This window comes from Curtobacterium sp. 314Chir4.1 (assembly GCF_900215175.1).
In the GTDB taxonomy this organism is placed as follows: Bacteria; Actinomycetota; Actinomycetes; order Actinomycetales; family Microbacteriaceae; genus Curtobacterium; species Curtobacterium pusillum_A.
This window is the reverse complement of record NZ_OCMI01000004.1, coordinates 1-230,686: the sequence shown is the minus strand read 5'-3', so window position 1 is coordinate 230,686 and position 230,686 is coordinate 1. Positions and strand designations below refer to the sequence as shown.

At 71.1% G+C, this 230,686-nt stretch carries 215 protein-coding genes, 4 tRNA genes, 1 rRNA gene, 2 pseudogenes and 1 riboswitch (1 of these 223 cut by a window edge); of the genes and pseudogenes, 137 read left to right on the top strand and 85 right to left on the bottom strand.

Features of this window, described 5'->3' with window-relative positions:
* From glmS to CRP27_RS13795, 11 genes are all read left to right on the top strand, one after another.
* A protein-coding gene (gene glmS / locus CRP27_RS13845) for a glutamine--fructose-6-phosphate transaminase (isomerizing) (protein ID WP_097181237.1) crosses the window boundary here: on the top strand, positions 1-1,034 show its 3' portion. Its footprint begins 814 nt before the window's first position; only the last 1,034 of its 1,848 coding nucleotides appear in the window; its start codon lies beyond the left edge, outside the window; its stop codon occupies positions 1,032-1,034.
* 6 nt (positions 1,035-1,040) lie between these two features.
* Entirely contained in the window at positions 1,041-1,421 is a 381-nt protein-coding gene (locus tag CRP27_RS13840; protein ID WP_097181236.1) for a holo-ACP synthase, read from the top strand.
* Entirely contained in the window at positions 1,418-2,521 is a 1,104-nt protein-coding gene (gene alr, locus CRP27_RS13835; protein WP_097181235.1) for an alanine racemase, read from the top strand. The genes CRP27_RS13840 and alr (CRP27_RS13835) overlap by 4 nt, the downstream gene beginning before the upstream one ends.
* On the top strand, positions 2,518-3,678 hold the full coding sequence (gene alr / locus CRP27_RS13830; RefSeq protein ID WP_176505610.1) for an alanine racemase: 1,161 nt from the start codon (positions 2,518-2,520) through the stop codon (positions 3,676-3,678). Before alr (CRP27_RS13835) ends, alr (CRP27_RS13830) begins: the two co-directional genes overlap by 4 nt.
* A complete protein-coding gene (tsaE, locus tag CRP27_RS13825; RefSeq protein WP_097181234.1) occupies positions 3,675-4,184 on the top strand; it encodes a tRNA (adenosine(37)-N6)-threonylcarbamoyltransferase complex ATPase subunit type 1 TsaE in 510 nt (169 codons plus the stop codon). Before alr (CRP27_RS13830) ends, tsaE begins: the two co-directional genes overlap by 4 nt.
* Before the next feature lie 87 nt (positions 4,185-4,271).
* Complete coding sequence (locus CRP27_RS13820) at positions 4,272-4,865, top strand: RNA polymerase sigma factor (protein ID WP_255257595.1); 594 nt, start codon at positions 4,272-4,274, stop codon at positions 4,863-4,865.
* Positions 4,862-5,554, top strand: a complete 693-nt coding sequence (locus tag CRP27_RS18015; RefSeq protein ID WP_097181232.1) for a hypothetical protein — start codon at positions 4,862-4,864, stop codon at positions 5,552-5,554. The genes CRP27_RS13820 and CRP27_RS18015 overlap by 4 nt, the downstream gene beginning before the upstream one ends.
* Before the next feature lie 76 nt (positions 5,555-5,630).
* On the top strand, positions 5,631-6,266 hold the full coding sequence (tsaB, locus tag CRP27_RS13810; protein WP_097181231.1) for a tRNA (adenosine(37)-N6)-threonylcarbamoyltransferase complex dimerization subunit type 1 TsaB: 636 nt from the start codon (positions 5,631-5,633) through the stop codon (positions 6,264-6,266).
* On the top strand, positions 6,263-6,805 hold the full coding sequence (rimI, locus tag CRP27_RS13805; RefSeq protein ID WP_255257594.1) for a ribosomal protein S18-alanine N-acetyltransferase: 543 nt from the start codon (positions 6,263-6,265) through the stop codon (positions 6,803-6,805). The genes tsaB and rimI overlap by 4 nt, the downstream gene beginning before the upstream one ends.
* Entirely contained in the window at positions 6,792-7,847 is a 1,056-nt protein-coding gene (gene tsaD / locus CRP27_RS13800) for a tRNA (adenosine(37)-N6)-threonylcarbamoyltransferase complex transferase subunit TsaD (RefSeq protein ID WP_097181230.1), read from the top strand. Before rimI ends, tsaD begins: the two co-directional genes overlap by 14 nt.
* A 112-nt stretch (positions 7,848-7,959) precedes the next feature.
* A complete protein-coding gene (locus CRP27_RS13795; protein WP_176505609.1) occupies positions 7,960-8,673 on the top strand; it encodes a DUF4190 domain-containing protein in 714 nt (237 codons plus the stop codon).
* A 131-nt stretch (positions 8,674-8,804) separates the two neighbouring features.
* Here the strand turns inward: CRP27_RS13795 and CRP27_RS13790 are convergent, their stop codons facing one another.
* Positions 8,805-10,007 (bottom strand): SAM-dependent methyltransferase, encoded by a 1,203-nt coding sequence (locus tag CRP27_RS13790; RefSeq protein ID WP_097181228.1) that lies wholly within the window; start codon positions 10,005-10,007, stop codon positions 8,805-8,807.
* Positions 10,008-10,170: 163 nt separating this feature from the next.
* Between CRP27_RS13790 and groES the strand changes: the two genes are divergently transcribed.
* Positions 10,171-10,467, top strand: coding sequence for a co-chaperone GroES (gene groES, locus CRP27_RS13785; RefSeq protein ID WP_071292506.1), 297 nt, complete (start codon positions 10,171-10,173; stop codon positions 10,465-10,467).
* A 197-nt stretch (positions 10,468-10,664) separates the two neighbouring features.
* Entirely contained in the window at positions 10,665-11,627 is a 963-nt protein-coding gene (gene rarD, locus CRP27_RS13780) for an EamA family transporter RarD (RefSeq protein ID WP_176505608.1), read from the top strand.
* A 154-nt stretch (positions 11,628-11,781) separates the two neighbouring features.
* Here rarD and CRP27_RS13775 read toward each other — a convergent pair whose 3' ends face one another.
* The 3 genes from CRP27_RS13775 to guaB all read right to left on the bottom strand — a co-directional run bounded on the left by CRP27_RS13775 (position 11,782) and on the right by guaB (position 16,096).
* A complete protein-coding gene (locus CRP27_RS13775) occupies positions 11,782-13,113 on the bottom strand; it encodes an ABC transporter substrate-binding protein (RefSeq protein ID WP_079237344.1) in 1,332 nt (443 codons plus the stop codon).
* Positions 13,114-13,399: 286 nt separating this feature from the next.
* The gene (locus CRP27_RS13770) at positions 13,400-14,299 is read right to left on the bottom strand and encodes a hypothetical protein (protein ID WP_097181227.1); all 900 of its coding nucleotides are present in this window, start codon (positions 14,297-14,299) and stop codon (positions 13,400-13,402) included.
* A 294-nt stretch (positions 14,300-14,593) separates the two neighbouring features.
* Complete coding sequence (gene guaB, locus CRP27_RS13765) at positions 14,594-16,096, bottom strand: IMP dehydrogenase (RefSeq protein ID WP_079237343.1); 1,503 nt, start codon at positions 16,094-16,096, stop codon at positions 14,594-14,596.
* A gap of 277 nt (positions 16,097-16,373) precedes the next feature.
* Here guaB and CRP27_RS13760 point away from each other — a divergent pair, with 277 nt between their 5' ends.
* The 7 genes from CRP27_RS13760 to CRP27_RS13735 all read left to right on the top strand — a co-directional run bounded on the left by CRP27_RS13760 (position 16,374) and on the right by CRP27_RS13735 (position 24,392).
* Complete coding sequence (locus CRP27_RS13760; protein WP_255257593.1) at positions 16,374-17,798, top strand: branched-chain amino acid ABC transporter permease; 1,425 nt, start codon at positions 16,374-16,376, stop codon at positions 17,796-17,798.
* 12 nt (positions 17,799-17,810) lie between these two features.
* Positions 17,811-18,797, top strand: coding sequence for a branched-chain amino acid ABC transporter permease (locus CRP27_RS13755; RefSeq protein ID WP_097181225.1), 987 nt, complete (start codon positions 17,811-17,813; stop codon positions 18,795-18,797).
* A complete protein-coding gene (locus CRP27_RS13750) occupies positions 18,790-19,677 on the top strand; it encodes an ABC transporter ATP-binding protein (RefSeq protein ID WP_097181224.1) in 888 nt (295 codons plus the stop codon). The genes CRP27_RS13755 and CRP27_RS13750 overlap by 8 nt, the downstream gene beginning before the upstream one ends.
* Positions 19,674-20,501: an ABC transporter ATP-binding protein gene (locus CRP27_RS13745; protein WP_255257592.1), complete on the top strand. Its 828-nt coding sequence runs from the start codon at positions 19,674-19,676 to the stop codon at positions 20,499-20,501. The genes CRP27_RS13750 and CRP27_RS13745 overlap by 4 nt, the downstream gene beginning before the upstream one ends.
* A 357-nt stretch (positions 20,502-20,858) precedes the next feature.
* Positions 20,859-21,050, top strand: coding sequence for a hypothetical protein (locus tag CRP27_RS18010; protein ID WP_141399772.1), 192 nt, complete (start codon positions 20,859-20,861; stop codon positions 21,048-21,050).
* Between the two features lie 269 nt (positions 21,051-21,319).
* Positions 21,320-22,441: a GuaB3 family IMP dehydrogenase-related protein gene (locus CRP27_RS13740; RefSeq protein ID WP_079237337.1), complete on the top strand. Its 1,122-nt coding sequence runs from the start codon at positions 21,320-21,322 to the stop codon at positions 22,439-22,441.
* Positions 22,442-22,535: 94 nt separating this feature from the next.
* The gene (locus tag CRP27_RS13735; protein ID WP_097181223.1) at positions 22,536-24,392 is read left to right on the top strand and encodes a glycerol-3-phosphate dehydrogenase/oxidase; all 1,857 of its coding nucleotides are present in this window, start codon (positions 22,536-22,538) and stop codon (positions 24,390-24,392) included.
* An 87-nt stretch (positions 24,393-24,479) separates the two neighbouring features.
* Here the strand turns inward: CRP27_RS13735 and CRP27_RS13730 are convergent, their stop codons facing one another.
* Entirely contained in the window at positions 24,480-24,983 is a 504-nt protein-coding gene (locus CRP27_RS13730; protein WP_097181222.1) for a hypothetical protein, read from the bottom strand.
* A gap of 99 nt (positions 24,984-25,082) precedes the next feature.
* Between CRP27_RS13730 and hutH the strand changes: the two genes are divergently transcribed.
* Genes hutH through guaA form a run of 6 tightly spaced genes read left to right on the top strand, consistent with a single transcriptional unit; the run spans position 25,083 to position 31,474 of the window.
* Positions 25,083-26,630: a histidine ammonia-lyase gene (hutH, locus tag CRP27_RS13725; protein ID WP_097181221.1), complete on the top strand. Its 1,548-nt coding sequence runs from the start codon at positions 25,083-25,085 to the stop codon at positions 26,628-26,630.
* Between the two features lie 57 nt (positions 26,631-26,687).
* A complete protein-coding gene (locus tag CRP27_RS13720; protein WP_097181220.1) occupies positions 26,688-27,218 on the top strand; it encodes a cation:proton antiporter regulatory subunit in 531 nt (176 codons plus the stop codon).
* A 3-nt stretch (positions 27,219-27,221) separates the two neighbouring features.
* On the top strand, positions 27,222-28,655 hold the full coding sequence (locus CRP27_RS13715; protein ID WP_097181219.1) for a cation:proton antiporter: 1,434 nt from the start codon (positions 27,222-27,224) through the stop codon (positions 28,653-28,655).
* 47 nt (positions 28,656-28,702) lie between these two features.
* Positions 28,703-29,440 carry an SURF1 family cytochrome oxidase biogenesis protein gene (locus CRP27_RS13710; protein WP_176505607.1) on the top strand — a complete coding sequence of 246 codons (738 nt, stop codon included), beginning with the start codon at positions 28,703-28,705 and terminating at the stop codon, positions 29,438-29,440.
* Positions 29,441-29,450: 10 nt separating this feature from the next.
* Positions 29,451-29,897: a DUF3817 domain-containing protein gene (locus CRP27_RS13705; protein WP_070417720.1), complete on the top strand. Its 447-nt coding sequence runs from the start codon at positions 29,451-29,453 to the stop codon at positions 29,895-29,897.
* Positions 29,894-31,474 (top strand): glutamine-hydrolyzing GMP synthase, encoded by a 1,581-nt coding sequence (gene guaA, locus CRP27_RS13700; protein ID WP_097181217.1) that lies wholly within the window; start codon positions 29,894-29,896, stop codon positions 31,472-31,474. Before CRP27_RS13705 ends, guaA begins: the two co-directional genes overlap by 4 nt.
* A 199-nt stretch (positions 31,475-31,673) precedes the next feature.
* Here the strand turns inward: guaA and CRP27_RS13695 are convergent, their stop codons facing one another.
* The gene (locus tag CRP27_RS13695; RefSeq protein ID WP_097181216.1) at positions 31,674-32,543 is read right to left on the bottom strand and encodes a Bax inhibitor-1/YccA family protein; all 870 of its coding nucleotides are present in this window, start codon (positions 32,541-32,543) and stop codon (positions 31,674-31,676) included.
* Positions 32,544-32,574: 31 nt separating this feature from the next.
* The gene (locus CRP27_RS13690) at positions 32,575-33,597 is read right to left on the bottom strand and encodes a DUF817 domain-containing protein (RefSeq protein ID WP_097181215.1); all 1,023 of its coding nucleotides are present in this window, start codon (positions 33,595-33,597) and stop codon (positions 32,575-32,577) included.
* Between the two features lie 106 nt (positions 33,598-33,703).
* Between CRP27_RS13690 and CRP27_RS13685 the strand changes: the two genes are divergently transcribed.
* The 5 genes from CRP27_RS13685 to CRP27_RS13665 all read left to right on the top strand — a co-directional run bounded on the left by CRP27_RS13685 (position 33,704) and on the right by CRP27_RS13665 (position 42,504).
* Positions 33,704-34,714: a glycerophosphodiester phosphodiesterase family protein gene (locus CRP27_RS13685; RefSeq protein WP_097181214.1), complete on the top strand. Its 1,011-nt coding sequence runs from the start codon at positions 33,704-33,706 to the stop codon at positions 34,712-34,714.
* Between the two features lie 12 nt (positions 34,715-34,726).
* Positions 34,727-37,171, top strand: a complete 2,445-nt coding sequence (locus CRP27_RS13680) for an ATP-dependent helicase (protein WP_097181213.1) — start codon at positions 34,727-34,729, stop codon at positions 37,169-37,171.
* Between the two features lie 148 nt (positions 37,172-37,319).
* Entirely contained in the window at positions 37,320-38,774 is a 1,455-nt protein-coding gene (locus tag CRP27_RS13675) for a pyridoxal-dependent decarboxylase (RefSeq protein ID WP_255257591.1), read from the top strand.
* Positions 38,771-40,150, top strand: a complete 1,380-nt coding sequence (locus CRP27_RS13670) for a lysine N(6)-hydroxylase/L-ornithine N(5)-oxygenase family protein (RefSeq protein WP_097181212.1) — start codon at positions 38,771-38,773, stop codon at positions 40,148-40,150. Before CRP27_RS13675 ends, CRP27_RS13670 begins: the two co-directional genes overlap by 4 nt.
* A complete protein-coding gene (locus CRP27_RS13665; RefSeq protein WP_097181211.1) occupies positions 40,147-42,504 on the top strand; it encodes a GNAT family N-acetyltransferase in 2,358 nt (785 codons plus the stop codon). Before CRP27_RS13670 ends, CRP27_RS13665 begins: the two co-directional genes overlap by 4 nt.
* Positions 42,505-42,666: 162 nt before the next feature.
* Here CRP27_RS13665 and CRP27_RS13660 read toward each other — a convergent pair whose 3' ends face one another.
* The 8 genes from CRP27_RS13660 to CRP27_RS13630 all read right to left on the bottom strand — a co-directional run bounded on the left by CRP27_RS13660 (position 42,667) and on the right by CRP27_RS13630 (position 49,758).
* Positions 42,667-43,305, bottom strand: coding sequence for a pyridoxal 5'-phosphate synthase (locus CRP27_RS13660; RefSeq protein ID WP_097181210.1), 639 nt, complete (start codon positions 43,303-43,305; stop codon positions 42,667-42,669).
* 18 nt (positions 43,306-43,323) lie between these two features.
* Positions 43,324-43,995 (bottom strand): NUDIX hydrolase, encoded by a 672-nt coding sequence (locus CRP27_RS13655; RefSeq protein ID WP_097181209.1) that lies wholly within the window; start codon positions 43,993-43,995, stop codon positions 43,324-43,326.
* Positions 43,992-45,566: a nicotinate phosphoribosyltransferase gene (locus CRP27_RS13650; protein WP_097181208.1), complete on the bottom strand. Its 1,575-nt coding sequence runs from the start codon at positions 45,564-45,566 to the stop codon at positions 43,992-43,994. Before CRP27_RS13650 ends, CRP27_RS13655 begins: the two co-directional genes overlap by 4 nt.
* Positions 45,563-46,393 (bottom strand): phosphoribosyltransferase family protein, encoded by an 831-nt coding sequence (locus tag CRP27_RS13645; protein ID WP_097181207.1) that lies wholly within the window; start codon positions 46,391-46,393, stop codon positions 45,563-45,565. The genes CRP27_RS13650 and CRP27_RS13645 overlap by 4 nt, the downstream gene beginning before the upstream one ends.
* A gap of 24 nt (positions 46,394-46,417) precedes the next feature.
* On the bottom strand, positions 46,418-47,254 hold the full coding sequence (locus CRP27_RS13640; protein ID WP_176505606.1) for an oxygenase MpaB family protein: 837 nt from the start codon (positions 47,252-47,254) through the stop codon (positions 46,418-46,420).
* Positions 47,251-47,613: a hypothetical protein gene (locus CRP27_RS18275; protein ID WP_176505605.1), complete on the bottom strand. Its 363-nt coding sequence runs from the start codon at positions 47,611-47,613 to the stop codon at positions 47,251-47,253. Before CRP27_RS18275 ends, CRP27_RS13640 begins: the two co-directional genes overlap by 4 nt.
* Positions 47,614-47,651: 38 nt before the next feature.
* Positions 47,652-47,936: a hypothetical protein gene (locus CRP27_RS13635; RefSeq protein ID WP_097181205.1), complete on the bottom strand. Its 285-nt coding sequence runs from the start codon at positions 47,934-47,936 to the stop codon at positions 47,652-47,654.
* Positions 47,937-48,135: 199 nt separating this feature from the next.
* Positions 48,136-49,758 carry an ATP-dependent DNA helicase RecQ gene (locus tag CRP27_RS13630; RefSeq protein ID WP_097181204.1) on the bottom strand — a complete coding sequence of 541 codons (1,623 nt, stop codon included), beginning with the start codon at positions 49,756-49,758 and terminating at the stop codon, positions 48,136-48,138.
* 178 nt (positions 49,759-49,936) lie between these two features.
* Here CRP27_RS13630 and sucC point away from each other — a divergent pair, with 178 nt between their 5' ends.
* The 9 genes from sucC to CRP27_RS13585 all read left to right on the top strand — a co-directional run bounded on the left by sucC (position 49,937) and on the right by CRP27_RS13585 (position 61,412).
* The gene (gene sucC, locus CRP27_RS13625) at positions 49,937-51,106 is read left to right on the top strand and encodes an ADP-forming succinate--CoA ligase subunit beta (protein ID WP_097181203.1); all 1,170 of its coding nucleotides are present in this window, start codon (positions 49,937-49,939) and stop codon (positions 51,104-51,106) included.
* A 15-nt stretch (positions 51,107-51,121) separates the two neighbouring features.
* Positions 51,122-52,009 carry a succinate--CoA ligase subunit alpha gene (gene sucD, locus CRP27_RS13620; protein ID WP_097181202.1) on the top strand — a complete coding sequence of 296 codons (888 nt, stop codon included), beginning with the start codon at positions 51,122-51,124 and terminating at the stop codon, positions 52,007-52,009.
* 217 nt (positions 52,010-52,226) lie between these two features.
* Positions 52,227-54,191, top strand: a complete 1,965-nt coding sequence (locus CRP27_RS13615) for a DUF6350 family protein (protein ID WP_097181201.1) — start codon at positions 52,227-52,229, stop codon at positions 54,189-54,191.
* A 42-nt stretch (positions 54,192-54,233) separates the two neighbouring features.
* On the top strand, positions 54,234-54,827 hold the full coding sequence (purN, locus tag CRP27_RS13610; protein ID WP_097181200.1) for a phosphoribosylglycinamide formyltransferase: 594 nt from the start codon (positions 54,234-54,236) through the stop codon (positions 54,825-54,827).
* Positions 54,824-56,461, top strand: a complete 1,638-nt coding sequence (gene purH, locus CRP27_RS13605) for a bifunctional phosphoribosylaminoimidazolecarboxamide formyltransferase/IMP cyclohydrolase (protein ID WP_097181199.1) — start codon at positions 54,824-54,826, stop codon at positions 56,459-56,461. Before purN ends, purH begins: the two co-directional genes overlap by 4 nt.
* A gap of 135 nt (positions 56,462-56,596) precedes the next feature.
* Positions 56,597-56,782, top strand: coding sequence for a hypothetical protein (locus tag CRP27_RS13600; protein WP_141399771.1), 186 nt, complete (start codon positions 56,597-56,599; stop codon positions 56,780-56,782).
* Positions 56,783-57,138: 356 nt separating this feature from the next.
* A complete protein-coding gene (locus CRP27_RS13595) occupies positions 57,139-58,962 on the top strand; it encodes an ABC transporter ATP-binding protein (RefSeq protein WP_097181548.1) in 1,824 nt (607 codons plus the stop codon).
* Positions 58,959-60,863: an ABC transporter ATP-binding protein gene (locus CRP27_RS13590; RefSeq protein ID WP_255257590.1), complete on the top strand. Its 1,905-nt coding sequence runs from the start codon at positions 58,959-58,961 to the stop codon at positions 60,861-60,863. Before CRP27_RS13595 ends, CRP27_RS13590 begins: the two co-directional genes overlap by 4 nt.
* 123 nt (positions 60,864-60,986) lie before the next feature.
* A complete protein-coding gene (locus tag CRP27_RS13585) occupies positions 60,987-61,412 on the top strand; it encodes a DUF805 domain-containing protein (protein WP_079237311.1) in 426 nt (141 codons plus the stop codon).
* Between the two features lie 201 nt (positions 61,413-61,613).
* On the opposite strand, the gene CRP27_RS13580 is transcribed toward CRP27_RS13585, so the two are convergent.
* Positions 61,614-61,949, bottom strand: a complete 336-nt coding sequence (locus CRP27_RS13580; RefSeq protein WP_097181198.1) for an MGMT family protein — start codon at positions 61,947-61,949, stop codon at positions 61,614-61,616.
* Between the two features lie 2 nt (positions 61,950-61,951).
* Complete coding sequence (locus tag CRP27_RS13575; RefSeq protein ID WP_097181197.1) at positions 61,952-62,407, bottom strand: GNAT family N-acetyltransferase; 456 nt, start codon at positions 62,405-62,407, stop codon at positions 61,952-61,954.
* Positions 62,408-62,517: 110 nt separating this feature from the next.
* Here CRP27_RS13575 and CRP27_RS13570 point away from each other — a divergent pair, with 110 nt between their 5' ends.
* The 10 genes from CRP27_RS13570 (at position 62,518) to CRP27_RS13525 (ending at position 77,034) form a co-directional block, all read left to right on the top strand.
* Positions 62,518-63,759, top strand: coding sequence for an ROK family transcriptional regulator (locus CRP27_RS13570; RefSeq protein ID WP_097181196.1), 1,242 nt, complete (start codon positions 62,518-62,520; stop codon positions 63,757-63,759).
* Positions 63,760-63,957: 198 nt separating this feature from the next.
* Positions 63,958-66,369, top strand: coding sequence for a lamin tail domain-containing protein (locus CRP27_RS13565; protein WP_097181195.1), 2,412 nt, complete (start codon positions 63,958-63,960; stop codon positions 66,367-66,369).
* A gap of 148 nt (positions 66,370-66,517) precedes the next feature.
* The gene (locus CRP27_RS13560; protein WP_097181194.1) at positions 66,518-67,360 is read left to right on the top strand and encodes a PhzF family phenazine biosynthesis protein; all 843 of its coding nucleotides are present in this window, start codon (positions 66,518-66,520) and stop codon (positions 67,358-67,360) included.
* Between the two features lie 260 nt (positions 67,361-67,620).
* Positions 67,621-68,976 carry an extracellular solute-binding protein gene (locus CRP27_RS13555; RefSeq protein WP_097181193.1) on the top strand — a complete coding sequence of 452 codons (1,356 nt, stop codon included), beginning with the start codon at positions 67,621-67,623 and terminating at the stop codon, positions 68,974-68,976.
* 198 nt (positions 68,977-69,174) lie between these two features.
* Complete coding sequence (locus CRP27_RS13550) at positions 69,175-70,038, top strand: carbohydrate ABC transporter permease (protein ID WP_255257621.1); 864 nt, start codon at positions 69,175-69,177, stop codon at positions 70,036-70,038.
* Positions 70,039-70,106: 68 nt separating this feature from the next.
* Entirely contained in the window at positions 70,107-70,937 is an 831-nt protein-coding gene (locus CRP27_RS13545) for a carbohydrate ABC transporter permease (protein ID WP_097181546.1), read from the top strand.
* Positions 70,938-70,991: 54 nt separating this feature from the next.
* Complete coding sequence (locus tag CRP27_RS13540; RefSeq protein WP_097181191.1) at positions 70,992-74,102, top strand: glycoside hydrolase family 38 C-terminal domain-containing protein; 3,111 nt, start codon at positions 70,992-70,994, stop codon at positions 74,100-74,102.
* 333 nt (positions 74,103-74,435) lie between these two features.
* Complete coding sequence (locus CRP27_RS13535) at positions 74,436-75,407, top strand: hypothetical protein (protein ID WP_097181190.1); 972 nt, start codon at positions 74,436-74,438, stop codon at positions 75,405-75,407.
* A 33-nt stretch (positions 75,408-75,440) separates the two neighbouring features.
* Positions 75,441-76,181: a histidine phosphatase family protein gene (locus CRP27_RS13530; protein ID WP_097181189.1), complete on the top strand. Its 741-nt coding sequence runs from the start codon at positions 75,441-75,443 to the stop codon at positions 76,179-76,181.
* Positions 76,171-77,034 carry an NAD(P)H-hydrate dehydratase gene (locus CRP27_RS13525; RefSeq protein WP_097181188.1) on the top strand — a complete coding sequence of 288 codons (864 nt, stop codon included), beginning with the start codon at positions 76,171-76,173 and terminating at the stop codon, positions 77,032-77,034. The genes CRP27_RS13530 and CRP27_RS13525 overlap by 11 nt, the downstream gene beginning before the upstream one ends.
* A 121-nt stretch (positions 77,035-77,155) precedes the next feature.
* Here CRP27_RS13525 and CRP27_RS13520 read toward each other — a convergent pair whose 3' ends face one another.
* A complete protein-coding gene (locus tag CRP27_RS13520; protein ID WP_097181187.1) occupies positions 77,156-77,593 on the bottom strand; it encodes a YdeI/OmpD-associated family protein in 438 nt (145 codons plus the stop codon).
* Positions 77,594-77,785: 192 nt separating this feature from the next.
* Between CRP27_RS13520 and CRP27_RS13515 the strand changes: the two genes are divergently transcribed.
* Genes CRP27_RS13515 through CRP27_RS13500 form a run of 4 tightly spaced genes read left to right on the top strand, consistent with a single transcriptional unit; the run spans position 77,786 to position 81,841 of the window.
* Positions 77,786-78,928, top strand: a complete 1,143-nt coding sequence (locus CRP27_RS13515) for an ABC transporter substrate-binding protein (RefSeq protein ID WP_097181186.1) — start codon at positions 77,786-77,788, stop codon at positions 78,926-78,928.
* Positions 78,929-78,933: 5 nt separating this feature from the next.
* Complete coding sequence (locus tag CRP27_RS13510; protein ID WP_097181545.1) at positions 78,934-79,908, top strand: ABC transporter permease subunit; 975 nt, start codon at positions 78,934-78,936, stop codon at positions 79,906-79,908.
* On the top strand, positions 79,905-80,774 hold the full coding sequence (locus CRP27_RS13505) for an ABC transporter permease (RefSeq protein WP_097181185.1): 870 nt from the start codon (positions 79,905-79,907) through the stop codon (positions 80,772-80,774). Before CRP27_RS13510 ends, CRP27_RS13505 begins: the two co-directional genes overlap by 4 nt.
* A complete protein-coding gene (locus tag CRP27_RS13500) occupies positions 80,771-81,841 on the top strand; it encodes an ABC transporter ATP-binding protein (protein ID WP_097181184.1) in 1,071 nt (356 codons plus the stop codon). Before CRP27_RS13505 ends, CRP27_RS13500 begins: the two co-directional genes overlap by 4 nt.
* A gap of 199 nt (positions 81,842-82,040) precedes the next feature.
* Here CRP27_RS13500 and CRP27_RS13495 read toward each other — a convergent pair whose 3' ends face one another.
* A complete protein-coding gene (locus CRP27_RS13495; protein WP_097181183.1) occupies positions 82,041-82,520 on the bottom strand; it encodes an NUDIX domain-containing protein in 480 nt (159 codons plus the stop codon).
* A 58-nt stretch (positions 82,521-82,578) separates the two neighbouring features.
* On the opposite strand from CRP27_RS13495, the gene nagB reads away from it, so the two are divergent.
* Positions 82,579-83,364, top strand: coding sequence for a glucosamine-6-phosphate deaminase (nagB, locus tag CRP27_RS13490; protein ID WP_097181182.1), 786 nt, complete (start codon positions 82,579-82,581; stop codon positions 83,362-83,364).
* 19 nt (positions 83,365-83,383) lie between these two features.
* Here nagB and CRP27_RS13485 read toward each other — a convergent pair whose 3' ends face one another.
* From CRP27_RS13485 to clpS, 10 genes and pseudogenes are all read right to left on the bottom strand, one after another.
* The gene (locus CRP27_RS13485; RefSeq protein WP_097181181.1) at positions 83,384-84,571 is read right to left on the bottom strand and encodes a MalY/PatB family protein; all 1,188 of its coding nucleotides are present in this window, start codon (positions 84,569-84,571) and stop codon (positions 83,384-83,386) included.
* A 55-nt stretch (positions 84,572-84,626) separates the two neighbouring features.
* Entirely contained in the window at positions 84,627-85,514 is an 888-nt protein-coding gene (locus CRP27_RS13480) for a S9 family peptidase (protein ID WP_097181180.1), read from the bottom strand.
* Between the two features lie 192 nt (positions 85,515-85,706).
* Positions 85,707-86,009 (bottom strand): annotated as a pseudogene (locus CRP27_RS13475) (YkvA family protein); the annotation flags it as partial.
* Positions 86,010-86,015: 6 nt separating this feature from the next.
* A complete protein-coding gene (gene nagA, locus CRP27_RS13470; RefSeq protein WP_255257589.1) occupies positions 86,016-87,197 on the bottom strand; it encodes an N-acetylglucosamine-6-phosphate deacetylase in 1,182 nt (393 codons plus the stop codon).
* On the bottom strand, positions 87,194-87,592 hold the full coding sequence (locus tag CRP27_RS13465; RefSeq protein ID WP_097181179.1) for a YrdB family protein: 399 nt from the start codon (positions 87,590-87,592) through the stop codon (positions 87,194-87,196). Before CRP27_RS13465 ends, nagA begins: the two co-directional genes overlap by 4 nt.
* An 8-nt stretch (positions 87,593-87,600) precedes the next feature.
* Positions 87,601-88,470: a formyltetrahydrofolate deformylase gene (gene purU, locus CRP27_RS13460; protein ID WP_097181178.1), complete on the bottom strand. Its 870-nt coding sequence runs from the start codon at positions 88,468-88,470 to the stop codon at positions 87,601-87,603.
* A gap of 209 nt (positions 88,471-88,679) precedes the next feature.
* The gene (locus CRP27_RS13455; protein ID WP_255257620.1) at positions 88,680-89,993 is read right to left on the bottom strand and encodes an MFS transporter; all 1,314 of its coding nucleotides are present in this window, start codon (positions 89,991-89,993) and stop codon (positions 88,680-88,682) included.
* Between the two features lie 112 nt (positions 89,994-90,105).
* The gene (locus CRP27_RS13450) at positions 90,106-90,531 is read right to left on the bottom strand and encodes a MarR family winged helix-turn-helix transcriptional regulator (protein WP_097181176.1); all 426 of its coding nucleotides are present in this window, start codon (positions 90,529-90,531) and stop codon (positions 90,106-90,108) included.
* Positions 90,532-90,641: 110 nt separating this feature from the next.
* Positions 90,642-91,118 carry a DUF2017 family protein gene (locus CRP27_RS13445; protein ID WP_097181175.1) on the bottom strand — a complete coding sequence of 159 codons (477 nt, stop codon included), beginning with the start codon at positions 91,116-91,118 and terminating at the stop codon, positions 90,642-90,644.
* Positions 91,115-91,414 carry an ATP-dependent Clp protease adapter ClpS gene (gene clpS, locus CRP27_RS13440; protein WP_097181174.1) on the bottom strand — a complete coding sequence of 100 codons (300 nt, stop codon included), beginning with the start codon at positions 91,412-91,414 and terminating at the stop codon, positions 91,115-91,117. The genes CRP27_RS13445 and clpS overlap by 4 nt, the downstream gene beginning before the upstream one ends.
* A gap of 37 nt (positions 91,415-91,451) precedes the next feature.
* Positions 91,452-91,537, top strand: a riboswitch (ZMP/ZTP riboswitch).
* 59 nt (positions 91,538-91,596) lie between these two features.
* Here clpS and glyA point away from each other — a divergent pair.
* From glyA to CRP27_RS13425, 3 genes are read left to right on the top strand one after another with little or no spacing between them, the layout of a single operon-like run.
* A complete protein-coding gene (gene glyA / locus CRP27_RS13435) occupies positions 91,597-92,880 on the top strand; it encodes a serine hydroxymethyltransferase (RefSeq protein ID WP_303622057.1) in 1,284 nt (427 codons plus the stop codon).
* Complete coding sequence (locus tag CRP27_RS13430) at positions 92,877-93,809, top strand: tetrahydrofolate dehydrogenase/cyclohydrolase catalytic domain-containing protein (protein WP_097181173.1); 933 nt, start codon at positions 92,877-92,879, stop codon at positions 93,807-93,809. The genes glyA and CRP27_RS13430 overlap by 4 nt, the downstream gene beginning before the upstream one ends.
* 51 nt (positions 93,810-93,860) lie before the next feature.
* Positions 93,861-94,310, top strand: coding sequence for a hypothetical protein (locus CRP27_RS13425; protein WP_097181172.1), 450 nt, complete (start codon positions 93,861-93,863; stop codon positions 94,308-94,310).
* A gap of 136 nt (positions 94,311-94,446) precedes the next feature.
* Here CRP27_RS13425 and galK read toward each other — a convergent pair whose 3' ends face one another.
* Entirely contained in the window at positions 94,447-95,586 is a 1,140-nt protein-coding gene (galK, locus tag CRP27_RS13420; RefSeq protein WP_097181171.1) for a galactokinase, read from the bottom strand.
* Positions 95,583-96,680 (bottom strand): galactose-1-phosphate uridylyltransferase, encoded by a 1,098-nt coding sequence (gene galT / locus CRP27_RS13415; RefSeq protein WP_097181170.1) that lies wholly within the window; start codon positions 96,678-96,680, stop codon positions 95,583-95,585. Before galT ends, galK begins: the two co-directional genes overlap by 4 nt.
* A 64-nt stretch (positions 96,681-96,744) precedes the next feature.
* On the opposite strand from galT, the gene CRP27_RS13410 reads away from it, so the two are divergent.
* Both CRP27_RS13410 and CRP27_RS13405 read left to right on the top strand, forming a co-directional pair.
* Complete coding sequence (locus tag CRP27_RS13410; RefSeq protein ID WP_097181169.1) at positions 96,745-97,614, top strand: DeoR/GlpR family DNA-binding transcription regulator; 870 nt, start codon at positions 96,745-96,747, stop codon at positions 97,612-97,614.
* On the top strand, positions 97,611-98,543 hold the full coding sequence (locus CRP27_RS13405; RefSeq protein WP_097181168.1) for an aldose 1-epimerase family protein: 933 nt from the start codon (positions 97,611-97,613) through the stop codon (positions 98,541-98,543). The genes CRP27_RS13410 and CRP27_RS13405 overlap by 4 nt, the downstream gene beginning before the upstream one ends.
* 246 nt (positions 98,544-98,789) lie before the next feature.
* Here CRP27_RS13405 and CRP27_RS13400 read toward each other — a convergent pair whose 3' ends face one another.
* The 4 genes from CRP27_RS13400 to CRP27_RS18005 form a co-directional block, all read right to left on the bottom strand.
* A complete protein-coding gene (locus CRP27_RS13400) occupies positions 98,790-99,110 on the bottom strand; it encodes a hypothetical protein (protein ID WP_079237281.1) in 321 nt (106 codons plus the stop codon).
* 164 nt (positions 99,111-99,274) lie between these two features.
* Positions 99,275-100,090 carry an SGNH/GDSL hydrolase family protein gene (locus CRP27_RS13395; RefSeq protein ID WP_141399770.1) on the bottom strand — a complete coding sequence of 272 codons (816 nt, stop codon included), beginning with the start codon at positions 100,088-100,090 and terminating at the stop codon, positions 99,275-99,277.
* A 146-nt stretch (positions 100,091-100,236) separates the two neighbouring features.
* A tRNA-Lys gene (locus tag CRP27_RS13390) sits at positions 100,237-100,309 on the bottom strand.
* Between the two features lie 54 nt (positions 100,310-100,363).
* Positions 100,364-100,525 carry a DUF2207 domain-containing protein gene (locus tag CRP27_RS18005; RefSeq protein WP_141399769.1) on the bottom strand — a complete coding sequence of 54 codons (162 nt, stop codon included), beginning with the start codon at positions 100,523-100,525 and terminating at the stop codon, positions 100,364-100,366.
* 127 nt (positions 100,526-100,652) lie between these two features.
* Here CRP27_RS18005 and CRP27_RS13385 point away from each other — a divergent pair, with 127 nt between their 5' ends.
* The 3 genes from CRP27_RS13385 to CRP27_RS13375 all read left to right on the top strand — a co-directional run bounded on the left by CRP27_RS13385 (position 100,653) and on the right by CRP27_RS13375 (position 103,316).
* The gene (locus CRP27_RS13385; RefSeq protein WP_079237272.1) at positions 100,653-101,282 is read left to right on the top strand and encodes a DNA-directed RNA polymerase subunit beta; all 630 of its coding nucleotides are present in this window, start codon (positions 100,653-100,655) and stop codon (positions 101,280-101,282) included.
* Positions 101,283-101,808: 526 nt separating this feature from the next.
* Positions 101,809-102,408, top strand: coding sequence for an ECF RNA polymerase sigma factor SigK (gene sigK, locus CRP27_RS13380; protein WP_097181166.1), 600 nt, complete (start codon positions 101,809-101,811; stop codon positions 102,406-102,408).
* A complete protein-coding gene (locus tag CRP27_RS13375; protein ID WP_097181165.1) occupies positions 102,405-103,316 on the top strand; it encodes an anti-sigma factor in 912 nt (303 codons plus the stop codon). The genes sigK and CRP27_RS13375 overlap by 4 nt, the downstream gene beginning before the upstream one ends.
* 138 nt (positions 103,317-103,454) lie before the next feature.
* Here CRP27_RS13375 and pstB read toward each other — a convergent pair whose 3' ends face one another.
* The 8 genes from pstB to CRP27_RS13335 form a co-directional block, all read right to left on the bottom strand.
* Positions 103,455-104,234 (bottom strand): phosphate ABC transporter ATP-binding protein PstB, encoded by a 780-nt coding sequence (gene pstB / locus CRP27_RS13370; RefSeq protein ID WP_079237269.1) that lies wholly within the window; start codon positions 104,232-104,234, stop codon positions 103,455-103,457.
* Between the two features lie 31 nt (positions 104,235-104,265).
* Positions 104,266-105,351 carry a phosphate ABC transporter permease PstA gene (pstA, locus tag CRP27_RS13365; RefSeq protein WP_097181164.1) on the bottom strand — a complete coding sequence of 362 codons (1,086 nt, stop codon included), beginning with the start codon at positions 105,349-105,351 and terminating at the stop codon, positions 104,266-104,268.
* A gap of 13 nt (positions 105,352-105,364) precedes the next feature.
* Positions 105,365-106,312, bottom strand: coding sequence for a phosphate ABC transporter permease subunit PstC (gene pstC / locus CRP27_RS13360; RefSeq protein WP_079237267.1), 948 nt, complete (start codon positions 106,310-106,312; stop codon positions 105,365-105,367).
* Between the two features lie 145 nt (positions 106,313-106,457).
* On the bottom strand, positions 106,458-107,567 hold the full coding sequence (locus tag CRP27_RS13355) for a phosphate ABC transporter substrate-binding protein PstS (RefSeq protein ID WP_097181163.1): 1,110 nt from the start codon (positions 107,565-107,567) through the stop codon (positions 106,458-106,460).
* A gap of 265 nt (positions 107,568-107,832) precedes the next feature.
* On the bottom strand, positions 107,833-108,780 hold the full coding sequence (locus CRP27_RS13350) for an NUDIX hydrolase (RefSeq protein ID WP_097181162.1): 948 nt from the start codon (positions 108,778-108,780) through the stop codon (positions 107,833-107,835).
* A complete protein-coding gene (locus CRP27_RS13345; protein WP_097181161.1) occupies positions 108,777-110,942 on the bottom strand; it encodes an RNA degradosome polyphosphate kinase in 2,166 nt (721 codons plus the stop codon). Before CRP27_RS13345 ends, CRP27_RS13350 begins: the two co-directional genes overlap by 4 nt.
* Before the next feature lie 104 nt (positions 110,943-111,046).
* Positions 111,047-111,868, bottom strand: a complete 822-nt coding sequence (gene mshD / locus CRP27_RS13340) for a mycothiol synthase (protein WP_097181160.1) — start codon at positions 111,866-111,868, stop codon at positions 111,047-111,049.
* Complete coding sequence (locus tag CRP27_RS13335; protein WP_079237260.1) at positions 111,868-112,551, bottom strand: response regulator transcription factor; 684 nt, start codon at positions 112,549-112,551, stop codon at positions 111,868-111,870. Before CRP27_RS13335 ends, mshD begins: the two co-directional genes overlap by 1 nt.
* Before the next feature lie 105 nt (positions 112,552-112,656).
* Here CRP27_RS13335 and CRP27_RS13330 point away from each other — a divergent pair, with 105 nt between their 5' ends.
* The 3 genes from CRP27_RS13330 to CRP27_RS13320 all read left to right on the top strand — a co-directional run bounded on the left by CRP27_RS13330 (position 112,657) and on the right by CRP27_RS13320 (position 114,744).
* Positions 112,657-112,938 carry a hypothetical protein gene (locus tag CRP27_RS13330; protein ID WP_079237259.1) on the top strand — a complete coding sequence of 94 codons (282 nt, stop codon included), beginning with the start codon at positions 112,657-112,659 and terminating at the stop codon, positions 112,936-112,938.
* Between the two features lie 136 nt (positions 112,939-113,074).
* Entirely contained in the window at positions 113,075-113,677 is a 603-nt protein-coding gene (locus CRP27_RS13325; RefSeq protein WP_079237258.1) for an FABP family protein, read from the top strand.
* On the top strand, positions 113,677-114,744 hold the full coding sequence (locus CRP27_RS13320; protein ID WP_097181158.1) for a folate-binding protein YgfZ: 1,068 nt from the start codon (positions 113,677-113,679) through the stop codon (positions 114,742-114,744). Before CRP27_RS13325 ends, CRP27_RS13320 begins: the two co-directional genes overlap by 1 nt.
* Positions 114,745-114,887: 143 nt before the next feature.
* Here the strand turns inward: CRP27_RS13320 and CRP27_RS13315 are convergent, their stop codons facing one another.
* Positions 114,888-115,661 carry an SAM-dependent methyltransferase gene (locus tag CRP27_RS13315; RefSeq protein WP_097181157.1) on the bottom strand — a complete coding sequence of 258 codons (774 nt, stop codon included), beginning with the start codon at positions 115,659-115,661 and terminating at the stop codon, positions 114,888-114,890.
* 45 nt (positions 115,662-115,706) lie between these two features.
* Here CRP27_RS13315 and CRP27_RS13310 point away from each other — a divergent pair, with 45 nt between their 5' ends.
* Entirely contained in the window at positions 115,707-116,453 is a 747-nt protein-coding gene (locus CRP27_RS13310) for a phosphoglyceromutase (RefSeq protein ID WP_079237255.1), read from the top strand.
* A gap of 197 nt (positions 116,454-116,650) precedes the next feature.
* On the opposite strand, the gene CRP27_RS13305 is transcribed toward CRP27_RS13310, so the two are convergent.
* Complete coding sequence (locus CRP27_RS13305; protein WP_097181156.1) at positions 116,651-117,199, bottom strand: AAA family ATPase; 549 nt, start codon at positions 117,197-117,199, stop codon at positions 116,651-116,653.
* Between the two features lie 30 nt (positions 117,200-117,229).
* Entirely contained in the window at positions 117,230-117,898 is a 669-nt protein-coding gene (phoU, locus tag CRP27_RS13300) for a phosphate signaling complex protein PhoU (RefSeq protein WP_097181155.1), read from the bottom strand.
* 156 nt (positions 117,899-118,054) lie between these two features.
* On the opposite strand from phoU, the gene CRP27_RS13295 reads away from it, so the two are divergent.
* Both CRP27_RS13295 and CRP27_RS13290 read left to right on the top strand, forming a co-directional pair.
* The gene (locus CRP27_RS13295) at positions 118,055-119,221 is read left to right on the top strand and encodes a cell wall metabolism sensor histidine kinase WalK (protein WP_079237252.1); all 1,167 of its coding nucleotides are present in this window, start codon (positions 118,055-118,057) and stop codon (positions 119,219-119,221) included.
* Positions 119,218-119,898, top strand: a complete 681-nt coding sequence (locus tag CRP27_RS13290) for a response regulator transcription factor (RefSeq protein ID WP_022906624.1) — start codon at positions 119,218-119,220, stop codon at positions 119,896-119,898. Before CRP27_RS13295 ends, CRP27_RS13290 begins: the two co-directional genes overlap by 4 nt.
* Before the next feature lie 117 nt (positions 119,899-120,015).
* Here CRP27_RS13290 and CRP27_RS13285 read toward each other — a convergent pair whose 3' ends face one another.
* Positions 120,016-120,525 carry a DNA modification methylase gene (locus tag CRP27_RS13285; protein WP_097181154.1) on the bottom strand — a complete coding sequence of 170 codons (510 nt, stop codon included), beginning with the start codon at positions 120,523-120,525 and terminating at the stop codon, positions 120,016-120,018.
* A gap of 158 nt (positions 120,526-120,683) precedes the next feature.
* Between CRP27_RS13285 and CRP27_RS13280 the strand changes: the two genes are divergently transcribed.
* The 4 genes from CRP27_RS13280 to rlmB are packed head-to-tail and all read left to right on the top strand — an operon-like array spanning position 120,684 to position 124,864.
* The gene (locus CRP27_RS13280) at positions 120,684-121,166 is read left to right on the top strand and encodes a CarD family transcriptional regulator (protein ID WP_017888066.1); all 483 of its coding nucleotides are present in this window, start codon (positions 120,684-120,686) and stop codon (positions 121,164-121,166) included.
* Between the two features lie 49 nt (positions 121,167-121,215).
* Positions 121,216-122,397, top strand: coding sequence for a 2-C-methyl-D-erythritol 2,4-cyclodiphosphate synthase (gene ispF, locus CRP27_RS13275; RefSeq protein WP_097181153.1), 1,182 nt, complete (start codon positions 121,216-121,218; stop codon positions 122,395-122,397).
* An 18-nt stretch (positions 122,398-122,415) separates the two neighbouring features.
* On the top strand, positions 122,416-123,825 hold the full coding sequence (gene cysS, locus CRP27_RS13270; protein WP_097181152.1) for a cysteine--tRNA ligase: 1,410 nt from the start codon (positions 122,416-122,418) through the stop codon (positions 123,823-123,825).
* A gap of 28 nt (positions 123,826-123,853) precedes the next feature.
* The gene (gene rlmB, locus CRP27_RS13265; RefSeq protein WP_097181151.1) at positions 123,854-124,864 is read left to right on the top strand and encodes a 23S rRNA (guanosine(2251)-2'-O)-methyltransferase RlmB; all 1,011 of its coding nucleotides are present in this window, start codon (positions 123,854-123,856) and stop codon (positions 124,862-124,864) included.
* Between the two features lie 355 nt (positions 124,865-125,219).
* Here rlmB and CRP27_RS13260 read toward each other — a convergent pair whose 3' ends face one another.
* Positions 125,220-126,527: a DUF4032 domain-containing protein gene (locus CRP27_RS13260; protein WP_097181150.1), complete on the bottom strand. Its 1,308-nt coding sequence runs from the start codon at positions 126,525-126,527 to the stop codon at positions 125,220-125,222.
* 91 nt (positions 126,528-126,618) lie between these two features.
* Positions 126,619-127,719, bottom strand: a complete 1,101-nt coding sequence (locus CRP27_RS13255; protein WP_097181149.1) for an ABC transporter ATP-binding protein — start codon at positions 127,717-127,719, stop codon at positions 126,619-126,621.
* A gap of 241 nt (positions 127,720-127,960) precedes the next feature.
* On the opposite strand from CRP27_RS13255, the gene CRP27_RS13250 reads away from it, so the two are divergent.
* Positions 127,961-128,905 (top strand): thioredoxin domain-containing protein, encoded by a 945-nt coding sequence (locus CRP27_RS13250; protein WP_097181148.1) that lies wholly within the window; start codon positions 127,961-127,963, stop codon positions 128,903-128,905.
* A gap of 9 nt (positions 128,906-128,914) precedes the next feature.
* Here CRP27_RS13250 and CRP27_RS13245 read toward each other — a convergent pair whose 3' ends face one another.
* Positions 128,915-129,805, bottom strand: coding sequence for a neutral zinc metallopeptidase (locus CRP27_RS13245; protein WP_097181147.1), 891 nt, complete (start codon positions 129,803-129,805; stop codon positions 128,915-128,917).
* A gap of 91 nt (positions 129,806-129,896) precedes the next feature.
* Here CRP27_RS13245 and CRP27_RS13240 point away from each other — a divergent pair, with 91 nt between their 5' ends.
* Complete coding sequence (locus CRP27_RS13240; RefSeq protein ID WP_097181146.1) at positions 129,897-131,039, top strand: glycerol dehydrogenase; 1,143 nt, start codon at positions 129,897-129,899, stop codon at positions 131,037-131,039.
* A gap of 11 nt (positions 131,040-131,050) precedes the next feature.
* Here the strand turns inward: CRP27_RS13240 and CRP27_RS13235 are convergent, their stop codons facing one another.
* Positions 131,051-131,758: an NAD(P)H-hydrate epimerase gene (locus CRP27_RS13235; protein ID WP_097181145.1), complete on the bottom strand. Its 708-nt coding sequence runs from the start codon at positions 131,756-131,758 to the stop codon at positions 131,051-131,053.
* Between the two features lie 33 nt (positions 131,759-131,791).
* Here CRP27_RS13235 and CRP27_RS13230 point away from each other — a divergent pair, with 33 nt between their 5' ends.
* The gene (locus CRP27_RS13230; RefSeq protein WP_097181144.1) at positions 131,792-132,577 is read left to right on the top strand and encodes an alpha/beta fold hydrolase; all 786 of its coding nucleotides are present in this window, start codon (positions 131,792-131,794) and stop codon (positions 132,575-132,577) included.
* 53 nt (positions 132,578-132,630) lie between these two features.
* Positions 132,631-133,662 (top strand): aldo/keto reductase, encoded by a 1,032-nt coding sequence (locus CRP27_RS13225; RefSeq protein WP_097181143.1) that lies wholly within the window; start codon positions 132,631-132,633, stop codon positions 133,660-133,662.
* Positions 133,663-133,865: 203 nt separating this feature from the next.
* Here the strand turns inward: CRP27_RS13225 and CRP27_RS13220 are convergent.
* Both CRP27_RS13220 and msrB read right to left on the bottom strand, forming a co-directional pair.
* Positions 133,866-133,938, bottom strand: a tRNA-Thr gene (locus CRP27_RS13220).
* A 37-nt stretch (positions 133,939-133,975) separates the two neighbouring features.
* A complete protein-coding gene (gene msrB, locus CRP27_RS13215; RefSeq protein WP_079237238.1) occupies positions 133,976-134,386 on the bottom strand; it encodes a peptide-methionine (R)-S-oxide reductase MsrB in 411 nt (136 codons plus the stop codon).
* Between the two features lie 66 nt (positions 134,387-134,452).
* Here msrB and CRP27_RS13210 point away from each other — a divergent pair, with 66 nt between their 5' ends.
* From CRP27_RS13210 to CRP27_RS13180, 7 genes are all read left to right on the top strand, one after another.
* The gene (locus CRP27_RS13210; protein ID WP_097181142.1) at positions 134,453-134,926 is read left to right on the top strand and encodes a GNAT family N-acetyltransferase; all 474 of its coding nucleotides are present in this window, start codon (positions 134,453-134,455) and stop codon (positions 134,924-134,926) included.
* Positions 134,926-135,921, top strand: coding sequence for a DUF2332 family protein (locus CRP27_RS13205; RefSeq protein ID WP_097181141.1), 996 nt, complete (start codon positions 134,926-134,928; stop codon positions 135,919-135,921). The genes CRP27_RS13210 and CRP27_RS13205 overlap by 1 nt, the downstream gene beginning before the upstream one ends.
* Before the next feature lie 96 nt (positions 135,922-136,017).
* Positions 136,018-136,314: a DUF3263 domain-containing protein gene (locus tag CRP27_RS13200; protein ID WP_255257588.1), complete on the top strand. Its 297-nt coding sequence runs from the start codon at positions 136,018-136,020 to the stop codon at positions 136,312-136,314.
* Positions 136,311-136,892 carry a LytR C-terminal domain-containing protein gene (locus tag CRP27_RS13195; RefSeq protein WP_097181139.1) on the top strand — a complete coding sequence of 194 codons (582 nt, stop codon included), beginning with the start codon at positions 136,311-136,313 and terminating at the stop codon, positions 136,890-136,892. The genes CRP27_RS13200 and CRP27_RS13195 overlap by 4 nt, the downstream gene beginning before the upstream one ends.
* A 158-nt stretch (positions 136,893-137,050) precedes the next feature.
* Positions 137,051-137,254: a cold-shock protein gene (locus CRP27_RS13190; protein ID WP_022903461.1), complete on the top strand. Its 204-nt coding sequence runs from the start codon at positions 137,051-137,053 to the stop codon at positions 137,252-137,254.
* A gap of 229 nt (positions 137,255-137,483) precedes the next feature.
* On the top strand, positions 137,484-139,103 hold the full coding sequence (gene groL, locus CRP27_RS13185) for a chaperonin GroEL (protein ID WP_079237233.1): 1,620 nt from the start codon (positions 137,484-137,486) through the stop codon (positions 139,101-139,103).
* Positions 139,104-139,743: 640 nt separating this feature from the next.
* Entirely contained in the window at positions 139,744-140,277 is a 534-nt protein-coding gene (locus tag CRP27_RS13180; RefSeq protein WP_097181138.1) for a hypothetical protein, read from the top strand.
* Positions 140,278-140,454: 177 nt separating this feature from the next.
* Here CRP27_RS13180 and CRP27_RS13175 read toward each other — a convergent pair whose 3' ends face one another.
* From CRP27_RS13175 to CRP27_RS13155, 5 genes are all read right to left on the bottom strand, one after another.
* Positions 140,455-142,155 (bottom strand): cell wall metabolism sensor histidine kinase WalK, encoded by a 1,701-nt coding sequence (locus CRP27_RS13175; protein WP_097181137.1) that lies wholly within the window; start codon positions 142,153-142,155, stop codon positions 140,455-140,457.
* 79 nt (positions 142,156-142,234) lie between these two features.
* The gene (locus CRP27_RS13170) at positions 142,235-142,930 is read right to left on the bottom strand and encodes a response regulator transcription factor (protein ID WP_079237230.1); all 696 of its coding nucleotides are present in this window, start codon (positions 142,928-142,930) and stop codon (positions 142,235-142,237) included.
* Between the two features lie 51 nt (positions 142,931-142,981).
* Positions 142,982-144,679: a DNA repair helicase XPB gene (locus CRP27_RS13165; protein WP_097181136.1), complete on the bottom strand. Its 1,698-nt coding sequence runs from the start codon at positions 144,677-144,679 to the stop codon at positions 142,982-142,984.
* 57 nt (positions 144,680-144,736) lie between these two features.
* Positions 144,737-146,497, bottom strand: a complete 1,761-nt coding sequence (locus CRP27_RS13160) for a helicase-associated domain-containing protein (RefSeq protein ID WP_097181135.1) — start codon at positions 146,495-146,497, stop codon at positions 144,737-144,739.
* 28 nt (positions 146,498-146,525) lie between these two features.
* Positions 146,526-146,825, bottom strand: coding sequence for a hypothetical protein (locus CRP27_RS13155; protein ID WP_079237227.1), 300 nt, complete (start codon positions 146,823-146,825; stop codon positions 146,526-146,528).
* A 56-nt stretch (positions 146,826-146,881) separates the two neighbouring features.
* Here CRP27_RS13155 and CRP27_RS13150 point away from each other — a divergent pair, with 56 nt between their 5' ends.
* Positions 146,882-147,259 carry a cold-shock protein gene (locus CRP27_RS13150; protein WP_079237226.1) on the top strand — a complete coding sequence of 126 codons (378 nt, stop codon included), beginning with the start codon at positions 146,882-146,884 and terminating at the stop codon, positions 147,257-147,259.
* Positions 147,259-147,966 (top strand): DUF3027 domain-containing protein, encoded by a 708-nt coding sequence (locus CRP27_RS13145; protein ID WP_097181134.1) that lies wholly within the window; start codon positions 147,259-147,261, stop codon positions 147,964-147,966. Before CRP27_RS13150 ends, CRP27_RS13145 begins: the two co-directional genes overlap by 1 nt.
* Positions 147,967-148,167: 201 nt before the next feature.
* Here CRP27_RS13145 and serC read toward each other — a convergent pair whose 3' ends face one another.
* Positions 148,168-149,283 carry a phosphoserine transaminase gene (serC, locus tag CRP27_RS13140; RefSeq protein WP_097181133.1) on the bottom strand — a complete coding sequence of 372 codons (1,116 nt, stop codon included), beginning with the start codon at positions 149,281-149,283 and terminating at the stop codon, positions 148,168-148,170.
* A 166-nt stretch (positions 149,284-149,449) separates the two neighbouring features.
* On the opposite strand from serC, the gene CRP27_RS13135 reads away from it, so the two are divergent.
* From CRP27_RS13135 to CRP27_RS13125, 3 genes are all read left to right on the top strand, one after another.
* Positions 149,450-150,145, top strand: coding sequence for a metal-dependent transcriptional regulator (locus CRP27_RS13135; RefSeq protein ID WP_079237223.1), 696 nt, complete (start codon positions 149,450-149,452; stop codon positions 150,143-150,145).
* A gap of 272 nt (positions 150,146-150,417) precedes the next feature.
* Complete coding sequence (locus CRP27_RS18595; protein WP_176505603.1) at positions 150,418-151,359, top strand: C40 family peptidase; 942 nt, start codon at positions 150,418-150,420, stop codon at positions 151,357-151,359.
* 356 nt (positions 151,360-151,715) lie between these two features.
* Positions 151,716-152,210, top strand: a complete 495-nt coding sequence (locus tag CRP27_RS13125) for an HNH endonuclease (RefSeq protein ID WP_097181131.1) — start codon at positions 151,716-151,718, stop codon at positions 152,208-152,210.
* Between the two features lie 99 nt (positions 152,211-152,309).
* Here CRP27_RS13125 and CRP27_RS13120 read toward each other — a convergent pair whose 3' ends face one another.
* Positions 152,310-153,194: a CPBP family intramembrane glutamic endopeptidase gene (locus tag CRP27_RS13120; RefSeq protein WP_097181130.1), complete on the bottom strand. Its 885-nt coding sequence runs from the start codon at positions 153,192-153,194 to the stop codon at positions 152,310-152,312.
* Between the two features lie 67 nt (positions 153,195-153,261).
* On the opposite strand from CRP27_RS13120, the gene CRP27_RS13115 reads away from it, so the two are divergent.
* From CRP27_RS13115 to argG, 3 genes are all read left to right on the top strand, one after another.
* Positions 153,262-154,365, top strand: a complete 1,104-nt coding sequence (locus CRP27_RS13115) for an epoxide hydrolase family protein (protein WP_097181129.1) — start codon at positions 153,262-153,264, stop codon at positions 154,363-154,365.
* Positions 154,366-154,378: 13 nt separating this feature from the next.
* A tRNA-Arg gene (locus tag CRP27_RS13110) sits at positions 154,379-154,450 on the top strand.
* A gap of 53 nt (positions 154,451-154,503) precedes the next feature.
* The gene (gene argG / locus CRP27_RS13105; protein ID WP_097181128.1) at positions 154,504-155,946 is read left to right on the top strand and encodes an argininosuccinate synthase; all 1,443 of its coding nucleotides are present in this window, start codon (positions 154,504-154,506) and stop codon (positions 155,944-155,946) included.
* 152 nt (positions 155,947-156,098) lie between these two features.
* Here the strand turns inward: argG and CRP27_RS13100 are convergent, their stop codons facing one another.
* From CRP27_RS13100 to CRP27_RS13090, 3 genes are all read right to left on the bottom strand, one after another.
* Positions 156,099-157,241, bottom strand: a complete 1,143-nt coding sequence (locus CRP27_RS13100; protein WP_097181127.1) for an AI-2E family transporter — start codon at positions 157,239-157,241, stop codon at positions 156,099-156,101.
* 708 nt (positions 157,242-157,949) lie between these two features.
* Positions 157,950-159,383: an MATE family efflux transporter gene (locus CRP27_RS13095; RefSeq protein WP_097181126.1), complete on the bottom strand. Its 1,434-nt coding sequence runs from the start codon at positions 159,381-159,383 to the stop codon at positions 157,950-157,952.
* Between the two features lie 145 nt (positions 159,384-159,528).
* Positions 159,529-159,972, bottom strand: a complete 444-nt coding sequence (locus CRP27_RS13090) for a MarR family winged helix-turn-helix transcriptional regulator (RefSeq protein ID WP_217990745.1) — start codon at positions 159,970-159,972, stop codon at positions 159,529-159,531.
* Positions 159,973-160,395: 423 nt separating this feature from the next.
* On the opposite strand from CRP27_RS13090, the gene CRP27_RS13085 reads away from it, so the two are divergent.
* The 4 genes from CRP27_RS13085 (at position 160,396) to CRP27_RS13075 (ending at position 165,290) form a co-directional block, all read left to right on the top strand.
* Positions 160,396-162,480: a choice-of-anchor G family protein gene (locus tag CRP27_RS13085; RefSeq protein WP_097181125.1), complete on the top strand. Its 2,085-nt coding sequence runs from the start codon at positions 160,396-160,398 to the stop codon at positions 162,478-162,480.
* A gap of 167 nt (positions 162,481-162,647) precedes the next feature.
* Complete coding sequence (locus CRP27_RS18000) at positions 162,648-162,827, top strand: hypothetical protein (RefSeq protein ID WP_141399767.1); 180 nt, start codon at positions 162,648-162,650, stop codon at positions 162,825-162,827.
* A gap of 39 nt (positions 162,828-162,866) precedes the next feature.
* Positions 162,867-163,694, top strand: a complete 828-nt coding sequence (gene nadE, locus CRP27_RS13080; RefSeq protein WP_097181540.1) for an ammonia-dependent NAD(+) synthetase — start codon at positions 162,867-162,869, stop codon at positions 163,692-163,694.
* A 144-nt stretch (positions 163,695-163,838) separates the two neighbouring features.
* Positions 163,839-165,290, top strand: a complete 1,452-nt coding sequence (locus CRP27_RS13075; RefSeq protein WP_097181124.1) for an SPFH domain-containing protein — start codon at positions 163,839-163,841, stop codon at positions 165,288-165,290.
* A 28-nt stretch (positions 165,291-165,318) separates the two neighbouring features.
* On the opposite strand, the gene CRP27_RS13070 is transcribed toward CRP27_RS13075, so the two are convergent.
* Positions 165,319-165,756, bottom strand: a complete 438-nt coding sequence (locus tag CRP27_RS13070) for a hypothetical protein (protein WP_097181123.1) — start codon at positions 165,754-165,756, stop codon at positions 165,319-165,321.
* A gap of 39 nt (positions 165,757-165,795) precedes the next feature.
* Positions 165,796-166,749 (bottom strand): aminoglycoside phosphotransferase family protein, encoded by a 954-nt coding sequence (locus tag CRP27_RS13065; protein WP_097181122.1) that lies wholly within the window; start codon positions 166,747-166,749, stop codon positions 165,796-165,798.
* A 264-nt stretch (positions 166,750-167,013) separates the two neighbouring features.
* Between CRP27_RS13065 and CRP27_RS13060 the strand changes: the two genes are divergently transcribed.
* From CRP27_RS13060 to CRP27_RS13020, 9 genes are all read left to right on the top strand, one after another.
* Entirely contained in the window at positions 167,014-168,996 is a 1,983-nt protein-coding gene (locus CRP27_RS13060) for an MDR family MFS transporter (protein ID WP_255257619.1), read from the top strand.
* A gap of 58 nt (positions 168,997-169,054) precedes the next feature.
* Positions 169,055-169,648, top strand: a complete 594-nt coding sequence (locus CRP27_RS13055; RefSeq protein ID WP_097181539.1) for a TetR family transcriptional regulator — start codon at positions 169,055-169,057, stop codon at positions 169,646-169,648.
* 898 nt (positions 169,649-170,546) lie between these two features.
* Positions 170,547-171,881 carry an enolase C-terminal domain-like protein gene (locus tag CRP27_RS13050; RefSeq protein ID WP_097181120.1) on the top strand — a complete coding sequence of 445 codons (1,335 nt, stop codon included), beginning with the start codon at positions 170,547-170,549 and terminating at the stop codon, positions 171,879-171,881.
* 50 nt (positions 171,882-171,931) lie between these two features.
* Positions 171,932-173,170 (top strand): sugar ABC transporter substrate-binding protein, encoded by a 1,239-nt coding sequence (locus tag CRP27_RS13045; protein ID WP_255257587.1) that lies wholly within the window; start codon positions 171,932-171,934, stop codon positions 173,168-173,170.
* 107 nt (positions 173,171-173,277) lie between these two features.
* Entirely contained in the window at positions 173,278-174,255 is a 978-nt protein-coding gene (locus tag CRP27_RS13040) for a carbohydrate ABC transporter permease (RefSeq protein ID WP_097181118.1), read from the top strand.
* Complete coding sequence (locus tag CRP27_RS13035) at positions 174,248-175,165, top strand: carbohydrate ABC transporter permease (RefSeq protein ID WP_097181117.1); 918 nt, start codon at positions 174,248-174,250, stop codon at positions 175,163-175,165. Before CRP27_RS13040 ends, CRP27_RS13035 begins: the two co-directional genes overlap by 8 nt.
* A gap of 32 nt (positions 175,166-175,197) precedes the next feature.
* Complete coding sequence (locus CRP27_RS13030) at positions 175,198-176,523, top strand: alpha-L-fucosidase (protein ID WP_097181116.1); 1,326 nt, start codon at positions 175,198-175,200, stop codon at positions 176,521-176,523.
* Entirely contained in the window at positions 176,523-176,843 is a 321-nt protein-coding gene (locus CRP27_RS13025; protein WP_097181115.1) for an L-rhamnose mutarotase, read from the top strand. Before CRP27_RS13030 ends, CRP27_RS13025 begins: the two co-directional genes overlap by 1 nt.
* Entirely contained in the window at positions 176,840-177,796 is a 957-nt protein-coding gene (locus CRP27_RS13020; protein WP_097181114.1) for an aldo/keto reductase, read from the top strand. The genes CRP27_RS13025 and CRP27_RS13020 overlap by 4 nt, the downstream gene beginning before the upstream one ends.
* A 160-nt stretch (positions 177,797-177,956) precedes the next feature.
* Here CRP27_RS13020 and CRP27_RS13015 read toward each other — a convergent pair whose 3' ends face one another.
* The 6 genes from CRP27_RS13015 to CRP27_RS12990 form a co-directional block, all read right to left on the bottom strand.
* The gene (locus CRP27_RS13015) at positions 177,957-178,235 is read right to left on the bottom strand and encodes a GlsB/YeaQ/YmgE family stress response membrane protein (protein WP_079237190.1); all 279 of its coding nucleotides are present in this window, start codon (positions 178,233-178,235) and stop codon (positions 177,957-177,959) included.
* A gap of 101 nt (positions 178,236-178,336) precedes the next feature.
* On the bottom strand, positions 178,337-179,014 hold the full coding sequence (locus CRP27_RS13010; protein WP_079237189.1) for a FadR/GntR family transcriptional regulator: 678 nt from the start codon (positions 179,012-179,014) through the stop codon (positions 178,337-178,339).
* Positions 179,015-179,161: 147 nt separating this feature from the next.
* Positions 179,162-179,932: an SDR family NAD(P)-dependent oxidoreductase gene (locus tag CRP27_RS13005; RefSeq protein WP_097181113.1), complete on the bottom strand. Its 771-nt coding sequence runs from the start codon at positions 179,930-179,932 to the stop codon at positions 179,162-179,164.
* Positions 179,932-180,792 (bottom strand): fumarylacetoacetate hydrolase family protein, encoded by an 861-nt coding sequence (locus tag CRP27_RS13000; RefSeq protein ID WP_097181112.1) that lies wholly within the window; start codon positions 180,790-180,792, stop codon positions 179,932-179,934. Before CRP27_RS13000 ends, CRP27_RS13005 begins: the two co-directional genes overlap by 1 nt.
* 41 nt (positions 180,793-180,833) lie before the next feature.
* The gene (locus CRP27_RS12995; RefSeq protein ID WP_217990744.1) at positions 180,834-181,661 is read right to left on the bottom strand and encodes an amidohydrolase; all 828 of its coding nucleotides are present in this window, start codon (positions 181,659-181,661) and stop codon (positions 180,834-180,836) included.
* Between the two features lie 300 nt (positions 181,662-181,961).
* Entirely contained in the window at positions 181,962-182,225 is a 264-nt protein-coding gene (locus tag CRP27_RS12990) for a glutaredoxin domain-containing protein (protein ID WP_079237185.1), read from the bottom strand.
* Between the two features lie 49 nt (positions 182,226-182,274).
* Here CRP27_RS12990 and CRP27_RS12985 point away from each other — a divergent pair, with 49 nt between their 5' ends.
* The 6 genes from CRP27_RS12985 (at position 182,275) to CRP27_RS12960 (ending at position 188,819) form a co-directional block, all read left to right on the top strand.
* Positions 182,275-183,960, top strand: coding sequence for an adenosylhomocysteinase (locus CRP27_RS12985; protein ID WP_097181111.1), 1,686 nt, complete (start codon positions 182,275-182,277; stop codon positions 183,958-183,960).
* Complete coding sequence (locus CRP27_RS12980; RefSeq protein WP_097181110.1) at positions 183,957-185,306, top strand: amidohydrolase family protein; 1,350 nt, start codon at positions 183,957-183,959, stop codon at positions 185,304-185,306. The genes CRP27_RS12985 and CRP27_RS12980 overlap by 4 nt, the downstream gene beginning before the upstream one ends.
* A complete protein-coding gene (locus tag CRP27_RS12975) occupies positions 185,303-185,800 on the top strand; it encodes a cupin domain-containing protein (protein ID WP_255257586.1) in 498 nt (165 codons plus the stop codon). The genes CRP27_RS12980 and CRP27_RS12975 overlap by 4 nt, the downstream gene beginning before the upstream one ends.
* 532 nt (positions 185,801-186,332) lie before the next feature.
* Positions 186,333-187,151 carry an ABC transporter substrate-binding protein gene (locus CRP27_RS12970; protein WP_097181108.1) on the top strand — a complete coding sequence of 273 codons (819 nt, stop codon included), beginning with the start codon at positions 186,333-186,335 and terminating at the stop codon, positions 187,149-187,151.
* 4 nt (positions 187,152-187,155) lie between these two features.
* Positions 187,156-188,040: an amino acid ABC transporter permease gene (locus tag CRP27_RS12965; RefSeq protein WP_097181107.1), complete on the top strand. Its 885-nt coding sequence runs from the start codon at positions 187,156-187,158 to the stop codon at positions 188,038-188,040.
* The gene (locus CRP27_RS12960) at positions 188,037-188,819 is read left to right on the top strand and encodes an amino acid ABC transporter ATP-binding protein (protein WP_097181106.1); all 783 of its coding nucleotides are present in this window, start codon (positions 188,037-188,039) and stop codon (positions 188,817-188,819) included. Before CRP27_RS12965 ends, CRP27_RS12960 begins: the two co-directional genes overlap by 4 nt.
* 118 nt (positions 188,820-188,937) lie before the next feature.
* Here the strand turns inward: CRP27_RS12960 and CRP27_RS12955 are convergent, their stop codons facing one another.
* The gene (locus tag CRP27_RS12955) at positions 188,938-190,380 is read right to left on the bottom strand and encodes a DHA2 family efflux MFS transporter permease subunit (RefSeq protein ID WP_097181105.1); all 1,443 of its coding nucleotides are present in this window, start codon (positions 190,378-190,380) and stop codon (positions 188,938-188,940) included.
* Between the two features lie 71 nt (positions 190,381-190,451).
* Between CRP27_RS12955 and CRP27_RS12950 the strand changes: the two genes are divergently transcribed.
* Positions 190,452-191,093 carry a TetR/AcrR family transcriptional regulator gene (locus tag CRP27_RS12950; RefSeq protein WP_097181104.1) on the top strand — a complete coding sequence of 214 codons (642 nt, stop codon included), beginning with the start codon at positions 190,452-190,454 and terminating at the stop codon, positions 191,091-191,093.
* On the opposite strand, the gene CRP27_RS12945 is transcribed toward CRP27_RS12950, so the two are convergent.
* Positions 191,090-192,055, bottom strand: coding sequence for an NAD(P)H-quinone oxidoreductase (locus tag CRP27_RS12945; RefSeq protein ID WP_097181537.1), 966 nt, complete (start codon positions 192,053-192,055; stop codon positions 191,090-191,092). The two genes, CRP27_RS12950 and CRP27_RS12945, sit on opposite strands and share 4 nt — an antisense overlap.
* 146 nt (positions 192,056-192,201) lie before the next feature.
* On the opposite strand from CRP27_RS12945, the gene CRP27_RS12940 reads away from it, so the two are divergent.
* Positions 192,202-192,654, top strand: a complete 453-nt coding sequence (locus CRP27_RS12940) for a hypothetical protein (RefSeq protein ID WP_097181103.1) — start codon at positions 192,202-192,204, stop codon at positions 192,652-192,654.
* 76 nt (positions 192,655-192,730) lie between these two features.
* On the opposite strand, the gene CRP27_RS12935 is transcribed toward CRP27_RS12940, so the two are convergent.
* The 4 genes from CRP27_RS12935 to CRP27_RS12920 all read right to left on the bottom strand — a co-directional run bounded on the left by CRP27_RS12935 (position 192,731) and on the right by CRP27_RS12920 (position 196,389).
* On the bottom strand, positions 192,731-193,609 hold the full coding sequence (locus CRP27_RS12935; protein ID WP_097181102.1) for an aldo/keto reductase: 879 nt from the start codon (positions 193,607-193,609) through the stop codon (positions 192,731-192,733).
* Between the two features lie 40 nt (positions 193,610-193,649).
* Positions 193,650-194,897 carry an FAD-dependent oxidoreductase gene (locus CRP27_RS12930; protein ID WP_097181101.1) on the bottom strand — a complete coding sequence of 416 codons (1,248 nt, stop codon included), beginning with the start codon at positions 194,895-194,897 and terminating at the stop codon, positions 193,650-193,652.
* Between the two features lie 120 nt (positions 194,898-195,017).
* Positions 195,018-195,488, bottom strand: a complete 471-nt coding sequence (locus CRP27_RS12925) for a DUF6264 family protein (protein WP_097181100.1) — start codon at positions 195,486-195,488, stop codon at positions 195,018-195,020.
* Positions 195,489-195,498: 10 nt separating this feature from the next.
* Positions 195,499-196,389 (bottom strand): CoA ester lyase, encoded by an 891-nt coding sequence (locus CRP27_RS12920; protein WP_255257585.1) that lies wholly within the window; start codon positions 196,387-196,389, stop codon positions 195,499-195,501.
* Positions 196,390-196,519: 130 nt separating this feature from the next.
* Between CRP27_RS12920 and CRP27_RS12915 the strand changes: the two genes are divergently transcribed.
* On the top strand, positions 196,520-200,365 hold the full coding sequence (locus tag CRP27_RS12915; protein ID WP_097181099.1) for an ATP-binding protein: 3,846 nt from the start codon (positions 196,520-196,522) through the stop codon (positions 200,363-200,365).
* A 303-nt stretch (positions 200,366-200,668) separates the two neighbouring features.
* Entirely contained in the window at positions 200,669-201,256 is a 588-nt protein-coding gene (locus CRP27_RS12910; RefSeq protein WP_097181098.1) for a CDP-alcohol phosphatidyltransferase family protein, read from the top strand.
* A 113-nt stretch (positions 201,257-201,369) separates the two neighbouring features.
* On the opposite strand, the gene mscL is transcribed toward CRP27_RS12910, so the two are convergent.
* From mscL to CRP27_RS12895, 3 genes are all read right to left on the bottom strand, one after another.
* Positions 201,370-201,870 carry a large conductance mechanosensitive channel protein MscL gene (mscL, locus tag CRP27_RS12905; RefSeq protein ID WP_079237171.1) on the bottom strand — a complete coding sequence of 167 codons (501 nt, stop codon included), beginning with the start codon at positions 201,868-201,870 and terminating at the stop codon, positions 201,370-201,372.
* A gap of 72 nt (positions 201,871-201,942) precedes the next feature.
* The gene (locus CRP27_RS12900) at positions 201,943-202,227 is read right to left on the bottom strand and encodes an FmdB family zinc ribbon protein (protein ID WP_097181097.1); all 285 of its coding nucleotides are present in this window, start codon (positions 202,225-202,227) and stop codon (positions 201,943-201,945) included.
* Between the two features lies 1 nt (position 202,228).
* On the bottom strand, positions 202,229-202,813 hold the full coding sequence (locus CRP27_RS12895; protein WP_079237169.1) for a 5-formyltetrahydrofolate cyclo-ligase: 585 nt from the start codon (positions 202,811-202,813) through the stop codon (positions 202,229-202,231).
* Positions 202,814-202,928: 115 nt separating this feature from the next.
* On the opposite strand from CRP27_RS12895, the gene galU reads away from it, so the two are divergent.
* From galU to CRP27_RS12875, 4 genes are all read left to right on the top strand, one after another.
* Positions 202,929-203,819: a UTP--glucose-1-phosphate uridylyltransferase GalU gene (gene galU / locus CRP27_RS12890; protein ID WP_079237168.1), complete on the top strand. Its 891-nt coding sequence runs from the start codon at positions 202,929-202,931 to the stop codon at positions 203,817-203,819.
* 71 nt (positions 203,820-203,890) lie between these two features.
* A complete protein-coding gene (locus tag CRP27_RS12885; protein ID WP_079237167.1) occupies positions 203,891-204,550 on the top strand; it encodes a GNAT family N-acetyltransferase in 660 nt (219 codons plus the stop codon).
* A gap of 134 nt (positions 204,551-204,684) precedes the next feature.
* Positions 204,685-205,776: a hypothetical protein gene (locus tag CRP27_RS12880; RefSeq protein WP_097181096.1), complete on the top strand. Its 1,092-nt coding sequence runs from the start codon at positions 204,685-204,687 to the stop codon at positions 205,774-205,776.
* A gap of 51 nt (positions 205,777-205,827) precedes the next feature.
* A tRNA-Ala gene (locus CRP27_RS12875) sits at positions 205,828-205,900 on the top strand.
* A gap of 59 nt (positions 205,901-205,959) precedes the next feature.
* Here the strand turns inward: CRP27_RS12875 and CRP27_RS12870 are convergent.
* Complete coding sequence (locus tag CRP27_RS12870; RefSeq protein WP_097181095.1) at positions 205,960-206,343, bottom strand: hypothetical protein; 384 nt, start codon at positions 206,341-206,343, stop codon at positions 205,960-205,962.
* A gap of 71 nt (positions 206,344-206,414) precedes the next feature.
* Between CRP27_RS12870 and CRP27_RS12865 the strand changes: the two genes are divergently transcribed.
* Positions 206,415-207,452 carry an amidase domain-containing protein gene (locus CRP27_RS12865; RefSeq protein WP_176505600.1) on the top strand — a complete coding sequence of 346 codons (1,038 nt, stop codon included), beginning with the start codon at positions 206,415-206,417 and terminating at the stop codon, positions 207,450-207,452.
* Between the two features lie 181 nt (positions 207,453-207,633).
* Here the strand turns inward: CRP27_RS12865 and CRP27_RS12860 are convergent, their stop codons facing one another.
* The 3 genes from CRP27_RS12860 to CRP27_RS12850 all read right to left on the bottom strand — a co-directional run bounded on the left by CRP27_RS12860 (position 207,634) and on the right by CRP27_RS12850 (position 211,368).
* The gene (locus CRP27_RS12860) at positions 207,634-208,833 is read right to left on the bottom strand and encodes a hypothetical protein (protein ID WP_176505599.1); all 1,200 of its coding nucleotides are present in this window, start codon (positions 208,831-208,833) and stop codon (positions 207,634-207,636) included.
* Between the two features lie 130 nt (positions 208,834-208,963).
* Complete coding sequence (locus tag CRP27_RS12855) at positions 208,964-210,829, bottom strand: glycoside hydrolase family 2 protein (protein ID WP_097181094.1); 1,866 nt, start codon at positions 210,827-210,829, stop codon at positions 208,964-208,966.
* Positions 210,830-210,912: 83 nt separating this feature from the next.
* Positions 210,913-211,368, bottom strand: a complete 456-nt coding sequence (locus CRP27_RS12850; protein ID WP_097181093.1) for a MaoC/PaaZ C-terminal domain-containing protein — start codon at positions 211,366-211,368, stop codon at positions 210,913-210,915.
* Positions 211,369-211,709: 341 nt separating this feature from the next.
* On the opposite strand from CRP27_RS12850, the gene CRP27_RS12845 reads away from it, so the two are divergent.
* Entirely contained in the window at positions 211,710-212,978 is a 1,269-nt protein-coding gene (locus CRP27_RS12845; RefSeq protein WP_097181092.1) for a phosphotransferase, read from the top strand.
* Between the two features lie 61 nt (positions 212,979-213,039).
* On the opposite strand, the gene CRP27_RS12840 is transcribed toward CRP27_RS12845, so the two are convergent.
* The gene (locus CRP27_RS12840; RefSeq protein ID WP_097181091.1) at positions 213,040-213,387 is read right to left on the bottom strand and encodes a DUF1844 domain-containing protein; all 348 of its coding nucleotides are present in this window, start codon (positions 213,385-213,387) and stop codon (positions 213,040-213,042) included.
* A gap of 265 nt (positions 213,388-213,652) precedes the next feature.
* On the opposite strand from CRP27_RS12840, the gene infC reads away from it, so the two are divergent.
* The 16 genes and pseudogenes from infC to CRP27_RS12755 form a co-directional block, all read left to right on the top strand.
* Entirely contained in the window at positions 213,653-214,315 is a 663-nt protein-coding gene (gene infC / locus CRP27_RS12835; protein WP_097181090.1) for a translation initiation factor IF-3, read from the top strand.
* 61 nt (positions 214,316-214,376) lie between these two features.
* On the top strand, positions 214,377-214,571 hold the full coding sequence (rpmI, locus tag CRP27_RS12830; protein ID WP_022903519.1) for a 50S ribosomal protein L35: 195 nt from the start codon (positions 214,377-214,379) through the stop codon (positions 214,569-214,571).
* 27 nt (positions 214,572-214,598) lie between these two features.
* Positions 214,599-214,982 (top strand): 50S ribosomal protein L20, encoded by a 384-nt coding sequence (gene rplT / locus CRP27_RS12825; protein ID WP_097181089.1) that lies wholly within the window; start codon positions 214,599-214,601, stop codon positions 214,980-214,982.
* Between the two features lie 66 nt (positions 214,983-215,048).
* Positions 215,049-215,894, top strand: coding sequence for an RNA methyltransferase (locus CRP27_RS12820; RefSeq protein ID WP_097181088.1), 846 nt, complete (start codon positions 215,049-215,051; stop codon positions 215,892-215,894).
* A 70-nt stretch (positions 215,895-215,964) separates the two neighbouring features.
* Positions 215,965-217,005, top strand: coding sequence for a phenylalanine--tRNA ligase subunit alpha (gene pheS, locus CRP27_RS12815; protein ID WP_097181533.1), 1,041 nt, complete (start codon positions 215,965-215,967; stop codon positions 217,003-217,005).
* On the top strand, positions 217,005-219,497 hold the full coding sequence (gene pheT, locus CRP27_RS12810) for a phenylalanine--tRNA ligase subunit beta (protein WP_097181087.1): 2,493 nt from the start codon (positions 217,005-217,007) through the stop codon (positions 219,495-219,497). Before pheS ends, pheT begins: the two co-directional genes overlap by 1 nt.
* A 77-nt stretch (positions 219,498-219,574) precedes the next feature.
* Positions 219,575-220,672 carry an N-acetyl-gamma-glutamyl-phosphate reductase gene (locus tag CRP27_RS12805; RefSeq protein WP_097181086.1) on the top strand — a complete coding sequence of 366 codons (1,098 nt, stop codon included), beginning with the start codon at positions 219,575-219,577 and terminating at the stop codon, positions 220,670-220,672.
* Positions 220,669-221,868: a bifunctional glutamate N-acetyltransferase/amino-acid acetyltransferase ArgJ gene (gene argJ, locus CRP27_RS12800; RefSeq protein ID WP_097181085.1), complete on the top strand. Its 1,200-nt coding sequence runs from the start codon at positions 220,669-220,671 to the stop codon at positions 221,866-221,868. The genes CRP27_RS12805 and argJ overlap by 4 nt, the downstream gene beginning before the upstream one ends.
* Positions 221,868-222,905, top strand: coding sequence for an acetylglutamate kinase (gene argB, locus CRP27_RS12795; RefSeq protein WP_097181084.1), 1,038 nt, complete (start codon positions 221,868-221,870; stop codon positions 222,903-222,905). The genes argJ and argB overlap by 1 nt, the downstream gene beginning before the upstream one ends.
* A complete protein-coding gene (locus tag CRP27_RS12790; protein WP_097181083.1) occupies positions 222,902-224,140 on the top strand; it encodes an acetylornithine transaminase in 1,239 nt (412 codons plus the stop codon). The genes argB and CRP27_RS12790 overlap by 4 nt, the downstream gene beginning before the upstream one ends.
* A pseudogene (gene argF / locus CRP27_RS12785) lies at positions 224,137-225,057 on the top strand (ornithine carbamoyltransferase); the annotation flags it as partial. The gene CRP27_RS12790 and the pseudogene argF, both read left to right, overlap by 4 nt.
* A gap of 123 nt (positions 225,058-225,180) precedes the next feature.
* The gene (locus CRP27_RS12775; protein WP_097181082.1) at positions 225,181-226,377 is read left to right on the top strand and encodes an argininosuccinate synthase; all 1,197 of its coding nucleotides are present in this window, start codon (positions 225,181-225,183) and stop codon (positions 226,375-226,377) included.
* A gap of 83 nt (positions 226,378-226,460) precedes the next feature.
* Complete coding sequence (gene argH, locus CRP27_RS12770) at positions 226,461-227,912, top strand: argininosuccinate lyase (protein ID WP_097181081.1); 1,452 nt, start codon at positions 226,461-226,463, stop codon at positions 227,910-227,912.
* Entirely contained in the window at positions 227,909-228,604 is a 696-nt protein-coding gene (locus CRP27_RS12765; protein ID WP_097181080.1) for a DNA-3-methyladenine glycosylase, read from the top strand. The genes argH and CRP27_RS12765 overlap by 4 nt, the downstream gene beginning before the upstream one ends.
* Positions 228,605-228,713: 109 nt before the next feature.
* Positions 228,714-230,027, top strand: coding sequence for a tyrosine--tRNA ligase (gene tyrS / locus CRP27_RS12760; protein WP_097181079.1), 1,314 nt, complete (start codon positions 228,714-228,716; stop codon positions 230,025-230,027).
* A gap of 567 nt (positions 230,028-230,594) precedes the next feature.
* Positions 230,595-230,686: ribosomal RNA gene (locus tag CRP27_RS12755) — 16S ribosomal RNA — on the top strand; the annotation flags it as partial.

Sequence of the window (230,686 nt, the reverse complement as noted above, 5' to 3'; positions counted from 1 at the left end):
TCGGCCGCGTGCACGACGGCGCCGTCACCCTGTCCGACCTCGACCCGATCGCCGAGCGCCTCGCCACCGTCGACCGTGTCATCGTGATCGCCTGCGGCACCGCCGCGTACGCCGGCATCCTCGGCAAGTACGCCATCGAGCAGTGGGCGCGCGTCCCGGTCGAGGTCGAGCTCGCGCACGAGTTCCGCTACCGCGACCCCGTGCTCGACGAGCGCACCCTGGTGGTGTCGATCAGCCAGTCCGGCGAGACCATGGACACGCTCATGGCCGTCAAGTACGCGCGTGAGCAGGGCGCCCAGGTCCTCTCGATCTGCAACACCCAGGGCGCGACGATCCCGCGCGAGTCCGACGCGGTGATCTACACGCACGCCGGGCCCGAGGTCGCCGTCGCGTCGACGAAGGCCTTCATCGCCCAGGGCGTCGCGCTGTACCTGCTCGGGCTGCACCTCGCCACGCTCCGGGGCACGCTGACGGCCGAGCAGATCGCCGAGCAGGTCGCCGAGCTCGAGGGGCTCGCGCCGAAGCTGCAGCAGACCATCGACGACGCGTCCGGCATCAAGGACCTCGCCCGCTGGATGGCCGACACCCGCAGCGTCCTGTTCCTCGGCCGCCACGTCGGGTACCCGATCGCGCTCGAGGGCGCGCTGAAGCTCAAGGAGCTCGCGTACATCCACGCCGAGGGCTTCGCCGCAGGCGAGCTCAAGCACGGGCCGATCGCCCTGATCGAGCCCGGCCAGATCGTCTTCGTGATCGTGCCGTCCCCGCGTGACCCGCGCTCGCTGCACCCGAAGGTCGTCTCGAACATCCAGGAGATCCGCGCCCGCGGTGCCCGGGTGATCGCGATCGCCGAAGAGGGCGACGCCGCCGTGCTGCCCTTCGCCGACGAGGTCCTGCGCATCCCGCTCGCGACGCCGCTGTTCGAGCCGCTGCTCGCGGTCGCGCCGCTGCACATGTTCGGCATGGAGCTCGCCGCGGCCAAGGGCCTCGACGTCGACCAGCCGCGCAACCTCGCGAAGTCGGTCACCGTCGAGTAGTCGGCGATGATCATCGGCATCGGGGTCGACGTGGTCGACCTGGAGCGGTTCGAGCGGGTGCTCGACCGGACGCCGGCGATGCGCGCGCGGTTGTTCACACCGTCGGAGCTCCTCCGTGACGGGGAGCCCCGACCGATCGCGTCCCTCGCCGCTCGGTTCGCGGCGAAGGAAGCCCTGATCAAGGCCTTCGGGTCGAGTGCGGGGTTGAGCTGGCAGGACCTCGAGGTCGTCTCGGACGACCAGCGGAACCCGTCGCTCACCCTGCGCCAGGGGGCGCAGCTGGTGGCGGCGTCGCGGGGCGTCGGGTCGGTGCACCTCTCGCTCTCGCACGACGGAGGGATCGCGACGGCGTTCGTGGTCCTGGAAGGAACAGGGGAACAGGCGTGAGTGCGTTCACCGGCATCACCCTCGACAGGGAGGCCCTGATCGCCAACTACGGTCGGGTCGCCGAACAGGTGGCCCCGTCGGGCGTCATCGCGGTCGTCAAGGCCAACGGCTACGGGCACGGCGCGACCGAGGCGGCGCAGGCCTTCGTGGACGCCGGCGCCGAGTGGCTCGGCGTCGCGGACATCGACGAGGCGATCGCGCTCCGGCGGGCCGGCATCGACGAGGGGGTCCGGATCCTCGCGTGGCTGCACGCCCCCGACGAGGACTTCCGTCGCGCGGCCCGCTACGGCATCACCCCGGCGGTGTCGAGCGTGTCGCAGCTCGCCGCAGCCGCTGACTCCGAGGTCCCGGCGGTGCACATCTGCGTCGACACGGGCCTGAGCCGCAACGGCGCGGTCGAGTCCGAGTGGGCAGAGCTCTTCGCGACCGCCGGGCGCCTGGCCCGCGGTGGCAACCGCACCCGCGTCGAGGGACTCATGTCGCACCTGGCGAACGCCTCGCGCGCGGACGACCTCGACCAGGACGCCGCACTCCAGCGAGCGCTCGACGGGCTCGCCGCGAACGGCATCGTGCCCGACATGGTGCACCTCGCCGCCAGCGCCGCGGGCCTCGCCGTCCCGGAGACCCGTCACGACGTCGCCCGGGTCGGTCTCGCGCTCTACGGCCTCAGCCCGTTCCCGGACCGCACGTCCGCCGACCTCGGTCTGCGTCCGGCGATGCGCGTGACGGCCGCGGTCCTCCGGACGGTCCCGGTCCGGGCCGGCGAGGGCGTCAGCTACGGCTACACCTGGCGTGCGGAGACGGGCACGAGGCTCGCGGTCATCGGCCTCGGCTACGCGGACGGCTTCGACCGCGACTTCGGCAACCGCGTCTCGGTCCGCATCGGCGACCGGACGTTCCCGGTGGTCGGTCGCGTGGCGATGAACGCGATGCACGTCGACATCGGCGACGCCGACGTGCAGGTCGGCGACGAGGCCGTGCTCTGGGGCGACCCGGCGAACGGGGACCCCGCGGTCGAGGACTGGGCTGCGGCCGTCGGCACGATCAACTACGAGGTGGTCGCCCGGGTCGGCCGCAGCGTGGAACGGAGGACGACGTGAACGCGCCGCTGCGCCGGGCCGAGATCGACCTCGACGCCTACCGTGCCAACCTCGACCTGGTCCGGGAGTGGATGGACCCCGTCGAGCTCATGGCGATCATGAAGGCCGACGCCTACGGGCACGGCCTCGAACCGATCGCCCTCGCCGCGGTCGACGCCGGCATCCGGTGGATCGGCGTGCTCACGGTCCCGGCGGCCCTGCGCCTGCGGTCGATCGGTGTCAGCGAGGACGTGCACCTCTTCACGTGGCAGCACGACCCCGCCCTGGACTTCCGCGACGCGATCGACTCGGCGGTCGACCTCGGCGTCTCGAACGTGCCGGAGCTGCAGCGCGTCATCGACGCCGTCGACCAGCGTCCCGCACGCGTGCACCTCGGGTTCGACTCGGGCCTGCACCGCGACGGCGCGACCCCGGAGTCCTGGCCGGCGCTCGTGTCGCTCGCGCTGGACGCGCAGCGGGCCGGCCGCATCGAGGTCGTCGCCGCGTACACGCACCTGGCGGAGTCGTCGGACCAGGACGACACCGACGCCGTGGCGCTCTTCGACGCCGCCGTCGAGCGGGCCGACGACCTCGGGCTCGACATCCCGATGGAGCACGTCGCGGCGTCGCTCGCCGGGCTCGAGCGCAAGGAGTTCCGCAAGGACATGGTCCGGATGGGCGCGAACCTGTTCGGCATCCCCGGTGCCGACGGCGTCTCCGCCGCCGACCTGGGACTCGAACCCGTCATGACGCTCACCGCCTCGGTCGCGAAGACCAAGCGGGTGCCCGTCGACACCGGCGTCTCGTACGACTACACCTACCGCACCACCACGGAGACGACCCTGGCGCTCGTACCGGTCGGGTACGCCGACGGGGTGCCGCGGCTCGCCCAGGGCCGGATCGAGGTCGCGATCGGCGGCACGCGGTACCCGATCGCCGGTCGTGTGGCGATGGACCAGTTCCTGGTCGACGTCGGCGACGACGACGTCCGGACCGGCGACGCCGTCACGCTGTTCGGCACGGGGGAGCACGACGAGATGACGGTCCTGGAGTGGGGCGAGGCGCTCGGCACCATCGGCGAGGAGATCGTCTGCCGCATCGGCTCCCGTGTCCCGCGTGCGTACCAGGGCCACAGCGTCGAGGGGCACGTCGCGGAGTACCTCCGGGGTGAGCTGTGACCGACGCCCGCGTCCTGCTCGACACCGCCGTCGCGACGACGGACGAGATGGGTGCACTCGGCGCCCGGCTCGCCGCGGTCCTGCGCGCCGGGGACCTCGTCGTGCTGACGGGTCCGCTCGGCGCCGGCAAGACGACGCTGACCCGGGGCCTCGGTGCCGCGCTCGGCGCCCGTGGTCAGGTGTCCAGCCCGACCTTCGTGCTCGCCCGCACCCACCCGACGACGTCCGGACCCGACCTCGTGCACGTCGACGCGTACCGGCTGTCCGACCCGCTGGAGCTCGACGACCTCGACCTCGACTGGGACGCCTCGATCGTCGTGGTGGAGTGGGGCCGCGGCTTCGTCGACGGCATCTCGGACAGCGTGCTCGACGTCGAGATCGTGCGCGCGACCGGAGCCGACGCGGGTGCTCCGGACGACGACGCCGACCCGGACGACGTCCCCGACGAGCCCCGCCGGGTGGTCGTCACCGCCACCGGACCGCGGTGGGCGCACGTGACGCTCTAGCTCGTGGCGCCGGTTCGTCCCTCGATGGAACCGATCGACCCCGACCGGACACCAACTGGGAAAGGGACCGGAACGGGGAAGCACACGGTGGACGACGAAGGACTGTGGCGCGCAGCGCGGAACGGTGACCCGCGCGCCTACGAGCAGGTGTACGAACGACACCGCGACCGGGTGTTCGGGCAGGCCGCACGGCTGTTGCGCTCCCGGATCGAGGCGGAGGACGTCACCGCGCTGGTGTTCCTCGAAGCCTGGCGGCGCCGCGCGGACGTCCGGGTCGTCGACGGGTCGGTGCTGCCGTGGCTGCTGGTGACCACGAACAACGTCGTCCGGAACGTGGCACGGGCGGCACGTCGTCACCGTGCGGCGATGGACCGCATCGCCTCGCTCGCCCCGGTCCGCGCCGAGGCCGAGGAAGCGTTCGACGACGTCGACTCCGGCCCGGAGCGGTCGGCGGTGCGGCACGCGCTCGCTGCGCTCCGTCCGCCGGACCGCGACGTCCTGGTCCTCTGTGTCGTCGGCGAGTTGTCGATGGAGGCGGCCGCTGCCGCACTGGGCGTACCCGTCGGCACTGTGAAGTCCCGACTCTCCCGCGCGAAGCGCCGGCTCGCCGATCGACTCGACGGGTCCGCGGTCGGCGCCGACCCGCTCAGCGGTCTCACGTCGAAGGAGGAAGCACGATGAACGACGTCCGGTTCGACCCGCAGCGAGACGCCGCGATCCGCACGGTCCTCCGCGACGAGGTCACGGCATCCCGCACAGGGGGCTCCCTCCGTCGACTTCGCATCGTCGTCGCGATCGTGGTGGCCGGGCTCCTCGCACTGGGCGGCGGCGGGTACGCGCTCGCCGCCGCACACCCCGAGCTCTTCGGCCCGAGAGCCGCTGCCCCCGATGCCCCGACCAGCGCCCCAGCGCCGGAGTCGTCCGGGCCGGTGGGGTCGCCGATCGTCCCCACCGAGGAACCGGCGGCTCCCCGCTCGACCCCGCCAGCGGTCGCCCCGTCGCCGAGCCCGCTGCCGATGGCCGCCGTGCCGCGCATCGTGACCCCGACCGACGGCACGACCACCCCCGGCGGCGCGATCACGATCTCCGGCACCGGGACGCCCGGATCGCACGTGTACCTGACGGAGTACTGCACGCTCGCGCCGCCGGCCTGCACCGTGCCCGAGGAACTCGGTCAGCCGGGGCAGCCGCAGATCGTCGTCGGCGCGGACGGACGCTGGAGCACGACCACGTCGATCGTGCCGCCGCAGACGCTGACGTTCCGCCTCGCCGCCAGCGCAGCGTTCGTCAGCGCGGACGGATCCACCGTCGGCACGGGCTCCGGCTCGTCGCCGGAGCGCCGGTTCACCGTGACCGGATCGGCGGGATGAGCCCTCGGGCGGGAGCGGTCGTGGGGGGCGCTCCCGCCCGGGGCGAGGAGGGCGACGACACGCCTACGATGGACGGGTGCTGCTCGCCATCGACACCTCCGCCGGGACCTCCGTGGCCGTCGTCGACCCGGCCACCGGTCAGGCCCGCGCGACGCGGAGCACCGAGGACAGCCGCCGTCACGCCGAGGTGATCGGCCCGTTCCTCGCCGAGGTCCTCGACGAGGCCGGCATCACCGGAGCGGACGTGACCGGCGTCGTCGCCGGCATGGGACCTGGTCCGTTCACCGGCCTCCGCGTCGGCATCGCCGCCGCCCGCACCTTCGCCGCGGCACGCGGCGTCCCGTTCCTCCCGCTGGTCAGCCACGACGCCGTCGCGGCCGACCAGCGTGCGTCCGGTCGGGACGGTGCGTTCGTCGTCCTGACGGACGCCCGCCGGCGCGAGGTCTACTGGAGCGCCTACGACGAGACCGGCACGCGCGTCGCCGGTCCGGGACTCGCGAAGCCGGACGACCTCGACGAGGCGATCCGTGCCTCCAGGCCGGACGCCGTGGGCTGGGACCGCGTGACCGTCGCGTCCATCCCGGCCTGGAGGCTCGGCGCGCTCGCCGCGGACCGGCTCGCCTCCGGGACGCTCTTCGCCCAGGACACGCCCCTCTACCTCCGCGACCCCGACGTGACCCTGCCGGGCGCGCCGAAGCGGGTGAAGCAGTGATCCTGCCCGACGGGCTGCGCCTGCGGCGCGCCCACCCGCAGGACCTCGACGACGTCATGTGGCTCGAGCACACGTCGTTCCCGACGGACGCCTGGTCGGCGTCGCAGATGTCCGGCGAGCTGTACTCGCCGCACGGGTACTACGTCGTGGTCGAGACCACCGAGGGCGGCGCCCCGACGATCGTCGGGTACGCCGGACTGTCCTCGCTCGCGGGCAACCCCGTCGCCGACGTCCAGACCATCGCGGTCGCGGCCGAGCAGCGCGGGAAGGGCATCGGCCGGGTGCTCTTCACCGAGCTCCTCGCCGAGGCCCGACGCCGCGGCGTGCACGAGGTCTTCCTCGAGGTCCGCGCCGACAACCCCGTCGCCCAGGCGATGTACACCGCGTTCGGGTTCGAGCGGATCGCCGTGCGTCCGCGCTACTACCAGCCGGACGGGGTCGACGCGTGGGTGATGCGGGCAGCGCTGGAACCCGCGGCACCGTCACCGACGTCGACCGTCGGCCCGATCGGGCAGGAGGCCCTCGATGACCGCAGCTGAACCCCTCGTGCTCGGCATCGAGACGAGCTGCGACGAGACCGGCGTGGGCATCGTGCGGGGGACCACCCTGCTCGCGAACGTCATCGCCTCGAGCATGGACGAGCACGCGCGCTACGGCGGCGTCGTCCCCGAGGTCGCCGCGCGGGCGCACCTCGAGGCGATGACCCCGACGCTGTCCGCCGCGCTCGAGCAGGCCGGCGTCACCCTGGACGAGCTCGACGCCGTCGCGGTCACCGCCGGCCCGGGCCTCGCGGGTGCGCTCATGGTCGGGGTCGGCGCCGCGAAGGCGCTCGCCGCGGCGACGGGCAAGCCGCTGTACGGTGTGAACCACCTGGTCGGACACGTCGGCGCCGACGTCCTGCGGTCGGACGGCTCCGAGATCGAGCTGCCGACGGTGGCGCTCCTGGTGTCGGGCGGGCACACCTCCCTGCTGCTCGTGCGCGACCTCGTCGGCGACGTCGAGCTCCTCGGCGAGACGATCGACGACGCGGCGGGCGAGGCGTTCGACAAGGTCGCCCGGCTGCTCGGCCTGCCGTACCCGGGCGGGCCGCAGATCGACCGGGCCGCGGTCGACGGCGACCCGACCGCGATCCGGTTCCCCCGCGGGCTCACGCTGCCGAAGGACATGGCCGCGCACCGGTACGACTTCTCGTTCTCCGGCCTGAAGACCGCCGTGGCGCGGTGGGTCGAGCGCTGCCGTGACGAGGGGCGCGAGGTCCCCGTGGCCGACGTCGCCGCCAGCTTCCGGGAGGCCGTGGTCGACGTCCTGCTGACGAAGGCCCTGAACGCCTGCAGGGACACCGGGGTCGACCGGCTGCTGCTCGGCGGGGGCGTGGTGGCGAACGCCCGGTTGCGTGCCGTGGCCGAGGAACGCTGCGCCGCGGCCGGGGTCGCGCTCCGGATCCCGCCGTTCGACCTCTGCACCGACAACGGGGCGATGATCGCGGCCGTCGGTGCCCGGCTCGTCGCCGAGGGCCACGCACCGAGCGACCTCGGCATCGCGGCGGACTCGACGCTGCCGGTGACGACCGTCCAGGTCTGAGGGCACGGTCGCGCTCGAGCAGGTCGAGCCGTCCGCGCGTTCGGACCCAGGTCCCACGGGTGTGGGAGGATTCACAGGGCACCGACGACCGAGGTGCCGAGAGGGGTGGACGGTGTCCGATCAGAACCAGTGGCCGAAGCCGGGCGAATCGACGCCGGACGGTGGGGCCTCCGCGAACCAGCCAGCTCCCGAGCAGGGCGCGCCGTCGAGTGCGGCGCAGCCCGAGTTCGGCCAGCCGCAGCAGTACGGTGCGTCCGCCCCCGAGGGCTCCTCGGAGGTGCCGCAGAACCCGTACGCGGCTCCCAGCAACCCGTACGCGGCTCCGGGGCAGTCGGGCCCGCAGGGCCAGCCGGGCTACGGCGCACCGCAGAACCCCTACGCCGCTCCGCAGAACCCCTACGCACCCCCGAGCAACCCGTACGCCGCGCCGCAGCAGCCGAACGCGAACCCGTACGGCGCCCAGCAGGGATCGAACCCGTACGCGGCGCCGGCCTACGCTCCGGGTGGGTACCAGCCCTACGCGCAGCGCCCGAAGACGAACGTGCTGGCGATCCTGTCGATCGTCTTCGCCTTCGGCGGCATCATCATCTGGCCGCTCATCATCCTGACGAGCCCCGCCGGCGCGATCATGGGGCACATCGCCCTCGGCAAGATCAAGCAGTCGGGTGAGGGCGGACGGGGCCTGGCGCTCGCCGGTGTGATCGGCGGCTGGGTGCTCACCGGCCTCTTCATCCTGATCGTCGGGCTGTTCGTCATCATCGGCGTGGCCGCGGGCACGTCGAGCAACTACGACTACGACTACGACTCGGGCGCCTTCATCGGCTGACCCGGCCGTTCGCACGACCAAAGTGGCCTCGAACCGCGGAATCCCGCGGTTCGAGGCCACTTGCGTTGTGCGGAACCGGCTCGCACCGCGACCGGGGCCGCGCCCGCGACCCGGGCGGAGCGCCCCGCGCCCTACCCGGCCCCGTCGGTGAGCCGCTCGCACAGGATCGCGGTGTGTCGTCCCTCCAGGCGGGTGAGCACGAGCGTGACGCGACCGCGTCCGCGCAGCCGCAGCCGCTTCCGGAACTGCGCCGGGTCGACGTCGACGCCGCGCTTCTTGATCTCGACGGTGCCGACGTCGTCGGCGGCCAGTCGCGCGGCGAGCTGCTTCACGTCGAGCGGCAGGGTGTCGACGACCCGGAAACCCTGCGCGAACGGTGTCGAGACCGCCCGGTCCGAGGTCACGTACGCGATGCCGTCGGAGAGCATCCGGCCGTCGATCGATCGCGCGAGGTCGCCGATGAGCCGGGCCCGGATGACCGCGCCGTCGGGCTCGTAGAGGTACGCACCGAGCGGTCCGACCGGCTCGTCCTCGGCGTCAGCGGCGCCCGTGAGCTCCGCGATGCCGTGCGACCCGATGACGGTGGCCGCGCGGCGGATGCCGGGCCGGGCGAGTGGGCCGAACCAGAGGGCGAGTTCGACGACCTCGCGGTCGACCGAGGTCCACTGGGCCTCGGCGGTGTCGGGGATCAGGTCGCGGTCGACGCCCGGACCGAGCTTCACGCCGGTCGGGGTCGTCGTCGCGCTCGCGAACACGGTGTCGAGCGACGGGGACCAGTCGTCCGGGTCGGCCAGCCGCTTCGTGTTCGTGTGCCCGGAGGTCCGCCGCGCCGGGTCCATCCAGACGCCGTCGACCCGCGACAGGTCGAACGCCGCTGCGTCGCCGAGTTCGACGCGCGCACCCGGCCAGAGCGCGAGGTTGTGGGTCGCGACGGCCGCGGTCACCTCGTCGCGGTCGACCGCGGTGACCTCGAGGTCGAGCGCGGCCATCGCCATCGCGTCCCCGCCGATGCCGCACCCGAGGTCCGCGATGCGCGTCAGCCCGGCCGCTGCGAAGCGCCCGGCGTGCTGCGCGGCGACCTGCAGCCGGGTGGCCTGTTCGAGACCGGCCTCGGTGAAGAGCATGCGGGCGGCGAAGTCCCCGAACTTCCCGCGGGCCTTCTGCCGGAGCCTGGCCTGCGTCAGCACCGCCGCAACGAGCCCGGGATCGTGTCCCTCGGACCGCAGTCGGGAGACGACGCGGACGATCTCACCACCGTCGGACACGGCCGGGGTACGGTCGAGCAGGGCCATCCCCTCGGGGGTCAGCAACTGGGCGAGATCGGCGGCTTCCACCCGACGATCCTCCCAGGTCGCCGAGAGCCCGGTCGGACGTTGGCACTCGGATTGACCGAGTGCCAACGACGCCCTAGAGTTGGGGCAGTTGGCACTCTCCTGTGCGTAGTGCCAACCCGGTTTTCATCTGTACCGAGTCTGTACCGAGAAAGAAGAGGTCACCGTGGCCGTCAGCATCAAGCCGCTCGAGGATCGCATCGTCATCCGCCAGGTCGAGGCGGAGCAGACCACTGCTTCCGGTCTGGTCATCCCGGACACCGCGAAGGAGAAGCCCCAGGAGGGCGAGGTCGTCGCCGTCGGACCGGGTCGTATCGACGACAACGGCAACCGCGTCCCGCTCGACGTCGCCGTGGGTGACAAGGTCATCTACTCGAAGTACGGCGGCACCGAGGTCAAGTACTCGGGCGAGGACCTCCTCGTCCTCTCGGCCCGCGACGTCCTCGCGGTCATCGAGCACTGAGACTCGTTCTCTGCTGCGAACGCCCCGTTCGGCTCCGGCCGGCGGGGCGTTCGTGCGTCCGGTGCGTGGTTGCGTTTCGGCGGCCTGGGCCCACGTCGCCGGTTCCGACGCGACGCGCCAGCGGCGTGGCGGCCGTGCCGATGGGGAGAGGCGCGGTGTCCGTCCGCAGCGTCGGTGCCGGTTCCTAGGATGGTTCCGTGAGTGAACCGACCCCGGCGCGCCCGGTCCGCAGCGAGGCATCCGTCGGCGTCGTGCAGGCGATCATCGCGTACGGCCTCTGGGGTCTCATGCCCCTGCTCTTCGCCGCGATGGCACCGGCCGGCGCGTTCGAGATCGTCGCCTGGCGGGTCGTCTTCGGCCTGGTCTTCTGCGCCGTGGCGATCGCCGTGACCCGGTCGTGGCTCCGGACCCGCTCCCTGATGGCCCAGCGTCGGGTGATGCTCGTGATGGGCCTCGCGGCCGTGCTCATCCTGGTGAACTGGACCGTGTACGTGGCGGCGACGACCACCGGCCACACGGTCGAGGCCGCGCTCGGCTACTTCATCAACCCGCTCGTCACGATCGCGCTCGGCGTGGTCGTGCTCCGCGAACGCCTCCGTCCGCTGCAGTGGACGGCCGTCGGCATCAGCGTCGTGGCGGTCGTCGTCATCGCGGTGGGCTACGGACGGATGCCGTGGATCTCGCTCGCGCTGGCGTTCTCGTTCGGGCTCTACGGGCTCGTCAAGAAGCGCGTCGGCGGCACGGTGGACGCGCTCTCCGGGCTGACGATCGAGACCGTGTGGCTGCTGCCGATCGCGGTCGTCGCACTCGTGGTGCTCGGGGTGACGGGCCTCGGCGGCGGGGTGACGTTCACGAGCGAGGGCTGGGAGCACGTCCTCGTGACGGTGTTGACCGGGCCGGCGACGGCCGTGCCGCTCCTGCTGTTCGCGTCGTCCGCCCGTCGGGTGAGCCTGTCGACGCTGGGGCTGACGCAGTACCTCGCGCCGATCATGCAGCTGCTCGTCGGTGTCGTCGTGCAGCACGAGCCGATGTCCGGCGCCCGCTGGTTCGGCTTCGGGATCGTCTGGCTGGCCCTGGTCATCCTGACGGTCGACTCGTTCGCCGCCGCGCGGGCGGCCCGCCGCCGGACGCTCGCACCCGCGGTGGCCGGCACGGCCTGACGGCCCCGCACCGCGCCTCCAGGCCGTGGACCGTGACCCGAGTCTCGGCGTGAGCGACACGTCTCACGCTTCGAAGCCCGAGAAACGTCGCCGGGCCCGAGTCTCGGCTTCGTGAAGCCGAGACTCGGGCCCAGTGTGGGACGGGTGGTGCGTGTTACTTCTTGACTGAGCCCTGGATCGCGCTCTGGTAGACGGGCTTGTTGTCGCCGTCGAACTTGTAGATGCCGATGTAGGCGCTCGACGGGTCGTTGTTGTCGTCGAACGGACCGATGCCCGACGGACCCGTGTAGTGGATGTCCTCACCCTTGTCGAGCAGGGCGACGCAGTCCTTGAACGTCGAGCACTCGGTGCCACCGTCGGCTCCGGACACCGCGGCCATGTTGGCCTGGATGGTTCCGGAGTCCGTGCCCTTGCCCTTCACCGCGGCGAGGGCGGCCAGGACGGTGGCGTCGTAGGACTCCGCCGCGTACGAGTAGTCGGCGAGGTCCTTGCCCGAGGACTTCTTGTAGTACGCCGCGAGCTGCGCCTTGAACTCGTCCTTCGGCGAAGCACCGGGGATCGTGCCCTGTGCGCCGGTCAGCGTGCCCTTGTCGAAGTCCTTCGAGTAGTCCGCCGTGTTGCCGTCGGACATGTAGATCTTCGACATGTCGGCGGCCTGGGACTTCAGCTCGGGGATGATCGACTTCGTCTCGTCGAACGCCAGGATGACGATCGCGTCGGGCTTGGTCGCGAGTGCCGCGGTGACCTCGGAGGAGAACGTCGTCTGGCCGGGCGGGAACTCCTGGCCCTTGCCCTTGCCGCCGTAGACGACCGATCCGCCGGAGTCCTCGATGGCCTTCTGGACGGTGTTGCGGAGGCCGGTGCCGTACGTGTCGTTGAAGACGAGGAACGCGACCTTGGCGTTGCCGTCACCCGTGACGAGCTGGCCGAGCGCCGAACCCTGCACCGAGTCCGGCGGAGCGGTCCGGTAGTAGTACGACGAGTAGCCCGACAGGTCGGACGCGGTGTTGGCCGGGGAGATCTCCACGATGCAGTTGCTCGTGAGCTGGTCGATGACGTTCAGCGTGACGCTGGAGGACTCGGCGCCGATCGCCACCGGGACCTTCGCGTTCACGAGCTTCGTCGCGGCCGAGCTCGACACGGTCATGTCGTTGCTGTCACCGGAGTCGGTGGCGGGGTCGATCGTGACGTCCTTGTCGAGCACACCGCCGGCGGCGTTGATGTCCTGCACGGCGAGCCCGACGCCGGACTCCGCGGGCGGGTTGAGGTACGCCAGCGAACCGGTGAGCGGGAGGATCGTGCCGATCTTCAGGGCGTCGGTGCCGGGGGTGTCGGGGGCCTTGCAGCTCGCGGCGGGGTCCTTCTTCGCGCCGCTGGACGCGGAGTTGGACGGGGACGCGCTGCCGCTGGTGGAACAGGCGGCGAGCAGGAGCGCCGCCGCTCCCGCCACTGCCAGTGCCGTGGTGGCACGGGTGGTTCTGATCATCCGTGGAGCCCTTTCTCTGCGCGGAACCTCAGGTCCCGCTGGGGATGTGAGAGAACGTAGGGTCACGGTGTTTCAGCCGCGTGACGGGGCGGTACGCAAAGTGTTTCGTTACCCAGCCGTGACGCGGAGTGTGCGGCGCTTCGGCCCCGGCAGCCGTGGCGGCGAGACGCCCCTCGGCGCGCGAGACACCGCCCGATCCCTGAGACTCCGCGGGATTTGGCGGCGTCTCGGTGGGGGCGCGGTGTCTCGGTCGAGCGCCGGTGTCTCGCTCCAGCGGAACACCGCATCATCCCCGAGGCGCGGGCAGGCGACGGGGCGCAGCGCGGAGGACCGGGAGCCCAGCGGCGATGAGGACGGTGGCGAGCTTCGCGGGATCGACCGCTTCGGACATCGTCCACCGAGCGACTCCGTGGACCGAAGCGTGCCGGCGGAGTGCATCCTCGCGGAGCTTCTCGCGCCAGAGCGTCTCCGCGTCGTCGTACTGCACACGCCCGTCGAACTCGCCGACGATCCCGTGCTCCGGCCACCAGAAGTCGACCCGGTACTGCCCGTTCGGAGTGTCGAACTCGTGTTGCAGGACCGGGGTCGGCAACCGGAGCTCCCGGACCTGGACCCGACTCGCCGACTCGCCAGGGGACTCGGCGAGCGGGTCGGCGAACCGGACGGCGTCGATCGCCCGGCTGCTGCCACGGAGGCCACGCAGCGGTGCGAGCGCGTCGAGCAGCTGCGGCTTCGTCAGCCGGCCGAGGCGCAGCACGTGGTCGAGCACGATGACCGCGTGCACGAACGAGACCGATCGGATCACGTCCACGACCGTGCGGAGCAGCGACGTGACCGTGATTCCGTCCAATCGCACGACGTCGTCCCGCCGGAGGGTACCGACGTGCCGCACGACGCCCGGCCCGCAGTGCGTCTTCTGCCGCCGGACGTCGATGAGGTGCAGCCGGCCGTCATCGCGGTCGAAGTCGGGCAGGCCCCAGAGTGCCGCGGCCGACCGGTGGGACACGACGCCGTCGACGTCGATCCCGACGGCGTCCGTGCGGGCACGAACGACCAGGCGTCGGCGCTCGACCGGGGTCAGCGCGAGCCAGTCCGATCGCTCGACGGCACTGCCGGGGAACAGGCGGACGGGGTCGCGCAGGGACCCTGCTGGTCGGACGAGCACGGCGCGGTCGATCGAGTGCATGCGCCGAGCGTTGCCGACCCGAGCGGCGGCGACGTGCGCCTCGGGGCGGACTGTGGAGAGCCTCCAGGCCGTCTGCGGTGTGGAGGACTGGCGAGACGTCGCGTCCCAGCCGAGACACCGCCGACGACGCGAGACACCGCGCGGTACGAGACGCCCCCGACCAAGTGAAACGCCGCCGGACCCACGAGACACCGCGGGATCCGGCGGTGTCTCGCGCGTCAGGCGGCGTCTCGACGCGAACGCGGCGTCTCGTCTCACTGAGACGAGACGCCGCGCGGCGCGACGGGCGGAACCCTAGCGGCTGTAGTTCGGCGCCTCGACGACCATCTGCACGTCGTGCGGGTGCGACTCCTTCAGCCCCGCCGGGGTGATCCGGACGAACTTGCCACGGGCCTTGAGCTCCGGGATCGTCCGACCGCCGACGTAGAACATGGACTGCCGCAGGCCGCCGACGAGCTGGTAGACGACGTTCGAGACCGAGCCGCGGTACGGCACCTGGCCCTCGATGCCCTCGGGGACGAGCTTGTCGTCCGAGGGGACGTCGGCCTGGAAGTACCGGTCCTTCGAGTACGAGGTCTTCTTCCCACGGGTCTGCAGTGCGCCGAGGGAGCCCATCCCGCGGTACGCCTTGAACTGCTTCCCGTTGACGAAGACCAGGTCGCCGGGGGACTCGTCCGTGCCGGCGAGGAGCGAGCCGAGCATCACGGTGTCGGCACCGGCGACGAGGGCCTTGGCGATGTCGCCCGAGTACTGCAGCCCGCCGTCGGCGATGACCGGCACGCCGGCCTCACGCGCGGCGAGGGAGGCCTCGTACACGGCGGTGACCTGCGGGACGCCCACACCGGCGACGACGCGGGTGGTGCAGATCGAGCCGGGGCCGACGCCGACCTTGACGGCGTCCACACCGGCGTCGATGAGCGCCTGGGCGCCCTCACGCGTGGCTGCCTGGCCACCGATGATGTCGACCGCGGCGAACGCCGGGTCGGCCTTGAGTCGCCGGACCATGTCGAGCACGCCGGCGCTGTGGCCGTTCGCGGTGTCGACCACGAGGACGTCCACACCGGCCTCGAGCAGGGCGGTCGCGCGCTGCCAGGCGTCACCGAAGAAGCCGATCGCAGCACCGACCCGCAGGCGGCCGGCGTCGTCCTTGGTGGCGTCCGGGTACTTCTCGCTCTTGTCGAAGTCCTTGACGGTGATGAGGCCGCGGAGCTTGCCGGCCTCGTCGACCAGCGGGAGCTTCTCGATCTTGTGCTCCGCGAAGATCGCGACGGCGTCGTCCGGGTCGATGCCGACCGGGGCCGTCACGAGCGGGGCCTTCGTCATGACGTCGCGCACGAGCGTGGTCTGCTGCTCGAACGGCGCCACGAAGCGCATGTCGCGGTTGGTGATGATGCCGACGAGGGTGCCGTCGCCCTCGACCACCGGCAGGCCGGAGACGCGGAACTGTCCGCAGAGCGCGTCGACCTCGGCCACGGTGGCGTCCGGTGTGGTGGTCACCGGGTTGGTGATCATGCCCGACTCGGAGCGCTTGACCTTGTCGACCGCTGCGGCCTGGTCGGCGATCGACATGTTGCGGTGCAGGATCCCGATGCCACCCTGGCGCGCCATGGCGATGGCCATGCGGGCTTCGGTGACGGTGTCCATCGCCGCGGAGAGCAGCGGGACGTTGACCGTGATGCGCTTGGTGAGCCGGGACGCGGTCGACGCCTCGCTCGGGATGACGTCGGTGTACCCCGGCAGGAGCATGACGTCGTCGTACGTGAGTCCGATGAATCCGAACGGATCCGGCTGGTCCATGGGTCCCCTTCGTGGGCGAGGTGAAGTGTCGAGACACCGGGAACGCTGCGGCGGGTTCCGGATAGACCATGGTAACGCGCACGCGCTCTTCCGCATTCCGTCGTGCGGGCACCTGTGGACAGCCTGGAGGCACGGTGCGGCCCCGGCGGTCCGGCCTCCGTGGTCCTTCCTCCACAACGTCACAGTTGCGGCACGAATCACACAGGGAACGTGATGGAAACACGGGTGTCACACAATCCCCATAGCGTCACTCGACATCCGAACGAGAGGCTCTTCCGTGGGATCCATCACTCCTCCGGGACCGGCGCAGCTGCGCCGGTTCCGCCTCCGCCCGGGGCGTGGGCGACCGGTCATCATGGCCGTGCTCCTCGCTGCGTTCCTGGCGACCTTCCTGATCGACTGGGCGGTGACGCTGCCGGCGGTCGGCGCCACCTCGGCCCCGACCGCGAGCGCCTCGGCGAGCACCGCACCCGCCACCGGCCAACCGTGCACGGTCAGTCCGACGAACGGCTGCATCCAGGGCACGATCACCGACTCCGACCGGAAGTCGGTCGAGGGCGTCGCCGTCGACGTCACCGGGCCGGGCGGGTTCGCGCAGACCGCGACCACCTCGGACACCGGCCGGTGGTCCGTGAGCGTGACGACCGCGGGCAGCTACACCGTCGCCGTCGACCAGGACACGCTGCCGAAGGGCCAGTACCTGACGAACGCGGCGGACGCGAAGCGCACGGTCAGCGCGAGCCTGAACGCGAACGTCGGCCAGATCTTCCAGCTGTCCGACCAGCAGGGCGTCGTCACGAACGACGACGCCACGAGCGTCACGCCGCAGCGCGCCTGGCAGCAGTTCGCGTCCGGCATCCGGCTCGGGCTCCTCATCGCCCTGGCATCGGTGGGCCTCTCGCTCATCTACGGCACCACGGGGCTGTCGAGCTTCTCGCACGGTGAGCAGGTGACCCTCGGCGGGCTCCTCGCCTACCTGTTCGCGAACCAGCTCGGGTGGAACATCTGGCTCACCGGGATCGTCGTCACGCTGCTGTGCGCGGCGACCGGGTACCTGCAGGACGCCGGCATCTGGCGGCCGCTCCGGCGCAAGCGGATCAGCCTCACCCAGCTCATGATCGTGACGATCGGTCTCTCGATCGCCGCCCAGTACGCGTTCCAGTACTTCTTCGGCGCCTCGACGGTCCGGATCCAGCAGGGCAACCCGGAGACGATCCGGTTCGCCGGCGTCACGCTGACCGTGCAGTCCTACGTGGCGATGGCGATCGCGCTCGTCGTGCTCGTCGCCACCGGCCTGTTCCTGGCGAAGACCCGGTTCGGCCGTGCGACCCGGGCGGTGTCGGACAACCCGGCCCTGGCGAGTGCGTCGGGGATCGACGTCGACCGGGTCATCCGGTTCGTGTGGACGCTCGCCGCCGGCCTCGCGGGGCTGTCCGGCGTGATGCTCGGGCTCGTCCTCAACGGCGTGAACTGGCAGACCGGTCTCCAGCTGCTCCTGCTGATGTTCGCCTCGGTCACCCTCGGCGGTCTGGGCACCGCCTACGGTGCGCTCGTCGGGTCGATGATCATCGGCATCGTCGTCGAGCTGACCAACCTGGTGCTCCCCGGTGACTTCAAGTACGCCACCGCCCTCGTCATCCTCATCCTCATCCTGCTGTTCCGGCCGCAGGGCATCTTCGGCCGCGCCGAGCGGATCGGCTAAGGGAGCGCCGCCATGGACTACATCCTCAACCTGCTGTCCTCCCTCACCCAGGAGGCACTCGCCCCGACCACGGCCGCGTTCGCCCTTGCCGCGATCGGTCTCAACGTCCACTTCGGGCTCACCGGACTCGTGAACATGGGCCAGGCGGCGTTCCTGCTGCTCGGCGCGTACGGGTTCGCGATCTCCATCACGAACGGGTTGCCGTTCGTGATGGCGATCCTGGTGGCGCTGCTCGTGTCGATCGTGTTCGCGATCATCCTCGGCATCCCGACGCTGCGGCTCCGCGGCGACTACCTGGCGATCGTGACGATCTCCGGTGCCGAGATCATCCGGATGGTGGGACGCTCGAGCCTGCTCACCACGACGACCGGCGGCTCGAACGGCATCACCGGGTCGAGCTACCGCGACCCGTTCAACGCCCTCAGCCCGCTGCCCGACGGCACCACGACGATCCTCTGGTTCACGTACTCGAACAACGGCGTCAACGGCTGGTGGATCCGGATCGCGGCGTGGGGCCTCGTCGCCCTGTTCACCCTCGTGCTCTTCCTGCTCATGCGCAGCCCCTGGGGTCGCGTCGTGAAGGCCATCCGTGAGGACGAGGACGCCGTTCGCTCCCTCGGCAAGAACGTCTACTCGTACAAGATGCAGGCGCTCGTGTTCGGCGGCGCGCTCGGGGCGCTCGCCGGGATCATCTACGTCCTGCCGAGTTCGGTGCAGCCGGACGCGATGGGCCGCTCGATGACGTTCTTCATCTGGACGGCGCTCATCCTGGGCGGCGCTGCGACGGTGTTCGGTCCGGTGCTCGGCGCCGTGCTCTTCTTCGTCGTCCGGCTCTTCATCCGCACGGTGGCCGGCGACTTCATCCCCAACTCGATCATGAACGCCCAGCAGGCGGAGCAGTTCTCCTACGTGCTCGTCGGCGTCGCGCTCATGCTCCTCATCGTGTTCCGTCCACAGGGCCTCCTCGGCAACAAGAAGGAGCTGACGTTCAGTGTCTGAGACGTACGCCCACCCCAAGTCCGACCCGATCCTCACCGTCGACACCGTCACCCGGCACTTCGGCGGGATGACGGCGGTGGACGTCGACCACCTCGAGGTCCAGCGCGGGTCCATCACGGCCCTCATCGGTCCGAACGGCGCCGGCAAGACGACGTTCTTCAACCTGCTCACCGGGTTCGACAAGCCGAGCGCCGGCGCCGTCACCCGCTTCGACGGGGCCACCCTGCAGAAGACCAGCGCGACGCACATCGCGAACCGCGGCATGGTCCGCACGTTCCAGCTCACCAAGGCGCTCAGCCGGCTGACGGTGATGCAGAACATGCTGCTCGGCGCCCGCGACCAGCCGGGCGAGAACTTCTTCGCCGCCCTGGTCAAGCCGGTGTGGGCGAAGCGCGAACGGGAGATCACGGCGAAGGCCGAGGAACTCCTCGCCCGCTTCAAGCTCGACACGAAGGCGGACGACTACGCGGGATCCCTGAGCGGCGGGCAGCGCAAGCTCCTCGAGATGGCCCGGGCGCTCATGTCCGACCCGACGATGATCATGCTCGACGAGCCGATGGCCGGCGTGAACCCCGCGCTCACCCAGTCGCTGCTCGGCCACATCCAGTCCCTCCGCGACGACGGCATGACCGTCCTGTTCGTCGAGCACGACATGCACATGGTCCGGCACATCTCGGACTGGGTCGTCGTGATGGCCGAGGGGAAGGTCGTGGCGGAGGGACCAGCCGACACCGTGATGGACGACCGGGCCGTCATCGACGCGTACCTCGGGGCCCACCACGACACGGACCTGGGCGACGACTCGCTCCTCACCGAGGAGACCTACGAGGAGCTCGCCGAGGAAGTAGCGGAAGAAGACGAGCAGGAGGCGACCCGATGACCGACGCAAGCGACCCCACGAACGCGAGCAGTGCCTCCAGTCCGGATGCGACCCCGGCGACGGGAGCCGGCACGGCCACGCTGGAACGCGAGCCCGTGCTCAGCGCGAAGAACCTCGTCGCCGGCTACCTGCCGGGGGTGAACATCCTCAACGGCTGCGACCTCGACTGCTACCCGGGCGAGCTCATCGGCATCATCGGCCCGAACGGCGCCGGGAAGTCGACGCTCCTCAAGGCGCTGTTCGGCCTCGTGTCCATCCGCGAGGGTTCCGTCACGCTGCAGGGCGAGGACATCACGAACCTCAAGGCGAACAAGCTCGTGCAGGCCGGCGTCGGCTTCGTCCCGCAGACGAACAACGTCTTCCCCTCGCTGTCGATCGAGGAGAACCTGCAGATGGGGCTCTATCTCCGGCCCCGGAAGTTCGCCGAACGCCTCGAGGTCATCTACGACCTGTTCCCCGTCCTCGGTCGGCGCAAGGGCCAGCGTGCCGGATCGCTGTCCGGCGGCGAGCGGCAGTCCGTGGCGATGGCGCGGGCGCTGATGATGGACCCGAAGGTGCTGCTGCTCGACGAGCCCTCCGCCGGGTTGTCGCCGGTCCGCCAGGACGAGACGTTCATCCGTACACGCCGGATCAACAAGGCCGGTGTGTCGATCGTCATGGTGGAGCAGAACGCGCGACGCTGTCTGCAGATCTGCGATCGTGGGTACGTGCTCGACCAGGGGAAGAACGCGTACTCGGGCACCGGGAAGGAGCTCGCCGACGATCCGAAGGTCATCGAGCTGTACCTGGGGACGCTCGCCAAGGACGTCGACTCCGCTCGCTGAGCGGTCGGAGTCGGCCGCAGACGTCGACTTGCTCGCTGTGCGGGCGGGTCGACCGCAGACGTCGACCCTGCTCGCTGTGCGGGCGGGTCGACCGCGGGTGTCGCTGTGGGGGCGGCATCCGCACCGAGGAGGGTCGTGCGAAGTCGCTGATGCGCCGCACGGCCCTCCTCCCACGTGGCGACGGCGTCTCGCGGGACGCAGACGCCGCGAACGCGTCGAGACACCGGCCGGCGGCCGAGACACCGCCGGATCCTGCGGCGTCTCGCGGTGCGCGCGGCGTCTCACGACGAGCGCGGTGTCGCCCACACCCGGCCTGGAGGCACGGCTCGCCCCCGCCTCGTCGGTATCGTTCCGCACGTGCGTACCCCCGGCCCCCTCGTGCTCGACGCCCTCGTCTGGCTCGTGTTCGCCGCGCTCTTCATCGGGGCGGCCCTGCTCGTGAAGGTGGCGGCGGCGCTCCTCGGGGTCCTGATCGTGCTGGCGCTCCTGCTCGGACTCGTCCTGCGCGCCCTCCGCAAGCGCCGGGCCCGCCCGCGCCCGCCTCGCTGACCCGCACGGTGCGAGGCCGGCGTGCACGGGACGCGTCCCGGGAGCGCACGGTGCGAGGTCCCGCGCTCCGTGCGACCCGCGGGACCTCGCACACTGCGCGACACCTCGCACCGTGCCGAGACCTCGCACGGTGCGACTCCGCCCGACCTCGCACGGTGCGACCCCGTCCGACCTCGCACGGTGCGACCCCGTCCGACCTCGCACGGTGCGACCCCGCCCGCCCGCGCCCACCCGGGTCACGCGCACGACACGACCGCTAGGCTTGCCGGGTGAGTGAAGTCGAGATCGGTGCAGGCAAGCGCGGACGTCGGGCGTACGCGTTCGACGACATCGCGGTGGTCCCCTCGCGACGGACGCGTGACCCGCGCGACGTGAACGTGCAGTGGTCGATCGACGCGTTCACGTTCGAGTCGCCGATCCTCTCGGCCCCGATGGACTCCGTCGCCTCGCCGGCCACGGTCATCCAGATGGGCAAGCTCGGCATGCTCGGCGTGCTCGACCTCGAGGGGCTCTGGACCCGCTACGAGGACCCGACGCCCTACTTCGACGAGATCAAGGCGCTCACCGACGGCAACGTCACGAAGCGCATGCAGGAGATCTACTCCGAGCCGGTCAAGGCCGAGCTGATCACCGCGCGTCTCGCCGAGATCCGCGCCGCGGGCGTCCCGGTCGCCGGCTCCCTCAGCCCGCAGCGCACGCAGGAGTTCTCGCAGACCGTCGTCGACGCCGGTGTCGACCTGTTCGTGATCCGCGGCACCACGGTCTCGGCCGAGCACGTCTCGCAGAACACCGAGCCCCTCAACCTCAAGAAGTTCATCTACGAACTCGACGTCCCGGTGATCGTGGGCGGTGCCTCGACCTACACGGCGGCACTGCACCTCATGCGCACCGGTGCCGCGGGTGTGCTCGTCGGCTTCGGCGGTGGCGCAGCCTCGACGACCCGTGCCGCGCTCGGCATCCACGCCCCGATGGCCACGGCCGTCGCGGACATCGCCGGCGCTCGCCGCGACTACATGGACGAGTCCGGCGGCCGGTACGTGCACGTCATCGCCGACGGCGGTCTCGACACCGCTGGTGACGTGGTGAAGGCGATCGCGATGGGCGCCGACGCCGTGATGCTCGGTACCGCCCTGGCCCGCGCGACCGAGGCGCCGGGCGGCGGGTTCCACTGGGGTGCCGAGGCGCACCACCCGGAGCTGCCCCGTGGCCGCCGGGTCGAGGTGGGCACGATCGCCCCGCTCGAGAACGTCCTGAACGGCCCGACCCCGACGTGGGACGGCCGCGCGAACATCATCGGTGCGCTGCGCCGGTCGATGGCGACGACCGGATACTCCGACGTCAAGGAGTTCCAGCGAGTAGAAGTGGTCGTGGCGCCGTACCACCAGCAGTGACGGTGGCACCCGCACTCCAGCGCGGGTGACGCCACGGCGCCGAGCGTGACACCGCGACACGGAGGCGACGATGGCGAAGTCCAGCAGCAGCGCAATGAGGCCCGCCCGGGCCGAGAACGCGGCCCCGGGGGTCGGGTTCGACCCGTCGGCGAAGCTCGGCCCCGACGAGCGCGCGGCCGCGATCGAGGCGATGAAGACCCGCGAGCTCGACGTCCTGGTCGTCGGCGGCGGGATCGTCGGTGCTGGGAGTGCGCTCGATGCCGTGACCCGTGGTCTGAACGTCGGCATCGTCGAGGCCCGTGACTGGGGTTCGGGGACGTCGAGCCGCTCGTCGAAGCTCGTCCACGGCGGCATCCGGTACCTCGAGCAGCTCAACTTCGCCCTCGTCCGCGAGGCGTTGATCGAGCGCGGACTCCTCCTGCAGCGGATCGCCCCGCACCTGGTCAAGCCCGTCCGGTTCCTCTACCCGCTCAACCACCGCGTGTGGGAGCGGTTCTACATCGGCATCGGCATGGCGATGTACGACGTGTTCAGCTGGTCCGGCGGCCGCCCTCCCGGCGTCCCGCACCACCGGCACCTCAGCCGTGGGCAGGTCCTCAAGAACATGCCCGGCCTGAAGAAGGACGCCTTCGTCGGCGGCATGACCTACTACGACGCCCAGGTCGACGACGCCCGCTACGTCGCGTCGCTGGTGCGCACGGCGGCGTCGTACGGTGCACACGCCGCCAGCCGCATCCGCATCGAGGGCTTCATCAAGGTCGGGGAACGCGTGGTCGGGGCCGAGGCGCACGACATCCAGACCGGTGAGAAGTTCGAGATCCGCGCGAAGCAGGTCGTCAACGCGACGGGCGTCTGGACCGACGACACCCAGGCGATGATCGGGACCCGCGGCCAGTTCAAGGTGCGGGCGTCGAAGGGCGTGCACCTCGTCATCCCGCGGGACCGCTTCCAGTCGAACACGGGCATGATCCTCCGCACCGAGAAGAGCGTGCTGTTCGTGATCCCGTGGGGACGGCACTGGCTCGTCGGGACGACGGACACCGACTGGTACCTCGACAAGGCACACCCGGCGGCGACCGCGGCGGACATCGACTACATCCTCGAGCACGTGAACAAGGTCCTCGCGGTCCCGCTCACGCGCGAGGACGTCGAGGGCGTCTACGCGGGACTCCGGCCGCTGCTCGCGGGTGAGTCCGACCAGACGTCGAAGCTCAGCCGGGAGCACGTCGTCGCCCACACGGTCCCCGGGCTCGTGGTCGTCGCCGGCGGCAAGTGGACGACGTACCGCGTGATGGGCAAGGACGCCATCGACGAAGCGGTCGCGGCGATGGACGGGAAGATCCCGGGATCGACGACCGAGGACATCCCGCTCCTCGGAGCCGAGGGGTACCCGGCCGCCTGGAACCGCCGCGGCCGCACCGCCCGGTCGTTCGGGGTGCACAAGGTCCGCATCGAGCACCTGCTGAACCGGTACGGCACGCTCGCGACCGAGGTCCTCCGGCTCGTGAAGGACGACCCGTCGCTCGCCGAGCCGCTCCCCGGAGCCGACGACTACATCGGCGCCGAGGTGGTCTACGCGGCCTCGCACGAGGGTGCGCTGCACCTGGAGGACGTCCTCGCCCGCCGGACCCGCATCTCGATCGAGGCGTGGGACCGCGGTGAGTCCGCCGCCCCGGTCGCCGCGAAGCTCATGGCGGACGTGCTCGGCTGGGACCAGGAGACCACCGAGAACGAGGTGTCGAACTACCTGAAGCGCGTCGCCGCCGAGCGGGAGTCGCAGCTGCAGCCCGACGACGAGTCGGCGGACCGCGTCCGTCTCGAGGCGCCGGACATCGCGTTCGGCTTCGACGAGGACGACGTGGTCGTCGGCGGTGGCCGCTCGAGCGGCGCGGAGGGCGCGAAGGCGTCCGACGAAGCGGTGGTCGGCGAGAAGACGACGGAACCCGAGTAGACCCGGCCCCACTCCGACGCGGCCCACGTCGCGAACGCGGGTCGCGCCTCCAGTCGGTCTCCAGCCTGGAGGCGCGACCCGCCCCCGTCAGGCGACCAGCGTCGCCGACGTGGCGTGGCGCGCACGGCGACGCTCACCCACCACGAGGACGACCGGGATCGCGACGAGCGCGATCACGCTGGTGCCGTACAGGACACCGGCCCAGATGGTGTGGTCCCCCCCGCCGATGCCGTACCCGTCGGCGACGTCCATGCCGAGCTGGAAGCCCGCGGCGAAGGCCGGGACCGCGCCGGCGGCCAGGATGCCGAGGAACCAGGCGGCGACGAAGTGTGCTTCGACGCGCCGCCACAGCGTCACGACGGCGACCACGACCGCGAGGACGACGCCGATCGACGCGATGACGACGACGCCCACCACGTCGGAGCGCACGTCGAACCCCTGCCCGTCGAGGTGCGCGGAGATCGTCGCGAGCGGCGTCCCCGGCACGGCTGCGAGCGGATCGAGCACGAGTTCCTGCACCGCGAGCAGTGCTGCGTAGACGACGACCGCCAGGACCCCGACCCCGGTGACGACGATGCGTGTTCTCCCCATGCGCGGACCCTAGCGGAACCGTCCGGAACACTGCCATGATCTGTACCGTCCAGTCGGTACCGTTCACCCGGCGCCGTCCGCGCCCAGCGCAGGAGCAGCATGACCACCACCACCGCACCCGCCGTCACGGTCGACGTCGGCGCACTCGCTCCCGGCGACGTGGTCGCCGTCGCCCGGCACGGCGCCCACGTCGCGCTCGCACCCACCGCGCTCGCCGCGATGGCCGAGAGTCGTGCCGTGATCGAGGCCCTCGCGGACGACACCGTCCCGCACTACGGCGTCTCGACCGGCTTCGGCGCCCTCGCGACCAAGCAGATCCCGTTCGACCGTCGTGCGCAGCTGCAGGCCTCCCTCGTCCGCAGCCACGCGGCGTCGAGCGGCCCCGCCGTCGAGGACGAGGTGGTCCGTGCGCTCCTGCTCCTCCGACTGTCCACCCTCGCCACCGGTCGCACGGGCGTCCGTCCCGAGGTCGCCCAGACCTACGCCGACCTGCTCAACGCCGGGATCACCCCGGTGATCGGGGAGTACGGCAGTCTGGGCTGCTCCGGCGACCTCGCCCCGCTGGCGCACTGCGCGCTCGCCGCGATGGGGGAGGGCGACGTGCGGGTCCACGGTGTCCCGATGTCGGCGGCCGAGGCGCTCGCCGCGGCGGGCATCGAGCCGCTGGTCCTCCGCGAGAAGGAGGGCCTGGCGCTCATCAACGGCACCGACGGCATGCTCGGGATGCTCGTCCTGGCGCTCGACGACCTCGGCGCACTGCTCAGCACGGCAGACCTCGCGGCGGCGATGAGCGTCGAGGGCCTGGCCGGCACGGACACCGTCTTCGCCGCCGACCTGCAGGCGCTCCGCCCGCACCCGGGCCAGGCCCGCTCGGCCGCGAACATGCGTGCCGCGCTGGACGGTTCGCCGGTGATCGCCGCGCACCGCTCCACGGGGTTCACCCGGGTCCAGGACGCCTACTCGCTGCGCTGCGCCCCACAGGTGCACGGTGCCGCGCGGGACACCGTCGACCACGCGGCACTCGTCGCGTCCCGCGAGCTGGCGTCCGCGGTCGACAACCCCGTGGTCACGCTCGACGGCCGGGTCGAGTCGAACGGGAACTTCCACGGCGCGCCGATCGGCTACGTGCTCGACTTCCTCGCGATCGCCGTGGCGGACGTCGCGAGCATGTCCGAACGCCGGACCGACCGGTTCCTCGACGCGACCCGGAGCGGTGGGCTCCCGCCCTTCCTGGCGAACGACCCCGGTGTCGACTCCGGGCACATGATCGCGCAGTACACGCAGGCCGGGATCGTCTCCGAGCTGAAGCGCCTGGCCGTGCCCGCGTCGGTGGACTCGATCCCGACCTCGGCGATGCAGGAGGACCACGTGTCGATGGGCTGGGGTGCCGCACGCAAGCTCCGCCGGGCGGTCGACGGGCTCACCCGCGTGCTCGCGATCGAGGTCCTGACGGCGGCGCGCGCGGCCGACATGCGCGGCGCCGGGACGGCTGCGCTCACCGGTGCGGTGCGCGCCGTGCTCCGGCAGCGGGTCGCGGGGCCGGGCGACGACCGCTGGCTCGCCCCCGAGATCGCGGCGGCCGTCGAGCTCGTCGCGGACCGGTCGCTGCTCGCGGCGGCACGAGGTGCCGGAACCGACCTCGCCTGACGGAATGGCCGGACGTCCGCGGTGGTTATCATCGGGGTACTCGAAAAGGGAGCCATCATGGTCGACGTCCATCGCGTCAAACTCCCCGGAGTCGGCGTGCTGCACAGCTTCTACACCGACGACGGTGGCAAGTGCGGTGTCATCACGCACCGGTCGGGTCACTCCGACCTCATCTCCTTCGCGGACGTCTCGGACGGCGCGGACAAGTCGGAGAAGGTGTCGCTGCGCCTCAGTGAGGACGAAGCACACACGCTCGCCGAACTGCTCGGCGGCACCCGGATCACCGAGGGCCTCGACAAGCTCGACGAGATCCCGGGCCTCAGCATCGACTGGTTCTCGGTCGACTACGACGACGCGATCGCCGGCAAGCCCCTCGGTGACCTGCACGACTCCGGCTTCATCGGCCTGACCGTCGTGGCCGTCGTCCGCGGCGACAGCGCCAACCCGGCTCCGTCGCCGGACTTCGTCGTGTTCCCGGGCGACACCATCGTCGTCGCCGGGTCCCCGGAGAAGGTGGCGAAGGCGTTCTCGTTCTACCGCAGCGGAGAGCTTGCGGCCGCTGCGGCCGAGGCCCCGCCGAGGAGCTAGCCCGTGCACCTGGGTGGTGAGCTGCTGACCATCGGCGGCCTGTTCCTCATCGCCTACGTCCTCGGACGACTGGGCAAGACCATCGGCCTGCCCGCGATCCCGATCTACATGATCGTCGGGCTCATCGCGAGCCCGCACACGCCGTGGATCGGGCTGAGCGTCGAGTCGCACACGATCGAGCTGATCGCGACCTTCGGCCTCATCCTGCTGCTGTTCAACCTCGGGTTGGAGTTCGACCAGGAGGAGTTCTACGGCAACGCCGGGAAGCTCCTTGTCTCGGGTGGCACGTACGTCGCCATCAACATGGGCGTCGGCTTCGCGTTCGGGTTCTCGCTCGGCTGGGGCACGCGTGAGGCCCTGATCATCGCGGGCATGACGGCGACGTCGTCGAGCGCGATCGTGACGAAGCTCCTCATCGAGCTGCGGCGCCTGGCGAACGACGAGACGCCGATGATCCTCGGTGTCACGGTGATCGAGGACGTCTTCATCGCGATCTACCTCGCGATCGTCTCCGTGGTGCTCTCCGGCGACACGAACGTCTGGGCGGTGGTCGGCAAGCTCGCACTCGCGTTCGGGTTCCTGATCGTCATGTTCACCCTCGCCCGGTTCGCCGGCAAGTGGGTGTCGAAGCTCTTCGCGACGCGTGACGACGAGCTCTTCACCGTGCTGTTCTTCGGCCTCGCCGTCATGTTCGGCGGGATCGGTGACCTGCTCGGCGTGACCGACGCCATCGGCGCCTTCGTGATCGGTCTGCTCTGCGGTGCGACCCGCTACCGGGACCGCATCGAGCAGCTCGCACTCCCGATGCGCGACGTGTTCGCGGCGTTCTTCTTCGTGAACTTCGGCCTCGGGCTCGACCTGTCCACCTTCGGCGAGGTGCTCTGGCCCGTCCTCGGCGCCATCGGCATGACGGTCGTGCTCAACGCGGTCGCCGGTCAGCTCGTCGCCCGGATGAACGGCTTCAACGTCCAGCAGGGCATCAACACCGCCGTCATCCTGGTGAACCGTGGCGAGTTCGCGCTGATCCTCGCGACGCTGTCGGCTGCCGCCGGCCTGGAGGCACGGATCACCGCGTTCGCGGGCCTCTACGTCCTCGTCATGGCCATCCTCGGACCCCTCCTCGCCGTGAACTCGGACCGGATCGGCCGCCTCGTGGTGCGACCCGCCCGCCTCGCGCGGCTGCGCACGCGCCTCGGCGGGCGCCGGGCCGTCGCGGCTGCCGCCGCGGCCGAGGCGGCCGAGGCCGAGGCCGAGTCCGACGCCGCTGATGCCGCCGCACGCCGCGCGGAGCGCGACCGCCAGTTCGCGGAGGAGTTCGCCCTGGTGGAGGCGGCTGGCAGGGAAGAGCGAGAGAATGAGCCCTCGGAGGCGGCGTCCGAGCCCCTTCCGGCCGAGCGCCCCGAACGCCCGGTCCGCCAGCGCGATCCGGAGTACTGATACGAATGTGGGCCGTAGCCCGACGACCGAGGTGGATCGCGCTGCTGTTGCTGGCGCTCGTGCTGGCGGCGGTGTTCGCCGGGTTGGGCAAGTGGCAGCTCGAGCGGAGCATCGCGAACGGCAAGCCACTGCCGGCGACCACCGAGACGCGGAAGTCCCTCGACGCCGTGACCCGGCCGATGCAGCCCGCCACCGAGACGATGGCCGGACAGAAGGTCACCGTCACCGGCACGTTCGTCGCCGGCGACACGACCGTCCTGACCGGCCGCAGCGGAGGTGGGACGTACCAGACCGTGGGACACCTGGTCGATGCCGGGAGCGGGGCGAGCCTCCCGGTCGTCATCGGGTGGTCCGACCAGCGCTCGGCCGCCGTCGCCGGCGGTGACCGTCTGACGGACGGCGCGCGCCTGACGATCGAGGGCCGCTACTACCCGGCCGAGTCTCCAGACCAGGACACCTACGACAAGGGCGAGTACTCGGCGGTCGCGCCGGCCCGGTTCGTGAACACGTGGAAGAGCTTCGACGACGAGATGTACCTCGGGTACGTCGTCGCCGACGGCACCACCGCGAAGGCCGCAGACCTCGGCACCATCGCCGACCGTGCCCCGACGCGCGAGGTCCAGTTCGACTGGCTGAACCTCTTCTACGCCGTCGAGTGGGTCGTCTTCGCCGGGTTCGCCGTGTTCCTCTGGTACCGCTTCGTGAAGGACGCCTGGGAGCGCGAGGAAGAGGACCGCCGTGAGGCCGCTCTCAGCGTCGACGGGGCCCTCGCCGACCGACGGTAGGATGGCCGATATGGCTCTGACCGTCCGTACCCGTGACATCCCGAAGATCCCGGGCGCGGTGAAGTGGTACCGCGTCTCGGCGTACATCACGGGTGTGCTGCTGCTCGCCCTGGTGGTCGAGATGGTCATCAAGTACACGCCGCTGCACCTCGAGATGCAGCTCGGCGGCGGCGCGTTCTTCGTGCCGGAGGGCACGGCGGGCAAGGAACCAGGCACCTTCAACCTGTCGATCGGCATCCTCATCGCCCACGGCTGGCTGTACGTGCTCTACCTCTTCACCGACTTCCGTCTGTGGAGCATCATGCGCTGGAAGCCGATCCGCTTCCTGCTCATCGCCCTCGGGGGCATCATCCCGTTCATGTCGTTCGTGGTCGAGCACCGCATGCAGAAGATCGCCATGGACACCTACCACGAGCTGACCGCTGCCCAGCAGCGTGAGAAGGAGGCCGCTCGGTGAGCGAGACCGAACAGCGTCCCGTCCTCGTCGTCGACTTCGGAGCCCAGTACGCGCAGCTCATCGCGCGACGGGTCCGTGAGGCGAACGTCTACAGCGAGATCGTCCCGCACTCGATCACGGCGGACGAGGTCCGCGCGAAGGACCCGGCAGCCATCGTGCTGTCCGGAGGTCCGTCGTCCGTGTACGAAGCGGGCGCTCCGTCCCTCGACGGCGACATCCTCGACCTCGGCGTCCCCGTGCTGGGCATCTGCTACGGCTTCCAGGCCATGGCGACCGCGCTCGGCGGCGAGGTCGCGCAGACCGGGCAGCGTGAGTACGGCGCGACCGACGTCACCGTGACGGGCACCGACAGCGTGCTCCTCGGCGCGCAGCCGGAGTCGCAGGTGACCTGGATGTCGCACGGCGACTCCGTGGCGAAGGCCCCGGAGGGCTTCGAGGTCCTCGCGTCGAGCGCCTCGACCCCCGTCGCCGCGTTCGCCTCCGACGAGCGCAGGCTCTACGGCGTGCAGTGGCACCCCGAGGTCAAGCACTCCGTGTACGGCCAGGCCGTGCTCGAGAACTTCCTGCACCGCGCCGCGGGTCTGCCGGGTGACTGGAACTCCGCGAACGTCATCGAGGAGCAGGTCGCCCGGATCCAGGCGCAGGTGGGATCGAGCCGCGTGATCGCCGGGCTCTCCGGTGGTGTCGACTCCGCCGTCGCCGCAGCGATCGTGCACAAGGCCGTCGGTGACCAGCTCACGTGCGTCTTCGTCGACCACGGGCTTCTCCGCGCCGACGAGCGCAAGCAGGTGGAGGAGGACTACGTCGCCTCGACCGGTGTCCGCCTCGTCACGATCGACGCCGAGCAGCAGTTCCTCGACGCCCTCGCCGGCGTCAGCGACCCGGAGCAGAAGCGCAAGATCATCGGGCGCGAGTTCATCCGCACCTTCGAGGCAGCGGCCGAGGCCCTCGTGCTCGAAGCCCGCGGCGACGACGACGCGGCCGAGGTCAAGTTCCTCGTGCAGGGCACGCTCTACCCCGACGTGGTCGAGTCCGGCGGTGGTTCCGGCACGGCGAACATCAAGTCGCACCACAACGTCGGCGGCCTCCCGGACGACATGACGTTCGAACTCGTCGAGCCGCTCCGGACCCTGTTCAAGGACGAGGTCCGCGCGGTCGGTCGCGAGCTCGGGCTGCCCGAGGTCATCGTCGGCCGCCAGCCGTTCCCCGGCCCCGGACTCGGCATCCGCATCGTCGGCGAGGTCACGAAGGACCGCCTCGAGCTGCTCCGTGCTGCAGACAAGATCGCGCGCGAGGAGCTCACCGCGGCCGGCCTCGACCAGGAGATCTGGCAGTGCCCGGTCGTCCTGCTCGCGGACGTCCGCTCCGTGGGCGTCCAGGGCGACGGCCGCACCTACGGCCACCCGATCGTGCTCCGTCCGGTCTCCTCGGAGGACGCGATGACCGCCGACTGGACCCGCCTGCCGTACGACACCCTCGCGAAGATCTCGAACCGGATCACGAACGAGGTGCCCGACGTGAACCGGGTCGTGCTCGACGTCACGTCGAAGCCGCCGGGGACGATCGAGTGGGAGTAGTCCTCCCGCGTTGGAGGGGCCCGGCACGCACTGCGTGCCGGGCCCCTTCGCGTCGGGGCCTGACCTTCGCCGAGATCGCACTCCGTGACGGATCGCCGGCGTCGATGGCCGCCGAAGTGCGATCTCAGCGGCTCGAACGAGGCGAGGCCGGGAACGACGAAGGGCCCCGGCGTGTTCGCCGGGGCCCTCCTGGTCGGAGCTAGTTGCGCTGGCTGCTCGCGATGATGGCGAGGATGCGCAGGATCTCGAGGTACAGCCACACGAGGGTGACGATGAGGCCGAACGCCGCCGTCCACGCGTAGATCTTCGGGGCGCCGCGCTGGACGCCGGTCTTGATCTGGTCGAAGTCGAGCACGAGGGAGTACGCCGCCATGATCACGACGAAGACGCCGATGATGACGCCCCACGGGATGCCGAAGAGGAAGCTCGGTGCGCCCATGAGCCCGAACGCCGTCTTCGTGACGCCGGTCCACATCAGGACGAGGTTCACGAGTGAGAACGCCATGTACCCGACGATCGCGACGAGGAAGAACCGTGTGGCCCTGGGTGTCGCGCGGACCTTGCCGGAGAGGAACAGCAGCAGCGTGACGGCGAAGACCCCGAGGGTGCCGAAGACGGCCTGCGTGACGATGCCCTCGAACGCACTGTTGTAGTAGCCCGAGATGCCGCCGACGAACAGGCCCTCGAAGAAGGCGTAGGCCAGGACGAGTGCCGGCGACGGCTTCTTCTTGAAGGTGTTGACGAGCGCCAGGACGAACCCGACGACGGCGCCGACGATCCAGACGACCAGGGGCAGGTTCCACCCCGCGACGGCACCGACGATGAGCACACCGAACGCGAGCAGCGTCTTGACGATGGTGTCCTCGTACGACATGCGGTCCGTGTCGACCGTGCTGGCCGCCGGGCGGTCGTACATGTACTGCAGCTGCTCGGGCGTCATGCCGCCCTGCGCCTGCTGCGGGGTCTGTCCCCAGCCGGCCTGCTGCTGACCAGCGCCGCGCCCACCCCAGGTGTTGGGCCCCTGGTTGTTGAAGGCGGGGGACTGGTCGAAACCGGGCTTGAAGGCCATGGTGTCCTCTTCCTTGGAGATTCGAGTCCTCTCAGCCTAGGGGCGCTCGGTCGCGGAAGGCTGAGGATTCGCGGCGAGCGGAAGCGGTCCCGGAGGGCCCCGTCTCCCGCAGCATATGGGGATCTGCTGCGCGCGCGCCCCGAAGTCGTCGAGAACCAGCCGACCGCCGGACGGGGCGTGCCGGACCACGGTGATCCGCGCCTCCAGGCCGCACCGCCGGGTGGACCCACGTGACCAGCGCGACCGAGATGAGCATGAGGAGCAGCCAGGCCACGATCTTCGTGGGCGCGACCGGGTGCCAGGCCGCCGCCTGCGCGGGGTAGGACCACGCGCCGGCCCAGGTGGCGACGTTCTCGGCGAGCCAGATGAACAGGGCCACGAGCCCCATCGCGACGAGGACCGGCATCCGCAGCACCGTCCGGTGGACCCGCGCGTGCATGGTCGTGGTGCCGAACAGGAGCACCACGAGCGCGAGCAGCACGTACCGGGCGTCCCACACGAAGTGGTGGCCGAAGAAGTTCGCGTAGACCAGGGCCGCGACGACCGCGAGCACCCACTGTCTCGGGAACCGGTCGAACCGCAGGTCGAACAACCGGTACACGCGCACCATGTACGACCCGACCGCGCCGTACATGAAGCCGGAGAACAGCGGGACGCCGAGCACCACCAGGACGCCGGACTGCTCGTAGGTCCACGAGCCCACGTGGGTCTTGAACACCTCCATCACGGTGCCGACGACGTGGAAGAGCAGGACGACCCGGAGCTCCCGGACCGTCTCGAGCCCGAACACGAGCATCCCGAGCTGCAGCAGGACGGCGGCGACCGTGGTCACGTCGTTCCGGGACCCGACCGGGACGGTCAGGTGCACGACCGCCATGGTGGCGAGCAGCAGTGCTCCGAACGTGCACGCCCAGGCCTGCTTCGCGCCGAACACCAGGAACTCGGTCAGCGCGAGCCGGACGGGTCGGTGCGGCTGGTGTCCCGCGTCGAGCACCCGGCGTGCGGCGCGGTCGATGCGGTGCTCGACGGCGGTCGAGAGTGATCGGACGGTCATGGGCCGAGCGTCCGACCCGCGGCTGGGAACGGCGGCCTGTGCGGACCCGGATGTGCCGCCCGACACACGCCAGGCCGCGGACACCACCGCCCAGTAGGGTGCGGCCATGACCCTGGTGATCGCCCACCGTGGCGCGTCCGGCTACCGTCCCGAGCACTCGCGGAGCGCGTACGAGCTCGCGGTCGCGATGGGTGCCGACGCGATCGAGCCGGACCTCGTGCCGACGAAGGACGGCGTGCTGGTGCTCCGGCACGAGAACGAGGTCTCCGGCACGACCGACGTCGCGGACCACCCGGAGTTCCGGCACCTGCGGACGACCAAGACCGTCGACGGACAGACGCTGACCGGCTGGTTCACCGAGGACTTCACGTGGGCCGAACTGCAGACGCTCCGGACCCGGGAGCGCCTGCCCGCGCTGCGCCCGGGTTCGGCGGAGCACGACGGTGAGGAACCAGTCTTGCGCCTCGAGGATCTGCTCGGCATCCTGGACGCGGCACCGCGCCCGGTCGGGCTCGTCGCCGAGGTCAAGCACGCCGACTTCTTCCACCGCGCCGGGTTCCCGATGGACGAGCTGCTCGACGGCGTCCTCGGTGACGCCGGGTGGCGCGGGGACGAGCGGCTCACGGTCGAGTGCTTCGAGAAGGGCGTGCTCCGGGACCTCCGCTCGCGTGGGACGGGTGGTCGGCTCGTGTACCTCCAGGAGGCACGTGGCAGCGCCCCGGACGAGGTCGCGTCACACGGGTCGCTGGCTCCCACGTACGCCGCGGAGCGATCCGACGACGCGCTCGCCTCGCTCGCGACCGAGTTCCACGGGATCAGCCTCGCGGTCGCCACGGTGATGGCGGGCACGGACAGCGTGGCGCTCGACGACCCGACGCCGGTGCGGAGCGCGATCGTGGACCGTGCGCACGAGGCCGGGCTCGCCGTGTACACGTGGACGCTCCGCCCGGAGAACCGGTTCCTGCCGGCGCCGCTCCGGCGCGGGGGCGAGGTCGCGGCGTTCGGCGACTGGGAGCGGTGGTTCACGTCGGTCGTCCGGACCGGACTCGACGGCGTGTTCGCGGACCACACCGACCTGGCGGTCCTCGCCCGCTCGGCTGTCGGGGGTCGCGCCTAGACTGTCCCGGACATGACGATCGTGCTCGACCCCTTCGATTCGACGCCCGAGCCGGGCGCCGGTGCCCGCGCGTACGACGACCCGTTCACCGCGGGTCTGAACCCCCAGCAGAAGGAAGCCGTCGAGTACCGCGGCGAGTCCCTGCTGATCGTGGCCGGCGCCGGCTCCGGCAAGACGAGCGTGCTCACCCGGCGCATCGCGCTGCTGCTCGCCAACCGTGAAGCCTGGCCGTCGCAGATCCTGGCGATCACCTTCACGAACAAGGCGGCAGCCGAGATGCGCGAGCGCGTGCGGGCGCTGGTCGGGCAGGAGTCCGACGGCATGTGGATCTCCACGTTCCACTCGGCGTGCGTGCGGATCCTGCGGCGGGAAGCCGAGCGGTTCGGGTTCCCGCAGTCGTTCACGATCTACGACTCCGCCGACTCGAAGGCCCTGCTCAAGCGGATCATCAAGGAGCTCGAGGCGGACTCGCTCGGGCTGACCGTCGGGGCCGCGGCGTCGAAGATCTCGAAGCTCAAGAACGAGCTGCAGGACATCGACTCGTACGCCAGGAACATCAACGCGAACGACCCGCAGGAGGTCATGTTCACCGAGGTGTTCCGCCGGTACACGAACGAGCTGCGCCGTGCGAACGCCTTCGACTTCGACGACCTCATCGGGCAGACGGTGTTCCTGTTCCGGGCGTTCCCGGACGTCGCCGCGCTCTACCAGCGCCGGTTCCGGTTCATCCTGGTCGACGAGTACCAGGACACCAACCACGCGCAGTACTCCCTGATCCGCGAGCTCACCCGACCGGTCCCGGTCGAGCAGGTGGACAAGCTCGAGGACTCCGGTCAGCACGTCGCCCGCATGCGTGAGGCCGACGGGTCGATCGCTCCGGCGTCCCTGACGGTGGTCGGCGACTCCGACCAGTCGATCTACGCGTTCCGCGGGGCCGACATCCGCAACATCGTCGAGTTCGAGCGGGACTTCCCGAACTCGAAGGTGATCCTGCTCGAGCAGAACTACCGGTCGACGCAGAACATCCTCGACGCCGCGAACGCCGTGATCGCGAACAACTTCGACCGTCAGGCGAAGAACCTGTTCACCGACGTCGGTGCCGGCGACAAGATCGTCGGGTTCACCGGGTACACCGGCCACGACGAAGCGCAGTTCGTCGCCGACGAGATCCAGCGCCTGCACGAGGACGGCACGGACTACCGCGACATGGCGGTCTTCTACCGGACGAACTCGCAGACCCGTGCGCTCGAGGAGATCTTCATCCGCTCGGCGATCCCGTACCGGGTCCTCGGCGGCACGAAGTTCTACGAGCGTGCCGAGATCAAGGACGCCATGGCGTACCTGATCACCGTCGCCAACCCGGCCGACCCGATGGCGCTCCGCCGGATCCTCAACGTGCCGAAGCGCGGCATCGGCGCCGTCACCGAGACGACCCTGCAGCGCTACGCGGACGAGCACGAGACCACGATGCGGGACGCCCTGCGCCACGCCGACGAGCTCGGGTTCGGGCCGAAGGTGCGGAGCGCCATCACCGCGTTCGCCGCGCTGCTCGACGACGTCTCGTCGCGTGCGCAGACCCAGCCGGTCGTCGACACCCTCACGCAGCTGCTCGACGGGTCCGGCCTGCTCGAGAACCTCCGGAAGTCGCCGGACGCGCAGGACGCCGCTCGCGCCGACAACATCGACGAGCTCGTCGCCGTGACGCGGGAGTTCCAGAAGAACAACCCCGAGGGCACGCTGTCCGACTTCCTGACCGAGGTCTCGCTCGTCGCCGCGGCGGACGAGCTCGACGACTCCTCGGGCACGGTGTCCCTCATGACGCTGCACACGGCGAAGGGACTCGAGTACGACGCGGTGTTCCTCACCGGCGTCGAGGAAGACCTGCTGCCGCACCGGATGTCGGCGAACGAGCCCGGTGGTCCGTCCGAGGAACGCCGGCTCTTCTACGTTGGCATCACCCGCGCCAAGAAGTCGCTGTTCCTGTCGCTGGCAATGACCCGCGCGCAGTTCGGCGACGTCAACGTGGCGATGCCGTCCCGCTTCCTGCAGGAGATCCCCGAGGGGCTCATCGAGTGGAAGCAGTCGCCGGGCATGGCGAACAGCCGGGGCGGCACGCAGCCGCGAGCGCTCAACGCCAAGCGCGAGGGCGGCTTCGGTGGTGGCGGCGGAGGCGGCTACCGCGGTGGTGGCGGTTGGGGTGGCGGCTCGTACGACCGGGCGGCCGCTGCGGCGAAGACCCGGCCGAAGACCGAGTGGGCGAACCGGGTGTCCGGGCAGGTCCGCGACAACGGCGACATGGAGCTGGTGGCGGGCGACCGCATCACGCACGTCGACTTCGGCGAGGGCACGGTCTCGGCGGTGACCGGACAGGGCGCGAAGCGAATCGCGGAGATCGCGTTCGACACCGCGGGCCGCAAGAAGCTCCTCATCAAGATCGCCCCGATCGACAAGCTCTAGCCGGTCGGCTGAGCGTCCGTTCATCCCGCGGGTTCCCCGGCGGGGTGCGTTCGGTGTGCCCCGAGCAACCTCGCGCCACGCCCGGGACCTGGGAGATCACCCTCGTTCGGGTGACAGCGAAACGCAGGTGAGGTTAGCCTTACCTAACGTGACTGACCTCATCGTGACAGCCCGTACCGAAACCCTGTCCACCGCCAACGCCGACCGCTACCGGTCGACCGTCACGGCCACGGTCGACCGACTCGCCCGCCGTCTGGCGGCCGTCGATCGCCCGACGACGGACACGATCGCCCAGGAGCTCCGTGCCCGGGTGACCGGCATCGACCTCGACGCCGAACCCATCGGGACCGACCGGGCGCTCGCGGAACTCGACGACCTGTTCGTCCGGGAGGCCGTCTGGTTCCACGACCCCGGGTACCTCGCGCACCTCAACTGCCCGGTGGCGCTGCCGGCCGTCGCGGCCGAGGCCGTGCTCGCCGCCGTGAACCCCTCGGTCGACACCTGGGACCAGTCGCGGATCGGCACCGAGATGGAGCGGCACGTGGTCGAGTGGCTCGCGCGCCGCGTCGGGTTCGCCGCCGGGGACGGGATCTTCACCTCCGGGGGATCGCAGTCCAACCTGCAGGCCCTCCTGCTGGCACGGGAGGCCGCGGCCGCCGCGGGCGCGATCCCGCGTCCCACCGTGTTCGCGACCGCGGAGACCCACTTCAGCATCGCCAAGTCGGCCCGGCTGCTCGGCCTCGACACGGTCGTGGACGTCCCGACCGACGCCACCGGCCGGATGCGCCCGGCCGCCCTCGCCGAGGCCGTCGTCGCCGCCCGCGCTGCCGGACGCACCCCGGTGGCCGTCGTCGCGACCGCCGGCACCACCGACCGCGGCGTGATCGACCCGCTCGAGGCGATCGCCGACGTGTGCGACCTCGAGGGCGTCTGGCTGCACGTCGACGCCGCGTACGGCTGCGGCCTGCTCGTGTCCCCGACCCGCCGGCACCTGCTCGACGGGATCGAACGCGCACGGAGTGTGACCGCCGACCTGCACAAGTCGTTCTTCCAGCCGGTGTCGTCCAGTGCCCTGCTCGTGGGTGACCCCGCTGACCTCCGCCGCACGGCCTGGTACGCGGACTACCTCAACCCGGAGGACGCCGCCGAGCCGAACCAGGTCGACAAGTCCCTGCAGACCACGCGGCGGTTCGACGCCCTCAAGCTCTGGGCGACGCTCCGCGCATCCGGTGCCGACGCCATCGGCCGGTCGTTCGACGCCGTGATCGACCTCGCCGCAGCGACGCACGCACTCGTCGAGGAGCACCCCGACCTCGTGCTCGTCGCGCCGACCCAGCTGAGCACGGTGCTGTTCCGCTGGCAGCCCGCCGGTGTGACCGACGACGAGGCGGACGCCCTGGTCGCCCCGATCCGTGCCGCCCTGCTCGCCGAGGGCCGGGTCCTCATCGCGAAGACCGTGATCGACGGCCGACCGTGCAACAAGCTCACGCTGCTCAACCCCGAGACGACGATCGACCAGCTGCGCGCGTCCCTCGACCACGTCGTCGCGACCGCGGCGCGGGTCCGCGCCACCACCACCGCCCCGGAAGGAGCAACGCGATGACGCACCACACGACCGACCAGCGCACCCACGACGACCGCACCTCCGACACCGTCCACGACCTCGTCGGCATCGGCATCGGCCCGTTCAACCTCGGGCTCGCCTGCCTGACCGACCCCGTCGACGACCTCGACGCGGTGTTCCTCGACGCCGCCGACGGCTTCGCCTGGCACCACGGCATGATGCTCGACGACGCCACGATCCAGGTGCCGTTCCTGGCGGACCTCGTGACGATGGCCGACCCGACGTCGCCGTTCTCGTTCCTGGCGTGGCTCAAGGAGACGGGGCGCCTGTACCCGTTCTACATCCGCGAGGACTTCCACCCCCTGCGCAGCGAGTACGACGCCTACTGCCGCTGGGCCGCCGACCGGCTGGACACGCTGCGCTGGGGCCGCTGGGTCACGGCCGTCGAGCACGACGTGACGACGGACCTGTTCACGGTGCACGCCCAGACCGATCAGGGTCCCGAGACGTACCGCGCTCGTCACGTCGTCGTCGGCATCGGCACCGAGCCGGTCGTGCCGGAGCCCCTCCGCGGCATCGGCGGCCCCGCGATCCACTCCGCGCAGTACGTGCCGAACCGGGAGGGGCTGCGGACGGCGGGGAGCATCGCGGTGATCGGCAGCGGGCAGTCCGCCGCCGAGGTCTACCGCGACCTGCTCGAGGACGTCCGGCAGCACGACTACCGCCTCGACTGGATCACCCGGTCGCCGCGGTTCTTCCCGATGGAGGACACGAAGCTCACGCTGGAGATGACGAGTCCCGAGTACACGGACCACTTCCACGCGCTGCCGGAGGGCGTCCGTGACCGTCTGGGGCGCGAGCAGCGCGGCCTGTACAAGGGGATCAGCGCCGACCTGGTGGACGAGCTGTACGACCAGCTCTACCGGATCAGCGCCCGCGGTGCGGTCCCGACGAGCCTCCGCACCGAGACGAGCGTCGTCGACGCCGCGTGGCTCGCCGACCGCGGTACGTACCGGCTGACCCTCCGGCACGAGCAACTCGGCGAGACGTACGAGCACGAGGTCGAGCGCCTCGTCCTCGCCACCGGGTACGCCCCGCGGCCGACGTCGTTCCTCGACCCGGTCGAGCACCTGGTCGCGCGGGACGCACGGGGGCGGTTCGCGGTCGCCCGCGACCACCACGTCGACCGCCTCGGCGGCCGCATCTGGGTGCAGAACGCCGAAGAGCACACGCACGGGCTCACCGCACCGGACCTCGGGATGGGCGCGTGGCGGAACGCGTCGATCATCCGGTCCGTCACGGGTCGGTCGGTCTACGGCCTGGAGGAACGGATCGCCTTCCAGGAGTTCGGCCTGCCCGCCACCCGGCGGTCCACCCCGCGTCCCGTCACCGAGCGCGCGGAGGTGACGGCATGACCGTGGACGCGACCAGCGCGCCGGCGGCGCGCCGACCCGTGGGGGCCGCACCGGGCCTCCTGTCCGTCGAACCCGTGGACCCGGAGCGCGACGCCGCCGTCGTGCAGTCCTGGCTCGCCCACCCGGCGTCGTCGTGGTGGGGGATGGGGCACCTCGACGTCGAGGCGGTGCGCGCGTACCTCGCCGGCGTGCAGGCGGACCCGGCGCAGGCCGCGTGGCTCGGCCGCCGCGACGGCGTCCCGGTGTTCCTCGCCGAGACCTACGACCCGGCGCACGTCCTGCTCACCGACGTCTGGGCCGCCGAGCCGGGCGACGTCGGCATGCACCTGCTCGTCGCCCCGCCGCCCGCCGATGCCCGCGTGCCCGGACTGACCAGCGCGGTCATGCGGGCGGTGGTGGAGCACTGCCGTGACGCCCTCGGCGCGCGGCGGGTCGTCGTCGAGCCGGACGTCCGGAACACCGCGGTGCACGCGAAGAACGCCGAGGTCGGGTTCCGCGTGCTCCGCGAGGTCGACGTCGACGGCAAGCGCGCCCTGCTCTCGGTGCTCGGCACCGACCGGATCGGTGTGCCAGACGACGACGGGCCCGCTGCGCACCTGCGGCCCGAGCACCTCGAGCCGGCCGAGCGGCACCTCGTGGCGAAGTCCATCGCGGAGTTCACGCACGAGCGGCTCATCGCGCCCGTGCCGGACGAGGACGGCTGGCGACTGGACGCGGGGGAGTCCACCTACCGGTTCCGTGCCCGGCGGCACGCGCTCGAGCACTGGTCGGTCGATGAAGCATCGGTCGTGCGGACGATCGATGGTCGGCCCGTGCCCCTCAGCGCGCAGGAGCTCGTGCTCGAGCTCCGGGACGTGCTCGGGATCCCCGACGAGCTGCTCGGGACCTACCTGGAGGAGATCGCCTCGACCCTGGCGAGCGCCGCCGCGAAGCACCGTCGGGGCGGTCCGTCCGCCGCGCAGCTCGCCCGCGGCCGGACCGAGGGGCCCGACCGCGTCGTCGCCTCGTTCCAGGACGTCGAGTCGGCGATGACCGAGGGACACCCCGCGTTCGTCGCCGCGAACGGCCGGATCGGGTTCGGGCTCGACGAGTTCCGCGCCTACGCGCCCGAGACGGGCGGCCGGTTCCGCTACCGATGGCTCGCCGCACGGCGCAGCTGCACGCACCTGTCGCTCGCCGCGGACCGCACCGAGTCCGACCACTGGACGGCGGAGCTCGACGAGGCGACGGTCGCCGCGTTCCGGTCGACGCTGCACCGGCGGGGGCTGGATCCCGACGACTACGTGTGGATCCCGGTGCACCCGTGGCAGTGGCAGCACCGGATCGCCGTGACGTTCGCGCCGGACCTCGGGCGGCAGGACCTCGTCGACCTCGGTGAGGGGCCCGACGAGTACCAGCCGCAGCAGTCGGTCCGGACCGCGTTCGACCGCTCACGTCCGGACCGCTCGTACGTCAAGACGGCGCTCGCCGTGCAGAACATGGGGTTCCTGCGCGGGATGTCCCCGGCGTACATGCGGAACACCCCGGCCGTGAACGACTGGGTGGCGGCGCTCGTCGCCGGGGATCCGACGCTCGCTGCCGCCGGGTTCCAGGTGCTGCGGGAGCACGCCGCGATCGGGTACACCGGCGACGCCTACCACCGGGTGGACGTGTCCTCGCCCCAGCGGAAGATGCTCGCCGCGCTCTGGCGGGAGAGCCCGCTGCCCCGGGTGACGGACGACGAACGGCTGATGACCATGGCGTCGCTGCTGCACCGCGACGCTGCCGGGAACGCCGTCGTCTCCGCGTTGATCGCCGCGTCGGGGCTGCCCGCCGACGCCTGGGTGCGGCGGTGGCTCGACGCCTACCTGCTGCCCGTCGTGCACTGCCTGACCGTGCACGACCTGGTGTTCATGCCGCACGGCGAGAACCTCGTGCTCGTCGTGCGGGACGGCGTCGTGCTGCGTGCCGTGATGAAGGACATCGGCGAGGAGACGGCGGTGCTCGGGATGCACGACGATCGCCCGGTGCCCGAGGAGATCGCACGGATCGTGCACCCGGTGTCCGACGACGAGGCGGCGCTCGCCGTGTTCACCGACGTCTTCGACGGGGTGCTGCGGTTCGTCGCGGCGATCCTCGACGAAGACGGGGTCCTGCCGGAGCCGCGGTTCTGGGCGGTCGTGGGGGAGTGCGTCGACGCGCACGCCGCCGCGCACCCGGACCGGCGGCGGCCCCTGGACCTGCGGGTGCCGACGTTCGAGCACTCGTGCCTGAACCGGCTGCAGCTGCGCAACACCCTGTCGATGGTGGACCTGGCGGACCAGTCGTCGTCGCTCATCCGCGCGGGGGCGATGCCGAACCCGATCGCCCGGTAGCGCGGCGGCGGGCCCGTCGTGCCTGGCTGGGTCGGTTCGGCATCGCACGACCAACGTGCGCTCGCGACGTGGATTCCCGCGGTTCGGGCGCACTGTGGTTGTGCGGCAGTGCGGGCGGGCGGGCGGGCGCGCGGGCCGGCGGGCGCGGGCGGGCGCGGCGCGCTACGGCTGCAGCCGAGCCGCCGACCAGCCGTCCGGGCCGAGGCGGTAGCGCAGGCGCCGGTGCATCCGGTCGCGGCTGCCGTGCCAGAACTCCACCACGTCGGGTTCGAGTCGCCAGGCCCGCCACGACGACGGTCGCGGCACGTCGTCGCCGTGCTCGTCCAGCAGCGTGTTCGCGTCGTCGATGAGGTCCTGCAGTGATCGCCCCGCGTACGGAGCGGACTGGTCGGCGACGGCCGTGGCGGCGCGTGACTTCGGCGACCGGTCGGCGAACAGCGCGTCGGACTCGGCGTCGGAGAGCGGCACGACGGTGCCCTCGAACCGGAGCTGCTGCATGGTCTCGCGCCAGTACGCCTGCAGTGCGGCGAACGGGTTCTCGCCGAGCTGCCGCCCCTTCGGGCTCGCCGACGAGGACCCGAACACGAGCCCGACGTCGTCGAGGCGCTTGACGTCGACGGTCCGTGCCGAGACCCGTCCGTCGGCGCCCGCCGTGGCGAGCGTCATCGACAGCGGCTCGGACACGTCGCCGTCCTGTGCGGCGTCGATCCACGCTCGGGCGACGGTGAGCGGTGACGCGGGCGGGTCGGTGAACTCCGGGAACGCGAAGGACGAGTCACCGGACAGCGGGGCGGAGGGCATGCGCCCAGCCAACCGCGCTCAGTCCGTCCACGTCCAGGTCGCCGGGGGACGCCCGCCGCGCGGGGCCGTGGCCGCGGCGGCGTCGGAACGGACGAGCGCCGGGTTCGTCCGGAGTGCCCGGTTGGTGTTGCCGGGATCCGGGGTCACGCCCGTCAGCTCGGCCTGCAGCAGTGCCGCGTCCGAGGTCGTGAACGTCGCACCGAGGAGCGCACGCGTCAGCGGCAGGTCGCGCCAGACCCGGGTGCGGACGTGGTCGAGGGCGGCCGCGATGATCGCGTCGTGGTCGAACGGGAGGGACGGGTCGTCCTGGTCGGGTCGCCCCCGGACCGCGGTGCGCCGCCAGATCGCGGGCCCCCCACCCGTCGGCGCGGTGGCCACCGCCACGAAGGCGACGCTGATCGCCGCGCTGCGCGGGTCGCGGTCGGGTCCGTCGAACGCGCCGATCTGCGCGAGGTGCCGGACCGCCGCCGCGTCGATCCCGGTCTTGGTCCGCAGCGCGCGTCGAGCACCGTCGGCGAGGAGTTCCGCACCGTCCAGGAGCACACCGGGCAGTGCCTCCAGGCCGGCGTACGGGTCGTACGGCCGACGCGCGGTGGCGACCCGCAGCCCGTCGCTCGCCGTGAACGACATCGGGACGACGTCGATCGCGATGAGCGGCTGGTCGCGGGCCGCCGAGGGGGCGTCGGTCACGCCGACGCCCGGCGGGCCGCACGGTCGGTGCGCTCGCGGCGGAGCGTCGCCCGGACGTCCGCGAACGACTGCAGGACCGTGAAGCGACCGTCCACCCACACCGGCTGGAGGAGGCTGGTCGCCTCGTCCTCCGCCGTGGCCTGGTCGGTCTGGCGGATCTCGCCGGTCGCGTCGCGGTGCAGGGCGATGCGGCCCTTCGCGCTCTTCTTGCCGCTGCCGGTCTTCGGGTCCTTCTGGATGTCGACGGGCTCGCCGTCCACCAGGGCCCACGTCGCCTTCACGGCGCTGCCGAGGTTGTCGCGGGTCATGTACTGGTACGTGTACGAGCCGATGCCGAGCACGATGTTGTCGCTCGCGTAGCCCTTCGCGGCGAGGCGCTCGTAGATTCGGCGGGCACGGTCGAGGGTGATGCTGTCGCCGTAGATCACGCCGATGTGCTGGTCGAGGACCTTGAAGCCCTGCTCGTTGACGGTGTGGCCGAAGATCTCGTCGAGGAGCTCGACGACGCCCTTCTCCTCGTGGCTGCGCGCCGGGTCGGTCAGCGCGGCGGTGTCGACACCGTGCACCGTGCCGGTGACGATGTCGACCGGGTCGCCCGAGTCCGGGCGGATCACGAGCTTGCCGTCGCGGGCCGTGATCCGGTCCTGCAGGGCGGGGAGCGTCTCCGTGACGACCTTGAACAGGTCGAAGCCGTCGCTGACCGCCGAGACGATGCCGGTCGGGTAGACGTCGAGGATCTGCTCGAACGTGGCGAGCTCGCCGTCGGCACCACGGACGCACATGACGCTGTGCTCGGTCGCGGGGACGCTCGCGCCGACCCAGCCGTTGTCGCCGGGGTAGTAGCGGTCGATGAAGTCGAGCGACGGCATCGAGTCCGTGCCGAGGAACGAGAGCAGGTGGCCGGCACCGCCGGCCGCGGCCGACTCGATGCTCGACTGCCCGCGGAACGAGAAGTCGTGCGCGGCGAAGTCGATGCTCGCCGGGTCGGCGCCGGTGCGAGCGGCCCAGTCCTCCATGAGGTCGCGGTACTCCAGGGCCTTCGTCGCGACGGTCGACGGGTGCCAGATCGACGCCGACAGGGCGGTCTCGATGTAGTTCGGCAGCCAGAAGAACTCGTCGACGGTGTTCTCGACGGTCAGGGTCGCGACGCCGATCGGGGCGAGCGTGCCCTCGGGGAGCGCCTTGATCTCGAGCGGCAGGTAGCCGAGGCGGTGCAGGGCCCGGACGTGCTCGGTGCCGATGTGGTTCGGCCCGAAGTAGCCCTGCAGCGCCTGCTCGAACAGGTCGGCGACCAGGTCCTCGTCGGCGGCGAAGAACGGCGCCCACGCCTCGACGAGGTGGCGCTGGATGAACGCCTGCAGCCCGAAGACCACGGCGTGCGTCGACTCGGGCATGTGCGCGTTCGACCGGTTCGTCCAGTTGATGAGGATCCGGGTGGTGCCGGCGGGGTAGACCTGCCGGTGCGAGTGCTTGTAGCCGTCGACGGCGAGGAGCGGTGCGATCGGGCTCGGGCCGGTCAGGCGGGGCTCGATGCCGGTGGTGCCGGTCGTGGTGGTCTCGGTCTGCGTCATCGGATCTGCTCCGTCAGGTAGGGGGTGAGTTCGATCGTGCGCAGGCCCTCGATGGCGTTCTGCGCGGGGTAGGAGTCCGTCGTGACGATCTCCCCGAAGTGGTCGGCGAGCTGCGGGGCCCGGCCGGAGAAGACGCCGTGCGAGACCCAGAGGCCGAGGCGGTCCTTCGTCAGACCCGTCGCGGCGGCGAGGCCCGTGAACGTCCCGCCGCCGTCGCAGATGTCGTCGACGACGAGCAGGCGACCGGTGTCCGGCAAGGGCTCGCACGTGAAACCGTCGAGCTTGCCGGTGTCCGGGTTGCGGTGCTTCTCGGCGCGGAACACCGGGAGCCCGCAGGCGTCGGCGACGGCGGACGCCCGCGCGACCGCGCCCCTGTCGGGGGCGATGATCCCGACGTAGTCGGACCCGGCGACCACGGCGTCACGGACGACCGCTTCGCTGGTGACGACGGTCAGGCGTTCGACGAGGTCGACGATCACGGGCGAGTGCGGGTCGAACGCGATGACCTGGTCGATGCCGAAGCCGTTGATGACGTCCGCGTAGACCTTCGCACCGAAGGGGAGGCCGCGGTCCTGCCGGGCACCGGGCAGGTACGGGATCAGGGCGACGGACCGGGATCCGCGCTGCCGGACGGCGTCCGCCCACATGCCGAGCACGAGGAGGTCGTCGCCGCTCGTGCCGCGCAGGGTCGCGATCTCGATGAGGTCCCCCGCGTCGGCGTCGTGCGCGACCTTGACGTGGGCTTCACCGGCGGGGAACCGCATGGTGGAGAACGTCGGTGTCGCGAGGTCTCCCCGGGTGGTCCGGGTGTTCAGTTCGACTGCCATGACCCGACCGTACCACGGTATTTGTCAGCGTGACAAATACTTGTTCGACGCAGATCGCATCGCCCGCAGCAGCAGCGGTCCCGGCAGCCGCAGCAGCCATCCCGGGAGCACCGCCCGCACGACCCGGACCAGGCGCACGGTGCGCCGGAACCGCCGACGCTCGCGCGGACCCCAGGCGAACCCGTACTGCGACCGGACGGCGTCGGGGAGCATGCCGACCGTGACGATCCGCACGAGCGGCATCGCGGCCCGGACCCACAGCGGGGCGAAGCGCGGGTGCAGCAGGTCGCGGACGACCCCGCGGGCGTCGTCGGTCACCTCGAGCCGCTCGAGTTCGGCGTCCCAGTAGCGCTCGAACGCGGCGACCGTGGTCGGCCACCGGTCTGCCGGGACCCGCAGCGCCGTGCCGATCGGGGCGTACGCGTCGAGGACCGCCTGGGCGCGTCGGCCGTCCACCGGGTCGCCGAACAGCTCGTGCGCGCGCATCGCGGAGTCGTACAGGGTCGCCGCCACCCAGCGCTGCCGGTCGACCTCGTCGGCGCCGGCGACCGGTCGGTGCGCGCGGTTCACGAACGCCGCCGCGGTGGCAGCGTCGTCGTCGGTGCCGATCACGACCGCGGAGACGAACATCAGGGTGTGGGCCAGCCGCTGCTGCGGTCGGCGTGCGAAGTCGGAGTGCCGTCGGACCCCCGCCGCGACGACGGGGTCGGCGATCTGCAGCAGGATGGCGCGGCCGCCAGCCGCCACCGGCGTGCTGTCGGCGAGGAACCGCCGCAGGTCGCGGTCCGCGACGCGACCGGATGGCGGACGGGAGGCACGGTGCGCGTCCGGCACCGTGCCTCCAGGTCGTCGCGTGGTCACGTCCGGACCCCGCGTCGCCGTCGCAGGAACGGGACGACGTCCACCGCGATCGCCACGGCCAACGCGACCGCCCCCGCGACCAGGGCGACCACGAGAGCCGTCCGGTCGACCGTGGCACCGGTGGTCGTCACGAGCAGTGTCGCCACGAGCCAGATCGCCGGGAGCGGCCAGAGTCGCCGCGGAGCGCCGGCGACCACGCCGCCGATCACACCGACCAGCAGCAGCGGGAGCCAGCGGCCCGTCGGCTCGGAGCGGACCACGAGGTTCGCCGCGGCGGCCACGAGCAGGAGCGCGGCGATCGTGATGAGCCGCACCGCGCCGGGCATGCGACGGACACTGGCACGGGCGCGACGGAACACGGCCCGATCGTACGGGGGTCGGCTCGGAGCAGCCCGGGTCAGAGCGGCTTGGTACCGAGGTCGTTCCCGAGGTCCGGGCGGTCCTCGTCCTCGTGCTCCCACAGGTCCGGCGAACCCTCGCCGGGTGCGCCGCCGGTCGGACCGTCGTCCGTGCCGTCGCCGGGCTGCGGGTCGACCGTCTCGCCGGCGACCGCGTCGTTCGTCACGGTCTCCAGGGACTCCTCGGCGTCGTCGAACTCGTAGGGTCCGACGTGCTCGGTGTCCACGTCGTCGTCGCGGAACTCGTCGGTTCCGTCGTCAGGGGTGATGCCGGGGTCGCTCACTGCGCGCTCCTCCTCAGGTCGGTGGACCTCTTGTCTACGCCGTGCACCTGCTGCCGTGTCCGGTGCGCGTTTCGCTCCGCGTTCACCCGCGCGTCACCTGTGGGTCATGCGGACGGGGCACACTCGCCGTGCTCGGGGGAGTGGAGCGCGGTCGCCGACGGGTGGTCGAGCGACCGCGCCTTCCCCGCCGGGGCCGGTCTCAGACGCGCTCGAGCAGCTTCCGCTCCGTCACGTCGGCGAGCGCGAGGGTGCGGTACCCGGCCGACTCGAAGAAGACGGTGAGTCGGTCGTCCTCGGTGCGCATCACCGTGCCGCGTCCCCACTCCGCGTGCTCGACCTCCGCGTCCGGCGGCCACTCGGCGTCACGGGACCCGTCGGCGTGCACGGCGGCAGCGGACCCGGACGAGCAGGTGTCGCAGTTCCCGCACGGATGCGGCAGGGAGTCGCCGAAGTACCCGAGCAGGAACTGTCGACGGCACTCCTCCGTCTCGGCGTACCCGCGCACCATCGCGATGCGGGACTCCTCGATGCGCTCGCGGGCCGCGGCCCGGTCCGCTGCCGCACGGGCTGCCGACTCGCCCGTCCGCGGGCCGCCCGGCACGCGCCGCAGTCCGTCCCGGACGTCGGCGAGCACACCGGCGTCGACCAGCGCGTTCGCGGCCCGACCGGCCGTGCGGGCCGTGAGCCCACTGGCGTCCGCGAGTTCCGAGCGTGCGAGCAGGCCCCGTGCCGGCACCGCGTCGAACACCGCACGGAGGGAAGCGGGTCGGGGGCGTCCGGACGCAAAGAACCGTCGGAGGCCCAGGTCCTCCGCACGGTAGTGCAGCGTCGCGAGTGCGGGCTCCCGGTCGCGGCCCGCGCGCCCGACCTCCTGGTAGTAGGCGTCGACGGACTCGGGGACGTCGGCGTGCACGACGAACCGGACGTCGGGCTTGTCGATGCCCATGCCGAACGCGCTGGTGGCGACCACGACGTCGATCTCGCCGTCGAGGAACGCGTGGTGCACGGCCTCCCGGTCGCGTGCCCGGAGCCCCGCGTGGTACGGCTCGGCGCGGCGGCCGCTCTCGACGAGTTCGTCGGCGTACACCAGGGTCTCCGCCCGCGTGGCCACGTACACGACCCCGGCACCCTCGAGCCCGACGACCTGCCGCACGAGCGCCTCCCGTTTGGCCTCGTCGTCCTCGTGCCGGACCACCTCGAACCGCAGCTCCGGGCGGTCGAACCCGGTGACGAGGACGAGTGGGTCGCGCATCCCGAGCCGCTCGAGGATCTCGGTCCGGACGGGGGAGGACCCGGTCGCGGTCATCGCCAGCACCGGCGGACGTCCGAGCCGCTCGACCACCTCGCCGAGCAGGAGGTAGTCCGGCCGGAAGTCGTGGCCCCACGAGGACACGCAGTGTGCCTCGTCGATCGCCACCAGGGCGACCCCGGCCGCCGCCAGTCGATCGACGACGTCGTCCTTCGCGAGCTGCTCCGGAGCGAGGAACACGTACCGGACCTCGCCCGCGTCGACCGCGTCCCACGCCTCGGTGAGGTCGCGGTGGCCCTTCGTCGCGTTGACCGTCACGGCGCGGGGCGCGTCCGGGTGGTCCTCGAGCCCGACGACCTGGTCCTCCTGCAGGGCCACGAGCGGCGAGACCACGACGACGAGTCCGTCGCGAGCGAGTCCTGCGACCTGGTAGATCGCGGACTTGCCCGATCCGGTGGGCATCACGGCGAGGGCGTCCCGGCCGGAGAGGACCGCGTCGATGACGGTCTCCTGCTCGGGACGGAGGGTCCAACCGAAGACGTCGGTGGCGCGGTCACGGAGTTCCTGGTGCACGAGACCACCGTGGCGATCCGATCCTGGGGAGCTGTCGAGCGATGCGCGCACCGGACGTCCACACTGCGGCGCTAGGCTGGCCGTCGGCCGTTGTCTCGACATCGAGCGACCCTCGACGTCGAGTGCGCGACCGGGAAACCGATGCCGATCGCACGAACCGTGCGGGAAGAAGAACAGCGTGGATCTTTTCGAGTATCAGGCCAGGGACCTCTTCGAGTCCTACGGCGTCCCCGTCCTCCAGGGGATCATCGCCGACACCCCGGAAGAGGCCAGGGCGGCCGCGGAGAAGATCGGCGGCGTGGTCGTCGTCAAGGCCCAGGTGAAGGTCGGCGGTCGCGGGAAGGCCGGCGGCGTCAAGGTCGCCAAGACCCCCGACGAGGCGTTCGAGCACGCGCAGGCGATCCTCGGCCTCGACATCAAGGGCCACACGGTCAAGCGCGTCATGGTCGCCCAGGGCGCCGACATCGCCGAGGAGTTCTACTTCTCGGTGCTGCTCGACCGCGCGAACCGCTCGTACCTGTCGCTGACCAGCGTCGAGGGCGGCATGGAGATCGAGCAGCTCGCGGTCGAGAAGCCCGAGGCGCTCGCCCGTGTGGAGGTCGACCCGCTGACCGGGATCGACAAGGCGGCGGCGCTCGAGATCGCTTCGCAGGCGAACTTCCCGGAGGCACTCCGCGACCAGGTCGCCGACGTGTTCGTGAAGCTCTACGACGTCTACAAGGGCGAGGACGCCACCCTCGTCGAGGTCAACCCCCTCGTCCGCACGGGCGACGGCCAGATCCTCGCGCTCGACGGCAAGGTCTCGCTCGACGAGAACGCCGACTTCCGGCACGAGAACCACAAGGCGCTCGAGGACACCGCGAGCGAGGACCCGCTCGAGGCGAAGGCGAAGGCCCACGGGCTCAACTACGTCAAGCTCGACGGCCAGGTCGGCGTGATCGGCAACGGCGCGGGACTCGTCATGTCGACGCTCGACGTCGTCGCCTACGCCGGTGAGCGCCACGGCGGCGTGAAGCCCGCCAACTTCCTCGACATCGGCGGCGGTGCGTCGGCCGAGGTCATGGCGAACGGCCTCGACGTCATCCTGGGTGACCCGCAGGTGAAGAGCGTCTTCGTGAACGTCTTCGGCGGCATCACCGCCTGCGACGCCGTCGCGAACGGCATCGTCGCCGCGCTGGGCATCCTCGGCGACGCGGCCACCAAGCCGCTCGTCGTCCGCCTCGACGGCAACAACGTGGAAGAGGGTCGTCGGATCCTGGCGGAGGCGGCGCACCCGCTCGTCACCGTCGCCGCGACCATGGACGATGCGGCCGAGCAGGCCGCCGAGCTCGCCGCGGCCGCGGCGTAAGGAGCGCTCAGAACAATGTCGATCTTCCTCAACAAGGACTCCAAGGTCATCGTCCAGGGCATCACCGGCGGCGAGGGCACGAAGCACACCGCGCTCATGCTCAAGGCCGGCACCCAGGTGGTCGGTGGCGTCAACGCCCGCAAGGCCGGCACCACCGTCACCCACGGTGACGTCACCCTGCCCGTGTTCGGCTCGGTGCGCGAGGCCATCGACACCACCGGTGCCGACGTCTCGATCGTCTTCGTTCCGCCGGCGTTCGCGAAGGACGCCGTGCTCGAAGCCATCGACGCCGCGATCCCGCTGGTCGTCGTCATCACCGAGGGCATCCCCGTGCAGGACTCCGCGGAGTTCTGGGCGCACGCGAAGGCCCTCGGCGGGAAGACCCGCATCATCGGTCCGAACTGCCCCGGCATCATCACCCCGGGGGAGTCGCTCGTCGGCATCACCCCGGCGACGATCACCGGCAAGGGCCCGATCGGTCTCGTCTCGAAGTCCGGCACGCTGACCTACCAGATGATGTACGAACTCCGTGACCTGGGCTTCTCGACCGCGATCGGCATCGGCGGCGACCCGGTCATCGGCACCACGCACATCGACGCGCTCGCCGCGTTCGAGGCCGACCCCGAGACCGAGGCCATCGTCATGATCGGTGAGATCGGTGGCGACGCCGAAGAGCGCGCGGCCGACTACATCAAGGCGCACGTCACCAAGCCGGTCGTCGGCTACGTCGCGGGCTTCACCGCTCCCGAGGGCAAGACGATGGGCCACGCCGGAGCGATCGTGTCCGGTTCCGCCGGCACGGCCGAGGCGAAGAAGCAGGCGCTCGAGGCGGCCGGCGTCAAGGTCGGCAAGACGCCGTCCGAGACGGCCGCGCTGCTGCGCGAGGTCGTCGCGAGCAAGTAGCGCTCGCGTCCGTCCCGGAGCGGACTGGAGGCACGGTGCCAGCTGGCACCGTGCCTCCCGTCGTTCCCGGTGCCGGCCCGCTGCTCCTGCCGGAGGTGCTCGTGCGGACGACATCTGCGCGTGTTGGCCCGTGTGCAGATGTCGTCGGGGCGAGCAGGTCCTGGACGAGCCGCGCGGCAACGCCGGACTCGACGCTCCGGCACGTATCCTCGCTCCGATGAACCGCCTGGGAACCGCACTGCTCGCCGCGATCGAGGCGGTCGTGACGGTCGGCGTCGGCCTCGGGATCGCCCTCGTGCCACTGACGCTGCTGTGGGGCTTCGAGTACGGCCTGCAGGTCGACTGGGACGTCTTCTGGAAGGCCACGGGGAGCGTCTGGCTCGTCGGGCACGGTGTCGACGTGTCGTTCCTGCTGGGGTCGGCGCTGGCGAAGTCGTCGGGCGTGAGCGGCGCCACGGACCCGATCCACGTCACGATGGCGGCGCTGGGGTTCGCGATCGTCACCGCCTGGCTCGCCGGACGCGCCGGTCGACGCTTCGCCGAGACCGAGCACCGGACGACGGGGCTCCTGGTCGGCACCGGCGTGGTCGCCGTCCTCGGGCTGGCCGTCGCACTCTCGACGCGGTCCGCCGCGACCGACCCCTCCGTCTGGCAGGCGATCGTCCTGCCCGCGCTCTGGTTCGGCATCCCCGCGCTCGTCACCTCCGAGGTCTGTCGACGCCGCCGGGGACTCCCTGCCGACCCGGTGACGCAGCGCGCCCTCGACCTGATCGACCGGATCCCGGAGGCCTGGCGGGCCGTGGTGGCCTTCGGCCTCCGTGCCGGCACCGCAGCCACCGCCGTGGTGGTCGCCGTGGCGGGCGTCGTGGTCGCCTTCCTGCTCTTCGGCTCGTTCGCCGAGGTCATCTCCCTCTACGAGCGGTCGCACGCCGGGGTCGTCGGCGGCATCGCCCTGACGGTCGGCCAGCTCGCGTTCCTGCCGGACTTCGTCGGCTGGGCGACCTCCTGGCTCGTCGGACCCGGGTTCGCGATCGGGACGGGGTCGAGCGTCTCACCGATCGGCACCACGCTCGGGCCGATCCCCGGCATCCCGGTCTTCGGTGCGCTGCCGGCCGCCGGACACACCTTCGGGCTGGTCTGGGTGCTCGTCCCCGTGATCGCCGGGTTCGCCGTCGGCGGGCTGCTCCGACCGCGGCTCGTGCAGGCGCTCGGCAGCGCGAACTCCGCCCTGCACCGGGCCCTCGGCGGGGTCGCCGCGGGTCTGGTCGCCGGCGTGCTCACCGGGATCATCGCCTGGGTCACGTCGGGCTCGTTCGGTCCCGGTCGCCTGGCCGACGTCGGACCGCACGCCCTCGTCGTCGGGGCCGTCGCGGCGCTCGAGGTCGGCGTACCGGCCGTCGTGGCACTCGCCGCCGGGAGCGACCTCGTCCGGATGCCCGACCGCGGGTGGTCCCGGGAGCGCTGGCACGAGGCCGACGACGAGCCGGACGCCACCGAGACCACGGACCGCGACGGATCCCTGCTCGCAGCGCTCGACCAGGCCGGAGCCGGGCGCACGACCGACGTGCACCGGTTCGTCGTCGAGGAGGCCCACGGTGGGGCAGCGACCACCGCCGGGGCCCACGCGGACCAGCCGACCGAACCGATCCACGACCACGCACCCGACGACCACGCACCCGACGGCCACGCACCGGACGGGCGCGGGGCCGACCACGTGCCGGAGCCGAGCGCGCCGGAGGAGCCGGCCCGTGCCTCCAGGCCCGAGCGCGACCCCGATGCGGACGTCGAACTGCCGGAGTGGGCACGTACCGACGCCGTCGCGGCAGCCCGCGTCCCCGACCAGCCGGAGCCGACCGCCCGTGGGGGCATCGGCTCGATCCGGGACCGCCTCCGAGGAGCGGCAGACGGCGTCCGGGGTCGTGCCGTCGAACTGCGCGACCGCGTCACCGGCGCCGACGTCGAGCGTGAGCGGCCCGCAGCCCCGGTGCCGACCGCACCGGGGACCGAGGCGCAGCCGGCGTTCCCGTGGAGCACCGAGGAGTTCGTCGCCGGTCGCGACGACGACGACGACCACGCGCCCGAGCCGCCCGCACCGGCGACGACGGCGCCGAAGTGGGACGCCACCGACCAGATCCCCGAGGACGAGCTGCCCTGGTGGCGCCGGCCCAAGGACGACCGGTAGCGACCGCCGTCGCACGACACCGGGCCCGGTAGGGTTGTCAGCGTGCTCGAACTGGTCGTCCTGATCTCCGGTACCGGCTCGAACCTCCGAGCCCTGCTCGAAGCGACCCTCGACGCCGAGTACCCCGCACGCGTCGTCGCCATCGGTGCCGACCGTGATGCCGAGGGACTCGCACTCGGCGAGGAGTTCTCGATCCCGACGTTCACGGTGCCGTTCTCCCGCTTCGACTCTCGTGAGGCCTGGGGCGACGAGCTCGCCGCCCAGATCCGGCCGTGGTCGCCCGACCTCCTCGTGCTGTCCGGCCTCATGCGCCTGCTGCCGCCCTCGGTCGTGTCCGAGTTCGGCCCGGCGATCATCAACACGCACCCCGCGTACCTGCCAGAGTTCCCCGGCGCCCACGGTGTGCGGGACGCCCTCGCCGCCGGCGTCGAGCAGACCGGTGCGAGCGTCATCAAGGTCGACGACGGCGTCGACAGCGGCCCGATCCTGGCGCAGGAACGCATCCCCGTCCTGCCGGGCGACTCCGAGTCGACGCTGCACGACCGCATCAAGCCGGTCGAGCGACGCCTGCTCATCCAGACCATCCTCGACATCGCCAACGGCACCACCGACCTGAAGGGCACCCCGAGCGCATGAGCGTGCACGCAGCCGACCCCAGCCTGTACCGCGACCGGGACCTCGTCCCCGTGCGGCGGGCGCTCATCTCGGTGAGCGACAAGTCCGGCCTGCTCGAGCTCGCCGGGGCACTCGCCGACTCCGGTGTCGAGATCGTGTCGACCGGGTCCACGGCGCAGACCATCCGCGAGGCCGGGTACGCCGTCACCGACGTGTCGAGCGTCACGGGCTTCCCGGAGTCGCTCGACGGCCGCGTGAAGACCCTGCACCCGTCGGTGCACGCGGGTCTCCTCGCCGACCTCCGCCTCGAGTCGCACGAGCAGCAGCTCGCCGAGCTCGGCATCGAGCCGTTCCAGCTCGTCGTCGTGAACCTGTACCCGTTCGTCGAGACGGTGGCCTCTGGTGCCGACACCGCGACCGTGGTCGAGAACGTCGACATCGGCGGCCCGGCGATGGTCCGTGCGTCGGCGAAGAACCACCCGAACGTCGCGATCGTCGTGTCCCCGTCGTCCTACGCCGAGGTCGTCGAGGCCGTCCGTGCGGGCGGGACGACGCTCGAGCTGCGGAAGCGTCTCGCCGCCCAGGCCTTCGCCCACACCGCCGCGTACGACACCGCGGTGGCGGGCTACTTCGCGAGCGACGTGGTCGCGGCCGAAGCAGCGGCACCGACCACGGCCGGCGAGATCGAGACGCCCGGCACCTTCGACGAACACCTGTCGTTCGGCGCCGACCTCGCAGCCACGCTCCGGTACGGCGAGAACGCCCACCAGGCCGCCGCGCTGTACACGAGCGCAGCGGGCACCGGCATCGCCCAGGCGACGCAGCTGCACGGCAAGGAGATGTCGTACAACAACTACGTCGACGCCGACGCGGCCGTGCGTGCGGCCTACGACTTCGCCGAGCCCGCGGTCGCGATCATCAAGCACGCCAACCCGTGCGGCATCGCGATCGCCCCGGCCGACGCCGCCGACCCGATTGCTGCCGCCCACGCCGCCGCGCACGCCTGCGACCCCCTGTCCGCGTTCGGCGGGGTCATCGCAGCGAACCGCCCGGTCACGGTCGCCATGGCCGAGACGGTGAAGGACATCTTCACCGAGGTGGTCGTCGCGCCGGCGTTCGACCCCGAGGCGATCGAGATCCTGTCGCGCAAGAAGAACATCCGTCTGCTCACGCTGCCGACCGACTTCGCGCTGGCCGAGCGCGAGGTGAAGCAGATCTCCGGCGGGTTCCTCGTGCAGGACGCCGACCGGTTCACGTCCTTCGACCAGTCCACCTGGACCCTCGTGGCGGGCGAGCCGGCGGACGAGCAGACGCTCACCGACCTCGCGTTCGCGTGGAAGGCCAGCCGTGCCGTCAAGTCGAACGCGATCCTCCTGGCGAACCGGGGTGCGAGCGTGGGCGTCGGCATGGGCCAGGTCAACCGCGTCGACTCGTGCCACCTCGCGGTGAACCGCGCCGGTGAGCGGGCCGCGGGGAGCGTCGCGGCCTCTGATGCCTTCTTCCCCTTCGCGGACGGCCTGCAGGTGCTCCTCGACGCGGGTGTCCGCGCAGTTGCCCAGCCCGGCGGGAGCGTTCGCGACGACGAGGTCATCGCCGCCGCGACGGCCGTCGGCGTGACGATGTACTTCACCGGCGAGCGGCACTTCTTCCACTGATTCGAGGAAAGTGGTTGCGCGCTGTGAGTTCCTCTGAATAGTCTGTAAGGCTCCGCGACAGGCACGCCGACGACCTCCAACCGGGTCGGCGGCACCGCGGACACAACGGTGACGAAGACGACGACTGGAGTGACGATGAACACGACGACCGGAACCGTGGCGACGGCTGCCCGTGCGGGTCTCGTGCTCTTCGTGGGGACCGCTCCCGACGCACGACCGTTCGGCGGAGCACGCGGCGTACGCCCGCGTCCCGCCCACGCGGCCGTCGCGCCGTACCCCTACCGGGGTGCGCCCGCCGTCACGGCACCGCTGTCCGCGTAGGGCTGCCTCCCACAGCCAGCGACGAGCCGTCGGCACCGCCCGACGACGACGAGCACGCGACGAGCCGCCGCGAGACCAGCGACGGCGACGAGCACGGGCCCGCGCGAGCCCACGCCTGAAACCCGGGGGACGACTGTCTCCCGGTGCACTCCGACCGAACCGACGCCGCGACCAGCGGCGGCTGGCGACCGCGACGCCGACCGAGCACGCCCGACCAGGGCGAGCACGGCCAGGGACGCGACCGACCCGCTCGGCCGACGACCACCACGCAACGGACACCGAGCCTCCAGACCGACGGCTGCGACAGCAGCGGCCGGCCCCGGGGCCCCGGCACGACGCACGAGGACGCAACCCCCATGTCCAAGACGCCAGACCAGGCGCGCCCGTCCACCGACCGCCCTTCGACCTTCCGCGCGATCGCGCGGATCTACCCCTTCGTGAAGCCCTACCAGGGACGCATCATCGGCGGCATGTTCGCCGCCATGGGCGCCTCGCTGGTGGCGCTCGCGATCCCCTACGTCCTGCAGTGGCTCGTCGACGGCCCGCTGTCCTCGAAGGACTCCGCACAGATCTGGCCCGCCGGGCTGGGCGTGCTCGCGCTCGGCGTGCTCGAGGCGTTCTTCATCGCTTCGCGCCGACGGCTGGTGATGCGCCCGTCGACCCGCATCGAGACGAGCATGCGGAACGCGCTCTACGCGAAGCTGCAGGACCTGCCGGTGGCGTTCCACGACCGGTGGGAGTCCGGGCAGCTGCTGTCCCGCTCCGTGTCCGACCTGTCGCTGATCCGCCGCTGGCTGGCCTTCGGCGTGGTCCTGCTCGTCGTGAACATCGTGACGATCGTCGTCGGCTTCGTCGTGTTGTTCACCTTCGGGTGGCTGCTCGGCCTGGTGTTCCTGGTCGCGTCGATCCCGCTGTGGATCAACGGGCTGCTGTTCGAACGCCGGTACTCCGTCGTCGCGCGCCGCAGCCAGGACCAGGTCGGCGACCTCGCGACGAGCGTCGAGCAGTCGGTGCACGGCATCCGCGTGCTCAAGGCGTTCGGCCGCGGGCGGTACAAGCTCGACGAGTTCAGTGAGCAGGCCGAGGCGCTGCGCGGCACCGAGATCGAGAAGGCCAAGGCGATCGCGGGCATCTGGCTGTGGCTGCTGCTCGTGCCCGACGTCGCGTTCGCGCTCTGCCTGCTCGCCGGCATCTGGCTCGCCTCGCAGGGGGAGCTCACGGTCGGGCAGCTGTTCGCGTTCTTCGCGACGGCCACGGTGCTGCGGTTCCCGATCGAGTCGATCGGCTTCCTGCTCTCGATGACGTTCGACACGCGCACCGCGGTCGACCGCTTCTTCGAGGTCATGGACTCCGAGAACACGATCACGGACCCCGAACACCCGGAGACGATCGCGGAGCCGCACGGTGCGCTGTCCTTCAACGGCGTGCACTTCCGGTACCAGGACTCCCCGCCGCAGTTCCCCGACCTCATCAACGGGGTCGAGCTGCAGCTCCGGCCGGGCGAGACCATGGCGCTCGTCGGCCTGACCGGCTGCGGCAAGACCACGCTGCTGTCGCTCGTCCCGCGGCTGTACGACGTGACCGGTGGCTCGGTGACGATCGACGGCGTCGACATCCGTTCGCTGACCAGGGAAGAGCTGCGTCGCCACGTCGGCGTCGCCTTCGAGGACGCCACCCTGTTCTCGACGACCGTGCGCGAGAACGTGCTGCTCGGGCGTCCGGACGTCTCGGGTGCGGAGGCAGAGACGCTCATGCGCGAGGCGCTCGACATCGCCCAGGCGTCCTTCGTGGACGACCTGCCCGACGGTGTCGACACCCGCGTCGGGGAAGAAGGCCTGTCCCTCTCGGGCGGCCAGCGGCAGCGCTTGGCGCTGGCCCGCGCCATCGCGGCGCGGCCGTCGGTGCTCGTCCTCGACGACCCGCTATCGGCCCTCGACGTCGACACCGAGGCACGGGTCGAGGCGGGCCTGCGCCGCGTCCTCGCCGAGACCACGTCGCTCATCGTGGCGCACCGCCCGTCCACCGTGACGCTCGCGGACCGCGTCGCGCTCATGGAGAACGGCGTCGTCACGGCCGTCGGCACCCACTCGGAGCTGATGGCCACCAACGACCACTACCGCTACGTCATCTCGTCGCTCGACGAGGACGACGCCACCGCACGAGAGGAGGCGATGGCATGAGCCAGCAGACAGACCAGAACCTTCCTGGAGGCACGGCTGGCGTCCCACAGGACGCTCCGGACGAGCAGACTGCCGCCCCCGTCACCGCGTCGATCACCACCCTCGGCGTGCGTGGCGAGGAGCGTGAGGACTTCACCAAGGCCGAGAGCAAGCGCCTGCGGCGCCGGTCCCTCGCCCTGCTCGGGTCCCTCGCCGCGCCGCTCAAGCTCCGGCTCGTCCTGCTCGGCATCGTCGTGGTGGTCTCCACCGCGGGCACCGTGGCCGGCCCGGCGCTCATCGCGTGGGGCATCGACAACGCGCTCCCGGCCGTGCTCGACCGGAACGACTGGGTGCCGGCGTTCGGTGTCGTCGCGACGTACATCGTCGTGGCGATCCTCGGCGCCGTGCTGACAGCCTGGTACACCGTGCTCGCCGCGCGGATCAGCCAGGCGATCCTGTTCGACCTGCGCAAGCGGGTGTTCCTGCACACGCAGCGGCTGTCGCTCGAGTTCCACGAGACCTACACGTCCGGTCGGATCATCTCCCGCCAGACGAGTGACCTCGACTCCATCCGCGAGCTGCTCGACTCCGGCCTGAACCAGCTCATCCAGGGCGTGCTGTACATGGTGTTCACCGCCGTCGCCCTCGTGGCGCTCGACCCGACCTCCGGGCTCGTGCTCGCGGTGTCGCTCGTGCCGCTGTGGTTCCTGATCCGCTGGTTCCAGTCGAACTCGCAGACGCTGTTCCGGGCCACCCGTGTCACCTCGGCGCGTGTGATCGTGCACTTCGTCGAGACGATGACGGGCATCCGCGCGGTGCAGGCCTTCCGCAAGGAGTCCCGCAACCGTGACGAGTACGGCGGGTTCGTCGAGGACTACCGCGTCGCGAACACGAAGGTGTTCAACCTGTTCGGGACGTTCGACCCGGTCCTCGTGCTCATCGGGAACGCCACCCTCGCGGCGGTCGTCATCGTGGGTGGCTTCCGGATCGTCGACGGCTCGCTCGAGGTCGGTGCGCTGCTCGCGGTCGCGCTGTACGCCAAGCGGTTCTTCGACCCGGCGCAGGAACTCGCGATGTTCTACAACGGGTACCAGTCGGCGTCGGCCGCGATGGAGAAGATCTCCGGCGTGCTCGAGGAACGGCCGAGCGTGCCGGACCCCGCGAAGCCGGTGAAGCTGCCGGACGCCACCGGGAAGATGGACTTCGACGACGTCGTGTTCGCGTACAACGCGGGCAAGGTCGTGCTGCCGGAGTTCGACCTGCACATCCCGGCGGGGCAGACGATCGCGCTCGTCGGGTCGACCGGTGCCGGCAAGTCCACGCTCGCGAAGCTCATGGCGCGCTTCTACGACCCGTCGCAGGGCTCGGTGCAGCTCGACGGCGTGGACCTCCGGGACATCGACCCGAAGGACATGCGTCGCGCGATCGTCATGGTCACGCAGGAGGCGTACCTGTTCTCCGGCACCGTCGCGGACAACATCGCGCTCGGCAAGCCGGGGGCCTCCCGCGCCGAGATCGAGGCGTCGGCGAAGGCGGTCGGCGCGCACGAGTTCATCATGGCGCTGCCCGACGGGTACGACACCGACGTCAACAAGCGCGGTGGCCGGGTGTCGGCCGGGCAGCGACAGCTCCTGTCGTTCGCGCGGGCGTTCATCGCCGACCCGAAGGTGCTCATCCTCGACGAGGCCACGGCGTCGCTCGACATCCCGTCCGAGCGGCTCGTGCAGGAAGGTCTGGAGACGCTGCTGGCCGACCGGACCGCGGTGATCATCGCGCACCGCCTGTCCACGGTCGCGATCGCCCACCGGGTGCTCGTGATGGAGTACGGCCGGATCGTCGAGGACGGCACCCCGGACGACCTGATCGCCGGCACCGGACGGTTCGCGCAGCTGCACGCAGCCTGGCGCGACTCGCTCGTGTAACGGTCCTCCCGGCCTGCACCGATCGCGGTTCGCGCCCCGTCCTGGACACCGCGCCCCGTTTCCACGGGGCGCGGTGTTCGTTGCGGGGCGCGATCGCACGGCGACACGTGGTTGGCTTGCTCCATGAGCGACGACAGCGTGCAGCCCGGCGGAGTGGCCCTGCGCGACCCCTTCTACGGGGCACCCTTCACCGAGGCCGTCCGCCGGTTCTGGCGGAAGTACACCGTGTTCACCGGGCGGGCGTCCCGCGCCGAGTTCTGGTGGTGGTGGATCACGTCGCTGGCGATCGGTCTCGTCCTGCAGCTCGTGCCGCAGGCGTTCACGCCGGACACCCCGATGCTCGAGAACCCGGTCGGCTCGTACCTGTTCGTGCTGTGGGCCCTCGCGACGCTGATCGGCTCGCTCGCCCTCGGCGCCCGACGCCTGCACGACGCGAACCTCTCCGGCTTCTGGCAGTTCCTGCACGTGCTCGTCGGCATCGGCTCACTCGTGCTGTTCGTCATGTTCCTGCTCCCGACGAACCCGAAGGGCGCACGCTTCGACGCGTGAGCGGGCGTCGCGGCGCGCCGCCGCGGCGGCGGCTGACGCCGCCTCGCACAACCAAAGTCGCGTCGCGCCAAGGAATTCCGCGGCGCGATTCGACTTTGGTTGTGCGAAGGCCGCCCGCACCGCGGGCCGGCCGCGGCCGCGGTGCGGCGGCCCGGCCGCGGCCGCGGTGCGGCGGCCCGGCCGCGGCCGCACCGCGGCCCGTCAGAACGGGTCGTCGGCGTCCGTGGACGGGGACCAGCGGGCGCGGCGCATGTCGATCCGCCAGGTCGTCGTGCCCTGCACGAGCGGCGTCCCCTCGGCACGGTAGTGCTCGTGCGCGCGGGCCTCGTGGTGCACCGGCGGCAGCCCACCCGACCGGACCACGCGCCACCACGGCAGGTCGGACCCCTCGTGCGCCATCACCTTGCCGACCGCGCGCGACGCCCGGGAACCGAGGGCCGCGGCGACGTCGCCGTAGGTCATCACGTGCCCGGGCGGGATGAGCCGGACCACCTCGGCGACCGCGGCCCCGAAGTCGACCGCCTCGTCGTCCGGCACGACTAGAGCGTCAGGACCGCGAAGTGGTCGCCGTACTGGGTCTCACGGACGACCTCGAACCCGACCGCGCGGAAGAAGGCCTCGGGGCTGTCGTCGCCGCCGGGCTCGTAGACGACGGTGAGGCGCTCGAGGCCACGGCTGCGGGCCTCGTCGGCCAGACCGTGCACCGCGAACCGACCGACACCGCGGCCCTGCGCCGTCGCGGAGACGTTCACGCGCCAGATGGCACTGCGGAGCTCTTCCTCGGAGTTGTCCTCGTCGAAGGTGCCGATGATCATGCCGACGACCTCGTCGCCGTCGAGCACGACACGGGTCCACGCCGAGCTGGGCTTCACGTCGGACTCCGCGACGCCGTACGTCGTCGGCTGCACGAACTGTTCCTGCCCGGGCTTGAGCGTCAAGGAGTTCGCCGCCGCAGCGGTCGACGCGGAGAGTTCTTCGAGGCGGAGGTCCGTCATGCCGCTCAGGGTATCCGTGCGACCCGTGCGGGGGCCAGTGAGCCGGGGAGACCGATACCGCACCGTTGCCCCGACCGGTCGGGCGTGCCGGGGCGCGGTATGGTCGCGGCATGGCAGAACATCGGCGTGGGGCGAACCTCCCGTCGATCGGCGGGTTCAACCGCACCGTCGTGCTCGACGCGGTGCGCCGCTCGCCCGACGGACTCAGCCGCGTGGAACTCGCGTCCCGCACGGGGCTCAGCGCGCAGACGGTGTCGAACGTCACGCGATTCCTCATCGAGGCGGGGATGATCGCGGAGTCCGGCACGATCGTGTCGGGTCGCGGCAAACCCCGCACCATCCTGCGGCTCGAGGCAGCGAGCCGGTACGCCGTCGGGGTGCACGTCGACCCCGCCGTCGTGACGTACGTGCTGCTCGACCTCGCCGGGACCGTCGTCGCCTCGACCACGACGTCCACACCGACCGCGGACGACCCGTCCGAGGTCGTCCGCACCATCGCCACCGCGATCGACGGGCTCGTGCGCGACGCCGAGGTGGACACGGACGCCGTGCTCGGCGTGGGCATCGCGAGCCCGGGCCCGATCGACGTCGACGCCGGTGTGGTGCTCGACCCGCCGTTCCTGCCCCGCTGGCGGGACGTCCCGCTGCGCGACGCGCTCTCCGAGGCGACGGGCTACCCGGTGCTCCTCGAGAAGGACGTCACGGCAGCGGTCGTCGGTGAGATGTTCCTGGCGGGGGAGTCCTCGGCGCGGAACTTCGCCTTCGTGTACTTCGGTACCGGGTTCGGCGTCGGGCTCGTCGTCGACCACGAACCGGTCCGCGGTGTGGGCTCGAACGCCGGTGACGCCGGACACATCATGGTCGACCAGGGCGCGCTCGCCGGCACCCCGGACAGTGCCGGCACCCGGGGTGAGGTCGGCGCGGCCGTCGCCCCGGACCGGCTGGTGCAGATCGCCCGGGACCGCGGACTCCCGCTCGACGCCCCGTCGGACGTCGAGTCCGTGGACCGCGCGTGGGACGGGCTCGCCGCCGCGATCGACGCCGGGGACCCGGTGGCGATCGGCCTGGCGGAGGACGCCGGCACCGTGATGGGCAACGCCGTCGTCCTCATCGTCAACCTGCTCGACATCGACCGCGTGGTCTTCGGTGGGCCGTTCTGGTCGCGGGTCGCGAGCGCCGCGCTGCCGGCCGCCCGTGCGGCGATCGTCGAGTCGCCGCTGCTGGTGCCGAAGCACCCGGTGGTCGTCGACGAGAGCGACCGGGGCGCGGACGTCGCCGCCGTCGGCGCTGCCTGCCTCGTGCTCGACGCGGCGCTGTCGCCGCGCGCCAGCGCGCTCCTCATCCGACGCTGATCGACCGGCTCGCGCCGCGGGGTGGGCGCGACCACCAGCGGACTGGAGGCGCGGGTCGGCCCCGCACCGCGCCTCCAGGCCGACGGCGGTCGCGCCCACCGCTCGCGACACCTGTCGTTCACCTGGTCGCCACCGGGCGGACGCCCGGGTGCTGAACAGTCGTGCAGGTCCCCCCTGAACTCCCGAGAAGGACTCTGCATGCATCCCCGTGCCCTGCGCTTCGGCGTGATCCTGGCTGCCGGCGGTGTCGTCGCGGCCGGCCTCCTGGCGGCGACTCCCGCCTCCGCCGCCGTCGGTGACGACGACCCGAGCGTCGGTCCCGCCGCCGCGAACGGCCTGGTGGTCAACGAGGTCGAGTCGAACGGTGACGACACCGACTGGGTCGAGCTGAAGAACACCTCGTCAGCCGCGATCGACCTGTCCGGGTACGCGTTCCTCGACGACGACAGCTCCCACGAGGCGTACGTCCTGCCCGCGGGGTCGACGATCGCCGCCAACGGGTACTTCGTCATCGACCAGCTGTCCGGAACCGCTCCCGGCTTCGACTTCGGCCTCGGCGGAGCGGACACCGCACGCGTGTACGACCCGGCCGGGGACCTCGTGCTGCGGTACTCGTGGACGACCCACGCGGCGGTCACGTACGGCCGCTGCCCGGACGGCACCGGCGCCCTCGTGGACACCACCGCGTCGACCAAGGGTGCGGCGAACGACTGCTCCTCGCCGGTGCGCATCAACGAGGTCGAGTCGGACGGCGGCACCCCGGGCGACTGGGTGGAGCTGACGAACGTCGGCACGACGTCGGTGGACCTCGGCGGGTACGTCTTCTCGGACAGTGAGGACGACCACGCGTACACGATCCCGGCGGGCACGACCGTCGCACCGGGCGGCTTCACGGTGCTCGACGAGGCGGACTTCGACTTCGGGCTCGGCAAGGCGGACGCTGCCCGGATCTTCGACCCGCAGGGGCGGCTCGTCGACTCGTACTCGTGGACCGCACACGCCGCGTCGACGTACGGCCGGAACCCCGACGGGACCGGGGCGTTCGCCGACACGTCCGAGTCGACGAAGGGCGCCGCGAACGAGTTCGCCGGTGTCGTCACGGCCGAGGCCTGGCCTGGCGGCCCGGACGAGACCGTGCTCGACGACGAGGACACCTTCACGGGCGACCTGAGCGGCATCGACTGGACGACCTCGACGACCTCGAAGGACGGGCAGCTCTGGGCCGTGCAGAACGGTGACGGGCTGCTCTACCACCTCGTGTCGGACGGCACGGGCGGCTGGGCTCCGTCGAACGCCGCCGGCACCGAGCTGCACTACGCCGACGGTTCCGGTACCCCGGACGCCGAGGGTGTCACCGTGACGTCGGACGACCCGGGCGCGGTGTACGTGTCGACCGAGCGGAACAACGACGTGTCGTCGACCAGCCGCCCGGCGGTCCTGCGGTTCGCGACGACGTCCGGCGGGGAGTCGACGCTGAACGCCACGGACGAGTGGAACCTCGCCGCCGACTTCCCGGGGCTCGGGGCGAACGCCGGCCTCGAGGGCGTCACCTGGATTCCGGACTCCTGGCTCACCGCGCACGGTTTCGCGGACGAGCACACCGGTGCCGCCTACGCCCCCGCCACGTACGCAGGGCACGGCGACGGCCTGTTCTTCGTCGGGGTCGAGGGCACCGCGAGCGTGTACGCCTACGCCCTGATGGCGGACGGTTCCTTCCAGCGGGTGGCCACGATCGCGACGCCGTTCTCCGTCGTCGCGGACGTCCAGTTCGACCCGACGCTCGACGCGCTCTGGGTGGTCTGCGACGACGCGTGCTCCGGCCGCACGGCGCTGTACGAGGTGACCGACGGGGCGTTCACGGCGTCGACCGTCCACGAGGCGCCCTCCGCAGCCGACCGCACCCTGGCCAACGAGGGCTTCGCGATCTCGGGCGTGTGCGCGAGCGGCTCACGGGCGACGTTCTACGCGGACGACAACGACACGGACGGGTTCTCGCTCCGGACGGGGACGTACCCGTGCGACGCGTCGACGCCGGGTGACGGTGGGACGCCGGGTGATGGCGGCACACCGGGTGACGGTGGGACGACTCCGACCCCGACGCCGACCCCGGGTGGTGGCTCGACCCCGACGCCGACGCCTGCGCCGAGCCCAGGCCCGTCGACCGCCCCGACGCCTGCGCCCGTGCCGGTTGCTCCGTCGGAGTCGTCGTTGACCGACGCGAACCGGGGCTCGGTGTCGGCACCGTCGTCGGCTCGTGCGGGGGAGACCATCACGATCACGGTCGGCACGCAGTACGCCGGTGCGCGGGTGGACGTGTGGATGTTCTCGACGCCGACGCTGCTGGGAACGGTGACGGTCGCGGCGGACGGGACGGTGCGGGCGACGGTCCCGGCGGATGCTCCGACCGGGACGCACCGGATCGTGGTGACTGCTGCGGACGGGACGGTCCTGGGGTGGACGACGATCCGCATCGACCCGGCGACCGGTCAGTTGGCGTTCACCGGTGCCGAGGGTCTCGGTGCGGGCACGGTGGCCGCGTTCCTGCTGCTGGCGGCGGGTGCGGGGGTCCTGCTGGTCCGCCGTCGTCGCGCGACGCGCGCCTCGGTGTGATCGAGTGAGCAGCAGTGGCCGGGTTCGTGGGGCGGACCCGACCACTGCTGCCCACTGGACGCGGCTGGGCAGCCGACCGCCGCGGGCAGGCCACGCGCTCCCGATCGGCCCGCGAGCGACGTCGGCGCCGGGCGCTACCGTCGAGGGCGTGAGCATCGAGATCCTCCGGTACACCGCGTTCGCCTCCGAGCCGGGCGGCGGCAACCCCGCGGGCATCGTGCTGGACGCAGCAGGCCTCTCCGACGACGAGATGCAGGCGATCGCCCGTGACGTCGCCTACCCCGAGACGGCCTTCGTCGTCGGGCAGACCCCCGCCGGCCCGCACGTCCGCTACTTCTCACCGGGCGCCGAGGTCCCCTTCTGCGGGCACGCCACGATCGCCACCGCGGTGGTCCTGGCGGAGCGGGACGGCCTCGGGCGACGGGTCTTCACGACGGCCGCGGGGGAGGTCGCCCTCGACGCGACGACGGCCCCGGACGGCACGGTGCAGGTGGCGATGACGAGCGTGCAACCGACGACGCGATCGCTCGACCCGGACCTCCGGGACCGGCTGTTCGCGCTCCTCGGGCTGACGTCCGACGACCTCGCCGAGGGGTTCCCCGTCCTCGAGTCCTTCGCCGGCAACTGGCACCCGGTGCTCGTCCTCGCCGACGAGGACCTGTTCCACCAGTTCCGCTTCGCCCCGGCGCCCCTCGCGGACCTCATGCTCGAGGCCGGCTGGTCCGGGACCGTCACGGTCCTGCACCGCACGGCGCCGCTCGAGTACGACGCCCGCAACCTCTTCCCGGTCGGCCGCATCACCGAGGACCCGGCGACCGGTTCGGCCGCGGCGTCCACCGGGGCGTACCTGCGCGAGGTCGGCGCGGTCGGCGCTGGTGACCGCGTGGTGATCCGGCAGGGACGGCACGTCGGCCGACCGAGCGTGCTGCTCGTCGACGTCCCGGCGACCGGCGGCATCACGGTCACGGGCGGTGCCACGCCGATCCGCTGACGGACGTTCCTTCCCAGGACATCTGCGATGGGAAGTCGAATCGGGCGTACCCGGTCGGAAGTTCCGACCGGGTACGCCCGATTCGTAGCGGTACGCCTGGGAGCGCCCCGCGCGGGTGCACCCGGCGCGCGTGCACCCGGGGCACCCGGCCGCACCGTGACCGCATCGTCACGAAAAAGTCCTTGACAGCAATAAGTCAATACGGTGGACTAACTGTGCGAGCGGGCGACGGAGCCCGCCACCTGTGCAAAGGAGCACCGATGAAACGCACCCGAATCATCGCCGGACTCGCAGCCGTGGCCGTCGCCGCGGTGGGCCTGGCAGGCTGCTCGAGCTCGGGGTCCGCCTCGAGCGACACGATCAAGATCGCGTACCAGAAGTTCGGCGCCTTCCAGCAACTCGACGCCCAGATGAAGGTCGTCAAGAAGGAGTACGAGAAGGAGAACCCGGGCAAGAAGGTCGAACTCGTGCCGATCCAGGCACAGGAGAACGACTACTACACGAAGCTCGCGCTCATGAACAAGGCTCCGGCCACCGCGCCGGACGTCATGTACGAGGACACCTTCCTCATCAAGGCCGACGCGCAGGCCGGGTACCTCCTGCCGCTCGACAAGTACACGGCGAAGTGGAAGGACTGGAGCCAGTTCTACGACAACGCCAAGCAGGCCGGTGAGGGCGTCGACGGCAAGACCTACGGCATCCCGATGGGCACCGACACCCGGGCCCTCTGGTACAACAAGGACATCTTCAAGAAGGTCGGCCTGCCGGTCCCGTGGCAGCCGAAGACCTGGGACGACGTGCTCGCCGCGGCGAAGACCATCAAGGAGAAGGACCCGGGCGTCATCCCGTTCAACCTCTACTCCGGGAAGCCCCAGGGCGAGGCCTCCACGATGCAGGGCTTCGAGATGCTCCTGTACGGCGCGGACGGCTCCGGCAACACGCTCTACAAGGACAAGAAGTGGGTCACGGGCTCGAAGCAGTTCCAGGACTCGCTCCAGTTCGTCAAGGACGTCTACCAGGGCGGCCTCGGCCCGACACCGCAGCAGGCGCTCGACAGCCAGGTCGGCACGACCATCGCGCAGACGTGGCTCCCGAAGGGGCAGCTCGCGATCGACCTCGACGGGTCGTGGCAGTCCGGCACGTGGCTGAAGTCCGGCACCGCACCGTGGCCCGAGTGGTCCGACGTGATGGGCCAGGCGCCGATGCCGACGCAGAACGGTCAGGACCCGGGCTACAACTCGATGTCCGGCGGGTGGACCCTCGCGGTGGGCAAGAACTCGAAGAACCCGCAGGCCGCGTTCGACTTCATCTCGACCTTCCTCAACCAGAAGGGCTCGCTGAAGTACGACATCGAGAACAGCCAGATCGCCGTCCGCAAGGACGTCGCCGAGGACCCGACGTACGACGCGTCCAACCCGACGTTCAAGTTCTTCTCCGGGCTCGTGGAGCACACGAACTTCCGCCCGGCGACGAGCGACTACTCGCAGGTCTCGAACGCCATCCAGGTCGCGATGGAGTCGGTCATGACGGGGCAGCAGACACCGAAGCAGGCCGCCGAGGCGTACGACAAGAGCGTCATCGGCGTGGTCGGCAAGGACCACACCACCTCCGGCTGATCGCCGCGGTGACCACCTGACGGACTGGAGGCGCGGGGCACACCCGCCCCGCGCCTCCAGTCCGACCCCACCCACCTTCGGAACCCTCTCCGCACCCGGAAGGCAACCACTGTGTCCAGCACCCCCCTCGCGCCGACGCTGTCGGCGCCCGGCGCGCCGAAGCGCACCGATCCGCCGGTCCCGCGCAAGCGGAAGCCGCTGCGGAACGTGGGACGAGCGGTCCCGCTCCTCCCCGCCGTCGTCCTCCTCGTCATCTTCCTGCTCGGCCCGGTCATCTCGTCGTTCTACGGGTCGTTCACCAACTCGGCGCTGACCGGCGTCGGCGCCGCCGACCAGCAGTTCGTCGGCCTGAAGAACTACCTCGAGCTCTTCCAGGACCCGGACTTCCCGAAGTCCGTCATCCTCACCATCGTCTTCCTGCTCGCCTCCGCGGTGGTCGGGCAGAACGTGCTCGGCCTCGGGCTCGCGCTCCTCATGCGCAGTGCCCACAAGGCCGTCCGCGCGATCGTCGGCACCTTCGTCGTCGCCGCGTGGGTGCTGCCCGAGATCGTGGCGTCGTTCGCGGCGTACGCGTTCTTCAACGACAAGGGGACGCTCAACGAGTTCCTCGCGTCGATCGGGATCAGCGGGCCGAACTGGCTCTACACGTACCCGATGCTCGCCGTCATCCTGGCGAACATCTGGCGCGGCACGGCGTTCTCGATGCTCGTGTACTCCGCCGCCGTGCAGGAGGTCCCCGAGGAGATCACCGAGTCCGCCGAGGTCGACGGCGCCACCGGCTGGCAGCGGCTCGTGTACATCACGCTGCCCGTCATCCGCCGGTCGATCTCGACGAACCTCATGCTGACGACGCTGCAGACCCTGTCGGTGTTCACCCTCATCTACGTGATGACCGCCGGCGGCCCCGGGACGGACTCGTCCACGCTGCCGATCCTCGCCTACCAGGAGGCGTTCAAGTTCTCGCAGCTCGGCTTCGGGACGGCGATCGCCACGATCCTGCTCGTGGTCGGCGCGGTCTTCTCGATCATCTACATCAAGGCACTGAAGCCGGAGGTGGACTGATGGCCATCACTGCCCCGTCCCTCGACCAGACCACCACCCGCTCGGTGACCGCACCAGGCGCCCTCCACATGACCTCCCCGCGTGGGCGGACCATGCGCTGGGTGTCGAACATCGTGCTGCTCGTCATCGCGTTGTGCTTCGCGGTGCCGCTGCTGTGGCTCGTGCTCGCCTCGGTCGACCCCGACGCGTCGCTGTCGGTGAAGCTGCCGTCGACGTTCACGCTCGACAACTTCACCAAGGTGCTCACGCCGGAGCTGTCGTTCATCCCGCTCGCGAACAGCCTGCTCATCTCCGGCGGCACGGCGCTCGTCACCGTGGTCTTCGCGCTGCTGGCGGCCTACCCGCTGTCCCGCTACAAGATGCGCGTCAACAAGCCGTTCCTGTACGGGATCCTGTTCGGCACCGGCTTGCCGATCACCGCGATGATGGTGCCGGTCTACGCGCTGTTCGTGTCGCTCAACCTCATCGACAACGTGTGGGGCTGCATCTTCTTCCTCGCCGCCACGTCGCTGCCGATGGCGATCTGGATGGCGAAGAACTTCATGGACTCCGTGCCGATCTCCCTCGAGGAAGCAGCGTGGACCGACGGCGCCTCGATGATGACCACGCTGACGCGCATCGTCGTGCCGCTCATGCGCCCGGGCATCGCCGTGGTGTTCATCTTCGTGTTCATCCAGGCGTGGGGGAACTTCTTCGTCCCCTTCGTCCTGCTGCTCTCGCCCGACAAGGTGCCCGCCGCGGTGAGCATCTTCAACTTCTTCGGGCAGTACGGGGCGGTGGCGTACGGGCAGCTCGCGGCCTTCTCGATCATCTACTCCGTGCCCGTCATCGCCCTCTACGTGCTCGTGTCCCGGGGCCTCGGCGGCGGCAACGCCCTCGCCGGTGGCATCAAGGGCTGACGCCCGGCTCGCTGACCGTCCCGCTGACCGTCCCGCTGGAAAGGAACCACCTCCATGCACCACGACGAACCCCTCGTCGAAGCCCGCATCGCCCGGCTCGTCCGGGACCGCATCGACCCCGCGGTCCACCGCCGGTCCTCCCCGGTGGAGATCGCGGCGTGGACCGTGCCGGACGAACCGGTGCCGTTCGACGTCGCGGTGGCAGCCGAGTACGAGCCGTTCGCGGTCGGCGGGTCCTGGGGCGGTCGGCCCTGGGGCACCACCTGGTTCCGGATCCGCGGCACGGTGCCCGCGGACTTCGGGACGGCTCCGGGCACCACCGCGGAGCTGCTGGTCGACCTCGGGTTCACGAAGCGGCACCCCGGGTTCCAGGCCGAGGGGCTCGCATGGTGTCCGGACGGCTCGACCATCAAGGGCGTCGAGCCGAAGAACGACACGGTCCCGATCGAGGTCGGCCCCGGTGAGTCCTTCGAGCTCTACGTCGAGGCCGCGGCCAACCCGGACATCGGCGGCGACACCTTCCAGGGCGCCACGCCGCTCGGGTCGCGCTCCACTGCCGGCACGAAGCCGATCTACCGGCTCAAGGCGCTCGAGATCGTCGAGCGCGACGACACCGTGTGGGAGCTCCAGCAGGACTTCTGGGTCATCCGGGGCCTCATGGCCGAGCTGCCCACCGACGGCACCCGCGGCGCGGACCTGCTCCGCGTGCTCGAACGCGCCGCCGACGCCCTCGACCCGGACGACGTCGCCGGCACCGCCGCTGACGCCCGAGCGGTCCTCGCGCCGGCGCTCGCCGTCCCCGCCAGCGCCGCCGCACACCGCGCCGTCGCCGTCGGCCACGCGCACATCGACTCCGCCTGGCTCTGGCCCGTCCGCGAGACGATCCGCAAGTGCGCCCGCACGTTCTCCAACGTGCTCGACCTGATGGACCGCGACCCCGACTTCACGTTCGCGTGCTCCTCCGCGCAGCAGTACGCGTGGATCCGGGACGGCTACCCGACGATCTGGGCCCGCATCAAGGAACGGGTCGCCGAGGGTCGGTGGATCCCCGTCGGCGGCATGTGGGTCGAGTCGGACACGAACCTCCCAGGAGGCGAGGCCCTCGCCCGACAGTTCGTCGCCGGCAAGCGCCTGTTCCTCGAGGAGTTCGGCATCGACACCCCCGAGGCATGGCTCCCCGACTCGTTCGGCTACTCCGGCGCACTGCCGCAGATCGTCCGCGCCGCCGGCTCGAAGTGGTTCGTCACACAGAAGCCCTCGTGGAACGAGACGAACGTCATCCCGCACACCTCGTTCCACTGGGAGGGCATCGACGGCTCCCGGGTGCTGACCCACCTGCCCCCGGCGGACACCTACAACTCGGACGTCTCCCCAGCCGACCTGCACCGCGGGGAACGGCAGAACAAGGAGCGCGGCGTCGCCAACACCTCGATGCTGCTCTACGGCTTCGGCGACGGCGGCGGCGGCCCCACCCGCGAGATGGTCGCAGCGGCCCGACGCCAGCACGACCTCGACGGCTCGCCCCGGGTCGACCTCGGCACCCCCGCACAGGTCTTCGAGGAGCTCGAGGCCGCACTGCCCACGCCGGCCGTGTGGTCGGGGGAGATGTACCTCGAGTTCCACCGCGGGACCTACACGTCGCAGATCCGCACGAAGCAGGGCAACCGACGCTCCGAGCACCTGCTGCGCGAAGCCGAGCTCTGGGCCGCGACCGCCGCCGTCCGGCTCGGGCTCGACTACCCGTACGAGGAGCTCGAGGAGGCCTGGCACACCGTCCTCCTGCAGCAGTTCCACGACATCCTGCCGGGGTCCTCGATCGCCTGGGTCTACGAGAACGCCGAGGAGAACTACCGGCTCGTCGCGGCCACCCTCGAGGGGCTCATCGGCACCGCGACGACCGCCCTGGCGAACGGCGGGGCCGCGGCGCTCGCCGGGGTCGGCGCGTCGTCGACGTCCCTCGCGGGTGGTGCCAGCGGCCTCCTGGACGCACCGACCTCCGACGCCGTCGGCGGCGGAGCATCCGTCGGGACGGTCGTGCGCTTCAACGCCTCGCCCGTCGCGGCGGGAGGGGTGACCGCCCTGGGTGGTTCGCCGGCCGACGAGCCGCGAGCCGTGCCTCCCGTCCGCTCCGGCGACCACTTCGTCTTCGACACCGGCGTCGTCACCGCGACCGTCGACGCTGCCGGCCACGTCGTGTCGCTCGTCGACCACGCGACCGGTCGTGACGCCGTCGCCCCGGGGGCGGCTGCCGCGGAGTACACCGTGTTCCGGGACACCCCGAACCAGTGGGAGGCGTGGGACATCGACCGCGCCTACCAGCGCAGCGGCACGGTCCTGACGGCGACCTCGGTCGACATCGACGGTTCGTCGCTCGTCGTGCAGCGGGCCTTCGGGTCCTCCTCGATCACCACCCGGTACTCGGCGGTCGCCGGTTCCGCGGAGTTGGTGATCGAGACCGAGGTCGACTGGCACGAGCACCAGAAGCTCCTCAAGCTGGCGTTCCCGCTCGACGTCCGCGCGGCGTCGGCCTCGAGCGAGATCCAGTTCGGGCACATCGACCGTCCCACGCACCAGAACACCTCGTGGGACATGGCACGCTTCGAGACCTCGGCCCACCGCTGGGTGCACGTCGCCGAGCCGGGCTTCGGGGTCGCCGTCGCGAACGACTCCACGTACGGACACGACATCACGCGGAACACCCGGGCCGACGGCGGCACGACCACGCTCGTGCGCGAGTCGCTGCTGCGTGGGCCGACGTTCCCGGACCCGAACGCCGACCAGGGGCACCACGTGTTCCGCACGGTGCTGCGCGTCGGCGCGTCGGTGCTCGACGCGGCCGACTCCGGGTACCGGTTGAACCTGCCGGTGCGGTCCGTCGCGGGGTCGGCAGCGGTGTCGCCGCTCGTGACGGTGTCGTCACCGCAGGTGCTCGTCGAGGCCGTCAAGCTCGCCGAGGACCGCTCCGGCGACGTCGTCGTGCGGTTGTACGAGGCGTCGGGTGGCCGTGCCTCGGACGTCGGTGTGGACTTCGGGTTCGACGTCGCCTCGGTGGCGGCGGTGGACCTGCTGGAACGCCCGCTGGGGGACTCGTGGGAGTCGGGGGAGCCGGTCGTGCTCACGCTCCGACCCTTCGAGATCGTGACTCTGCGGGTGCGTCGGGCCTGAGGCAGCGGGCCCGCGCGCGAAGGACCGCGGCGCCGGACGGGACACGGGTGCGTTCCGTCCGGCGCCGTGTTGCGGTGTCCGGCGGTGCCCGCCCCGCCTGGTCGCCCTGTCCCGCCCCCGCTCGCCCCGCCTGGCCCGGCGGATTCGGGCGTAGGTGGTCGAAACGGGCGTACCTGGTCGAAAGTTCTCACCAGGTATGCCCGATTCCGCTTTGCATCGCGGCCGTCCTGGGAAAGAACGTCTCCCCTCCACAAGCGGGATGGCCTGGAGGCGCGTCCACAGTCCTCGCGATCGGCGCGGGATGCAGGTGGCTGGTCGGGCATCTTCGGTTCCATGAACGAACCGCTGCCGATCTTCCGCGCATCCGACACATGCGAGACCGGACTCGACGCCACGACCCTGCGGCGCCGGACCCGTCTCCCCGGACCAGGGCGGCTGGTCCGCGCGGGGCCGAACGCGTTCGTGGACGGCGCGGCATGGGACGCTGCTGGGCCGCGGCAACGGTACGTCACCCGCGTCTACGCGCGCCTCGGTCGGCTCGGCACCAGAGCGGTGGCGTCGCACCTCTCCGCCGCGGCGATCCACGGGCTGCCCGCACTCGGCGGTTGGGCCGTCCCGGTGCACGCGACGGTCCCGGAGTCGATGTACCGCGCGAGGACTGGCGAACTGGTCCTGCACACCCGGCCCGTGTGCGACGACGAACGAGTCGAGGTCCGCGGCATCGCGGTCACCGCGCTCCCGCGAACAGTCGTCGACGTCGCGATGTCCGGGGACCTGCGCGCCGGGGTGGTCATCGCCGACGCCGTGTTGCGTCGCGGCACGAGCCTCGACGAACTGCGACGAGCAGTGAACCCGAGTGCTCGCGGCCGGGCGCTCGCGGGTCGGGTCCTCGACCTCGCCGACGGTCGCGCCGGCTCGCCGGCGGAGTCGCTCGCGCGGGTCGTCTTCCGGGAGCTCGGACTGCCCGAGCCCGTGCTGCAGCAGGAGTTCGTGGTCGGTGGTCGGCGCTTCGCCGTCGACTTCTGGTTCCCCGACCAGGGCGTGGTCATCGAGATCGACGGCCGGGCGAAGTACACGCAGGAGCGCTACCTCGCCGGGCGGACACCCACCGAGGTGTTCCTCGCCGAGAAGCGTCGGCACGCACTGCTGCTCACGGTCCCCGGCGTCCGGGTGGTCCTCCGGCTCGAGTGGCGTGAGCTGTGGGACCTCGATGCCCTGTCGCTCCGCCTCCGGGCCGCCGGACTGCCGTGTGCGGTCCGACCGCTGCGGAGCGCCCGACCGTCCTCGTCCTCAGCCCAGCGGTGAACCGGTCCAGTCCGGTCTGACTAGCGTGGCGGCATGGCAGTGCAGGAGATCTGGCTCGTCCGTCACGGTGAATCGGTCGCCAACGTCGCTGCGGCCCGCGCCGAGGCCGCGGGGGACGACGTCATCGACGTCCAGTACCGGGATGCGGACGTCCCGCTCAGTCCCCTCGGCGAAGCGCAGTCCCGGTCGCTCGGCCAGGAGCTCGCCGACCGCGGGATCGACGACGTCCCCGTCGCGCTCTGGGTCTCGCCGTACCTCCGCGCGCAGCAGACGATCAGGACCGCATTGCAGGCAGGCGGCCTCGCCGAACCGGAGCGTCGTGTCGACGAGCGTCTCCGCGATCGCGAGCTCGGGGTGCTCGATCTCCTCACGCTGCAGGGCGTCCGCAACCGGTACCCGGACGAGGAACGTCGTCGGCAGTGGCTCGGGAAGTACTACCACCGACCAGCGGGCGGGGAGTCCTGGGTCGACGTGGTGCTCCGGCTGCGCTCGCTCCTGGCCGACGTCGACCGGGTCGAGGGCGTGGAGCGGCTGGTCGTCGCCGCGCACGACGCGGTCGTGATGCTGACCGTCGCGGTGTGCCTCGATCTCGACGAGCCGGCGCTGATGGACTTCGCGCGGACCCACGCGGTTGCCAACGCCTCGCTCACGCGACTCCGACGCGACGGTGTCGGTGCACCGTGGAGCCTGCAGGAGTTCTCCTCCGTCGGCCACCTGGACGACGACGAGGTCACCGAGCACACCGGCAGGAAGGACGACGAACGTGTCCGCTGAACCGATCACCCCGAACTTCCTCCGCGGATGGCCCCTGCCCGAGGTGGGCGCCGGGAAGTACGGCCGCGGGCAGGTACTCGTCATCGGGGGCGCCGCGCGGACCCCCGGAGCGGCGATGCTCTCGGCGCTCTCCGCCCTCCGCGTCGGTGCCGGCAGGCTGACGCTCGCGGTCGGTCGGAGCGTCGCGAACGAGGTCGCCGTCGCCGTGCCCGAGTCCGGTGTCGAACCGCTCGACGAGGACCAGGACGGCCACGTCGCGATCGGTGCGCTCGACGGCATCGCGGAGACCGCCTCGACCGCCGACGCCGTGCTGGTCGGGCCGGGGCTGGACGAGCCGGACGGGACGCGCGACCTCGTCGCCGGACTCGCCGACGTGGTCGGTCCGCAGACGACCGTGGTGCTCGACGCGTTCGCGCTCGGGGTGGCCGGGGACGTCCGGAACCGGCTGGAGCCGCTGCGTGGCCGCCTGGTGATGACGCCGAACAGCGGTGAGGCCGAACGGCTGCTCGGTCGGGAACCCAGCGAGGACACCGTCGCCGACGCCGTGGCGATCGCCCACCGCTTCGGGGCGGTCGTGGCGGTCGGGGACGCCATCGCGACTCCCCGGGGCCGGACGTGGCTGAAGGGCACGGGCTCCGGCGGACTCGGGACGAGCGGCAGCGGCGACGTCCTCTCCGGCGCGGTGACCGGGCTGCTGGCGCGTGGTGCCGAACCGGCGCAGGCGGTGGCGTGGGCCTCGTACGTGCACGCTGCCGCGGGCGACCGACTCGCGGTGCAGGTCGGGCCGCTCGGGTACCTGGCGAGCGAGCTGGTCACGGAGATCCCGCGCGTGTTGGTCGAACTCGGCGCCTGAGCATGCCCGATCCTTCCCAGAACACACGCGATACCTGATGCGATCGGGCATACCTGCCACGAACTAACGACCAGGTACGCCCGATTCCACCAGGCACGCGCGCAGCCGCACCGCCGCGCACCTACCCGCGCAACGCCTCCACGGCCTTCGCCACCCGGCGGGCACGGGTCTCCGGGGACTTCGCCTCCGACACCGGGTCGGCCAGGGCCCGCTGCCGAGAGTTCGAGAGCGTGTCGAACGCCGCCCGCACCCCGGCCTCGTGCAGCGCCGTCTCGAGGTCGGCGGGCAGGTCGACCACCCGGGGCTGGGTGTCGACCTCGAGCGTGACGGTCACGGACTCGCCCGCGGACACCCCTGCGGCCTCGCGGTGCGCGGCGGACAGCGGTACCAGGAACTGCTCGTTCATGACCCCGACGGTCGACCGGTAGGTGTAGCCCCCGTTGACGGTGACGATCACGGCGGGACGCTTCCCGGAGCCGAGTGCCTCGATGACCGACGGCGGGACGGGCAATCCGGTGGCCGTCTTCCGTGCTTGCAGCACCGTCGTCGTGAACTGCATCCGTGCCTCCAGGCCGATCCGGACGCGACCACGCGCCCAACGTGAGCAAAACAGCAAGAGCGAGCAAACCGTACAGCCGCACCCGCTGTTCCGCCACCGTTCACCGCGCGAGCAGGTGCCGGAAACCGGCCGAGTCCACGATCGTCCCGAACCCGGACCCCGGAACCCCCCCCCACCCGAAAGGCACACCCCGTGCAGCACAAGCGCACCCTCGCCGGCATCGCCCTGGCCGCCGCCGCGATCGTCACCCTCGCCGGATGCTCGGCCACGAGCTCCGCCAACACGACCAAGGACGACACCGACTGGAAGACCGCCACGAGCGCAGAGTCCGCCGGCGGCATGGACGCCCTCGTCAAGGCCGCCAAGTCGGAGGGGCAGCTCAACGTCATCGCGCTGCCGCCGTCGTGGGCCAACTACGGCAAGATCATCGACGGCTTCACCAAGAAGTACGGCATCAAGATCACCTCCGCGAACCCGAACGGCTCGAGCGCCGACGAGGTCGCCGCCGTGAAGTCGCAGAAGGGCCAGTCCACCGCGCCCGACGTGCTCGACCTCGGCAACGCGGTGCTGCAGCAGAACCTCGACCTGCTGACCGACTACAAGGTCGCGAACTGGAGCGACATCCCGGAGAACCTGAAGGAGAAGGACGGCGCCTGGACCCGCGACTACACGGGCCTGATGTCGATCGGCTACGACTCCTCGAAGGTGAAGACCGCGCCGAAGGACCTGAACGACCTGCTCGACTCCGAGTACAAGGGCAAGGTCTCGATCTCGGGCGACCCGACGCAGGCGAACCAGGCCGCGAGCGCGGTCTACCTCGCAGCGCTGGAGAACGGCGGCTCGGCGGACGACATCACGAAGGGCGTCGAGTACTTCGGCAAGCTCAAGCAGGCCGGCAACTTCCAGAACGTGCTCCCGACGCAGGCGACGGTGGCCTCTGGTGAGACCCCGGTCGTCATCCAGTGGTCGTACAACAACCTCGCGTGGGGCCCGGCCGCCGGCGCGAGCGGGAACAAGAACTGGAAGACCGTCGTCCCGGAGGGCCAGGCCCTCGGCTCGTACTACTCGCAGGCCATCAACAAGGACGCCCCGCACCCCGCGGCCGCGCGCCTCTGGCAGGAGTACATCGCCAGCCCCGACGTGCAGAACCTGTACCTGCAGGCCGGCGCCTTCCCGTCCACGCTCGCCGCGCTCGAGAAGTCGGGCAAGGTCGACCAGGACGCCCTCGACGCAGCCGGCGGCGCGCCGAAGGACTACGTCGAGCTGACCGACGACCAGGCCACGGCAGCAGCCAAGGTGCTGTCCGCCAAGTGGGCCTCGACGATGGGGTCCTGACCAGCATGACCACCGCATCGGCTGGCGCGTCGAGCGCCGCCCCGGTCGCAGCGCCGACCCTCGGCGCGACGCTCGCCACGAGCGAGCAGCCGGCCGGTGCCACCACCCGCCGCGTCGCCGGACCCCGTGTCCGGCGCCGCGGCGGCGTCGCGTGGCTCGGCCTCACCCCGTTCGCCGCGTACGTCCTGCTCTTCCTCGCCGTCCCCGCGGTGATCGCGATCGGCAGTGGCTTCTTCGACGCCTCCGGCCTGCCGACGTTCGCCAACCTCGCCGCCTTCGCGGACCCGTCCGTGCTCCGCGCCTTCGGCGGTTCGTTCGCGCTGTCCGCCGTCTCCGCCGTGATCGGTGCCGTCATCGGGGCGGTCGTCTGCTGGGCGCTCGCCGCACTCCGGCCCGACGGACTCCTCCGGTCGATGATCGACTCTGCTGCGAGCGTCCTCGCCCAGTTCGGCGGCGTCATGCTCGCGTTCGCCTTCATCGCGACGATCGGCGTGCAGGGGCTCGTCACCACGTGGCTGGTGTCCGCCTTCCACGTCGACCGCAACGCGACCGGTGGGCTCCTGTACACGGTTCCCGGGCTCGTGATCCCCTACGTCTACTTCCAGGTGCCGCTGATGGTGCTGACGTTCATGCCCGCCCTGGAGGGCGTCAAGGCCCAGTGGGGCGAGGCCGCCGCCACGCTCGGCGCCTCCCGTGCGACGTACTGGCGACGCATCGGACTGCCCGTGCTCGCGCCGGCGTTCTGGGGCTCGCTGCTGCTCCTGTTCGCGAACGGGTTCTCGTCGTTCGCCACGGCCGCTGCACTCATCTCGCAGGGCGGGATCGTGCCGCTCACGATCCGCGCGCAGCTCACGAGCGAGACGATCATCGGGCTGCAGAACGTGGCCGGGGTGCTCGCCTTCGGCATGGTGGTCGTGATGGCCGTCGTGATGGGTGGCTACTCGCTGCTGCAGCGTCGGGCAGCGAGGTGGCAGCGATGAGCGCGGCCGCCGGTGGGCGCACGGCCAGTTCGCGACGGCCTGGAGGCACGACTCGCGTTCCCCGCTTCGGCGCGGCTCCGTCGCGGGTCACCGCCGCGATCGTGCTGGTCGTGATCGGCCTCGTGTTCGCCGTCCCGCTCGTCGCCCTCGCCCAGTTCACCTTCCGGCAGGGAACGGAGGGGAGCCTGACGCTCGCGCACTACACGGCGATCGCGGACCCGGTGAACGCTGCGACCTACCAGCCGGTGTTCGACGGCCTCGGCGCCTCACTGCTCATCGCCGTCATCGCGGTGGCGATCGTCCTGCTGGTGCTCCTGCCCGCGCAGGTCATCACCGCGCTCCGCTACCCGCGACTCCGCCGGGTGCTGGAGTTCGTCTGCATCGTGCCGATCACCGTCCCGGTCGTCGTCCTCGTCGTCGGGTTCATCCCCGTGTACCAGGTCGTCGCGCAGGTGTTCGGGTCGGACGCGTGGACGCTGTCCTTCGCGATCGGCATCATCGCCCTCCCGTTCGCGTTCCGCCCGATCGCCGCCGCCATCACCGCGATGGACATGGCCGTGCTGTCCGAGGCTGCCCGGTCCCTCGGCGCCTCGTGGTGGACCGTCACGTGGCGGGTGCTCCTGCCGAACCTCCGCCGCGGCATCACGGCCGCGTGCTTCCTGACCATCACGGTCGTCCTCGGCGAGTACACCCTCGCCTCGTTCCTGTCCCGCACGACGTTCCAGACGGCGCTCGTGCTCGTGCAGCAGACCGACCCGTACGTCGCCGCGATCTTCTCGCTCGGCGCGCTCGTGTTCGGGTTCGTGCTGCTCGTCGTCATCGGCCGGATCGGCGCGCGGCGCACCGGCGAGAAGGAGTCCGCATGACCGTCACCGCCCCCGCCGCCCCGACGTCGCTGTCGTCCACGGGCGCGACCGTCGAGCTCGAGGCCGTCGAGAAGCACTACGGCGCCCACCGCGCCCTGGCCGGCCTGTCCCTCCGCGTCGAACCGGGTGAGTTCGTCTCGCTGCTCGGCCCGTCCGGGTGCGGGAAGACCACGGCCCTCCGCGCGCTCGCCGGCCTCGAGGCGATCGACGCCGGCTCGATCCGCATCGACGGCACCGACGTCGCGAGCACGCCGGTGAACAAGCGCGACATCGGCATGGTGTTCCAGCAGTACTCGCTGTTCCCGCACATGACGGTGCGGCAGAACGTCGCCTTCGGCCTGGAGATGCGCCGGGTCCCCGCGGCAGCACGCCGCGAACGGGTGATCGACGCGCTCGACATGGTGCACCTGGCGGACTTCGCCGACCGTTACCCGCACCAGCTGTCGGGTGGGCAGCAGCAACGCGTCGCCCTCGCCCGCGCGCTCGTCACCCGGCCCCGGGTCCTGCTGCTCGACGAGCCGCTGTCCGCCCTCGACGCCAAGGTCCGGGTGTCCCTGCGCGACGAGATCCGCCGCATCCAGAGCGACCTCGGCATCACCACGGTGTTCGTCACCCACGACCAGGAGGAAGCACTCGCCGTCTCCGACCGCATCGCCGTGATGAACGCCGGGGACATCGAGCAGATCGGCACGCCCGAGGAGCTCTACCGGTCCCCGTCGTCGGCGTTCACCGCGGACTTCGTCGGGCAGTCGAACCGGCTCCGGGGCGACCTGCGCGGCGGCGACGTGTTCGTGTACGGGTTCCGCGTCCCCGCGCTCGACGCCTCGGTGGCCGACGGCCCGGTCATCGCCTACGTCCGTCCGGAGGACGTCGCCTTCGCGGCAGAGGGCGTCACCGGCACCGTCGTCGCCTCGAGCTTCCTCGGCTCGATCCGGCGCACCACGGTCCGGCTCGACGACGACACCGTCGTGACCGTCCAGCACGAGGTCGGCGACCGCCGAGCAGCCGGCGACGCCGTCGCGGTGCGCCTGCTCGGCGCGCCCGTGGCGGTGGCCCCGCTCGCGTAGCGGCGTTCCGCCGCCGCGCTGCCCACGCGACCATCGCGCGAAAGCGACACCGTGCCTCCAGGCCACGCCGTCCCTCCCGCCGAACCGACAGGATCCCGCCGACGGTTCGCAGGAATCCGTCGCTTTGGCGAGTGCGGGGTGACCGACAGCGGACTGGAGGCGCGTGGCGGACCCGCCCCGTGCCTCCAGTCCGGTGGGGTCAGCGCTGGAAGCGCGTGGCCGGGTCGTCGGACAGGGCCGCCTCGATCCGTGCCCGCATGTTCGCGGGCATCTCGGGCAGGGCGTCGAGCCGGGCCCAGAACGCCTCGGTGTTCTCGCCGTCGGCGGGGAACGGCTCGCCGGACACGTACCGGCACGCGAACACCAGGTCGAGGTACCGCGCGCGGTCGCCGTTCGTGTACGTCATCTCCGGCAGCACCTGCACCCACGCCAGGCGCTCGGCGACCGCGACGACGTCGGCTTCCTCGAGGACCTCGCGCTCGGCGGCGACCGCGGGTTCCTCGCCGGGGTCGACGATGCCCGTCACCGGCGTGAACGCGTGGTTGTCGGCACGGCGCACGACCAGGAGCTCTCGATCGGGACCCGCACCGCGCGTCACGACGGCGGTGACGCCGGTGAGCCAGAGCGGATCGTTCCCGATCTTCGAGCGGAGGGACAGGACGAAGTCAGGCGTGGGCATGTCGCCACGCTACCGACCCCACCTGTCGCGGACTGGTCATGACCAGTAGGCTGTCACCGTGGAGATCATCATCCTGCCCACGCCGGCTGAGGTCGGTCGCGTCGCCGCGGCCAAGATCGCCTCCGTCGTCGCGAAGAAGCCGTCCGCCGTCATCGGTGTCGCCACGGGGTCCAGCCCCCAGGGCATCTACGCCGACCTCAAGCGTCGTGTCGACGCCGGGGAGATCTCGTTCGCCGAGGCCCGCGCGTTCGCCCTCGACGAGTACGTCGGGATCCCGCTCGAACACCCGGAGTCCTACGCCTCGGTGATCCAGCGTGACGTCATCGATCCGCTCGGGTTCGAGCCCTCCCGCGTCCGGGTCCCGGACGGCCGCGCGTCCGACCTCGAGTTCGCGGCGAAGGAGTACGACGCCGCGATCCGTGCCGCCGGCGGGGTCGACGTGCAGATCCTCGGCATCGGCGCGAACGGGCACATCGGGTTCAACGAGCCGACGTCCTCGTTCGCGTCCCGCACGCGCATCAAGACCCTCGCGCCGTCCACGCGCGAGGCGAACGCCCGCTTCTTCGACAGCCTCGACCAGGTCCCGACGCACTGCATGACGCAGGGGCTCGGCACCATCCTCGACGCCCGTGAGCTCGTCCTCGTGGCACAGGGCCCGTCGAAGGCCGACGCCGTCGCCGCCGCGGTCGAGGGCCCGCTGTCGTCGTTCGTCCCCGGGTCTGCGCTGCAGCTGCACGAGCACGCCACCGTCGTCGTCGACGAGGAAGCCGCGGCGGGCCTCAAGCTCGCCGACTACTACACCTACACGTACGCGAACAAGCCGGCCTGGCAGCTCTTCGAGTAGTCCGTCCGCGCTCGACCGATCAGCCGTCTGCCCGCCGCGACCACGCGGTGTGCAGGCGGCTGAGTCCTTCGTCGAGGGTCTCCGCCGAGCACCCGAAGTTCAGGCGGGCGAACCCGAGGCCCTGGCGTCCGAAGTCCGGTCCGCTGCCGAGCGCGACCTTCGCCTCGTCGACGAGCAGTGCTGCGGGGTCGTCACCCCACGGGAGCGCCCGCAGGTCGAGCCACGCGAGGTACGACGCCTGCGGCTGCCGGTACCCGGTGCCGGGCAGGACCTCCCCGAGTCGTTCGGCGAGGGTGCGGCGGTTCGCCGCGAGCTCGGTGAGCAGCGACGCGAGCCACGGCCCACCCTCGCTGAACGCCGCGACGCTCGCGGTGTAGCCGAGGATCCCGGTGCGCTCGACGACCTCGGAGGGCATCCCGTCGAACCACTCGCGGGCACGGTCCGAGGCGCCGATCATCAGGGCGCACTTCGTCCCGGCGAGGTTCCAGGCCTTGCTCGCGCTCGTCAGTGCCACACCGAGCCCTGCGGCTTCGGGGCACGAGTCGAGGAACGGCGTGAAGGTCGCGTCGGCGTGCACGAGCGGGGCGTGGATCTCGTCCGAGACGACCACGGCGCCCCACTCCGCGGCGAGGCGGGCGAGTGCGGCCAACTCGTCGCGGGGGTGCACGAGCCCGAGGGGGTTGTGTGGGTTGCAGAGCAGGACCGTGCGGGCACCGTCCGCGAACGCCCGGGCGATCCCGTCGAGGTCCATCCGCCAGCCGGCCGTCGTGTCGAACGGGTCGGCGGTGCCCTCGGGAGCGAGCAGTGGGACCTCGGTGACGGAGCCGCCGGCCTCGGCGACGTACTCCCAGAACGGCGGGTACACGGGCGGCATGATCACGACCTGGTCGCCCGGCTCGATCACCCGGCGGAGCGTCTCCACCGCCGCGACCGAGACGTCGGTGGTGGTGCGGACGAGGTCGGGGTCGACGTGCCACCCCCACCGGGCCTCGGCGAAGTCCGCGAACGCCTCCGGGAGCGCCCGGCCGTGCCCGACGTACCCGGTGTCGCCGTTCGTGACCGCGGTCACCAGGGCCTCCCGCACGGGCTCGGCGAGCATGCTGTCCATCTCGGCGACGAACATCGGCAGCACCTCCGGCGGGTAGGCCGTGTACTTCTCGCTGGTGCGGGTGCGGTTCGCATCGAAGAGGGAGACCATGACGCTCATGGGGCCATCCTCGCAGTGCTGCCCCTCGGATGCCGGGTGATCTCGTACCGATCCTTCAGCCCGACACGAGGTGCCGGACCGCTGCCGCGGTGACGTGTGGTGGCATCGCGTGCCCGCCCGTGAACAGCTCGGCCGTCACGACGCCCGGCCGGAAGGCATCGAGGACGTGCTGCACGCCGTCGAGCGGGAACAGTGCGTCGTCCGTCCCCGCAGACACGAGGATCGGTCGGTCGACCGCGGAGGCGACCAGGCCGACGTCGCCGGCCGCGGCGAGGCCCGGGACGAACCAGGCCGGGTTGTGCCGGATGCGAGCGGCCTCGAAGGACGCCAGCGTGCCCAGCCCGCAGCTCACGACGCCCGCCGTCAAACGAGTGTCGACGGCGAGCGCGAACAGCGCGACCTGACCGCCGAGGGAGTGCCCGATGATGCCGGGCCCGACCCCGGCCGGGTTCGTCTCGGTCATCCAGGAGGTCACCGTGGCGATGTCGGACGTGTGCTTCGCCTGCAGGCTGCTCCCGTTCGCGACGCGGAACAGCGCGCCGAGTCGTTCGTCGGCAGCCGGGTCGTCGGTCCACGCACGTCGGCGGTCCTCGAACCCGAGCAGGTCGGGCACGATCACGCGGGCTCCTGCAGCCGCGAGCGTCGCACCGTAGGCGAGCGTCGGGTCTCCTGCTCGTCCGGCGGGTTCACTCTTGCCCGTGACGAAGTCGCCCGCGTGCTGGTGGACGGCGATCACGTCGGCACGATGGCGGCCCTGCGGCGTGAGGAGCAGACACGGGACGGTGTCACCGTCTGCGGTGTCGAGCTCGACGCGTGACCACGTGACGGATCCGACGCGTCCGAGTGGTTCGACGCGGACCGCGGTCGGACGGAGCGAGTCGGAGGACGGCAACCCGAGGAGCTCGAGGACGCGTGCCCGTGCCGGGTCGATCGTCGACGCCATGTCCGGACGGTACCAGCGAACGCGATCCAACCGACCACGACCGCGCCCGCTCGCTCAGAGCGGGACGTACGAGCGATGTCAGGCCCCGGACAGCCCCACGGCCGATCGGAGTGCACGGAGCCCCTGCGGCGAACCCGGCCAGTGGCGTGTGAGGGTCGCCGCACCTGCCCGGCGCGTAACGAATCGCAGGACGAGCGCGACGATGACCGCGTCGTCGAGGTAGCCGATGACGGGGATGAAGTCGGGTACCAGGTCGATCGGTGACACGAGGTACGCGAGCAAGGCGACGAGTGCGAGGCGCACGCCGCGAGGGACCGTGCGGTCGGCGACGAGTCCACGGAGCAACCGGACGACGTCGGGGACGAGTCGTAGCGCCTCGATCAACCGGACCCGGTCACCCGACCGCCGAGCGGCGACGAACAGCGCAACGACCACGGCGCCCCACAGCAGCAGCACGCCGCTGACGACCGCGATGACGACGGACCACCAGTCCATGATCACTCAGCCGAGCGGTCGCCCGGCACCCCAGACCCGCTGCACCTCGAGCGACGGCGACAGCGCCACGAGGTCCGCGGCGAACCCCGGCGCGATCCGCCCCAGCCGGTCGCCGAGCCCCAGCGCCGCGGCCGGCACGCTCGTCAACGCCGCCACGGCGTCGCGCAGCGTCAGGCCGGCTCGCGTGACCGCGTTCCGCAGTGCCACGTCCTGCGTCAGCGTCGAGCCGGCGATCGTGTCCGTCCCGGCGACGTGCGCGACGCCGTCCGTCACGGTCACGGCGAGGGACCCGAGCGTGTAGGGACCGTCGGCGGCACCGGCAGCGCCCATCGCGTCGGTGACCAGGGCGACGCGGCCCGGAGCGGCACGGAGCAGCATCGACGCGACGGACGGGTGCACGTGCACGCCGTCGAGGATGAGTTCGAGCGTCACCCGGTCGTCGGCCACGGCGGCGGCGATCGGTCCAGGGGCGCGGTGGTGGATGCCCGGCATGGCGTTGAACGCGTGCGTGAGCAGGGTCGCACCGGCGTCGAACGCGGCACGCGCCTGGTCGTACGTGCCGACCGTGTGGCCGACGGCGACGGCCACGTCGGCCGCGACGAACTGCTCCGTCGCGGACAGTGCGCCGGGGAGCTCCGGGGCGATGGTGACCTGGCGGACGACGCCGTCCCCGGCGGAGAGGAGCTCGGCGACGGCGGACGACGACGGGTCGATCAGGAACGACTCGTTGTGGGCGCCCTTGTTGTGCGGGGAGAGGAACGGCCCTTCGAGGTGGACACCGAGCACGAGCGGGTCGTCGGCCATCACCGCACGCACCCGCTCCAGCGACGACGCGAGCGTCGGGACCGGGTTCGCGACGAGGGACAGCACCGACCGGGTCGTGCCGTGCGCCCGGTGCACCGCGAGGGCGGACGCGAAGGACTCGTCCTCGTACGCGGCGCCCGCACCGCCGTGCCCGTGCAGGTCGACGAAGCCGGGGGTCAGGACGGCGTCGCCGAGGTCGACGACCTCGTCGACCGAGGACGCCGCAGGCGCCTCGGGACCGGCGCCGACCGCGTGGATCGTGTCGCCGACGACGAGGACCCAGCCGTCCGCGGTGGAGCCGGCCGCGTCGACGACGCGGGCCGACCGGACCAGCGTGCGCCGCGCCTCCAGGCCGACCGACGGAACCGACCTACCGACGCTCACCGCGTCTCCTTCCGGAACTCCACCACGCCCGACAGGGCGGCGACCACGATGAAGACCAACCCGACCACCGGGTACCCGATCGAGATCCAGCAGCCGCCGGCGGCGATGATCAACGCGACCTCGACGATCGTCTTGCCGACCACGTCCGTCTGGATCGACGACGCCGGGGAGCGGAAGAAGTACCAGACCACGGCCGCGAACACCGGCGCACCGACCATGAACAGGATCGCGGGCATCGGGAACGGCCACGCGAAGTAGCCCCACGTCGCCAGCGAGAGCAGCCCGAAGGCGCAGACCACGATGCGGAGCACACCCCAGGCATCGACCCGGCGACGACGGATCGCGTGCGGGTCCGGGGTGTCTCCCCAGTCGACCGGGGACTGCGGTGCTGACATGCGTGGACCTACTTGAAGATGATTGTGCGGGCGCCGTCGAGGAGGACCCGGTCCTCCGCGATCCAGCGCACCGCCTGGGTGAGGGTGCGGGACTCCTCGTCCTGCCCGATCGACACGAGCTCGGTGGGGTCCTTGGTGTGATCGACCCGGACGACGTTCTGCTCGATGATCGGGCCCTCGTCGAGGTCGCTCGTCACGAAGTGCGCCGTCGCCCCGATCAGCTTCACGCCCCGGGCGTGTGCCTGCCGGTACGGGTTCGCGCCCTTGAACCCCGGGAGGAACGAGTGGTGGATGTTCACCGCACGGCCCTCGAGTGCCGCGCACAGCTCGGGCGACAGGATCTGCATGTACCGCGCGAGGACGACGAGTTCGATGTCGTGCTCCTCGACGGCCTGCAGGATCCGTCGCTCCATCTCCGTCTTGCTCGCGGCGTCCGTCACCGGGCGGTGCTCGAACGGCACCGAGTAGAACGACGCGAGTTCGGCGAGGTCCGCGTGGTTCGACAGCACCAGCGGGACCTCGATCGGCAGCTGTCCGCCGCGCTGCCGGTAGAGCAGGTCGTTGAGGCAGTGGCCCGCCTTCGACACGAGGACGAGCGTGCGCATCGGTCGGCCGACGACGTCGAGCTGCACGCGGGCGTCGTAGCGCTCGGCGACGGGGGCGAGCGCTGCCTCGAACGTGGCGCGGTCGACCGGGGCCATGACCTGCAGGCGCATGAAGAACGTGTTCGTGTCGACGCTCGAGAACTGCTGCGACTCGGTGATGTTGCCGTTCGCGGCGACGACCGCTCCGGAGACGGCGTGCACGATCCCGGGCTGGTCGTCGCAGACCAGGGTGAGGGTCCAGTGCGTGGCGGTCTGCTCGGTCGGGTCGGTCACCGGTTCAGGGTACCGGGATCGGGCGGCCTGGAGGCGCGGCGCGGGCCCGGCGGTCCGGCCGCGGCCGGAGGACGGTCGGCCGGGGCGCGGGGCGCGGGGCGCGGGGCGCGGGGCGCCACGGTTCCGACGGCCTGCGCACAACGCAAGTGCCGCGGAACCGCGCGAGTCCGCGGTTCCGCGGCATTTTGGTTGTGCGCCGACGGGTCGCGTCAGCGGGGGAGCGACTTCGCGAGCGCGCGGTCGGCGATCGTCAGGACGCTGACGAGCACCGCGACGCCGACGATCACCCACGCGAGCACGTGCAGGTCCGGCGTGGTCGGGGCCTGGCCGAACACGCCGCCGATGAGCGAGGACGCCGCGATCGCGCCGATGTAGACGCTCGTGCGGGAGAGCCCGGCGGCGGTGCCGATGTACTCGGCCGGCACGACCCGGTACAGGGCTGCCTGGTTCGACACGGACGCCAGGGCCTGCGGGACGCCGAACAGTGCCGGTGCGAGCACGAGCAACCACCACGGCGACCCGACACCGAGGAACAGCAGGAGCGCACCGCCGACGATCGGCACGACCGCGGCCACGATCAGCGGCCCGCGCACGGCGGTCTTCCGGGCGACGAGGAACGACGCCACGCCGGCGACGACCGCGGCGGGCAGCTGCATGTACCCGGCGACGTCACTCGGGTAGCCGGCGACGTCCTGCACCCACTGCGAGAACCCGTAGGTCATCGTGTAGGCCATCAGGTACGTCAGGAACAGCCGCACGTAGGTGCGTGAGAGTGCACCGTTGCGGGCGAGCAGCCGGACGTCGACGAAGGGCTTCACGGCGCGCAGTTCCCACAGGATCAGCGCCACGAGCAGGACGACCGCGACGCCCAGCAGCCACCAGAGGCCGGCCGAGACGTCGAGCAGGAACACGAGCAGCGCCGAGACGAACCCGGTCATGAGCAGCATGCCGAACGGGTCGAGCGCGGTGAGGACGGGCCGGTCCTCGTCGTTCCGCGGGCGGAGCGCGTCCGACGGCAACCAGAGCGCCGACACGACGATCCCGAAGACCGCGAGGGGCACGTTGACGAGGAAGATCGCGTGCCACCCGAAGGCCGCGATGAGCGCACCGCCGAGCGGCGGACCGGCTGCAGCGGACACGAGCGACGTGATCGACAGCGCTCCGAGGACCAGCGACGGGGTCGGCTTCCCGATCCGGGTGGAGTGCTGGCGCAGGGTCGTGAGGGCCGCCGGGTACGCCGCCGAGGTCCCGATGCCGATGAGCACGCGGGCGAACACCGCGCCGCCGAAGCCGGTCAGGACCTCGGGCACGACACCCGCGACGCCGACGATGACGAGCCCGGTCAGGAACACCTTCTTCGGCCCGAACCGGTCGGCGAGCTTGCCCATCGTCGGCTGCGCGATCGCACTGGCCAGGTAGAGGGCCGCGACGAGCCAGATCGCCTGCGCCGAACCGATCCCGAGGTCACGGGAGATCGGGGCGAGGGCGACCGACACCATCGTGGTGTTGATCGGGTTGAGCAGCGGGCCGACGAGGACGGGGACGAGGAGCTTCGGGCCGAAGCCGCTGCCCTTCGGGTCGGTCGCCGGGGTGACGGGTGTGGAGGCGGTTGCGGTGGACGTGGCGGTCAGTCCTTCAGGGTTCGACGACGGGGCCGAGGATGGCGATCGAGCGCGCGACGGTGGCGCGGTCGTCGGGGTCGAGTGCTGCCAGCCGTTCGGCGAGCAGGCGGGTGCGGGAGCGGTGCGAGTCCTCCCGGGCGGCGCGGCCGGCGTCGGTCGCGCTGACGATGGTGCGGCGGCCGTCCTCGGGATCGGGGTCGCGGGTTGCCAGGCCGAGGTCGACGAGGGCCTGGACGGTCGCCCCCATCGACTGCGGGCGGACGCCCTCGGCGCGTGCCAGATCGGCCGTCGTCGTCGCGCCGTCGCGGATCAGGCGGCCGAGTACTGCCGACTGCGAGGCGGTGACGTCGTCGACCTTGCCGACGAGGGTCGTGCGCCGGATCTTGCCGTAGAGCGTGAGCAGCTCACCGGCGAGTTCGTCCGACGCGCGTGATTCCATACCGCCACGGTACTACTTCGGCAGGTGAACTTGCAAGGCAGACTGTCGATTGACGCGACCGGCGGGGCGGAGGCGAGCCGTGCCTCCAGTCCGTCAGCGCGACAGCGCCGTCAACGCGGTGCGCTCAGTGTCTCGACCAGGTGCTCCTGCACGTACCCGAGCCAGTCGTAGACGTCGCGCAGGCCGACGCCCGCGTCGGCCTCGTACGACTGCTCCTCGGAGGCGGAGTCCACGATGCCGAGCCGGTCCGCGATCGTCAGCCGCAGGTCCGTCAGGCAGCGCAGCCAGGCCTGCTCGTCCCCGGGCTCGAACGCGCCCTCGCGCGCGCCGGTCGACCACGCGTGCACCGTCGAGGCGTTCGTCGTCTTCTGCGCGACCAGGTCCGCCTCGGTCCAGCGCCGGAACTCCGCACTCGCGTCGACGTCGTCCGGGTAGGCGTCCGGGAACATCCGCGCCGCGACCGGGTCCGACGAGAGGTCCCCGCCGAGCACCTGCTGCAGTTGCTCGGTCAGTGACGCGAGGACGGAGCGCTCGCCGGAGGACATGCCGAGGTGCACGCCGTCGCCCCGGCGGACGAACGGGATCACGGGGTGGGGGCCCTGTCCACCGACGCCTGCAGGCCGTAGCCGTGCATCGCTTCGACGTGCGCCTCCATCGCCTCGCGCGGGCCGGTCGCCACGATGGCCCGGCCCTCGTCGTTCACCTGCCGCATCAACCGCTCGGCCTTCGCGCGGGGGAACCCGAAGTACTGCTGGAAGACGTAGGTCACGTACGACATGAGGTTCACCGGGTCGTCCCACACCACGGCGACCCAGGGCGAGTCCGGGCGCACGCTCGTGCGGGCGTCGGTGCGCTCGTCGACGTCGGGCGTCAGCAGGGTCATGCACCCAGGGTGACACGAACCGGCTCGCTCGGTACGATCGTCAGGTCGCGACTGGCGTTGGATGGGTCACCATCGGGAAGCGACACCTGACACGGTGCGCGGCCGTACGCCTGGGCCGCGCCCCACCGTCCACCTCGTCGTGCTCGTGCGCGACGGAACCGACAACGAGGAGTCCCGTGTCCATCACCGATCTGCCCCCCGCAGCCACCCAGTCGACGTTCAACGCCCCGCTCAGCGAGGTCGACCCCGAGATCGCGAAGGTCCTCGAGCAGGAGCTCGGCCGCCAGCGCGACACCCTCGAGATGATCGCGTCCGAGAACTTCGTGCCGCGCGCCGTCCTCGAGTCCCAGGGCTCCGTGCTCACCAACAAGTACGCCGAGGGCTACCCGGGCAAGCGCTACTACGGCGGTTGCGAGTACGTCGACGTCGCCGAGCAGCTCGCCATCGACCGTGCCAAGGCGCTCTTCGGTGCCGAGTACGCGAACGTGCAGCCGCACTCCGGTGCAAGCGCGAACGCCGCCGTCCTGCACGCCATCGCCTCGGCCGGCGACACCATCCTCGGCCTCGAGCTCGCCCACGGTGGTCACCTCACCCACGGCATGAAGCTCAACTTCTCCGGCCGGATCTACAACGCCGTGTCGTACGGCGTCGACCCGGAGACGTTCGAGGTCGACTACGACGACATCCGCGCGAAGGCCATCGAGCACCAGCCGAAGGTCCTCATCGCCGGTTGGTCCGCCTACCCGCGCCAGCTCGACTTCGCGAAGTTCCGCGAGATCGCGGACGAGGTCGGCGCGACCCTGTGGGTGGACATGGCGCACTTCGCCGGTCTCGTCGCCGCGGGCCTGCACCCGTCGCCCCTCCCGCACGCCCACGTCGTGTCGTCGACGGTGCACAAGACCCTCGCCGGTCCGCGCTCCGGCCTGATCCTGTCGAATGACGAGTCGCTGTTCAAGAAGCTCAACTCGGCAGTGTTCCCGGGCCAGCAGGGCGGCCCGCTGATGCACGTCATCGCCGCCAAGGCCACCGCGTTCCTGCTCGCCGCGACGCCCGAGTTCAAGGACCGTCAGGAGCGCACACTGCGCGGTGCTCGTCTGCTCGCTGATCGGCTCACCCAGCCCGACGCTCGCGCGGCCGGGATCGACGTGCTCACCGGTGGCACCGACGTGCACCTGGTGCTCGTCGACCTGCGCGAGTCCGAGGTCGACGGCAAGCAGGCGGAAGACCTGCTGCACGAGGTCGGCATCACGGTCAACCGCAACTCCGTGCCGTTCGACCCGCGCCCGCCGATGGTCACCTCGGGCGTCCGCATCGGTACCCCGGCGCTCGCGACGCGCGGCTTCGGGGACACCGAGTTCACCGAGGTCGCCGACATCATCGCGCTGACGCTCATGCCGAACCCGGACATCGACGCGCTGTCGGCACGGGTGAAGGCCCTCGCCGACGCGTTCCCGCTGTACGCGTGAGCGGCACCGTGGCTGATCTGCCGCGGGCGCTCTGGGCAGGGGAGGGTTCTGCCGTCCGCATCGACGGCACCGCCCTCGCCGCCCGCACGCTCGACGACCTGAAGGTCCGCATCGACCGGCTGCACGACCACGGGTTCCGCCCGGGGCTCGGCACGATCATGGTCGGCCAGAACGCCGGGTCGGTGTCCTACGTCTCCGGCAAGCACCGTGACTCCGCGCAGATCGGGCTCGACTCGGTCCGCATCGACCTGCCGGAGACCGCGTCGGCCGCCGACATCCGCGCCGCGATCCTGCAGATGAACGACGACCCCCGGGTCACCGCGTTCATCGTGCAGCTCCCGCTGCCGCAGGGGATCGACCCGATCCCGATGCTCGAGCTGATGAACCCGGCGAAGGACGCCGACGGCCTGCACCCGACCAACCTCGGCGAGCTCGTGCTCGCCGTCCCGGGCGGTGCCGGAACGATCGACGCGCCCCTGCCGTGCACCCCGCGCGGCATCGTGGCGATGCTCGAGGCGTACGACGTCCCGATCCGGGGCCAGCACGTCACGATCATCGGCCAGGGCCTGACGGTCGGGCGTCCGCTCGGCCTGCTGCTCACCCGGCTCGAGGCGACCGCGACCCTCACCCACTCCCTGACCGAGGACGTCGCCGCCGAGTGCCGTCGGGCGGACATCATCGTCGCAGCTGCGGGCGTCGCCGGACTCGTGCAGCCGGACTGGGTGAAGCCGGGCGCGGCGGTCATCGACGTCGGCATCAGTCGGGTCGTCTCCCCGGAGACGGGCAAGGCGCGCCTGCGGGGCGACGTCGACCCCGCGGTGGCCTCGGTCGCCGGGTTCCTCTCGCCGACCCCGGGTGGCGTCGGCCCGATGACCCGCGCGATGCTGATGAAGAACGTGGTCGAGGCCGCCGAGCGCCACCTGCACTAGCGCGGCGCTCCGAACCCGCCACACGCCCAGCTTCGGTGCTACGGTCTCGCCATGGGGGACGAACGACTGCTCACCGAGCCCGTGCTGCGGCCGAGGCCGGCTCCGTCGCAACTGACGAAGGACGCCCGGTGGCTCGTCGTCATCGTGGTGCTCTGCATCGTCTTCCAGCAGCCGGGGTCGACCTGGGGCACCTCGTTCTCGCACGCCGGCCAGGAGTACGACTTCGAGTCGCACCCAGCGCTCGGGTGGACCCTCGTCACGGTGGGCTTCGCGGTGGTCGGGTTCCTCGTCGCGATCGCCCGCCGCGGTGCCCGTCGGTTCGACGAGCACACCGTGATGGGTCTCGCCCTCGCCGGCGTGGTCGGGACGACGGTGCTGGTGTGGCTGCTCATGCCGGCGCAGATCGCCTGGGTGCAGTGGGCTGTGGAGCACGGCTCGACGCACCCGTTCGTCATCGGGAACGTCACCGAGCGGGTCCGGTACGCCGACTACGCCGGCTGAGCGGCCGCGGCGGACCGTACGCGAGCGAGTTCCGCGCCAGGCGACACCTCTCGGGCTCCGCAGTGCGAGAAGTGTCGCTCAGCCGAGTCTCGCGCAAGTCGGACGCGCCTGACGGACCAGGGCGGGCGGTTGCCGATCAGTCGCGCCGGGCGCCCTGCGCAGCATGCACGGTGAAGACGTTCGGCTCGCGGTACCCGGCTGCGGCGAAGGCGGCGGTGACGGCGTCCGCGATCGCACCACGTGCCTCCTGGTCGACCAGCGCGATCGCCGCACCGCCGAACCCGCCACCGGTCATCCGCGCACCGACAGCACCGTGCTCCATCGCGGTGGTGACCGCCAGGTCGAGCTCCGGCACGGAGATCTCGAAGTCGTCCCGCATCGACTCGTGCGACGCGACGAGCAGCGACCCGATCGCCCGCGGCCCGTGCTCGCGCAGGGTGCGAACGGTGTCGAGGACGCGCTGGTCCTCGGTCACGACGTGACGGACACGACGGAAGGTCTCGTCGTCGAGGAGTTCCTGCGCGCGGGGCAGGTCGTCGACCGACAGGTCGCGCAGCGCCTCGACGCCCATCGCCGCCGCGCCCCGTTCGCAGGAGTCGCGCCGGGCCTTGTAGCCGCCGGTCGCGTGGGCGTGCTCGACGCGGGTGTCCACGACGAGGACCTCGAGCCCGTTCGCCTCGAGCGCCAGGTCGACGACGGCGGTGTCGAGCGTGCGGCAGTCGAGGAACACCACCGCGTCCTGCTCGCCGAGGAGCGATGCGGACTGGTCCATGATCCCGGTGGGGGCACCGACGGCGTGGTTCTCGGAGTACTGGCCGACGCGAGCCAGGGTCTTCCGGTCGAGTCCGAGCTCCCACAGGTCGTTGAAGGCGAGCGCGACGCCGCACTCGATCGCGGCGCTCGAGGACAGACCAGCACCGACCGGAACGTCCGAGTCGATGAAGACGTCGAAGCCGGTCTTGTCGGACAGGTCCGCCCCTGCGTGCTCGCGGAGTGCCCACGCGATGCCGAGGACGTAGGCGGACCAGCCGTCCATCCGGTCGGGCGCCAGCTCGTCGAGCGAGAGCGACACGGGTGGGTTGTCGGCGTCGAATGCCGAGGCCACACGGAGGACCCGGTCCTCGCGCGGAGCGATCGACGCCGTGGTGCGGCGGTCGATGGCGAAGGGCAGCACGTACCCGTCGTTGTAGTCGGTGTGCTCGCCGATGAGGTTGACCCGGCCCGGCGCGGAGTACTGCACCGCGGGCTCGTACCCGTAGACCTGCTGGAACGTCATGCGCGCTCGATCCCTCCTCGGATGAACTCGGCCGCCTTCTCGGGTACGAGGTCCCCGATCCAGGCGCCCATGGCGGCTTCGCTGCCGGCCAGGAACTTCAACTTGTCCGCCGCACGACGCGGCGACGTGATCTGGAGCATCAGCCGCACGGTGTCGCGACCGGTATGCACGGGTGCCTGGTGCCACGCGGCGATGTACGGCGTCGGGTCGTCGTAGAGCTTGTCGATGCCGCGGGTGAGGCGCAGGTGCATGTGCGCGAGCTCGTCCTTCTCGGCGTCGGTGAGCCCTGCGAAGTCCGGCACGTGGCGGTGCGGCAGCATGTGGATCTCGATGGGCCAGCGTGCCGCGAACGGCACGAAGGCGGTGAAGTGCTCGCCGGCGAGGACGACCCGGTCGGACGCCCGCTCGTTGGCGAGGTGCTGCTCGAACAGGTCCGGTCCGAACCGCTCGATGCTCGCCAGCAGGCGCTGGGTCCGCGGGGTCACGTACGGGTACGAGTAGATCTGCCCGTGCGGGTGGTGCAGCGTGACGCCGATCGCCTCGCCCCGGTTCTCGAACGGGAACACCTGCTGGATGCCGGGCATCGCGGACAGCGCGGCGGTGCGGTCCGCCCAGGCCTCGACCACGGTCCGGGCCCGCGACTCGGAGATCGACGCGAAGGAGCCGGCGGTCTCGGGGGAGAAGCACACGACCTCGCACCGACCGACGCTGCGGAACTCGCGGTTCAGTCCGACGTCGGAGAGGGAGTCGAGCGACTCCGGTGCGTCCTGGGCCTCGAGCAGGGGGCCGAACGACGGCGACCGGTTCTCGAACACGGCGACGTCGTAGCGGCTCGGGATCTCCGACGGGTTCTCGGGGGTCTGCGGTGCGAGCGGGTCCTGGTCGGCCGGCGGGAGGAACACGCGGTTCTGCCGACTCGCGGCGATCGAGACCCACTCCCCGGTCAGGACGTCCTGCCGCATGCGGGCCGTCTCCGGCCGCGGGTCGAGCACACGCTGGTCGATGCTGCGCTCGGCGGGCAGCGTCGAGTCGGCGTCGTCGAAGTAGATGAGGTCGCGTCCGTCCGCGAGCTTCGTCACGCGCTTGGTGATCACCGCACCACCCTAGCCGCCATCCGAAGGATTGCGAAAGACTCCGGAAGCAAGCGAAACTGAGCACATGACGGACGACGACCTCTCCTTCCTCGCCGGCGCGCTCCCCGCGCCGCTGCGTCAGGACCGCATCGTCTCCATCGTCGAGGGCGCGCCCGGCATGGTCCGCACGGCCGCCCTGGCAGCGGCCCTCGGAACCAGCGAGGTGACCGTCCGGCAGGACCTCGCCTCCCTCGACCTGGAGGCGCGGCTCAGGCGGGTGCACGGCGGTGCCGTCCGCCTCGGGGCCGGTCCCGGCGAGCGTCCCTTCGAGGAGACCGCCGTGGAGCACCAGGTCGCGAAGGCCGCGATCGGCCGTGCGGCGGCCGCCCTCGTGCGCTCCGGACAGTGCGTCGTGCTCGACGTCGGCACCACGCCTGCAGCGGTCGCGTCGGCGCTGGTCGCCCGCGAGGACCTGGTCGACGTCACCGTGGTCACGAACTCGTTGACCACCGCCCTCGCGCTCGAGGCCGCGGTGCCGCGCTTCACCGTCGTGGTCACCGGCGGCACGCTGCGTCCGCTCCAGCACTCCCTCGTCGCGCCGTTCAACAACACGCTGCTGCCGCTGATCGCCGCCGACGTCGTGTTCCTCGGCGGCACCGGACTCGACGTCGCGCACGGCCTGACGAACGTGAACCTGCCCGAGACCGAGGCGAAGCGCATGCTCGCGGCCACGGCCCGGCGTACCGTCGTCGTCGCGGACGGGTCGAAGTTCGGCCGGGCCCACATCGGGGTCGTCCGCGCGCTCGAGGACATCGACGTCGTCGTCACCGCCGAGACCACGGCCGACGCCGTCGCCCCCATCCGGGCGGCCGGGGTCGACGTCGTCGTCGCGGACGGCAGCGACGGCACAGCCGGGGTCGACCCGGCACCGAACGGAAGGAACGAGACCGCATGACCGCAGCACCCACCGGGGGCCAGTACCACCTCCGCCACGCCGGACCCGACGGGGTCGTCGAGGCGGTCGTCACCGAGGTCGCCGCCGGCATCCGGGAGCTCCGTGTCGCCGGCTTCGACCTCACCGAGCCGTTCCCCGTCTCGGAGCAGCCGCCCGGGGCGAACGGCATCGTGCTCGCACCGTGGCCGAACCGCGTGGCCGGTGGCGTCTGGGTGCTCGACGGCAAGCGCCAGCAGCTCGACGTCTCCGAGCCGAAGTACGGCAACGCCTCGCACGGGCTGCTCCGCTTCGCGCCGTACCGGGTCGTGGACCAGACCGAGTCGTCGGTGCTGCAGGAGGCGACGATCCACCCGCAGCACGGCTGGCCCTTCACCCTCGAGACCCGGGTGCACCACGAGCTCGTCGACGACGGCATCCGCATCACGCACGAGGTCGTGAACCGCTCGGGCGTCCGGGCCCCGTTCGCGATCGGGGCGCACCCCTACCTGCGCGCCGGGGACACCCCCGCCGAGGACCTCGTCGTGACGCTCGACGCCGCGACCGCGTTCACCGTCGACGACAAGCGCATCCCGAACGGCTCCGAGCCGGTCGAGGGCACCGGTGTCGACCTCCGCGCCGGGCGACGGGCCGGGGACTCCGACCTCGACACGGCGTACACGGACATCACCCCGGACGCCGAGGGGGTGCGCCGGACGACGATGCACGGTCCCGAGGGCGACGGCGTCGAGCTGTGGCAGGACGCGTCGTTCCCGTACGTGCAGGTCTTCACCTCCCGCGAGTTCCCCCGCGGCGACGGCACCGGGCTGGCCGTGGCGGTCGAGCCCATGACGGCGCCGGCGAACGCGTTGAACTCGGGGGAGGGCCTGCGCTGGCTCGAGCCCGACGAGTCCTGGACCGGCACCTGGGGCATCCGCCGCGTCTGGTCCTGACCAGGGCGAACCGCGGCGCTCCCGGCGCGTGAGACACCGCCCGCGGCCCGAGACACCGCCTGCACGTCGAGACACCGCGAGATCCTGCGGTGTCTCGACGTTGATGCGGCGTCTGCGCCGGCCGGCGGTGTCTCGCACGATCGAGACGCCGCCGTGTCTGCGGCGCGGACCGGGCGCACACGACGAAGGCCCCGCCGGACTCCGGCGGGGCCTTCGCGCTGCCGGGTGTCCGGCGCGGTCAGCGGGTCAGGCGCGTCGCATGCGCAGTGCCTCGACCGCGAGCGACTCGCTGGCGTAGCGGCCGACCTCCTGCGCCCACGCCGGGTCGTCCCCGCGCAGTGCGATGAAGTCCTTGCGCTGCCGGCACACGTACCCGAGCACCGCGGTGCCGGTCGCGACCTCGACGAAGTCCTTGCGGATGTGCCGGGTCGTGACCTGCGCGTTCCGGCGGAGCGTGTCGAGCAGGAGCTCGTTGCTCATCGTCGTGTTGGTCGCTGCTGCGAGCTCGACGATGCGGCGCGCGTCCCCGGTGCTGCTGGTGTGCGTGGCTTCGATGGGCTCGATCACGGTGTACCCCGTTCGTTCCTGGTGGTGCGGTGGTGCAGGATCCGTCGATCGGATCCGGGAACGACACTATCGGCGGCAGCCCAACAGTCTGCTGAACGACGACTGAACTGTCAGCCGGAATCGCAATGAGTCCGCTGTGGAGGGCTTGTACCCCGATCAGCGGATCAGGCGCACTGTTCGCGCATGCGCGGCGTGGCGAGGGCCTCGAGGGCGTCGTCGATCCGACCGGCGAGGTACAGGTACCCGGCGTCGTTGAGGTGCTGCCCGTCCCGCGCGGCGTAGCTCGCGCTGTTCGTCGTGGTGAACCACCGGCCGTCGAGGGCGTCCACGTAGGTGACCCCGGCGGCCCGTGCCCCGGCGGCGACCGCGTCCGAGATCCCGGTCGTGGTGCGGGCCAGGGGCTGCGGCGCCGAGGGTCCGATCGCCACGACGACGGCATCGGGCCACTGACGCTTCGCGGTCCGGAGCGTCCGCTCGACTCGACGCTCGAGGGTGTCGGCGCTGACGAGCCAGTCGTTCTGGCTGCCCTGCACGATCACGAGTGCGGGGTCGATCGAGTCGCTCCGTTCGATGCGGGACAGGTAGTTCCACCGCGTCGACTTCGTCGCGCCCGTGTTGACGTACCCGGTGCCGGGGACACCGTCGATCGTCGCGTCCCACCCGCGCTCGGCGACGAGGTCCTGCGCCCAACCGTGCGTGCCGTCGTACGACCCTCGGCCCGTCGTGTACGAGTCGCCGACGATGAGCACGTCCGATCCGCGGGCGATCGCCGAGGCCGTCCGGCTCGCCGAGGCATCGCTCGCATCGGGAACGGTCTGGCAGGCGTTCGACACGGCGGGGAGCATGACGAGGCACCCGACGACGCCGACGGCCATCGCGCCGAGCGCGACGACGGGGAACCCGCGTCGGGTTCGGCGTCGTCGTCTGGGAGGCAGCGAACGAGGACCGTCCGGCCATCCGCCGTCGGTTCGTCGGGCCACGGCCGGGATTCTACGCGGCGGGTTCCGGGCATCCGGTGAGCGGAAGCCGAGTGTCCGCACACACAGGAACCGCAGAGAACACGGGGTGGGCCCCGTGGGGCTCGAACCCACGACCCTCGGATGAAAAGCCGGTGTTCGGGAACGGGTGGGCCCCGTGGGGCTCGAACCCACGACCCTCGGATTAAAAGTCCGGTGCTCTACCAACTGAGCTAGAGGCCCTCACCCGCAAGGCTAGCGGGTGAGGGCCTCCGGTACGTCCGGTGTGGGACGAGGTCAGCTGCGCCGACCGGTGAGGGTCCGCAGCAGCCACGCGATCACCGCGATGATGAGCAGCACGATCCCGACCCACAGCAGGAACTTCAGGCTCGCGGTGAAACCACCGACGAACAGCAGGATGACCGCGATCACGGCCAGGATGATGAGCAGGGCGTTCATGGAGTGTCCTCTTCTTCACGTCCGGGAGGGGTGCCTCCCTGGCGGAGCACGGTACCCGTTGCGGGACGATTGCGTTCTCGGCGAACGGGGGACAGGGCGTGTCACCGGACGCGCCTACACTGTCGCGGTGCCTCGCGATCACCACCGTCCCGTCCACTTCACCGACCAGGAGTTCGCCGCGATCCAGGGCGGCGAGGACCCGGCGCTCGTGAACCGCGTCGCGCACGAGACCGCGAATGCCCTGCTGCACCGCGTGCGGGAGGACCCGGACCCGGCGGTCGTCGAGCGCCTGGTGACCTACACGGACGTGCACGGCATCGATGCGATCGCGGAGCTGTGGGCCCGCGTGGGGGCGCACACGCTGCCGGGGGCACTGTGGCGGATCTACCTCGTCCGTGTCGTCATCCGGCAGAACCCGGAGGAGATCGCGTACTTCTTCGAGCGCGGGACCGAGCGGATCGGCACGATCGACGAGGCCGTCGCGGGTGCCGAGCAGCCGACGGGGCCGGCGGAGATCCTGACCCTGGCGGACCGCATCCTGCACGGGTTGTACACGGGCGACCTCGCGGTGGCGCTCGACCGCGGGGCGGCGTTCTGCCGGCTGACCGCGGCGGGCGCGACGGCGGTGGCGGACGAGTCGGACCTCACGGCGGGCGAGCGTGCCAGCGAGCTGACGACGCGTGCCCTGCGGCTGACGGAACTGGCGGCCGACCTGACCGAAGCGGCGGCGCTCTGGCGTCGCGACAGCCTGGACTGAGCGGGCGGCGGGGCGGACCCGCACCGCGCCTCCAGGCAGGAACGACAAGGCGAGCAGGCCGACAGCTCCGAGCACGAGGCAACATGCCGAAAGCAGCACGAGGCACATGCCGAAAGCAGGCACAGAGAAACCGGGCCGCAGAAGCGCCTCTCGGCGCGAGGCCGCTCGAAGCGGCGAATTTTGGAGCCCGGGGCTTGCTGCGGCCCGGCGACACCGAGTCTACGAGACGTCTGCCGTGCGCACGACCGTGTTCACTCTCGGTGGACAGACCAGGTCCCGGGCGTGTGCGCAGAACGCGTGTGACCCGAACATGGATGAGAACCGCTCCAATCCGACGGGGCGAGGGTGCCGAATCATCACCGTGACAGGCGAATCCGCCCGTCACGAAGCGAGGGTCCCGCGCGACCCGGTCCGCTCCCTGGCGGTCAATTCCCTGCGGGTCACGCGGGCCCTCGTCCTGCTCCGACACGGGTGACCCGAACCTGTGCGTCAGGACACAACGCAACCGTGAGGAGGGAAACCTGCAATGCTTGCCATCGTGGAACGCGACACCGAAGCCTGGAGCTCGACCGAGCCCACTCCGGCGTCGCCTGACGACCTCCTCGCCCGGGTGGCGACCGGCGACCAGGCGGCCTTCTCCGATCTGTACGACGTCCTGTCCGGGCGTGTGCTCGGCCTCGTGACGCGTCTCCTCCGGGATCGAGCGCAGTCGGAAGAGGTCGCACAGGAGGTCTTCCTCGAGGTCTGGCAGCAAGCCGCACGCTTCGACCGGCAGCGCGGGACCGCCTCCAGCTGGATCCTCACCATGGCCCACCGCCGAGCGGTCGACCGGGTGCGGGCATCGCAGTCCTCGCACGACCGTGACACGAAGATCGGCATCCGCGACTTCGAGGCCGGCGTCGACGACGTCTCCGAGTCCGTCGAGATCCGGATCGAACACGAACGGGTCAGCCGGGCACTCGCGAAACTCACCGAGTTCCAGCGACAGGCCGTGCAGCTCGCCTACTACGGCGGCTACTCGCACAGCGAGATGGCCGCACACCTCGGTGTCCCGATCGGCACCGTCAAGACCCGTCTCCGTGACGGGATGATCAGACTTCGCGACGAGATGGGGGTGACGTCATGACCGAACGCCACGACGACCCTGCCCTGCTCACCGGGTCGCACGCCCTCGACGCCCTGTCGGACGACGAGCGCGAGCTGCTCGAGGCCACCTTCTCCGACGTTCCCGAGCTGCGGGCCGAAGCGGACTCGCTGCGCGAGACCGCGCTCCAGCTGGCCTACGCGGTGGACCCGATCGAGCCTCCTGCCTCGATGAAGGCGTCGCTCATGGCGCAGATCGCGTCGACGCCGCAGGCGGCGCCCGTCGCACCTGCTGCCGCTGACGCGTCGGATTCGGTTCCTTCGGCCGCCGCCCCTGCGTCCTCGGTCCCTTCGGCCTCCGTTCCGGACGCCGTCGGAGATGCCGGCCAGGAGGCGCGGTTCGCCCCCGCCACGCGCCGCACCCGTGCAGGTGGCAGCGCCACTGCCGCCGCCCAGCGTCGGTGGTTCCAGCGTCCGGCAGCCGTCCTGTCCACCGCAGCCGCGGTCGCCGTCGTGTTCCTCGGTGTCGGGCTCGGCGTGGGCACGGCGTTCACGCCCTCGAACCAGCCCGGTCCGGGCACGACGCAGGCGAGCAGCGGACTCGACCGGATCTACGCCGCGTCGGACTTCAAGCGGACCACCGCGAAGGTCTCCGGCGGCGGGACGGCCACGGTCGTCTGGTCGAACTCGCTCGGCAAGTCCGCCGTGATCCTCGACGGTGTCGCCCCGGCGCCGAAGGGCAAGACGTACGAGCTCTGGTACATCGGCTCGGAGGGCACGGGCGGCAAGATCAGCTCGGCAGGCCTGATGGACGGTGCCGCCGACGGCGTGCACTCGGCGGTGCTCACGGGCACGCGGTCGCACGGTGTGACGATCGGCATGACGGTGGAGCCCGAGGGCGGTTCGGAGCAGCCGACGACGACGCCGATCATGGCGGTCCCCACCGCCTGACGCGTCCCACGTCTCCCCGCTCGCCTGGCACGGTCCGCGGGCGGGGAGTTCGTCGTGCGCGCGCATCGGCACCCCGACGGGAAACGACGAGACCGACGTCGTGTGACGTCGGTCGTGTCGTTCTGGGTCAGCGCCGGGTCACCCGAAGCGGCCCGAGACGTAGTCCTCGGTGGCCTGCACGGACGGGTTCGAGAACATCGTCGCGGTGTCGTCGAACTCGATGAGCTTGCCGGGGGCGCCGGTGCCGGCGATGTTGAAGAACGCCGTCTTGTCGCTGACGCGCGAGGCCTGCTGCATGTTGTGGGTCACGATCACGATCGTGTACTCCTTCTTGAGCTCCTCGATGAGGTCCTCGATGGCGAGGGTCGAGATCGGGTCGAGCGCCGAGCACGGCTCGTCCATGAGGAGCACGTCCGGCTGCACCGCGATCGCACGGGCGATGCAGAGACGCTGCTGCTGGCCACCGGACAGGCCCATGCCGGGCTTGTCGAGGCGGTCCTTGACCTCGTTCCAGAGGTTCGCACCCTGCAGGGAGCGCTCGACGATGTCGTCGGCCTCGGAGCGGGAGACGCGCTTGTTGTTGAGCTTCACACCGGCGAGGACGTTGTCCTTGATGGACATCGTCGGGAACGGGTTCGGCCGCTGGAAGACCATGCCGACCTGCCGGCGGACGATGACCGGGTCGACGCCGGCGCCGTACAGGTCGTCGCCGTCGATCTTGACCGAGCCCTCGACGTACGCGCCGGGGATGACCTCGTGCATGCGGTTCAGCGTGCGGAGGAAGGTGGACTTGCCGCAGCCGGACGGGCCGATGAACGCGGTGACGGTGCGGGGTTCGATCGTCATGTCGACGCCCTCGACAGCCTTGAACTTCGAGTAGTAGACGTTGAGGCCGTCGACCTCGATGCGCTTGGACACTGTGTTCCTTCGGGGTGGGTGGACCCGCGCGTCAGCGCGAGAGCTTGGGGGCGAAGAGGCGGGTGATGAACCGGGCGAGCAGGTTGAGCAGCATCACGATGAGGATGAGCAGCAGTGCCGCGGTCCACGCCCGGTCGACGAACGGCACCGGGTTGGCGCCCTGCTGCGAGTACTGCGTGTACGCGAACACCGGCAGCGTCATCATCGGGTTCTTGAACAGGTCGTAGTTCATGCTCGCAGTGAACCCGGCCGTGACCAGGAGCGGTGCCGTCTCCCCGATGACACGGGCGATGGAGAGCATCACACCGGTGGTGATCCCGGCGAGCGAGGTGGGGAGCACGACCTTGAGGATGGTGAGGTACTTCGGGACGCCGAGGGCGTACGAGGCCTCGCGGAGCTCCATCGGGACGATCTTCAGGACCTCCTCGGTGGAGCGGACGACGATCGGGATCATCAGGACGCTCAGCGCGACCGAGCCGACCAGGCCGAAGCGGGCACCGGGGCCGAGGAACAGCGCGAACAGCGAGTAGGCGAAGAGCCCCGCGACGATCGACGGGATGCCCGTCATGACGTCCACGAAGAACGTGATGCCCTTGGCGAGCGCGCCCGTGCCGTACTCGACGAGGTAGATCGACGTCAGCAGCCCGATCGGTACCGAGATGAGCGCCGCGAACAGGGTGATCTCGAGCGTGCCGATCAGGGCGTGGAGTGCGCCGCCGCCCTCGGAGATGACCCCGCGCATCGAGTACGAGAAGAACTCGACGTCGAAGCGGGCGAGGCCGTCGGCGAGGACCGTGTACAGCAGCGAGACGAGCGGCAGCACCGCGATGACGAAGGCGGTGATCACCAGCGAGGTGACGAGGCGGTCGACGGCCTTGCGGCCACCCTCGACGATGCGGGAGATCACGACGATGAGGACGTCGAACAGGACCGTGCCGAGGAAGAGCGCGGCGACGACGTTGAAGTCCTTGACGGCGCCGCCGGCGTTGAGCAGGGCGAAGACCAGGATCAGCGCGACCCAGGAGCCGACGAGGAGCAGCCACGGCACGGACTTGTGCAGCTTGCCGTTGGCGTAGACGTTGCCGGCGACGCCGGACTGACGGAGGGCGAGGGACATCGGGCCGTACCTCTCAGCTCACTCGCTTGCGGACGATGTACCGCGCGAGCATGTTGATGACCAGGGTGATGACGAAGAGGATCAGACCCGACGCGATCAGCGCGTTCAGGGCGGTGCCGGAGGCCTCGGCGAACTGCAGGGCGATGTTCGCCGCGATCGTCGAGGGGTTCAGCGAGGTGAGCATCTGGAAGGTGACGTTCGTCGACACCGACAGCACCAGGGCGATCGCCATCGTCTCACCGAGCGCCCGACCGAGACCGAGCATGATCGCGGACACGATGCCGGACTTCGCGAACGGCAGGACCGACAGGCGGATCATCTCCCAGCGGGTCGCGCCGAGGGCCAGGGCGGCTTCCTCGTTGAGGCGCGGGGCCTGCAGGAAGATCTCGCGCATGACCGCGGTCATGATCGGGATCGCCATCACCGCGAGGACGATCGACGCGGTCAGGATCGTGCGGCCGGTGCCGGAGACCTGCCCGGAGAACAGCGGGAACCAGCCGAGGTAGGTGTTGAGGAACACGTAGAACGGCTTCACGAACGGCGCCAGCACCACGATGCCCCAGAGGCCGTAGACCACCGACGGCACCGCGGCCAGCAGGTCGATGACGTAGCCGAGGAGCGGGGCGATCCGGCGCGGCGCGTAGTGCGAGATGAAGAGCGCGATGCCGAGCGAGAGCGGCACGGCGATCACGAGCGCGATGAGCGCGGACCAGACGGTGCCGAAGACGAGGGGGCCGACGTAGTCCCAGAAGTTCGCGGCCTGGTTCGGCAGGTCGCCGACCTTCGCGCTGAACGCCGGGATGCTCTGCCAGACCAGGAAGGCCGCGACGAGCACGAGCACGAAGAGGATCAGCCCGCCGGCGATGACGGAGGCGGCGGAGAAGACCCGGTCGCCGATGCGGACGACGGGCTTCGGCTTGGGGGCGACGGGGGCCACTGGCTGGGCCGGTGCGGTCGTCATGGGACTCCTGTCGGAGGAACGCCGGGGGAGGCGTCGGGTGGGGGTGTCCGGTGGTGCTGCGTCCGCTCGAACAGTGGAGCAGGACGGGCGAGGGCCCGGACGCCGGTCGATTGGGTGGGACCGGCGTCCGGGCGCTCAGGGTGCCTTACTTGATGGAGGCGACGGCCTTCGCGGCCTTCTCGGCGAGGTCGGTCGAGAGGGCGGCCGACTTGGCCTCCTTCGCGGCGGCGTCCTGCGCGTCCTTCGAGACGACGTAGTCGAGGTAGCCCTTCACGAGCTCACCCTTGTCGGCGTCCTTGTACTCCTGGCACGCGATGGCGTAGGAGACGAGCACCAGCGGCCATGCGCCGTCGGCGGTGTCCTCGCGGTTGATGTCGATCGCGAGGTCGTTGTCCTCGCGGCCGGAGACCGTCTCGGAGTCCGCGACGACCTTGGCAGCGCCCTCGGCGGAGATCTCGGTGGCCTTGTCGCCGACCATGAGCTTCGCCTTGTCGAGGTCACCGGCGCCGGAGTCGTCGATGTACGTGATCGCGTTCGAGGCGCTGGCCATGGCCGAGGCCACGCCCGAGGTGCCCTTGGCGCTGTCGCCGACCTGGTAGGGGAAGGTCTGGCTCGGGGCCTCGGTCCAGACGCTCTTGGCGTTCGCCGAGACGTACTCGGAGAAGTTCTGCGTGGTGCCCGAGTCGTCGGAGCGGTGCACGACCGTGATGTTCGCGTCCGGCAGGGTCGCGTCCTTGTTCAGGTCGGCGATCTGCGAGTCGTTCCACTTGGTGATCTTGCCCGAGAAGATGCCCGCGATGGTCTTCGCGTCGAGCGTCAGGTCCTTGACGCCGTCGACCTTGTAGGCGATCGCGATCGGGGAGATGTAGACCGGGATGTCGATGGCCTTCGAGTCCGCGGCGCACAGGCCGAAGGAGCCCGAGAGCTCCTCGTCCGACAGCGCGGCGTCGGAGCCGGCGAAGTCAGCGGCACCCGAGATGAAGTTCTTGCGGCCGGCGCCCGAACCGTCGGGCGAGTAGTTGACCGTCACGCCGGAGGCGACGCTCTGGAAGCCGGCGGCCCAGGTGGCCTCGGCGGTCTGCTGGGCGGACGAACCCGAACCGGTGAGGGTGCCGGAGAGCTTCGAGTAGTCGGTGCCCGAGCTGGAGGAGGAGGTCGCGGTGCTGCCCGCGTCCTCGTTCGCCGCGCACGAGGAGAGCACGACCGCGCCGGCGATCGCGATTGCCGCGACCGTACCGATTCGCTTGATGTTCACAGGGGTCCCTTCGGGAATGTCAGTGCAGGTGGGACCGCTGCTGGTCCCGTGGGTCGGTGCCGACCCGGGAGCGACTGTAGGGACGCGAAGTGACGGGGATCACGCTCGCTGGTGAACGGAAGGTGAACGAGGGGTTGTGTCCGACGGGGCGGCGTGCGCGGGCGCGTGGACGGGAGCAGGATCGGGAACGTCGTGCGCTCGACGGACGCATGCACGCGCATGCGTTCACCCGGCCTGGAGGCGCGGCTCGCCCCCGGCGGTCGGCCTACGCCGAGACGGTGTTGCGGTGCGTCTCCACGGCGACGAGTCGGCCGTCGGCGATGTGCATCACGGCGAAGTCCCCGACGGAGAGCATCGCGGCGCGGCGGAGGTCGAACCGTCCGCTGTCGTCGGCCGTCGCGGTCGCGATCCGGGCGATGATGTCCGGCAGCACGGGGCCGTGCGAGCACAGGACGGTCGACTTCGCCTTCTCGAGGCGCTTCTGCACGACGCCCTTGACGTTGGCCGCACCGCGGTCGTGGGCCTCCTGGCTGATGTCCGGGGTGCTGGATACCCCGAGGTGCGTGCGGTCGGACAGGGGCTCGACGGTCGCGAGGCACCGTGCCGCCGTGCTGCTGACGATCTTCTTCGGGCCGAACGCGGCGACGGGCGACGCGACGGCCTTGGCCTGCGTGCGGCCGACCGGCAGGAGCGGACGGGTGGCGTCGGGGCCGTTCCAGTCCGAACCGGGCACCGTCTTGGCGTGCCGGAGCGCGATGAGTGCGAAGGTGCGGTGCTCGCCGGCGGCGACGCGCTCGGCGAACCGGTCGAGGATCGCGACGTCGCGGTCGTACGTCAGCCGGTGCCGGGCGTCGTCGAGGGTCACCCACTCGACCGAGGCGACCTCGTCGTTCGGGCGGAACTTGCCGGCGCGCTCGTACTCCTTCGAGGGCACCCGGGCGGACCAGTAGTGCACCACCTTGTCGCGACCGCTCGGCAGGACGTACTCCGCGGTGCCGAGCGGAGCGCCGAGGTGGACGCGGTAGCCGGTCTCCTCGTCGATCTCGCGGACGGCCGTCGTCGGGACGCTCTCGCCCGGATCGACCTTGCCCTTCGGGAACGAGACGTCCCTGTGGTGGTCGCGGTGGATGAGCAGCACGAGCGGGGCGCCGTCCTGTTCACGCCAGACGACGGCACCTGCTGCGACGACGGGTCCTGAGGAGCCGCCGCTCACCGAGTGGAGCGCTTCCGAGCCGAGATCTTCCGCATGAGGACATTCTGCACGTCGTCGAGGGGTCGTCCGTCGTCGTCGGTCGAACGGCGCGTCCACTCGCCGTCGGACTCGAGGTGCCACGAGCTCGTCGTGTCCGCCATCGCGAGGTCGAACATGTCCTGGACCTCGTTCACGTGGGCCGGGTCGGACAGTCGCACGAGCGCCTCGACGCGGCGGTCGAGGTTGCGGTGCATCATGTCCGCCGAGCCGATGAACACGGCCGGGTCGCCGTCGTTGTGGAACGCGAACGCCCGGGAGTGCTCGAGGTACCGACCGACGACGCTGCGCACGCGGATGGTGTCGCTGACGCCCTCCATGCCGGGCTTGAGGGAGCAGATGCCGCGTACCCAGACGTCGATCGGCACGCCGGCCTGGCTCGCCAGGTAGAGCGCGTCGATGATCTGCTCGTCCACCATCGAGTTCACCTTGATGCGGATGCCCGAGGGCTTGCCGGCGCGGGCGTTCTCGGCCTCGGTCTGGATCCGCTTGAGCAGGCCCTTCCGCAGGTGCAGCGGCGCCACGAGCAGCCGCTTGAACTTCTTCTCGATGGCGTACCCGGACAGCTCGTTGAACAGGCGCGTGAGGTCCTTGCCCACGGTGTCGTCCGACGTGAACAGGCCCATGTCCTCGTAGATGCGCGAGGTCTTCGGGTTGTAGTTGCCCGTGCCGATGTGGCTGTAGTGCTTGAGGGTGCCGCCCTCCTGCCGGATCACGAGCACCAGCTTGGAGTGCGTCTTCAGGCCCACCAGGCCGTAGACCACGTGCACGCCGGCCTTCTCGAGCTTGCGGGCCCACGTGATGTTGTTCTGCTCGTCGAAGCGCGCCTTGATCTCCACCAGCGCCAGGACCTGCTTGCCCGCGGCCGCGGCGTCGATGAGGGCCTCGACGATGGGGCTGTCGCCGGAGGTGCGGTACAGCGTCTGCTTGATCGCGAGGACGTTCGGGTCGGCCGCCGCCTGCTCGAGGAACGCCTGCACGCTCGTCGCGAAGGACTCGTACGGGTGGTGCACGAGGACGTCCTTCGACGCGATCGCGCGGAAGAGGTCCGGTTTCGTGTTCGGCTCGCCCGGCTGGAACTGCACGGGGGTCGTCGGCACGTGCTTCGGGTAGTGCAGGTCGGGGCGGTTGATCTTCGCGATCTCGAACAGGCCGCCGAGGTCGAGCGGCGACGGCAGACGGAAGACCTCCTGCTCCGTGATGTCGAGCTCGCGCACGAGCAGGTCGAGCGTCACCGGGTCCATGTCCTCGGTGATCTCCAGGCGGATCGGCGGACCGAACCGACGACGGAGCAGTTCGCGCTCGAGCGCCTGGATGAGGTTCTCGGCCTCGTCCTCCTCGATCTCGACGTCCTCGTTGCGGGTGACCCGGAACACGTGGTGCTCGAGGACCTCCATCCCCGGGAACAGGTCGTCGAGGTGGTTCGCGATGAGGTCTTCGAGCGGGATGAACCGCAGGCGACCGGAGTTGTCGTCCGGCAGCTTGATGAACCGCGAGAAGTTCTGCGGCACCTTGAGTCGCGCGAACTCCTGCCGCTGCGACTTCGGGTTCCGGACCCGCACCGCCAGGTTGAGCGACAGCCCGGAGATGTACGGGAACGGGTGCGCCGGGTCCACCGCGAGCGGCATGAGCACCGGGAAGATCTGCTCGTTGAAGTACTCGCGCATCCGGAGCCGGTCGGCTTCGTCCAGGTCGGACCAGTGCTCGACGTGGATGCCGGCGGCGTCGAGGTCGGGCTTGAGCGACTCGATGAAGGCCTGTGCGTGGCGGTCCTGCAGCTCGTGCGCCTTCTTCGCGATGTCCCGCAGCACGTCGAGCGGTGCGCGGCCGACGTTGGTCGGGACGGCGATCCCGGTGTCGATGCGGCGCTTCAGGCCGGCGACCCGGACCATGAAGAACTCGTCGAGGTTGGACGCGAAGATGGCCAGGAAGTTCGCACGCTCGAGCAGGGGCTGCGTACGGTCCTCACCGAGTTCGAGGACGCGCTGGTTGAACCGGAGCCAGCTGAGCTCACGGTCGAAGTAGCGGTCGGTGGGCAGCGACTCGTGCTCGATCTCGACGACCTCGTCGAAGTCGTCCAGGTCCGGTGCGACGGACTCGCCGTCGAGCTGCGGTTCGGTGTCCATGCTCACATCCTGCCACCCGGTCCCTGCGCCCGGAGGGCCTCGCGTGGACGCTGTGGAAACGCGCGGTGAACGACCTGCTGTGGGGGAGGTGTGGTGGCTGTCGCTCAGGGAGCGGCGTACTGCACGTCGATCGCGTGCTGCTCGAACCCGGACCGCCGGTAGAGCGCCAGCGCCGGCTCGTTGTCGCCCTCGACGTACAGCGCCGCGGCGGTGAGCCCACGACCGGTCAGCCGGGCCGTCCCCGCGCGCATGAGCACGCCGCCGAGCTGCTGCCCCTGCAGGTCCGGGCGCACGGCGACCGCGTAGAACTCGCCGATCCCGCCCTCGACCTTGAGCCAGCACGACCCCGCGAGCTTCCCGCTGCCGTCACGCAGCAGGATCAGGTCGTCGCCGGAGAACCAGTCGTCGGCCTCGCGGGCGCGGAGGTCCTCGAGCGTCATCCGGCCCTGCTCCGGGTGGTGGGCGAACGCCGACGCGTTGAGGGCGAGCCAGTCTGCCTCGTCACCGGGGTCCCCGGCGCGGAATGCCGACAGGGAGTACCCGGCCGGCACCGCCGGGTCCGGTGCAGCGGAGGGGATCGGCGCGCGCAGCTGCAGGAGCGTGCGGACGGCGGTCCAGCCGAACCGCGCCGCGAGCGCCCGCGCAGCGGGGTGGTCCCCGTGCGCCCACGCGAGTCGAGGAGCCGGACCGACCACGGGGGCGGCCCCGCCGCCCGCGCCGAGCACCTGCGTGACGAGGGCCGTGCCGAGGCCGCGCCCCCGTTCCTCCAGGCCGACCGCGAGCTCGAACTCACCGTCGCGCACCACGGCGACACCGCGCTCGTCCCCGACGACGGTGGCGCGACCAGCGCGCACGTCCACCAGGGTCTGGTCCGAGAACGGCGGCGCTTCGCCGGGGACGGCGAAGCGCGACAGGTCGACGGCCACTACTGCGCCGAGAGCCGGTCGGCCTCGTCGTCGTAGACGTTGAAGCGGTACCCGACGTTGCGGACGGTGCCGATGAGCGACTCGAGGTCGCCGAGCTTGGCGCGCAGTCGACGCACGTGCACGTCGACCGTGCGCGTGCCGCCGAAGTAGTCGTAGCCCCAGACCTCGCTGAGGAGCTGCTCGCGGGTGAAGACCCGCGACGGGTGCGTGGCGAAGAAGCGGAGGAGCTCGAACTCCTTGAAGGTGAGGTCGAGCGGCCGGCCGCGGACCTTCGCCGAGTAGCTCGCCTCGTCGATGACGACACCGGACGCCTGGATCTTCGACCCGGTCTGGTTCTTCACCGCGCGCCCGGCGGTCAGGCGGATGCGGGCGTCGACCTCGGCGGGGCCGGCGGTCTCGAGCACGACGTCCTCGACGTTCCACTCGCTGTTCACGGCGGTGAGGCCGCCCTCGGTGACGACCAGGATGATCGGCGTCGTCGACCCGCTCGTCGCGAGGATCTTGCACAGGGCCTTGGCGCTCGCGAGGTCCGTGCGGGCGTCCACGAACATGAGGTCGCTCTGCGGTGCGTTGACCAGCTGTGCGGCCTCGGCGGGCACGTGGCGGATCCGGTGGCTCAGCAGTCCGAGGCTCGGCAGGACGTCGCCGGGCGCGGCTGAGGTGAGTACCAGGAGCTGGGCCACAGGACCTCCAGTGGTGGGGGAGTCGTGCACACATCCTAGTGATGCTCGGGAAGTGTCCTGCCGTCCGAGCGGACGGTGCTCGTCCCGCCTGTCATGATGGGGCGCGTGACCGAGCCCGTGCCGCCCACCGACCAGCGTCGCCTCCGACTGACGTCCGTACTGCCGGTGTGGCTGCTCGCGATCGTCGGCGCCGTGCTCGTCCTCACCCTGACGGAGAAGGACTCCTTCGCCTGGCTCCTGCTCGTCTTCGTGCTCTGCGTGCTCGTCAGCTTCGTGCTGCAGCTCATCACTGCCACCAAGGACGGCCTGGTCGAGCGGATCAGCATCGCGTCGTCCGGGGCCTTCGTCGTCGTGCTCGTCACCGCGGTGGTGCTCCTGGCGCGTTGAGCCGGTCCGCGTAGACTCGCACCATGGATTCGCTGCTTGCGCTCGAGCTCTTCTACGTGGGCCTCCTCGGTCTGGCGTCGCTCGCGATCGCGTTCGTCTCGGTGACCGTCGTCGTGAAGCTGTTCAAGGGTCAGCGTTGATCGAACTGCCCGAGGGCCTCGCCCCCGAACTCGTCCCCCTGTCCTGGCTCGTCGGCGTCTGGGAGGGCACCGGCGTGGTCGAGTACCCCGTGGGCGACGAAGAGGAACCCCGGAACTACGAGTTCGGCCAGCGCGTGAGCTTCAGCCACGACGGCCTGCCCTACCTCAACTACTCGTCCACGACGTGGCTGCTCGACGACGAGCACACCCCGCTCGCGGCCGAGATGGGCTACTGGCGGATCGACCGTCCGTCCGAGCCCGGCGACCGCGGTCCGGCGATGCTCCTCGGCGAGGGGCCGACGCCGTTCAGCACGGTCGAGAGCGTCGAGGCACTGCGGAACACCACGGACGGCTTCGACGTCGAGGCGGCGATCATCCACCCGACGGGCGTCAACGAGCTCTACGTGGGTCGGGTCCGCAAGGGCCGCATCGACCTCGCGACGGACGCCGTGATGCGCTCGCCGAACGCGAAGGACTACTCCGCGGCGACCCGGCTGTACGGCCTGGTCGAGGGCAAGCTCTTCTGGGCGTGGGACATCGCAGCCCTCGGCAAGGAGCTCACCTCGCACGCCTCGGGGCAGCTCGCGAAGGTCGACTGATGTCGGCGTTCGCCGGCCGTGACGGCTTCGTGGGGACCGACGCGGGTCCCGCCGCCCACTTCGGCAACCCCCTCGGCGAACAGCGTCTGCTCGCCCGCGGCCGCGCCGTCGTCGAGCTCGGCCTCGGTGTCGTCACGGTGTCCGGTCCGGACCGCCTGTCGTGGCTCAACTCGATCACGTCGCAGCTCCTGCTCGGGCTCGGCGCCGGTGTCAGCACCGAGACGCTCGTGCTCGACCAGTCGGGTCGCGTCGAGCACGCCGCCCGCGTCGTCGACGACGGCTCGGTCGCGTGGCTCCTGACCGAGCCCGCCGATGCGGCACCGCTCGCCGCCTGGCTCGACTCGATGCGCTTCATGCTGCGGGTCGAGGTCGCCGACCGTTCGGCGGACTTCGCGACGATCGGTCGCTTCGGTTCGGCGGTGCTCGCCGACGACACGGTCGTCGAGTGGGTCGACCCGTGGGCGTCCGTCACGCCCGGTGGGTGGGGCTACGCCGACCCGGAGGCCCATCCCGGCTCCGACTGGACCCTCCGCATCGCCGTGGTCACCCCCGGCACCGCGGCCGAGATCGCCGCGTCGGACGTCCCCGCCGCGGGGCTCCTCGCCTACGAGGCACTCCGGATCGCCGCCTGGCGTCCGTCGCTCGCCGACGTCGACGAGCGCACCATCCCGCACGAACTCGACTGGCTCCGCTCCGCCGTGCACCTGACGAAGGGCTGCTACCGGGGGCAGGAGACGGTCGCGAAGGTCCACAACCTCGGGCACCCGCCGCGCCGTGTCGTGCTGCTGCACCTGGACGGGTCCGACGGCGTGCTCCCGGCCCCGGGGACGCCCGTCGTGCTCGACGACAAGGAAGTGGGGCGCCTGTCGGCGTCGGGGCTGCACCACGAGCTCGGGCCGATCGGGCTCGCGGTCGTGAAGCGGTCCCTCGACCCGGCGGCGACGCTGACCCTCACCGCCGACGACGTGGTCGTGGCCGCGACGCAGGAGGTCATCGTGCCACCAGGCGCCGGTGCGACGGCGAACGTGCCGCGGCTGCCGCGCCTCGGGGCGGTCCGCCGGTCCTGAGCCGCCCGCGCTCGTGCGTCGGGCCCGAGTCTCGGTGCCAGCGACCGATCTCGCGTCATCGAGCACGAGATCGGTCGCGCAGTCCGAGTCTCGGCTCGCCCGTCGCCCCGACCGCGCCGGTCAGGCCGGCTCGACCGCGCGCGTCAGGCCGGCTCGACCGCGGCCCACGGGACGCTGAGCTCGCCGAGGCGCCAGCGGCTCACGCCGTGCAGCACCGGCCAACCCCGGTCGCGCATGCCCCGCACCGTCGCGATCCACCGCTGCCGGGGGCCGTACGTGCCGAGCGGCGCAGCGACCGCCCACGCCAGGTCGAGGTCGCGGAGGAACGCGTGCACCCGCTCGCCCGGGACGTTCCGGTGGATCAGGGCCTTCGGCAGGCGCTCGGCGACGATCGACGGAACGTCCAACCCGGCGAGCCGCAGCGACACCGTGAACGTGTGCGCCGCCCGGTCGTCGAGCGTGATCCAGGACGCCACCCGACCGACCTCGTTGCAGGTCCCCTCGACCAGTGCGCCGCCCGGTTGCAGCCGGTCCTGCATGATCCGCCAGGCACCCTCGACCGCGGACTCGTCGTACTGCCGCAGCACGTTGAACGCCCGGATCACCGCCGGCCGTCGGTTCCCGGGCGTCGGGGTCTCGAACCCGCCGAGCCGGAACGTCACGCCGTCGCGGGTGCCGGCGTTCGCGAGCGCCACCCGTGCCGGTTCGATCTCGATGCCGGTCACCTCGACGTCCGGTCGCACCCGCGCCAGTCGGTCCCGGAGCTCGAGCGTCGTGGTCGGGGAGGCCCCGTACCCGACGTCCGCCACGAGCGGGTCGTCGGTCCGTCGGAGCACCGGGAGCGTGGCGATCCACCGGTCGACACGGCGGAGCCGGTTGTACCCGGTCGTCCCGCGCGTGACGTTCCCGATCGGCATGCAGCCCAGGCTACGGCGTGGAGCACGCTCGGTAGACTCGGACGCATGACCTCCACGCTCGTCCTGCTCCGTCACGGCAACAGTGACTGGAACCAGAAGAACCTGTTCACCGGTTGGGTCGACGTCCGACTCAGCGAGTTGGGCGAGAAGGAGGCGAAGCGCGCCGGCGAGCTCATCAGCGAGTCGGGCATCGTCCCGGACGTCCTGTACACGTCGCTGCTCACCCGCGCCATCCAGACGGCCGACATCGCCCTGCTCGAGGCCGACCTCGCCTGGCTGCCCGTGAAGCGCGACTGGCGGCTCAACGAGCGCCACTACGGCGACCTGCAGGGCAAGGACAAGGCCCAGACGCTCGAGCAGTACGGCGAGCAGCAGTTCATGGAGTGGCGTCGCTCCTTCGACGTGCCGCCGCCCCCCATCGCCGACGACGCCGAGTGGTCGCAGTTCGGGGACCGCCGCTACGCCGACCTCGGGGACCAGCTGCCCCGCACGGAGTCGCTCAAGCTCGTGATCGACCGGCTGCTGCCGTACTGGGAGTCGGACATCACGAAGGATCTCGGCGCGGGCAAGACCGTCCTCGTCACGGCGCACGGCAACTCGCTGCGGGCGCTCGTGAAGCACCTCGACGGGATCTCCGACGACGACATCGCCGGCCTGAACATCCCGACGGGCATCCCGCTGGTGTACGAGCTCGACGACGAGTTCCGCCCGACCAAGCCCTCGTACTACCTCGACCCCGAGGCAGCAGCTGCCGGCGCCGCCGCCGTGGCCGCCCAGGGCGCCAAGAAGTAGACCCCGACACACGAACGCCCCGCCTGGTCACCAGGCGGGGCGTTCGTGCGTTCGGCCCGGGGCGGGGCCCGGTTCGCGAAAGCGACGGTCTGCCGCGGACGTTCCCCCGACTTCTGTCGCTCTGCCGGGAGGAACGGATCGCCTCGCCAGCACCGTGTCGCTTCGGCGGGGTGGTCGGCTCTGCAAGCCCGAGCCGTTCACACGAAGTGCGAGGCGATCTCCTGCACCAGGGCGCCGACGTCGTACGGCTTCGTGGTGTCGACGTGCACGACCGCAGTCCCCGGGAGTCCGATCGGTTCCGCGGCGGCGCCGTGTTCGTCCCAGAACGACAGGATGCCGGCGAGGTCCCCGTGGACCTCGTGTCGCACCGGAAGGGTGCCCGGCTCGTACCGGTCGCGCAGCCGCTCTTCGGCGGTGGCCCGGTCGACGTGGCACCACACCTCGACGGCGCGCGGCGACCCTGCGGAGGCGAGCCCTGCCTCCAGGAGGTCACGGTCGCGCGACGGCAGCCAGACGGCGTCGAGGACGACCCCGTTCTCGACGGCCCGCGCCATCGACCACATGGTCTCCATCGCGATGCCGCCGAGCGGACGCGAGGCGATCATCGGGCCGACGATGTCGGCGAGGGGCTCCTTGATCCGGTCCTTCGAGAGGAACGGGCAGCCGAGCACCTCGGCGAGGGCTGCACCGATCGTGCTCTTGCCGGAACCGGGCATGCCGTTGACGATGATCGCGACCTGGGCCATGCCACGATCCTCGCAGACGTGCGGGTCGGGTCAGACCGCCGCGGTCGTGGTGGACGCGCCCGTCCAGTCGCCCGTCGCCAGGTACTCGACCTTCTTGGCGATCGACACCGCGTGGTCCGCGAAGCGCTCGTGGTACCGGGAGGCCAGGGTCGCGTCGACGGTGTCGATCGGGTTGCCCTTCCACGTCTCGCCGAGCACGAAGTCGAACACACTGGCGTGCAGCTCGTCGACGGCGTCGTCCTCGTCGCGGATCTCCGCCGAGAGCGTGATGTCCTCGGTCGCGAGCAGGCGGGTGAGCTTCTGCGCCATCGCGACGTCGTGCGCGCCCATCTTCTTGAAGGTGCCGCGGAGGCCCTTCGGCACGACCTTCTCGGGGAAGCGCTGGCGGGCGAGCTGCGCGATGTGCTCGGCCATGTCGCCCATGCGCTCGAGCGAGGAGCTGACACGCAGGGCGGTGACGACGACGCGGAGGTCACGGGCCACCGGTGCCTGGCGGGCCAGGATGTCGATGGCGATCTCGTCGAGGCTGTTCGCCGCCTCGTCGATCTTGGCGTCGTCGGCGATCACCTCCTCGGCGAGGGCGACGTCGGAGTCGCTGAAGGCCTGCGTGGCCCGGGTGATGGCGGACTCGACGAGCCCGGCGATCTCGGTCAGTCGCTCCTGGACGTCCTGGAGTTCCTGCTGGAAGACTTCGCGCATGGGGGAGTGCCTCTCTCTGCGTACCGGTCGAGTGTCGTCAGGTCAGGTGAACGAACGGTGACGTGCGGTTGAACGCTTCGCGATCCTCCGGCAGGATCGGCCCGGACGGGGGTGAACGGGGCCCGAACCCCGCGTGACCATCCCTACACTGACGGCATGGACAACGCGTGGCTCGTGCCACTGTCGATGCTCCTCGGCGGGGTCTTCGGCGCGGGCGTCGTGGTGCTGATCATCACCGCCGAGCGCACGGCTCGTGCAGCAGACGTGGCGGAACGCACCCTGCCGGACGGCGTCGCCGCGGTCATCGCCACGATGCACAACCCGGCCGTGGTGGTCGACCCGTCGAACACCGTCGTGGCCGCGTCGCCGCAGGCCCTGACGGTGGGACTCGTGGTGCGGCGGAAGCTCGTGCACCGAGAGCTCGCCGACCTCGTCGACCGGGTGCGCAAGAGCGGGGAGATGGGAGCGGAGGACCTCGAGCTCCCCCGTGGCCGTGGGAGCGACCAGATCGGCTACCTCAGCTTCCGGGCGGCGCAGCTCGGCAACCGGTACGTCCTCGTCACCGCGGACGACCTCACGGAGAGCCGGCGCATCGACGAGGTCCGGCGGGACTTCGTCGCGAACATCTCCCACGAGCTGAAGACCCCGATCGGCGCCATCGGGCTGCTGTCCGAGACCCTGGTCGCCGCGGCGGACGAACCGCAGCACGTCCGGAAGTTCGCGGCGCAGCTCGTCACCGAGTCCGAGCGGCTGGCGGCGCTGACGAAGGACATCATCGAACTCTCCCGCCTGCAGTCCGTCGACGCGCTGGAGAACAGCGAGGAGACGTCGATCGACCGCATCGTGCAGGCCGCCGTCGACGCGAACGAGATCGTCGCCAGGGCCCGGGACATCGAGCTGGTGCGGGCGAAGAAGTCGAAGCTCCGCGTGATGGGCGACCCCGGACTGCTGCAGATCGCGGTGTCGAACCTCATCGCGAACGCGGTCAAGTACTCCCCGGACGGCACCCGCGTCGGTGTGGGCGTCCGGTCCGCGAAGGGCTTCGTCGAGATCGCCGTCACCGATCAGGGCGTCGGCATCCCCGAGGCCGACCTCGACCGGGTGTTCGAACGCTTCTACCGCGTCGACCCCGCGCGCTCCCGGGCCACCGGCGGCACCGGGCTCGGCCTCGCGATCGTCAAGCACGTCGTCGGGAACCACGGCGGCGACGTCCGCGTCTGGTCGCAGCCCGGCAAGGGCTCGACCTTCACCATCCGTCTCCCCGAGGCGGACCCCGAACTGACCACAGCACTCGAAGAGCAACTGGAAGAGCAGCAATCGTGACCAAGATCCTCATCGTCGACGACGAGCCGGCCCTGAGCGAGCCCCTGGAGTTCCTGCTGCAGCGCGAGGGGTACGACACCTCCGTCGCTGCGGACGGCGTGACCGCCCTGTCGAAGTTCGACGCGGAGAACCCCGACCTGGTGCTGCTCGACCTGATGCTGCCGGGGCTGTCCGGCACCGAGGTCTGCCGGCAGATCCGGACCCGCTCGAACATCCCGATCATCATGCTGACGGCGAAGGACTCCGAGGTGGACATCGTCGTCGGGCTGGAGCTCGGCGCCGACGACTACGTGACGAAGCCGTACTCGACCCGGGAACTCCTGGCGCGCATCCGTGCCGTGCTCCGCCGCCGCACCGAGGACGACCCGGCGGACAGCGGCATCCTGCAGGTCGGCGGCATCCGGATGGACGTCGAGCGGCACACGGTCGCGGTGGACGGCTCCGAGACGCCGATGCCGCTGAAGGAGTTCGAGCTCCTCGAGCTCCTGCTCCGGAACGCCGGCCGGGTGCTCACCCGCGGGCAGCTCATCGACCGGGTGTGGGGGTCGGACTACTTCGGGGACACGAAGACCCTCGACGTGCACATCAAGCGCATCCGCTCGAAGATCGAGCGCGTCCCGAGTGCTCCGGAGATCCTCGTCACCGTCCGGGGGCTCGGCTACCGCATCGAGGGCTGACGCGACGGGCCGCGGCCGCGGCCTGCGGGTCGCGCCCCGCGCGCAGCGCAACCGACCGGAGGCCCGGCGCGGGTCCATGGGACTCGCACCGGGCCTCCAGGCGGTTGCGGCGTGTGCCTACGGGTTGATCGGGACGTCCGTCGGCGTCGCGGTCGGGAGGGTGACCTCCGCCGTCGGCGTGGCGGTCGGCGCGAGCGTCGCGTACTCCTCCTGCGAGCTGGTGAGCACCGGCACGCTGGCGGAGACGCCCTCGGCGCCCGAGTACGAGAAGTAGACCTTGACGAGCGCGCCGGGCTTGGCGTCCGCACCGTCGAAGTCGAGCGTGTCGTGCTTCGCGTCGTTGGCGAGGTCGACGTGTCCGCTGGCCGGGACCTCGACGGTCTCGGTGTCGCCGCCGATCTCGACCGAGACGGTGATGTCGTCGGTCTCGTCGTTGTTCACGAGCGTGCCGATGAAGCGCGCACCCTCGCCGTCGTCGGAGATGAGCAGCGCGTTGCGGACGTCGATCTTGCCCGTCGACACGTTCACGCCGTCGGTGATCTGCTTGATCTCCGTCGTCTGTGCGGGCGACATGAACTCGCAGCCGGTGGCGCCGAGCGCGATGGTTGCCGCAACGGCGACGGACACGAGTACCCGAGCTCGCAAGAGATTCCTCCGGAAGATCACGATGTGGACCGGACGGTCCGACGACCATCCTACCGATCGGCGGGAGTGCCAGGTGTTAGGTGCCCCTTACCCGAAAACTGCTTGTGGTAAACTGGGTGTCTCGGAACGGAGCCTGATACATGCAATTCGAGGTCGGCGAGACCGTGGTCTACCCCCATCACGGGGCGGCAACCATCTCTGAAGTCAAGACGCGCGTCATCAAGGGCGAGGAAAAGGTCTACCTGAAGCTGCGGGTCACCCAGGGTGACCTGACGATCGAGGTCCCGGCGGACAACGTCGACCTGGTCGGTGTCCGCGACGTGATCGGCAAGGAGGGCCTCGACAAGGTGTTCGAGGTCCTGCGCGCTCCGTTCACCGAGGAGCCCACGAACTGGTCCCGCCGGTACAAGGCGAACCTCGAGAAGCTCGCTTCGGGTGACGTCATCAAGGTGTCCGAGGTCGTCCGCGACCTCTGGCGACGCGACCAGGACCGCGGGCTCTCCGCGGGGGAGAAGCGGATGCTCGCCAAGGCGCGGCAGATCCTCATCTCCGAGCTGGCGCTGGCCGAGAAGACCGACGAGGACAAGGCATCGACCGTCCTCGACGAGGTCCTCGCCTCCTGAGCGCACCGAACCACTGAACACGACCTCGACCGTTCTGTTCCCCGAAGGGGTGGACAGGGCGGTCGTCGTCGTTGCGGCGGGGTCCGGCACACGGCTCGGCATCGGCACGGCGAAGGCGTTCGTCCCCGTGGCCGGCACGCTCATGCTGGCGCGGGCGCTCGAGCCGCTGTTCGCCCTGGCGTCGCCGACGCTCGTCGTCGTGGTCGCGCCCGCGGCGTTGCTCGACGACTGTCGACAGGTGGTCGCCTCGGTCGCCGGGGCCGCGGTCGCGTACACGGCCGTCGTCCCGGGAGGCACGGATCGCCATGGCTCGGTCGAGGCCGGCCTGGCAGTCCTGCCGGACTCCGTCACCTCGGTGCTGGTGCACGACGCCGCGCGGTGCCTGACGCCGACGGCGCAGTTCGACCGGGTCTTCGACGCGGTCGCCGGCTCGCTCGCCGACGGGTCGGCGGCCGGGTTCGTCCCGGCACTGCCCGTCACGGACACGATCAAGCGGGTTTCCGGTGCCGAGGTCGTCGAGACGGTCGACCGCGCCGCCCTCGTCGGGGTGCAGACGCCGCAGGGCTTCCCGCTCGTCGCGCTCCGGCAGGCGTACGCGGTGTCGTCGCAGTCCGAGACCGACGACGCCGGGGTGTTCCAGGCGGCGGGCGGGACGGTGTGCTTCGTCCCCGGCGACGCCGACGCCTTCAAGATCACCACCCCGTGGGACCTGGCACGGGCGGAGTCGATCGTGCGGTCGTCGTCCGGTCCCCCTGCTCCACCGGACACGCGGGTCGGGCTGGGCGTCGACGTGCACGCCTTCGACGAGGCCTCGCCGTGCCGGGTCGGGCTGCTCGACTTCCCCGGCGAGGCCGGTCTCTCCGGGCACAGCGACGGCGACGCGGTCGCGCACGCGGTCTGCGACGCCCTGCTCTCGGCGGGTGGCCTGGGCGACATCGGCGGGACGTTCGGCACGTCGGACCCCGCGTACGCCGGTGCGGCTGGTGACGTCTTCGTCCGGGGCGCGGTCGGTCTCCTCGCTGAAGCGGGCATGGTCCCGGTGTCCGTCACCGTGCAGGTGATCGGCAACCGCCCGCGCATCGGCGCCCGCCGGACCGAGATGCAGGACGCCCTCGCGGCCGTGGTCGGGGCTCCCGTCGCCGTCTCCGGCACGACGACCGACGGCCTCGGGTTCACCGGCCGCGGCGAAGGGCTCGCCGCGATCGCAACAGCCGTCGTCCGGGCGTCCTGACGTCCTAGGCTTGGGGGCGTGACCGTTCGCCTCTACGACTCCCGCGCCGCTGCCGTCGTCGACCTCGTCCCGCTGGTCGACGGACACGTGAGCATGTACGTCTGCGGGCCGACGGTGCAGTCGTCGCCGCACATCGGTCACCTCCGTTCCGCACTCGTCTACGACGTCTGGCGCCGCTGGCTGAGCCACCGCGGGTACCGGGTCACCCTCGTGCGGAACGTCACCGACATCGACGACAAGGTGCTCGACCTCGCCGCCGGCACCGACGAGGAGTGGTTCGCCCGCGCGTACCGCGTCGAGCTCGAGTTCACGGCCGCGTACACGGCCCTCGGCATCCTGCCCCCGACGTACGAGCCGCGCGCGACCGCCAGCGTGCCGCAGATGCACGACATCATCGAGCGGCTCATCGAGCGGGGCCACGCGTACGCGGCGGCCGACGGCTCCGGCGACGTCTACTTCGACACCGGCAGTTGGGAGTCCTACGGCGCCCTCACCCGCCAGCGTCGCGAGGACATGGTCGAGGCCGCCGACGCCGACCCCCGCGGCAAGCGCGACCCGCGTGACTTCGCGCTCTGGAAGGGTGCCAAGCCCGGTGAGCCGACGACCGCGAACTGGGACTCGCCCTGGGGCCCCGGCCGTCCGGGCTGGCACATCGAGTGCTCGGCGATGTCCCGGCGCTACCTCGGTCCGGCGTTCGACATCCACGGCGGCGGACTCGACCTCCGCTTCCCGCACCACGAGAACGAGCTCGCGCAGTCGACCGCAGCAGGCGACCCGTTCGCCTCGTACTGGTTGCACAACGGCCTGGTCTCGGTCGACGGGCAGAAGATGTCGAAGTCGCTCGGCAACTCGGTCTTCGCCGCGGACATGCTCGGCTCCGCCCGGCCGATCGTCGTCCGGTACGCGCTCGGCGCCGCCCACTACCGTTCCACGATCGACCACCACGACGGGTCGCTCGCCGAGGCCGAGGCGGCGCTCGACCGGATCGCCGGCTTCCTCGCGCGCGCCCAGACCCGGCTCGAGGGGGTCTCGCTCGCCGACGCCCCGGGGGTGCCCGACGCGTTCGCTGCAGCCATGGACGACGACCTCTCGGTGCCCCAGGCCCTCGCCGTCCTGCACGAGACCGTCCGTGCCGGGAACGCCGCCCTGGACACCGACGATGCGGAAGCGGTCGGAACCGCGTACCATCAGGTGGCCGCGATGGTCGAGGTGCTCGGCATCGACCCGCGGGCCGACCACTGGTCCGGCGGTGGCCACGACGCATCGGCCGCACCACTCGCAGCCCTCGTCGAACGCCTCGTGCAGGAGCGTTCCGACGCCAGGGCGGCACGCGACTTCGCCACGGCCGACCGCGTGCGCGACGATCTCGCATCCGCGGGCATCACCATCGAAGACACCGCAGCTGGTACACGCTGGAGCATCGCCTGACAACGGCAGTGCCGGACAGGAGAGAGCAATGAAGAACGTCTCGGGGAGCAAGAAGGGTCGGCCCGGCGCCGTCCGCTCCGGCCGCAAGGGCAACAAGCAGGTCGGCTCCGGCGGCCAGGGCGCACAGGCGCTCGAGGGGCGCAAGCCGACCCCGAAGGCCGAGGACCGCCCGTACCACCCGGCCGGCAAGCGCAAGGCCGCGAAGGAGCGCTACGAGGCCGCACGCGGTCGTCACGGTGCGTCGAGCTCGCCGCAGCAGCGCACCGGCCGTCCGCCGCAGCGGAAGACCGACGACTCCGAGCTGGTCACCGGCCGCAACTCGGTGCTCGAGGCACTGCGCACGAAGACCCCGTCGACGACGCTCTACATCGCGTCCCGCATCGAGGTCGACGACCGCGTCAAGGAGATCCTGGCGCTCGCCAACCACCGCGGCGTGCCGATCATCGAGCTCATGCGCCCCGAGCTCGACCGCATCACCGGGCACGACAGCGTGCACCAGGGTGTCGCGCTCAAGGTCCCCGCGTACGAGTACGCCGTCGCCGAGGACCTCGTCGAGCGCGCCTTCGCGAAGGACGAGGTCCCGCTGGTCGTCGCGCTCGACGGCATCACGGACCCGCGCAACCTCGGAGCGATCATCCGCTCCACGGCGGCCTTCGGCGGCCACGGCGTCATCGTCCCGCAGCGTCGGTCCGTCGGTGTGACGGCCTCGGCGTGGAAGACCAGTGCCGGTGCCGCTGCCCGCACCCCGGTCGCGATGGCCCCGAACCTGACGCAGACCCTGAAGTCCCTCAAGTCGATGGGGCTGTTCGTGCTCGGCCTCGACGGTGACGGCGACGTGGAGCTCGACGGCCTCGAGCTCGCCGACCGTCCGATCGTGATCGTCGTCGGTTCGGAGGGCAAGGGCCTGTCGCGCCTCGTCACCGAGACCTGCGACGCGATCGTGTCGATCCCGATCTCGAGCGCGACGGAGTCCCTCAACGCGGGCATCGCCGCGAGCGTCACCCTGTGGGAGGTCGCCCGGCGCCGTCGCGCTGAGTAGCCGAACACGGCATGCCTGCACCGGGCATGCTGCGCCGAATCGGGCGTACCTGGTCGTTCCGATCGACCGGGTACGCCCGTTTCCACTTTCCATCGCGGCCGTTCTGGGAAGGAACGGGCGGGTCGGAGGAGGCGGACCGCTGGCCTGCGCTGTGGATCCGGCCCGCGCCTCCAGGCCGCCGTCGCGCAGGGCGTAGACCTGGCGAACCCGGGCGTGCTGTGCCGAATCGGGCGTACCTGGTCGTTCCGATCGACCGGGTACGCCCGTTTCCACTTTCCATCGCGGCCGTTCTGGGAAGGAACGGGCGGCGCGGGCCGGGGCGGCGCGGCGGGCGCAGGCGCGGGCGGCGCGCGCGTCAGACGGTGGCGCGCCAGTCCTCGACGTCGTCGGGGGAGGCCGGCGCGGCGTCCTCGACGACGGGGATCGGCAGCGTCATCGACGACGTCGGCGGGTTGATCAGCAGCCGCTCGTCACGGCGGTGCCGCAGCACGTCGTTGATGTACGCCGTCGTGGCCTCGGGGAGCGACACCGAGCGCTCCTCTTCCTGGGACATGAACCAGCGGTGCTCGAGCAGCTCGTGGAACACCTCGGCGGGTTCGAGGCGGCCCCGGAGGTCCCGCGGGATCGACCGGATGACCGGTTCGAACACCCGCGACACCCACTCGTGCGCCACCATCTCCTCGTCGAGCTGGTCGCGGCCGTTGCGCGCCCGGTACGAGTCGAGGTCGTTGAGCAGCCGCCGGGCCTGGTTCTCGCCGGCGTCGAGGCCGGTGAGGCGCAGCAGGCGACGCTGGTGGTGGCCGGCGTCGACGACCTTCGGCTGGATCCGCACCTGCGAGCCGCCCTCGGTCGTGTGGATCGAGAGCTCCTCGATGTCGAAGCCGAGTGCGTTGAGTCGCTCGACGCGGTCGTTGATCCGCCAGCGCTCCTTGATGTCGAACTGCTCGGTGCCAGTCAGTTCCTTCCAGAGCGTCCGGTACTGCGCGACGATCCGGTTCGACACGTCGACCGCGTCGGCGTTCTCGTCGAGGCGGCCGCCGGCTTCGAGGTCGAGGAGCTCGCCGGCGATGTTCACGCGGGCGACCTCGAGGTCGTTCTCGCGCTGCCCGTTGGACAGGCCGCCGGGGTAGAGCTTGCCGGTCTCGGCGTCGACGAGGTACGCCGCGAACGAGCCCGCGTCACGCCGGAACAGGGTGTTCGACAGCGAGACGTCACCCCAGTAGAAGCCGATCACGTGCAGACGGACCAGCAGCAGCGCGAGGGCGTCGACGAGGCGCGTCGCGGTCTCCGGACGGAGCGTCTGCGAGTACAGCGCGCGGTACGGCAACGAGAACCGCAGGTGTCGCGTGACGAGGACGGGGTGCAGCGGCTCACCATCAGCGCTGACCCGACCGGTGATGACGGCGACGGGGTCGACGCACGGGACGTCCATGCGCTGCAGGGTCCGGAGCATCTCGTACTCGGAGCGCGCGATCTCCTCGCCGGTCTCCTTCACGGCGGCGACGTACCCGCTGAGGTGCACGAACCGGACGAGGTGCCGCGAGATGCCCTTCGGCAACGCGACGATCGTGTCGTCCGGCCAGTCGGCGAGCGGCAGGTCCCACGGGAGGTCGAGGAGGCCGGGGTCGACCGAGGCTGCGGTGATGGACATCGAGTCGGACACGATGGGTTCCTCTGGGTGCGTGCGAGCGGTGGGACGGACGGGAGGCGCGGTGCCAGCTGGCACCGCGCCTCCCGTTGGTGGTCTTCCAGCGTTACGCGCTGACCACGGCCTTGTCGTCGAGACGCTCGCCCGACTCGGTGTCGAAGGCGTGCACGTGGCCCTGCTTCGGCGTCACCACGATGGTGTCGCCGATCGAGGGGTGCGAGCGGCCGTCGACGCGCGCGACGATGTCGACGCGCGAGCCCTTGACGTCGGCGTGACCGTACAGGTAGCCGTCGGCGCCGAGTTCCTCGACCACGTCGACCGTGACCGGCAGGCCCTCGCCCGACTGCGCCACGACGACGTCCTCGGGGCGGATGCCGACCGTGATGTTCCCGGAACGCGCGTTCGAGAGCGTGTCGCGGTCGATCGGGTGGTTCAGCGAGCCGAACTTGATGCCGCCCTCGACCACGTCGGCCGGCAGGAGGTTCATCGCCGGCGAGCCGATGAAGCCCGCGACGAAGACGTTGTTCGGCTTCTCGTACAGGTCGCGCGGCGAGCCGACCTGCTGCAGGATGCCGTCCTTGAGCACCGCGATGCGGTCACCCATGGTCAGCGCCTCGGTCTGGTCGTGCGTGACGTAGACCGTGGTGACGCCGAGACGACGCTGCAGCGAGGCGATCTGGGTGCGGGTCTGGACGCGGAGCTTGGCGTCGAGGTTCGACAGCGGCTCGTCCATGAGGAACACCTGCGGCTGACGGACGATCGCACGGCCCATCGCGACGCGCTGACGCTGACCACCCGAGAGGGCCTTCGGCTTGCGGCCGAGGTACTGCTCGAGGTCGAGGAGCTTCGCTGCCTCCTGCACGCGGGTGGCGCGCTCTTCCTTGCCGACGCCGGCGATCTTGAGCGCGAAGCCCATGTTCTCGGCGACGGTCATGTGCGGGTACAGCGCGTAGTTCTGGAACACCATCGCGATGTCGCGGTCCTTCGGCGGGACGTCGGTGACGTCGCGGTCGCCGATGCGGATGGCGCCGGAGTTGACCTCTTCGAGACCGGCCAGCATGCGCAGCGAGGTGGACTTCCCGCAGCCCGACGGGCCGACGAGGACGAGGAACTCGCCGTCGGCGACGTCCAGGTCGAGGGAGTCGACCGCGGGACGGTTGCCTCCGGGGTAGAGACGGGTTGCCTTGTCATAGGTGACGGACGCCATGAGCGTTCGGTCCTTCCTTCACCGGCAGGTACGTGCCGGACGATCCGAGTGAAGCGGTTGCCCGTGCGGGCCCCGGATGGTCGCCGTCGACCATCGAGGTTCATACAACACGATCTCCGCCGGGTGCGCCAGTGTTCTCACCTGGTTGGGTGGTTCCCATGGAGCCCCGCTACGATCGGCGGGTCCGTCCGCCGAGCGGGGGAAGGCCGTGCGGACGACGACCAAGTGAGGACCAGGACGCATGACCAACCGCCCCGAGGGTGACGCCCGCGCCGCGCGGAACGAACGACGTGAAGCGGCGCGGCAGCGCGCCCAGCGAGCCCGCACCCAGCAGAAGCGTCGCCAGCGCGGCGTCCGGCTCGGGCTGCAGATCGGCCTCGGCGTTGTGCTGCTCGCGGCCGCGACGATCGTGACGCTCGTCCTCGTCGACTCCGTGCAGCCCGCCGGCCCGGGCCCGTCGAACATGTCGCAGGGCGGGATCACGATCGGGCAGGACCTCAAGGCCGTCACCGCGTCGTCCCAGTCGCCGGCGCCGACCGCCACGGACGGCTCCGGCGCGGTCCGCATCACGATGTACGTCGACTACCTCTGCCCGACCTGCGGCCAGTTCGAGCAGGCCAACGGCGACTACATCGAGAGCCTCGTCGACTCCGGAGCGGCCACGGTGGACATCCACCCCCTCGCCACGCTGTCGAACCGCTCGCAGGGCACGAAGTACTCGCTCCGGGCAGCGAACGCCGCCGCCTGCGTCGCGGACCGCTCGCCGAACCAGTTCTTCGCCGTGAACGCGGCCCTGTTCGCGAAGCAGCCGGACCAGGGCACGGCGGGGCTGACCGACGCGCAGCTCACCCGGGTCGTCACCGGCGTCGACGGACTGCAGCAGCGTTCCGCGATCACGAAGTGCATCGAGGACCAGACCTTCAGCAAGTGGGTCGACGAGCGCACCAGCTCGGTCGTCGGCGGCGACGTCCCGGGTTCCTCCTCGAAGGAGTTCCCCGGGGTGCCGCTCGTGCTGGTGAACGGGCAGCGCTACGAGCTCACGTCGCCGATCACGAACGACGACTTCCGCACCTTCGTGGTGACGGCGGCGGGGGCGACCGAGTCCACGCCGACGCCGACCCCGACGCCGACGCCGAGTGCGACGCCGACCGGGACCGCGACGCCGAGCGCGACGCCCTCCAACTGACCGCAGTCGTCAGAGGGACGACCCCGGGACGCTGAACGTGTCGCACGAGGTCGCACCGCGCTGGTAGCCGCGCATGAACCAGTTCTGCCGCTGCTCGCTCGAGCCGTGCGTGAACGAGTCCGGGTCGACGCGCCCGCTCGACTTCTGCTGGATGCTGTCGTCTCCGACCGCACTCGCGGCGGACAGTGCGTCGTTGATCTCCGCGCGCGTGATCGGCTCGAAGAAGGTCTCCCCGTTCGCGTCCGTCGTGTTCGCGGCGTCCCCGACCCAGGCACCGGCGTAGCAGTCCGCCTGCAGCTCCACGCGGACGCTGCCCGACGAGGCACCGGTCCCCGACCGGTCCGTGCTGGCGAAGGCGCCCTGCAGCTGCTGGATGTGGTGGCCCCACTCGTGCGCGACGACGTACATCTGGGCGAGCGGACCGCCGGACGACCCGTACTTCGACTGCAGGTCGTCGTAGAAGGCGGTGTCGAGGTAGATCGCACGGTCCGGCGGGCAGTAGAACGGACCCGTCGCCGCCGAGGCCTGCCCGCACCCGGTGTCGGTCGCCCCGGTGAAGAGCACGAACCCGGGCGAGGTGTAGGAGATCCCGAGCTTGCCGGCCTCGGACGTCCAGTACCCGTCGAGCGACTCAGCAGCGCCCTCCATCCGGCACTCCACCTTGAGGTTGGCGTCCCGGCCGGTGCGGCACTCGCTCGCCGCGTCGACGGTCTCGCCCTGTTGCTGGATCTGCGTCGTGCCGCCACCGCCCACGAGCTGACTGATGTCGACCCCCGTGAACTGGGCGACGAGGAACACCACGATCGCGCCGACACCCACCGCGCCGCCGCCGATCGCCGCACCCCGGCCACGGCGCGTGACCTTCCCGCCCTTGAGCTGCGAGTCCTCGTTGAACGTCATGCCCCGAATGTACGGCCCGGAGGTGCGACGCGTACCGTCTGGGGCGTCGGTGATCCCGACACCTGTCGGACAACCTGGAAGGAACCACACCATGGCCACCCCCATCAGCACCGTGATGAGCCCCGCCCGTTACGTCCAGGGCAAGGACGCGATCACCCGCGTCGGCGAGTTCGTCGCGCCGATCGGGAAGCGCCCGCTCATCGTCGCCGACGACGTCGTCTGGGGGATCGTCGAGTCGGCCGTCCGGACGAGCTTCGACGCGGCCGGGCTGCCGGTCGAGCGGGTCGGGTTCGGACGGTTCGCGACGCCGCAGGCCATCGACGACCTCGTGACGAGGATCGGCGAGACCGAGGCGGACGTGATCGTGGGCCTCGGTGGTGGTTCGGCCATCGACGCGGCAAAGGCCTCGGGGCACCTGGCGGGCATCCGGTGGGCGAGCGTCCCGACGGCGGCGAGCACCGACGCCCCGACCTCCGCGCTCGCCGTCGTCTACTCCGAGGAGGGCGAGTTCATCGAGTACCGCTTCTTCCCGCACAACCCGGACCTCGTGCTCATCGACACGAAGCTCGTGGCGAACGCGCCCGTGCAGTTCCTCGTCGCGGGCATCGGCGACGCGCTCGCGACGTGGGTCGAGGCCCGTGCGGCGAAGCGCGCGCACGCCGACACCATGGCCGGTGGGCTGCAGACCGAGACGGGCGTCGCGCTCGCCGAGCTGTCCTGGAAGCTGCTGCACGAGAACGCCCTGCAGGCCATCGAGGCGGTCAAGGCCAAGGTCGTCACCCCCGCGCTCGAGAAGGTCGTCGAGGCGAACACGCTGCTGTCCGGCCTCGGGTTCGAGTCCGGCGGACTGGCAGCGGCGCACGCGATCCACAACGGACTGACCGCGGCCCCGCAGGCGCACGGTCTGGCGCACGGTCAGAAGGTCAACGTCGGGACGATCGCGCAGCTCGTGCTCGAGGGCGCCCCCGCGGAGGAGATCGAGGACTTCGTCGTCTTCACCACGAAGGTCGGGCTGCCGAACACGCTGACCGAGATCGGGTTGACCGTCGACGACCGCGACGTCCTGCTCGCCGTCGCCGAGGCCGCGACCGCCGAGGGCGAGACGATCCACAACATGCCGTTCCCGGTGACGCCGGAACTCGTGGTGGACGCCCTCGTGGCGATCGAGGGCATCTCCCGGAGCATCCGCGCCGAGCACGGCCTGCCGGAGCCGGTCCTGTACCGGCACCACTGACCGGATCGGGATCAGGTGCGGACCAGCGGCTCCGTCGTCGCCAGGTCCGCACCGATCCCGACGTCCACGAGCTCGATCCGCCCGGCGAGCGTGGCTGCCGGTCCCATCAGGAGCCCGGCCTTCACCCCGCCGAACGTGACCGTGACGTCGGCGTGCAGGACGTGCTCGTCGGCGATGCCGCCCGTGTCCACGTCGATGCCGCTCGGCACGTCGACCGCGACGACGAACGGGGCGCGCTGGTCGCGCGCGAGTTCCCGGATCGCGTCGACGACCTCGCGCGCGGGGGAGCGGAGGGCCGCGGGTCCCTGCACACCGATCCCGAGGATCCCGTCGAGCACGAGGTCCGCCTCGAGCGCGGCGGCGGTCGTGACGGCCGCCGGTCCGGCGGGACCGGTGGGGTCGTCCAGGAGGCGCGCCCCGGCGTCCAGCGCCGCTGCCAGGCCCGCCTCGTGGATGCGTGAGCCGACCCGCAGGACCGCCACGTGCCTCCCGGCCGATGCAAGGCGAGCACCCGCGAACAGGGCGTCCCCGCCGTTGTCGCCGCTGCCCACCAGCAGCAGGACCGATCCCGGTCCGTCGCCCGGCCGCACGGCCGGGTCGTCGAGCAGGTCGCCGACGATGCGCGCCAGTCCTTCGGCCGCGCGCTGCATGAGGGGCTCACCCGCGTCGAGGTGCGGCCGTTCCGCCGCCCGGATCTGATCGCCTCCGTAGCCGTCCATGGGACCACAGTGCCCCGGTAGCCTGGAGGGGACATGTCACTCGTCCCCGAAGCGCCCCGTCCCCGTGCCGTGATGTCCCCTGACGGCATGAAGATCGCCACCTACGACTTCGGCGACCCAGAGGCACCGGCCGTCGTCGCCGTGCACGGGTTCGCCTCCGGTGCGCTCCTCAACTGGCACGCCTCCGGCTGGACTCGTGACCTCGTCCGCGCCGGCTACCGGGTCGTCGCCCTCGACCAGCGTGGGCACGGTGCCAGCTCGAAGCCGCGCGACCCCGGCGCGTACTCGATGGACCTGCTCGTCGCCGACGTGACCGCCGTCATCGACACGTACCTGCTCGATGACGTCGCCTACCTCGGGTACTCGCTCGGCGCCCGGGTCGGGTGGCACACGGCCGAGCGGATCCCGGACCGGATCACCCGCGCGGTGTTCGGCGGCATCCCGGACGCCGACCCGATGCGGCGCGTGCGGGTCGACCAGGCGAAGGCGTTCCTCGCCGACGGCACGCCGATCGAGGACCGCGTGACGAACGGCTACCTGACGATGGCCGGGAACGTCGAGGGCAACGACCTCGCCGCGCTCGTCGCGATGGTCGAGGGCATGCGCGACAGCATCGAACCGACGCCCGAGAACGCACCGGCGCAGCCCGTGCTGATGGCCGCGGGCAGTGAGGACGGCATCAAGGACAGCGCCGTGCGGCTCGCCGCGGCGGCGCCGGATGCCTCGTTCTTCGAGATCCCGCGACGGAACCACTTCAACGCACCGACCTCCCGTCACTTCCGCGAAGCAGCCATCACCTTCCTGTCCGCCGCACGCTGACGGGTACTGCCAGGTCCTCGTTGTCGGAGCGGGCCGCGCGTACCGTCCCCGCCATGGACTACAGACTCCTCGGCAACAGCGGGACATCGGTGTCGACGCTGACCCTCGGCACCATGACGTTCGGCAGCGAAGCCGACGAACCCACCTCCCACACCATCATCGACACGTTCGTCGCGGCCGGCGGCACCCTGATCGACACGGCCGACGTGTACTCCGGCAACGAGTCCGAGCGGATCATCGGCCGCTGGCTCGCCGCGCACCCCACCGAGGCGCAGCAGGTCGTCCTCGCCACGAAGGGACGCTTCCCCCAGGGCGACGGCCCGAACGACGTGGGGCTGTCCCGTCGGCATCTCCGGGTGGCACTCGATGCGTCCCTCGAGCGGCTCGGCGTCGAGCACATCGACCTGTACCAGATGCACGCGTGGGACGCCCTGACGCCGATCGAGGAGACCCTCCGCTTCCTCGACGACGCCGTCTCCGCCGGGAAGATCGGCTCGTACGGCTTCTCGAACTACCTCGGCTACCAGATCACCAAGGCGGTCTACGAGGCTCGTGCCCGGCACTTCGCGCCGCCCGTCACCCTGCAGCCGCAGTACAACCTGCTCGTCCGCGACATCGAGCACGAGATCGTCCCCGCGTGCCTCGACGCCGGGATCGGCCTGCTGCCGTGGTCGCCCCTGGCCGGCGGCTGGCTCTCCGGCAAGTACCAGCGCGACGAGGCGCCGACCGGGAACACCCGGCTCGGTGAGAACCCGCAGCGCGGCATGGAGGCGTGGGAGGCCCGCAACGGGGACGAGCGCACCTGGGCCGTCCTCGACGCGGTGTCCGCGGTCGCCGACGCGCACGGGGCATCGCGGTCGCAGGTCGCCCTCGCGTGGCTGCTCGCCCGGCCAGCGGTGACGAGCGTCATCCTCGGCGCGCGCACGGTGTCGCAGCTCGAGGACAACCTCGGCGCCGCGGACCTCGTGCTCGACCAGGCCGAGCTCGACACCCTCACCGAGGTCAGTGCGCCGCGGATCGACGACTACCCGTACGGCACGGCGGGCGTCGCGCAGCGCGAGCGGAAGATCACGGGCGGACGCTGAGCGTCGGCTGTCCGGGTTCTGCGGCTTTCCGCGACCTTCGACGCCGGTGTGGACACTGCGTTCAGTGAGGTGTCACCATCACTGCACGACCGGCTGGTTACCGCGTCGAGCGCTCGGAACGCCCCCTGATCCGTGTTCCACGCGCCGAAGGCCCCGGGTGTTCCCACCCGGGGCCTTCGCATGCAGTGCTCCTGCACCGCGCGGGCCGGCAGCGGGACTTGAACCCGCAACCCCCGTATTACAAGTACGGTGCGCTACCAATTGCGCCATGCCGGCTGACGCGCCCCATCCTAGCGGCGGGCGCGCCCGGTGCTCACTCGCCCGCGGGCTGCTCCGCGAAGTTCAGCGAGATCGAGTTCATGCAGTACCGGTCGCCCGTCGGGGTGCCGAAACCGTCCGGGAACACGTGCCCGAGGTGCGACCCGCAGTTCGCGCAACGGACCTCGGTGCGTGCCATGCCGAGGGAGTTGTCCTCGAGCAGCTGCACCGCGTCCGGGTTCACCGACTCGTAGAACGACGGCCAGCCGCAGCCGGAGTCGAACTTCGTGCCGCTCTTGAACAGCTCCGCACCGCAGGCCGCACACGTGTAGACGCCGGCGCGCTCCTCGTCGAGGAGTTCACCGGTCCAGGGGCGTTCGGTGCCGGCCTGACGGAGGACGGCGTACTGGTCCGGGGAGAGTTCCTCGCGCCACTGGGCGTCGGACTTGTCGACGTTGTACGTCATTGTTTCCTCCTGCTTCCGGCCGGGCTCTTCCGGGGTGTTCCCGACCACTTCGGTAAACTCGCCACGATGTCCGAACATTCCGTGCACCACGCCCGTTGGGACCGTCTGACGACGGACGAACTGTACGGCATCGTGGTGCTGCGGAACCGCGTGTTCGCACTCGAACAACGCGTCACCGCCGAGGACTTCGACGGCCGTGACCGCGAAGCCGACACCGAGCACTGGTGGTTCGGCACGGACGCCGATGCGGTTGGGTACCTCCGGCTGATCCGTCCGGCACCCGACGAGGTCCACCCCGACGGCGCCGAGCCGCCCGCGTGGGTGATCGGTCGGGTCGCCACCGACCCCCGCCATCGAGGGAGGGGGATCGCGGGTCGGCTCGTCGCCGCGGTGCTCGAGGCCCACGGGCACGATGCCGTCGTCCTGCACGCCCAGGAGTACATCGTGGCCCTCTACGAACGCCACGGGTTCACGCGCTTCGGCGCCCCCTACGACGAGGCCGGCATCCGCCACGTCGGCATGCACCGTCCCGGTCACTGATGGACACGCGGGAGCGGTACGCCGCCTACGCGGAGCGCATCGCGGGAGCCTCGCCGTCCTACGCCGCCTGGGCGCGGTCGCTGGACGACCGCATGGTGGCCATGCTCGACGAGGTCCCGGAGTCGAAGCGGCAGCCCGAGCTGCTCTTCGCGGTCGCGCGGCGGCTGGGTGCGGATCCGTCTGATCCCGGTGCGCTGCGCGCGCTCGGCCTGGAGGCACGTCCCGCCCTGGTCGCGGCCCTCGCCTCCGCCACGGTGCAGGCCAACGACCCGCGGCGGCTCGCCCCGGTCGTCCCGCTGTTCGCGGCGCTCGCCGCACGGGTGGGCCGGCCGCTCGGCCTGGTCGACGCGGGGGCCGCGGCGGGACTCTGCTCGATCCCGGACCGCGTGACGCTCGACCACCGACGCGGGGACGCCCTCGTCCGGATCCGCACGGCGCCGAGCGACCCGTCGGTGCACCTCACCGCGGACGTCTCCGGCGTCGAGGTCCTGCCGACGACCACGCCGATCGCCGTCGGGGCCCGGATCGCCCTCGACCCGAACCCGATCGACCTCGCCGAGCCGCACGCGTTCGACCGGCTCGTCGAGGCCGTCCCGCCCGAGGCGACGGACCGCACCGCCCTGATGCGCGAGGCGGCGCGCGCGACGCTCGCCGTGCCTCCAGTCCGGATCCGGGGCACGCTGCCCGGTGACCTCGACCGTTCTCTGGACGCCCTGCCGGACGGCGTCGTCCCGGTCGTCCTGACGACCGGGACGCTCGTCTACGTCCCCGGAGCGGACCGCCAGCGGTTCGTCGACGGGGTGCACGACCGCGGTGTGCACTGGATCGCGCTCGAACGGACGGGCATCCTCAGCGGCGTCGCGGCGACCCTGCCGGACGACGTCGATCCCGCCGACCCCGATGCGTTCGCGACCGCCTCGCTCGACGGCGTGGCGATGGCCGTCTCCGACCCGTTCGGCGTGCGCGTGCGGTGGCTGCGCGATCCGAACCTGTGACCGGTCTTCGCGACAGTCCAGCGGCGTGCCAGGGTCCGGATGATCTCCACCCCTACGATGTGCGAGACCCGTTACCTCACCGTGATCGGAACCGCAGTGACCGCCACACCCGTCGAGCTCGACGAGCTCGCCAAGCACGTGCTCGCCTTCGAGCACGACCGGGCACGGCACGACCGCACGAAGGAAGCGGAGATCCGGGTCGAGTTCGACATGTCGCCGGCGCGGTACTACCAGGTGCTGAACCGTGTGATCGACTCGCCCGCGGCGCTCGCGTACGACCCGCAGCTGGTCTCCCGGCTGCAGCGGCTCCGCCACGCGCGCACCAGTGCCCGGGCGGCGCGCAGCTTCGTCGCTCCCGGCGCAGCACCCGAAGGACGTGAAGAGGAACGATGACGACGAGATACCCCCGAGACCGGTTCGACGACGTCGCCGACGGCCCGCGGGTCGGAGCGCACCGGGGCGCGCAGCGCCGGGGCCGCGGCTGGATCGCGTTCGCCTGGGCCGCCCTCGCCACGGGTGTGCTCGTCGGGATCGGGGTGCTCGTCCTCGCCCTGCTGAACGGCAGCTACTCCTTCGACGGTTCGACGTCTCCGTCGGCGTCGTCCTCGGCGTCCGCGTCGGCGACCGCCGAACCGTCGTCGTCGCCGTCGTCCTCGGCGCCGCAGGCCCCAGCGGCCGGGACGCCCGCCGACCAGGGGACGACGAGCGTCGTGGTCCTGAACGGCACGACGACGACCGGCCTCGCGGCGAAGGCCAGTGCCGCGCTGACCTCGGCCGGGTGGAAGGTCACGTCGACCGGGGACGCGGGCACGACCGGGACGACCGCGACGATCGTGTACTACCAGCAGGCGGCACAGGCGTCGGTCGCGCAGGGGATCGCGAAGTCCCTGGGCGTGACCGCGGTGCAGCAGTCGGCGGCGTTCCCGAATGCCGACATCAGCGTCGTGCTCGGTGCCGACTACGCCGGTTGACGCATTTGTGACGGGCGTGTTTCAGGCACGTTGATTCTTGTCGGAATCATCGTGAAAGAACGTCACACCCCTTGCCCTGTCGGCATTGTTCGGTAAGAGTCGTGCCAAGACGGCGACTGCGTCGTCCGGAACAGCACCACCGCAGGGAGCAAGAGATCATGGCCAACGGAACCGTGAAGTGGTTCAACGCCGAGAAGGGCTTCGGCTTCATCACCGTCGATGGAGGGGGCCAGGACGTGTTCGTGCACTACTCGGCAATCGACATGTCGGGCTACAAGGTCCTCGAGGAGGGCCAGGCAGTGACGTTCGACGTCGGCACCGGGTCGAAGGGGCCGCAGGCCGAATCGGTCCGTCCCGCCTGAGCGTCGTCTCCGGCGAACCACTTCGAACGCGTCGTCCCGTCAGGGGCGGCGCGTTCTTCCGTGCCGGGCTGCACGACCGCTCGCCGGTGCGTGTCCTGGGAACTCGACCCGTGCCTCCCGTCGGTGTTGCACTCGACCCCTGCGAGTGCCAGAATCGGCGTTGGCACTCGCTCACGCTGAGTGCCAGCACGACCCCCATGACGACGTCCGGGAGGGACGAGAAACTCACATGGCAAAGATCATTGCTTTCGACGAAGAGGCCCGTCGCGGCCTCGAGCGCGGCCTCAACATCCTGGCCGACGCCGTGAAGGTGACGCTCGGCCCGCGCGGCCGCAACGTCGTCCTCGAGAAGAAGTGGGGCGCCCCCACGATCACGAACGACGGTGTCTCCATCGCCAAGGAGATCGAGCTCGACGACCCGTACGAGAAGATCGGTGCGGAGCTCGTCAAGGAGGTCGCCAAGAAGACCGACGACGTCGCCGGTGACGGTACGACCACCGCGACCGTCCTCGCCCAGGCACTCGTCCGCGAGGGCCTCCGCAACGTCGCCGCCGGTGCCGACCCCGTGTCGCTGAAGCGCGGCATCGAGAAGGCCGTCGCCGCCGTCTCCGACCAGCTCCTCCTCAACGCCAAGGACATCGAGACCAAGGACCAGATCGCCGCCACCGCGTCGATCTCCGCCGCGGACCCGACGATCGGCGCGCTCATCGCCGAGGCCATCGACAAGGTCGGCAAGGAAGGCGTCGTCACCGTCGAGGAGTCGAACACCTTCGGCACCGAGCTCGAGCTCACCGAGGGCATGCGCTTCGACAAGGGCTACCTGTCGCAGTACTTCGTCACCGACCCCGAGCGTCAGGAAGCCGTCTTCGAGGACGCCTACATCCTGATCGTCAACTCGAAGATCTCGAACATCAAGGACCTCCTGCCGGTCGTCGACAAGGTGATCCAGGCGGGCAAGCAGCTCCTGATCATCGCCGAGGACGTCGACGGTGAGGCCCTGGCCACGCTCGTCGTGAACAAGATCCGCGGCATCTTCAAGTCCGTCGCCGTCAAGGCCCCGGGCTTCGGCGACCGTCGCAAGGCCATGCTGCAGGACATCGCGATCCTCACCGGCGGCCAGGTCATCTCGGAAGAGGTCGGCCTCAAGCTCGAGAACGCCACGCTCGACCTGCTCGGCAAGGCACGCAAGGTCATCATCACCAAGGACGAGACGACCATCGTCGAGGGTGCTGGCGACGAGGAGCAGATCGCGGGCCGCGTCCGTCAGATCCGCTCCGAGATCGAGGCGACCGACTCCGACTACGACCGCGAGAAGCTCCAGGAGCGCCTCGCGAAGCTCGCCGGTGGCGTGGCCGTCATCAAAGCCGGTGCCGCGACCGAGGTCGAGCTCAAGGAGCGCAAGCACCGCATCGAGGACGCCGTCCGCAACGCGAAGGCCGCCGTCGAAGAGGGCATCGTCGCCGGTGGTGGCGTCGCGCTCATCCAGGCGTCCATCGTGCTCGACTCCCTCGAGCTCGAGGGCGACGAGGCGACCGGTGCGAACATCGTCCGCGTCGCGATCGACGCGCCGCTCAAGCAGATCGCGCTGAACGCTGGTCTCGAGCCGGGCGTCGTCGCCGCCAAGGTCCGCGAGCTCGAGTCCGGCCACGGCCTCAACGCCGCGACCGGTGAGTACGTCGACCTCGTCGCCGCGGGCATCATCGACCCGGCCAAGGTCACGCGCTCGGCGCTGCAGAACGCTGCGTCGATCGCCGGTCTGTTCCTCACGACCGAGGCCGTCGTCGCCGACAAGCCGGAGCGCACCCCTGCTGCCCCGGCCGGCGACCCGACGGGTGGCATGGACTTCTAAGCAGTCCTTCCGGAAGGGCCTCGCACGCTGCGCGTGCGGGGCCCTTCCGCGTGCGCGGGTGGGTGGGTGGGTGGGGTTCCCGAGGTTCCAAATTCTCGGCATCTCGCGTCAGCAACCCGCCAGTTGCCGCACATCCGCAACACGCGGACGGCGTGTTGTGGAACCTCGATCGGTTGCGTGCGCTGTCCGCCTGGAGGCGCGGATCACCTCGTTCTCCACAGATGCGTCATCCAGGCCCCGGCCTGGGCAAGGAGCGCGGAACACTCGCTCCATGGGGAGTCGACCGACACGTGTACAGGAGCCGACCGGAGCGTTCCGCGTCCGTGAGGCGATCGCTGCTGGGGTGTCGCCGTCGCGGCTGACGAGACGTGACCTCGAAGCTCCCGTGCACGGCGTTCGGTCTCGAGCGGGCATTCCCATCACGACAGTCGAGGCGATCGCGCTCGTGCTCCGCGGCGATCAGTTCATCAGTCACACGACGGCCGCCGAGTTGTGGGGCGCTCCCCTCCCGCGCCGACCCGGTGATGCGCTCGTGCACGTCACATCGATCGGCACAGCACCCGTGATGCGACGGCCACAGGTCACACCCCATCGACTCCGATCTGACACGTTCCGTCCCGAGCGGGTTCGAGGCATCCCCGTGAGCGGGCCAGCACGTGCCTGGTTCGAGTGCTCGTCACTCCTCTCCGAAACCGATCTCGTCGTCCTCGGCGACTACTTCGTCGGGCCGGCCGGACTCGCGACCATCGACGGGCTCCGGGCTGCGATCGTGCCCGGATCGCGGTCGTCGAAGAAGGCGAGGGCTGCGCTCGGACGGATCCGGTCCGGCGTCGAGTCACCCATGGAAACGCGGTTCCGCCTCGTGGTGATCGATGCGGGAATCCCGGAGCCGGCAGTGAACGAGGACGTCGTGGACGACGCGGGGACGTTCCTCGGACGCCCAGACCTCTCGTGGCCGGACGTCCGGATCGCGCTCGAGTACGACGGAGACCACCATCGCGAGCAGCGCACGTTCCAGCACGATCAGCGACGCTCGAACGGATTCGTGGTGAACGGTTGGATCGTCATCCATGCGACGTCGATGGATGCTGGACGCCCGACGGTCCTCCTCGAACGGCTCCGGCAGGCATTCGTGCAACGCCGACTCGAGGAAGCGCGCCGCTCAGCAGCATGACGTGAGCCCGACGTCGTGACGACCTGGACGGGGTTGGCTCGCTCTCATCCCGCCGAGGTTCCAAGACATGCCGTGTGCGCGGTGCGGGGGTTCCGGAGAAGCCTACGAGCGCGTTCGAGATGCCGAGATTTTGGAACCTGGGGCGGGCGGGGCGGGCGGGCGCGGTGCGGCGCGGCGTCAGGCGCCGGGCGCCGGGGCCGCGTAGTCGCGGGGGAGCAGGGGGAGCCAGACGCGGAAGGTGGCTCCGCCGCCCTCGGTGTCGAAGACCTCGACCGACCCGTGGTGCGCCGCGACGATGCCCGACACGATGGCGAGCCCGAGGCCCGAGCCACCGGTGTCCCGAGCGCGCGAGGTGTCGGCCCGCCAGAAGCGCTGGAAGATCTTGTCGCGCAGCTGCGGCGGGATGCCCTCGCCGTGGTCGATCACGTCGATGTGCGCCATGCCGCGTTCGTCGTCCACGCCGATGCCGATCTCGATCGGGTCGTCGTGCTCGGTGAACCGCATGGCGTTGCCCATCAGGTTCGTGACGATCTGGCGGATCTTGTTCTCCTCCGCCAAGACGATCGGCGGACGCTTCGGCAGCACGACCGTGGGCAGCGGCGTCGTCTCGTCACTCGGAGCGAGGTCGCCGTCGACGCCCATCGCCCGGGTGCGACGGGCACGCAGCCGTGCGATCGTCTGGCGCGAGAACGCGATCGGTCCGGTGGTGTTCGCGGACGTGGGGGAGACCGGAGGGGAGTCGCCCGAGCCGGAGCCCGGTGCCGACGCCGGACGGACGGCGTGCGGGACGCTCTCGCCGGTGACCGAGTCCTCGACGAGCACCTGGATCTCGCGGTCGGGGTTCGACGCCATGGTGTCGAGCGCGGAGTCGCGGGCGATGGCGACGAGGTCCACCGGCCCGAGCTCGAGCGGCTTCGACTCGTCGATGCGGGCGAGCTGCAGGAGGTCCTGCACGAGGAGGCCCATGCGCTGGGCTTCCTTCTCGATGCGCTCCATCGCCTGCGCGACGTCCTCTTCCTTGCGGAGTGCGCCCATCCGGTACAGCTCGGCGTACCCGCGCAGTGAGACGAGCGGCGTGCGGAGTTCGTGCGAGGCGTCCCCGACGAATCGGCGCATCTGGTCGATGGTGCGCTGGCGGTCCTCGAACGCGGTGTCGATGCGCTCGAGCATGGAGTTCAGGGAGCGGTTGAGGCGCCCGACCTCGGTGTTCGGGGTGTCCGACTCGAGTCGCTGGTTGAAGTCGCCGGCGGCGAAGCGCGCAGCGGTGTCCTCGACGTCGCGCAGCGGGTCGAAGGTCGCCGTCACGAGGAGTCGGGTGAGCATAGCGCCGAGCAGGATGACCGAGATCCCGAACCCGAGGAAGATGACGGTGAAGCGGGCGATCGTCTGGTCGGTGTCGGCGCTGGACACCGCGACCAGGACGTAGCCCGTCTCGGTGGTGCCGTTCGACTGGTCCTGCAACGAAGCCGGGATGACCTGGGCACGCCACTCGTGGTTGTGCTGGCTGTCGTAGAGCGAGAAGCGGACGCCGCTCTGGGCCGCGGCCGAGAAGTCGAGCTGTCGGATGTCGGGCCGGCTGGACGCCTTCGTCTGGCAGATCCGGTCGCTGTCCGAGTTGTAGGCGGCGACGTAGGCGCTCTGCGACAGGACGACGGACAGCTTGCAGTACTGCTCGCCGTCGCTGATGTTCTGACCCTCGAGCTGCTCGGTCGTGTTCTTCACACTGGTGTCGAGCTGCGACATGAGGTAGGTCGAGAGCACCGTCATGGTGCCGAGCCCGGCGACGAGCAGGCCGAGCGCCACCAACAGGACCGTGATCCCGGTGATCTTGGTGCGCAGGGAGATCCCGTCCCACCAGCGGCTCATTCGCGTGTGCATGCTTCCCCAACGATAGGCGGCGGCCGCGGGTCGAAACCCGACGGCCGCCGTGAAGACGGACCCAGAAGTCCGAGAGGCGCTACGAGGCCTTCGTCGCCTTGAGCATGTAGCCGAAGCCGCGCTTCGTCTGGATGATCGGCTCGGCCGAGTACTGGTCGAGCTTCCGACGCAGGTACGAGATGTACGACTCGACGATGCCGGCGTCGCCGTTGAAGTCGTACTCCCACACGTGGTCGAGGATCTGGGCCTTCGACAGCACGCGGTTCGGGTTGAGCATGAGGTAGCGGAGCAGCTTGAACTCGGTGGGGGAGAGCTCGATCTGCGCGTCGCCGATGGTGACCTCGTGCGTGTCCTGGTCCATCGTGAGTTCGCCGGCGCGGATGATCGCGTCCTCTTCGTCGTTCATGGTGCGACGGAGGATGGCCTTGATGCGGGCGACGATCTCGTCGAGCGAGAACGGCTTGGTGACGTAGTCGTCGCCGCCGACGGTGAGGCCGGTGATCTTGTCCTCGGTGTCGTCCTTCGCGGTGAGGAACAGGATCGGCGAGGTGTAGCCCGACGAGCGGAGGCGCTTCGTGACGCCGAAGCCGTTCATGTCGGGGAGCATCACGTCGAGGATGATCAGGTCCGGCTCTTCTTCCAGCACGGCGGAGATCGCCTGAGCGCCGTTGCCCACTGCGCGCACGGCGAAGCCGGCGAAGCGCAGCGAGGTCGTCAGGAGGTCGCGGATGTTCGGCTCGTCGTCGACGATCAGGATCTTGGGGCCATCGCTCATGGTCCTATCTTCTGACCGTTCCCTAATGGTTTCCTGGGAGCGGTGCGTGCGTCAGCCCACGGGCGCCTGGACCTGATCGGCGTCGAGGATCGTGTAGGAGTACCCCTGCTCGGCCAGGAAGCGCTGCCGGTTCTGCGCGAAGTCCTGGTCGACGGTGTCGCGGGTCACGAGCGTGTAGAACGACGCCGGGAGTCCGTCCTTGTTCGGGCGCAGGAGTCGGCCGAGTCGCTGGGCTTCTTCCTGCCGCGAGCCGAACGACCCGGAGACCTGGATCGCCACGGTCGCGTCGGGCAGGTCGACTGAGAAGTTCGCGACCTTCGAGACCACGAGCACGTCGATCGATCCGTCGCGGAACGCCTGGTACAGCCGCTCGCGTTCGTCGACGGGCGTCGCGCCGGTGATCTCCGCGGCGTCCAACGACGACGCCAGGTCGTCGAGCTGGTCGATGTACTGCCCGATCACGAGGATCTGCTCCCCGCGGTGCTTCTCGATGAGTTCCCGGACGACCGGGGTCTTCGCGGGCGAGGTCGCCGCCAGCCGGTACCGCTCGTCGTCGCTCGACGCCGCGTACTCGAGTCTGTCCTGGTGGGGCAGGTCGATGCGGACCTCGAAGCACTCGGCGGGGGAGATGTAGCCCTGCGCCTCGATCTCCTTCCACGGGGCGTCGTAGCGCTTCGGCCCGATGAGGGAGAACACGTCGCCCTCGCGGCCGTCCTCGCGCACGAGGGTCGCGGTGAGGCCGAGCCGTCGGCGGGCCTGCAGGTCGGCGGTCAGCTTGAACACCGGCGCGGGCAGGAGGTGCACCTCGTCGTACACGATGAGCCCCCAGTCGAGGGCGTCGAGCAGCGACAGGTGCGTGTACTCGCCCTTCCGGCGGGCGGTGAGGATCTGGTAGGTCGCGATCGTGACCGGCCGGATCTCCTTGGCGCTGCCGGAGTACTCGCCGATCTCGTCCTCGGTCAGGGTGGTCCGGCGGAGGAGCTCGGACCGCCACTGCCGAGCGGAGACGGTGTTCGTGACGAGGATGAGCGTCGTCGCCTTCACGGTCGCCATCGCGCCGGCACCGACGAGCGTCTTGCCGGCACCACAGGGCAGCACGACCACGCCCGACCCCTGCGCGAAGAAGGTGTCCACGGCCTGCTCCTGGTACGGACGCAGACTCCACTCCGAGGTGTCCAGGTCGATGGCGTGTGGTTGGCCCGGGGTGTAGCCGGCGAGGTCCTCCGCCGGCCAGCCGAGCTTCACGAGCTCCTGCTTGATCTGCCCGCGCGCCCACGGCAGCAGCTCGACCTCTTCCGAGGAGCGCATGTTGCCCAGCAGCGGCTTGATGCGCTTCGACCGGATGACCTCGGCCAGCACCGACGGCTCGGTCGCGGTGAGCAGCAGGACCGGCTGGAGTTCGAGCTCCTCGGACGGGGAGTTCGCGATCGCCGGAGCGTCCGGGCGCTCTTCGCGCCGGATGACGAGCCGCCCGTAGCGCGCGACGGTGTCCCGGATGTCCACCGTCACGCTCTGCGGCACGGGGAACTTCGCGAAGTGCTCGAGCGTGTGGATCATGCTCTCGGCGTCGTGTCCGGCCGCGCGCGCGTTCCAGAGTCCGAGCCGTGTGATGCGGTACGTGTGCACGTGCTCGGGAGCACGTTCGAGCTCGGCGAAGACCGCGAGGTCGTGGCGTGCGTCCTCGGCGTCGGGGTGTGCGACCTCGAGGAGCACGGTGCGGTCGCTCTGCACGATCAGCGGTCCGTTCATGACGGATCAGCCTAGGCCGCTTGCCTGCGAACCGGCGCGGTTCGGCTCACCTGTGGATCACGCGTCGCTCTCCACAGCCACGACCAGGGAGAGCGGCAGGGTGCGTTCGACGTCGACGGCGGTGTCGCGCCCCCGGACGCGCCCGGCGGCCACCGATGTCGGGATGATCGAGAACGGTCGCTCCGTGCCGTCCGGCATCCGCACGGTCAGCCGGATCGGCGTGCGCCCGCGGACCGCGAGGTCGATCTGCCGTCCGAGCCACTCCTGCTCCGGTTCCGCGTCGCCGCGTTCGGTGGTGACGCGGAGCCGTTCCACGAGTGCGTGCGCCGCCTGCTCCGGGTTGCGTCCGCCACCGCGTCGACGGCCTGGAGGCACGGATCCCGTCGCGGGGCGGGCTGCGGCCGTCAGGACGGCCGGGTAGCGCTGGTCCTCCAGCGCCGTGTGGACGACGTGCGGTGGGTAGCGGGTCACCAGGGTCGTCAGGTCGTCCCGCTCCCACGCGAGCTGGCGCAGCTCGGCGTCGACCCCGATGAGGTCGAGCTGGTCGGCGGTACCGTGCACGCGGCTCCCGACACCGTCCGCGCCGACGTCGACGACGATGCTGCCGTCACGGGAGGCGACCTGGTCGACGAGGTAGGCGAGCGGCTGCGGGAGCCCGGTCGAGGACAGCCGCTCGAGCAGTGCCACCACCTCGTCACGGGTGAGTCCGGCCCGGAACGCTCGTCGGAGGGAGTCCTCGGAGATCCGGTACCGCGCCGCGAGTCCGGGGGCCTCGAGCACGGCGACGCTCCGGAGCGCGGCGTCGTCGACGGGTGCGAGCGGGCCAGGGGCGATCACGGTGAGGTCGTGCTGGAGGTACACGCCGTCGACCGTGCGCGGGAGGTCCTCGGCGGCCGGTGTCGCATCGCCGTCGAGGAGCGCTCGGCCGGTGGTCGTGACGAGACCGTCCACCGTGAGACCGAGGGCGGTGGCGGTGCCGGCGACCTCGAGCAGCACGGCGTCGAGCCACCGGGCACCGGCGGGGTAGGCCCAACGGCCGACGGAGACGAGGTCGCGGAGATCGTCCCCGGCGGTGTCGAGGACGTCGTGGAGTGCGGGGTCGAGGGACTCCCGCCACGCCGAGACGAGGGTCGACCAGCGATCAGGCCAGCTCGCCACGAGCCAGGCGTCCCCGGCGTCGGTGGTCGTCCACGTGCCGTCGCCCGGTTCGGCGAAGCCGGTGCGCTCGAGCAGCGCCAGGCGGTCCGGCACGACCTGGGCGTCGGCGCCCGCGCGTTCGCCGAGGGCCTTCGCGAGCGGGGTCCCGATGCCGCCCTTCACGAGTTCGCGGACGGCGCCGTCGGACACGGCGCGCAGGAGCTCGGCGAGCACGGTCATCGTCGCGAAGGCGTGCTCCGCGCCGGTCGTGCGGGCGCGTGCCTCGTCGACCGTCTCGGGTGGCGGACCGGCGTGACGGGGGTGACCCGTGCCTCCAGGCAGTCCAGCGATGTCCGGGTGCGCCGCCAGACGGGCCGCGACCGCGTCGTCGACGCGGCCGTCCTCGTCGGCGAGGCCGAGCGTGACCGCCGGTGCGAGGTCGTCGGCCGAGCCCGCTCCGTCACGGAGCGCGAGGAGCGTCGCGCGGGGGAGGTGCTCGATCGCGGCGTCGACGGCGTCGTCGGTGCGGAGTGCCTCGGCGAGGTCGAAGAAGTCCGAGATGCGCAGCGGGCCCGCCTCGGCGAGCACCGCCGCGGGCAGCCGCCGCGCCACGACGAGTCGTTCGAGGGCGTCGTCGGGCATCGCCCGGAGCCGGGCGGCGAGGTCTGCGGTGGTCGTCATCGTCCGCCGCGATCGTCCCGCGCGGGCCTCAGCGCGCCGTCCGGTTCGCTCGCGCCCTGCGCGTCCAGGTGATGGCGAGGAGCGTGAACACCAGCACCATGCCGATCGGGAAGCCGATGAGCGGGATCGCCATGATCACGGGCCACGGCATCGATCCCTGCGCACTCGGGGCGGTCAGCCACATGACGATCATCGCCGCCATGCAGAGGAACGCCGCGATGAAGATCCCACCGACCATGAACGCGAGGGCGCGTTCGGTACGATTGAACGTCACCGGGGGTTCCGCGGAATCCTGCGTGTTCCCGGTGGACCGGGTCGGGTTGGCCATCGACCCAGGATATCCGACGCACCACGGCCGTTCCACGACCTCGAGGAGTCCCACCAATGCCCACCGGCAAGGTCAAGTTCTACGACGACCAGAAGGGGTTCGGGTTCATCACCGGCGACGACGGCGAACCCGTCTTCCTGCACGCGTCCTCGCTGCCCGACGGCGTCACGTCGGTGAAGGCCGGATCGCGGCTCGAGTACGGCGTCGTCCAGGGGAAGAAGGGATCGCAGGCGTTGTCCGTGCGGTTCCTCGACCCGCAGCCGTCCCTGGCGAAGATGTCACGGCGATCGGCGGACGACATGGCCGTGATCGTCGAGGACCTCGTGAAGGAGCTCGACCGCATCAGCGGGGACTTCCGGCACGGCCGGTACCCGAAGAACGGCACCCGTATCGCCGCGATCCTGCGGCACGTCGCTGACCAGTTGGACGCGTGATGACCGAGACCTCCCCCACCTCCCCGGCCCCTTCGGAGGACCTCACCGCCCTGGCGCGGAAGGCCCTGCTCGAGGTGACCCCCGAATCGACCGTCGGCGCGCCCGCCGGAACCGTCGACGAGGGGGACGGCGTCGTGTCGGTCCTCTTCGCGAACCGCATGCCGGGCTACCCCGGGTGGCGGTGGACCGTCTCCATCGCGCAGGTCGAGGGTGACGAGCCGACCGTGCTCGAGGTCGAGCTCATGCCGGGCGACGGGTCCCTCGTCGCGCCGGACTGGGTGCCGTGGTCCGAGCGGCTCGCGGAGTACCGCGCCGGGCAGGACGCCGAGCATGACGACGAGGCGGACGACGACGAGGACGCCGAGGACGCGGAGGACGCCGACTACGACGACGCGGACGACGACGAGTCCGATGACGACGAGTCCGACGACGAGGACGACTTCGACGCCGACGAGGACGACCTCGACGAGTCGGACGACGACGACATCGAGGGCGTGGACGTCGACGAACTCGACGACGCAGACGACGATGAGCCGGACGACGATGAGCCGGACGACGAGGACGAGGACGAGGCCGTCGTGACCCCGCCGCCGTCCCGCGGAGCTCGTCGCCGGTCGAGCCGCGTCCGCCCGGTCGACCCCGACGAGGACCTCGAGACGGACCGGCTCGACGCCGGCGAGGTCGACCCGGACCGCCACGGCGCCTGAGACACCGCGTCCCGCTCGAGACACGCGTCGTTCGAGACACCGCGTGTCCTTCGAGACACCGCCACGACGACGAAACGCCGCCCGATCGGGCGGCGTTTCGTGCGTCCGGCGGCGTCTCGCGTGCCCGGCGGCGTCTCGTCTCAGCGAGACGAGACGAACCGAGCCGAGACGAACCGAGACGAACCGAGGCGCGCCCGCGTGTCAGCGCAGCGCGTTCACCGTGAAGTCGATCGCCTGCACGAGCTTCGCGACGTCGTCCGGGTCGATCGCCGTGAACGTCGCGATGCGGAGCTGGTTGCGGCCGAGCTTCCGGTACGGCTCGGTGTCGACGATGCCGTTCTGGCGGAGGGTGGCGGCGACGGCCTTCGCGTCGATGGAGTCGTCGAGGTCGATCGTCGCGACGACCTGCGAGCGAGCGGCGACGTCGGACACGAACGGCGTCGCGTAGTCGACCGACTCGGCCCAGTCGTACAGCGTCGACGACGAGGTCTTCGTGCGGGTGTCCGCCCACGCGATCCCACCGGACTCGTTGATCCAGCGGACCTGGTCGTCGAGCAGGATCAGGGTCGCGAGCGCCGGGGTGTTCAGCGTCTGGTTCAGGCGTGAGTTGTCGACGGCGTTCTTGAGCGACAGGAACTCCGGGATGTACCGGCCGCTCGCGGCGATCCGCTCGACGCGCTCGATCGCTGCGGGGGAGAACAGTGCGAGCCAGAGGCCGCCGTCCGACGCGAAGTTCTTCTGCGGCGCGAAGTAGTAGACGTCGGTGGCGCTGACGTCGAACGCGGCCCCACCGGCGGCGCTCGTGGCGTCGACCACGGTGAGGGCGCCGGGGTCACCCGCGGCGCGGACGACCGGGGCCATGACGCCCGTCGAGGTCTCGTTGTGCGGGTAGGCGTAGACGTCCACGCCCTCGACGACCTCGAGTGCGGCGAGCGACCCACCCGGGGCCTCGACGACGTGCGGTGCCTCGAGCCACGGCGCACCGGCGGCCTTGGCGAACTTCGACCCGAACTCGCCGAAGGACAGGTTCTCGGCCCGGCGCTCGATCAGGCCGAAGGCGGCGGCGTCCCAGAAGGCGGTCGAGCCACCGTTGCCGAGGACGACCTCGTAGCCCTCGGGCACGTCGAACAGGTCCGCGATGCCCTGACGGACGCTGCCGACCAGGTCCTTGACGGGCTTCTGGCGGTGGGAGGTCCCGAGGATCGTCGCCCCGCGGGTCACGAGGGACTCGAGCTGCGCGCCACGGATCTTGGACGGTCCGCAGCCGAAGCGGCCGTCGGTCGGGAGGAGTTCGGCGGGGATGACGATGTCTGCCATGCACCGATCCTAACGAGCGGTATCCCAGCGCTCGTGACCGTGCACCGGCCGGACGGGGCGGACCCACACGGCACGGACTTCCTTGCGCCGTGCAAGTGTTGGTCAGTGCACGTCGCCTCGAACAAGTAGGGTGGGGCGCGCTGGGCCCAGACATGAGAGGCGGACCGTGACCGATCTCGTCGACACCACGGAGATGTACCTTCGCACCATCCTCGACTTGGAGGAGGAGGCGATCGTTCCGCTGCGCGCCCGCATCTCGGAGCGTCTCGGCCACTCGGGTCCCACGGTCTCGCAGACCATCGCCCGCATGGAGCGCGACGGACTCGTCGTCGTCTCCGGCGACCGGCACCTCGAACTCACCGACGAGGGGCGCTCCCGCGCGACCCACGTCATGCGCAAGCACCGGCTCGCGGAGCGTCTGCTGTCCGACGTGATCGGGCTCGACTGGGCGTTCGTCCACGACGAGGCGTGCCGCTGGGAGCACGTGATGAGCGAGCAGGTGGAGGTCCGCCTGCTCGAGATGCTCGGCAACCCAACCGAGTCGCCGTACGGCAACCCGATCCCCGGCCTCGCCGAGATCGGTGGCCCCGCGGCTCCCGGGTTCCTCGAGGGCGTGCAGAACATCGTCGCCGCGACCGAGGGCACGGACGCCGTCGCGACCGGTGTGATCCGTCGCCTCGGCGAGCCCGTGCAGTTCGAACCGGAGCTCCTCCACCAGCTGCGGTCCGCCGGCGTCATGCCCGGCCGGCTCGCGAGCGTGCAGCGCGCCGGGGCCTACGTCGCCGTCCGTGTCGACGGCGAGGACGCTGGGATCGAGCTGCCCAGCGAGGTCGCGCAGCACGTCTACATCGAGCGCTCCTGACGCACTGCCCCCGAAACTGGGGCGGACCGGTTTTCTGGCCTCTGATCAGGGATTCTTTACCGTTCCGTTACAAACCGGCGTTTTCATCTCGACAAGGTAACGGCGTCCACGTACACTCGTCGAGTCCGCCGGCCACCCACGAGGCCCAGGACCCGTGACAGGACGTCTCGAACCCGTCTCCTGTCTCGATCGGAAACGATGACGAACGGATGGGGTTGCACGGCCGGCGATCACCCCCGCTGGCAGTGATGACGAGACGCCGGAGACATCCCTTGACGCAGACCGGTTCCGCCGCGGACGACCAGACGCCCGCGAACCCGACGAACACCGTGAACGCCACCGACGCCCCGCTCACCCGCCGGGCTGCTCGCACCGCGGAGCCCGCCCGCCGCGTGACCCCGGTCCGCGACGCCCCGCTCCCCGGCGGCCGTCGTGCAGCGCAGGTCGCCCGCACCGCCGCCACGGCGAAGGCGAGCTCCTCCGCCCGCAAGCGCCGCTTCCTCGCGCCGGTCGTGCTGACCGTCGCCGCGGGCATGTTCGGCACCGTGGCCGTCGCCCCGGCGTTCGCCGCGACGCAGCAGTCCACCGGCTCGGACGCCGCCAACGCGCAGCGCCAGATCCGCACGACCGAGGCCCAGAACTTCTCCGTGTCCGACGCGGTCGCCCTCGCCGGCACGAGCCGTGACGGCTACGGCGCCACCGCACAGTCCACGCTCGACGCCGAGGCCGCGAAGAAGGCAGCCGCTGCAGCCGCCAAGCAGGCCGCCGCCACGCAGGCCGCCCGCGCGCAGACCGCCTCGCAGTACGCCGCGTACACCGGCCCGAGCGCGTCCGACTACGTCGCGACGGCCTCCGCCGCGAACACCCCGTTCTCGCTGCCGGCCGTGGTCGCCACCGCCAAGCAGTACATCGGCACCCCGTACGTCTTCGGCGGCGCCGACCCGTCGGGCTTCGACTGCTCGGGCTACGTCATGTTCGTGTACGCGCAGTACGGCATCAACCTCGCGCACTCGGTGCCGCTGCAGGACCAGGCCGGCACCACGATCCCCGAGTCCGAGGCCCAGCCCGGTGACGTCGTCATCTTCAACAACGAGGCGCACGACGGCTTCTACATGGGCAACGGCATGATCATGGACGCCCCGAAGCCCGGTGGCTCCGTCTCGATCCGCCCGATCTGGACCAGCGACTACCACATCGTCCGCTTCGGCATCTGATCCGACCGCGGGGCGTCGATCCCGTGAACATCGCCGGAACCGGCCCGTGCACCCTCGTGCCGGGCCGGTTTCTGACGTACCCTGGCGCTGCACCGGTCCGAACGGCCCCGAGCAGGGAGACCCCATGTCAGCGTTCCGCACGACCCGCACCATGGGTCGGCGCGCGCACGTCGACATATGGTCGACCACCGCCTGCGTGCACGAGCACGCCCCTGCATGACGAGAGCACTGCCCATCCGGGTGGTGCTCTTCGTGGTTCAGGGGACGTGTACGCGAGCGACGGTCACCTGCGCGGAGTCCCGGTCCGACGCACCCGCAGCGCCTGGAAGCCGTCCAGGCACGTCGGAAGGGAAACCATGCGCACTCTCGTCCTCAACGCCGGTTACGAGCCCCTCGCGGTGATCTCGTTCCGACGGGCCCTCGTGCTCGTCATGAACCAGAAGGCCGCCATCGTCGCCGCAGACCTCGAGCACCCGGTCACGGGCTCGACGTCCACCTACGACCGTCCGTCCGTCATCATCCTCACCCGGTACGTCCGCATCCCGCACTCGCGACTCGTGCCGGTGTCCCGGCGCGGTGTGCTCCGCCGGGACGCCAACCGGTGTGCGTACTGCGACCGGCACGCGACGACCATCGACCACGTGCAGCCACGTTCGCGCGGGGGTGAGGACTCGTGGGAGAACCTCGTCGCCTGCTGCCTGGCGTGCAACAACACGAAGGGTGACCGCACCCCGCAGGAGATGGGATGGCGGCTCCGGTTCCGCCCGAAGGCGCCGCACGGTGCCTCGTGGGTGGTGCGGGGCATCGAGCGTCCGCAGTCCGAGTGGGACGAGTACCTCGTGGCCGCGTAGCGGCCTGTGCGGCTGTCGCCGCACCGGACTGGAGGCACGGTGCCATCTGGCACCGTGCCTCCAGTCCGTCTCCTGGTCGCGTCTCGGGCGGCGCGCGCGTCAGGCGGTGGGGACCGTGGTGCGCAGTTCGGGTTCGCCGGCCGCTGCGCGGCCGTTCGCGGTGCCGCGGATGAAGACCATCGCGAGGAGCGCGAAGGCCAGGAACACGAACGTCGACAGTCCCGCGAAGCTGAGCAGTGGGCTGTGGTTGCTGCCGGCGACGTCGATCCCGCCGGTGGCCAGGATGGTCGAGGGGTCGGTCAGCGCGTGCAGGACGATCGGCCAGACGAGGTTCCCGGTCACGCGCAGCGTCAGGTACATCATCATCCCGAACCCGAAGGCGAACCCGACGGTCACCAGCACCGTGAGGACGGGCTGGCCGGAGAGCAGGTTCGTGGTGTGCAGCAGCGCGAACACGAGCGAGGACAGCACGGCGACGGCCCACTCGCGGTAGCCGTGGCGGCGGAGCAGGGTGACGACGATGCCGCGGGTGAGGACCTCTTCCGCGATCCCGACGAACAGTCCGGCGAGGAACGTCGTCGCGATGACGCCACCGGTGTACGCCGCCCAGTCGATGCCGAACAGGCGGAGGACGAACGTGATCACCACGAGGACGGGTGCGATCCACATCCACCACCGGCCCGTGACCGGCTGGCGTCCGAACAGCGGACGGGGGAGCCAGCGGACGGAGGCAGCGAAGGCGAACAGGGCGATCGAGCCGATGACCAGCGGCAGCGCCACCGCGAGGAACACGCTCAGCGGATCCCCGAAGACGTCGTCGGGGTCGATCGCGCCCCCGGCCGTCTTGTCGATGACCCAACCGACGCCGAGGTAGACCGCGAGGTACACGACAGCGAACGCGATCGCCTTCCACCACCCACCCTGGTCCCAGAAGCCGGCCCAGCCCGTGCGGTTCCCGCGGTTCCCCGATGCGTTCCCTGACATGGGGAAACCATAGGGGTTCCGGTGTCCCGGCGGTCGGCGTGTCGGTCGGTACGCGTAGCGTGCGGCCATGACCCAGACCCCGCAGATCGACGACGCGACCATCGCAGACCTGCGAGCGCGACTCCGTGCGACACGCTGGCCGGACGCGCCCGCCGGCGCGGGGTGGTCACTCGGGGTCGACGTCGACGAGCTCCGGCCCCTCGTCGAGTACTGGGCGGACGGGTTCGACTTCGATGCGCACCGGGCCGCGCTCGCCGCGCTGCCGTCACGACGGATCGCGGTGGACGGCATCGGGATCCACGTGCTGCACGACCGCGCCGACGCCCCGGACGCGCTCCCGGTCCTGCTCGCGCACGGGTGGCCGGACTTCGGGTGGCGGTACCGGAAGGTACTGCCGATGCTCGTCGAGGCCGGGTTCGACGTCGTCGTTCCGGACATGCCCGGCTACGGCTTCTCCGACGCACCGTCGCAACCCATCGACGCCCGCGCGGTCGCGGGCATGTGGGCGACGCTGATGACCGACCTCGGGTACGAGCGGTTCGCGGTGTCCGGCGGGGACATCGGCACCCACGTCGCCCGGTACCTCGCGCTCGACCACCCCGACCGGGTCGTCGCCGTGCACCGGATCGACGGCGGGCTCGCCTGGCCTGGGCTCGACCCGTCGACGCTGTCGGACGCCGAGCGTGCGTTCGTCGCCGAGACCGACCGGTGGCGGACGGCCGAGGGTGCCTACGCGATGATGCACCGGACCAAGCCGCAGACCGCGGCGGTCGGGCTGAACGACTCCCCGGCGGGCCTCGCGGCGTGGATCGTCGAGAAGCTCCGGTCGTGGAGCGACTGCGCCGGGGACCTCTGGTCGGTCTACACGCGGGACGAGGTCCTCGCGCTGCTCACCGAGTACTGGGCGACCGAGACCATCGGCTCGGCGATGCGGATGTACCACGCGAACGCGGCGGTCCCGGCCTCGCAGCTGAGTCGACGGGTGGAGGTTCCGTCCGGGTTCTCGATCTTCCCGGGCGACCTCGTGCGGGCGCCGAAGGAGTGGCTCGAGCGGACCACGAACCTCGTGTACCACCACGAGCTCGACCGCGGTGGGCACTTCGCACCGTTCGAGCAGCCGGACCTGTTCGTCGGGGAGCTCCGCGCCTTCCTGGAGCCGTTCCGCCGCTAGAGTGGGAGGGCCAGCCTCTGTAGCTCAATGGAAGAGCAGTTCCGTCCTAAGGAAACGGTTGGGGGTTCGAGTCCCTCCAGGGGCACGCTGTGTTCGCGGGTTCGATGTACCGGCTGGACTCCCCGTACGATTGGGGCCGTGTCCAAGGTCCTGAGCAGTCTCCCCGTCGGCGAACGAGTCGGCATCGCGTTCTCCGGAGGTCTCGACACCTCCTGCGCCGTTGCCTGGATGCGCGAGAAGGGAGCGGTGCCCTGCACGTACACGGCCGACATCGGCCAGTACGACGAGCCGGACATCGACGCCGTCCCGAGCCGCGCCCACGAGTACGGCGCGGAGATCGCCCGACTCGTCGACGCGAAGAGCGCCCTGGTCGAGGAGGGCCTCGTCGCCCTGCAGACCGGTGCCTTCCACATCCGCTCCGGCGGCAAGACGTACTTCAACACGACGCCGCTCGGCCGTGCGGTGACGGGCACGATGCTCGTCCGCGCGATGAAGGAGGACGGCGTCGACATCTGGGGCGACGGCTCCACCTACAAGGGCAACGACATCGAGCGGTTCTACCGCTACGGCCTGATGGCGAACCCGCGGCTGCGCGTCTACAAGCCGTGGCTCGACTCCGAGTTCGTCGAGGAGCTCGGCGGCCGCAAGGAGATGAGCGAGTGGCTCGTCGCCCGCGGCTTCCCGTACCGGGACTCCACCGAGAAGGCGTACTCGACCGACGCCAACATCTGGGGTGCCACGCACGAGGCGAAGAGCCTCGAGGAGCTCTCGAGCGGCCTGGACATCGTCGAGCCGATCATGGGCGTCGCCGCCTGGCGTGACGACGTCGAGGTCGCGACCGAGGTCGTCAGCGTCCGCTTCGAGGCCGGTCGCCCGGTCGCGATCAACGGTGTCGAGTACGCCGACGCCGTCGCCCTGGTCTACGAGGCGAACGCGATCGGTGGCCGCCACGGTCTCGGTGCGTCCGACCAGATCGAGAACCGCATCATCGAGGCGAAGAGCCGCGGCATCTACGAGGCGCCGGGCATGGCGCTCCTCCACATCGCCTACGAGCGCCTGCTCAACGCGATCCACAACGAGGACACCGTCGCGTCGTACCACAACGAGGGTCGCCGCCTCGGTCGCCTCATGTACGAGGGCCGGTGGCTCGACCCGCAGTCGCTCATGCTCCGCGAGTCGCTGCAGCGCTGGGTCGCCTCCGCCGTCACCGGTGAGGTCACGCTGCGGCTGCGTCGTGGTGACGACTACACGATCCTCGACACCACGGGTCCGGCGCTGTCCTACCACCCGGACAAGCTCTCGATGGAGCGCGTCGGTGACTCGGCGTTCGGCCCGGACGACCGCATCGGCCAGCTCACCATGCGGAACCTCGACATCGCGGACTCCCGTTCGCGCCTCGAGCAGTACGCGGCCGCCGGTCTGATCGGTGGGGCGACGGGTGACCTCGTCGGTCGGCTCGAGTCGGGCGAGGCCGAGGAGATCCTCGGTGGCGCCGTCGTCACCTCGGACGCCGACGACGCACTGGGCCGCGCCACCGACGCCGTGTCCGAGGGTGCCGCGTTCGACTCCGGCACCGACTGACCTCGACTGCCCGACGCTGAACGACAGAGTCGACGTCGTACGACGTCGACGTTGTCGTTCCGGAGCGGGTGCACACCGAGGCACAGACCGACGGGAGGCGCGGTGCCAGCTGGCACCGCGCCTCCCGTCCGTCTGCGGCCGTGTCGAGAGCCTCAGCGCGCCTCGGCGGTCTCCACGCGCTTCTGCCGCCACGGCCGCGCCGGCTGGTCCGGGCCGTCCCACACCTGGATCGCTCCCCAGGCGGCGGCGAGCAGCGGCACCGAGATGATCGCCCCGGTGATGCCCGCGAGCACCGTGCCGGCGGTCAGGCCGATGAGGATGACCAGGCCGTGCAGCTTGAGCGTCTTGCCCATCAGGACGGGCTGGAGCAGGTTGCCCTCGAGCTGGTTGACGAGCACGACGATGCCGACGACGATCAGCGCCTGGACGGGGCCGAGCGCGACGAGGGCGACCAGCGCCGCGAGGATGCCGGCCGCGGTCGCGCCGACGATCGGGATGAACGCCGTGATGAACACGACGACGGCCAGGGGGAGTGCGAGGGGTACCCCGACGATCGCGATGCCGACACCGATGCCCACGGCGTCCACCGCGGCGACCGTCGCCGTGCCGCGGACGTAGCCGCCCAGCGTCTGGACGACGCGGTCGCCGACGCGACGGGCACGGTCGTACCGGGCACCGGTGAAGGGGCGGAGGAGGAACTCCCAGATGCGGGGGCCGTCCTTGAGGAAGAAGAACAGCACGACGATCATCAGCACGAGGCCGGTGAGGAAGTTCGCGGTGGCCGAGGCGCCGGCGAGGGCTCCCGACCCGAACTGCGAGCTGGTGACGAAGTCCTGGATGCCCTTCACGGCGTCGTCGATCTGGGACTGGTCGATCGAGATCGGCAGCGTGGACGCGAAGTCCTGCAACTGGTCGAAGCCGCGCAGCGCGGACTTCTGCAGGTCCGGCCACTGCGAGATCACGGCGACGACGATGAGCCAGCCGACGAGCCCGAGCACGACGAGGACGCCGATCAGGACGGCGAGCGTCGCCAGGATCGACGGGACCCTGTGTCGGCGGAGCCACGAGACGACGGGGTGCATGGCCGACGCGATGATCAGGGCGAGCAGCACGGGGATCGTGACGACGCTGAGCGTGGCGGCGGCGTAGACGATGCCGATGGCGACGACGAGCACGACGATGAGCTGGAGGCACCGGGTCGCGAGGCCGCCGAACGAGTCGGACCACTTCTTCGTCAGGTCGGACGGTTCCGTGGTGGTGGTCGTGGTGCTGGCTGGGCTGCCGAACAGGGGCATGGGGCTCCTCGGGGTACGGGTGTGCCCGCCCACCGTACCGGGGCCATCGCGCTCCGGCCCGAGCTGCAGGGAAGTGCTCGAGGGCCGGAGCGTCGATGCTCGCAGTGGGTCCCGGCGAGGGGAGCGCCGGTCGGGTGTGACTCGCTGCTGGTGTCCACCCTAGTGGTCCGCCGAAGTGTGGACAGACAGATCGGTCTCCCCAGTTCGGGGGACTGGTGCCCGAGGTGGTCGAGTGCGGGTACCGGACGGTTCTCGTGCGGATCGACCGACGACAGTACGCTGAACAGACTGGGCCGACACAGGGTTCCGTGGTCTTGATGCTCCTCGCGGTCGCGGGGTCTGGCGCAGCGGGACGGCCCGGTCGAATCCGGGGTGCGCATCACTCCGACGAAGGGCTGGTCGCCATGACCGCCGTCACCGTTCCGTGCACGCCGCTCGTCGACCTGTTCGTCAGTTCCACCCGCACTCCGGTGGCTCCCGTCCCGGGTTCGCTGCTGGAGCTCGTCCTGTCGTAGCCGCGGTCACGCAACCGGACGTGCCCAGGTCGCCGCGCGGAGTTCGACACCGCGCTCGTCGATCGACTCGTGCGCTGTCGCGAGACGCGCAGATCGGCCGGCAGCGTACGCCGGACGCGACCACGCGACGGACTGGAGGCACGGTGCCAGCTGGCACCGCGCCTCCAGTCCGCCGTGGCGCGCGTCCAGACCGTCAGACGGCCGCTTCTTCCAAGGTCGCGTCCGCGCGCTCCGGCGAGCCCTCCGCGAGACCGCGGGCGATCCGCCCGCGGGACGCTCCCCAGAGCGCGAGGGCCGCGACGAACACGAGCACCTCGGTGACCGTGAGCGCCCAGATGATCCCAGCGAGCCCGAACCACAGGTTCCCGACGATGACGATCGGGATGAACAGCACGCCCTGCGCCATCGAGAGCACCATCGCCGGCAGCACCATCCCGGTCGCCTGGAACAGCGAGGTGAGCAGTCCGGTGAACCCGTTCACGATCGTCGCGACGAGCTGCGCCGTCAGGATGGTCAGGCCGATCGCCAGCACCGAGTGGTCGCCGGAGAAGATCGTGAAGACCTGCTCGCGGAAGACGAACACCGTGCCGGAGAAGACCAGGACGATCGTGCCGACGGTGCAGGCTGCGCCGCGGAGTGCGGCACGCAGGCGGGCTGCGTCGCCCTTGCCGAAGGCGTAGGCGAGCAGGGGCAGCACGCCGATGGTCACCCCCATCACGAGGAACTCCGGGACCTGCGCGATGCGGACCGCGACGCCCATCGCGGCGAGCGGGTCGTCTCCGTAGGCGGCGGCGAGGTTGTTGAGCACGAGGGTCGTGACGATGAGGAACGAGGCCTGCAGGAGTTCGCTCGAGCCGATGCCGAACACGCCCTTGAGGATGTCCGGACGGAGCGTGAACCACTTCGGCGCGAAGCTGACGTTCTCGCTGTTCCGCTGGAGCCAGACGACCCAGTAGCCGATCGCGACGACGTTGCCCAGGCCGATGGCGAGCGCGGCGCCGGCGACGCCCCAGTGCAGCACGAGGATGAAGAGCACGTCGAACACGAGGTTGCCGATGGTCGACAGGACGAGGCCGACCATCGCCTGTCGTGCCGCCCCCTCGGACCGGACGATCTGCTCGAGGGCGAACGACGCGGCGAGCACCGGGACGAACGCGAGCATCACGGACACGTACGCGCTCGTGGCGGGCACCGCGGCGGCGTCGGCACCGAGCACGGCGACGAGCGGGTGCAGGAACACCAGGCCGACGACGGCGAGGACCGCACCGGTGACGACGGCGCCCCACAGTGCGAAGGAGGCGACGCGCTTGATGTCCTGCGCCTTGGCCGGGTCGTGTTCCGAGGCGCCGAGCATGCGCGACATGAGCGCGCTGCCGCCGACGCCGAACACGCCACCGACGGCCATGATGATGCCGAGGAGCGGCGTGCCGAACGTGATGGCGGCGAGCAGTGACGTGTCGTGCTGCGAACCGATGAACCCGGCGTTGATGACGTTGTAGACGGCGCTGACGACCATCGCGGCGGCCATCGGCACGCAGAGGTGCACGAGCGCGCGGGTGATCGGGGCGGCGGACAGGTACCAGCGGTTCTTCGCCGCTGCGGTGTCCTCGGGGGTCGTGGTTGGCATGACTGCCTCCTTCTGGGCAGGGCTCCGCTGCCCCGGCGGTGGGTCGGGGCATGACGGGGAGCGCGGGCGGCGGGTGCCGTCGCGTGGGTGGGTGGGGCCTCCGGCGGTCGGCCGGGAGGCGCGCGGTGCGCTGGGTGGGTCGGCGCTAGCGGGTGGGTTCGGGCAGTTCGGCGGTCACCTTCTGCAGGAGCGTCTGCAGGGTGGCCCGCTCGTCCGCGTCGAGGGGCGCGAGCAGGACGTCGTCGAGGGCGATCATCGCGTCCTCGAACCCGGCGATGAGGGCGATCCCCTCGTCGGTGGCGTGCACGCGCTTCGTCCGGGCGTTCTCGGCGTCCGCGCGTCGTTCGACGAGCCCGCGACGCTCGAGCCCCTGCAGGAGGCTCGAGACGCTGGCAGCACTGGTCCGGGTGATGTCGGCGATGTCGCGCTGGATCGCCCCGGGGTTGTGCTGCAGGTACCCGAGCACGAAGGACTGCTCCTGGGTGAGGTCGCGTTCGCGGACCCACTCCTCGGCCGCCTTGCGCTGCGCCCACCCGATCCAGCGCATCTGCTGGAGGGGCGAGTCGAACCGGGGTGCCTGCTGCGTCATGATCAGAACACTAACCATTCGAGTTCTAACTGTCAACGATCGAACTGTGCGTCTCGCTCGTCACACCCACGCGCCCCGAACGGGGGTATCGCCAGACGGGGGCGTGCCCCTTGTAGATTGCACAGGAACGCGGTCTCACCAACCGCCCATCCTCAGTTCGGCGACGACGCCGAGCCCACCCGAGGGGATCAGGACATGGCACGAGGACGAACGATGCGCGCACGGTCGATGCGCCCGTCCGTCGCGGCCGGGTCCCGTCGCCGTCGCCACGGAGGTGATCACCCCGGATAGCCGCGCCCGCGCGGAGCACGACGCGCACACGTGACTCCGGGCCGCCTCACCAGCGAGCCCGTCGGATCCCCCGCACCACCGGCGGGGGATGGATCAGCGGCGGAGCACTGTTCCGCCGGAGAAAGAGGCACCATGCCACGCACTGCAACACGCTTCGCGCTCCGCGCGGGCGCCACGGCCACCGTCGCGGCCGTGATCATCGGCGGAGCCGCGCTCCCCGCCCACGCCGCCGCGTCCGACGCGACGCAGGCCGAAGGACGGCTCCTCGCCGGCAGCGGCACCATCGACCTCGACGACGTCGCGGCGCTCGCCGGGTCGTTCGGGGCCACGGCTCCCGGAGGTACCGCCGACGGTCAGTCCGACCCGCTCGACCTCTCGGTGCTCAACAGCATCGGGATCAACGTCCCTGGCGGCATCCAGCTGCTCGGTCAGAACGGCCTGGTGAACGTCGGCGTCGCCGGCCAGGTCGCCGCCACCGACACCACCTCGGCGGTCGCCGCCGCGGGTGCCGTCGGCGCGGACGGTGCGATCCAGGTCGGTCCGGGCACGCCCGGCGCCGGTGCCACCGTGAACCTCACCCCGCTCCTCGGCGACCTCGACGTCGACGGGGTGGTCAGCGAACTCTCCGTCGGACTCGGCGCACTGTCCGCCCGGGCGGAGGCCGACCGCACCTTCGACGGCGCGGACGTCACCACCGACTACCAGGTCGCCGGCGCACAGGTCCGGCTCGTCAGCCCGGCCGTGCAGCAGCTCGTCCAGACGCTGGACACCTCGCTCGGCACGACCGACGACACCGTGAACGCGGCCCTCGGCGAGGACGGGCTCACCACCGACCTCACCGCGTCGCTGCTCGGCCCCGTCACCACGGCCGTCAACAGCCTCGGGCTCGGGGTGCTCTCGCTCGACGACACCACGGCGCAGCTCTCGGCAGACGTCGACCTGCAGGGTGCGCTGTCCACCGTGACGCAGCAGTCCCTGACCGACGGCCCGGTCACCATCGACCTGTCCTCCGGTGTGGTCTCGATCGACCTCGGGCAGCTCTACACGCTGAACGACCTGCCGGCGAACACGACGCTGCTCGCCAGCGACACGATCAACGCGCAGATCACGGGGGCGATCTCGAACATCCTCACCGAGCAGCTCCCGGCGCTCCTCACGTCGACGCTGACGAACGCGCTCGACGCCGCCGACGTGCAGCTCGTCGTCGACACCGGCGTCGACCTGCTCGGCGCGAACGTGGCCGGCCTGACCCTCACGGTCGACACCACCGTCGGCGACCTGCTCGGCACCGGTGACGGCGCCACCCTCACCGTCGCCGGCACGGGCATCCTCGGACCGGTGCTCGGCACGCTGGACCCGCTCCTGCAGCCGCTGCTCGGCTCGACGATCGTGCCGGCGCTCACCGGCATCGTCGGCGACGTGCTCGGCGGGGACTTCGTCGCGGACACGGTGCAGGGCCTGCTCACGACCGTCACCGGTACCGTCACCGCGCTCGACCCGCTGCTCGACATCGTGAACCAGCTCGTCTCGATCACGATCAACTCGCAGACGGCACCGGCGTTCACCGAACCGACCGCCGACTCCACCGGGGCCACCACGGTCCGGGCCGTCCGCGTGCAGCTCCTGCCGGCTGCGAACCTGGCGACCGTCGACCTGGCGACCGCGACCGTGCAGGCGGACCCCTTCGCCGGCATCGCGATCACCACGCCGGAGGACGGCACGGACTACGCGGTGCCGACCGACGACGACACCACCGACGTCCCCGTCACGGGCACCGCGGAACCGGGCGCCGACGTCGACGTCACGCTCGACGGTGACGACGACGGCGTCCAGTCCACCGTCGCGGACGAGGACGGGACCTGGACGGTCACGTTCCCGGACGTCGCGGTCGGTGACCACGAGGCCGTCGCGGTCGAGACCATCGGCGCGCTCGTCAGCGACCCGGACTCGGTGACCTTCGCGGTCGCAGCGGCCCCGGTCGACCCGACGGACCCGGGAACCCCCGGGACGCCCGGGACGCCCGGGACCCCGGGCGGTAGCGGTGGTGCAGGCGGCGCCGGTGGCGCGGGTGGTGCCGGCAACGGCCCCGGCGCGGGCACGGGCGCGGGCACCCTCGCCTACACGGGCGCCGAGGTCCTGCCGCTGATGCTCCTCGCCGGTCTGCTCCTCGCAGCCGGTGGCGGCACCCTCGTCGCGCGACGCCTGCGTCGCGCCTGACCCGGACGGGCGCCGGCGGGTACCGGCGCCCGTCTCCCCGGGTCCGCGACGCGTTCGGGTCGTCGCGGACCCGCCGGTGCGGTGGTGGATGGGACCACCACCGCACCGGCACGTCCCGTCCCGTGCTCGTCCCCGCCTGTTCCCGAACTCTGTCCTCGATCCGCGAAGTGAGGCCCACCGTGCACGACCACGACACCCACCCGCTCGACCGCCACGTCGGACCGCCGCACGTCGAACGGTTCGTGCTCACGAAGGCGCAGGGGACCATCGCGGTGGTCTGCACGTGCGCGATCGGCGCCGACCACGACAACACGATCCGCCAGGTCGGAGCGGAACCCGCGCGCTGAACCCTGTGCACCGGGCGGATGCAGCGGGATACTGGGGTGGTGCGTGAACTCCAAGCCGCCATCGCAGCGGACCTCAACGTCCAGCCGACCATCGACCCGGAGCAGGAGGTCGCCCGTCGCGTCGGGTTCCTCCGCGACTACCTGCTCACCACCGGCGCCAAGGGCTACCTGCTCGCGATCAGCGGCGGCCAGGACTCCACGCTCGCCGGCCGCCTGACGCAGCTCGCCGTCGAGTCCCTCCGCGCCGAGGGGCACCCGGCCGAGTTCACCACCGTCCGCATGCCCTACCGCGTGCAGGCCGACGAGGACGACGCCCAGCTCGCGCTGCAGTTCATCGCGGCCGACCCCGGGATCACCGTGAACATCGAGCACGGCGTCGACGGGGTCGTGCAGGACACCGCGGCCTCGGGCGTCGACCTGAGCGACTTCGTGAAGGGCAACGTGAAGGCCCGGATGCGCATGGTCGCCCAGTACGCCGTCGCCGGGCAGCGCGGGCTCCTCGTCGTCGGCACCGACCACGCGGCCGAGGCCGTGACCGGCTTCTTCACGAAGTACGGCGACGGCGGCGTGGACCTCACGCCCCTCACCGGCCTCTCGAAGAGCCAGGGTCGACAGCTCCTCGAGCACCTCGGCGCCCCCGCTCGCCTCTACGAGAAGGCCCCGACGGCGGACCTGCTCGACGAGACACCGGGCCAGACCGACGAGGCGAACCTCGGCCTCAGCTACGCCGAGATCGACGCCTACCTGCAGGGGCACGACGTGCCGCTCGAGGTCGCCGAGGCGATCGAGTCGCGCTACCGCGCGACCGAGCACAAGCGACAGGTCCCGGCGACGCCCTTCGACGACTGGTGGCGTGCCGGCGCGTAGGCGCTCACGCGACACCGTCCTGGAGGCGCGGTGCGGGTCCGACCCGCACCGCGCCTCCCGTCTGTCCGCGCGCTCTCCTAGGATGAGACGCAACGGAACAACAGATGCGGAATCCAGGCTGCGGCCTGGTCCGGAGGGGGAGTCATGGAAGTCCTGTTCGCGCTCGGAGCCGTCCCACTGATCATCGTGGGGATCATCGTCCTCGCGGTCATCGCGCTGGTCTACGCCAAGCTCGTCTACCGCAACGCCGGCGCCGACGAGGCGCTCATCATCACGGGCAAGCGATCCCGCAAGGTGAAGAACTCCGACGGCACCGAGACCGTCGAGTCCGGCATCAAGGTCGTCCTCGGCGCCGGTGTGCTCGTCCGGCCGTTCTTCGAGAAGGTCGCGAAGCTGTCGCTCAGCTCCCGGGCGATCGACATCAACGTCAACGCGCAGGACTCCCGCGGCGTGACGATCGACGTCGAGGCCGTGGCGCTCGTCAAGGTGGGCGAGGCCGACGCCTCCATCCGGGCGGCCGCGCAGCGCTTCCTCGGGCAGGAGAAGAAGATCGACGACTTCGCGCGAGAGGTCCTGTCGGGTTCGCTCCGCGCCTCGATCGGTGCGACCGACGTGTCGACGATCATCCGGAACCGTGACCAGCTCACCGTCGCCGTGCTCGACGTCGCGAAGGACGCCCTGCACAGCCAGGGGCTCGACGTCGACTCCTTCGAGATCAAGGGCATCTCGGACCGCAACGAGTACATCAGCGACCTCGGTCGTGCCGAGCGCGCCCGCGTCCGGCTCGAGGCCGAGAACGCCGAGGCCCAGGCCGACCGCGAAGCGCGCGAGGCCCGTGCCACCGCGGACCAGGCCATCGCCGAGGCGGAGAACACCCTCGCGATCCGGCGTGCGGCCCTGCAGCTCGACGCCGACCGTGCGTCGGCCGAAGCGGCTGCGGCCGGCCCGCTCGCCCAGGCCCGTGCGGCGCAGGGCGTCGTGGAGCAGGAGCAGCTCACCGCGCAGAAGCGTGCCGAGCTCCGTCGTGCCGAGCTCGAGTCCGAGGTGTCCGCCGTCGCCGAGGCACAGGCGCGCAAGACCCGGGTCGAGGCCGAAGCCGCTGCTGCCGCGCAGGTCGAGACGGCTCGTGCGCAGGCCGAGGCCCGTCGCATCTCGGCCGAGGCGATCGCCGCCGAGGCCAAGGCCGAAGCCGAGGCGCGCAAGCTCGCAGCCGACGCCTCCCGTGCCGAGGGCGAAGCAGCGGCCGACGCGATCCGCGCCAAGGGTCAGGCCGAGGCCGACGCCACGAAGGCCCAGGCCGATGCCCTCGCGCAGCACTCCGAGGCCGTCCTGCGGGTCAAGGCGATCGAGACCCTGCCGAGCATCGCTCGCGAGCTCGCGGCGCCGATGGGCAACATCGACAAGCTCACGGTCGTCTCGTCCGACGGCGCCGGCGCACTGTCGAAGAGCGTCGTGAGCCAGTTCAGCGAGGTCGATGCCCTGCTCGGCACCACCGCCGGGTTCACCCTGAGCGACATCGTGAAGAGCACGACGACCGGTCAGGCCGCCGCCCGTGCGGTGGCGCGCGAACAGGCGCAGGAGTCCGCGACCGAGTAGCCGGTCGCCGGTGCGGGCGCGGCGGGGTTCAGCCCTCGTCGCGCCCGTCGTCGTTCCGGTGCTCGCGCTGCTGCCCGCCGGCGTCCTCGCGCTGGCCGCGGCCGGCGTCGTGGTCGCGCGCACCGGACTCCGCGTCGCGCTGGTCCGCCAGCCGCTGCTGCCAGACGACACTGCGCGCAGCGCCCTCCAGGACGTCGTCGACGCTCCGGCCCGTCTGGGCGGCGAGGGCGCCGCTGAGCCCGGCGGTCAGGGTGCCCCCGGCTGACGCCAACCGTTCGACCACCTGCTCCTGGCGTGGGGTGAGTGGTTCGTCGATCATCTCGTCGATGGTGTCGCGGATGTTCTGTTCGCTCGCGTCCAGAGCCGCCTCGTCGCCGGAGTGCAGTGCTGCTGCCTCGCCGACGACGACGAGTCCGAGCCGCGCAGCATCGTCTTCCGGACGCTGGCCTTCGTGCTCGTCAGTCATGAGCGGGACCGTACGCTCCGCGGCGCCGCGCTTCCTGGATCAACGGGGTACCGCGCGGCCCTCGCCCCATCGCCGGAGCAGCCACTCCGCTGCTGCCAGTCCCTCGGCGCGCTGGAACGAGCGGAGCGTCGGCATGTTCGGGACGGCGGGCCGCGACGCCTTCTCGAAGAAGGTCCCTGCGAGTCCGGCGAGCACGGCGTCGACGGTCGTGGCCGGCAGTCCGGCGAACATCGGGTGCGTCGCGAGGTGGTACTCGACGTCGGTGTCCTCACCGCGGACGAGCGTGTCGAGCAGGTACGTCAGCGGGTCGAACCAGTGGGCGCCGACCGACGCCCACGGCCAGTCGACGACCCAGACCCGCCCGTCGGCGTCGACGAGCAGGTTGTCCGCACGGCAGTCCACGTGTGCCAGGTGCTCGCCGTCGAGGAGTCCCGCGGCCGGCCGAGCCGTGCGTGCGAGGTCGGCTGCGACCGACGCGACGTGCGCCGGGACGACCTCGGGCATCCCGCCGGCGAGCATCCGGTCCCACGCGCCGAGCTCCTCGGCGAGCTCGTCGGCGAGCCGCGGCAGCGCCGCCAGGGGCCCGGTCGCGGGCGGCAGCGTGTCGAGCGCGTCGAGGACCGCGGTCACGTCCGAGCCGTCGAGCGTCCGACCGGGGTGCTGTCCGTCGACGTCCTCGAACACCAGCGCGATCCACTCGTCACCGGCCCCCGTCTCGTGCAACGCGTCGATCAGACGAGGCGCCTGCACGGATGCCGGCAGGTGCGCCATCACCCGTGCCTCCTGCTCGTGCAGGCGGAAGCCGTCGTCGTTCCGGGACCGCGCGAGCGTCTTCACGAACGCCCGGCGACCGTCCGCGGTGACCACACGATCGGCGCCGCCGGGGGAGTACCCGCCGGCCTGGGAGACAGCGTCGACGACCGGTCCGCCGAGGATGGCCTCGATCCGTGCGTGCAGTGTGCCCGGTACGTCGCCCCAACTCGTTCGCCCCATACCGGAGCACGGTAGCTGAGAAGCCGTTCACCAAACGTGCGCAATGGGAAAGTTTGCGTTGGCGGCAAACGTGCTCATGGTGTAAAGTTGCAGCGTCTGCAAGGTTGACCCGCCGTCATCGGCCCGCCACAACGCTCCGGCGTCCCTCGCGACCACGACCACCACACGCACCCCTGAAGGACCCCCATGTCTACTGCCACCGCACCCGTCGAGGTGCAGCGCGGACGACAGAGCTCCCCGGCCGGCCAGCCCGGGAAGCCGATCATGTCGCACCGCCAGATCCTCCTCGTCATCTACGGCCTCATGGCCGGCATGTTCCTGTCGTCCCTCGACCAGACGATCGTCGGGACGGCGATCCGCACCATCGGTGACGACCTGCACGGCCTCGACCAGCAGGCCTGGGTGACGACCGCGTACCTCATCGCGAGCACCATCACGACGCCGATCTACGGCAAGCTCTCCGACGTCTTCGGGCGCCGTCCGCTCTACATCTTCGGCATCGCGGTCTTCATCCTCGGCTCGCTGCTCTCGACGATGTCGACCTCGATGATCATGCTCGCCGCGTTCCGTGCCTTCCAGGGCATCGGCGCCGGTGCGCTGATGTCGCTGCCGCTCGCGATCATGGGCGACATCCTCGCCCCGCGTGAGCGCGCGAAGTACCAGGGGTACTTCCTCGCGGTGTTCGGCATCTCGTCCGTGATCGGCCCGCTCATCGGCGGTCTGTTCGCCGGCGCGTCGAGCATCCTCGGCATCACCGGCTGGCGCTGGGTCTTCCTGATCAACGTGCCGATCGGCGTGGCTGCACTCCTCATGGTCATCGCGTTCCTGCACCTCCCGAAGTTCGGCGACGCCAAGGCCAAGCCGCGCATCGACTGGTGGGGCGCCACCTCGGTCATCGTGACCCTCGTCCCGCTCCTCCTCGTGGCCGAACAGGGCCGCACCTGGGGCTGGGGCTCGGCCGGCGCGATCGCCTGCTACGTGATCGGCGCCCTCGGCCTCGTCGCCTTCCTCGTCATCGAGACGCTCATGAAGGACGACGCGATCATCCCGCTGAAGCTCTTCCGCTCGGGTGTCTTCTCGATGGCCACGATCCTGGGCTTCCTCGTGGGCTTCGCGATGTTCGGCGCGATGCTGACCATCCCGCTGTACCTGCAGATCGTCACGGGTCTGACCCCGACCGAGTCGGGCTTCGCGACCCTGCCGATGATCGGTGGTCTGATGATCGCCTCGATCGCCTCCGGTCAGATCGTCGCCCGCACCGGCAAGTACCGGATCTTCCCGGTGATCGGCACGGCGCTCGTCTCGATCGGCTACGTCGTCCTGACGTTCATGACGATCGACAAGCCGCTCTGGTTCCTCATGATCGGCATGTTCCTCATCGGCCTCGGCCTCGGCCAGCTCATGCAGAGCATCACCCTCGCGTCGCAGAACTCGGTGCAGCCGCGCGACATGGGTGTGGCGACCAGCTCGGCGACGTTCTTCCGCCAGATCGGTGGAACGCTCGGCACCGCGGTGCTCCTGAGCGTCCTGTTCTCGATCATGCCGGCGAACATCCTGCACGCCACGGCCGACCAGAAGAACCTGAGCAGTGCGCTCGACGCGGCGCTCAACCCGACGGTCGCCAGCGCCAAGGCGAACCAGGGGGTCATGGACCAGATCTGGAACCCGATCGTCACGCCGATCAAGCAGCAGGTGCAGTCCGGGCTCGACGCCGCGACCGCGCAGGTGACACAGGCCACGGCCGGTGCTCCGGAGGCGGTCCAGCAGCAGGCCCTCACCGCCGCCGCCGACAAGGCGCACGCCAGCGTGCAGGACGGCAAGCTCGTCGTCGACTGGTCCGACTCGGCCCAGCGCACGTACTGGGTGGACGACCTCGCGCCGACCCTGTCGAAGCAGATCGACAAGGGCACCAGCGACAAGGCATCCTCGAGCAGCGAGACGAGCGACACGTCCTACCTCAACGGCGCGGACTCCGCGTTGACGCGGCCGTTCATGACCGGCTTCAACTCGTCGGCGGTCACGGTCTACTGGGTCGGCTTCGCGGTCATCCTGCTCGCGTTCATCCTCAGCTGGTTCTTCAAGGCGCCGCCGCTCCGCAAGAGCTCGGCACTGCAGGAGCAGGCGGACAACGACCGCACGGCGGACGACCTCGAGGTCCAGGCGGTCACGGCCGCTGACACCATGGGCTCGCCCACGGCGCCCGTCACCGGTTCGATCGCCGTCCAGCGGGGCTCGTCGGACGACTAGCCGCTCGGGGCCTCCCACCGTACGGGTGGGAGGCCCCGATCCGCACCAGGAGCAGTACGTGACCACCACCGAAGCACGCAGTGCCGCCACCCCGACCGACAGCGGCCTGCGGGAGCGCAAGAAGCAGCAGACCCGCGCCGCGATCCACCACGCGGCGATCGACCTCGTCACGGACCGCGGGCTCGCCGGCGTCACGGTCGAGGAGATCTGCGCCGCCGCCGGCGTCTCACCCCGGACGTTCTTCAACTACTTCCCGTCGAAGGGCCACGCGGCGCTCGGCCTGCCGACGACGACGATCCCCGGCGAGGCTCGCACGGCGTTCCTCGCGGCTTCCGGACCGCTCGTGTCCGATCTCTGCGAGCTCGTCGCGCAGACGGTGAACCTCCCCGAGGACCGTCGTCGGATGAAGGCACTCGTCCAGGCTCGGCCCGAGATGGTGCCGACGATGCTGCAGTGGATGGCGGAGGCACGGCTCGCCGTCGTCGAGGTCGCCGCCGAACGGACCGGCGCCGACTCGGCACGGACCGCCGTCACGCTCGTGATGGCCGCCGTCATCGAGGCCGCGCACCGGTTCACGGTCGCGTCGCGCGACGAGCTGGCCGACCGCCTCCGTGAGGTGGTCGCCGAGATGGGGCGGCTCGCCGCCGCCTGACCAACGCGAGCACGGCCTGGAGGCGCGGTGCGGGTTCGACCCGCACCGTGCCTCCAGGCCGTTGGCGCGTTTTCACCCATGACGCGTGCGGTGGAAGGCGAGAACGGGCGTACCTGGTCGAAACTTTCGACCTGCTACGCCCGAAACGACCAGCTACGCCTCGCGCCCTGCGCCCCGCGCCCCGAGACGGGGCGGCTCGCCGCCGCCAGACCAACGCGAGCACGGCCTGGAGGCGCGGTGCGGGTTCGACCCGCACCGTGCCTCCATCCCGTTGGTGCGTTTTCACCCATGACGCGTGCGATGGAGGGCGAGAACGGGCGTCCCTGGTCGAAACTTTCGACCTGCCACGCCCGAAACGACCAGCTACACCGCGCGCCCCGCGCCCCGCCCTCCGAGATGGGGCGGCTCGCCGCCGCCTGACCGACGTGAGCACGGCCTGGAGGCGCGGTGCGGGTTCGACCCGCACCGTGCCTCCAGGCCGTTGGTGCGTTTTCACCCATGACGCGTGCGATGGAAGGCGAGAACGGGCGTACCTGGTCGAAACTTTCGACCTGCTACGCCCGGAACCACCAGCTACACCGCGCGCCCTGCACCCCGCACCTCGGGATGGGGCGGCTCGCCGCCGCCTGACCGGCCGTTGGTGCGTTTTCACCCATGACGCGTGCGATGGAGGGCGAGAACGGGCGTACCTGGTCGAAACTTTCGACCTGCTACGCCCGAAACGACCAGCTACGCCTCGCACCCCGCGCCCCGCGCCCCGCACGCCACCCCCGCAGTCATCGGGTCACTCCGGGCGGCTTGTGACCAAAACGCGACGAAGATCGCTCTTGACAGCAGAGACATCGGATGTTTCGATTACCTCGTTCGGTCGACGGAGACCGAACGGGCAGGAGACACGATGAGCCGCATCACCGGTCTGCGCGTGCGCGACGTCCGGTTCCCGACCTCGCGGGAACACGACGGGTCCGACGCGATGAACCCGGCACCCGACTACTCCGCCGCCTACGTCGAGATCACCACCGACGCCCTCGACGGGCACGTCGGCGCGGCGTTCGTCTTCACCATCGGCCGCGGCAACGAGGTGCAGGAAGCGGCGATCGCAGCCCTCCGCGAGCACGTCGTGGGCGCTGACGCCGAAGCGGTCCTCGCCGACATGGGCGCCACGTGGCGGACCCTCGTACACGACTCGCAGCTCCGCTGGCTCGGCCCGGAGAAGGGCGTCATGCACATGGCGATCGGTGCCGTGGTGAACGCCCTCTGGGACCTCCGGGCGAAACGCGCCGGGCAACCGCTGTGGGCGCTGCTCGCGGACCTCACGCCCGACGAGCTCGTCGACCTGGTGGACTTCCGGTACCTCTCCGACGCGATCACCCCGGCCGAGGCGCTCGAGCTGTTCCGGGCGGCAGAACCCCTCCGCGCCGAACGACGCCGGCGGCTGGAGCAGACCGGCTACCCCGCGTACACGACCACCCCCGGTTGGCTCGGCTACGACGACGAGAAGCTCGCCCGCCTCTGCCGCGAGGCCGTCGACGAGGGCTTCGCCCAGATCAAGCTCAAGGTCGGCGGCGACGTCGACGAGGACGCGCGCCGGATGGGCATCGCCCGCGCCACGGTCGGCCCGGACATCCGGATCGCGATCGACGCCAACCAGCGCTGGGACGTCGACGAAGCGGTGACGTGGATCGAGCGGCTGCAGCAGTTCGACATCGCCTGGGTCGAGGAGCCGACGAGCCCCGACGACGTCCTCGCGCACGCCGAGATCGCCCGCCGCATCGCCCCGATCCCGGTCGCGACGGGGGAGCACATGGCGAACCGGGTGGTCGCGAAGCAGCTGATCCAGGCCCACTCGATGTCCGTGCTGCAGATCGACGCGACCCGGGTCGCCGGCGTGAACGAAAACCTCGCGATCCTGCTCCTCGCCGCGAAGCACGGCGTCCGGGTCTGCCCGCACGCGGGCGGCGTCGGGCTGTGCGAGGCGGTCCAGCACCTGTCGATGTTCGACGCGGTCGCCCTCACCGGTGATGTCGACACCCGGTGCATCGAGTACGTCGACCACCTGCACGAGCACTTCGTGACCCCGGTCGACGTGCACGACGGGCGGTACTGGCCTCCGACCGCCCCCGGTGCCGGGACCGAGATGCTCGCCGCCTCCCTCGCCACGTACTCGTACCCGGACGGCCCGGTCTGGGCCGGTTCGACCGAGACGATCCCCGACGCGGTCCGCGTCGCCTGACCGACACACCCACCCCCTCACCCGATCACCACGACGAAGTGGAGACTCCGATGCAACGACGACGGATGTTCGCCGGGCTCGCGGCGGCAGCTGCCGCGGCCCTCGTGCTCACCGGCTGTTCCTCCGGCAGCAGTGCCGGCGGGAGCCAGTCGAAGGACGCCCTGACCTGGTCCATGTGGATCGCCGGGAAGGAGGACAAGGCCGCCTGGCAGAAGGTCGCCGACACCGTGAAGAGCGAGGACGGCATCACCCTGACGATCCAGGGCGCGCCGTTCGAGAACTACTTCACGAAGCTCAGCACCCAGTTGAGCGCCGGGAGTGCCCAGTGCGTCGTGAGCATGCAGTCCCTGCGTGCCGCGAACTACACGTCGTCGCTGTTGCCGCTCGACGACCTCGCGAAGCAGGACGGCACGGACCTGTCCGCGTTCGACAGCACCGCCCTCGACGGCATGAAGGTCGACGGGAAGCTCTACGGACTGCCCTACGACACCGGGCCCATCATGATGTTCTACAACAAGGACGTCTTCCAGAAGGCCGGCGTGGCCGAGCCGAAGCCGGGCTGGACCGTCGACGACTTCGAGGCAGCCGGTGCCGCACTGAAGGCCAAGGGCGTCACGATGTTCGGCTCGACGGTCAGCGACCTGAACCTCGAGTCGCTGGTCTACGGCTACAACGGCGGCCGGGTCATCACGTCCAGCGGCAAGCTCGACGCGACGGACACGAAGTTCGCGGACGGCCTCGACTGGCTCGCGAGCCTGGTGAAGAAGGGCTACGCGACCGAGGCCTCGTCGGACGGCTCGACGTCGGGCAACGACTTCGCCGCCGGCAAGGTCGCGATGTACACCGACGGTCCGTGGTCGCTCATCAGCCAGAAGGCCAAGGTGACGTTCGACCTCGGCGTCACGACGCTCCCCGCCGGGACGTCCGGACCGTCGACCTTCGCCGCCGGCTCCGGCTTCGGCGTCTCGAAGCAGTGCAAGTACCCGGAGCAGGCGTTCAAGGCCGTCCAGACGATGACCAGCGAGAAGGTCCTGACCTCGCTCGCCGAGCAGGGTCGGGCCTTCCCCGGACGGACGGCGGCCCAGGCGGCGTGGTACTCCAGCGCGGGCATCGACGGTGCCGAGCCAGCACTCAAGGCGGCGCTCGCGAAGTCGTCACCGCTCCTCGGGAACAAGCAGAGCGACCAGCTGTCGCAGCTGTTCACGCAGTACGCCCTGCAGGCGGTGAACGGGCAGACCTCCGGCAAGGAGACGATGTCCTCCATCGCCGGCCAGCTCGGCACGCAGTGACCAGCTGAACCAGTGATCGGACTGGAGGCGCGGGTCGACCCCGCCCCGCGCCTCCAGTCCGTCCCCACCCCACCCCAGGACCGCGCGAACGACGAGGAGGTCGTCGCATGACCACCATCCAGGACCCACCGGCCGAAGCGGCCGTCCCCGCGGTCGCGACCGCGGTCGCGGTCGGGACCGCCGCCCCACGGCGGAAGGGCGGCGACGACACGAGCGCGCTCGGGCGCCGCTCCTGGTGGGGCGCCGCGTTCGCCGCCCCGCACTCGATCGGGCTCGTCGTCTTCACCGCGTTCCCGATCGTCGCGTCCCTCGTCGTCAGTTTCATGCACTGGCCGATGCTCGGCGAACGCAGCTGGGCCGGCATCGAGAACTACGCCAGGCTCTTCGGCGACCCGGTGTTCCGCACCGTCGCCCTCAACACGGCACTGTTCGTGGTGCTGTACGTGCCGCTGAACCTCGTCGTCTCGCTCGGGCTCGCCGCCTGGCTGACGCCGCGGATCGCCGGACGGCACGTCTTCCGCGTCCTGTTCTTCATCCCGACCATCACGCCGATCGTCGCGAACGTCGTGGTGTGGCGGATGCTGTACCAGCCCGGCGGTGCGATCGACGCGTCGCTGCAGTCGACGGTCGGGGTGCACGCGCCGAACTTCCTCGCCGACGAGCACTGGGCGATGCTCGCCATCGTCGCGATGAGCGTGTGGCAGGGCTTCGGCTACAACATGCTCATCTTCTCGGCGGCGCTCGACGCCGTGCCGGAGAACCAGCTCGAGGCCGCGCAGCTCGACGGCGCGAACGCCTGGCAGACGTTCTGGGCCATCAAGTTCCCGCTCATCTCGCCGTCCGTGTTCTTCGCGACGATGATGACGCTGATCACCTCGTTCCAGGTGTTCGTCCAACCGTTCGTCCTGACGAAGGGCGGACCGGGCACGGCGACCGAGACCCTCGTGCAGTACATCTACAACACCGGGTTCCAGAACCAGCAGCTCGGCCTGGCGTCCGCCGGCGCCTGGGTGCTGTTCGTCATCATCCTCGGGATCACGGCCATCCAGTTCCTCGGCCAGAAGCGGTGGGTGCACTATGAGTGAAGCAGTCCGCGGTCGCCTCGGCGCCACGACGTCGAACCGGACGGTGAACCCCCGCGCCGTGGCCCGGACCCGCTCGGCACCACGCCCCGGACGGGTGCGGCACGCGATCGGGTACGCCCTGCTCTGCCTCGTCGCGCTGCTGTTCGTCTCGCCCCTCATCTACATGGTCGCGACGAGCCTGAAGCCAGCCGACCAGGTGTTCACCACCCCGCCGACGCTCTGGGGCCGCTCGCTCGAGTGGGACAACTACGTGCAGGCGTTCACGTACCTGCCGTTCGCGCGGTTCATCCTGAACGGGGTGTTCGTGGCGGCGGTCGGGACCGCGATCAACGTCGCCGTCGCCGTGCTCTCCGGGTACGCGTTCTCCCGGCTGCGCTGGCGCGGACGGAACACCGTGTTCCTGCTGTTCCTCGTCACGCTCATGATCCCGCAGGACGTCCTCGTCATCCCGATGTACGTGATGATGCAGGGCTTCGGCTGGGTCGACACGTTCCAGGCGCTCATCATCCCGTGGGCGTTCACGGCGCTCGGGGCCTTCCTCGTCCGGCAGTTCTTCCTCACCGTCCCCCAGGAACTCGACGACGCCGCCCGGGTCGACGGTGCCGGAGCGATCCGCACCTTCTTCTCGGTGATGCTCCCGCTCGCCCGGCCGACCATGGCCGTCCTCGCCGTGTTCTCGTTCATCTCGTACTGGAACTCGTTCCTCTGGCCGCTCGTGGTCGTGAACGACGTCGAGGCCCACGGCACCATCCCGCTCGGCCTGCAGCAGTTCTTCGGGCAGCAGGGCTCCGAGTGGAACCTCGTGATGGCCGCCTCGGTGATCTCGATGCTGCCCACCGTCATCCTGCTCGTCCTGCTCCAGAAGCACCTCGTCAAGGGCATCGTCACCAGCGGCCTCGGCGGCCGGTGACGTGCTGCACTCCTGAAAGGAACACTGGCCACATGACCATCACCGCACCCGCATCGCCGCAGGTCGCCCCCGACGCGAACGGTCTGCCCGCCTGGTTCACCCACGACCGGTTCGGCATGTTCATCCACTGGGGGCTCTACGCCCTGCCGGCACGGCACGAGTGGGTGAAGAACCGCGAGCGGATCACCGACGCTGACTACCAGAAGTACTTCGACCACTTCGACCCGGACCTGTTCGACGCGGCCGACTGGGCCCGTCGTGCCCGTGAGGCCGGGATGAAGTACGTCGTCCTCACCACGAAGCACCACGAGGGCTTCGCGCTCTGGGACAGCGCCCTGACCGACTACAAGTCCACGAACACCCCCTTCGGCCGGGACATCGTGCGCGAGTTCGTCGACGCCGTCCGCGCCGAGGGCCTGCGGGTCGGCTTCTACCACTCGCTCATCGACTGGCACCACCCGGACTTCACCATCGACGGCGTGCACCCGCGACGGGACGACGGGGACGCGGCGATCGCGGCGCTGAACGAGGGCCGTGACATGGCCCGGTACCGTTCGTACCTCCACGGGCAGGTGGAGGAACTGCTGACCGACTACGGGCGGATCGACTACCTGTTCTACGACTTCTCGTACCGCGACAACGACCACGAGGACATCTGGGGCGGCAAGGGTCGCGACGACTGGGGATCCGAGGAGCTGCTGGCGCTGACCAGGCGGCTCCAGCCCGGCATCATCGTCAACGACCGGCTCGACCTGCCCGGCGACATCGTCACACCCGAGCAGTACCAGCCGGACAAGCCGATGGAGGTCGACGGCGTCCAGGTGCCGTGGGAGGCCTGCCAGACCCTCAACGGCTCGTGGGGCTACGACCGCGACAACCTCAACGTCAAGAGCACCGACCTGCTCGTCCGGATGCTCGTCGACGGGGTGTCGAACAACGGGAACATGCTCCTCAACGTCGGCCCGACCGGTCGCGGCGAGTTCGACGGGGTCGCACGGTCGGCGCTCGCCGGCATGGGCGACTGGATGCGCCGGCACGACCGGTCCGTCTACGGCGCCGGTCCGTCGACCTTCACCGCGCCCGCCGGCACCGTGTACACGCAGCGCGGCAACCGGCTGTACCTGCACCTGTTCACGTGGCCGTTCGAGCACGTGCACCTGCCCGACCTCGCCGGCCGGGTGGAGTACGCGCAGCTGCTCAACGACGCGTCCGAGATCCACTACCGGGAGATCCCGCCGGGGACCCGGGCGCAGAACACCGGGCTCGGCGGGCAGCCGGCCGGGACGCTGACGCTCACGCTGCCGATCGTGCGACCGGACGTCGCGGTGCCCGTCGTCGAGCTCTTCCTGCGCGACTGATGCAGCGCATCCTCTCGAGGACCCGACTGCGGAGCGGGATGGAGGCGGAGTACGAACGTGTGCACGCCGCCATCCCGCCCGCACTCGTCGAGCGGCTCCGGGCAGCCGGCGTGTCGAACTGGAGCATCTGGCGCGACGGGCAGGACCTCGTCCACCTCATCGAGGTCGAGGACTACCGTGCGATGCGTCGGTCCCTCGCGGACGACCCGGTGAACGCCGCCTGGCAGGACGTCGTCAACCCGCTGCTCGAGGCCGACGACGACTACTCCGGGAACGACGACGGGATCCCGCTCGTCTGGACGCTGGAAGGACAGGGATGACCGACCTCGACCTCGATCGCGGGCCGTTCTGGTTCGGTGGTGCGGGCATCGGGAACCTGCTGCGGCCGGTGTCCGACGACGATGCCCGGGCCACGGTCGACGCCGCCTGGGACGCCGGGGTCCGCGGGTTCGACACCGCACCGCACTACGGCCTCGGGCTGTCCGAACGCCGACTCGGGGCTGCGCTCGCCGGGCGGCCCCGATCCGAGTACCTCGTCTCCACGAAGGTCGGGCGGCTGCTCGTTCCCGGTCGTGGCGACAGAGACGACCTGGAGCCGGGTGGCTTCGCGGTGCCGAACGACCTCGTCCGGCAGTGGGATCCGTCACCGTCGGGCGTCCGGCGGTCCCTCGACGAGTCGCTCGGCCGACTCGGACTCGACCGTGTCGACGTCGCGTACCTGCACGACCCGGACGTGTACTCGCTGCCGGACGGGCTGACCCAGGCGCTGCCGACCCTCGCCGAGCTGCGGGACGAGGGCGTGGTCCGGGCGGTCGGCGTCGGGTCGAACTCGGTGGCCGCGCTCGAGGCCGCGGTGTCGACGGGCATCCCGGACGTCATCATGCTCGCGGGGCGGTACACGCTGCTCGAACAGCCCGCGGCAGCGCTCGTCGCACGGTGCGAAGCGCTCGGCGTCGCGGTGGTGGCGGTCGGCGTCTACAACTCCGGGTTGCTCGGGGTCGACCGGCCCGGAGCCGGAGCGACGTACGACTACGCGACCGCGCCAGGGACCCTCGTCGAGCGGGCGAACGCGATCGCCGACGTCTGCGAACGGCACGGCGTCACCCTGCCCGAAGCCGCACTGGCGTTCCCGCGCCGGGCCGCTGCCGTCCGGGCGATCGCCCTCGGCGCCCAGTCCGCCGACCAGGTGCGCTCCAACGTGTCCCGCGCCGCGGCCGTCGTCCCCGAGGCGCTGTGGGACGACCTGCGCGCGGCGGGCTTGCTCGGCGGCTGACGGCGGCGGCTGACGGCGGCGTCTGCGGGCTGCGGGCCGCGGGCCGCGGGCTGCGGGCCGCGCACAACCAAAGTCGCCCCGAACCACGGACTTGCGCGGTTCGGGGCGACTTTGGTTGTGCGGCACCCGGCGGAACCAGGGGCCTGGGACGCGCGCTGCGTCAGTTCGTGCGCGCCGAGCGACCCGCGAAGCGCGTGTAGACGAACAGCACGATGATCGCGCCGATGATCGAGCCGATGATGCCAGCCGGCTGGAAGAAGCCGTCCATCGGGTCGTGCTGGAAGATCAGGAACCCGAGGAAGCCCCCGACGAACGACCCGATGATCCCGAGCAGGATGGTCATGGGGATCGAGATGTGCTGCTTGCCGGGGATGACCAGTCGCGCGATGGCGCCGGCGATGAGTCCGATGATGATCAAGCTGATGATGAGACCGAGCACGGTTTCCTCCTCGTGGGTGCGGTTGCCGCGGCATGGTTGCCGGAGTCAGGGCCGACGTCCGACCCAACACGCCCTTGCCTGGGAGGACTGACGGGTTCGCGTCAGTCGAGGGAGCGGCGGAGCCAGCGCTCGACGCCCTCGACGTGCGACACCACGAGTGCCTGCACGAGCTGCGGGTCCCGGCGGCGGATGGCGTCCACGATCGCCGCGTGCTCGTCGAGGGTGCGCTGCACCGAGCCGTTCTGCGTCAGGCCGCGCCACACCCGCACCCGCACGGTCTTGCTGGACAGGGCGTCGAGCAGCCCGGACAGGTACTGGTTCCCGCCGATGCCGGCGATCGTCGAGTGGAACAGGAGGTCGTGGGCGACGAGGTCCTCGACGCCGGTGTCCTCGCCGACCGAGTGCATCAGGGTCGCCAGGTCGTCGATCTGCTGCTCCGACGCCCGGGCGGTCGCGAGGACGGCGGACGCGGGCTCCAGGATGCGACGGACCTCGAGCAGGTCGACCAGGGACCGGTCGTGGTGCATGTCGACGACGAACGACACCGCCTCGAGCAGCACCGACGGCTCGAGCGAGGTGACGTAGGTGCCGTCGCCGCGTCGGACGTCGAGCACGCGGATGAGTTCGAGGGCCTTCACCGCTTCGCGCAGGCTGTTCCGTGACAGCCCCAGTGATTCGCTGAGCTCCTTCTCCGGCGGCAGGCGCTGCCCGGGCTGGAGTTCGCCGCTCACGATCATCTGCTGGATGCGCGCGATCGCGTCGTCGGTCAGCGAAGCCACGTCACCACCTCCTGGGACCCGACCACGAGCGGACGGGACACGCTGACGATACCGGCACCGTGCCTCTCCCCACCGGCACGGCCGGTCCGCCGCTGGCGCGTCGGCCCGGAACCGGCGGCGTGGGCCCAGACCGTTCGATCAGCACCATCAGGCAGGCCGGAGCCGCAGCGCCTGCATCCCGCCGTCGACCGCCAGGTCGACCCCGGTCGTGGACCGGGCGAACGGACTCGTCAGGTACGCGACCGCCTCGGCGACCTCCTCGGCCGCGACGAGGCGACCGTGCGGTTGCCGTGCCTCCAGGGCTGCGCGTTCCGCAGCCGGGTCGCCCGCGGTCGACAGCAGGCGCGCGACCCACGGGGTGTCCGCGGTTCCCGGGTTGACGGCGTTGACGCGGACGCCCTCGCGGAGGTGGTCAGCGGCCATCGCCCGGGTGAGCGCCGCGATCGCCCCCTTCGTCGCGGAGTACAGCGCGCGCTGGGGGAGTCCGGCCGTGGCGGCGATCGAGCAGGTGTTCACGATGCTGGCGTTGCCGGAGGCCCGCAGGTGCGGCAGCGCGGCGCGGGAGAGGCGCACGGTGCCGAGCACGTTGACCTCGTACACGCGGCGCCACTCGTCGTCGGGGTTGTCCTCGACCGTGCCCTGCGCGCCGATGCCGGCGTTGTTCACCAGGACGTCGAGGCCGCCGAGGTGCTCCACCGCGGCGTCGACGGCGGCGCGCACGGAGTCGTCGTCGCTCACGTCGCACGGTACCGAGAACACCCCGGCGTCCGAGGACTGCAGGTCGAGCACGGCGACGGTCGCGCCGCGGTCCTGCAGTGCGGCGACGATCGCGGCACCGATGCCGGACGCGCCGCCCGTGACGATCGCTCGGACGCCGTCGTGGCTGCGCCCGCCGACGGGGCCTCGCAGGTCGGTCATCACGCCGCCCCGATCGTCTGTCGCTGTGCGCCGAGCCCGTCGGCCGTGAGCTCGACGACGTCGCCGGGACGCAGGTACGGGGCACCGCTCCCGAGTGCGACGCCCGCCGGGGTGCCGGTGCTGATCACGTCGCCCGGGTACAGGACCATGAACTGCGACAGGTAGCGGACGATCTCGGCGGGCCGGAAGATCATGTCGGCGGTGGTGCCGTCCTGCCGCACCTCGCCGTTGACGGTGAGCCGGAGCGCGAGGGCCGCGGGGTCGACCTCGTCGGGGGTGACCAGCCAGGGCCCGAGGGGGTTGAAGGTCTCGCAGGACTTGCCCTTGTCCCACTGCCCGCCGCGCTCGAGCTGGAACGCGCGCTCGGACACGTCGTGGGCGATGGCGTACCCGGCGATGTGGGTCGCGGCCTCCTCGGCGGAGTCGCAGTACCGCGCGGTGGTGCCGATGACGATCGCGAGCTCGATCTCCCAGTCGGTCTTGGTGCTGCCGCGGGGGACGAGCACCTCGTCGTCGGGGCCGATCACCGTCATCGGGTCCTTCATGAACACGATCGGCTCGGTGGGGATCTCGGCGCCGGTCTCGGCCGCGTGGTCGCGGTAGTTCAGGCCGATGCAGACGACCTTGCCGGGGCGGGCGACCGGAGCGCCGCGTCGCAGTGCGTCGGCCTCGTCGCGCGGCAGCACCGGGAGGTCGCCGGCCGCCCGGGCGTGACGGACGAGTTCGACCGGGCCCGGGTCGGACGCCAGGAACGGTCCGCTGATGTCGCTCGTGATGCTCCGGAGGTCGAGGACCTCGTCGTCGGTGTCGATGGCCACGGGGATCTCGTTCCCGGCGGGGCCCAGTCGTGCGAACCGCATCGTTCCTCACTCTCCTGCTGCGACGGTGCAGCAGAAACATCCTATGTCTGGGTCGATACTCCGGCAAGGTACACACGCTCGGCCGTGCCCCGGAACACCGCGTCGTGCTCGTCCGGCGTCAGGTCGGCGAGTGCGTCCTGGGTGGTGTGCAGGGTGTCCGCGTAGTCCGTCGCCAGGGTCGACACCGGCCAGTCGGACCCGAACAGGCAACGGTCCGGACCGAAGGTCTCGACGGCCTCCCGGGCGTACCGGGCCACCGGCTGACGCCGCCAGTCCGGACCGGCCTCGGTGAGCAGGCCCGACACCTTGCAGACGACGTTCGGCCGGGCCGCGAGGTCGCGCATCCGTTCCCGCCACCCGGGGTCACCGGACGCGATCGTCGGCTTCCCCGCGTGGTCGAGCACGAATGACGCCTCCGGTACGGCGTCGACCAGGGCGAGCGCAGCGCGGTGTTCCCGGGCGCGGACGAGCAGGTCGAACACGAGCCCGGCCTCGGCCAGTGCGCGCACTCCGCGCACGACGTCGGGGCGTGCGAGCCACTCGGGATCGGATTCGTCCTGTGCCTGGTGCCGGATCCCGACCAAGTGCGGACGGGCGATCTCGGCCAGGCGGTCGGCGACGTCCGGTGCGGTCAGGTTGACCCAGCCGACGACGCCGGCGACCGGTGCGGGCTGCGCGAGGAGCCACGCTGTCTCGCCGGGATCGTGGACGGCCTGCACGACGATCGTCCGCGTGACGTCGGTGTCGCGCGTCGCGGTGCGGAGGTCGTCCACGTCGAACCGGCGGCGGATCGGGGCGACGGAGTCGTCCATCCAGGGGTACGGCCGGTCGGCTGGGTCCCAGAGGTGGTGGTGAGCATCGATGATCACGCGGCCATCATGCCCGATTCATCCGATGTCCGCGCGGATTGGGCTGGGTGGCCGCAACCACGGCCTGGAGGCGCGGTGCACGTCCGGCGCGCACCGCGCCTCCAGCCTCGTGGTCGCGTCGCGGGCGCGAGGCGCGAGGCGCGAGGCGCGCGGCCGGTGCCGCTGAAGCGACAGGATCACGCCAGTCGGCGCGGTCCGTGCCGCCGAAGCGGCAGTTCCCCGCGATACTGTCGCGGCAATCTGTCGCTTTCGCGGCAAGGCCGCGTCCCGTCGCAGGGCCCCGCCCCGCCCGCGGTCGCGTCAGACGACGCCGGCGGCCTCGAGCTCCGAGCGCAGCTCGGCGTCGGACGGCTCCACGAAGTGCTTGCCGTTCGGCAGCACCACGACGGGGATGTTCTTGCGCCCGCTGATCTCCTCGGCGCGTCCGGCGGCCGACAGGTCCTCCTCGACGTCGACGTACTCGTAGTCGACCCCGAGGGTGTCGAGCAGCGCCTTGGAACGGCGGCAGTCGCGGCACCAGTCCGCACCGAACATCGTGACCTTGTCGAAGGATGCATCGCTCATGTCCAGAGACTACGTCCGGGAGCCGCTCGGTATTCCATACGATTGGACCATGCCGCCAGGACCCGACCCCGACACCCTCGCCTGGGCGTCCGAGGCCGTCCGGCGGTTCGCAGCGGCGACGAACATGCTCGTCGCCGCACGCCGGTTCCGGATCGTCGGTGGCGACCCCCGCGACACCGCAGCGCTGCACGGTCTGCTCACCGGGCTCGGGGCCCGCGCCGCCGCCGGCCACGAACCCGTCGACCAGCTCTGGTGCCTCGGCACCCCCGACGAGTCGACCGCGGTCATCGAGCGCGAGGCCGACCGCCCCCGCGGCGCCACCCTGGTCGTGGTCGACGCCGGTCGGCACATGCCCGCCGTCGACGAGGACGCGTTCGGGCCCGTGACGAGTGCCCGCCCCGGGGTGCTCGGCGTCCCGGTGCTGTCGGACGACGTGTTCCTCGTCTCCACGGGCCGCGACCCCGAGGACGACCCGGCCGCGGAGGCGCGCCTGCGCTGGGCCCGCCGCTCCATGCCGGTCTCCCGAGCCGTCGCCGCCGAGCTCCGGGACGGCGGATTCCTCCGCGGCACCCGGATCGGCGTCGCGATGTTCCTCGAGCCCAAGACGGCCGTGCTGAGCCTGCTCCTCCGGGACGCCGGCGCCGAGGTCGTCGTCTACGCCCACGCCGACGAGACCGACGACGCCGTCGCCGAGGTGCTGCGGCAGGCCGGACTGACCGTCCACGCGAGCAGCACCGCCACGACCGCGGAGCAGAAGGCGCTCGCCCTCGCGATGCTCGACACCCGGCCGCACATCCTGCTCGACGACGGCTCGCACCTGATCCGGCTGGCCCACCAGGAGCGCCCGGACCTGCTGCCGACGATGCTCGGTGCCGCCGAGGAGACGACGAGCGGTCTCCGCCCGCTCCGCGTGATGGCGTCCCGCGGCGCGCTCGGCATCCCCGTGGTCGCCGTGAACGACGCCCGTACGAAGACGTTCTTCGACAACCGGTACGGCACCGGGCAGTCGACGGTGTTCGCGGTGCTCGACCTGGTCGACGGGCTCACGTCCGACGCGCACCGGGTCCGGACTGGAGGCACGGCTGTCGTCGCCGGGTACGGGCACGTCGGCGAGGGGGTCGCGCTGGTGCTCGCCGCGCTCGGGTTCCGGGTGACGGTCGCCGAGACGGACCCGGTCCGCGCCCTGCAGGCGCTGTTCGCCGGCCACGCCGTCGCGCCGCTCACCGACGCCGTGCGCGAGGCCGACCTGGTGATGAGCGCGACGGGGGTGTCGGACACGATCGACCTCGGGGTGTTGCGCGCCTGCGCGGACGGGGCGGTCGTCGCCGTCGCGGGCGGGGTCGACCAGGAGGTCGCGGTCCACGCCGCGGTCGTCGACGGCGCCGCCCGGACGACGATCAGCCGGAAGGTCGAACGCCTCACGTGGGAGGACGGCCACCACGTGCTCCTGCTCGACGACGGCGGCTGCATCAACATCACCGCTGCCGAGGGCAACCCCGTCGAGATCATGGACCTGTCCTTCGCGGCGCAGCTCGGCGCCGTGCGGATGCTCCTCGAACGGGGCGACGAACTCGACCGCGCGGTCGTGCCGATCGACCCCGCGGTGGACGAGGCGACCGCCCGCGCGGCGCTCGCCGCGTTCGGGAGCCGACCCGCGCCTCCCGTCGGTCTCGCCGAGCACCCGGCGGACCGCGAGCCGGACGTCCGGACCCGCCGTTTCGGAGACCCAGCATGACGGCGCATCCCGTCACGGTGCACGCGGCGCGCATCGTCGTCCCGATGACGGCACCGCCGATCGCGGACGGCGCCGTGGCGGTGCAGGACGGTCGCATCCTGCACGTCGGCGACCGCTCGTGGGTGGTCGACCAGCTGGCGAACGCGGGCACGCCGTTCACCGAGCGGCGGTGGCGCGGAGCGCTCCTCCCCGGGCTCGTCAACGCCCACTCGCACCTGCAGTACACCGGCATGGCCAGTGTCGGCCGACGTCAGTACAGCGGGTTCGAGGACTGGGCGGCCGCGTTCAACGAGGACTACGCCGAACCGCACGACTGGCGCGCCGAGGCCGCCGCTGGTGCAGAGGCGTCGATCCTCGCCGGCGTGACGAGCATCGCGGACATCGTCACCGACATCGAGGCGGCCACCGTGCTCGAGGACTCGGGCCTCGGCGGGATCGCCTACTGGGAGGTGATGGACTGGGAGAACGAGGCCTGGCAGACCCACGGCCGCGACCAGGTGCTCGCCGAGCTCGAACGGGTCCCCACCACCCCCGGTGCCGGACTCTCCCCGCACGCGCCCTACTCGCTCGACGTCGCGCCCCTGCTCGAGCTGCCCGACATCGTCCGACAGCGCGGACTCCGGCTGCACCTGCACCTCGGCGAGGCCGCGTTCGAGGGTGAGCGCATCGCCCTCGGCCCGGTCCCCGGGCTGGACGGCGTCGACGGTGTCGGACACGGCACCGACTGGCACCTGGCGAACGTGCCCTCGTTCCGGGCGATGCGCGCGCTCGGGTTCGGCGCGAGCGCGACGGCCTTCGTCGACCGGCTCGGTGTGCTCGGCCCCGACTGCCACATCGCCCACGGCGTGTACATGACCGCCGCCGACCGGGCACTGCTCCGGGCGCGCGGGACCGCCGTCGCGCTCTGCCCCCGCTCGAACGCCGTCATCGGACTCGACCCGCCGCCCGTCGCCGACTACCTGCGCGAGGGCAGCCCCGTCGCGATCGGCACCGACTCGCTGTCGTCCTCGCCGTCCCTCGACCTGATGGCCGACGTCACGGCGCTGCACCGGATCGCCCGGGCACAGGGCTACGGCCACCGGGACCTGCACGAACGGCTCCTCGCGGCGGCGACCCTCGGTGGCGCGCACGCCATGGGACTCGCGGTCGGTCCGGACCGAGTCGGGCACCTCGCCGTCGGGGCCCGCGCCGACCTCGCCGTGTTCGACGTCGATGCCCGCACGGTGCCGGACGCGATGGCCGAACTCGTCGAGGACGGGGCCGGCCGAGCGGTCGCGACCGTCATCCGTGGAGTCGTCCGCGCCGCCGACGGCGTGCTCACCCCGAACACCCAGGAGGAACCGTGACCGAAACCGCACCCCGACCCGGCATGGCTGCCCGACGCACGGTGGACGGCGAGCTCATCGAGTGGCTCGACGTCCCCAAGCGTGCCGTGGCCCTCGGCATGGAGCCGCACCCCGAGGGCGGCTGGTACGTCCGGACGTGGACCTCGCCCGCGACGGTGTCGACGCCCGCGGGGGACCGGCCCGCAGCGACGCTCATCCACTTCCTGCTGCCCCCGGGTGAGGCGTCCGCGTGGCACCGGGTGACGAGCGACGAGATCTGGATGTGGCACGGGCCGGACACGGTCGAGCTGCAGCTCGGCGGGTCCGGCGACCAGCCGGAGCCCGGTGCGACGATCACCCTCGGGCCGGACGCCGGGCGCGACCGGGTGAACGACGCGCAGGCGTTCGTCCGGGGTGGTGTCTGGCAGCGGACCCTGCCGGGTGACGGCGAGGTGCTGCTGAGCTGCCTGGTCTCGCCGGGCTTCTCGTTCGAGGACTTCACGCTCGCCGACTGAGCGGCGCCGCGGCGCCGGCGCGTCTCGCCGTCCCGCGCCGTCCCGCGGCGTCCCGCGGCGTCCCGCGGCGTCTCGTCTCGTCGAGACGAGACGCCGCGGGCGCGCTGACGCGCCGCGCCGGCGTCGAGACGCCGCCGGATCCCGCGGTGTCCCGCGGGCGAGACGGTGTCTCGCCACCGGTGGGGCGTCTCGCGACGGCACGTCCGGCGGACTGGAGGCACGTGGCGGCGTCGAGCCGCGCCTCCAGTCCGGTGTGTGGTCGGCTCCAGGGCGGTGTCTCGCTGCGCCGAGACCGGTTCACCCGGTCGAGGCGCCGCGCCGGCGTCGAGACGCCGCCGGATCCTGCGGAGTCTCGACAGCCAGGCGGCGTCTCGACAGCCAGACGGCGTCTCGGGGCATCGGCGGCGTCTCGCCGCACTCCCGGCAGGTGCTGGCGAGAACCCTCCCCGCCGTGCGACCTCCGGAGTCGCGTTGGTATCCCACCGCGAAGTACACTTCGACCTGCCCCCACCCCTCGCACGAAGGCCCGACCGTGACCCGTTCCCTCCGCCTCACCATCGCCGTGGCCACCGCCGCGGTCGCCGCACTCGCGCTGTCCGCCTGCTCCGCCGGTGGCAGCAGCGCCGACGGCACCGTCACCGACGGCAAGCTCACGATCGCGACCGGGCAGCCCGCGTACTCGCCGTGGGTCGAGGACAACAAGCCGCAGTCCGGCAAGGGCTTCGAGTCCGCCGTGGCCTACGCGGTCGCGAAGGAGATGGGCTACAGCAAGGCCGACGTGGTCTGGAAGCGCAGCACGTTCGACAGCGCGATCGCACCGGGCCCGAAGGACTGGGACCTCAACGTCCAGCAGTTCTCGATCGACGCCAAGCGCAAGAAGGCCGTCGACATGTCGAGTGCGTACTACACGACGACCCAGGCGGTCGTGACGACCCAGAAGTCGAAGGCCGTCGACCACACCACGATCGACGAGCTCAAGAAGGACGCCATCGGGGTCGCGACCGGTTCCACGAGCATCGCGTCCGTGAAGAGCGTGCTCGGGGTCACCCCGCAGGTGTTCAACTCGAACGACGACGCCGTGCTGGCGCTCAAGTCGGGCCAGATCGACGCGATCGTGACCGACCTGCCGACGGCGTTCTACATGGCGTCCGCGCAGCTCGACGACGGCACGGTCTCGGCGCAGTTCCCCGCGGACGGCAAGGGCGACCAGTTCGGATTCGTGCTGCCGAAGGACTCGGAGCTGACGAGCAAGGTCGACAAGGCCCTGAAGACGCTGAGCGACGACGGCACCCTGAAGGACCTGCAGACCAAGTGGCTCTCCTCGGAGACCAACACCCCCGTCCTGAAGTAGCCGCGTGACCGTCCCCGCCGGCGCCGGCGCCGGCACCCCGGTGGCCGCATCCGCGCCGAGCCAGATCGAGCTGGAACGTCGCCTCTACCGTCGGCAGCGCGGCCGCCGTTCGATCGTGGTGTCGGTCGCCTCGACGGTGGTCGTCATCGCGGTCGTGTACTTCGGCGTCGTGAACACGCCCGGCTGGGCCGCGGTCCAGCAGTCGTTCTTCGACCCGCAGACGGCCATCGACTCGTTCCCGTCGATCCTCGAGGGGCTGTGGCTCAACGTCCGGATCCTGTTCTTCAGCGCGATCGGCGTCGCCGTGTTCGGCACGCTGCTCGCGGTGGTGCGGGGCCTGCGCAACCCGGTGTTCTTCCCGCTGCGGATGCTCGCCACCGGGTACACCGACCTGTTCCGCGGACTGCCGCTCATCATCGTGCTGTACCTGGTCGGGTACGGGATCCCCGGCCTCGGGGTCTTCCCGCGGCTGCCCGCCGAGGTCTGGGGCACCATCGCGATCGTGCTGACGTACTCGTCGTACATCGCTGAGGTGCTCCGCGCCGGCATGGAGGCCGTGCACCCCTCGCAGCGCCTCGCCGCCCGGTCGCTCGGGTTGTCGCACGCGAAGACGCTGCGGCTCGTGGTGCTGCCGCAGGCGATCCGCAAGGTCACCCCGGCACTCATGAACGACTTCGTGTCGATGCAGAAGGACGTCGGCCTGGTGTCGATCCTCGGTGCCGTCGACGCGGTCCGGTCCGCGCAGATCGCCCAGGCGGAGACCTACAACTTCACCCCGTACTTCGTCGCCGGTCTGCTGTTCGTGGTGATCAGCCTGCCGCTGATCCGCGTCACGGACGCGATCGCACGTCGGCAGCAGCGGCGCGAGCAGATCGGGGGCACCGTATGAGCAGCACCGGGTCCGGCCTGGAGGCACGGATCACGCCCGACGCGTCGGGCGCGGTCCTCGAGTTGCGCGGCCTGCGCAAGGCCTTCGGCGCGCACGAGGTCCTGCGCGGGATCGACCTGGCGGTGCACCGCCACGAGGTCATCTGCGTCATCGGGGCCTCCGGTTCGGGCAAGTCGACGCTGCTCAAGACGGTGAACCTGCTCGAGGGCATCGACGACGGCGAGATCCTGCTGCAGGGCACCGACATCGCCGACCCGAGGGTCGACGTCGACGCGACGCGCGCCCGGATCGGTGTCGTCTTCCAGCAGTTCAACCTGTTCCCGCACATGAGCGTGCTCGACAACGTGACGCTCGCGTCGCGGCAGGTGCACGGCGTCGGCAGGGCGTCGGCGGAGGAGAACGCGCGGCGACTGCTCGGGCGGATCGGCCTCGCGGACTTCGCGGGGGCGTACCCGGACCGGCTCTCCGGCGGGCAGCAGCAGCGCGTCGCCATCGTGCGGGCGATCGCGTCCGACCCCGAGCTCCTGCTGCTGGACGAGGTCACGAGTGCGCTCGACCCGCAGCTCGTCGGCGAGGTCCTCGACCTCGTCACCGAGCTCAAGCGGCAGGGTTCGACGATCCTGATGACCACGCACGAGATGCACTTCGCGCGGAACGTGGCCGACCGGATCGTGTTCCTGCACCAGGGCGAGGTCGTGGAGCAGGGTGCCCCGGCCGACGTCCTCGACACCCCGGAGCACCCCGCGCTGGTCGAGTTCCTCTCGCGCGTCCACGCGTAGTCCGCGCCGGGCTCGCACCGTGCGAGGCACGCTCTCCGCCGTGCGAGGTGCCGACCAGTGTGCGAGGTCCGCGACATCCCACCGTGCCCGGGACCTCGCACACTCCGGGCGCGACCGACTACGCGACGGGGGCCGGCGAGGCGGCGGCGAGCCGTGCCTCCAGGCCGTCGTCGGTGACCGTCTCGGGGACGTGCGCCGACCGACCGGCCGGCAGGAACGCCGCGACGATCGCGCTGACCGCGACCACGGCCGCCCCGACCACCACGGCGGGCTGCGCCGCGTCGACGTAGCCGGTCGGCGTGAGCTGCCCGCCGTTGCCCGTGAAGACGGCCGTCAGGACGGCGATCCCGAGCGCGACCCCGATCTCCCGGAGTGTCGAGTTCGCACCGGACGCCTTCGCGTGGTCGTGCTGCGGCATCCGGGCGAGCACCGCCGTCGAGATCGGCCCGAACACGGCGCCCATCCCGATGCCGGCGAGCAGGAAGCCCGGCAGCAGCGTGGCGAACGTGACGTCCGCGGCCATCGTGCCGGCGATCCAGAACAGACCGGCGGACAGGAACACCATGCCGCCGGTGATGAGGACACGCGTGCCGACCCGGGGCGCGATGATCCCGGCGAGCGGGGCGACGACCATCGGCGCGAGGGTCCAGGGCATCGTCCAGACGCCGGCCTCGAGCGGAGTGCGCCCCTGCACGACCTGCAGGAACTGGATGAGGATGAACACCGCGCCGAAGGCGCCGAACGAGAACGTCATCGCGACGATGTTCGCGAGGGCGAAGCTCCGGTCGCGGAAGAACCGCAGGGGCAGGAGCGGCGCCGTGGTGCGGGCCTGCCAGAGCACGAACGCGACCAGCAGCACACCGCCGCCGATCAGCCCGGTGAGCACCTCGCCGCTCGTCCAGCCGGCGTCGTTGCCGCGGACGACCCCGAAGACGACGCCGAGCACCCCGAGGCCGGCGAGCAGGACACCCACGACGTCGGCGCGGACACGGGCACCGCGGGTGTTCGGCAGCGCGAACAGTGCGAGCGGGACGGCGACGATGCCGACGGGCACGTTGAGCCAGAAGATCGCCTCCCAGCTCCAGCCCTCGACGACGGCTCCGCCGATGAGCGGGCCGAGGGCGACGCCGAGGCCGGAGATGCCGCCCCAGACGCCGATGCCGACGGTGCGGAGCCGGTCGGGGACGCTGCCGACGAGCAGGGTGAGGGAGAGCGGCATGATCGCGGCGGCGCCGGCGCCCTCGATCGCGCGCCAGACGATGAGCGACGTCGGATCGGTGCTCAGGGCGGCGAACGCGGAGGACACGGTGAACACGGCGATGCCGGCGACGAAGAGGTGCCGTCGACCGAGTCGGTCGCCGAGGCCGACGGCGAGCAGCATGAGCGCCGCGAACGCGAGCGTGTAGGCGTTCGTGATCCACTGCAGCTCCTCGACCGAGGCGCCGAGGTCCGCGTGCACGGCGGGCAGGGCGCTCGTGACGACGAGGTTGTCGAGCGTCGCCATGAACATCGGGAGGGACGCGGCGGCGATGGCCAGCCAGACGGGGATGCGTCGTTCCATGGTGGGGGTCCGTTCGGTTTGGTAATCGGATGATTACTTACGAAGGGTGACTGTAGTAATCGACTGATAACATGTCAACCATGACTCCCTCGGCATCTGCACCGGCTCCGGCGACGGCCGTCCGCATGCCCGCCGCGCAGCGTCGCGCGATGATCCTCGAGGCGGCGCGCGGACTCTTCGGCAGCCAGGGCTACAACGGCACGACGACGGACCAGATCGCGGCGGCCGCCGGCATCAGCCAGCCCTACGTGGTGCGGATGTTCGGCTCGAAGGAAGCGCTCTTCCTCGAGGTCTTCCGCGACACCCTCGACATCCTGCTCGACGCCTGGCGGGAGACCCTCGCGCACCTCGGGCCCGACGAGACCGCGGCGCACGTCATCGGCGAGCAGTTCGTCGACCTCGCAGCCAGGCGGGGGCTGCACACGCTGCTGCTCCAGGGGTTCGTGTCCGGCGCCGAACCGGCGATCGGTGCCGCGGCCCGGGCGGGGTTCCTCGAGCTCTACCGGTTCCTCCGCGACGAGGCCGGGATCGCCGACGACCAGGTCCAGGGGTTCCTCGGCAGCGGCATGATCTTCGCGATCATGCTGGCGATCGACATGCCCTCCCGGTTCGACGACGACCCGGACGCGGCCGACCTGTTGCGGGCGACGTTCGGGGCGAAGTGCGGGCAGGTGCTCGACCTCGTCCGGGGCCAGCGGGCCGCGGGCGCCTAGGGCGTCAGCAGCACCTTCCCGACGACCTCGCCGTCCCGGACCCGCCGGTGCGCCTCGGCGGCCTCGGTGAGCGGCAGGACCGCGTCGATCACCGGGCACACGCGACCGTCCGCGACGAACGGCCACACGTTGTACCGGACGGCCTCGACGATCGTGGCCTTCTCGGCGAGCGGCCGTGCGCGCAGGGTGGTGGCACTGATCGTCGCCCGCTTCCGCATCATCGCGCCGAAGTCGAGCTCGCCCGTGCGTCCGCTGCCCGAAGCGATCACGGCGATGTGCCCGTTCGTCGCCAGGACCTCGAGGTTCCGGCCGAGGTACTCCGGTCCGACGACGTCGAGCACCACGTCGACCCCGCGACCGTCGGTGAACTCGAGCGTCCTGGCGACGAAGTCCTCGGAGCGGTGGTCGACCACGAGGTCCGCGCCGAGCTCCTCGGACGCCCGGACCTTCCGCTCGCCACCCGAGGTCGCGACGACCGTCGCCCCGAGTGCCTTCGCCCACAGCACGGCGTGCGACCCCATCCCGCCGGTGCCGCCGTGCACCAGGAGGGTCTGCCCCGGCCGCAGTCCGGCGAGCATGCCGACGTTCGAGTACACGGTGCACGCGGCTTCGGGGAGCCCAGCCGCCTCGACCAGGTCGACGCCGTCCGGCACCGGCAGCACCTGTGTGGCCGGTGCGACGACGAGCGAGGCGTACCCGCCGCCCGACAGCAGGGCGCAGACCCGGTCGCCGACCGCGAACCCGTCGACGCCGTCGCCGAGCGCGCGGACCGTGCCGGAGACCTCGAGGCCGAGGACCTCCGAGGCGCCTGGCGGCGGCGGGTAGTTGCCGGCGACCTGCTGGAGGTCCGCGTTGTTCACCCCGGCGGCGACGACCTCGATGAGGACCTCGCCGGTGCCCGGCACCGGGTCGGGGAGGTCGGTGACGTCGAGGGAACCGTTGACCGGGAGGATGGCACGCATGGCGTCGACGCTACGCTCCCGGACCGTCCGGACGGCTGTGCCGGGCTCGTGATCGGCCTGCCGGACCTGTGCGTCCCCCATGTACTCTCGATGCGGATCCGTGCCCTGACCGAGGGGCACGGTCAGACCCGGGGGGACCCATCACCATGACGAAGAAGCTCGTCTCGCTCGCCACGGCCGCCATCGCCGTCGCACTCCTGGCCGGCTGCTCCACCGGCGGCTCCGGCACCGGTGCGACCACCGCCGCGAAGGAGACCCCGACCCAGTCGAAGACGGCCGCGTGCAAGGCCTTCGAGTCGAAGGTCGAGTCCGCCGCCCAGGGACTGCAGTCCGAGGTCGCCAAGCTCCAGTCCGACCCGCAGGCCGCGGTCGCGAAGCTCAAGGAGTTCGACACCTCGCTCTCCGAGGGCGTCGACGCCGTCACGAACCCGACCGTGAAGCCCAAGGCCGAGGCCTTCCACACGGCCTACACCGACATGCTCACGCAGATCGAGGCCATCGCGAAGGACCCGCAGTCGGCCGACATCTCGAAGTTCACCGAGACGACCACGAAGGTCCAGGAGGCCGGCAACGACTTCCAGAAGTCCTGCACGGCCTGACGCACGCCGACGGACGAACGCACCCCGCGCCTCCAGGCAGACGGCACAGCCGACCCGGAGGCGCGGGGTGCGTCGTCTACGCGGCCGCCGGTTGCGACGCGTCGAGCCTGGCGACGTCCTCCGGACGCAGCTTCACGGTCGCGGCCGTCACCGAGTCGAGGATCGACTGTGGGCGCGACGCACCGGGGATCGGGACGACGACGTCGCTCTTCTGCAGCTCCCACGCCAGTGCGACCACCTGCGGGGTGACCCCGCGGTCCCGGGCGATGTACGCGAAGTCCTCGTAGGCGGTGCCGAGTTCCGCGGCGTTCGCGATGCCGCCGAGGGGACTCCACGGCAGGAACGCGATGCCGAGCTCGTCGCAGAGCGCCAGTTCGGGCTCGCTCGAGCGGAACTTCGGCGAGAACTGGTTCTGCACCGAGGCCAGACGGCCGTCGAGCACCTCGTTCGCCGTGCGGATCTGGTCCGGGTCGGCGTTCGAGATGCCCGCCATCCGGATGACGCCCTCGTCGAGCAGCTCGGCGAGGGCCCCGACGGAGTCGGCGTACGGCACGGCGGGGTCCGGCCGGTGGAACTGGTACAGGCCGATCGTCTCGACGCCGAGGCGCTTCGCGGAGGCCTTCGCCGCCTGCTTCAGGTAGTCGGGGTGCCCGTTCTGCGCCCATGCGCCGGCCTCCGGACGGAGGTGTCCGCCCTTCGTGGCGATGAGGACGTCGTCGGCGGGACCGTGGAACTCCCGGACGGCCCGCGCGATGAGCTCCTCGTTGTGCCCCACCTCGTCGTGGGCGGCCAGGTGGTACGCGTCGGCGGTGTCGATGATCGTGACGCCGGCCTCGAGTGCGGCGTGGATCGTGGCGATCGCCTGCCGTTCGTCCGGTCGTCCCTCGATGGACATGGGCATGCCACCCAGCCCGATGGCACTGACCGACACGTCTCCGATGACTCGTTGCTTCATGTCCCCAGCATGCGCCGGGACCGCACGTCGGTGTCCAGGGTCAGCGCCGTGCCCAGGCGGGGGCGTGCTCCGGCAACGGCCCGAACGCGATGCCCCGGGCGTAGAGCCCGCGCACCGGCGGCACCCACCGGGCGAGCAGGACGGGCAGCTTCGGCGGACCGGACTGCAGCCCGCCCGCGAACGCCCGCTCGAACACCACCCGGTGCAGCATCGCCTGCGCGGTCTGGATCGCCACGGCCGGCGGTGTCCGACGTCGCTGCACCCTGGCGAGGGTGCGGTCGAGTGCCGCCCCGCGCAGCCCCCGCTGCAGCGCCGGCGCGAGCACCGCGGCAGTCGCGACGGCGTCCTGCACGGCGAGGTTGATGCCGACGCCGCCGGCCGGGGACATCGCGTGCGCGGCGTCCCCGATGCAGAGCAGCCCCGGTCGCCACCACCGGGGCAGTCGGTCCATCCGGACGTCGAGCACGTGCACGTCGTCCATCGACGCGATCGTGTCGACGCGGTCCGCGAAGTCCGGCCGGAGCCGGGCGACCCGTGCGCGGAAGGCCTCGAGCCCCTCGGCGCGGAGGGCGGCATCGGACCCCTTCGGCGCGAAGTACGCGACCTGGTGGTAGTCCGGCCGCGGGAAGCTCAGCAGGACGTCGGTGCCGGAGAACGCCGGGACGAGCGCGGTCGTGGCGTCGCCGGGTCTGCGGGGGAGCCGGAACCACCACGTGTCGAACGGCACCGGGAAGGAGCGGGGGTGCAGTCCCGCCGCGGCGCGCAGCACGGAGTCGCGTCCGTCGCAGGCGATGACCACGTCCGCGCGGAGCTCCTGGGGTTCGCCGTCCCCGCGGTACGGGCGGAGGTGGACGCCGGTCACGACGCCGTTCTCCTCGATGGTCCCCGTCGCGGCGAGCCCCATCGAGACGTCGAACGAGGGCTCCTCGCGGGCGGCGGTGACGAGCACGTCGAGCAGGTCCCACTGCGGCACCATCGCGACGTGGTCGTAGGGCGGTCGCAGGCGCGAGAAGTCGCCGAGCAGCAGCCGCGAGCCGTCGGGCATCGGCAGCGAGAAGTCGTCCAGCCGTGACTGCGGCAGCGCGGCGAACCGCTCTCCGAGGCCGAGTTCGTCGAGCAGCCGGATCGTCGAGGCGTGCACGGTGTCACCGCGGAAGTCCCGGTTGAAGTCGTCGTGCTTCTCGACCACCCGCACGGCGATGCCCGCCCGGGCCAGCAGCAGGCCGAGGACCACCCCGGCGGGGCCGCCGCCGACCACCGCGACCGTCGTGCGCGAGACCGTCACCATGCCCTGGACGCTACGCCGTCCCGGACGGGAGGCACGGTGCGGGCCCGCCCCGCGCCTCCCGTCCGCCGTCCGGCCGCGTCCACCGCCGCACATGCGTCCGCGGCCGCACGTGCGTCCGCGTCAGGCGGTGGTGCCCGACGAGCTCGAGGCCGTGCCGGCGTCGGCGGCCCCCGCGAACACGACGCCACCCCACGTGATGACCGCGATCGCGAGCACGAAGCCCACCGCGGCGATCCACCAGGACGACCGCCGCCGGATCCAGGCGCCGATCGCCAGGACGACCGTGGCCACCCCGATCACGAACGCCCCGCCGACCGCGATCGCCGTGCCGCCGATGTACGCCCCCGGCGAGCACCCCGCCGACGCGTCGCACGTCGCCGTCGCCGAGATCACCGCGATGATGCCGACGACCGCCGTGACGATCGTCATCACCGCACCGAACGCCAGCAGCAGTACGGTCGAGATCCGGTCGGCGAGCTTGGCGGGCGGGAACAGGGTCGTGCCACCGCGCTCCCACGCCGCGCGCTGCGGGTCGCCGGAACCGGGGGGAGTGGGCTGCGGCGGACCGCCGGGGACGTTCGACCAGGTCATGGGTGCAGTCCTACCGCGCCTCGACGCCGAACGCCTGTGCGAGGCGCTGGATCTTCTGCGCGCGACCGAGTCGTGGCAGGTCGGAACCGTCGCGGATGACCTTCCCGCGGGCCTCGAAGTCGTCGAGGAAGTCCTGCGCCCAGGCGACGTCGGTCGGCGTGGGGGAGATCACCTCGTTGATGACCGGCAGCTGCTCGGTGTCGAGGCACAGCTTGCCGGTGAGGCCGAGCGACACCGCGACCTGCGACTGCTCGCGGAGGATCGGGTGCGACGAACCGACCGTGGGGCCGTCGATCGGGCCGGGCAGGCCACCGACGCGGGAGGCCACGACGAGCTTCGACCGCGGGTACGCCATCGCGAGCGTGTCGGCGCTCGTGCCGGTGTCACGGCGGTAGTCGCCGGATCCGAACGCCAGTCGGAACGCGCCCTGGGCCTTCGCGATCGACACCGACTCCTCGATGCCGACCGCCGACTCGACGAGGGCGATCACCGGGGTCTGGCCGCCGAGCCGGTGCCACGTGTCGGTGACCTGCGCGGGCGACTCCGTCTTCGCGAGCATCACGCCCTGCAGCCCGGGCAGGCCGCGGAGTTCCTCGACGTCGTCCGCCCAGAAGTCGGTCGTGACGTCGTTGATGCGCACCCACGCCTCGCCGCCGCCGGCCAGCCAGGACGCCACGGTGTTCCGAGCACCGGGCTTCGCTGCCGGGTCCACGGCGTCCTCGATGTCGAGGATGATCTGGTCGGCGCGGGATCGCTGGGCCCGTTCGAAGCGGTCAGCGGCGGTCCCGGCGACGAGGAGCCACGAGCGCGATATCTCCGCCGGGACCGATCGGCGCCGGTTCGGCCCGGAGGTGGACTCCGGTGCGGGGGTGGACGGAGCAGTGCGGTCGTCGATGGCCATGCCCCGTTGGTACCACATCGGGTCCGCGTGGATCGCATCGTGCGCCCCCGGAAACCCCGAAACCTCGGTTCATTGCCAGAGTGGCAGCCCGCTTCCGCCTACAGTGTCGGATGTGTGGCGAGCGGACAGGGTGACCGACGGTGAGGACGACGTGAACGACGACGTCCCCGTCGAGGGCGCCGACGCGCCCGCAGACGGACAGCACGACCGGCAGGGGGAGCAGGACCGACGGGGGCACCAGGAAGAGGCCGTGGTGACGGACGAACCCGACCGCACCCTGCGTCCAGAGCTGCAGCTCACGAGTCCGCAGGCGATCAGCCTGGGTGATCCGCGCCTCCAGGCCGGGAACGCCGCGGAACCGGTGTGGGACGTCTGGCGCAAGCAGCTGACCGGTGTCGGAGGCACGAGCCCGCTCACCCACTTCGCCGACCACCCGCGCGCCCGCATCGAACTCTCGACGACGCACCCGGGCGGCCTGGCCCAGTTCATCACCGGCAAGACGACGCTGCTGTCGAGCCTGATCCGCGACGAGGTCGCGCTCCGCGCCGCCCGCATCGCCGCCGGACACGTCGAGGCGAAGGGCACCGAGCTCGCGACCGTGCGCGGCATCGACGCCGTGAAGCTCGGCATCGGCATGGCCGACTGGAAGCACGGCGACGAGCAGTTCCGCGGCCCGGTGCTCCTCCGACCGCTCGCGATCCGTCGCCACGGCCGTGACTTCGAGGTCCGCCTGCTCGGCGAGCCCGTGCTGAACCCGGGCCTCGCCGACGCGCTGCACGAGCACTTCGGGGTCATCCTCGACGCCCAGTCGTTCGTCGCCCTGGCCCAGCAGGACGGGTCGTTCACGCCGAACCCCGTGATCGACCGGCTCCGCGGCCTGACCGCGCACATCCCCGGCTTCTCGGTGCACGCACGACTCGTCGTGTCCACGTTCGCCGAGGTCGCGTCCGGCATGGTCGAGGACACCGAGGACCTGTCCCACCCGGTCCTCGACGCCCTCGCCGGCAACCCGAGCGCCAAGTGGCAGGTCGAGCAGTCGTACCACCCGGTCGAGCAGACGCCGTCCGACGAGCGCAGCCCGGAGACGGACACGCTCCTGCTCGACGCCGACGACGAGCAGGAGAACGTGATCGCGCAGATCACGGCCGGCAACTCGATCGTCGTGAAGACCCTCCCGGGCACGGGGGGCACGCAGACGATCGTGAACGCGCTCGGCGGCCTCGTCGCCGCGAACAAGCGCGTGCTCGTCGTGAGCCCGCGCCGGGCGACCCTGCGCGGCATCGCCGCCCGCTTCGCCGAGGTGCAGTTGCCCGGTGTCGCCGTGACCCCGTCGACGCTCCGGCGTGACGTCGTCCGCGCGATCGCCCGGAACGAGAAGGCCTCCCGTCCGAACCTGCGCGAGGTCGACGACGCCCTGGTCCGACTCCGCAAGGTGCTCACGGACTACCGCGGGTCGCTCACCCGCGTCGACCCGGACTTCCGCGTCTCGGTGCTCGACTGCCTCGTCGAGCTCTCGCGGCTGTCCCTCCTGCCGGTCCCGCCGTCGACCACGGCGCGGCTCTCGAAGACGAGCGTGACGAGCATGGTCGAGGGGCGCTCACGCGTCGCCGAGACGATGGTCAGCGCGGCGAACCTCGGCGAGTTCCGCTACGGCCCGGACGACTCGCCCTGGTACGGCGCGAAGTTCTCGACGAGCGACGGTGCGCAGCGCGCCCACAAGATCGCGAAGGACCTCGACGCCGACGCCCTGCCGACGCTGCTGCGCCGCGCCCACGACCTCGTGGCGACGACGCACATGCGCCAGTTCACGACGATCAACGAGCTCGGCATCTACCTGCGCCTGCTCACCGAGATCCGGGACACCCTCGACCGGTTCCTGCCCGTCGTCTTCGACCGCTCGGTGTCCGAGCTCGTGGCCGCCACCGCCCCGCGTGGTGAGGGTGCGCCGATGTCGAGCACCAACCGTCGCCGCCTCAAGAAGCTGGCGCGCGAGTACGTCCGTCCCGGCGTGCACGTCTCCGACCTGCACGAGGCGCTCACCCGTGTCCAGCAGCAGCGCGTCCTCTGGCAGCGCTACGTCGCCGCCGGTGTGAACCCCGAGGTGCCCACCGGCATCGCGGACGTGCAGGTGCTGTTCTCGAACGTGGTGCAGGACCTCGCGCGCCTCGACGAGCCGCTGGGCCGCACCGCCCGCGAGACCCAGCTGGCGAACGTCCCGATCGACGAGCTCGTGCCGACGATCGCACGCCTGGCCGAGGAGTCCGACGTCCTGCACAACCTGCAGGAGCGCACCGAGCTCATGCAGACCCTGCGCGACCTGCAGCTCGAGCCGCTCATCACCGACCTGGCGAACCGGCACGTCCCGGACACCCACGTCCCCGCCGAGCTCGAGCTCGCCTGGTGGCAGTCCGCACTCGAGACCATGCTCGAGTCCGACCGCGCCCTGCTCGGTGCGAACACCGACATGCTCGACCGGGTCGAGGCCGACTTCCGCCTCGTCGACGACGCGCACGCGGCCGGGGTGTCCCAGGGCCTGGCGTGGCAGCTCGCCGAGAACTGGAAGGTCGGTCTCGTCGACTGGCCGGAGGAGTCCACCGCCCTCAAGACGCAGCTGAAGGAGGGCGCGATCACCTCGCGCCTCCTGCAGGACTCCGCGCCGCACCTGTCGCGGTCGATCGCGCCGGTGTGGCTCGCCTCGCCGTACGAGGTCGCCCAGATCGCGGACACGATGCCGTTCGACACCGTGATCCTGGTCGACGCCGGTGCCGTGACGATCGCCGAGACCGTCGGTGCCGTCCGTCGGGCCCGCCAGACCGTCGTGTTCGGTGACCCGGTGACGCAGACGCCGTCGCCGTTCCGGATCGCCGTCGACCCCGCGCACCGGGCACTGCAGGTCGACGAGGAGACGCTCGACGCCTTCCACGCCGACTCCGCGCTCGCGAAGCTGTCGACCCTGCTGCCGACGTTGTCGCTGACGCGTTCGTACCGCGCCGGCGGCGAGGACCTCGCCGAACTCGTGAACCGCCGCTTCTACGGCGGCCGCATCGAGTCGCTGCCGTGGGCCGGGTCGTTCCTCGGGCACGGCTCGATCGCGCTCGACTACGTCAGCGACGGCAAGGCGGTCCCGGACCCGGAGTCCGGCGCCGTCGAGAGCGTGGACGCCGAGGTGGACCGCGTGGTCCGGCTCGTCATGGACCACGCGCGCACCCGGCCGACCGAGTCCCTCATGGTCATCACCGCGTCGGCGAAGCACGCCGTCCGGGTCGAGCAGGCCGTGCTGACCGCGGCGCAGGGGCACAAGGACCTCACCGAGTTCGTCATCGGCGACCGGGCCGAACCGTTCATCGTGGCGACGCTCGAGCAGTCCGTCGCCCAGAGCCGCGACCGGGTCGTGTTCTCGATCGGGTACGGACGGACGCCGCACGGTCGTGTGCTGCGCGACTTCGGTCCGCTCGGCAAGCCCGGCGGGGAGCGCCTGCTCGCCGTCGCGATGACCCGCGCGCGCCGCTCGATGGTGATCGTCACGTGCTTCCAGCCCTCCGACATCGAGGCCGAGCGGATGGGCCACGGCACCGTCGCACTCGCCGAGATCCTCGCCGAGGTCCGTGCCCGCACGACCGCCGAGTACGTGCCGGACGACTCCGACCCGCTGCTCGTCGACCTGGCCCGTCGCCTCGAGATGCGCGGTATCCCCGTCGCGCTCGGCCACCGCGGCAAGCTCGGCCTGGTCGCCGCGCACGGCGGTGTCTGCGTGACGATCGAGACGGACGCGTCGCTCGTGAAGGGGTCGCTGCGCGAGTCGCTGCGACTCCGCCCCGAGGTGCTCCGCCGACTCGGTTGGCACTACGTGCGCGTGCACGCGTTCCAGCTGTTCTCCGACCCGGACCGCGTCGCGAACACGGTCGCGTCGGTGCTCGGCGTCGACCGTGGCGCCACGCAGGAGATCTCGATCCCGCCGATCCCGGCCCGCCGATGACACGGCGGGCACACCGGCCCGCGGGGCCGGTGACGCCCGGGACGGACCAGCTGGTGGGCACGTGGACGCGGGCCGAGGACGCGTCGTCAGGCGTTGGCCCCGTCCGACCAGCGACCGACGGCGGCGAGACGGACGCACAGCCTGGAGGCGCGGGTCGACGCCGCAGGCGCGTCACCACCCAGCCGGTGCCGGGCTACGACCCCGCCGCGCCCGCGGAGCCGGCCCGCCACCGCGACGGGGAGAACGACGACCAGCTCCGGCGGGACGTCCCCCCGCACTGGTGACCAGGTAGCATTTCCGGAGATGACTGACACCGTGCGGGAGCGCCCCGACTGGCAGACCTGGCCGAACCTGATCTCGCTGTTCCGGCTCCTGCTGATCCCGGTCTTCGTGTGGCTCGTCGTCGCCGGACACCCCGGGTGGGCGCTCGTCGCCCTCGTCGTCATCGGCGTGAGCGACTGGGCGGACGGCTTCATCGCCCGGAGGTTCGACCAGGGCTCGAAGCTCGGCAAGGCGATCGACCCCGTCGCCGACCGTCTGGCGATCATCGCGATCGTGCTGTCCCTGGTGCTCACCGGACTGCTGCCGTGGTGGGTCGTGGCCGTCGTCGTGCTCGTCGACCTGGTGCTCGTCGTGCTCTCGAGCGTGCTGTTCCACGGCAACCCGGACCTCGACGTGACCTGGACGGGCAAGATCCGCTCGGCGCTGCTGTTCGTCGGGCTCCCGGTGCTGCTGTTCTCCGCCGTGCACACGGTCGACGAGAACGCCCCGTGGGTCCGCGTCGTCGCCCTGGTGTTCGTCTACCTCGGCACCGTCGGCCACGTGCTCGCCGGCATCCAGTACGCCATCGCGATGTTCGCCAAGCGCCGCCGCGTGACCGCCGCGCGCTGAGGCCCTGCGGGCGGATCCCCGAGTTCCGCGGTTCGGCCCGCCGCCGCACGACCAAAACCCGCTCGCACCGCGCGATTGCGTGGCGCGAGCGGGCTTTGGTTGTGCGGAAGCGCCTACAGCTTCGTCGTGCCGCCGATGCCGGGACCCTCGGGCGCGGTCGACGGTGCGACGTGCGCGCCGGATCCCGTCGACGTGGGCACGCCGTTCTGCGAACGGAGCAGGTCGCGGATCTCGAGCAGCACCTCGACGTCGGTCGGCGGGACGTCCTGCGGCGTCTGCTCCTCGTCGTTCTTGACCCGCTCGAACGCGACCTTCTTGAGGTGGTTCACGGGGAGGACCAGCGCGAAGTACACCACGGCCGCCACGATGACGAAGTTGAGCGCGGCGCCGATGATCGCGCCGAACATGAGCTTCGCGTCACCCCCGGAGACGGTCGGGATGTGCACGATGAGTGCCTTGTCCAGGCTCGACGCGTTGAAGACCGCACCGATGAGCGGGTTGATCAGCGCGTTGACGATGGCGGTGACGATGGCGGTGAACGCAGCACCGATGACGACTGCGACGGCCAGGTCGATGACGTTGCCGCGGAGCAGGAACTCCTTGAAGCCCTTCACGGGACTCCTTCCGGGTCGAGGACGGCCGCCGGTCGGCGACCCCACAAACCTACCGAGGAGTCGGCGCCCGGGTCAGGACGCGGCGGGCTTCGACGGGGCCGGCGTGCTCGGCTTCGACTCGGTCTTCGCGGGCGCGGGCGTCGACGACGATCCGGACGAGCCGCTCTCCGCCTTGGGGGTGGCCCGGGAGTCCGTGCGGTAGAAGCCGCCCCCGTTGAAGGTCACCCCGACCGGCGAGAAGACCTTGCGCAGCGCGCCCCCGCACGCCGGGCACTCGGTGAGCGTGGCGTCGGAGAACGACTGCTTGACGTCGAAGGCGTTGCCGCACTCCGTGCAGCGGTACGAGTAGGTGGGCACCCTAGCTCCGGAAGGTGATGATGCGCGATGGCGTGATGATGCCGTCGACGGGTTCGTCGTGGGGTTCGCGCGGGACCTCGTCGAGGTACTCCGCGTCGAAGATCACAGCATAGACGGGCGGGCGGTTCGCCATCGACCCGAGGGTCTTGTCGTAGTAGCCGCGTCCCCAGCCCATCCTGACGCCGTCGTGCCCGACCGCGGCGGCGGGGGTGAGGATCGCGTCGACGTCGTTGATCGCCAGCGGTGAGAGCACCTCGCCGACGACCTCGGGCATGCCGGCCAGGCCCTCGGTCTCGGACGTCCCGTCGCCGACGGCCCAGTCGAGCAGGCCGTCCTCGCGGGTGATCGGCAGCAGGACGCGCACACCACGCGAGTAGGCCCAGTTGAGGAACGGCCGGACGTTCGGTTCCTCGGGTGCCGAGAGGTACAGCGCGATCGACTCGACCTGCCGTTCCTCGGCGAAGCGCTGGAGGGTGGCGGTGAGCGCCTCCGTGTCGGCGTCGCGTTCGGTCGTGGTCCGGGTGCGCCGCCGCTGCCGGAGGTCGGCTCGCAGGGCACGTTTCTCGTTCCCGAGATCGGCGATCATGCGCAGGAGTCTACCGAGGGTGTCCGTTGCGGCTTCCCGCCGCCGGCCGCGCGAAGCCGTGTCCTCCGTAGCGACGACATGCCCCGTCCAGGGGTCATCCGATACCGTCACAGGCATGGGCTTCCAGATTTCGAAAGCCGTGATCCCCGCCGCCGGCCTGGGCACGCGCTTCCTCCCCGCCACCAAGGCGATGCCGAAGGAGATGCTCCCCGTCGTCGACAAGCCGGCCATCCAGTACGTGGTGGAAGAGGCAGTCGGCGCGGGCCTCACCGACGTGCTCATGATCACGGGGCGCAACAAGAACGCGCTCGAGAACCACTTCGACCACGTGTCCGAGCTCGAGGAGACCCTCAAGAAGAAGGGCGACCACGAAAAGCTGCAGAAGGTGAACCAGTCCACGGACCTCGCCGACATGCACTACGTCCGTCAGGGCGACCCGCTCGGCCTCGGCCACGCGGTGCTCCGCGCCAAGATGCACGTCGGCCGCGAGCCGTTCGCCGTGCTCCTCGGTGACGACATCATCGACGCCCGTGACCCGCTGCTCCAGCGCATGATCGAGGTCCAGGGCGAGAAGAACGCCACCGTCGTCGCGCTGCTCGAGGTCCCGGAGTCGCAGACCCACCTCTACGGCATCGCGACCGTCGAGCCGACCGACACCGACGACGTCGTGAAGATCACCGGCCTCGTCGAGAAGCCGGCACAGGGCGAGGCGCCCTCGAACCTGGCCATCATCGGCCGCTACGTCATCCGCCCCGAGGTCTTCGACGTCCTCGAGAAGCAGGAGCCGGGCAAGGGCGGCGAGATCCAGCTGACCGACGCGCTCATGAAGATGGCGAGCGCCGAGGAGTGGACCGGCGGCGTGTACGGCGTCGTGTTCCGTGGACGCCGGTACGACACGGGTGACAAACTCGACTACATCAAGGCGATCGTCCAGCTCGCCTCGGACCGCGAGGACCTCGGCCCCGACCTCAAGTCGTGGCTGAAGGAGTTCAACGCGGGCGAATAGTCGACCCGTCGCCGAACGGGTCCGGGGGAACCACCCCGGGCCCGTTCGACGCCCCCGGAGGAACCAGCGCGATGACGACGATCCCGACCCTGTCCCACGGGCGGGTCACCATCCGGCCCCTCCGCCTGCGCGACAGCCGCGACCTCGACGTCGCGCTCGCCACCAACCGGTCGTGGCTCCGCACGTGGGAGGCCACGAACCCCTCCGGACACGTCTCCACCGACGTCCGCGGCAGCATCCGCGCGCTCCAGGCCAACGCCCGCGCGGGTCTCGGTCTGCCGTTCGCCATGGAGCTCGACGGCCGGTTCGTCGGCCAGCTGAACGTCTCCGGCATCACGTACGGCTCCCTCGCCAGCGCCTCGATCGGCTACTGGGTGGTCGAGGACGCCGCCGGTCACAACGTCACGCCGATCGCCGTCGCGATGGCGGTCGACCACTGCTTCCGCGTCGTCGGCATCCACCGCATCGAGATCTGCATCCGTCCGGAGAACGCACCGTCGCTGCGGGTGGTCGAGAAGCTCGGCTTCCGGTACGAGGGCCTGCGTCGCCGGTACATCCACATCAACGGCGACTGGCGCGACCACTTCTGCTTCGCCCTCGTCGCCGAGGAGGTCCGCGAGGGCGTCCTCGAACGCTGGGTCCGCGGGATGGTCCCGCCCGGTGTCGGCAGCGTGCCGCTCGCCGCCCGCGACGAGGCGGCGTTGCCGCTGCACACGACGCCCCGCGTCTGACCCGGCGGTCCCGTCCGCCTCGTCCCACCGAGCGGACTGGAGGCGCGGCTCGCCTCCCGTGATTTCGTCACGACACGCGCAACACGCGTCCGGCAATCACCTGCCAGGGGAACGCCCGCCCCTACCGTGTCCCCATGGCAGGTATCGGCTCCTGGGGCGGCGGCATCGTCCTGCTCATCGCGGCCGTGCTCTGGCTCGTCTACCTCATGCCGTCCTGGGCGGCCCGGCGGCAGTACCTCGCCACCGAACGGAACGCGATCCGCCTGCAGCAGACCCTCCGCATCCTCGCCCAGACGGCCGAGCTGCCGGACGAGGTCCGCGTCGAGATGAACGCCAAGTCCCTCGCCGAGGCGCAGCGCGTCGCGAAGTCGGAGGAGGCGAAGCGCACCGCGATCGTCCGTGCCCACGAGGCCGCCCGTCAGCGGGAGATCACCCGTCGGCTCGCCGAGCAGGCTCCCGTCCTCGAGCGTGCGTCCTCTGTCCCCGCGCTCACCGCGATGCGGATGCGGCGTTCCCGCCTGGGCGCGACCCTGCTCGGGACGCTCGGCATCGTCGTCGCGATCGTCGTCTTCGTCGCGGCACCCGCCGCTTGGCTGGTCGGTGTCGCCGGCCTCGTCGCCGCGGGTGGATCCGCAGCGGTCCTCGCCCAGCTGCACCAGGTCGCGACGGCGCGGAAGGCGCGGACCGCGACGGCCGTGCCGGAGGCGAGCCGTGCCTCCAGGCCGACGCGCGAGTGGACGGACCCGGCGCCGCCGCTGTCCACCGAGCAGCCCGCGGAGCCCGCGCGCGACCGGAGCTGGACGCCGAACCGTGTCCCGAAGCCGCTGTACGTCGAACGTCCCACCGCTCCGGTTGCGTCGCCGGAGTCCGCTGCCGAGCTGGCCGCGCGGCTGAAGGAGCGCGTCGCCGAGGCCAAGGCGCAGGCCGAAGCAGAGGCCGCCGCGATCCGCGCTGCCGAGACCGACCCGTCGCTCGCTCGGGTGTCGCAGATGCGTCCGGACGTCGAGGAAGCCGTCGCGTCGCTGTCGGCGCACGACCAGGGGCGACTCGCTGAGCGGTTGGGGCTGCGCGCGCCCGCGTCGCCCGCTGCCGCTGCGCCGGAGAACCCGGCGCCGACCGAGCCTCCCGCGCCGCCGAGCAAGTGGGCCGGCATGGGGGTCCTCGGCGAGGACGCCTACGAGCAGGCGGACCTCGACGCGATCATGCGTCGCCGCCGCGCCGTGTGACCACTCGATTTCGGCTCGGGCGGACGCGGGTGCTAGTGTGGTCGAGTCCTTGGGGCTATGGCGCAGTTGGTAGCGCGTCTCGTTCGCAATGAGAAGGTCAGGGGTTCGAATCCCCTTAGCTCCACTCCACGACAGAAGGCCACCCGATCGGGTGGCCTTCTCTCGTTGCGGCGTCCGTGGGCGTCAGCCGGGGACGCTCTCCGTCAGGACGCCCGCCTGCGCCAGATCGGTGTGGATCGCGTTGGCGGCCTGCTCGAACGCGCGGTTGCCACGCGAGATCCCGAGCGCACCGCCCTTGATCGCGGACTTCCCGGAGCCGCGGAGCAGCCGGGCGACCGTCCTCCCGTCCGGAGCGACCATGATCTGCACGTCGAGGCGGGTGTGGAAGGTGCGGTCGTTCGCCATGCCGCCGATGAGCAGCGTCAGGCCCAGGCTGCCGCGGGTGGCGCGCAGGGCTCCCTGCTCGCCGTCCTCGACGGTGTAGCCCTCGCGGGCGAGGGCGCCGCGGACTCGGGCGCGGACGGTCTCGGGGTCGGCTGCGACGAAGAAGTCGTGGCTCTCGGGCATCGGGTCTGATCCTCTCGACGGTGGTTCCTGCCAGAGATCATGCCGTGTCGTCGCCTACCCTGGGAAGCACCATGACTGCTTCGTTCACGCGCCGTTCCCTGCTGTCCCTCGCCGGGGTGACCGGGATCGGGCTCGCCGTTGCAGCGTGCTCCTCCGGTGACGACGGCAAGGGCGCGGGCAAGGACCACGGCGGCAGCGGGACGGGCAGCGCGACCCCGACCGCGAAGCCCGTCGCGAAGTCGGTCAGCCCCGCGCAGGTCCCGCTCGCCGGCGGTGTGACGATCACGGTCGCTGGCACCGGGCTGGCGGCCGTCAAGGGCGTCACGGTCGGCGGGATCGCGGCACGCGACGTGCAGGCCACGGCGACGAAGGTGACCTTCACGGCACCGCACCAGGCGATGTACACGGCGGGCTCCGCGGACGTGGCGCTCTTCACGTCGGCGATCACGCCGTCACCGTCGGCGAACCAGTCGTCGGACGGCAACGGCAGTGCAGCGAACGACGGGCAGACCGGAGCGACGCAGGACTCCGCGACCGCCACGCCCACGCCGACCGCCGCTCCGGTGCCGGATGCCTCGACGGCGGTGGCGACCTCGACCCTGGCGTACGCCGCGCTGACGGACGTCGACCGGCAGCTCCAGTACGCGATGGCGCACTGGAAGGACTACAACCTGGCCGAGTACGGCACCATGAACCCGATCGGCGGCGACTGCGCGAACTACGTGTCGCAGACCCTGATCGCCCGCGGGTGGGAGCAGCGCTCCGACTGGTACAACCGCTCGGCCGGAGCGGAGCACTCGGCGACGTGGACGTACTGCCCGACGATGGACCCGTGGCTGACGACGAACGCCGCCGAGTTCGGTCTCACCCGCCGTTCCCTCGACGAGCGCGACAAGGTGAAGGTCGGCGACATCGTGTTCTACGACTGGAACGACAACGACTCGCCGGACCACACCACGATCGTGTCCGAGGTCTTCACGGAGCCCGACGGCACCATCCGCATCAAGTCGGCGAGCCACAACCAGGACGGCCCGTACCGCGACCTCGACGAGATGATCACCGTGCAGCACCCGGGCGGCACCGCCTGGTTCCACACGTTCGACGCGTAGCCCGTCCGGTCCGCACGGCTCGTCGGTCGCCCACATCCGGTTCGGCGTGGCTGCGCACCACGGAAGTCCGGTCGAACCGCGGAAGTGCGCGGCGCCGAACGACTTTGGTTGTGCGAGCGGCAGCGGAGGCGGTGGCACACACCGCCCGGCCGCCCTCGCTCCGCGGCGGCCGCGCACCGCGTCACGGGTACCCGAGGAACCAGAGCAGCACGATCGCCACGGGCTGCAGGCACACCCCGACCACGAGCCACGTGACGGCCCGCCGGCGCGTCCGCACGAACACGTCCGACCCGAGCAGCGGCGCCATCGGCATGAGCAGCCGCGGCAGGCTCTGCTGCGGCAGGAACACGGCGACGAGGTACAGCCCGTACGACGCCGTGAACGCCCACACGTCGACCCCGAGCGCCCGGACGTCGCGCCGCCGCCAGAACCACACCGCACCCGCCAGCACGGCGACCACGAGCACGATCCCGAGCGGCCCGAGCCACGTCCCCGCCATCGTGAACCACGGGGTCAGCGGCGCGAAGTGCTGCCGGCCGACGAACCCCACCCACCACGACAGCTCGGTGTCGAGGTACGCGTTCGGTCGACCGGTCACCGCGGAGGCGATCACCGGCCACGCCAGTCCCGCCGCTGCCACCACCAGACCCGACACGACGATCGCCACGGCGTCCCGGACGGGGAGCGCCCGGCGCTCCTGCACCCACCGCACGACGAGATGGACGGCGAGCGCCACGGCCAGCGCGAGCACGCCCGGCTTCGTGAACGCAGCGACGAGCCCGAGCGGCGCCACGAGCCAGTACCGCCGACGCACCAGGGCGAGCAGCGCCCCGAAGAGCAGCAGCAGGAAGGTGCTCTCGGCGTAGGCGACCTGCAGCAGGAACCCGGTCGGTGCGAACGCGAAGAGCGCGGTCGCCCAGCGTGCCCGGTGCGAGCAGCCCACCGCGAGGACGAGCCGGTACAGCAGCACGCACGCCCCAGCCCCGGCGAGCGCCGACACCAGGACGCCGGCGACCCAGAACGACCCGCCCGTCAGGGGCATCACCGCGCGCACGAATGCGGGGAACACCGGGAGGAACGCCCAGGCGTTCGGGGCGACGTGCCCGGCGTCGTCGAGCGGCAGGGTCGTCGGGTACCCGTGCTCCGCGATGATCCGGTAGAACGACGCGTCCCACGAGCCCGAGAAGGTGAAGAACGACGCGTCACGCCGGTACGAGGCGAAGGTCCACCCGTTCGCGGTCGCGACGACGTACACCGTCGCGAGCAGCGCCGTGCTGACGACGCGGGACGCCAGCCACAGCAGCAGGGGAGTGGTCCACGCGCTGTGGCGCGCGTCCAGGGCCGGCCTGGAGGCGCGGGTCGTCTCCGCAGCGCTGGTCACCGGGCGATCCTCCCACGTCCACTGCCCGCGCCGACCTGCGCGTCGAGTGAGCAGCAGTGGTCGGGTCCGTCTACGGGACCCGACCATTCCTGCTCACCTGAAGGCGCGCCTCCAGGCCGTCCGCGTCGCGTCAGCGACCCGTGATCGCCCGTCGGATCTGCTCGATCGGCACCTTCGGGGTGCGGTCGGCGTTCAGCAGGCCGTTCGTCTCCTGCATCGTGTCCGTCAGCTGCGTGTAGCAGGAGCCCGCCAGGAACGAGCTCGCGCGGATCGCGTCGTACAGGGCGGTGATCCGGGCGATCCAGTCGTCGCCGCTCGTGGCCGAGGTGTAGCCCCACCCGTCCTCGCGCTGCGCTCCCGGCTGGTAGTTCACGCCGCCGAACTCGGTCAGCATGACCGGCTGCCCGTGGTCCGTCGCACCGGCGACCAGCACCCACCGGTCGGACGGACCCATCCCGTGGAAGAGCTCCGACCGTGCGGTGTCGTCGGCGTACGTCCGGGCCAGGCTCTCGCCCACGCCGTCGTAGTCGTGGATGGTGATGATGTCCGAGTTCGTGTGCTCCCACCCGTCGTTGGAGATCACCGGGCGCGTCGGGTCGATCGCCCGCGTGACGTCCGCCAGCGACCGCGCGTAGGCCTGCTGTGCCGGGTCGGTGGCGATGTGCTGCACGCCCCAGCTCTCGTTCGCCGGGACCCACGTGACGATCGACGGGTGCGAGGCGTCGCGCTCGACGGCGTCCATCCACTCCCGCATGAGCCGCTGCACCGCACGCGGGGAGAACGCGTACGCACCCGGGGCCTCGCCCCACACCAGGATGCCGAGCCGGTCCGCCCAGTACAGGAAGCGCGGGTCCTCGATCTTCTGGTGGTTGCGGGCCGCGTTGAAGCCGAGTTCCTTGATGAGCTCGACCTCGCGGCGGAGTGCCTCACGGGAGGGCGCGGCGATGTGCGAGTCCGGCCAGTACCCCTGGTTCAGGACGCTCCGGACGTCGTAGCTCCGGCCGTTCAGCAGGAAGGCGCCGCCGTCGACGCCCACCGTGCGGACGCCGAAGTACGATGCGACGGCGTCGACCGGGGCTCCGGTGCGGTCGAGCAGGGTGACGGTGGCGTCGACGAGCCGCGGTGCTTCGGGGGTCCAGTGCAGTTCGTCCTCGGCCTGGCCGTTCGTCTGTCGGGCGATCGGGACCACGACGTCGAACTCGTCCGAGGTGTCGCCGAGCGTGGACTCGATCGTCGCGAGGTGCTCGTCGCGCTCGTCCCAGCGTGCCTCGACACGGAGGCGCTCGCGGCCGGTGCGCTCGCCGCGGAGCCGGACGGTCAGGCGGACGGTCCCGTGGTCGACGTTCGTCCAGCGCAGGTACTCGATCGACGCGGTCGGCACGGCCTCGAGCCAGACCGTCTGCCAGATCCCGGTGGTCCGGCGGTACCAGATGGCGTGCGGGTCCTCGTGCCAGTCCTGCTTGCCGCGGGGCTGGGTGAGGTCGTGCGGATCGTCCTCGGCACGGACCACGAGGGTGTGGACCGCGTCGGGGTCGGCGTCGCCCGTCAGCGCTTCCGTCACGTCGAAGGAGAACGGGGTGTGCCCGCCCTCGTGCTCGCCGATGAACTGCCCGTCGATCCAGACCCGGGCACGGTGGTCGACGGCGCCGAAGTGCAGCACGAGGCGCGGGGCCGTGGAGCCGAAGCCCGCTGCGTCGAGCTCGGCGCGGGTGATCGTGCGGGAGTACCAGACGACGGGGTGGAAGCCGGGCTCGTCGATGCCGGACGCCACGGACTCCGGCGGGAACGGGACGACGATGTCCCGGGCGTCGGGGAAGCCCGCGCGCCAGGCGCTGTCGTCGCCTTCGTTGCGGAACGACCACGTGCCGTCCAGGTCGGCCCAGTGACGGCGGAGCATCTGGGGCCTGGGGTACGAGCCGTCCTGCCGCGAGGCGAGCGGGAGGGCCGGCGAAGGGGCGGTGTCAGGTGCGGCGACGGTGCCGTCGAGCGTGCTCATGCGTCCATGCTGGCGCGCTTGTACATCGTTGTAAAGAGGGCGGCAACGATTGCACGCGGTGCCGACCGTGGCCGTCTGCTCGGTCAGCCGATCGCGGCCGCGCGCGTGAGGACCATGACGTCCATGCGCCCCTGCTGCACGACCTCGCCGCGTTGGTTCCGGAGCGACACCGTCCGCTCGACGATCCCGGTCCTCCCGGAGCTCGTCAGCCGGGTGGACAGGATCTCGACCTCGCACGTCAGGGTGTCCCCGATGAACACCGGGGCCGTGAACCGCCACTGGTCGATGCCGAGCAGTGCCACCGCGGACCCCTCGAACACCCCGGTCCGGGCGATGAGGCCGAGGCAGAGCGAGGTGCCGAGCAGCCCGTGCACGATCCGCTGGCCGTACCGGGTCTTCGCGGCGAACTCGACGTCGGTGTGGACCTGGTTGTTGTCGTTCGTCCACGACGCGAACGAGACCACGTCGGCCTCGGTGATGGTGCGACCCGGGGTCGTGAAGGTCTGTCCGGCGGCGAGGTCCTCGAGGTAGTGCGGCACCCTGTCATCCTCCCACCGGTCGCACCTCGCACGGTGCGAGGTGTCGCACGGTGCGAGGTTCCTGGTGGTGTGCGACCCTCGGGACCCCGCACCGTGCGCGGAACCGCGCACACTGCGTCGCGCACCTCGCACGGTGCGAGGTGTCGGCACGGTGCGAGGTTCCTCGTAGTGTGCGACCCTCGGGGCCCCGCACCGTGCGCGGAACCTCGCACACTGCGTCGCACACCGCGCACACTGCGTCGCGTACCGCGCACACTGCGTTGCGCACCTCACACGGTGCGAGGTCTCGGCCGGCACGCCCCCCGGAACCGGTCCAGCCGCCGCCGCGTACGGTTCGCTGCATGAGCGACGAGGCACTCGAGCACCGCACCGCCGAGCCCACCGACCGCACGCTCGAGGGCTGGATCGCCCACCAGCGCTGGTACACGGCGAAGGGTGCGCGGCCGCGGCTCCGCACGATCGCCGAGCACGACGGCACCCGGCTCATCATCGACGACGCACCCACCGGCCCGGTCCTCTACCAGGCACCCGTCGGGACGACCGACGGCGAGGCCCTGCAGGACGCCACCACCGACCCCGAGTGGATCCGTGCACTCGCCGCGCGGATCGACGCCGACCCGGAGAGCCTCCGTCCGATCGGCACGGTGTCGTCGTCCCGCGTGCTCAGCGGCGAGCAGTCGAACACCTCGGTCATCTGCGACACCGAATCCGGCGAGCAGGTCATCGTGAAGGTGTTCCGGGTCCTGCACCACGGCGACAACCCGGACGTCACGACGCAGCTCGCCCTCTCGGCGGCGGGCAGCACCAGGGTCCCGCGCGTCTACGGCGCCCTGCGCAGCTCCTGGCCCGACACCGGTCGGGCCGGGGGATCGGCCACCGGGCACCTCGCGTTCGCCCAGGAGTTCCTGCCCGGCCTCGAGGACGCGTGGCGCGTCGCACTCCGTGACGCCCGGCAGGGCACCTCGTTCGCGACCGAGGCGGACCACCTCGGCGCCGCGCTCGCCGAGGTGCACGGCACGCTGGCCTCGGCGCTGCCGACCGAGCCCGCCGACGAGTCCCGACGAGCCGCAGCGATCGCGACGATGCACGCCCGACTGGACGCCGCAGCACGCGAGGCCCCGGCCGTCGCCGAGCACGTCGACGCCGTCCGTGCCGTGTACGCCCGTGCCGAGCGGGTCGCGTGGCCGGACCTGCAGCGCATCCACGGCGACCTGCACCTCGGCCAGGTCCTCGCCGCCCCCGCGCCACGCGGGTGGGTGTTCCTCGACTTCGAGGGAGAGCCGCTCCGGCCCCTCACCGAACGCTCCCTCCCGGACGTCACGCTCCGGGACGTCGCGGGCATGCTCCGCTCGTTCGACTACGTCGCCGGCGCCCTGGCACAGGACGACGAGCCGGTCGACGCGGGGGAGTGGGCCCGGACCGCGCGATCGGCGTTCCTGGACGGGTACCAGCGCGGCACGGGGACGGAGCTCCGCGCACACCGCGAACTGCTCGACGCGTTCGAACTCGACAAGGCCGTCTACGAGGTCGTCTACGAGACCCGGAACCGCCCCGCCTGGGTGGGCATCCCGCTCGCCGCCGTCACGCGGCTCGCGACGGCGACCGGATGACGGACTGGAGGCGCGGTGCCAGCTGGCACCGCGCCTCCAGTCCGTCACCTGGTCACGTCGGTCAGGTGACCGGGCCCGTGTACTTCTCACCCGGACCGGCGCCCGGGGCGTCCTGGATCGACGACGCCTCGCGGAAGGCGAGCTGCACGGAACGCAGCCCGTCGCGCAGCGGCCGGGCGTGCTGGTCGCCGATCTCGGTCGCGGCCGCGGTCACGAGGCCGGCGAGGGCGGTGATGAGCTTCCGGCCCTCGTCGAGGTCGGTCTGCGTCTCGGGATCATCGGCGAGCCCGACCTTCACCGCGGCGGCGCTCAGCAGGTGCACGGCGACCGTGTTGATGAGTTCGACGGCGGGGACCTCCGAGATGTCGCGTGCTTCCTCGGCGGCGTCGTTGGGCGGGGTGTCGGTCACGGTGCTCCTCTGCTAGACTCTGTCGCGGCAGATGCTTCCGTGCGCCTTCGGGCGGGCGAACAGCATCGTGAAAGAGGAGTCTCTCCCACCCGCGGCCGTGCACCACCAGGCTACCGGGTCCCAACCGCTCCACCGGCGTCCGCGTCGGTCGGCCGTCCCGCAGGGGTCGGCGTCGGGCGGCTGCCGAACGGGTCACGATCCGCGCGTCAGATCTCCTCTCTCGTGCCGTCGTCCAGGGCAAACGCCCCGGACGGCCACCACCTGATTGAAGGAGCTCCGCATTCCCGATCCCCGTACCAACGACCGAATCCGCGTCCCCGAGGTCCGTCTTGTCGGACCCCAGGGCGAGCAGGTCGGCGTTGTCCCCATCGCCGTCGCACTGCGCCTCGCGCAGGAAGCCGAGCTGGATCTGGTCGAGGTCGCGCCGAACTCGAAGCCGCCCGTGGCCAAGATCATGGACTACGGCAAGTTCAAGTACGAGGCCGCTCAGAAGGCCAAGGAAGCCCGTCGCAACCAGGTGAACACGGACCTCAAGGAAGTCCGTTTCCGCCTGAAGATCGACGTGCACGACTACGAGACGAAGCGCAAGCGCGCCGAGGGCTTCCTCCTCGGTGGCGACAAGGTGAAGGCGATGATCCTCTTCCGTGGCCGCGAGCAGTCGCGTCCGGAGCAGGGTGTCCGTCTCCTCCAGAAGTTCGCCGAGGAGATCGCCGAGTTCGGTGTCGTCGAGTCGCGTCCGACCCAGGACGGCCGCAACATGACGATGATCATCGCCCCGCTCAAGAACAAGTCCGACGTCAAGGGCGAGCAGAACGCCAAGCGCGCTGCTCAGAAGGCCGAGCGTCGTGCGTCGGAGCACGCTGCGAAGGGCAAGGACGACGCAGACGCGTCGGCCCAGTCCGAGCAGGCCGAAGCTCCCGCCGAATAGGTCCCACCGACCGATCCCGCAACGACGCGGCTCCCCATCCACCCCACGGAAAGGCACCACCATGCCCAAGCAGAAGACCCACTCCGGGTCGAAGAAGCGCTTCAAGGTCACCGGCAGCGGCAAGATCATGAAGCAGCAGGCCGGTATGCGTCACAACCTCGAGGTCAAGTCTGCCAAGCGCAAGGCCCGCCTCAACGAGGACCAGGTCCTCGCCAAGGCTGACGCGAAGAACGTCAAGAAGCTCCTCGGCCACTGAGCCCCCGGAACGTAAAGGAATAGATCAATGGCACGAGTAAAGAGAGCGGTCAACGCCGCCAAGAAGCGCCGCGTCATCCTCGAGCGCGCCGAGGGCTACCGCGGCCAGCGTTCGCGTCTGTACCGCAAGGCCAAGGAGCAGGTCACCCACTCCCTCGTCTACGCGTACCGCGACCGTCACGCGAAGAAGGGCGAGTTCCGTCGCCTGTGGATCCAGCGCATCAACGCTGCCTCGCGTGCGAACGGCCTGACCTACAACCGCCTCATCCAGGGTCTCGGCCTTGCTGGCGTCGAGGTCGACCGTCGCATCCTCGCGGACCTCGCGGTGAACAACCCCGAGACGTTCGCGGCGCTCGTCGAGACCGCCAAGCAGGCGCTCCCGGCCGACACCTCGGCCCCGAAGGCTGCGTAGTCAGTCCTGCTGCTCGCGAAACCCCCGCCGGTCCGGCGGGGGTTTCGTCGTTCCTAGACTTGTCCCGTGAGCGATCTCCTCGAGAACCCCAAGGCCGGCCGTGTCCGTGCCGTCGCAGCGCTGTCGAAGAAGGACGTGCGCGCCGAGACGGGCCTGTTCCTGCTCGAAGGACCGCAGGCGGTGCGGGAGGCGATCGAGTACCGTCCGGAGCTCCTCCGCGAGCTCTACGTCACCCCGACGGCGGCCGCGCGCTACGCGCTCGACGACGCGCCGGTCGACACGTGGTTCGTGACGGAGCAGGTGCTCGACGCGATGGCCGACACGGTGACGCCGCAGGGCGTCGTCGCGGTGTGTCAGCAGTTCCCGACGTCGGTCAAGGACGTCTTCCCCGACGCCGGTGCCGACCTGGAGGCGCGTGGCGGCCTGCCGGGGATCGTCGCGATCCTGGAAGAGGTGCGTGATCCCGGCAACGCCGGCACCATCATCCGTGCGGCCGACGCCGCGGGTGCCGACGCCGTCGTCCTGACCGGGCGGAGCGTCGACCCGTACAACCCGAAGGTCGTGCGGTCGACCACGGGTTCGCTGTTCCACGTCCCGGTGTCGGTCGGCGTCACGCTCGCCGACGCGGTGTCCCGTGCCCGGGGTCTCGGGTACACGATCCTGGCCGCCGACGTCTCGGGCGACGACCTGCCCGAGGTCCGCGCCGACGGCATGCTCGACGGCCCGACCGCGTGGGTCTTCGGCAACGAGGCCCGTGGGCTCTCCGCCGAGGATCTCGCCCTCGTCGACCGTGCCGTGAAGGTGCCGATCTACGGCAGGGCGGAGTCGATGAACCTCGCGACCGCGGCGTCCGTCTGCCTGTACGAGTCGGCGTTCGCCCAGCGCACGGCCCATCCCTCCACAGGCGCCTGACCGGGCTCGTCCTCCCCAGTCCGTCCGGTACAGGACGGCGGTATCCCAGGGGCCGGTAGGCTTGGGCCTCGTGTCAGAACCTCTCGAGATCAGCGAATCGGCCGTCGCCGACGCCGTGGACCGGGCCCTCGCTGCGGTCCGTGCCACGACGACCGTCGCCGAGCTGAAGCAGGCCAGGGCCGAGCACACCGGCGAGCAGTCCGCGCTGGCGCGGATGAACGCGTCGATGCGCAGCGTGCCGCCGGAGCAGAAGGCCGCTGCGGGCAAGCTCGTCGGCCAGGCCCGTGGGCAGGTGAACAAGGCGGTCGCCGAGCAGGAGTCCGTGCTCGCCGAGGCCGAGGAACGTGCCAGGCTCGACGCCGAGCGCGTCGACGTCACCGCGCTCCCGGTCCGTCGTGCGCACGGCTCCCGGCACCCGCTCTCGCTGCTGAACGAGACCGTGGCCGACATCTTCGTCGGCATGGGATGGGAAGTGGCAGAGGGCCCCGAGCTCGAGCACGAGTGGTTCAACTTCGACGCACTGAACTTCGACCCGGACCACCCCGCCCGGGCCATGGCCGACACGATCTTCGTCGAGCCGGTCGAGCGGCACCTCGTCATGCGCACGCACACCTCGCCGGTGCAGGTGCGGTCGCTGCTCACGCGTGAGCTCCCGCTCTACGTCATCGCCCCCGGCCGCGTGTACCGCGCCGACGAACTCGACGCCACGCACCTGCCGGTCTTCACGCAGGTCGAGGGCATCGCGATCGACAAGGGCCTGACGATGGCGCACCTGCGTGGCACGCTCGAGCACTTCGCCCGCCAGATGTTCGGTGCCGAGGCGCAGATCCGCCTCCGCCCGAACTACTTCCCGTTCACCGAGCCAAGCGCCGAGATGGACGTCTGGCAGCCGAACGCCAAGGGCGGCGCCCGGTGGGTCGAGTGGGGTGGCTGCGGCATGGTCAACCCGAACGTCCTGCGCTCCGCCGGCATCGACCCGGACGAGTACCAGGGCTTCGCGTTCGGCATGGGCATCGAGCGGACGCTCCAGTTCCGCAACGGCCTGAACGACATGCGTGACTTCCTCGAGGGCGACATCCGCTTCTCGCAGCAGTTCGGAACGGTGGTCTGATGCGCGTCCCACTCCGTTGGCTCGGCGAGTCCGTCGACCTCCCCGACGACGTCACCCTCGAGCACGTCCACGCGGCGCTCGTGTCGGTGGGTTTCGAGGAAGAGGCCGTCCACACCTACGACCTCACCGGCCCGATCGTCGTCGGCCGCGTGCTCGCGCGCGAGCCCGAGCCGCAGAAGAACGGCAAGACGATCAACTGGTGCCAGGTGGACGTCGGCGAGGCCGAGCCCCGCGGCATCGTCTGCGGTGCGCACAACTTCGACGTGGGCGACCTCGTCGTCGTGACGCTGCCGGGTGCGGTCCTGCCCGGGCCGTTCCCCATCGCTGCCCGCAAGACCTACGGGCACGTGTCCGACGGCATGATCGCCTCCGCGCGCGAACTCGGCCTCGGTGACGAGCACGACGGCATCCTCCGCTTCGCCGACCTCGGCATGGAACCAGCGGTCGGCCAGGACGCCATCGCGCTCCTCGGCCTCGACGACGCCGCGGTGGAGATCAACGTCACGCCGGACCGCGGGTACGTGCTGAGCATGCGCGGCGTCGCCCGCGAGTACGCGCACGCCACCGGTGCGAGCTTCCGCGACCCCGTGGACCGTGTCACACCCCGGAGCGCAGAGGGCTTCGCCGTCACGATCGACGACCGCGCTCCGATCCGCGGCCGCGTCGGCGCGACGACGTTCGTCACCCGAGTCGTCCGAGGCATCGACCCGACGGCGAAGACACCGGCGTGGATGGTGTCCCGCCTGGCCCTCGCCGGCGTGCGCTCGATCTCCCTCCCCGTCGACATCACGAACTACGTCATGTTCGAGCTCGGCCAGCCCCTGCACGGGTACGACCTCGCCACGGTCAAGGGCGGCCTCGGTGTCCGTCGCGCCACGGCGGGCGAGACCCTGACGACCCTCGACGGTACCAAGCGCACGCTCGACCCGGAGGACCTCGTCATCACCGACGACCAGGGCCCCGTGGGTCTCGCCGGGGTCATGGGCGGCGCCCGCACCGAGATCTCGGACGGCACCACCGACGTCCTGATCGAGGCCGCCGGCTTCGACCAGGTCTCGATCGCCCGCACGGCACGTCGCCACAAGCTCCCGAGCGAGGCCTCCCGTCGCTTCGAGCGTGGCGTCGACCCGCTCGTCGCCGAGGCTGCGGCCAACCGCGCCGTCGAGCTCCTCGTCGAGCTCGCAGGCGGGACGGCCGACGCGCTCGGATCGACGCTCGTCGACACGACGCCACGGCCGACGGTGCCGATGCGGCTGTCGCGCCCGGCCGAGATGATCGGCGTCGAGTACACCGACGCCGAGGTCATCGACACGCTCCGCGCGATCGGCGCGACGGTCGACGTCGACGGTTCGCTCCTCACCGTCACCCCGCCGACCTGGCGTCCGGACCTCACCGACGACACCACCCTCGTGGAGGAGGTCGCGCGCATCGTGGGCTACGACCGCATCCCGAGCGTCCTGCCGGTCGCCCCGCCCGGCCGTGGCCTGACCGGTCACCAGCAGGCACGCCGTCGCGTCGCCGCCGCCCTGGCCGCGGACGGACTCGTCGAGGCCGTCACCGCGCCGTTCGTCTCGCAGGCGACGCAGGACGCCTACCCGGGGATCGACCCCGACGGCGGCCCGAGCGTGGTGCTCGCGAACGCCCTCGACAGCGAGCAGAGCCTGCTCCGTCGCAGCGGCCTCCCGGCACTGGTGGACGCGGCCCGGCGGAACGTCTCCCGTGGGCTCGTCGACGTCGCGCTCTACGAGACCTCGCGCGTGTTCCTGCCGGAACAGGGCGTCACGCTCGGCACCGACACGGTCCCGGCCGGCGCCGCCCTGCCCGACCGCGAGACCCTGGCTGCGCTCGACGCCGCCCTGCCGCCGCAGCCGTTCCACGTGTCCGCACTCCTCACCGGCAACCGCGTCGTCAAGCAGCCCGGCGTCCAGCCCGAGCCGTACGGCATCGCGGACGCGCTCGACGTGGCCCGCACGGTCGCCTGGGCCGTCGGCGTCGAGCTCACCGTGGCGCAGACGACGCACCCGTCCCTGCACCCGGGCCGCGCGGCGTCGCTCCTGGTGGGCGACACGGTCGTCGGCGTCGCGGGCGAACTGCTGCCCGAGCTGACCGAGGCCGCGGTCCTGCCGCGTGTGGTCGCGGTCGTCGAACTCGACCTCGACGCCCTCGTCGCAGCGGCGCCCGAGCTCGTGTCGGTGGCACCGATCGTGTCCTACCCGGCGGCGACGCAGGACCTCTCCCTCGTGGTGGGCTCCGACGTACCGGCGGGCGAAGTACTGGATGCGGTCCGGACTGGTGCCGGAGACCTGTTGGAGTATGCTCGGCTCGTGGACGACTACCGGGGCACAGGCGTGGACGAGGGACAGAAGTCCCTGACGTTCGCCCTGCGCTTCCGTGCCACGGACCGCACGCTGACCGCTGCTGAGGCCTCCGAGGCCCGTGACGGCGCTGTCCGACGTGCCGGCGAGCGATTCGGGGCGACCCTGCGCGACTGATCCCATCGGGACCAGCACCGCCCGGGGCCGCCGCCTCCGACTCTCTCGACGACCAGTCCGACCAAAGGTGGAATCCCATGTCCGTATCCGTCGCCGTGGCGGGAGCCTCCGGCTACGCGGGCGGTGAGCTCCTGCGCGTGCTCTCCGCCCATCCCGAGTTCGACGTCAGGACGGTGACGGCGTTCTCGAACGCCGGACAGCCGCTCATCGCGACGCAGCCGCACCTCCGCTCGCTGTCGCACCTGACCCTCGAGAAGACGACGGCGGAGACCCTGCGCGGACACGACGTGGTCTTCCTCGCGCTGCCGCACGGGCAGTCCGGGGCGATCACCGCGGAACTCGGCGACGACACCCTCGTCGTGGACTGCGGCGCGGACCACCGGCTGACGGACCCCGCCGCGTGGGAAGCGTTCTACGGCGGCGACTACCACGGTGCGTGGACCTACGGCCTCCCCGAGCTCCTGCTCGCCGCACCCACCCCGGGTTCGGCGGACGAGTGGCGTGACGTCGACGACATCCAGGCGCAGAGCCGTCAGCGCTCCGCACTGGTCGGGACGAAGCGGATCGCGGTCCCCGGGTGCAACGTGACCGCGGTGACGCTCGGCATCCAGCCGGGCATCCAGGCGGGGCTCGTCGAGTCGGACGACATCGTGGCCGTCCTGAGCGTCGGCCCGAGCGGCGCCGGCAAGAAGCTCGCGAACACCTACCTGGCGTCCGAGATCATGGGTTCCGCCAGCGCGTACGCGGTGGGCGGCAAGCACCGGCACATCCCGGAGATCCAACAGAACCTCGTCGTGGCCGGTGCCTCCGACGTGACGATCTCGTTCACGCCGGTCCTCGTCCCGATGTCCCGCGGCATCCTCGCGACGACGACCGCGAAGCTCGCGCCCGGCGTCAGCGCCCGTGACGTCCGGCTCGCCTGGGAGCAGGCCTACGCCGACGAACCCTTCGTGCACCTCCTGCCCGAGGGCGAGTTCCCCCGGGTCGCCGACACCATCGGCGCAAACACGGCCCTGGTCGGTCTCGCGGTCGACGAAGCCGCCGGCCGCGTCGTCGCGGTGAGCGCCCTCGACAACCTGGCCAAGGGCACCGCCGGTGCCGCGGTCCAGTCGACGAACATCGCCCTGGGCTTCCCGGAGACCCTCGGCCTCAGCGTGGACGGAGTCGCACCGTGACCGACGCAAGCCAGCCCACCGGAACCGAGCCGGGCCTCCAGGGAGTCACCGCGGCAGCGGGCTTCCGCGCAGCCGGCGTGACCGCCGGACTCAAGACGAGCGGCAAGCCCGACGTGGCCCTCGTCGTCAACGACGGACCCGACGCCGCCGTGGCGGCGGTCTTCACGAGCAACCGTGCCCAGGCGCACCCCGTCATCTGGTCGCGCCAGGCCGTGGGCGACGGCGTGGCCCGCGCGGTCGTCCTGAACTCGGGCGGCGCGAACTGCTTCACCGGCCCGTTCGGCTTCCAGACCACGCACATGACGGCCGAGGCAGTCGGCGACGCGCTCGGCATCGGTGCCGGTGACGTCGTCGTGTGCTCGACCGGCCTCATCGGGGTCGGCGACCAGACGTTCCGCGACACCGTGCTCAGGGGTGTCGACCTCGCGAGTGCGGCGCTGTCGGCCGACGGCGGTCCGGACGCGGCGACCGCGATCATGACCACCGACACGAAGCCGAAGCAGTCGGTCGTCACCGAGGACGGCTGGACCGTCGGCGGCATGGCGAAGGGTGCTGGCATGCTCGCCCCGGGCCTCGCGACGATGCTCGTGGTGATCACCACGGACGCCGTCGTCGGCTCCGACGAACTCGACCAGGCACTCCGCGCCGCCACCCGCGTCACCTTCGACCGGGTCGACTCGGACGGCTGCATGTCGACGAACGACACCGTCGTGCTCCTGTCGTCGGGTGCCAGCGGCGTCACCCCGGAGGTCGGCGACTTCCAGGAAGCACTGACCGCCGTCTGTGCCGACCTCGCGCGGCAGCTGCAGCAGGACGCCGAGGGCGCCAGCCACGACATCGCGATCCACGTCGTGAACGCGGCGAGCGAGGACGACGCGGTGACGGTCGGCCGGAGCGTCGCCCGGAACAACCTGTTCAAGGCGGCGGTGTTCGGCAACGACCCGAACTGGGGCCGGGTGCTCGCCGCGATCGGCACCACCGACGCCGACTTCGACCCGTACGCCGTCGACGTCTCGATGAACGGTGTCCGGGTCTGTCACGCCGGTGCGCCCGACCAGCCGAGCGACAGCGTCGACCTGACCCCGCGTGACACCGACGTCCTCATCGACCTCGGGGTCGGGCCGTTCTCGGCGACGATCCTGACGAACGACCTCACGCACGACTACGTCCACGAGAACAGCGCGTACTCCAGCTGATGGCCGACGACAGCATCCTCTCGAAGGAAGAAGAACACGAGCTCGCGACCGTCAAGGCCGCGACCCTCATCGAGTCCCTGCCGTGGCTGAAGCGGTTCTCCGGCAAGATCGTCGTCGTCAAGTTCGGCGGCAACGCCATGGTGAACGACGACCTCAAGCGCGCGTTCGCCGAGGACATGGTCTACCTCCGGTACGCCGGCCTCCACCCGGTGGTCGTGCACGGTGGCGGCCCGCAGATCTCGGCAGCGCTGAAGGAACAGGGCATCGCGTCCGAGTTCCGTGGCGGCTACCGCGTGACCACGACCGAGGCGATCACGGTGGTTCGTGACGTGCTCGCCGGAGAGGTCAACCGCGAGATCGTCGACCTGATGAACGAGCACGGCGAGGGCCTGGCCGTCGGCGTCTTCGGTGACGGCGGCTCGCTGTTCACCGGCGAGAAGAAGGGCGTCGTCGTCGACGGCGAGCACTTCGACCTCGGCCACGTCGGCGACATCACGCACGTCGACCCCTCCGGTGTGCTCGCCGCGATCGAGGCCGGCCGCATCCCCGTCGTGTCGAGCATCGCCATCGACGACGCCCACCCGGACCAGGCACTCAACGTGAACGCCGACGCGGCCGCCGGGGCGCTCGCGATCGCCCTCAAGGCGTCGAAGCTCATGATGCTCACCGACGTCCCCGGGCTGTACCGGAACTGGCCGGACCGCGACTCGATCGTCGACCTCATCGCGGTCGAGGAACTCCGCGCGCTGCTGCCGTCGCTCGAGTCGGGGATGATCCCCAAGATGACCGCCTGCCTCGACGCCGTGGTCGGCGGGGTCGGCGGCGCGACCATCATCGACGGTCGGATCCCGCACTCGATCCTGCTCGAGGTCTTCACCCTGCGCGGCGCCGGCACCGAGGTGATCCCGGACCCGAGCCGACGAACCGAGAACCAGATGACCCACGCCGAGATCGGCCGACGCGTCGCAGCACCGTCGACGACCAGCAGTACCGGCCAACACGTGGCCAGCACGACCGAGAAGGGACAGCAGCAGTGAGCACCGAGACGCAGACCGAGACCTGGAACGACCGGTTCGGGGCGTCGCTCATGCGATCCCTGACCCCGCCGAAGATCATGCTCGAGCGCGGTCAGGGCTGCCGCGTCTGGGACGTCGACGGCAACGAGTACCTCGACTTCCTCGCGGGCATCGCGGTCAACTCCCTGGGCCACGCGCACCCCGCGCTGGTCGAGGCGATCAGCGACCAGGCCGCCAAGCTCGTGCACGTGTCGAACTACTTCGCGACGCCGCCGCAGCTCGAGCTCGCCGAACGCCTCAAGCGCATCACGGGCGCGGGCGAGGCCGGCCGTGTCTACTTCGGCAACTCGGGCGCCGAGGCCAACGAGGCCGCGTTCAAGCTCGCCCGGCTGAACAAGGGCACCGACGGTCGGAAGACCCGTATCCTCGCCCTCAAGCAGGGCTTCCACGGCCGGACCATGGGCGCGCTGGCCCTCACCGGCAAGCCCGCGCTGCAGGAGGACTTCCTGCCGATGGTCCCGGGTGTCGAGCACATCGACTCCACGGTCGCCGCGCTCGAGGAGTCGATCGACGACACCGTCGCCGCGCTGGTGATCGAGCCGATCAAGGGCGAGGCCGGCGTCGTCGACCTGCCCGAGGGCTTCCTGCTCGCCGCCCGCCGCCTCACCGAGGAGCACGGCGCACTGCTCATCCTCGACGAGATCCAGACGGGCGTCGGTCGCACCGGCAACTGGTTCGCCTTCCAGGGACACGGCTTCGAGCCCGACGCGGTCACGGTCGCGAAGGGCATCGCCGGCGGCTTCCCGATCGGCGCGCTCGTGACCTTCGGCTGGGCGTCGGACCTGTTCTCGGCCGGCCAGCACGGCTCCACGTTCGGCGGCAACCCGCTCGGCACCCGCGTGGCGAACGCCGTGCTCGCCGAGATCGAGCGCGCCGACCTCGTCGCCGGGGCCGTCACCAAGGGCGAGCGGATCCGCGCGGGCATCGCCGGGATCGCCTCACCGCTGGTGGAAGAGGTCCGGGGCACCGGCCTGCTCATCGGGGTCGGCCTGACCGGCCCGATCGGACCCGCCGTCAACGCGGCCGCCCTCGAGCGCGGCCTGATCATCAACGCCCCGAACGAGTCGAGCCTCCGCATCGCGCCGCCGCTCATCGTGTCCGACGCCGAGATCGACGAGTTCGTGTCGATCCTGGCCCAGAGCCTCGCGGCCGTCGCTGCCGAGCAGGGCACCGCTACCCAGGAGACCTCCGCATGACCCGCCACTTCCTCCGGGACGACGACCTCAGCCAGGCCGAGCAGTCCGCGATCCTCGACATCGCCGAGCAGATGAAGGCGGACCGCTGGGGCGCGAAGCCCCTCGCCGGCCCGCAGAGCGTCGCGGTGATCTTCGACAAGTCGTCGACCCGCACACGGGTGTCGTTCCACGTCGGCATCTCCGACCTCGGCGGCAGCCCGCTGATCATCTCGACGGCGAACAGTCAGCTCGGCGGCAAGGAGACCCCGTCCGACACCGCCCGCGTGCTCGAGCGCATGGTGTCCGCGATCGTCTGGCGCACCTACGGGCAGGCCGGGCTCGAGGAGATGGCGGCGAACACCTCGGTCCCCGTCGTGAACGCCCTGTCGGACGACTTCCACCCGTGCCAGCTGCTCGCCGACCTCCTCACCATCCGAGAGCACCGCGGCACCCTCGCCGGCCAGACCGTCGCGTTCATCGGTGACGGTGCGAGCAACATGGCGCAGTCGTACCTCCTCGCCGGAGCGACTGCGGGCATGCACGTCCGCGTCGCCGCGCCCGCCGAGTTCTCCCCGGCCACCGCGGTGGTGGCCGACGCCGAGCGCCGCGCTGCCGAGACCGGCGGTTCGGTCCTCGTCGTCACCGATCCGGTCGCCGCGGTGGCCGGTGCGGACGTCGTCGTCACCGACACCTGGGTGTCGATGGGCAAGGAGGACGAGAAGCAGGCGCGGCTCGACACGTTCAACGGCTACCGCGTGGACGACGCCCTGATGGCGCACGCCGCCGACGACGCCGTGTTCATGCACTGCCTGCCCGCCGACCGGGGCTTCGAGGTGACCGCCGAGGTCATCGACGGCCCGCGGAGCATCATCTGGGACGAGGCGGAGAACCGGCTGCACGCCCAGAAGGCCCTCCTCGCCTGGCTCCTGGCCGCGAACACCGCGAACGCGGCGACGACCGCGACCGCGGCGAACACCGCGAACGCGGCGGCGACCGCGAAGGCGGCGACGACCGCGACCGCGGCGACGACCGCGGCGACCGCCTGACCGAGGGAGACCGAAGTGGCAGACCGCGTCGTCCTGGCGTACTCCGGCGGACTCGACACCTCCGTCGGCATCGGCTGGCTGCGTGACGCCACCGGCAAGGACGTCGTCGCCCTGGCGGTCGACGTCGGCCAGGGCGGCGAGGACCTCGACGCCATCCGACAGCGTGCGCTCGACTGCGGTGCGGTGGAGTCGATCGTCGTCGACGCGAAGGACGAGTTCGCCGACGACCACCTCGTCCCGGCGCTCAAGGCGAACGCGCTGTACCAGAAGCGCTACCCGCTGGTCTCCGCGCTGAGCCGACCGCTCATCGCGAAGCACCTCGCCCTGACCGCCAAGCAGCTCGGTGCCGACAGCGTGGCGCACGGCTGCACCGGGAAGGGCAACGACCAGGTCCGGTTCGAGGCCGCCGTGGCCGCGATCGCGCCGGACCTGACCAGTGTCGCTCCGGTGCGGGACCTCGCCCTGACCCGTGACAAGGCGATCGCCTACGCCCAGCAGCACGACCTCCCGATCGAGCAGAGCGCCGGATCGCTGTACTCGATCGACCAGAACGTGTGGGGCCGTGCGGTCGAGACCGGGTTCCTCGAGGACCCGTGGAACGCCCCGGCGGAGGACCTCTACGCGTACACGCAGGACCCCACGGTCCCTCGCGACCCTGACGAGGTCACGATCACCTTCGAGCAGGGCGTCCCGGTCGCGATCGACGGGCAGCGCTTCAGCATGCTGCGCGTGGTGCAGGAGCTGAACGCCCTCGCCGGCAAGCACGGCGTGGGCCGCATCGACGTCGTGGAGGACCGGCTCGTCGGCATCAAGTCGCGCGAGGTGTACGAAGCGCCGGCCGCCGTCGCGCTCATCGCCGCGCACGAGGAACTCGAGAGCCTCACCCTCGAGCGCGACGTGAACCGCTACAAGCGTGGCGTCGAGGCGGAGTGGGCGGACCTGGTCTACGACGGTCTGTGGTTCGGCGGTCTGAAGCGCAGCCTCGATGCCTTCGTCGACCACACCCAGCTGCACGTGACGGGTGACGTCCGGTTGCAGCTGCACGGCGGACGGGCGGTCGTGACGGGGCGGCGGTCGAGCCAGAGCCTCTACGACTTCGAGCTCGCGACGTACGACACCGGCGACGCGTTCGACCAGTCGCAGTCCCGGGGCTTCATCGACATCTGGTCGATGCCGAGCAAGATCGCCGCCCGACGCGACCAGGCCAACTGACCGAGCCCACCCACGCACGACACAAGACGCCAGACGCGACCAGCGAACACACCAGCGCGAACCACCACCGAACGGAACCAGACGTGACCGACGCGAACCAGCCCGCCGGCAAGACCGACGCCACCAACACGGGCGCCCTCTGGGGCGGCCGCTTCGCCGACGGCCCGAGCGCCGAGCTCGCCGCGCTGTCCCGCTCGACGCAGTTCGACTGGCAGCTCGCCCCGTACGACATCGCCGGCTCCCGGGCCCACGCCCGGGCGCTGCACACCGCCGGGTACCTGTCGGCCGATGAGCTCGACCGCATGCTCGCGGGCCTCGACCGGCTGCTCGAGCAGCACGCCGCCGGTGACCTCCGTCCGGACGACGGCGACGAGGACGTCCACGGCGCCCTCGAGCGGCTGCTCATCGCCGACCTCGGTCCCGAGCTCGGCGGCAAGCTCCGCGCCGGCCGGAGCCGCAACGACCAGATCGCGACGCTCGGCCGCATGCACATGCTCGACCACGGGCGCCGCATCGGGCACCTGGTGATCGACCTCGTCGACGCGATCTCCCAGCAGGCGAACGAGCACCCCGCCGCGATCATGCCCGGCCGGACGCACCTGCAGCACGCGCAGCCGGTGCTCCTCGCCCACCACCTACTGGCACACGCGTGGCCGCTCGTCCGCGACCTCGAGCGCCTCCGTGACTGGGCCGACCGTGCGAGCGTGAGTCCGTACGGCGCCGGTGCGCTGGCGGGCAGTTCGCTCGGGCTCGACCCGTCGGCGATCGCGCAGGAGCTCGGGTTCGCCCGTCCGGCGGACAACTCGATCGACGCGACGGCCGCCCGCGACGTGGTGGCCGAGTTCGCGTTCGTGCTCGCGCAGATCGGCATCGACGTCTCCCGCCTGGCCGAGGAGATCATCCTCTGGAACACGAAGGAGTTCGGCTTCGTCCGTCTCCACGATGCGTTCTCCACCGGGTCGAGCATCATGCCGCAGAAGAAGAACCCGGACATCGCCGAGCTCGCACGCGGCAAGTCCGGCCGGCTCATCGGCAACCTGACCGGTCTGCTCGCGACGCTCAAGGGCCTGCCGCTCGCCTACAACCGCGACCTCCAGGAGGACAAGGAGCCCGTCTTCGACTCGGTCGCCCAGCTCGAGGTCCTGCTCCCCGCCTTCACCGGCATGGTCGCGACGCTCGCGTTCGACACGGACCGGATGGCGGAGCTGGCACCGCAGGGCTTCTCGCTCGCGACCGACGTGGCCGAGTGGCTGGTCCGACAGGGGGTCCCGTTCCGCGATGCGCACGAGATCTCCGGCGCGCTGGTCCGGTACTGCGAGGAACGGGGCATCGAGCTCGACGACCCGACCGACGCCGAGTACCTGACCGTCTCGGAGCACCTCACCCCCGAGGTCCGTGGCGTCCTCACGATCGAGGGCAGCGTCGCGTCCCGCGCCGGCATCGGTGGCACCGCCCCGGACCGCGTCGCGGAACAGCTCGCGTCCCTGACCCGTCGCGTCCACGACCTCGCCGAGGGCGCGCCCTTCGCACGATGACCGACCCGACGTTCGCGCTCCTGTCCGAGCCGGCGCCGGTGTCCGCACCGGCGCTGCTCGGCGCGACGATCGCGGGCAAGGGCGTCGTCCTGCGCATCACCGAGGTCGAGGCGTACTTCGGCCCGACCGACCCCGGATCCCACGGACATCGCGGTCCGACGCCGCGCAACCGGCATCTGTTCGGGCCGCCCGGCACGCTCTACGCGTACCGCTCGTACGGCATCCACACGTGCGTCAACGTCGTGAGCGCACCCGCCGGCACGTCCTCGGGATCGCTGCTCCGCGGTGCGGAGGTCATCGGCGGCATCGAGACGGCGCGCGAACGACGCGGCCCCTCCGTGCGGGACGTGGCGCTGGCGCGCGGACCGGGCAACCTCGGCGGCGCGCTCGGCGCCGTCCTCGGTGAGGACGACGGCACCGCGCTCCTCGACGGGTCCGGTCCGTACGTGCTCACCCTGGCACCCGGCCTGGAGGCGCGGCTCGCCTCCCACGGGCCCGCTCGCGTCGTCGAGGAGCTCCTGTCCGAGAGCCTCCCCGGGTCGTCGGGGACCGGTCCGGTCCCGCGGATCGGTCGCGGACCGCGGACCGGCGTCGGCGGCATCGCCGGCGGGGCGCAGTTCCCCTGGCGCTTCTGGCTCACGGGTGACCCGACGGTGTCGACGTACCGACGTCACAAGGGCGCCCTCGACTGACTGACCCGCACCGCGCCTCTCCCCACCGGTACGGCCGGCCCGCCGCTGGCGCGTCGCGCCGGAACCGGCGGCGTGGGCCCGGGCCCGCGCTCGCCGCTACGATGACTGGGTGTCCAGTGAATCCGCTCACGATGTCCTGACGCGCCAGCAGAACGACCCGACCTTCGCCTCGGTCTGGGACGAACTGCGCTGGCGCGATCTGGTGCACGTCTCCACCGACGAGACGGCACTCAAGGAGGCCCTCGATGGCGAGCCGATCACGTACTACTGCGGCTTCGACCCGACGGCCGCGTCCCTGCACTGCGGCAACCTGCTGCAGCTGCTCACGATGCGCCGCATCCAGCTGGCCGGGCACAAGCCGCTCGCCCTGGTCGGTGGGTCCACCGGGCTCATCGGCGATCCGCGACCGACGGCGGAACGGACGCTGAACACCCGCGAGACCGTGGGGGAGTGGGTGACGCGTCTGCAGGGGCAGGTGTCCCGGTTCCTCAGCCCGGACGGCGAGAACGGCGTCCGGCTGGTGAACAACCTCGACTGGACGGCGCCGCTGTCTGCGATCGACTTCCTGCGCGACATCGGCAAGTACTTCCGTGTGAACTCGATGCTCAAGAAGGACGCCGTGGCCGCACGGCTGAACTCCGACGCGGGCATCAGCTACACCGAGTTCAGCTACCAGATCCTCCAGGGGCTCGACTACCGCGAACTGTTCCTGCAGTACGGGTGCACCCTGCAGACCGGAGGGTCCGACCAGTGGGGCAACCTGACCTCGGGCACGGAGCTGATCCGGCGTACCGAGGGGGCCACGGTGCACGCGCTGGGGACGCCCCTGATCACGAACTCCGACGGCACGAAGTTCGGCAAGAGCGAGGGCAACGCGATCTGGCTCGACCCGGACATGACGTCGCCGTACGCGTTCTACCAGTTCTGGCTCAACACGGCCGACGCCGACGTCATCGCCCGACTGCGGCAGTTCACGTTCCTGTCACGTGCGGAGATCGAGCGCCTCGAGCAGGCGGTAGCCGACGAGCCCTTCCGGCGCGAGGCCCAGCGGACGCTCGCGTTCGAGGTGACGGCCGTCGTGCACGGGGTCGAGGCCACCCAGGCGGCGATCGATGCCTCGGCTGCCCTGTTCGGCAACGGTGACCTCGGTGCGCTGGACGCGGACACCCTCCGGTCGGCGATCGCCGAGCTCCCGGGATCGGTGGCGCTGCCCGGCGATGCCGACGTGGCCCGCGCGCTCGTCGACACCGAACTCGTGAAGTCCCTCGGTGAGGCCCGACGGGCGATCGACCAGGGCGGGGTCTACGTGAACAACGCCCGCGCGGACGACCCGACCGCGCCGCTGTCCGACCTGGCCCTGCCCGGGGGAGTGCTCGTGCTCCGTCGTGGCAAGAAGACCCTCGCCGGCGTGACGCTCTCCTGATCGCCCTCGCCCGTCGATGCCCGGTTCCCCTGGTGGGAGCCGGGCATCGCTGCGTCCAGCCGCACGTGTTGCACAACGCGACACGCCCGGGATGTGGCCTGTCTTGGCGCACCCGCCGATCGCTGCGTATAGTTCTTACTCGTCACCCCAAAGGTGCGGCGGAGCGGCTGGAGCGAAAGCCCAGAGCACGCCGGCCCTCAAGCGGGACCATCCTCCACTGAAGTTCAGATCTGGCCTTGCGCTGGATCGCTTCGACGCCTAGGATGACTACTCCACCGGTTCTCTCCTACAGGATGAGCCACTGGACCTCAGGGTCCGACGACACACCGGTGGTCAAACCAAGAACGAAAGCCTCTCTGGCGGAACCTCTTTCGGGGTCGAGTGGGGAGTGCGTCTGGTCCTTGAGAACTCAACAGCGTGCACATTGTCAATGCCAATTTATTGACCCCGTGCGTGATCAACTTCGGTTGTGATCGTCGGAGACAATTCCTTTTGGATTGAAGATTGTCAGTAGACAGTCAACAGTCAGAATCAACTCGCTGGCACTTCGGTGTTGGTTGTAATTTTTTTACGGAGAGTTTGATCCTGGCTCAGGACGAACGCTGGCGGCGTGCTTAACACATGCAAGTCGAACGATGATGCCCAGCTTGCTGGGTGGA

Coding starts and splice junctions, on each gene's coding strand:
- CRP27_RS13100 (WP_097181127.1), bottom strand. CDS start 157,241: ATGCCCCTGTTCGGCAGCCCAGCCAGCACCACGACCACCACCACGGAA.
- CRP27_RS13500 (WP_097181184.1), top strand. CDS start 80,771: ATGACCGTCACCGCCCCCGCCGCCCCGACGTCGCTGTCGTCCACGGGC.
- rlmB (WP_097181151.1), top strand. CDS start 123,854: ATGAAGAACGTCTCGGGGAGCAAGAAGGGTCGGCCCGGCGCCGTCCGC.
- CRP27_RS12940 (WP_097181103.1), top strand. CDS start 192,202: ATGACGAAGAAGCTCGTCTCGCTCGCCACGGCCGCCATCGCCGTCGCA.
- CRP27_RS13510 (WP_097181545.1), top strand. CDS start 78,934: ATGACCACCGCATCGGCTGGCGCGTCGAGCGCCGCCCCGGTCGCAGCG.
- CRP27_RS13505 (WP_097181185.1), top strand. CDS start 79,905: ATGAGCGCGGCCGCCGGTGGGCGCACGGCCAGTTCGCGACGGCCTGGA.
- CRP27_RS12950 (WP_097181104.1), top strand. CDS start 190,452: ATGTCAACCATGACTCCCTCGGCATCTGCACCGGCTCCGGCGACGGCC.
- CRP27_RS13150 (WP_079237226.1), top strand. CDS start 146,882: ATGCCCACCGGCAAGGTCAAGTTCTACGACGACCAGAAGGGGTTCGGG.
- CRP27_RS13025 (WP_097181115.1), top strand. CDS start 176,523: ATGCAGCGCATCCTCTCGAGGACCCGACTGCGGAGCGGGATGGAGGCG.
- CRP27_RS13545 (WP_097181546.1), top strand. CDS start 70,107: ATGACCTCCCCGCGTGGGCGGACCATGCGCTGGGTGTCGAACATCGTG.
- galU (WP_079237168.1), top strand. CDS start 202,929: ATGGGCTTCCAGATTTCGAAAGCCGTGATCCCCGCCGCCGGCCTGGGC.
- CRP27_RS12910 (WP_097181098.1), top strand. CDS start 200,669: ATGACTGACACCGTGCGGGAGCGCCCCGACTGGCAGACCTGGCCGAAC.
- CRP27_RS13730 (WP_097181222.1), bottom strand. CDS start 24,983: ATGGGGAGAACACGCATCGTCGTCACCGGGGTCGGGGTCCTGGCGGTC.
- CRP27_RS12930 (WP_097181101.1), bottom strand. CDS start 194,897: ATGGTGACGGTCTCGCGCACGACGGTCGCGGTGGTCGGCGGCGGCCCC.
- CRP27_RS13310 (WP_079237255.1), top strand. CDS start 115,707: ATGACCTCCACGCTCGTCCTGCTCCGTCACGGCAACAGTGACTGGAAC.
- CRP27_RS13235 (WP_097181145.1), bottom strand. CDS start 131,758: ATGGACGGCTACGGAGGCGATCAGATCCGGGCGGCGGAACGGCCGCAC.
- CRP27_RS13320 (WP_097181158.1), top strand. CDS start 113,677: ATGTCGGCGTTCGCCGGCCGTGACGGCTTCGTGGGGACCGACGCGGGT.
- CRP27_RS13530 (WP_097181189.1), top strand. CDS start 75,441: ATGGCAGTGCAGGAGATCTGGCTCGTCCGTCACGGTGAATCGGTCGCC.
- CRP27_RS13375 (WP_097181165.1), top strand. CDS start 102,405: ATGACCGAACGCCACGACGACCCTGCCCTGCTCACCGGGTCGCACGCC.
- clpS (WP_097181174.1), bottom strand. CDS start 91,414: ATGACCCTGCTGACGCCCGACGTCGACGAGCGCACCGACGCCCGCACG.
- phoU (WP_097181155.1), bottom strand. CDS start 117,898: ATGCGCGAAGTCTTCCAGCAGGAACTCCAGGACGTCCAGGAGCGACTG.
- CRP27_RS13555 (WP_097181193.1), top strand. CDS start 67,621: ATGAAACGCACCCGAATCATCGCCGGACTCGCAGCCGTGGCCGTCGCC.
- pstA (WP_097181164.1), bottom strand. CDS start 105,351: ATGTCCCTCGCCCTCCGTCAGTCCGGCGTCGCCGGCAACGTCTACGCC.
- CRP27_RS13565 (WP_097181195.1), top strand. CDS start 63,958: ATGCATCCCCGTGCCCTGCGCTTCGGCGTGATCCTGGCTGCCGGCGGT.
- CRP27_RS13070 (WP_097181123.1), bottom strand. CDS start 165,756: ATGACTGACGAGCACGAAGGCCAGCGTCCGGAAGACGATGCTGCGCGG.
- CRP27_RS12895 (WP_079237169.1), bottom strand. CDS start 202,813: ATGATCGCCGATCTCGGGAACGAGAAACGTGCCCTGCGAGCCGACCTC.
- CRP27_RS13520 (WP_097181187.1), bottom strand. CDS start 77,593: ATGCAGTTCACGACGACGGTGCTGCAAGCACGGAAGACGGCCACCGGA.
- CRP27_RS13170 (WP_079237230.1), bottom strand. CDS start 142,930: ATGAGCGATGGCCCCAAGATCCTGATCGTCGACGACGAGCCGAACATC.
- CRP27_RS12980 (WP_097181110.1), top strand. CDS start 183,957: ATGACGGCGCATCCCGTCACGGTGCACGCGGCGCGCATCGTCGTCCCG.
- CRP27_RS12920 (WP_255257585.1), bottom strand. CDS start 196,389: ATGGCCATCGACGACCGCACTGCTCCGTCCACCCCCGCACCGGAGTCC.
- CRP27_RS13305 (WP_097181156.1), bottom strand. CDS start 117,199: ATGGCCCAGGTCGCGATCATCGTCAACGGCATGCCCGGTTCCGGCAAG.
- galK (WP_097181171.1), bottom strand. CDS start 95,586: ATGACGTTCCAGCAGGTCTACGGGTACGAGCCCGCGGTGCAGTACTCC.
- CRP27_RS13345 (WP_097181161.1), bottom strand. CDS start 110,942: ATGGACACCGAACCGCAGCTCGACGGCGAGTCCGTCGCACCGGACCTG.
- CRP27_RS13160 (WP_097181135.1), bottom strand. CDS start 146,497: ATGACGACCACCGCAGACCTCGCCGCCCGGCTCCGGGCGATGCCCGAC.
- msrB (WP_079237238.1), bottom strand. CDS start 134,386: ATGACGTACAACGTCGACAAGTCCGACGCCCAGTGGCGCGAGGAACTC.
- CRP27_RS13040 (WP_097181118.1), top strand. CDS start 173,278: ATGACCACCATCCAGGACCCACCGGCCGAAGCGGCCGTCCCCGCGGTC.
- CRP27_RS12945 (WP_097181537.1), bottom strand. CDS start 192,055: ATGCGTGCCATCCTCCCGGTCAACGGTTCCCTCGACGTCACCGACCTC.
- CRP27_RS12855 (WP_097181094.1), bottom strand. CDS start 210,829: ATGAGCACGCTCGACGGCACCGTCGCCGCACCTGACACCGCCCCTTCG.
- argB (WP_097181084.1), top strand. CDS start 221,868: ATGGCCGACGACAGCATCCTCTCGAAGGAAGAAGAACACGAGCTCGCG.
- CRP27_RS13230 (WP_097181144.1), top strand. CDS start 131,792: ATGTCACTCGTCCCCGAAGCGCCCCGTCCCCGTGCCGTGATGTCCCCT.
- CRP27_RS13575 (WP_097181197.1), bottom strand. CDS start 62,407: ATGACGGACCTCCGCCTCGAAGAACTCTCCGCGTCGACCGCTGCGGCG.
- CRP27_RS12955 (WP_097181105.1), bottom strand. CDS start 190,380: ATGGAACGACGCATCCCCGTCTGGCTGGCCATCGCCGCCGCGTCCCTC.
- CRP27_RS13280 (WP_017888066.1), top strand. CDS start 120,684: ATGCAATTCGAGGTCGGCGAGACCGTGGTCTACCCCCATCACGGGGCG.
- CRP27_RS13705 (WP_070417720.1), top strand. CDS start 29,451: ATGGCTCTGACCGTCCGTACCCGTGACATCCCGAAGATCCCGGGCGCG.
- CRP27_RS12870 (WP_097181095.1), bottom strand. CDS start 206,343: ATGCCCGAGAGCCACGACTTCTTCGTCGCAGCCGACCCCGAGACCGTC.
- CRP27_RS12885 (WP_079237167.1), top strand. CDS start 203,891: ATGACGACGATCCCGACCCTGTCCCACGGGCGGGTCACCATCCGGCCC.
- CRP27_RS12765 (WP_097181080.1), top strand. CDS start 227,909: ATGACCGACCCGACGTTCGCGCTCCTGTCCGAGCCGGCGCCGGTGTCC.
- rpmI (WP_022903519.1), top strand. CDS start 214,377: ATGCCCAAGCAGAAGACCCACTCCGGGTCGAAGAAGCGCTTCAAGGTC.
- CRP27_RS18005 (WP_141399769.1), bottom strand. CDS start 100,525: ATGAACGCCCTGCTCATCATCCTGGCCGTGATCGCGGTCATCCTGCTG.
- sucD (WP_097181202.1), top strand. CDS start 51,122: ATGTCGATCTTCCTCAACAAGGACTCCAAGGTCATCGTCCAGGGCATC.
- CRP27_RS13570 (WP_097181196.1), top strand. CDS start 62,518: ATGGCAGAACATCGGCGTGGGGCGAACCTCCCGTCGATCGGCGGGTTC.
- CRP27_RS13775 (WP_079237344.1), bottom strand. CDS start 13,113: ATGATCAGAACCACCCGTGCCACCACGGCACTGGCAGTGGCGGGAGCG.
- CRP27_RS13050 (WP_097181120.1), top strand. CDS start 170,547: ATGAGCCGCATCACCGGTCTGCGCGTGCGCGACGTCCGGTTCCCGACC.
- sigK (WP_097181166.1), top strand. CDS start 101,809: ATGCTTGCCATCGTGGAACGCGACACCGAAGCCTGGAGCTCGACCGAG.
- CRP27_RS13210 (WP_097181142.1), top strand. CDS start 134,453: ATGTCCGAACATTCCGTGCACCACGCCCGTTGGGACCGTCTGACGACG.
- CRP27_RS13035 (WP_097181117.1), top strand. CDS start 174,248: ATGAGTGAAGCAGTCCGCGGTCGCCTCGGCGCCACGACGTCGAACCGG.
- CRP27_RS13000 (WP_097181112.1), bottom strand. CDS start 180,792: ATGCGGTTCGCACGACTGGGCCCCGCCGGGAACGAGATCCCCGTGGCC.
- CRP27_RS13075 (WP_097181124.1), top strand. CDS start 163,839: ATGGAAGTCCTGTTCGCGCTCGGAGCCGTCCCACTGATCATCGTGGGG.
- CRP27_RS13175 (WP_097181137.1), bottom strand. CDS start 142,155: ATGCACACGCGAATGAGCCGCTGGTGGGACGGGATCTCCCTGCGCACC.
- CRP27_RS13595 (WP_097181548.1), top strand. CDS start 57,139: ATGTCCAAGACGCCAGACCAGGCGCGCCCGTCCACCGACCGCCCTTCG.
- CRP27_RS13295 (WP_079237252.1), top strand. CDS start 118,055: ATGGACAACGCGTGGCTCGTGCCACTGTCGATGCTCCTCGGCGGGGTC.
- CRP27_RS13155 (WP_079237227.1), bottom strand. CDS start 146,825: ATGGCCAACCCGACCCGGTCCACCGGGAACACGCAGGATTCCGCGGAA.
- CRP27_RS13650 (WP_097181208.1), bottom strand. CDS start 45,566: ATGACGCAGACCGAGACCACCACGACCGGCACCACCGGCATCGAGCCC.
- CRP27_RS13225 (WP_097181143.1), top strand. CDS start 132,631: ATGGACTACAGACTCCTCGGCAACAGCGGGACATCGGTGTCGACGCTG.
- CRP27_RS13245 (WP_097181147.1), bottom strand. CDS start 129,805: ATGACGTTCAACGAGGACTCGCAGCTCAAGGGCGGGAAGGTCACGCGC.
- CRP27_RS13480 (WP_097181180.1), bottom strand. CDS start 85,514: ATGGCGTCGACGATCGACCCGGCACGGGCACGCGTCCTCGAGCTCCTC.
- CRP27_RS13020 (WP_097181114.1), top strand. CDS start 176,840: ATGACCGACCTCGACCTCGATCGCGGGCCGTTCTGGTTCGGTGGTGCG.
- CRP27_RS12880 (WP_097181096.1), top strand. CDS start 204,685: ATGGCAGGTATCGGCTCCTGGGGCGGCGGCATCGTCCTGCTCATCGCG.
- CRP27_RS13005 (WP_097181113.1), bottom strand. CDS start 179,932: ATGACCGACCTGCGAGGCCCCGTCGGCGGGCGCAGCCACGACGGCGTC.
- CRP27_RS12935 (WP_097181102.1), bottom strand. CDS start 193,609: ATGAAGCAACGAGTCATCGGAGACGTGTCGGTCAGTGCCATCGGGCTG.
- CRP27_RS13195 (WP_097181139.1), top strand. CDS start 136,311: ATGACGACGAGATACCCCCGAGACCGGTTCGACGACGTCGCCGACGGC.
- CRP27_RS13030 (WP_097181116.1), top strand. CDS start 175,198: ATGACCATCACCGCACCCGCATCGCCGCAGGTCGCCCCCGACGCGAAC.
- purH (WP_097181199.1), top strand. CDS start 54,824: ATGAGCGTGCACGCAGCCGACCCCAGCCTGTACCGCGACCGGGACCTC.
- CRP27_RS13205 (WP_097181141.1), top strand. CDS start 134,926: ATGGACACGCGGGAGCGGTACGCCGCCTACGCGGAGCGCATCGCGGGA.
- CRP27_RS12985 (WP_097181111.1), top strand. CDS start 182,275: ATGCCGCCAGGACCCGACCCCGACACCCTCGCCTGGGCGTCCGAGGCC.
- CRP27_RS12865 (WP_176505600.1), top strand. CDS start 206,415: ATGACTGCTTCGTTCACGCGCCGTTCCCTGCTGTCCCTCGCCGGGGTG.
- CRP27_RS13465 (WP_097181179.1), bottom strand. CDS start 87,592: ATGTCAGCACCGCAGTCCCCGGTCGACTGGGGAGACACCCCGGACCCG.
- CRP27_RS12990 (WP_079237185.1), bottom strand. CDS start 182,225: ATGAGCGATGCATCCTTCGACAAGGTCACGATGTTCGGTGCGGACTGG.
- CRP27_RS13535 (WP_097181190.1), top strand. CDS start 74,436: ATGAACGAACCGCTGCCGATCTTCCGCGCATCCGACACATGCGAGACC.
- CRP27_RS13660 (WP_097181210.1), bottom strand. CDS start 43,305: ATGCCCTCCGCCCCGCTGTCCGGTGACTCGTCCTTCGCGTTCCCGGAG.
- CRP27_RS12925 (WP_097181100.1), bottom strand. CDS start 195,488: ATGACCTGGTCGAACGTCCCCGGCGGTCCGCCGCAGCCCACTCCCCCC.
- CRP27_RS12845 (WP_097181092.1), top strand. CDS start 211,710: ATGAGCGACGAGGCACTCGAGCACCGCACCGCCGAGCCCACCGACCGC.
- CRP27_RS13485 (WP_097181181.1), bottom strand. CDS start 84,571: ATGAGCGTCATGGTCTCCCTCTTCGATGCGAACCGCACCCGCACCAGC.
- CRP27_RS13065 (WP_097181122.1), bottom strand. CDS start 166,749: ATGGGGCGAACGAGTTGGGGCGACGTACCGGGCACACTGCACGCACGG.
- CRP27_RS13405 (WP_097181168.1), top strand. CDS start 97,611: ATGACCGCAGCACCCACCGGGGGCCAGTACCACCTCCGCCACGCCGGA.
- CRP27_RS18015 (WP_097181232.1), top strand. CDS start 4,862: ATGAACGACGTCCGGTTCGACCCGCAGCGAGACGCCGCGATCCGCACG.
- CRP27_RS13125 (WP_097181131.1), top strand. CDS start 151,716: ATGCGCACTCTCGTCCTCAACGCCGGTTACGAGCCCCTCGCGGTGATC.
- CRP27_RS13250 (WP_097181148.1), top strand. CDS start 127,961: ATGACCAACCGCCCCGAGGGTGACGCCCGCGCCGCGCGGAACGAACGA.
- CRP27_RS13645 (WP_097181207.1), bottom strand. CDS start 46,393: ATGGCAGTCGAACTGAACACCCGGACCACCCGGGGAGACCTCGCGACA.
- CRP27_RS13590 (WP_255257590.1), top strand. CDS start 58,959: ATGAGCCAGCAGACAGACCAGAACCTTCCTGGAGGCACGGCTGGCGTC.
- CRP27_RS13540 (WP_097181191.1), top strand. CDS start 70,992: ATGCACCACGACGAACCCCTCGTCGAAGCCCGCATCGCCCGGCTCGTC.
- CRP27_RS13240 (WP_097181146.1), top strand. CDS start 129,897: ATGGCCACCCCCATCAGCACCGTGATGAGCCCCGCCCGTTACGTCCAG.
- hutH (WP_097181221.1), top strand. CDS start 25,083: ATGACCACCACCACCGCACCCGCCGTCACGGTCGACGTCGGCGCACTC.
- CRP27_RS13190 (WP_022903461.1), top strand. CDS start 137,051: ATGGCCAACGGAACCGTGAAGTGGTTCAACGCCGAGAAGGGCTTCGGC.
- CRP27_RS13255 (WP_097181149.1), bottom strand. CDS start 127,719: ATGGCGTCCGTCACCTATGACAAGGCAACCCGTCTCTACCCCGGAGGC.
- CRP27_RS13095 (WP_097181126.1), bottom strand. CDS start 159,383: ATGCCAACCACGACCCCCGAGGACACCGCAGCGGCGAAGAACCGCTGG.
- CRP27_RS13680 (WP_097181213.1), top strand. CDS start 34,727: ATGACGATCGTGCTCGACCCCTTCGATTCGACGCCCGAGCCGGGCGCC.
- CRP27_RS13145 (WP_097181134.1), top strand. CDS start 147,259: ATGACCGAGACCTCCCCCACCTCCCCGGCCCCTTCGGAGGACCTCACC.
- CRP27_RS13315 (WP_097181157.1), bottom strand. CDS start 115,661: ATGCCGATCGGGAACGTCACGCGCGGGACGACCGGGTACAACCGGCTC.
- CRP27_RS13450 (WP_097181176.1), bottom strand. CDS start 90,531: ATGGAATCACGCGCGTCGGACGAACTCGCCGGTGAGCTGCTCACGCTC.
- CRP27_RS13600 (WP_141399771.1), top strand. CDS start 56,597: ATGAACACGACGACCGGAACCGTGGCGACGGCTGCCCGTGCGGGTCTC.
- serC (WP_097181133.1), bottom strand. CDS start 149,283: ATGGCAGACATCGTCATCCCCGCCGAACTCCTCCCGACCGACGGCCGC.
- CRP27_RS13615 (WP_097181201.1), top strand. CDS start 52,227: ATGAACCGCCTGGGAACCGCACTGCTCGCCGCGATCGAGGCGGTCGTG.
- CRP27_RS13745 (WP_255257592.1), top strand. CDS start 19,674: ATGACCGACGCAAGCGACCCCACGAACGCGAGCAGTGCCTCCAGTCCG.
- CRP27_RS13685 (WP_097181214.1), top strand. CDS start 33,704: ATGACCCTGGTGATCGCCCACCGTGGCGCGTCCGGCTACCGTCCCGAG.
- CRP27_RS13690 (WP_097181215.1), bottom strand. CDS start 33,597: ATGACCGTCCGATCACTCTCGACCGCCGTCGAGCACCGCATCGACCGC.
- CRP27_RS13695 (WP_097181216.1), bottom strand. CDS start 32,543: ATGGCCTTCAAGCCCGGTTTCGACCAGTCCCCCGCCTTCAACAACCAG.
- CRP27_RS13720 (WP_097181220.1), top strand. CDS start 26,688: ATGGTCGACGTCCATCGCGTCAAACTCCCCGGAGTCGGCGTGCTGCAC.
- CRP27_RS13060 (WP_255257619.1), top strand. CDS start 167,014: ATGTCGCACCGCCAGATCCTCCTCGTCATCTACGGCCTCATGGCCGGC.
- CRP27_RS13085 (WP_097181125.1), top strand. CDS start 160,396: ATGCCACGCACTGCAACACGCTTCGCGCTCCGCGCGGGCGCCACGGCC.
- CRP27_RS13120 (WP_097181130.1), bottom strand. CDS start 153,194: ATGTCAGGGAACGCATCGGGGAACCGCGGGAACCGCACGGGCTGGGCC.
- CRP27_RS13585 (WP_079237311.1), top strand. CDS start 60,987: ATGAGCGACGACAGCGTGCAGCCCGGCGGAGTGGCCCTGCGCGACCCC.
- CRP27_RS13425 (WP_097181172.1), top strand. CDS start 93,861: ATGGGGGACGAACGACTGCTCACCGAGCCCGTGCTGCGGCCGAGGCCG.
- CRP27_RS13755 (WP_097181225.1), top strand. CDS start 17,811: ATGGACTACATCCTCAACCTGCTGTCCTCCCTCACCCAGGAGGCACTC.
- CRP27_RS13090 (WP_217990745.1), bottom strand. CDS start 159,972: ATGACGCAGCAGGCACCCCGGTTCGACTCGCCCCTCCAGCAGATGCGC.
- CRP27_RS13165 (WP_097181136.1), bottom strand. CDS start 144,679: ATGAACGGACCGCTGATCGTGCAGAGCGACCGCACCGTGCTCCTCGAG.
- CRP27_RS13115 (WP_097181129.1), top strand. CDS start 153,262: ATGACCCAGACCCCGCAGATCGACGACGCGACCATCGCAGACCTGCGA.
- groL (WP_079237233.1), top strand. CDS start 137,484: ATGGCAAAGATCATTGCTTTCGACGAAGAGGCCCGTCGCGGCCTCGAG.
- pstC (WP_079237267.1), bottom strand. CDS start 106,312: ATGACGACCGCACCGGCCCAGCCAGTGGCCCCCGTCGCCCCCAAGCCG.
- CRP27_RS13410 (WP_097181169.1), top strand. CDS start 96,745: ATGACGGACGACGACCTCTCCTTCCTCGCCGGCGCGCTCCCCGCGCCG.
- CRP27_RS13735 (WP_097181223.1), top strand. CDS start 22,536: ATGAGGCCCGCCCGGGCCGAGAACGCGGCCCCGGGGGTCGGGTTCGAC.
- CRP27_RS12805 (WP_097181086.1), top strand. CDS start 219,575: ATGTCCGTATCCGTCGCCGTGGCGGGAGCCTCCGGCTACGCGGGCGGT.
- CRP27_RS13670 (WP_097181212.1), top strand. CDS start 38,771: ATGACGCACCACACGACCGACCAGCGCACCCACGACGACCGCACCTCC.
- CRP27_RS13045 (WP_255257587.1), top strand. CDS start 171,932: ATGCAACGACGACGGATGTTCGCCGGGCTCGCGGCGGCAGCTGCCGCG.
- tsaD (WP_097181230.1), top strand. CDS start 6,792: ATGACCGCAGCTGAACCCCTCGTGCTCGGCATCGAGACGAGCTGCGAC.
- rplT (WP_097181089.1), top strand. CDS start 214,599: ATGGCACGAGTAAAGAGAGCGGTCAACGCCGCCAAGAAGCGCCGCGTC.
- CRP27_RS13840 (WP_097181236.1), top strand. CDS start 1,041: ATGATCATCGGCATCGGGGTCGACGTGGTCGACCTGGAGCGGTTCGAG.
- CRP27_RS13495 (WP_097181183.1), bottom strand. CDS start 82,520: ATGCCCACGCCTGACTTCGTCCTGTCCCTCCGCTCGAAGATCGGGAAC.
- CRP27_RS13665 (WP_097181211.1), top strand. CDS start 40,147: ATGACCGTGGACGCGACCAGCGCGCCGGCGGCGCGCCGACCCGTGGGG.
- guaB (WP_079237343.1), bottom strand. CDS start 16,096: ATGGACCAGCCGGATCCGTTCGGATTCATCGGACTCACGTACGACGAC.
- CRP27_RS13770 (WP_097181227.1), bottom strand. CDS start 14,299: ATGCACTCGATCGACCGCGCCGTGCTCGTCCGACCAGCAGGGTCCCTG.
- CRP27_RS12960 (WP_097181106.1), top strand. CDS start 188,037: ATGAGCAGCACCGGGTCCGGCCTGGAGGCACGGATCACGCCCGACGCG.
- pheT (WP_097181087.1), top strand. CDS start 217,005: ATGCGCGTCCCACTCCGTTGGCTCGGCGAGTCCGTCGACCTCCCCGAC.